General features: G+C 43.3%; 213 protein-coding genes, 1 tRNA gene, 2 pseudogenes and 1 riboswitch (2 of these 217 only partly in view). Of the genes and pseudogenes, 109 read left to right on the top strand and 107 right to left on the bottom strand.

Translation table 11 applies throughout. The features are described from left to right. Positions 1-172, bottom strand: partial view of a family 20 glycosylhydrolase gene (locus NAF17_RS09350; protein ID WP_252757740.1) — the 5' portion only. Its footprint begins 2354 nt before the window's first position; 172 of the gene's 2526 nt are visible here — the first part of the coding sequence; its start codon is at positions 170-172; the stop codon falls past the left edge of the window. Positions 173-267: 95 nt separating this feature from the next. After that, positions 268-1194 (bottom strand): cobalamin-binding protein, encoded by a 927-nt coding sequence (locus tag NAF17_RS09345; protein WP_252757739.1) that lies wholly within the window; start codon positions 1192-1194, stop codon positions 268-270. 107 nt (positions 1195-1301) lie between these two features. Here NAF17_RS09345 and NAF17_RS09340 point away from each other — a divergent pair, with 107 nt between their 5' ends. After that, positions 1302-1928, top strand: a complete 627-nt coding sequence (locus NAF17_RS09340) for a LysE family translocator (protein WP_252757738.1) — start codon at positions 1302-1304, stop codon at positions 1926-1928. 295 nt (positions 1929-2223) lie between these two features. On the opposite strand, the gene NAF17_RS09335 is transcribed toward NAF17_RS09340, so the two are convergent. The 6 genes from NAF17_RS09335 to NAF17_RS09310 form a co-directional block, all read right to left on the bottom strand. Further along, positions 2224-3291 carry a DUF2157 domain-containing protein gene (locus NAF17_RS09335; RefSeq protein ID WP_252757737.1) on the bottom strand — a complete coding sequence of 356 codons (1068 nt, stop codon included), beginning with the start codon at positions 3289-3291 and terminating at the stop codon, positions 2224-2226. A gap of 116 nt (positions 3292-3407) precedes the next feature. Continuing rightward, entirely contained in the window at positions 3408-4358 is a 951-nt protein-coding gene (locus NAF17_RS09330) for a bifunctional riboflavin kinase/FAD synthetase (RefSeq protein WP_252757736.1), read from the bottom strand. Between the two features lie 57 nt (positions 4359-4415). Then, positions 4416-5141 carry a tRNA pseudouridine(55) synthase TruB gene (gene truB / locus NAF17_RS09325; RefSeq protein ID WP_252757735.1) on the bottom strand — a complete coding sequence of 242 codons (726 nt, stop codon included), beginning with the start codon at positions 5139-5141 and terminating at the stop codon, positions 4416-4418. Positions 5142-5152: 11 nt separating this feature from the next. After that, a complete protein-coding gene (locus NAF17_RS09320; RefSeq protein ID WP_252757734.1) occupies positions 5153-5947 on the bottom strand; it encodes an undecaprenyl-diphosphate phosphatase in 795 nt (264 codons plus the stop codon). After that, complete coding sequence (locus tag NAF17_RS09315; RefSeq protein WP_252757733.1) at positions 5947-6210, bottom strand: DUF3098 domain-containing protein; 264 nt, start codon at positions 6208-6210, stop codon at positions 5947-5949. The genes NAF17_RS09320 and NAF17_RS09315 overlap by 1 nt, the downstream gene beginning before the upstream one ends. A gap of 77 nt (positions 6211-6287) precedes the next feature. Next, positions 6288-7166 (bottom strand): cell division protein FtsX, encoded by an 879-nt coding sequence (locus NAF17_RS09310; protein WP_252757732.1) that lies wholly within the window; start codon positions 7164-7166, stop codon positions 6288-6290. 283 nt (positions 7167-7449) lie between these two features. On the opposite strand from NAF17_RS09310, the gene NAF17_RS09305 reads away from it, so the two are divergent. Beyond that, positions 7450-7701: a hypothetical protein gene (locus NAF17_RS09305; protein ID WP_252757731.1), complete on the top strand. Its 252-nt coding sequence runs from the start codon at positions 7450-7452 to the stop codon at positions 7699-7701. Position 7702: 1 nt separating this feature from the next. Here NAF17_RS09305 and NAF17_RS09300 read toward each other — a convergent pair whose 3' ends face one another. Next, positions 7703-9514, bottom strand: coding sequence for an ABC transporter ATP-binding protein (locus tag NAF17_RS09300; protein WP_252757730.1), 1812 nt, complete (start codon positions 9512-9514; stop codon positions 7703-7705). A gap of 96 nt (positions 9515-9610) precedes the next feature. After that, positions 9611-10363: a tRNA pseudouridine(38-40) synthase TruA gene (gene truA, locus NAF17_RS09295; RefSeq protein WP_252757729.1), complete on the bottom strand. Its 753-nt coding sequence runs from the start codon at positions 10361-10363 to the stop codon at positions 9611-9613. A gap of 79 nt (positions 10364-10442) precedes the next feature. On the opposite strand from truA (NAF17_RS09295), the gene NAF17_RS09290 reads away from it, so the two are divergent. Then, positions 10443-10910, top strand: a complete 468-nt coding sequence (locus NAF17_RS09290; protein ID WP_252757728.1) for a DUF4293 domain-containing protein — start codon at positions 10443-10445, stop codon at positions 10908-10910. Here the strand turns inward: NAF17_RS09290 and NAF17_RS09285 are convergent, their stop codons facing one another. Next, positions 10911-11783: an alpha/beta fold hydrolase gene (locus NAF17_RS09285; RefSeq protein ID WP_252757727.1), complete on the bottom strand. Its 873-nt coding sequence runs from the start codon at positions 11781-11783 to the stop codon at positions 10911-10913. 301 nt (positions 11784-12084) lie between these two features. On the opposite strand from NAF17_RS09285, the gene NAF17_RS09280 reads away from it, so the two are divergent. Further along, positions 12085-13938, top strand: a complete 1854-nt coding sequence (locus NAF17_RS09280) for a DEAD/DEAH box helicase (protein WP_252757726.1) — start codon at positions 12085-12087, stop codon at positions 13936-13938. Positions 13939-14051: 113 nt separating this feature from the next. Here NAF17_RS09280 and NAF17_RS09275 read toward each other — a convergent pair whose 3' ends face one another. The 5 genes from NAF17_RS09275 to NAF17_RS09255 form a co-directional block, all read right to left on the bottom strand. Then, positions 14052-14372: a hypothetical protein gene (locus NAF17_RS09275; protein WP_252757725.1), complete on the bottom strand. Its 321-nt coding sequence runs from the start codon at positions 14370-14372 to the stop codon at positions 14052-14054. A gap of 71 nt (positions 14373-14443) precedes the next feature. Further along, positions 14444-14788: a hypothetical protein gene (locus NAF17_RS09270; RefSeq protein WP_252757724.1), complete on the bottom strand. Its 345-nt coding sequence runs from the start codon at positions 14786-14788 to the stop codon at positions 14444-14446. A gap of 31 nt (positions 14789-14819) precedes the next feature. Next, a complete protein-coding gene (locus tag NAF17_RS09265; RefSeq protein ID WP_252757723.1) occupies positions 14820-15827 on the bottom strand; it encodes an NAD(P)H-dependent glycerol-3-phosphate dehydrogenase in 1008 nt (335 codons plus the stop codon). A gap of 299 nt (positions 15828-16126) precedes the next feature. Further along, positions 16127-17467, bottom strand: coding sequence for an efflux RND transporter periplasmic adaptor subunit (locus tag NAF17_RS09260; RefSeq protein WP_252757722.1), 1341 nt, complete (start codon positions 17465-17467; stop codon positions 16127-16129). 31 nt (positions 17468-17498) lie between these two features. After that, entirely contained in the window at positions 17499-18941 is a 1443-nt protein-coding gene (locus NAF17_RS09255) for a TolC family protein (RefSeq protein WP_252757721.1), read from the bottom strand. A 90-nt stretch (positions 18942-19031) separates the two neighbouring features. Between NAF17_RS09255 and NAF17_RS09250 the strand changes: the two genes are divergently transcribed. The 3 genes from NAF17_RS09250 to NAF17_RS09245 all read left to right on the top strand — a co-directional run bounded on the left by NAF17_RS09250 (position 19032) and on the right by NAF17_RS09245 (position 22750). Then, on the top strand, positions 19032-19652 hold the full coding sequence (locus NAF17_RS09250; RefSeq protein WP_252757720.1) for a polysaccharide deacetylase family protein: 621 nt from the start codon (positions 19032-19034) through the stop codon (positions 19650-19652). Between the two features lie 377 nt (positions 19653-20029). Continuing rightward, positions 20030-20161, top strand: a complete 132-nt coding sequence (locus NAF17_RS18100) for a hypothetical protein (protein WP_256474486.1) — start codon at positions 20030-20032, stop codon at positions 20159-20161. Between the two features lie 321 nt (positions 20162-20482). After that, positions 20483-22750: an aconitate hydratase gene (locus NAF17_RS09245; RefSeq protein ID WP_252757719.1), complete on the top strand. Its 2268-nt coding sequence runs from the start codon at positions 20483-20485 to the stop codon at positions 22748-22750. Between the two features lie 160 nt (positions 22751-22910). Here the strand turns inward: NAF17_RS09245 and uvrA are convergent, their stop codons facing one another. Beyond that, the gene (uvrA, locus tag NAF17_RS09240; protein WP_252758486.1) at positions 22911-25871 is read right to left on the bottom strand and encodes an excinuclease ABC subunit UvrA; all 2961 of its coding nucleotides are present in this window, start codon (positions 25869-25871) and stop codon (positions 22911-22913) included. A gap of 438 nt (positions 25872-26309) precedes the next feature. Here uvrA and NAF17_RS09235 point away from each other — a divergent pair, with 438 nt between their 5' ends. From NAF17_RS09235 to recA, 4 genes are all read left to right on the top strand, one after another. Next, positions 26310-26894: an RNA polymerase sigma factor gene (locus tag NAF17_RS09235; RefSeq protein WP_191175799.1), complete on the top strand. Its 585-nt coding sequence runs from the start codon at positions 26310-26312 to the stop codon at positions 26892-26894. A 313-nt stretch (positions 26895-27207) separates the two neighbouring features. After that, positions 27208-27408: a hypothetical protein gene (locus NAF17_RS09230; protein WP_252757718.1), complete on the top strand. Its 201-nt coding sequence runs from the start codon at positions 27208-27210 to the stop codon at positions 27406-27408. A gap of 213 nt (positions 27409-27621) precedes the next feature. Continuing rightward, entirely contained in the window at positions 27622-28383 is a 762-nt protein-coding gene (gene nth / locus NAF17_RS09225) for an endonuclease III (protein ID WP_252757717.1), read from the top strand. Positions 28384-28599: 216 nt separating this feature from the next. Beyond that, entirely contained in the window at positions 28600-29607 is a 1008-nt protein-coding gene (recA, locus tag NAF17_RS09220) for a recombinase RecA (protein WP_252757716.1), read from the top strand. A 260-nt stretch (positions 29608-29867) separates the two neighbouring features. Here recA and NAF17_RS09215 read toward each other — a convergent pair whose 3' ends face one another. Together NAF17_RS09215 and tsaD are read right to left on the bottom strand one after the other, a co-directional pair. Further along, on the bottom strand, positions 29868-30038 hold the full coding sequence (locus tag NAF17_RS09215) for a hypothetical protein (RefSeq protein ID WP_252757715.1): 171 nt from the start codon (positions 30036-30038) through the stop codon (positions 29868-29870). A gap of 78 nt (positions 30039-30116) precedes the next feature. Continuing rightward, on the bottom strand, positions 30117-31118 hold the full coding sequence (gene tsaD, locus NAF17_RS09210; protein ID WP_252757714.1) for a tRNA (adenosine(37)-N6)-threonylcarbamoyltransferase complex transferase subunit TsaD: 1002 nt from the start codon (positions 31116-31118) through the stop codon (positions 30117-30119). 174 nt (positions 31119-31292) lie between these two features. On the opposite strand from tsaD, the gene NAF17_RS09205 reads away from it, so the two are divergent. Next, complete coding sequence (locus NAF17_RS09205; protein ID WP_252757713.1) at positions 31293-35756, top strand: translocation/assembly module TamB domain-containing protein; 4464 nt, start codon at positions 31293-31295, stop codon at positions 35754-35756. 3 nt (positions 35757-35759) lie between these two features. On the opposite strand, the gene NAF17_RS09200 is transcribed toward NAF17_RS09205, so the two are convergent. The 3 genes from NAF17_RS09200 to NAF17_RS09190 form a co-directional block, all read right to left on the bottom strand. After that, positions 35760-36965: a bifunctional 3,4-dihydroxy-2-butanone-4-phosphate synthase/GTP cyclohydrolase II gene (locus NAF17_RS09200; RefSeq protein ID WP_252757712.1), complete on the bottom strand. Its 1206-nt coding sequence runs from the start codon at positions 36963-36965 to the stop codon at positions 35760-35762. Positions 36966-37063: 98 nt separating this feature from the next. Continuing rightward, entirely contained in the window at positions 37064-38482 is a 1419-nt protein-coding gene (locus NAF17_RS09195) for an LptF/LptG family permease (RefSeq protein ID WP_252757711.1), read from the bottom strand. 99 nt (positions 38483-38581) lie between these two features. Then, positions 38582-38962, bottom strand: a complete 381-nt coding sequence (locus NAF17_RS09190) for an START-like domain-containing protein (RefSeq protein ID WP_252757710.1) — start codon at positions 38960-38962, stop codon at positions 38582-38584. A 159-nt stretch (positions 38963-39121) separates the two neighbouring features. On the opposite strand from NAF17_RS09190, the gene NAF17_RS09185 reads away from it, so the two are divergent. The 5 genes from NAF17_RS09185 (at position 39122) to NAF17_RS09165 (ending at position 42524) form a co-directional block, all read left to right on the top strand. Continuing rightward, positions 39122-39195 (top strand) — tRNA-Met (locus tag NAF17_RS09185). A gap of 47 nt (positions 39196-39242) precedes the next feature. Next, positions 39243-39509 (top strand): GIY-YIG nuclease family protein, encoded by a 267-nt coding sequence (locus tag NAF17_RS09180; protein ID WP_252757709.1) that lies wholly within the window; start codon positions 39243-39245, stop codon positions 39507-39509. A gap of 104 nt (positions 39510-39613) precedes the next feature. Further along, the gene (locus NAF17_RS09175; protein WP_252757708.1) at positions 39614-39784 is read left to right on the top strand and encodes a GIY-YIG nuclease family protein; all 171 of its coding nucleotides are present in this window, start codon (positions 39614-39616) and stop codon (positions 39782-39784) included. Positions 39785-39971: 187 nt separating this feature from the next. Further along, complete coding sequence (locus NAF17_RS09170; protein WP_252757707.1) at positions 39972-40988, top strand: hypothetical protein; 1017 nt, start codon at positions 39972-39974, stop codon at positions 40986-40988. A gap of 51 nt (positions 40989-41039) precedes the next feature. Then, positions 41040-42524, top strand: coding sequence for an MBOAT family O-acyltransferase (locus tag NAF17_RS09165; protein ID WP_252757706.1), 1485 nt, complete (start codon positions 41040-41042; stop codon positions 42522-42524). A gap of 462 nt (positions 42525-42986) precedes the next feature. On the opposite strand, the gene NAF17_RS09160 is transcribed toward NAF17_RS09165, so the two are convergent. The 4 genes from NAF17_RS09160 to NAF17_RS09145 form a co-directional block, all read right to left on the bottom strand. Next, positions 42987-45068 (bottom strand): alpha-L-fucosidase, encoded by a 2082-nt coding sequence (locus NAF17_RS09160; RefSeq protein ID WP_252757705.1) that lies wholly within the window; start codon positions 45066-45068, stop codon positions 42987-42989. Positions 45069-45073: 5 nt separating this feature from the next. Continuing rightward, positions 45074-45997 (bottom strand): PA14 domain-containing protein, encoded by a 924-nt coding sequence (locus NAF17_RS09155; protein ID WP_252757704.1) that lies wholly within the window; start codon positions 45995-45997, stop codon positions 45074-45076. A gap of 183 nt (positions 45998-46180) precedes the next feature. Then, entirely contained in the window at positions 46181-46348 is a 168-nt protein-coding gene (locus tag NAF17_RS09150) for an alpha/beta hydrolase (RefSeq protein ID WP_252757703.1), read from the bottom strand. Between the two features lie 43 nt (positions 46349-46391). Next, positions 46392-46547, bottom strand: coding sequence for a hypothetical protein (locus NAF17_RS09145; RefSeq protein ID WP_252757702.1), 156 nt, complete (start codon positions 46545-46547; stop codon positions 46392-46394). A gap of 178 nt (positions 46548-46725) precedes the next feature. Between NAF17_RS09145 and NAF17_RS09140 the strand changes: the two genes are divergently transcribed. From NAF17_RS09140 to NAF17_RS09130, 3 genes are all read left to right on the top strand, one after another. After that, positions 46726-46974 (top strand): hypothetical protein, encoded by a 249-nt coding sequence (locus tag NAF17_RS09140; RefSeq protein ID WP_252757701.1) that lies wholly within the window; start codon positions 46726-46728, stop codon positions 46972-46974. A gap of 14 nt (positions 46975-46988) precedes the next feature. Continuing rightward, positions 46989-47801 (top strand): tRNA pseudouridine(38-40) synthase TruA, encoded by an 813-nt coding sequence (gene truA / locus NAF17_RS09135; protein WP_252757700.1) that lies wholly within the window; start codon positions 46989-46991, stop codon positions 47799-47801. An 84-nt stretch (positions 47802-47885) separates the two neighbouring features. Beyond that, positions 47886-50771 carry a glycoside hydrolase family 38 N-terminal domain-containing protein gene (locus NAF17_RS09130; protein WP_252757699.1) on the top strand — a complete coding sequence of 962 codons (2886 nt, stop codon included), beginning with the start codon at positions 47886-47888 and terminating at the stop codon, positions 50769-50771. Between the two features lie 71 nt (positions 50772-50842). Here NAF17_RS09130 and NAF17_RS09125 read toward each other — a convergent pair whose 3' ends face one another. Then, positions 50843-51643 (bottom strand): glycoside hydrolase family 16 protein, encoded by an 801-nt coding sequence (locus NAF17_RS09125; protein ID WP_252757698.1) that lies wholly within the window; start codon positions 51641-51643, stop codon positions 50843-50845. 384 nt (positions 51644-52027) lie between these two features. On the opposite strand from NAF17_RS09125, the gene NAF17_RS09120 reads away from it, so the two are divergent. After that, positions 52028-53380: an APC family permease gene (locus tag NAF17_RS09120; protein ID WP_252757697.1), complete on the top strand. Its 1353-nt coding sequence runs from the start codon at positions 52028-52030 to the stop codon at positions 53378-53380. Here NAF17_RS09120 and NAF17_RS09115 read toward each other — a convergent pair. From NAF17_RS09115 to NAF17_RS09020, 20 genes are all read right to left on the bottom strand, one after another. Next, positions 53368-54198: an amidohydrolase family protein gene (locus tag NAF17_RS09115; RefSeq protein ID WP_252757696.1), complete on the bottom strand. Its 831-nt coding sequence runs from the start codon at positions 54196-54198 to the stop codon at positions 53368-53370. The genes NAF17_RS09120 and NAF17_RS09115 overlap by 13 nt on opposite strands. A gap of 93 nt (positions 54199-54291) precedes the next feature. Beyond that, on the bottom strand, positions 54292-55119 hold the full coding sequence (locus NAF17_RS09110) for an OmpA/MotB family protein (protein WP_252757695.1): 828 nt from the start codon (positions 55117-55119) through the stop codon (positions 54292-54294). A gap of 21 nt (positions 55120-55140) precedes the next feature. Beyond that, positions 55141-55803 (bottom strand): DUF2461 domain-containing protein, encoded by a 663-nt coding sequence (locus NAF17_RS09105; protein ID WP_252757694.1) that lies wholly within the window; start codon positions 55801-55803, stop codon positions 55141-55143. Between the two features lie 72 nt (positions 55804-55875). Then, positions 55876-56151, bottom strand: a complete 276-nt coding sequence (locus tag NAF17_RS09100) for a hypothetical protein (protein WP_252757693.1) — start codon at positions 56149-56151, stop codon at positions 55876-55878. A gap of 11 nt (positions 56152-56162) precedes the next feature. Beyond that, positions 56163-56738, bottom strand: coding sequence for a DUF420 domain-containing protein (locus tag NAF17_RS09095; protein ID WP_252757692.1), 576 nt, complete (start codon positions 56736-56738; stop codon positions 56163-56165). A gap of 115 nt (positions 56739-56853) precedes the next feature. Beyond that, the gene (locus tag NAF17_RS09090; RefSeq protein WP_252757691.1) at positions 56854-57510 is read right to left on the bottom strand and encodes an SCO family protein; all 657 of its coding nucleotides are present in this window, start codon (positions 57508-57510) and stop codon (positions 56854-56856) included. Positions 57511-57551: 41 nt separating this feature from the next. After that, the gene (locus NAF17_RS09085; protein ID WP_252757690.1) at positions 57552-57908 is read right to left on the bottom strand and encodes a cytochrome C oxidase subunit IV family protein; all 357 of its coding nucleotides are present in this window, start codon (positions 57906-57908) and stop codon (positions 57552-57554) included. A 19-nt stretch (positions 57909-57927) separates the two neighbouring features. Next, positions 57928-58647 (bottom strand): cytochrome c oxidase subunit 3, encoded by a 720-nt coding sequence (locus NAF17_RS09080; RefSeq protein ID WP_252757689.1) that lies wholly within the window; start codon positions 58645-58647, stop codon positions 57928-57930. Positions 58648-58656: 9 nt separating this feature from the next. After that, on the bottom strand, positions 58657-59235 hold the full coding sequence (locus NAF17_RS09075) for a cytochrome c oxidase subunit 3 (RefSeq protein ID WP_252757688.1): 579 nt from the start codon (positions 59233-59235) through the stop codon (positions 58657-58659). Continuing rightward, the gene (cyoE, locus tag NAF17_RS09070) at positions 59232-60122 is read right to left on the bottom strand and encodes a heme o synthase (protein ID WP_252757687.1); all 891 of its coding nucleotides are present in this window, start codon (positions 60120-60122) and stop codon (positions 59232-59234) included. Before cyoE ends, NAF17_RS09075 begins: the two co-directional genes overlap by 4 nt. Continuing rightward, a complete protein-coding gene (locus NAF17_RS09065; RefSeq protein ID WP_252757686.1) occupies positions 60119-61180 on the bottom strand; it encodes a COX15/CtaA family protein in 1062 nt (353 codons plus the stop codon). The genes cyoE and NAF17_RS09065 overlap by 4 nt, the downstream gene beginning before the upstream one ends. A gap of 144 nt (positions 61181-61324) precedes the next feature. After that, entirely contained in the window at positions 61325-63115 is a 1791-nt protein-coding gene (locus tag NAF17_RS09060) for a cytochrome c oxidase subunit I (protein ID WP_370341153.1), read from the bottom strand. A gap of 115 nt (positions 63116-63230) precedes the next feature. Then, positions 63231-64421: a cytochrome c oxidase subunit II gene (locus tag NAF17_RS09055; protein ID WP_252757684.1), complete on the bottom strand. Its 1191-nt coding sequence runs from the start codon at positions 64419-64421 to the stop codon at positions 63231-63233. A gap of 48 nt (positions 64422-64469) precedes the next feature. Next, positions 64470-65726, bottom strand: a complete 1257-nt coding sequence (locus NAF17_RS09050; protein ID WP_252757683.1) for a quinol:cytochrome C oxidoreductase — start codon at positions 65724-65726, stop codon at positions 64470-64472. Positions 65727-65738: 12 nt separating this feature from the next. After that, complete coding sequence (locus tag NAF17_RS09045; protein WP_370340944.1) at positions 65739-66314, bottom strand: c-type cytochrome; 576 nt, start codon at positions 66312-66314, stop codon at positions 65739-65741. Then, on the bottom strand, positions 66307-66843 hold the full coding sequence (locus tag NAF17_RS09040; protein ID WP_252757681.1) for a DUF3341 domain-containing protein: 537 nt from the start codon (positions 66841-66843) through the stop codon (positions 66307-66309). Before NAF17_RS09040 ends, NAF17_RS09045 begins: the two co-directional genes overlap by 8 nt. Before the next feature lie 2 nt (positions 66844-66845). After that, positions 66846-68318, bottom strand: coding sequence for an NrfD/PsrC family molybdoenzyme membrane anchor subunit (gene nrfD / locus NAF17_RS09035; RefSeq protein WP_252757680.1), 1473 nt, complete (start codon positions 68316-68318; stop codon positions 66846-66848). Positions 68319-68344: 26 nt separating this feature from the next. Then, positions 68345-71428: a TAT-variant-translocated molybdopterin oxidoreductase gene (locus NAF17_RS09030; RefSeq protein ID WP_252757679.1), complete on the bottom strand. Its 3084-nt coding sequence runs from the start codon at positions 71426-71428 to the stop codon at positions 68345-68347. Positions 71429-71469: 41 nt separating this feature from the next. After that, positions 71470-72750, bottom strand: a complete 1281-nt coding sequence (locus tag NAF17_RS09025) for a c-type cytochrome (RefSeq protein ID WP_252757678.1) — start codon at positions 72748-72750, stop codon at positions 71470-71472. 428 nt (positions 72751-73178) lie between these two features. Then, positions 73179-74159 carry a deoxyhypusine synthase family protein gene (locus tag NAF17_RS09020; RefSeq protein ID WP_252757677.1) on the bottom strand — a complete coding sequence of 327 codons (981 nt, stop codon included), beginning with the start codon at positions 74157-74159 and terminating at the stop codon, positions 73179-73181. A gap of 113 nt (positions 74160-74272) precedes the next feature. Between NAF17_RS09020 and NAF17_RS09015 the strand changes: the two genes are divergently transcribed. Continuing rightward, positions 74273-75409, top strand: coding sequence for a BamA/TamA family outer membrane protein (locus NAF17_RS09015; RefSeq protein WP_252757676.1), 1137 nt, complete (start codon positions 74273-74275; stop codon positions 75407-75409). A gap of 46 nt (positions 75410-75455) precedes the next feature. Here the strand turns inward: NAF17_RS09015 and NAF17_RS09010 are convergent, their stop codons facing one another. Further along, the gene (locus NAF17_RS09010; protein WP_252757675.1) at positions 75456-75956 is read right to left on the bottom strand and encodes a hypothetical protein; all 501 of its coding nucleotides are present in this window, start codon (positions 75954-75956) and stop codon (positions 75456-75458) included. Positions 75957-76058: 102 nt separating this feature from the next. Continuing rightward, positions 76059-76844, bottom strand: a complete 786-nt coding sequence (locus tag NAF17_RS09005; RefSeq protein ID WP_252757674.1) for an O-methyltransferase — start codon at positions 76842-76844, stop codon at positions 76059-76061. Positions 76845-76890: 46 nt separating this feature from the next. Here NAF17_RS09005 and NAF17_RS09000 point away from each other — a divergent pair, with 46 nt between their 5' ends. From NAF17_RS09000 to NAF17_RS08985, 4 genes are all read left to right on the top strand, one after another. Continuing rightward, entirely contained in the window at positions 76891-77751 is an 861-nt protein-coding gene (locus NAF17_RS09000; RefSeq protein WP_252757673.1) for a transglutaminase-like domain-containing protein, read from the top strand. 230 nt (positions 77752-77981) lie between these two features. After that, positions 77982-79913, top strand: a complete 1932-nt coding sequence (dnaG, locus tag NAF17_RS08995; protein WP_252757672.1) for a DNA primase — start codon at positions 77982-77984, stop codon at positions 79911-79913. Further along, entirely contained in the window at positions 79913-80281 is a 369-nt protein-coding gene (locus NAF17_RS08990; protein WP_252757671.1) for a YraN family protein, read from the top strand. The genes dnaG and NAF17_RS08990 overlap by 1 nt, the downstream gene beginning before the upstream one ends. Then, entirely contained in the window at positions 80256-81341 is a 1086-nt protein-coding gene (locus NAF17_RS08985) for a glutaminyl-peptide cyclotransferase (RefSeq protein ID WP_252757670.1), read from the top strand. Before NAF17_RS08990 ends, NAF17_RS08985 begins: the two co-directional genes overlap by 26 nt. A 129-nt stretch (positions 81342-81470) precedes the next feature. On the opposite strand, the gene pgi is transcribed toward NAF17_RS08985, so the two are convergent. After that, the gene (gene pgi / locus NAF17_RS08980; RefSeq protein ID WP_252757669.1) at positions 81471-83117 is read right to left on the bottom strand and encodes a glucose-6-phosphate isomerase; all 1647 of its coding nucleotides are present in this window, start codon (positions 83115-83117) and stop codon (positions 81471-81473) included. 263 nt (positions 83118-83380) lie between these two features. Between pgi and NAF17_RS08975 the strand changes: the two genes are divergently transcribed. The 3 genes from NAF17_RS08975 (at position 83381) to NAF17_RS08965 (ending at position 86076) form a co-directional block, all read left to right on the top strand. Then, on the top strand, positions 83381-83821 hold the full coding sequence (locus tag NAF17_RS08975; protein WP_252757668.1) for a hypothetical protein: 441 nt from the start codon (positions 83381-83383) through the stop codon (positions 83819-83821). An 85-nt stretch (positions 83822-83906) separates the two neighbouring features. Next, positions 83907-84999 (top strand): peptide chain release factor 2 gene (gene prfB / locus NAF17_RS08970; RefSeq protein WP_252757667.1). Its coding sequence is split into 2 segments (ribosomal slippage): positions 83907-83966 and positions 83968-84999, totalling 1092 coding nucleotides; the frame shifts between segments, so codons are not numbered across the junction. A 162-nt stretch (positions 85000-85161) separates the two neighbouring features. Continuing rightward, positions 85162-86076, top strand: a complete 915-nt coding sequence (locus tag NAF17_RS08965; RefSeq protein WP_252757666.1) for an alpha/beta hydrolase — start codon at positions 85162-85164, stop codon at positions 86074-86076. On the opposite strand, the gene NAF17_RS08960 is transcribed toward NAF17_RS08965, so the two are convergent. After that, positions 86077-86952 carry a DMT family transporter gene (locus tag NAF17_RS08960; protein WP_252757665.1) on the bottom strand — a complete coding sequence of 292 codons (876 nt, stop codon included), beginning with the start codon at positions 86950-86952 and terminating at the stop codon, positions 86077-86079. A 192-nt stretch (positions 86953-87144) separates the two neighbouring features. On the opposite strand from NAF17_RS08960, the gene NAF17_RS08955 reads away from it, so the two are divergent. From NAF17_RS08955 to NAF17_RS08940, 4 genes are all read left to right on the top strand, one after another. Then, positions 87145-87627, top strand: a complete 483-nt coding sequence (locus NAF17_RS08955; RefSeq protein WP_252757664.1) for a DUF6252 family protein — start codon at positions 87145-87147, stop codon at positions 87625-87627. Between the two features lie 148 nt (positions 87628-87775). Then, positions 87776-89212 (top strand): asparagine--tRNA ligase, encoded by a 1437-nt coding sequence (gene asnS, locus NAF17_RS08950; protein ID WP_252757663.1) that lies wholly within the window; start codon positions 87776-87778, stop codon positions 89210-89212. Between the two features lie 57 nt (positions 89213-89269). Beyond that, positions 89270-89464: a hypothetical protein gene (locus tag NAF17_RS08945; RefSeq protein WP_252757662.1), complete on the top strand. Its 195-nt coding sequence runs from the start codon at positions 89270-89272 to the stop codon at positions 89462-89464. A gap of 69 nt (positions 89465-89533) precedes the next feature. Continuing rightward, positions 89534-89986 carry an SRPBCC family protein gene (locus NAF17_RS08940; RefSeq protein ID WP_252757661.1) on the top strand — a complete coding sequence of 151 codons (453 nt, stop codon included), beginning with the start codon at positions 89534-89536 and terminating at the stop codon, positions 89984-89986. A 142-nt stretch (positions 89987-90128) separates the two neighbouring features. On the opposite strand, the gene NAF17_RS08935 is transcribed toward NAF17_RS08940, so the two are convergent. From NAF17_RS08935 to secA, 4 genes are all read right to left on the bottom strand, one after another. Next, positions 90129-91061 (bottom strand): hypothetical protein, encoded by a 933-nt coding sequence (locus NAF17_RS08935; protein WP_252757660.1) that lies wholly within the window; start codon positions 91059-91061, stop codon positions 90129-90131. 83 nt (positions 91062-91144) lie between these two features. Next, the gene (locus tag NAF17_RS08930) at positions 91145-92329 is read right to left on the bottom strand and encodes a M20 metallopeptidase family protein (RefSeq protein ID WP_252757659.1); all 1185 of its coding nucleotides are present in this window, start codon (positions 92327-92329) and stop codon (positions 91145-91147) included. Next, on the bottom strand, positions 92322-92789 hold the full coding sequence (locus NAF17_RS08925; protein ID WP_252757658.1) for an SPOR domain-containing protein: 468 nt from the start codon (positions 92787-92789) through the stop codon (positions 92322-92324). The genes NAF17_RS08930 and NAF17_RS08925 overlap by 8 nt, the downstream gene beginning before the upstream one ends. A 59-nt stretch (positions 92790-92848) precedes the next feature. Further along, on the bottom strand, positions 92849-96157 hold the full coding sequence (gene secA, locus NAF17_RS08920) for a preprotein translocase subunit SecA (RefSeq protein ID WP_252757657.1): 3309 nt from the start codon (positions 96155-96157) through the stop codon (positions 92849-92851). 214 nt (positions 96158-96371) lie between these two features. Between secA and purD the strand changes: the two genes are divergently transcribed. After that, on the top strand, positions 96372-97646 hold the full coding sequence (purD, locus tag NAF17_RS08915) for a phosphoribosylamine--glycine ligase (protein ID WP_252757656.1): 1275 nt from the start codon (positions 96372-96374) through the stop codon (positions 97644-97646). A 119-nt stretch (positions 97647-97765) separates the two neighbouring features. Here the strand turns inward: purD and NAF17_RS08910 are convergent, their stop codons facing one another. The 3 genes from NAF17_RS08910 to NAF17_RS08900 are packed head-to-tail and all read right to left on the bottom strand — an operon-like array spanning position 97766 to position 101352. Next, a complete protein-coding gene (locus NAF17_RS08910; protein WP_252757655.1) occupies positions 97766-98896 on the bottom strand; it encodes a redoxin domain-containing protein in 1131 nt (376 codons plus the stop codon). A 50-nt stretch (positions 98897-98946) separates the two neighbouring features. Next, on the bottom strand, positions 98947-100119 hold the full coding sequence (locus NAF17_RS08905; protein WP_252757654.1) for a TlpA disulfide reductase family protein: 1173 nt from the start codon (positions 100117-100119) through the stop codon (positions 98947-98949). 51 nt (positions 100120-100170) lie between these two features. Continuing rightward, the gene (locus NAF17_RS08900; protein ID WP_252757653.1) at positions 100171-101352 is read right to left on the bottom strand and encodes a formimidoylglutamase; all 1182 of its coding nucleotides are present in this window, start codon (positions 101350-101352) and stop codon (positions 100171-100173) included. A 59-nt stretch (positions 101353-101411) separates the two neighbouring features. Here NAF17_RS08900 and NAF17_RS08895 point away from each other — a divergent pair, with 59 nt between their 5' ends. Then, on the top strand, positions 101412-102380 hold the full coding sequence (locus NAF17_RS08895) for an NAD-dependent epimerase/dehydratase family protein (RefSeq protein WP_252757652.1): 969 nt from the start codon (positions 101412-101414) through the stop codon (positions 102378-102380). A gap of 265 nt (positions 102381-102645) precedes the next feature. On the opposite strand, the gene NAF17_RS08890 is transcribed toward NAF17_RS08895, so the two are convergent. The 15 genes and pseudogenes from NAF17_RS08890 to kbl all read right to left on the bottom strand — a co-directional run bounded on the left by NAF17_RS08890 (position 102646) and on the right by kbl (position 113861). After that, the gene (locus NAF17_RS08890) at positions 102646-103059 is read right to left on the bottom strand and encodes a response regulator (protein WP_252757651.1); all 414 of its coding nucleotides are present in this window, start codon (positions 103057-103059) and stop codon (positions 102646-102648) included. A 60-nt stretch (positions 103060-103119) separates the two neighbouring features. After that, positions 103120-103224: pseudogene (locus NAF17_RS18290) on the bottom strand (ATP-binding protein); the annotation flags it as partial. Positions 103225-103302: 78 nt separating this feature from the next. Then, complete coding sequence (gene rlmD / locus NAF17_RS08885) at positions 103303-104727, bottom strand: 23S rRNA (uracil(1939)-C(5))-methyltransferase RlmD (protein ID WP_252757650.1); 1425 nt, start codon at positions 104725-104727, stop codon at positions 103303-103305. A 1099-nt stretch (positions 104728-105826) separates the two neighbouring features. Further along, positions 105827-106201, bottom strand: a complete 375-nt coding sequence (locus tag NAF17_RS08880; protein ID WP_252757649.1) for a hypothetical protein — start codon at positions 106199-106201, stop codon at positions 105827-105829. After that, positions 106191-106943 (bottom strand): ferritin-like domain-containing protein, encoded by a 753-nt coding sequence (locus NAF17_RS08875; protein ID WP_252757648.1) that lies wholly within the window; start codon positions 106941-106943, stop codon positions 106191-106193. Before NAF17_RS08875 ends, NAF17_RS08880 begins: the two co-directional genes overlap by 11 nt. Before the next feature lie 95 nt (positions 106944-107038). Continuing rightward, the gene (gene creD, locus NAF17_RS08870; RefSeq protein ID WP_252757647.1) at positions 107039-108391 is read right to left on the bottom strand and encodes a cell envelope integrity protein CreD; all 1353 of its coding nucleotides are present in this window, start codon (positions 108389-108391) and stop codon (positions 107039-107041) included. Between the two features lie 53 nt (positions 108392-108444). Beyond that, the gene (locus NAF17_RS08865) at positions 108445-108750 is read right to left on the bottom strand and encodes a winged helix-turn-helix domain-containing protein (protein ID WP_252757646.1); all 306 of its coding nucleotides are present in this window, start codon (positions 108748-108750) and stop codon (positions 108445-108447) included. Then, entirely contained in the window at positions 108747-109379 is a 633-nt protein-coding gene (locus tag NAF17_RS08860) for a hypothetical protein (protein WP_252757645.1), read from the bottom strand. Before NAF17_RS08860 ends, NAF17_RS08865 begins: the two co-directional genes overlap by 4 nt. 88 nt (positions 109380-109467) lie before the next feature. Then, a complete protein-coding gene (locus tag NAF17_RS08855; RefSeq protein ID WP_252757644.1) occupies positions 109468-109863 on the bottom strand; it encodes a hypothetical protein in 396 nt (131 codons plus the stop codon). A gap of 53 nt (positions 109864-109916) precedes the next feature. Next, a complete protein-coding gene (locus tag NAF17_RS08850) occupies positions 109917-110498 on the bottom strand; it encodes a TetR/AcrR family transcriptional regulator (RefSeq protein ID WP_067062844.1) in 582 nt (193 codons plus the stop codon). A gap of 3 nt (positions 110499-110501) precedes the next feature. Further along, the gene (locus NAF17_RS08845) at positions 110502-110915 is read right to left on the bottom strand and encodes a Rieske (2Fe-2S) protein (RefSeq protein ID WP_252757643.1); all 414 of its coding nucleotides are present in this window, start codon (positions 110913-110915) and stop codon (positions 110502-110504) included. Then, entirely contained in the window at positions 110916-111950 is a 1035-nt protein-coding gene (gene pheS / locus NAF17_RS08840) for a phenylalanine--tRNA ligase subunit alpha (RefSeq protein ID WP_252757642.1), read from the bottom strand. Continuing rightward, the gene (locus NAF17_RS08835) at positions 111950-112366 is read right to left on the bottom strand and encodes a PIN domain-containing protein (RefSeq protein ID WP_252757641.1); all 417 of its coding nucleotides are present in this window, start codon (positions 112364-112366) and stop codon (positions 111950-111952) included. Before NAF17_RS08835 ends, pheS begins: the two co-directional genes overlap by 1 nt. Beyond that, positions 112356-112628 carry a DUF6364 family protein gene (locus NAF17_RS08830; protein ID WP_252757640.1) on the bottom strand — a complete coding sequence of 91 codons (273 nt, stop codon included), beginning with the start codon at positions 112626-112628 and terminating at the stop codon, positions 112356-112358. The genes NAF17_RS08835 and NAF17_RS08830 overlap by 11 nt, the downstream gene beginning before the upstream one ends. A gap of 42 nt (positions 112629-112670) precedes the next feature. Continuing rightward, complete coding sequence (kbl, locus tag NAF17_RS08825) at positions 112671-113861, bottom strand: glycine C-acetyltransferase (RefSeq protein ID WP_252757639.1); 1191 nt, start codon at positions 113859-113861, stop codon at positions 112671-112673. A gap of 131 nt (positions 113862-113992) precedes the next feature. Here kbl and NAF17_RS08820 point away from each other — a divergent pair, with 131 nt between their 5' ends. The 9 genes from NAF17_RS08820 (at position 113993) to NAF17_RS08780 (ending at position 129913) form a co-directional block, all read left to right on the top strand. Next, on the top strand, positions 113993-116473 hold the full coding sequence (locus tag NAF17_RS08820) for a DUF5686 family protein (protein ID WP_252757638.1): 2481 nt from the start codon (positions 113993-113995) through the stop codon (positions 116471-116473). A gap of 137 nt (positions 116474-116610) precedes the next feature. Further along, complete coding sequence (trhO, locus tag NAF17_RS08815) at positions 116611-117570, top strand: oxygen-dependent tRNA uridine(34) hydroxylase TrhO (RefSeq protein ID WP_252757637.1); 960 nt, start codon at positions 116611-116613, stop codon at positions 117568-117570. 256 nt (positions 117571-117826) lie between these two features. Continuing rightward, on the top strand, positions 117827-120712 hold the full coding sequence (locus NAF17_RS08810) for a ligand-binding sensor domain-containing protein (protein WP_252757636.1): 2886 nt from the start codon (positions 117827-117829) through the stop codon (positions 120710-120712). A gap of 258 nt (positions 120713-120970) precedes the next feature. Continuing rightward, on the top strand, positions 120971-123967 hold the full coding sequence (locus NAF17_RS08805) for a SusC/RagA family TonB-linked outer membrane protein (protein WP_252757635.1): 2997 nt from the start codon (positions 120971-120973) through the stop codon (positions 123965-123967). An 11-nt stretch (positions 123968-123978) separates the two neighbouring features. Then, entirely contained in the window at positions 123979-125463 is a 1485-nt protein-coding gene (locus tag NAF17_RS08800; protein ID WP_252757634.1) for a RagB/SusD family nutrient uptake outer membrane protein, read from the top strand. An 18-nt stretch (positions 125464-125481) separates the two neighbouring features. Beyond that, positions 125482-126315 carry a LamG-like jellyroll fold domain-containing protein gene (locus NAF17_RS08795; RefSeq protein ID WP_252757633.1) on the top strand — a complete coding sequence of 278 codons (834 nt, stop codon included), beginning with the start codon at positions 125482-125484 and terminating at the stop codon, positions 126313-126315. Positions 126316-126411: 96 nt separating this feature from the next. Beyond that, a complete protein-coding gene (locus tag NAF17_RS08790) occupies positions 126412-128088 on the top strand; it encodes a glucoamylase family protein (RefSeq protein WP_252757632.1) in 1677 nt (558 codons plus the stop codon). A 53-nt stretch (positions 128089-128141) separates the two neighbouring features. Further along, positions 128142-129500 (top strand): glucoamylase family protein, encoded by a 1359-nt coding sequence (locus tag NAF17_RS08785; protein ID WP_252757631.1) that lies wholly within the window; start codon positions 128142-128144, stop codon positions 129498-129500. 53 nt (positions 129501-129553) lie between these two features. Then, positions 129554-129913 carry a carboxylesterase family protein gene (locus NAF17_RS08780; protein WP_256474510.1) on the top strand — a complete coding sequence of 120 codons (360 nt, stop codon included), beginning with the start codon at positions 129554-129556 and terminating at the stop codon, positions 129911-129913. An 86-nt stretch (positions 129914-129999) separates the two neighbouring features. On the opposite strand, the gene NAF17_RS08775 is transcribed toward NAF17_RS08780, so the two are convergent. Next, complete coding sequence (locus NAF17_RS08775; RefSeq protein ID WP_252757629.1) at positions 130000-130272, bottom strand: hypothetical protein; 273 nt, start codon at positions 130270-130272, stop codon at positions 130000-130002. 656 nt (positions 130273-130928) lie between these two features. After that, positions 130929-132332 (bottom strand): tetratricopeptide repeat protein, encoded by a 1404-nt coding sequence (locus NAF17_RS08770; RefSeq protein ID WP_252757628.1) that lies wholly within the window; start codon positions 132330-132332, stop codon positions 130929-130931. A 232-nt stretch (positions 132333-132564) separates the two neighbouring features. On the opposite strand from NAF17_RS08770, the gene amaB reads away from it, so the two are divergent. Both amaB and NAF17_RS08760 read left to right on the top strand, forming a co-directional pair. After that, positions 132565-134106: an L-piperidine-6-carboxylate dehydrogenase gene (gene amaB / locus NAF17_RS08765; protein WP_252757627.1), complete on the top strand. Its 1542-nt coding sequence runs from the start codon at positions 132565-132567 to the stop codon at positions 134104-134106. A 133-nt stretch (positions 134107-134239) separates the two neighbouring features. Continuing rightward, positions 134240-135883, top strand: coding sequence for a S8 family serine peptidase (locus NAF17_RS08760; protein WP_252757626.1), 1644 nt, complete (start codon positions 134240-134242; stop codon positions 135881-135883). A gap of 310 nt (positions 135884-136193) precedes the next feature. Here the strand turns inward: NAF17_RS08760 and metF are convergent, their stop codons facing one another. The 5 genes from metF to murQ all read right to left on the bottom strand — a co-directional run bounded on the left by metF (position 136194) and on the right by murQ (position 143874). Then, complete coding sequence (gene metF, locus NAF17_RS08755; protein WP_252757625.1) at positions 136194-137150, bottom strand: methylenetetrahydrofolate reductase [NAD(P)H]; 957 nt, start codon at positions 137148-137150, stop codon at positions 136194-136196. A gap of 128 nt (positions 137151-137278) precedes the next feature. Continuing rightward, on the bottom strand, positions 137279-140995 hold the full coding sequence (metH, locus tag NAF17_RS08750; protein WP_252757624.1) for a methionine synthase: 3717 nt from the start codon (positions 140993-140995) through the stop codon (positions 137279-137281). Between the two features lie 152 nt (positions 140996-141147). Continuing rightward, positions 141148-141260, bottom strand: a riboswitch (SAM riboswitch). Between the two features lie 315 nt (positions 141261-141575). Then, positions 141576-142313, bottom strand: coding sequence for a Bax inhibitor-1/YccA family protein (locus NAF17_RS08745; RefSeq protein WP_252757623.1), 738 nt, complete (start codon positions 142311-142313; stop codon positions 141576-141578). Between the two features lie 90 nt (positions 142314-142403). After that, positions 142404-142970: a hypothetical protein gene (locus NAF17_RS08740; protein ID WP_252757622.1), complete on the bottom strand. Its 567-nt coding sequence runs from the start codon at positions 142968-142970 to the stop codon at positions 142404-142406. Between the two features lie 97 nt (positions 142971-143067). After that, the gene (gene murQ, locus NAF17_RS08735) at positions 143068-143874 is read right to left on the bottom strand and encodes an N-acetylmuramic acid 6-phosphate etherase (protein WP_252757621.1); all 807 of its coding nucleotides are present in this window, start codon (positions 143872-143874) and stop codon (positions 143068-143070) included. A gap of 233 nt (positions 143875-144107) precedes the next feature. On the opposite strand from murQ, the gene NAF17_RS08730 reads away from it, so the two are divergent. After that, positions 144108-145694 carry a S41 family peptidase gene (locus NAF17_RS08730; protein WP_252757620.1) on the top strand — a complete coding sequence of 529 codons (1587 nt, stop codon included), beginning with the start codon at positions 144108-144110 and terminating at the stop codon, positions 145692-145694. Here the strand turns inward: NAF17_RS08730 and NAF17_RS08725 are convergent. Then, a complete protein-coding gene (locus NAF17_RS08725) occupies positions 145691-147412 on the bottom strand; it encodes a glycoside hydrolase family 3 protein (RefSeq protein ID WP_252757619.1) in 1722 nt (573 codons plus the stop codon). The two genes, NAF17_RS08730 and NAF17_RS08725, sit on opposite strands and share 4 nt — an antisense overlap. A gap of 180 nt (positions 147413-147592) precedes the next feature. On the opposite strand from NAF17_RS08725, the gene NAF17_RS08720 reads away from it, so the two are divergent. Continuing rightward, positions 147593-148285, top strand: a complete 693-nt coding sequence (locus tag NAF17_RS08720) for a porin family protein (RefSeq protein ID WP_252757618.1) — start codon at positions 147593-147595, stop codon at positions 148283-148285. A gap of 56 nt (positions 148286-148341) precedes the next feature. On the opposite strand, the gene NAF17_RS08715 is transcribed toward NAF17_RS08720, so the two are convergent. Continuing rightward, positions 148342-149295, bottom strand: coding sequence for a nucleotide-diphospho-sugar transferase (locus NAF17_RS08715; RefSeq protein ID WP_252757617.1), 954 nt, complete (start codon positions 149293-149295; stop codon positions 148342-148344). Between the two features lie 120 nt (positions 149296-149415). On the opposite strand from NAF17_RS08715, the gene NAF17_RS08710 reads away from it, so the two are divergent. After that, positions 149416-150234, top strand: a complete 819-nt coding sequence (locus NAF17_RS08710) for a class I SAM-dependent methyltransferase (protein ID WP_252757616.1) — start codon at positions 149416-149418, stop codon at positions 150232-150234. Positions 150235-150236: 2 nt separating this feature from the next. On the opposite strand, the gene NAF17_RS08705 is transcribed toward NAF17_RS08710, so the two are convergent. Beyond that, positions 150237-152066: an ABC transporter ATP-binding protein gene (locus tag NAF17_RS08705; protein WP_252757615.1), complete on the bottom strand. Its 1830-nt coding sequence runs from the start codon at positions 152064-152066 to the stop codon at positions 150237-150239. A gap of 45 nt (positions 152067-152111) precedes the next feature. Then, entirely contained in the window at positions 152112-153209 is a 1098-nt protein-coding gene (locus NAF17_RS08700; protein WP_252757614.1) for a glycosyltransferase family 4 protein, read from the bottom strand. A gap of 73 nt (positions 153210-153282) precedes the next feature. Here NAF17_RS08700 and NAF17_RS08695 point away from each other — a divergent pair, with 73 nt between their 5' ends. Beyond that, positions 153283-154014, top strand: a complete 732-nt coding sequence (locus NAF17_RS08695) for a glycosyltransferase family 2 protein (protein ID WP_252757613.1) — start codon at positions 153283-153285, stop codon at positions 154012-154014. A 2-nt stretch (positions 154015-154016) separates the two neighbouring features. Here NAF17_RS08695 and NAF17_RS08690 read toward each other — a convergent pair whose 3' ends face one another. Both NAF17_RS08690 and NAF17_RS08685 read right to left on the bottom strand, forming a co-directional pair. Then, a complete protein-coding gene (locus NAF17_RS08690) occupies positions 154017-155075 on the bottom strand; it encodes a glycosyltransferase family 4 protein (protein ID WP_252757612.1) in 1059 nt (352 codons plus the stop codon). Next, positions 155072-155980 (bottom strand): glycosyltransferase family 9 protein, encoded by a 909-nt coding sequence (locus NAF17_RS08685; protein ID WP_252757611.1) that lies wholly within the window; start codon positions 155978-155980, stop codon positions 155072-155074. Before NAF17_RS08685 ends, NAF17_RS08690 begins: the two co-directional genes overlap by 4 nt. 164 nt (positions 155981-156144) lie before the next feature. On the opposite strand from NAF17_RS08685, the gene meaB reads away from it, so the two are divergent. Then, positions 156145-157038, top strand: coding sequence for a methylmalonyl Co-A mutase-associated GTPase MeaB (meaB, locus tag NAF17_RS08680; RefSeq protein ID WP_252757610.1), 894 nt, complete (start codon positions 156145-156147; stop codon positions 157036-157038). A gap of 59 nt (positions 157039-157097) precedes the next feature. Here the strand turns inward: meaB and NAF17_RS08675 are convergent, their stop codons facing one another. After that, on the bottom strand, positions 157098-158390 hold the full coding sequence (locus tag NAF17_RS08675) for an aminopeptidase P family protein (RefSeq protein WP_252757609.1): 1293 nt from the start codon (positions 158388-158390) through the stop codon (positions 157098-157100). Between the two features lie 109 nt (positions 158391-158499). Here NAF17_RS08675 and NAF17_RS08670 point away from each other — a divergent pair, with 109 nt between their 5' ends. From NAF17_RS08670 to NAF17_RS08615, 12 genes are all read left to right on the top strand, one after another. Beyond that, the gene (locus tag NAF17_RS08670; RefSeq protein WP_370340925.1) at positions 158500-159915 is read left to right on the top strand and encodes an OmpA family protein; all 1416 of its coding nucleotides are present in this window, start codon (positions 158500-158502) and stop codon (positions 159913-159915) included. Between the two features lie 77 nt (positions 159916-159992). Continuing rightward, positions 159993-160136, top strand: coding sequence for a DUF6728 family protein (locus NAF17_RS08665; RefSeq protein ID WP_252757608.1), 144 nt, complete (start codon positions 159993-159995; stop codon positions 160134-160136). Positions 160137-160157: 21 nt separating this feature from the next. After that, on the top strand, positions 160158-160538 hold the full coding sequence (locus NAF17_RS08660) for a RidA family protein (RefSeq protein WP_252757607.1): 381 nt from the start codon (positions 160158-160160) through the stop codon (positions 160536-160538). 13 nt (positions 160539-160551) lie between these two features. Next, positions 160552-162660: an ATP-dependent DNA helicase RecG gene (gene recG / locus NAF17_RS08655; protein WP_252757606.1), complete on the top strand. Its 2109-nt coding sequence runs from the start codon at positions 160552-160554 to the stop codon at positions 162658-162660. Positions 162661-162713: 53 nt separating this feature from the next. Further along, positions 162714-164102 carry a M20/M25/M40 family metallo-hydrolase gene (locus NAF17_RS08650; protein ID WP_252757605.1) on the top strand — a complete coding sequence of 463 codons (1389 nt, stop codon included), beginning with the start codon at positions 162714-162716 and terminating at the stop codon, positions 164100-164102. 67 nt (positions 164103-164169) lie between these two features. Continuing rightward, a complete protein-coding gene (locus NAF17_RS08645; RefSeq protein ID WP_252757604.1) occupies positions 164170-165489 on the top strand; it encodes an MFS transporter in 1320 nt (439 codons plus the stop codon). A 199-nt stretch (positions 165490-165688) separates the two neighbouring features. Beyond that, positions 165689-167395 (top strand): hypothetical protein, encoded by a 1707-nt coding sequence (locus tag NAF17_RS08640; RefSeq protein WP_252757603.1) that lies wholly within the window; start codon positions 165689-165691, stop codon positions 167393-167395. Between the two features lie 751 nt (positions 167396-168146). After that, the gene (locus NAF17_RS08635; RefSeq protein ID WP_252757602.1) at positions 168147-168737 is read left to right on the top strand and encodes a TetR/AcrR family transcriptional regulator; all 591 of its coding nucleotides are present in this window, start codon (positions 168147-168149) and stop codon (positions 168735-168737) included. 4 nt (positions 168738-168741) lie between these two features. Then, positions 168742-168975 (top strand): hypothetical protein, encoded by a 234-nt coding sequence (locus NAF17_RS08630; protein WP_252757601.1) that lies wholly within the window; start codon positions 168742-168744, stop codon positions 168973-168975. A gap of 4 nt (positions 168976-168979) precedes the next feature. Then, positions 168980-170260, top strand: coding sequence for an MFS transporter (locus NAF17_RS08625; protein WP_252757600.1), 1281 nt, complete (start codon positions 168980-168982; stop codon positions 170258-170260). A gap of 276 nt (positions 170261-170536) precedes the next feature. Further along, positions 170537-172606: a prolyl oligopeptidase family serine peptidase gene (locus tag NAF17_RS08620; protein ID WP_252757599.1), complete on the top strand. Its 2070-nt coding sequence runs from the start codon at positions 170537-170539 to the stop codon at positions 172604-172606. Positions 172607-172789: 183 nt separating this feature from the next. Continuing rightward, entirely contained in the window at positions 172790-173185 is a 396-nt protein-coding gene (locus tag NAF17_RS08615; RefSeq protein ID WP_252757598.1) for a hypothetical protein, read from the top strand. Positions 173186-173632: 447 nt separating this feature from the next. Here the strand turns inward: NAF17_RS08615 and NAF17_RS08610 are convergent, their stop codons facing one another. Both NAF17_RS08610 and NAF17_RS08605 read right to left on the bottom strand, forming a co-directional pair. Further along, the gene (locus tag NAF17_RS08610) at positions 173633-173932 is read right to left on the bottom strand and encodes a GIY-YIG nuclease family protein (RefSeq protein ID WP_256474509.1); all 300 of its coding nucleotides are present in this window, start codon (positions 173930-173932) and stop codon (positions 173633-173635) included. Positions 173933-174113: 181 nt separating this feature from the next. Then, entirely contained in the window at positions 174114-174980 is an 867-nt protein-coding gene (locus NAF17_RS08605) for a PfkB family carbohydrate kinase (RefSeq protein ID WP_252757596.1), read from the bottom strand. 385 nt (positions 174981-175365) lie between these two features. On the opposite strand from NAF17_RS08605, the gene NAF17_RS08600 reads away from it, so the two are divergent. Together NAF17_RS08600 and NAF17_RS08595 are read left to right on the top strand one after the other, a co-directional pair. Then, positions 175366-175593: a redoxin domain-containing protein gene (locus tag NAF17_RS08600; RefSeq protein ID WP_252757595.1), complete on the top strand. Its 228-nt coding sequence runs from the start codon at positions 175366-175368 to the stop codon at positions 175591-175593. Then, the gene (locus NAF17_RS08595) at positions 175583-175897 is read left to right on the top strand and encodes a hypothetical protein (protein ID WP_252757594.1); all 315 of its coding nucleotides are present in this window, start codon (positions 175583-175585) and stop codon (positions 175895-175897) included. Before NAF17_RS08600 ends, NAF17_RS08595 begins: the two co-directional genes overlap by 11 nt. Before the next feature lie 318 nt (positions 175898-176215). Here the strand turns inward: NAF17_RS08595 and NAF17_RS08590 are convergent, their stop codons facing one another. From NAF17_RS08590 to NAF17_RS08575, 4 genes are read right to left on the bottom strand one after another with little or no spacing between them, the layout of a single operon-like run. Beyond that, positions 176216-177757 carry a DHA2 family efflux MFS transporter permease subunit gene (locus NAF17_RS08590; RefSeq protein ID WP_252757593.1) on the bottom strand — a complete coding sequence of 514 codons (1542 nt, stop codon included), beginning with the start codon at positions 177755-177757 and terminating at the stop codon, positions 176216-176218. A 5-nt stretch (positions 177758-177762) separates the two neighbouring features. Next, positions 177763-178818, bottom strand: coding sequence for an HlyD family secretion protein (locus NAF17_RS08585; protein ID WP_252757592.1), 1056 nt, complete (start codon positions 178816-178818; stop codon positions 177763-177765). A gap of 17 nt (positions 178819-178835) precedes the next feature. Then, positions 178836-180176, bottom strand: a complete 1341-nt coding sequence (locus NAF17_RS08580) for a TolC family protein (protein ID WP_252757591.1) — start codon at positions 180174-180176, stop codon at positions 178836-178838. A 7-nt stretch (positions 180177-180183) separates the two neighbouring features. After that, positions 180184-180831 (bottom strand): TetR/AcrR family transcriptional regulator, encoded by a 648-nt coding sequence (locus NAF17_RS08575; protein WP_252757590.1) that lies wholly within the window; start codon positions 180829-180831, stop codon positions 180184-180186. Between the two features lie 147 nt (positions 180832-180978). Here NAF17_RS08575 and NAF17_RS08570 point away from each other — a divergent pair, with 147 nt between their 5' ends. Further along, entirely contained in the window at positions 180979-183528 is a 2550-nt protein-coding gene (locus tag NAF17_RS08570; RefSeq protein WP_252757589.1) for a PIG-L family deacetylase, read from the top strand. Positions 183529-183541: 13 nt separating this feature from the next. Here NAF17_RS08570 and NAF17_RS08565 read toward each other — a convergent pair whose 3' ends face one another. After that, complete coding sequence (locus NAF17_RS08565; protein WP_252757588.1) at positions 183542-184447, bottom strand: hypothetical protein; 906 nt, start codon at positions 184445-184447, stop codon at positions 183542-183544. Between the two features lie 64 nt (positions 184448-184511). Between NAF17_RS08565 and tnpA the strand changes: the two genes are divergently transcribed. From tnpA to NAF17_RS08545, 4 genes are all read left to right on the top strand, one after another. Then, positions 184512-184946, top strand: coding sequence for an IS200/IS605 family transposase (gene tnpA, locus NAF17_RS08560; RefSeq protein ID WP_252757587.1), 435 nt, complete (start codon positions 184512-184514; stop codon positions 184944-184946). Between the two features lie 290 nt (positions 184947-185236). Further along, the gene (locus tag NAF17_RS08555) at positions 185237-185437 is read left to right on the top strand and encodes a hypothetical protein (protein ID WP_252757586.1); all 201 of its coding nucleotides are present in this window, start codon (positions 185237-185239) and stop codon (positions 185435-185437) included. Positions 185438-185548: 111 nt separating this feature from the next. Next, the gene (locus tag NAF17_RS08550) at positions 185549-187246 is read left to right on the top strand and encodes a sodium:solute symporter family protein (protein WP_252757585.1); all 1698 of its coding nucleotides are present in this window, start codon (positions 185549-185551) and stop codon (positions 187244-187246) included. A 52-nt stretch (positions 187247-187298) separates the two neighbouring features. Then, positions 187299-188240: a cation diffusion facilitator family transporter gene (locus tag NAF17_RS08545; RefSeq protein WP_252757584.1), complete on the top strand. Its 942-nt coding sequence runs from the start codon at positions 187299-187301 to the stop codon at positions 188238-188240. 37 nt (positions 188241-188277) lie between these two features. Here the strand turns inward: NAF17_RS08545 and NAF17_RS08540 are convergent, their stop codons facing one another. The 5 genes from NAF17_RS08540 to NAF17_RS08520 all read right to left on the bottom strand — a co-directional run bounded on the left by NAF17_RS08540 (position 188278) and on the right by NAF17_RS08520 (position 192736). Continuing rightward, positions 188278-189132, bottom strand: a complete 855-nt coding sequence (locus NAF17_RS08540; protein WP_252757583.1) for a DUF2911 domain-containing protein — start codon at positions 189130-189132, stop codon at positions 188278-188280. A gap of 326 nt (positions 189133-189458) precedes the next feature. Then, on the bottom strand, positions 189459-189710 hold the full coding sequence (locus tag NAF17_RS08535) for a hypothetical protein (RefSeq protein WP_252757582.1): 252 nt from the start codon (positions 189708-189710) through the stop codon (positions 189459-189461). A gap of 55 nt (positions 189711-189765) precedes the next feature. Next, positions 189766-190278, bottom strand: a complete 513-nt coding sequence (locus NAF17_RS08530; protein ID WP_252757581.1) for a DinB family protein — start codon at positions 190276-190278, stop codon at positions 189766-189768. Further along, positions 190256-191479, bottom strand: a complete 1224-nt coding sequence (locus NAF17_RS08525) for a sensor histidine kinase (RefSeq protein WP_252757580.1) — start codon at positions 191477-191479, stop codon at positions 190256-190258. The genes NAF17_RS08530 and NAF17_RS08525 overlap by 23 nt, the downstream gene beginning before the upstream one ends. A gap of 60 nt (positions 191480-191539) precedes the next feature. Continuing rightward, positions 191540-192736 (bottom strand): glycosyltransferase, encoded by a 1197-nt coding sequence (locus NAF17_RS08520; protein WP_252757579.1) that lies wholly within the window; start codon positions 192734-192736, stop codon positions 191540-191542. A 177-nt stretch (positions 192737-192913) separates the two neighbouring features. On the opposite strand from NAF17_RS08520, the gene NAF17_RS08515 reads away from it, so the two are divergent. The 15 genes from NAF17_RS08515 (at position 192914) to NAF17_RS08450 (ending at position 203961) form a co-directional block, all read left to right on the top strand. Next, entirely contained in the window at positions 192914-193561 is a 648-nt protein-coding gene (locus tag NAF17_RS08515) for a class I SAM-dependent methyltransferase (RefSeq protein WP_252757578.1), read from the top strand. A 285-nt stretch (positions 193562-193846) separates the two neighbouring features. Next, the gene (locus tag NAF17_RS08510; RefSeq protein ID WP_252757577.1) at positions 193847-194647 is read left to right on the top strand and encodes a shikimate dehydrogenase family protein; all 801 of its coding nucleotides are present in this window, start codon (positions 193847-193849) and stop codon (positions 194645-194647) included. Continuing rightward, positions 194620-195222 (top strand): gliding motility lipoprotein GldD, encoded by a 603-nt coding sequence (gene gldD / locus NAF17_RS08505; protein ID WP_252757576.1) that lies wholly within the window; start codon positions 194620-194622, stop codon positions 195220-195222. Before NAF17_RS08510 ends, gldD begins: the two co-directional genes overlap by 28 nt. Before the next feature lie 120 nt (positions 195223-195342). After that, positions 195343-195978 (top strand): MBL fold metallo-hydrolase, encoded by a 636-nt coding sequence (locus NAF17_RS08500; RefSeq protein WP_252757575.1) that lies wholly within the window; start codon positions 195343-195345, stop codon positions 195976-195978. 12 nt (positions 195979-195990) lie between these two features. After that, on the top strand, positions 195991-197217 hold the full coding sequence (locus NAF17_RS08495) for an FtsX-like permease family protein (protein WP_252757574.1): 1227 nt from the start codon (positions 195991-195993) through the stop codon (positions 197215-197217). Between the two features lie 88 nt (positions 197218-197305). Next, positions 197306-197686: a 30S ribosome-binding factor RbfA gene (gene rbfA, locus NAF17_RS08490; RefSeq protein WP_252757573.1), complete on the top strand. Its 381-nt coding sequence runs from the start codon at positions 197306-197308 to the stop codon at positions 197684-197686. A 6-nt stretch (positions 197687-197692) separates the two neighbouring features. Next, entirely contained in the window at positions 197693-198397 is a 705-nt protein-coding gene (locus tag NAF17_RS08485; RefSeq protein ID WP_252757572.1) for a peptidoglycan DD-metalloendopeptidase family protein, read from the top strand. Positions 198398-198495: 98 nt separating this feature from the next. After that, the gene (locus NAF17_RS08480) at positions 198496-199479 is read left to right on the top strand and encodes a pyruvate dehydrogenase complex E1 component subunit beta (RefSeq protein ID WP_252757571.1); all 984 of its coding nucleotides are present in this window, start codon (positions 198496-198498) and stop codon (positions 199477-199479) included. Between the two features lie 155 nt (positions 199480-199634). Continuing rightward, positions 199635-199835: a hypothetical protein gene (locus NAF17_RS08475; RefSeq protein ID WP_252757570.1), complete on the top strand. Its 201-nt coding sequence runs from the start codon at positions 199635-199637 to the stop codon at positions 199833-199835. Between the two features lie 75 nt (positions 199836-199910). Beyond that, positions 199911-200276 (top strand): CoA-binding protein, encoded by a 366-nt coding sequence (locus NAF17_RS08470; protein WP_252757569.1) that lies wholly within the window; start codon positions 199911-199913, stop codon positions 200274-200276. A gap of 358 nt (positions 200277-200634) precedes the next feature. After that, positions 200635-201408 (top strand): HNH endonuclease, encoded by a 774-nt coding sequence (locus NAF17_RS08465; protein ID WP_252757568.1) that lies wholly within the window; start codon positions 200635-200637, stop codon positions 201406-201408. Positions 201409-201623: 215 nt separating this feature from the next. Then, positions 201624-201755, top strand: a complete 132-nt coding sequence (locus NAF17_RS18095) for a hypothetical protein (RefSeq protein ID WP_256474476.1) — start codon at positions 201624-201626, stop codon at positions 201753-201755. Positions 201756-201815: 60 nt separating this feature from the next. Then, positions 201816-202226, top strand: a complete 411-nt coding sequence (locus NAF17_RS08460; RefSeq protein WP_252757567.1) for a DUF4476 domain-containing protein — start codon at positions 201816-201818, stop codon at positions 202224-202226. A gap of 69 nt (positions 202227-202295) precedes the next feature. After that, a complete protein-coding gene (gene dinD / locus NAF17_RS08455) occupies positions 202296-203126 on the top strand; it encodes a DNA damage-inducible protein D (RefSeq protein WP_252757566.1) in 831 nt (276 codons plus the stop codon). Between the two features lie 7 nt (positions 203127-203133). Then, a complete protein-coding gene (locus tag NAF17_RS08450; protein WP_252757565.1) occupies positions 203134-203961 on the top strand; it encodes an N-acetylmuramoyl-L-alanine amidase in 828 nt (275 codons plus the stop codon). 100 nt (positions 203962-204061) lie between these two features. Here the strand turns inward: NAF17_RS08450 and NAF17_RS08445 are convergent, their stop codons facing one another. Beyond that, positions 204062-205723: a glutamine--tRNA ligase/YqeY domain fusion protein gene (locus tag NAF17_RS08445; RefSeq protein WP_252757564.1), complete on the bottom strand. Its 1662-nt coding sequence runs from the start codon at positions 205721-205723 to the stop codon at positions 204062-204064. 500 nt (positions 205724-206223) lie between these two features. On the opposite strand from NAF17_RS08445, the pseudogene NAF17_RS08440 reads away from it, so the two are divergent. From NAF17_RS08440 to NAF17_RS08385, 12 genes and pseudogenes are all read left to right on the top strand, one after another. Then, positions 206224-206559, top strand: a pseudogene (locus NAF17_RS08440) (endonuclease domain-containing protein); the annotation flags it as partial. A 46-nt stretch (positions 206560-206605) separates the two neighbouring features. Next, positions 206606-207028, top strand: coding sequence for a cobalamin B12-binding domain-containing protein (locus tag NAF17_RS08435; RefSeq protein ID WP_252757563.1), 423 nt, complete (start codon positions 206606-206608; stop codon positions 207026-207028). A gap of 12 nt (positions 207029-207040) precedes the next feature. Then, positions 207041-207823 (top strand): enoyl-CoA hydratase/isomerase family protein, encoded by a 783-nt coding sequence (locus NAF17_RS08430; RefSeq protein ID WP_252757562.1) that lies wholly within the window; start codon positions 207041-207043, stop codon positions 207821-207823. Positions 207824-208079: 256 nt separating this feature from the next. Then, on the top strand, positions 208080-208673 hold the full coding sequence (locus tag NAF17_RS08425; RefSeq protein WP_252757561.1) for a hypothetical protein: 594 nt from the start codon (positions 208080-208082) through the stop codon (positions 208671-208673). 164 nt (positions 208674-208837) lie between these two features. Beyond that, positions 208838-210253 (top strand): sigma-54-dependent transcriptional regulator, encoded by a 1416-nt coding sequence (locus NAF17_RS08420; protein ID WP_252757560.1) that lies wholly within the window; start codon positions 208838-208840, stop codon positions 210251-210253. Between the two features lie 2 nt (positions 210254-210255). Next, positions 210256-210465, top strand: a complete 210-nt coding sequence (locus NAF17_RS08415) for a histidine kinase dimerization/phospho-acceptor domain-containing protein (RefSeq protein WP_252757559.1) — start codon at positions 210256-210258, stop codon at positions 210463-210465. Between the two features lie 81 nt (positions 210466-210546). Continuing rightward, positions 210547-211593, top strand: a complete 1047-nt coding sequence (locus NAF17_RS08410) for an AI-2E family transporter (protein ID WP_252757558.1) — start codon at positions 210547-210549, stop codon at positions 211591-211593. 77 nt (positions 211594-211670) lie between these two features. Next, positions 211671-211937 (top strand): YtxH domain-containing protein, encoded by a 267-nt coding sequence (locus NAF17_RS08405; protein WP_252757557.1) that lies wholly within the window; start codon positions 211671-211673, stop codon positions 211935-211937. 47 nt (positions 211938-211984) lie between these two features. Further along, positions 211985-212326, top strand: coding sequence for a phage holin family protein (locus tag NAF17_RS08400; protein WP_252757556.1), 342 nt, complete (start codon positions 211985-211987; stop codon positions 212324-212326). A 4-nt stretch (positions 212327-212330) separates the two neighbouring features. Next, the gene (locus tag NAF17_RS08395; protein WP_252757555.1) at positions 212331-212777 is read left to right on the top strand and encodes a hypothetical protein; all 447 of its coding nucleotides are present in this window, start codon (positions 212331-212333) and stop codon (positions 212775-212777) included. A gap of 119 nt (positions 212778-212896) precedes the next feature. Further along, a complete protein-coding gene (trmB, locus tag NAF17_RS08390) occupies positions 212897-213544 on the top strand; it encodes a tRNA (guanosine(46)-N7)-methyltransferase TrmB (RefSeq protein WP_252757554.1) in 648 nt (215 codons plus the stop codon). Positions 213545-213552: 8 nt separating this feature from the next. Further along, positions 213553-213885, top strand: a complete 333-nt coding sequence (locus NAF17_RS08385) for an MGMT family protein (protein WP_252757553.1) — start codon at positions 213553-213555, stop codon at positions 213883-213885. Here NAF17_RS08385 and NAF17_RS08380 read toward each other — a convergent pair. Genes NAF17_RS08380 through NAF17_RS08370 form a run of 3 tightly spaced genes read right to left on the bottom strand, consistent with a single transcriptional unit; the run spans position 213866 to position 215036 of the window. Next, a complete protein-coding gene (locus tag NAF17_RS08380) occupies positions 213866-214237 on the bottom strand; it encodes a hypothetical protein (RefSeq protein ID WP_252757552.1) in 372 nt (123 codons plus the stop codon). The two genes, NAF17_RS08385 and NAF17_RS08380, sit on opposite strands and share 20 nt — an antisense overlap. Before the next feature lie 52 nt (positions 214238-214289). Then, positions 214290-214658 (bottom strand): VOC family protein, encoded by a 369-nt coding sequence (locus NAF17_RS08375; RefSeq protein WP_252757551.1) that lies wholly within the window; start codon positions 214656-214658, stop codon positions 214290-214292. After that, a complete protein-coding gene (locus NAF17_RS08370) occupies positions 214659-215036 on the bottom strand; it encodes a VOC family protein (RefSeq protein ID WP_252757550.1) in 378 nt (125 codons plus the stop codon). It lies immediately after the preceding gene. A 122-nt stretch (positions 215037-215158) separates the two neighbouring features. Between NAF17_RS08370 and NAF17_RS08365 the strand changes: the two genes are divergently transcribed. From NAF17_RS08365 to NAF17_RS08340, 6 genes are all read left to right on the top strand, one after another. Then, positions 215159-215752, top strand: a complete 594-nt coding sequence (locus NAF17_RS08365) for a DNA-3-methyladenine glycosylase I (protein ID WP_252757549.1) — start codon at positions 215159-215161, stop codon at positions 215750-215752. 131 nt (positions 215753-215883) lie between these two features. Next, positions 215884-218694 (top strand): DNA polymerase I, encoded by a 2811-nt coding sequence (gene polA, locus NAF17_RS08360; protein ID WP_252757548.1) that lies wholly within the window; start codon positions 215884-215886, stop codon positions 218692-218694. A gap of 4 nt (positions 218695-218698) precedes the next feature. Next, on the top strand, positions 218699-219532 hold the full coding sequence (locus tag NAF17_RS08355) for a S8/S53 family peptidase (protein ID WP_252757547.1): 834 nt from the start codon (positions 218699-218701) through the stop codon (positions 219530-219532). Positions 219533-220087: 555 nt separating this feature from the next. Next, positions 220088-221512 carry a glycogen synthase gene (locus tag NAF17_RS08350; RefSeq protein WP_252757546.1) on the top strand — a complete coding sequence of 475 codons (1425 nt, stop codon included), beginning with the start codon at positions 220088-220090 and terminating at the stop codon, positions 221510-221512. Continuing rightward, positions 221509-222771, top strand: coding sequence for a glucose-1-phosphate adenylyltransferase (locus NAF17_RS08345; RefSeq protein WP_252757545.1), 1263 nt, complete (start codon positions 221509-221511; stop codon positions 222769-222771). The genes NAF17_RS08350 and NAF17_RS08345 overlap by 4 nt, the downstream gene beginning before the upstream one ends. 71 nt (positions 222772-222842) lie before the next feature. Continuing rightward, positions 222843-223031: a hypothetical protein gene (locus NAF17_RS08340; RefSeq protein ID WP_252757544.1), complete on the top strand. Its 189-nt coding sequence runs from the start codon at positions 222843-222845 to the stop codon at positions 223029-223031. An 89-nt stretch (positions 223032-223120) separates the two neighbouring features. Here NAF17_RS08340 and NAF17_RS08335 read toward each other — a convergent pair whose 3' ends face one another. The 3 genes from NAF17_RS08335 to NAF17_RS08325 all read right to left on the bottom strand — a co-directional run bounded on the left by NAF17_RS08335 (position 223121) and on the right by NAF17_RS08325 (position 225472). Then, positions 223121-223798, bottom strand: coding sequence for a metal-dependent hydrolase (locus NAF17_RS08335; protein ID WP_252757543.1), 678 nt, complete (start codon positions 223796-223798; stop codon positions 223121-223123). Between the two features lie 27 nt (positions 223799-223825). Next, complete coding sequence (locus NAF17_RS08330; protein ID WP_252757542.1) at positions 223826-224140, bottom strand: YbaB/EbfC family nucleoid-associated protein; 315 nt, start codon at positions 224138-224140, stop codon at positions 223826-223828. A gap of 120 nt (positions 224141-224260) precedes the next feature. Then, the gene (locus NAF17_RS08325) at positions 224261-225472 is read right to left on the bottom strand and encodes a serine hydrolase domain-containing protein (RefSeq protein WP_252757541.1); all 1212 of its coding nucleotides are present in this window, start codon (positions 225470-225472) and stop codon (positions 224261-224263) included. Positions 225473-225581: 109 nt separating this feature from the next. On the opposite strand from NAF17_RS08325, the gene NAF17_RS08320 reads away from it, so the two are divergent. From NAF17_RS08320 to NAF17_RS08295, 6 genes are all read left to right on the top strand, one after another. Then, the gene (locus NAF17_RS08320) at positions 225582-226568 is read left to right on the top strand and encodes a tetratricopeptide repeat protein (RefSeq protein ID WP_252757540.1); all 987 of its coding nucleotides are present in this window, start codon (positions 225582-225584) and stop codon (positions 226566-226568) included. Positions 226569-226651: 83 nt separating this feature from the next. Beyond that, positions 226652-228049, top strand: a complete 1398-nt coding sequence (gene fumC, locus NAF17_RS08315) for a class II fumarate hydratase (protein ID WP_252757539.1) — start codon at positions 226652-226654, stop codon at positions 228047-228049. A gap of 60 nt (positions 228050-228109) precedes the next feature. Then, complete coding sequence (locus tag NAF17_RS08310; RefSeq protein ID WP_252757538.1) at positions 228110-228625, top strand: fumarate hydratase; 516 nt, start codon at positions 228110-228112, stop codon at positions 228623-228625. A 5-nt stretch (positions 228626-228630) separates the two neighbouring features. Further along, entirely contained in the window at positions 228631-229428 is a 798-nt protein-coding gene (locus NAF17_RS08305) for a S1/P1 nuclease (protein WP_252757537.1), read from the top strand. An 82-nt stretch (positions 229429-229510) separates the two neighbouring features. Then, a complete protein-coding gene (locus NAF17_RS08300) occupies positions 229511-229945 on the top strand; it encodes a low molecular weight protein-tyrosine-phosphatase (RefSeq protein WP_252757536.1) in 435 nt (144 codons plus the stop codon). A gap of 25 nt (positions 229946-229970) precedes the next feature. Continuing rightward, positions 229971-230459 (top strand): DUF3347 domain-containing protein, encoded by a 489-nt coding sequence (locus NAF17_RS08295; RefSeq protein WP_252757535.1) that lies wholly within the window; start codon positions 229971-229973, stop codon positions 230457-230459. A 143-nt stretch (positions 230460-230602) separates the two neighbouring features. Here the strand turns inward: NAF17_RS08295 and NAF17_RS08290 are convergent, their stop codons facing one another. Further along, on the bottom strand, positions 230603-230686 hold the 3' end of the coding sequence (locus NAF17_RS08290) for a DUF6607 family protein (protein WP_252757534.1). The gene runs 834 nt beyond the window's last position; the window shows 84 of its 918 coding nt (coding positions 835-918); the start codon falls outside the window, past its right edge; its stop codon occupies positions 230603-230605.

Genomic DNA, 230686 nt, shown 5'->3' with positions numbered 1-230686 from the left:
ATCCGCCTGCAGGCATGGTTTGTTTCCCTTTGTTGGTGATCACCAGCGAGGTTAAGGCCTCGTGCTTGTTTAGATAGTTGTTATCTAAAACTTCCCAGCTTAGGTGCAAATCTTTAGTATCAAAAACGGGTGCATTAGCTAATACTGTTACAGTGTTTATTGCAACAAACATCAATAGGGTAATAAAACGGAGCATCAGTTTATATTTAGGTTTATAACCGTAAATATAATGATTTTAAGATGTGGAAATACTTTTTAAAATATTTTTTAAAGTGCGAATTTGATCCAGCCCTCACCTTCGTAGCCAAACGCGAATTGCTTGGGATGGATGATCTCTGCCAAGATCTCGACAGAATCTACTATCCGCGGACCAGGGCGGTTAAAGTACTGGTTACCATCGGCAATGTAAATACAGTTATTTTTTACCGCTTTCAGGCCGGCAAACCCGGGTTGTTCTAACAGGATATTGATCTCGCGCATGGTGCGCTCGATGGAAAATCCGCAAGGCATCAGCAGGATAATATCAGGATCGCTTTCGCGGATGTCGTCCCAACTTACGTATGGCGAATGCTTGCCGGCCTGCGCCAATATAGGCGTGCCGCCTGCAATTTGCACCAGCTCGGGCATCCAGTTGCCCGATATCATCATGGGTTCCAGCCACTCCACACAGGCAACGGTTGGCTTCCTTTCCATAAACTTCAGCTTATGACGAATGATGTCAACACGCTCGGTAAGGTCTTCAAGCAGTTGTTCCCCTTCTGCTTCAACATAAAGTACTTTAGCAACTGATTTAATATCATTAAAGATCTCATCGATGCTGTTAGGTTGCAGAGAGATGATCCTTGCCTGCTTATCTAAATAGTTTTCCAAAGCCTGCTCCACCTCGGGCAGCGACACCGCGCAAACTTCGCACTGCGCCTGGGTGATCACCACATCGGGCGTCAGTTCTTTGATCACCTCGCGCTTCACGGTATAAACCGATAAGGCATCGGCAAGGATCTCTTTTACCTTTACATCAATATCGGCACTGCTCATACCCTCCGGAAAATTGGCTTCAGAGCATATGGGCAAATGTTTGATGCTCTCCGGATAATCGCACTCATGCGAGCGGCCAACCAGGCTGCTTTCCAATCCTAATGCGCAAACGATCTCGGTAGCGGCGGGTAATAACGAAACTATTTTATGAGCAGACATATTGGTTGCAAATATGCGAAATATAGAGGGAATTGTGTAAAAGACGCGTACCGCTAACTGCAAACTGATTACTGCACTTATCCTCTTAAATATTATCTTTGCTTTCAATGATATTCCTAACCTTTTTTATCGGGGTAATCGCCAACTTTATTGGCTACATACCACCCGGTAACATCAACCTTACTTTGATGCAGATCACCATAAACCGCGGCATGAAACAGGCGCTGCAGTTTATTGTCGCTTTTAGCTGCGTAGAGTTCTTTTTTACTTATGTGGTGATGCAGGGAGCTAAATGGCTATCTGAGGAGGTTAAACTGGATACCATTATCGACTGGGTAATGGTGGTGCTTTTTGGTACACTGGGTACCATTACCTGGTTAAACCGCAACAAACCGCCAAAAACAACTTACAGCAACCGCGCCAGTATTAAATACGGCATTCTATTGGGGTTTTTAAACCCCATGCAGATCCCTTTCTGGATGGTGACGGGCACTTACCTCATCACCCATGAGTGGATTGAGGACGGCCGCCTGGCGTTGGTTATCTTTAGTATCGGTTCGGCTGCGGGGTCTTTTATCGCTTTATATTTTTATGCCCGGTTCGCTAAGTTCTTGCAAAAGAAATTTGAGTTGAGCACCAAGGCTGTTGATATTGGCATCTCTATATTATTCTTTTCGTTTGCGGCATATCATGTTTTTAAGCAAATCTATCTCGTTTATTTTAAGCACCGGTAAATAAGATAAATAATTGATTTCGACGGACGAAAAAAGGCGAATGAAATGCTATTTAAAGTCACCGAAATACGCTCAATTACCTTAAAAATAAGGTGTCTCATTCCGTCCCATTCAGAAACAAGCGGGACACCCTCATCAAAATGTACAAATCTCTTAAATAAAGAATTTTCTGTATTTTACTTAAAGAAACACTTGAGATAAAAGCAAAAAATTAAGTTTTCAGTTTGTTGATAGTCAGATTATTAACTACATCATTACAGTTGTGTAATAATTAGTGGGACACCCTGAGAAATAGCTAACTATTTTCTTCGGAAACCTGTGGCTTGGCGGCGTTGATATTCCAGATCTTTTCGGCCTTACGGCCTACCAGCCAAAACGAAAGGGCGAGGATAGCGAAGAACAGCGTTTTGTTGGTACCATACCAAAAGTATTCGAAGTATTTGGTATACAGGAATATAATGAGAAAGGTGATACCAAACTCGCGGGCTATAACCTCTTTAAATTTCAAACCATATAGCAGGAACATAACGGCAACCACAGCGGAGATAATACCCCAGTAGAACAAGCTGATCTGTTTGATCTGCCACCAAACCTCCATACTGCCATAATTGCCAAATATGCTCAACAACCAAAGCGACATAAACAGGTATAGCATCCCTACAACATACGTCAATTCCCAAAAGTAGGCAAACCATTTTTTACCTTTAAGCAGATGGCAGGCACCCACTAACAGCAAGCCAAACAGTACAAAACGCAGCGGATAATTCATCCCCAGAAAGTAAAGCGCCCAATTGGTTTGATACCCTGTTTCAGTACCGAACCAGCTACCCAATGATACCAGCGCAAACAGCCAGATGAGCCTTGAGTTCATCCGGTTAGCCAAAACCCCGTATACAAATACGGATACAAGGAAGAGTATAGAATAATGCCCCGAGCCGTTATCAAACGTTTTGCCCAGGTAGGCTATACAACTGGCCGTGCAAAAAACGCCTAAAAATATAGTGGCCTCATTACTAAAGATCTTCTCGGGATATAACCTTTCGCGCCTGCGGCCTATATAGAAAAGTGCGGCTGCGGCAACGCCGGATAGGATGCAAATGATGATATCGGGCGTATCGTAAAGGTTTTTTATCCAGTTGATCACTGCTGTATCCACAATAAGCGAACCAATGGCTATGGCACCACAAAGCAGGGCTACCCAAATGCTGTACTTAGCCAACCGCATCCAGTCGAAGCCTTTTACTTCGTAAGAGTTGCGAAGTTTTTCGGCCTGGGTGGCATCAAGCAGGTTGTTCTTCTCCCAATGCGCGATGGTATCGTTCAAAAACTCACTTTCCTGCCGGTCGATATTTAGTTTAGCCATAGGTTTACAGATACACGAATTTATAGGAATTAGTGAGAGGAAACAATGTTAGTTCAGACTTAATTTACAGATACCGGGATGAGAAATTAATGCCCGACGATGAAAAGGGAATAAAGCTATGTGTTAAACTGCGGGCCGTCAATCACCAGTAGGGATTGAACATCTTGTTTATCTTTACATAATTGCACCACCAATTGGTCCAGCGATTCAAATTTGATATCGGCACGTACAAAGTGCAAAAACTCCATCCTGATTTGCTGATTGTAGATCTCGTCTTTAAAATCGAAGATGTTTACCTCAATGTTACGCGTCATCCCGTTAACGGTTGGGCGGTGGCCTATGTAAGCCATACCGATATATTCTTTACCGGCAACTTTCACTTTCACGGCAAAAATACCATCGGCAGGGATGAGTTTATAGCTTTCTTCAACAAGTAAATTGGCGGTTGGGTAACCTAATTGCCTACCTAATTGATCGCCACGGACAACCTTACCGGTAATGAAGAATGGGTAGCCCAGGCATTCGTTAGCAATATTAATGTTATTATCCAGCAAGGCCGCGCGGATACGGGTTGAACTAATGGCTACATCATTTATATCCTGCTCGGGAATCTCTACTACCTCGAAGTTATATTGTGGTCCAAGCGTAAGCAGGTCCTGCAAGCCGCCCTGCCTGTCCTTACCAAAGCGGTGGTCGTAACCTATAACGATGGTTTTAGTACCTATCTTATTCACCAGTATATCACGGATATAACCCTCGGCCGTTTGGTTAGAAAAGTCGCGGGAGAATGGGGTAATAATGAGATGGTCTACACCTAATTGTTCCAGCAGTTGGGCCTTCTCGTTTATGGTATTAATGAGTTTGATGCTTTCGTCTTCGGGATGTAGGATCATCCTTGGGTGAGGGAAGAACGTTAGTATAACCGTTTCACCGCCGGTAGCAGCAGCCAGTTCTTTAATGCGCGATATAATTTTACGGTGACCGATGTGCACGCCATCGAACGTACCAATGGTAACCACCGCGTTTTTAACGGCTGTAAATTCGTCGATATGGTTATAGATCTTCATCGTGCCGGCACAAAGGTAAAAGGACTAAGCAGCTTTTTGTTTGTTGAAGTGTAAAATTTACAAAGCGGGGTTTGCCTGCTCGCTCGATTTAAGTTCGCGAATGGTATCCACAAGTTCTAAGATATCATAGGCATCCTCTACCATATAATTACCACTCCGTGTACGCCTTAATGCCGACATGTATGCACCGTTATCAAGCGCCTTGCCAAAGTCATTTACTAATGATCGGATGTAAGTACCCTTGCTGCATACTACCCTAAAATCAACTTCCGGCAGTTCGATACGGGTGATCTCAAATTCTGATATCGTAACATTACGCAGGCGAAGCTCCACCTCTTCGCCGCGGCGGGCTTTTTCGTAAAGGCGTTCGCCGTCAATTTTAATAGCGGAGTGCGCGGGTGGATATTGCTGAATATCACCCGTGAATTGCGCGCAGGCCGCTTTTATTTGTTCGTCGGTTAGGTGGCTTGTTTCAAATTTAGCTTCGGGCTTGCTCTCCAAGTCGTATGTTGGGGTAGTAGCGCCAAGCACCATGGTGCCGGTGTACTCCTTTTCCTCGGCCTGGAAGGTATCTATCTGCCTGGTCATTTTACCGGTGCAGATGATGAGCAGGCCCGTAGCTAACGGATCGAGCGTACCCGCGTGGCCTACCTTTAGTTTTAAGGGCTTAAAGGAATTGCGCAGCTTGCCTACTACATCAAAGCTTGTCCATTCTAATGGTTTATCAATGAGGAGGAATTGCCCGTCGGCAAAGTCTTGTATGGAGGAGAAGGAGTTGATCAAAAGGAATGGTTTTATATCACCTGCAAATTATGCCCGCTCAGGTAAAGGATAATAATTACCCCGCCTACCAAAATACGGTACCAGCCAAAAAGCTGAAAACCTCGGCGCTCTAAAAAGGTGATGAATGTTTTGATAGCCAACAGGGCTACTATAAACGCGATCACGTTACCTACCGCTAAAAGCTTAACTTCTTCACCGGTAAATACGTGGCCTTCTTTGTAAAAATCGTACAGCTTTTTGGCTGTGGCGGCAAACATGGTTGGCACCGCTAAAAAGAAGGAGAACTCTGCAGCGGCCTTGCGGCTCAGCTTTTGGCTCATACCACCTACAATGGTTGCTGCTGAACGAGATGTGCCCGGGATCATGGATAAACACTGGAAAAAACCGATCTTTAAAGCGGTTAAATAACTGATCTCTTTTTCTTCTTTAACATCGGGGTTGTTAAACCACTTATCTACAAAAAGCAAGATGATACCGCCGATAAACAGGGTGATTCCAACCGTAAGCGCGCTTTCCATCAAGGCGTCTATCTTTTTGCTGAATAGCAAACCGAACACTGCCGCGGGTATAAAAGCCACAAAAAGCTTATAGTAAAAATTAAGCGACTGGAAGAACCGTTTGAAGTACAATACCACTACAGAAAGGATCGCGCCTAACTGTATAGCCACTGTAAAAAGTTTTACAAAATCGTTGCTTTGGATGCCCATTACCGATGAGGCGATGATCATGTGCCCGGTAGACGAGATGGGCAAAAACTCGGTGATGCCCTCTATAATAGCAAGGACAATTACATGTATGATGTTCATTACTTAGCTGTAGGCTTTTTTAGAATAGCGTAGAAACCAAGGCCGAAACCTGTTAATACTACAATTGGTGCGATAACGATTTTGGTGGTGCTATAAATATCGGTAGTACCGCTCATCAGCACAAAACCAAATGCAACTACGGCAATGCTGATGATTAGCCACCTATAGTTTTCTTTACCGAATATAAATTGAGCAGGCGTAGTAATATTGGTTACCGGGGCCTGTATTTTGCTTGCGGTTGTTTTTGATTGTTGCAGTGCCATATATTTTAATTATTAATGATTGATTTAATTACTTGGCTGTAGCTATAAATTAACTAATAAACCAGTAAACTAATAAACTACCTGTACAGATCGTATATTTTTAAGCGTAAAAATTTGTTAACCGCCAGGAACGTGCTAAAGGCTGATATAAATATCCCCAGTATTACAATACCTAAAAACACCATACCAAACTCGGCAGGGCTTTGCAGAATTACCAGGTCAGGGATCTGCTTGTTGGCAACAAACAAGGTAGCTATCAATATCACAATGGATATTAACGCGCCCAATAAGCCATGCCATATGCCGTAAAGTAAAAACGGCTTACGGATAAACCCTTTTGTTGCACCTACCAACTGCATCGATTTGATGAGGAAGCGTTGCGAGTATATGGCCAGCCTGATGGTATTGTTGATCAACGCTACCGATAGGATAATGAAAATGCCGGCGAAAGCCAATATAATTAGGCTGATAGACGTAAGGTTGGCGTTCATCTGGTCGACAAGCGACTGCTGGTATTTAACTTCTTTAACAAGTTTGTTTTTCAGCAACTCTACTTTAAATTTTTCGATCCCCACATTGTTAGCGTAATCTGCCTTCAGGTAAATATCCAGCGATTGCGATAAAGGGTTGTAACCAAGGAATTTTACAAAATCTTCGCCCAGGTCTTTTTGCAGGTTGCGGGCGGCAAGTTCTTTACTTACATACGCGGTTTGCTTAACCATGGGGTTGCCATCCAGTTGTTTTTGCAGTTGCAGTACATCTGTTTCGTGGGCCGAATCATCCATAAATATATTCAGCACAATGTTTTCTTTTACATAGCGCGACAGGTTATTGGCATGTACCAATATCAAGCCCAGCAGCCCTATCATCAATAAAACCATGGCAATCCCAAAAACGGTGGATATATATATCGTTTTTGTTTTTTTTGCCGATGCGCTTGCTTCAAATTCTTCCATGCGTATATTTAGATATGAGATGTAGATATAAGATTTGAGACCAGCTTTACCTTTATATCTTACACCTTAATTTTGCTAAATTAACAAACCTGCCCTAAAGGTAAAGGATTATAGCGAATAATTAACAATAATTAACGCCGTTACGCTCTTATGTTATTGTGAGGAGCGTAGCGACGTGGCAATAACAGCATATCCGCTTGTCCTCTGAGATTGCCACGCTATCGCTCGCAATAACATGGTGGCGAGGCAAGAAACAAATCTGTTTTACACCTGTTATCCCATCATGACAACTCCAGCAAACGACCACAATAAACCATCACCATCAGACACACCAACTAACAGGCCTGCAGATAACGGGCACAAAAGTGTTGTGAAAAAAGAAGATAAACAATATCACAGCGATGAGCCACAGCAGGAAAATGTGGCCAAACGTTATGAAAACGAGGAGCAACCGGTTTATCCGGTAAAAACCCCACCGAAAGAAAACCAGCCCGATGCATCTGATGATGACGACCGCCGTTTGGAATCTAAGTAAGCTATTCTATTGTTTTAGCTATACCTGCCGAATTAAATTGCAGATCATAAAGTTTACGGTAGTAACCATTATCTATTCTCAACAATTGCTGGTGGGTACCCACTTCTTTGATCTCGCCATGATCAAGCACGATGATCTTATCGGCGTTTTGTATGGTAGATAAACGGTGGGCTATTACGATAGCCGTACGGCCCTGCATTAATTTATTAATGGCAGTTTGTATCAATAGCTCGGTTTCGGTATCTACTGATGAGGTAGCTTCATCCAGCACCAAAATAGCCGGGTTATAAACCAATGCGCGGATGAACGAGATCAACTGCGCCTGCCCTGCAGATAAGGTTGCCCCGCGCTCCATCACATTATAATCGTAACCGCCGGGTAAACGTTCAATAAAATCGTGCGCGCCAACATCTTTTGCTGCCGCTATGATCTCTTCGCGGGTGATTTCCGGATTATTGAGGCTGATGTTATTGCCAATGGTATCGGTAAACAAAAATACATCCTGTATTACTGTGGCTATTTTAGACCGCAGGTAATCCACCTTATACTCACGAATATCGTGTCCGTCTACTTTCACTTCGCCTTTACCTATATCATAAAAGCGGTTTAAAATATTAATTGTTGACGATTTACCCGCGCCGGTTGCCCCAACCAAAGCCAGCGTTTCCCCGGGTTTTATGTGGAAGTTAATATCCTTAAGCACCCAGTTCTCCTCGTTGTAGGCAAACCAAACGTTTTTAAATTCGATATCGCCCTGTAATGAGGCAGGTGCAAGTTTACCTTTGTCAATTGCAACCTCATCGGTATCTAATACTTTAAAGATCCTGTCGGCACCAACCATACCCATTTGCAGGGTGTTAAATTTATCGGCCAGTTGGCGAATGGGGCGGAACAGCATATTTAGCAATACTATAAACCCGGTAATTACACCCGGCGTAATACCATTTGGCGAAGCCGATAATGCATGCATTTGCTGATCGTTCAGGATCCGTTTACAGCCGTACCAAACCAGCAGGGCTATACAAATGGCGAACAAAATTTCTACCACCGGGAAGAAGATAGAATAGTACCAGTTAGAGCGTATGTTGGCATCGCGATACTTTTCATTTACTGAGCGGAACTTGCGCATCTCCTGCTCCTCGCGGGCGAAGTATTGGATGATGCTGATACCGCTGATATGCTCGGCCAAAAAGGTATTCAGTTGCGCCACCTGCGTGCGCACTTCCTGGAAGGAAGATTTTATAGCTTCTTTAAATATATAAGTTGATGCAAAAAGCAACGGCATAGGTATCAGAGTGATCAGCGCCAGTTTCCAGTCCTGCCAGATCATGTAACCGATTACAGCAAAAACCAGCAGCATATCGCCCATAATAGAGATCAACCCCTCAGAAAAAATATCAGCGATAGTTTCCAGGTCGGACACGGTGCGTGTGATGAGCATCCCAATTGGTGTACGGTCGAAATATTTTAAACGCAGGCTGGTGATGTGGTTAAAAACATCTTTCCGCAGATCGCGGATCACAGACTGACCCAGCGCATTGGTTAAATAAGTTTGGTAATACTGCGCAATGGTTTGAACAAACAGTTGCGCTATCATCAGCCCAATCATAAAAACGAGGCCGTTATAATCGTTACCCAATATGTTTACATCAAGCGTGCGTTGTATCAGTATAGGCTGCACCAATGCAACAGCCGCCAAAAACATGGTGAGGATTGTAGCTACCACAAACTTGCCGTTGTATGGCTTTACATAGTGCATAACCCTGCTCATTAATTTCCAGTCGAGCGCTTTACCTGTAACTCCTGATGCCATTTATAGTTTATGTCGAATTTCGAATGTTCAAATTCGAGATTGCTTTTTAATGTCTTTGTCCTGTTAAATCAAATTCGAATTTGAACATTCGAAATCTTACAAATACGGATACTTTATCTCTGTTAAATACAACCCGCAAGCGGGTACACTTGTTCCTGCCTTACTGCGGTTTTTGCTTTCTATTACCTTGCGGATATCTTCGGGCGGCACTTCGCATTTGCCAACCTGCAATAACGTACCCACAACAGCGCGGACCATATTGCGCAAAAACCTATCTGCAGAAATATGAAAAACGATGCCGTTTTCAGTCTCCACCCATTCTGCTTTTGCAATTTTACAATTATTGGTTTTAACCTGCGTATTACTTTTGCTGAAACAGCTAAAATCTGTGTATTCCATGACTATTGCCGCCGCCCGGTTCATTAGTTCCAGATTTGGCTTGTCGCGGATTAACCATGAATAGTTGTTTAAAAACGGGTTCTTTTCAAAATGGATATGATACTCGTACGAACGCAGTGTGGCATCAAACCTGGCGTGAGCTTCGGGATTTACGGGGATGATGTTTTTAATGGCGATATCGTGCGGAAGCAGGGCGTTTAAACTGCGTTTGTCTATGGTAGATGGGCCATGGACCATCGTCTGAACATCCAAATGTGCGAAAAAATCTTTAGCATGCACACCTGTATCTGTACGGCCGCAACCAACGGTTTCTATGGGTTGGCGTAACAAAGTGGTAAGGGCTTTGTCCAACACTTGCTGAACGGTTACGGCATTTGGCTGCACCTGCCATCCATGATAGTTGGTACCATCATAAGCCAGTTCAATAAAATATCGTTGAATGTTTGCCACGTGGCAAAGTTAACATCATTTACGATTTTAGATTTACCAATTACCATTCTATATTTGCTTGCAACTTATAACAAACAAAATGCTACAACGTATCCAATCAATATACTTCCTTTTCGCTTCAATGGTGATTTTCGCGCTGTTCGTTTTCCCGCTTGCCCATAACATTTTTGTAGATGGCAAACTGGTTAACGTATCCGTAACCGGCGTTTATGAAATACTAAACGGGCAGGACAAGCAGACCCACCCTTTTTTACCATTAACTATTGCTACCGCATTTGCAGCGTTGATCCCGCTGGCGCTGATATTCCTTTATAAGAACCGTAAGCAGCAAATCACCATTAGCTACGTGGCTGTTTTGGTATTGATAGGCTACAGCTTCTGGATGGCACAAACCGTTAAAAGCGTTGTTGGCCCAATTACACTGGAATACAAAAACATGGGCATTGGCCTGTTCCTGACATCGTTGAGCATCATCCTTATCATATTTGCTGTTAAAGCAATTCAAAAAGATGAGAAACTAGTGAAATCTGCTGATAGGTTGAGGTAGTTACTGAAACTTTCCAAACTCCTTTATCTGCCTGTATGGCTTCGCAAAAAAGTCGCCTACTACCTGGTTAAACATATTGCGGTAAAATATCGGGGTGGAATGACCCGAGTTGGGTATGATCCACAAATACGAGTTGGCTATGTTCTCTGCTATCAGCATAGTGTGCTTGTTCCTGATCACGTCATGGTCGCCGCCAATTACCAGCGTTGGGCAGCTGATCTTCTTTAATGCAGCCAATTTTATATGCGGTTCGTAGCTTAGCAGGTGCAGTAATTTTACCTGCACCTGCATATCCCCGGTTGGGTTTTTGATCTTCTTCATGGTATCAACCGCTACCTGGTTCATCTTAAAAGCATAATCGTATACAAACTTATCAACCGCGCTGGTATCGGGCCAAAGGTTCGCGCCTGTAACGGCAAGTTTTTTAACTTTATCGGGGTAGTTCATGGCTAAAAGCAGGCCCTCTATCCCACCATCGCTCCAACCTATAACGTTGGCGTTTTTAACCTGCAGGTGTTCCATTAAAGCGTTCAAGTCATCGCTCATCATTTCATAGGTGATGGAATCTTTATTATCTATCGATTTTCCTTGCGAGCGGCTATCTGCCAGTATTACCTGGTAATTTTTAGCAAAATATGGAATCTGGTACCTGAAGTTATTAATAGAACCGCCATTACCGTGGATGATTAGCATTGGTTCGCCCTTGCCATAAACTTCATAATACATATTAAACCCACGCAAAGTAACATACTTGCCTACAGCAGCATTGTGCCCGTATTGAGTTGTATCGTTATCGGGTTTTTGCTGCGCGTAACTAACTATGGAGATTAAAGCTAACAAGGTAGATAACAGTGTTTTATTTAAGTATTTCATTCCAATATGATTTTATATGTTTAAAGGTATGAATTATAGCTGATTTGCAATATTTTTCATAATAGTGGTTAACATTTTAAAAGTCTTTTTAAAAGAGGTTGAAAAACTGTTGGCGTGTATACACCACACTAACGCCAAAATAATTAACATAAAAAAGTTATTGATTTTAAGTTAGTTAACATCAAATTAACCTTAAATTTTACCAGTATCATAAATTTCAAAATCAGTATTTGCAATATCAAATATTAATTGTACTTTTGCACCCGATTTGACGATGTAGTCAAATACGTTATTTTAATTCATGAACCCATTTATCAATCTGGGAATCCGTCATGATATTGTTAATGCCATCTCTGAGTTAGGATTTGAAAATCCTACACCAATCCAGGAACAGTCAATTCCGGTATTGTTAACAGGCAGCAACGATTTTGTCGGATTAGCCCAAACAGGGACCGGTAAAACAGCTGCTTTTGGACTGCCGCTATTAGAACTGCTCGATTTCGAAGAAAATCATCCGCAAGCGCTTGTTTTATGCCCAACACGTGAACTTTGTTTACAAATCACGAACGACATTAAGAACTATTCCAAGCACATGAACAACGTTAACGTTGTTGCCGTTTACGGTGGTGCAAGCATCCAGGATCAGCTACGCCAAATTAAACGTGGTGTACAGATCGTTGTTGCTACCCCGGGCCGTATGCTTGACATTATTAACCGCAAGGCGATCAATTTTTCGCAGGTTAGGTTTGTGGTATTGGATGAGGCTGATGAGATGCTCAACATGGGCTTCCAGGAAGACATTGACAGTATTTTATCTACCACTCCGGACGAGAAAAAAACCTGGCTGTTCTCAGCCACCATGCCTTCTGAGGTTAGAAGGATCGCTAAAAAATACATGGATAACCCTTTTGAGTTAACCATGGGCGAAAAAAATACAGGTAATGTTAATATCGAGCATGAGTACTACGTTGTACGTGCCCGTGATAAATACGCTGCCTTTAAACGGATAGTTGATAACAACCCCGAGATCTTTGGTATCGTATTTTGCCGTACCAAAATAGAAACTCAGGAAATTGCAGAGTCACTTATAAAAGATGGTTACAACGCCGATGCTTTACATGGTGATTTATCACAACAACAACGTGATAAGGTAATGAAACGCTACCGCGAACGCAGCCTGCAATTATTAATTGCTACTGATGTTGCAGCACGCGGCATTGATGTTAATGATGTTACACACGTTATTAACTATAGCTTACCAGATGAGATAGAGAACTACACCCACCGTAGCGGCCGTACAGCTCGTGCAGGTAAAATGGGTATATCTATCGCTATCATCAACAGCAAAGAGCTTGGTAAAATTCGCCAAATTGAGCGTGTAATTGGTAAAAAGTTTGTAAAAGCCGAAATACCTACAGGTTTTGATGTTTGCGAAAAACAATTGTTTGCCCTTGTACATAAAGTACATAACGTAACTATTAACGAAGCACAAATTGAGCAATACATCCCACGTATTATGGATGAATTTGCTGAGTTAAGCAAAGAAGATGTAATTAAACGTTTTGCATCATTAGAGTTTAACCGCTTTTTAGATTATTATCAAAATGCACCAGACCTTAACGCACCTGCAGATGATCGTAGCAGGGATGGCGAAAGAGGCGAACGCGGTATGCGCGATTCAGGTGGCAAATCAGAATATACACGTTTGTTTATCAACTTAGGTAGTGTTGATGAGTTTAACCGCGGCGATTTGCTGGGTTACATTTGCAACAACTCTAAAATAAGCGGACGCACCGTTGGTAAAATTGATGTTAAAGGTGTTTACTCATTCTTTGAAGTAAGCAATGCTGATGTTGAACAGGTAGTAAATAACTTTAAAGGCATTGAGTTTAAAGGCCGCGAAGTTAGGATTGAAATATCTGGCGAAGGTACCAGCAGCCCAAGAAGCGGCGATGGCGACAGACGTGAAGGCGGTTACCAAAGGCGCGAAGGCGGAGGCGGTTACAACCGTGATAGAAATAGTGGTGGTAATGGCGGACGCCGCGAAGGTGGCAACAGGGACAGGAACAGCGGCGCTGGCAACGGTGGTGGTGGTTTTCGTGATTTCTCTGGCAAACCCCGCGAAGAGCGCCCGGAACGCCGCAGAAGATTCTAAGTTTAGTTAGTTAGTTTCATAAGAGCTTTCGGATTAGTTACCCGGAAGCATAGTTTTAGTTTAGTTTTGTTTACAAAGCCTCTCGTTTGTTCATCATACGGGAGGTTTTTGTTTTAACGGATAAACTCAACGGCAACCGAATCGGGGTATAGCAGGTTCATGCGCTGCTCATCAAGTTTTTGAATCACAAATTTGGTATAGGGCTGATTGCCTTCAAATGATGTAAAAATAGTATCGCCTTTGGTAAAATAATCCTCGGCGTTTTGCACATCGCCATCCATAATAAACTTTTTATCAGTTATTTTAAGGCTCGTGCTGGAATCTTTAGATCTCCAGTCGCCCCGTACTTTTTTATTTGATTCCTTTTTATCGCAGGCGGTTAACAGTGTGGCAACCCCAAATACCATTATCAATTGTAGAGCATGTTTTTTCATATTGCAGATAAGGTAATAAAAGATGGGAAAATAAAAAAGCACCGATTGGTTAGCCGGTGCTTTTTGTAAAATTATTTATCCGGTTTATTAACCAGTTTTGCTTTAGGCACATATATGTGATGGCCTTTTTTATTTACGTAGTAATAATAAGAGTTTTTATCGATATAAATAGTTTGGCCACCCGGCGCTACTTTTTCATCGTATTTTTTATCGGCAACAGCTGCGACACCTTTAGAGGCAACTTCTGCTGTTTTATTACCTACTGCTTTACCTGCTTTTTTTGTAGCATGCCAACCTTTTTTTGCTGTGGTACCAATTTTTTGACCCAGCGTAGTGTCATTATGTGTTTGCGCGAAAGCCGATGATGCTGCAAATAACGAAGCAGCGAACAGGACTGATTTAAATATATTTTTCATTTGGAAGAATTTTGTTTAGTTACTGCTGTAACTAACTCAATTTCTCTGCCAATTTCTGCATTTCTAACACAGGTGGGCTTTTCTTATATAAAATAGCGTATACGGCCTCGCAAATGGGCATATCTACTTTGTATTGCCTGTTCACCTGGTGTAGGCAATTTACTGCATAATATCCTTCCGCAACCATATTCATCTCCAATTGTGCCGATTTTACCGTGTAACCCTTCCCTATCATATTCCCAAAAGTACGATTACGGCTAAACTGCGAATAGGCGGTAACCAGCAAATCGCCCAGGTAGGCCGATTCCTTTATGTCGCGGTCAATAGGGTGTACTTTGTCAACGAATCGCTCCAGCTCGCGGATGGCGTTCGAGATCAATACCGCCTGGAAGTTATCGCCATACCCAACGCCGTGGCAAATGCCGCTGGCAATGGCATACACATTCTTCAGCACAGCGCCGTATTCGGTGCCGTAAATATCGTCGGACACGATGGTTTTGATGTAGCGGGTGCTTAGCATGTCCGCAAATTCGGCAGCCAGGGCTTCGTCTTTTGAGGCGATGGTTAGGTAGGATAGTTTCTCAAGCGCAACCTCTTCTGCGTGGCAGGGGCCGCTTATCACCAGGATATGATCAAACGGCACATCGTAGTTCTCGTTCAAAAACTCGCCGATGATCTTATTTTCGTCGGGCACAATACCTTTTATGGCAGATACTATTTTTTTACCCTTCAAATCATCCGAAGTGATGCCTGCAAGCGCTTCTTTTAAGAATGCTGCCGGTACATTCAGCAGTATATAATCAACACCTTGTATCAGGGATCTTAGATCGGTAGAGATATTTTGCGCAGGCACTTTGATCTCCACAGAACTTAAGTAATGTGGGTTATGCCCAAATTTACGGATGTGTTCTACAGCTTCACCGTTGCGCATCCACCAAAAAATTTCCTTTTCGGCGGTGTTATCGGTAAGCATTTTAATATTTGCGGTGGCCCAGCTTCCGCCGCCCACAACAGCAATTTTGTTTTTTTGCTTAAGCATTTAGTCAGTAATGAACCAAACGGGCAATTGGTTTTCCCGTGATGCAAATTAATGAAATATTATGCGAAAAGGTGAAAGCTAAAGGCTTCCCGGCGCAAAGCTTAACCAAAATGTTCACGTTCACGTTTGCGAACACACGTGAATATTCACAATCATCTCATAATCAAGCCACCCGGATTTTACCTACTGACAAAATAGCGCCACCATCTTTAAACGGAAAAATACAGTACATTTTTAACCAAAAAAGGCGAAAAGTACTGAAACCTTTCGCCTTTTTCCGTCACCTTTTCGGCTTAAAATTACTTCTTAACCTCGCCGGTAAACAGTTTCGATTTATCTACCTTTTCTACTATCATACCATCGTTCAATGTTTTTGAGATAGCTGCGAATGGTGCAGATACCACTTCTTCGCCGCTTTTAAGGCCGCTTAAGATCTGGATATAGGTATCATCCTGGATGCCGGTGGTTACCTGTACCTGCTTCACTTTGTTGCCTTGCAAAACGTATACATACTCTTTTGCAGGTGCGCTGATAGTGGTTTTCTTGGCATCGTCCTTTTGGGTATCGGCCGGTTTAGCATCCGTCTTTTTCACATCACGGGCGGTTACCGACTGGATAGGCACCGACAATGCTTTTACGTGATTGGTTTGGATATCAACCGTGGCGGTTAACCCCGGGCGAAAAGGTGAATGGTTCTCCGCATTTTTCTTCAGCAGGTCGATATATGATTGCGCGGTGATGCGCACTTTAACCGTAAAATTGGTCACCTGGTCTGCATTGGTACCTACCACGTTGGCCGAACTGCCTATTTCGATAACCTCACCCGTAAATTTCTTACCCAGGAAAGCATCTATCTCAATTTGCGACTGGTTACCAATAGCTATGCGGTTAATATCGTTCTCGTTCACATCCACATTAACATCAATTTTGCTCAGGTCAGATATGGTCATGATCTCGGTACCGGCAAATTGCTGGGTACCCAAAACGCGCTCGCCCTGCTCAATAGACAGTTTTGATACCACACCATCAACAGGGGCATAAATAGTTGTTTTGGCAAGGTTATCTTGTGCCTCTTTAACAGAGGCCTGTGATTGTGCCAAACCATAGGTAGAACCTATTACGTTTTGCTTAGATGCTTCTAATGTTGCACGCGCGCCTTCGTAGTTAGCTTTCGCCTGCTCAAACTCGGCAACGGTTAATACTTTTTTGTCAAAAAGCTCTTTACTCCGTTTGTAGATAGACTCCTGGTTGGCAAATGTAGCCTGCGATTGTTTCAGCATTTGTGCCGAATTACCAACGCTTGCTTTTTGGGTGTTGTATGAAGCCACAGCGCGGTCATAACCCGACTTTAAGATATCCGGGCGGATACGGCAAAGCAACTGGCCTTTTTTAACCACGTCACCTTCTTTAATAGGCAACTCAACCACCTCGCCAGATACCTCCGGGCTGATCTTAACCTCGATGTGAGGTTTTATTTTACCACTGGCAGATACGGTTTCGTTAATATCGCGGCTATCGGCTTTCTCAACAGCAACCTGCGTTACCTGCGGTTTGCCAATTATACCGGTAACTTTGCCAATAATTAGTAATGCCACCAGCACAACAAGGCCTATCAGTATATATTTAGTAGTTTTTCCCATGATAATTTTAGGATTGTGTTTGTGTGTTTAATTAAAGTGTTATAGGGTTGCCTAAATAATAATCAATCACTTTGCTCCTGAACACCACCTCGTATTGGGCGTTTATAAGGTCAAATTGCGATTTATTTAGGTTTGTTAATGATGTATTATAATCAAGCGAGTTCACCAGGCCCACATTATACCTTTGTTGTATGATGTTAAAGGCATCTTTATTGGCATTATAAGTTTGCTGTGTAGATATATATCTTTTGTTTGCTGCCTGCACATCCCAAACCGCCTGGTAAATTATTTTGCTTAAATTGTTTTTAGCTAACTGCGCCGTAACTATGGCATTTTCATTAGTGATCTTCGCTTTACGTACAGATGTACGCGCGCTAAACCTGTTAAATATAGGGATCTGTAACGTTACACCAATAGACTGGTTAAAGTTATCGCTCAATTGCCTGCCAATAGGGTAATGCAAGATAGGTGCCGAAAAGTTTGGTATCGTAACCGCGTTTGGCGTATTTTGCACAAAACCAATAGTATCTACCCTGCCGGTTGCAAACGGGGTACCCTGCAGGCGTCGCGCGTCAGAATAATTTGTACCAACCTGGCCAAACAACACCACACTTGGGAAATAATTGCCTCTTGCTACCTTAATATCCTGCGCGGCAGCTTTTTGCCTTGCTTCTGCCAAAGTAACATCCGGGTTAACGGCTAAAGCTGTTTTTAAAACAACTTCGGGGTCGTACACGGTGCTCAATTCTTTAAACCTGCTAATGTCCGGCTTCTCAAAGGTAATATTTGTTGCAGGGGGCATCTCCATATACTGTTTAAGTGTAAGTACCGATAATTCCAATTGGTTCTCGGCATTGGTATAATTTAAGTCCGCGGTTGATTGCGCTGCTTTGGCCTGCGACAGATCTGCCTGGGTTTGGTTACCTACGTCAAAGTTTTTTTGAGCCCTGTAAAGCGTTATTTTGGCAATATCTATTTGTTGCTGCGCAGCGGTTACCAGGTCCTGGTTTGTTAATATTAGCAGGTATTGGGTAACTACATTCAGTACCAGGTCATTCTTTATTTTGGCAGTGTAACTACGGTCGGCACCAAGCAATAATTTGTTAGCGATGATCTGGTTACGCAATTGCCCACCCTGGAAAAGTGTTACCTGCGAACTAAGCGTACCATTTAACGCAAAAATGTGCTGGTTGGTAAACTGGTTGGTAGATGGATCGATATTACGGCCAAAATTTAGTGAAGCCTGCGGGCCTGCCGTTAAATTTGGCAATTGGTTGTATTTAGATTGCTTAAGGTTTTCTTCGGATATGGCTTCGCTAAACTGAGCTTGTTTAATGGTTAAGTTGCGCTCAAGCGTGCGGTCGATAGCTTTTTGTAAGGTGATAACTTCCTGCGCATTAACAGTAAAGTTTACCGCCGAAACTAATATGAAGCAAGCAATGGTTACTTTTGTGATTTGTAAGTTTAGTTTCATAATAAATTGTATACAATTGTAAGTAAAGCTATTTACTTTGCAAGTTCAGATTTTGTTGGCAAACTCATTAAACACTTAAACGTTTTACGAATGTACCTGGTAAAAACTCCCTGGTGGCTAAAAAAGCTATACCCTCAATTAATTTGGGATACTAAACCAGGTGCCCGTTGCATTTATTTGACTTTTGACGACGGCCCCATACCCATTGTTACACCATTTGTGTTAAATATTTTAAAAAAGTATGATGCAAAAGCCACCTTCTTTTGCATTGGCGACAATGTGCGCAAGCACCCCGATGTGTTTGCCGACGTGAAAAAAGCAGGCCACGCCATTGGCAACCATACTTACAACCACCTAAAAGGCTGGGCCACAGACAACCAAACCTACCTCGAAAACTTCCTAAAAGCAGATAAGGTTTTAGATACGCCCCTGTTTCGCCCCCCTTACGGCCGCATTAAACGCGACCAAATAAAACTATTGAAGGAAGCCCGCCCCGATCTGCAGATAATTATGTGGGATGTACTTTGCGGCGATTTTGATATGGCGCTAAAAAAGGAAGACGCTTTAAAAAATGTGCTCAATAATGCAAAGGAAGGCTCGATCGTTCTTTTCCATGACAGTGTAAAGGCTTTTTTTAAGCTTGAGCATGTACTGCCGTTAGCGATGGAGCATTGGAGTAAGGAGGGGTATACTTTTGAAAGTTTGCAGTAAGCGGGTGGCAGTTTGCAGCCATTTTAAATTTCCACCATCTAATCTAAGTTTTCAACTTAGGCCTAAAACACAACAAGCTTTTAGCTTGCGCAACAAATTGAAGTAAAGCGCAGTCCTGATATTACCGTTAAGCTGAAAGCTTAACTCATTTTGGGTATAAAAAAAACTTAAACCAGTAATATTTAACAGCGTTAGCACTTTTTACAAAGGCAAGTAAGGCTGCATGTGCGATATTACCATATGGCCCGATGGTAAGGTTTATATTGTTACAATCAATGGGGGGGGGGGGATAAGTTGATAGAAAAGAGTGGGAAATAGTTGATGAGTTGGCATTGCCAATGCGTTTTTTTTAAAATTTATATTTCGATAGAAACGTTATGACAACTGTAACAGTAGTTATAATTGATGATAAGGCGTTAGACCTGTTAAAGGACCTTGAAGCTATGAACATTATCAAATTACACGATAATGAACCGAGAACTGATGAAAAAGAGTGCAGCGTTTACTAAGTCTTAAAGGCAAAATGACGAAGCCGTCTATTGAAGATATTAAAAAACAATTGGCCGAATTTCGGGAAAAATGAAATCTGAATTGCCGTAGTGCATAGCAAAACCCTAATTACGCGCAACACTGCCAATTTTAAAAAGATTTCCAACCTATAGTTTTTGATCCATTTGAAGATTAACTTCAATCGCTTACTTATTAAGAACATATCCAAATAACAATTGTACAAAGGGCTTACTGTGAATAAAGTTTATATTTTGTAAATTCGCGGCAAGTCGGCTACATAGGCAGGCTTATATCTTATTACCTATTAAAAAGCAAACATTATGGCTTTTGATTTAGACATGATCAAAAAGGTTTACGATCGCTACAGCACCCGTGTGGATGCTGCCCGTAAAGCGACCGGTAAACATCTTACATTAACCGAAAAAATATTATACGCTCACCTTTCTGAAGGTGATGCTAAAAAAGCTTTTGAACGCGGTACCGACTACGTTGATTTTGCACCAGACCGCGTAGCCATGCAAGATGCTACCGCGCAAATGGCGCTATTGCAGTTTATGCAGGCAGGCCGCCCGCAGGTTGCAGTACCATCAACCGTACATTGCGATCACTTGATACAAGCAAAAGTTGGCGCCGTTGCCGATTTAAATACGGCGGTTGATATTAACCGCGAAGTTTACGACTTCCTTTCATCTGTATCTGATAAATACGGTATCGGTTTCTGGAAAGCCGGTGCAGGTATTATTCACCAGGTTGTTTTAGAGAACTACGCGTTCCCCGGTGGTATGATGATAGGTACCGACTCGCACACACCTAATGCAGGTGGTTTGGGTATGGTGGCTATTGGTGTTGGCGGTGCCGATGCCTGTGATGTAATGGCAGGCTTACCATGGGAGCTAAAATTTCCTAAACTTATCGGTGTAAAATTAACCGGTAAACTATCCGGCTGGACATCAGCCAAAGACGTTATTTTGAAAGTAGCAGGTATCCTTACTGTAAAAGGTGGTACCGGCGCTATTGTTGAATATTTTGGCGAAGGTGCACGTTCACTTTCTGCAACAGGTAAAGGTACCATCTGTAACATGGGTGCCGAGATTGGTGCAACCACTTCTATTTTTGGTTACGACGAGAAAATTGCTACTTACCTTAACGGTACCAAACGTGAAGAAATTGCTACCCTTGCCAACGCTATTGCCGAACACCTAACCGGTGACGACGAGGTTTACGCAAACCCTACCGAATACTTTGACCAGGTTATCGAGATCAACCTGAGCGAACTTGAGCCACACGTTAACGGCCCGTTCACTCCTGACCTGGCGTGGCCTATTTCTAAATTCGCGCAAGCGGTTCGTGAAAACAACTGGCCCGTAAAATTAGAGGTTGGTTTAATAGGTTCTTGTACAAATTCGTCTTACGAAGACATTACCCGTTCTGCATCAATCGCGAAACAGGCTATCGATAAAAACTTAGCTACCAAAGCAGAGTTCACCATTACCCCGGGTTCGGAGTTGGTACGTTACACGGTTGAGCGCGATGGTTACTTAGGTACCTTTGAGGCTATGGGCGGTGTAGTATTGGCAAACGCTTGTGGCCCTTGTATTGGCCAGTGGGCACGCCATACCGACGACCCCACCCGCAAAAACTCTATCATCACCTCATTTAACCGTAACTTTGCTAAACGCCAGGATGGTAACCCTAATACTCACGCGTTTGTAGCCTCTCCGGAGATTGTTACCGCGTTTGTTATTGCGGGCGACCTTACCTTTAACCCACTTACCGATACGTTAACCAACAAAGCAGGCGAGCAGGTTAAATTTGACGAGCCACAAGGTATTGAAATGCCGATACATGGTTATGCAGTTGAAGATGCCGGTTACCAGGCACCGGCCGAAAATGGCAGCGGCGTTGAGGTTATTGTTAGCCCAACATCATCACGCTTACAATTACTGGAGCCGTTTACCCCTTGGGAAGGTACTGACATTACCGGTTTAAAACTGTTAATTAAAGCACGTGGTAAATGTACTACCGACCATATTTCAATGGCTGGCCCATGGTTAAAGTTCCGTGGTCACTTAGATAACATATCTAACAATATGCTGATAGGTGCTATTAACTATTTTAACAACACGGCCGATAGCGTGAAAAACGAATTGACAGGCGAATATGGCCCGGTTCCGGCTACACAGCGCGATTACAAAGCTGCAGGTATCGGTTCTATAGTAGTTGGTGACGAGAACTACGGTGAAGGTTCATCTCGCGAGCATGCGGCAATGGAGCCACGCCACTTAGGTGTACGTGCCATACTGGTAAAATCATTTGCCCGTATCCACGAAACCAACCTTAAAAAACAAGGTATGTTGGGTATCACTTTTACTAATACCAACGATTACGAAAAAATACAAGAGGACGATGTTATTGACATTACCGGCCTAACCACCTTTGCCCCGGGCAAACAGTTAACCGTAGTGTTACACCATGCAAATGGCACAACAGAAAGCTTCTCGGTAAACCACACATACAATGCACAGCAAATTGAGTGGTTTAAAGCAGGCGGCGCGTTGAACATCATCCGCAGGCAAATGATATCTTAATTTTAGATTTTAGAAATACGATTTTAGATTAAGCCTCCCTGAATGGGGAGGCTTTTTTTGTGGGATTATTGGCAGGAACACGACACAAAAAAGGCAATGAATAACCATCGCCTTTTATATCATTAGCCTAATCTCTAATCACCATTCACTAATATCTTCCCTAAAACCTCTCCTTCAAAAACTGACCTGTATAGTTATTTTTAACTTTTATAAGGTCTTCGGGCAGGCCTTCGAACACTACTTTACCACCACGGTCGCCACCTTCGGGGCCAATGTCTATCACCCAGTCGGCGCATTTTATCACGTCCATATTGTGTTCTATCACAATGATAGTGTTGCCGTGCTCTAACAACGCATCGAATGATTTTAGCAGCTTCTTAATATCTGCAAAGTGCAAACCTGTTGTAGGTTCATCAAATATGAAAAGCGTTTTATTAGTATTGTTACCCTTCACCAGGAAGGATGCCAGCTTGATACGCTGCGCCTCGCCACCCGATAGGGTGTTTGAAGATTGGCCCAACTGCACGTAACCTAAGCCAACATCAACCAATGGTTTTATTTTAGCCAATATCTTCGGTTCTTTAACGAAGAACTCAAGTCCTTCGTCGATCGTCATTTCCAATACTTCAGATACGTTCTTCTCATTATAAGTAACGTCCAGAATGTGCTGTTTAAAGCGTTTACCATTACAGGCCTCGCAAGTCAGGAAGATATCTGCCATAAACTGCATCTCTATCTTCACTTCGCCTTCGCCCTGGCAAACGTCGCAACGGCCGCCCTCCACATTAAATGAAAATGCTGATGGCTTTAAGCCTGCTGCCTTAGAAACCGGCAGCGCGGCGTACAGGTTACGGATCTCGTCCCAGGCCTTTACATAAGTAACCGGGTTAGAGCGCGATGAACGTCCAATTGGGTTTTGATCTACCATCTCTACCTGTTCAATTTTATTATAATCGCCCTCGATACTATCGAACGCGCCACTTTGGTCGCCATTATAGTTACCCAAAGTTTTTTGAAGGGCAGGCGCAAAAATGCGTTTCACCAAACTGGTTTTACCCGAGCCGGATACACCTGTTACCACAGTAAGTATCCCCAACGGAAACTTAGCATCCGCATTCTTCAAGTTGTTTTCGCGCGCGCCTTTTATCTCTATATAGTCGCTCCATTTACGGCGCGTTGGCGGTATAGCTATCTCTTGGCGGCCACTCAGGTATTTACCGGTTAGGCTTTCATTATCTACAATAATTTGGTCGTAGGTACCTGTAAACATCAGGTTACCGCCATGCGTGCCTGCTTCGGGGCCAATATCAATAATATGGTCAGCAGCTTTCATGATCTCTTCCTCGTGCTCAACAACCAAAACGGTGTTGCCTACATCGCGCAGGGATTTTAACACGGTAATTAAACGCTGTGTATCACGTGGGTGCAGGCCGATGCTTGGCTCATCCAACACATAAATCGACCCTACCAAACTACTCCCTAATGATGTAGCCAGGTTGATCCGTTGCGACTCGCCACCAGATAGTGTATTTGACAAACGATTAAGCGTTAAATACGCCAAACCTACATCATTCAAAAACACCAAACGGTTTACTATTTCCAGCAATAAACGTTTACCAATTTTTGCGTCGGTCTCATTCAGTTTAAGGTTGCTAAAAAACTCCAGCGCGGCATCTAAAGGCATCAGCACCACATCGGTGATGGATCTGCCGTCTATCTTAACATAGGTTGCATCCTTGCGCAAACGGCTGCCCTTACATTCCGGGCAGGTGGTTTTACCACGGTATCGCGATAGCAAAACACGGTATTGTATTTTATAGGTTTGCTCCTCCATCTCTTTGAAGAAGGCATTTAACCCACGGAAATACTGGTTACCCGTCCATAGCAATTCCTGCTCTTTTTCGGTTAGTTGGTTATACTGGCGATGGATAGGGAAGTCAAATTTTAACGAGCTTTTTACAAGCACATCGTTCCACTCGCGCATTTTTTCGCCACGCCATGGAGCAATAGCGCCTTCGTAGATACTCTTGCTTTTATCGGGGATAACCAAGTCGGCGTCAATACCGATAACTTTACCGTAACCTTCGCATTTTTTGCAGGCACCGTAGGGGTTGTTAAAACTAAAAAAGTTTGGCGTAGGCTCTTCAAAACGGATATTATCCAACTCGAAACGGTCGCAGAAGAAGCGTTCGGAAACCCCACCAAAACCCTCTCCGGAAGGGAGGGCTTCATAATTTAAAGGCTCCCCTACCGGGTAAAATGTAGAGGGGGCTGCCGGGGCTACGTATTGCACATAACAATCGCCCTTCCCTTCAAAAAATGCGGTCTGGATACTATCGGCTAAGCGGCTGATGGTTTCGTCTTCCTCATTCTTAGTGATACGATCTATAACGATGCGCACAACAGAAATGGCAGGCAGTGACGATACTTCCTCTTCACCTTTTTTAGTTTTTGTTTTCTTAGTTTTTGCAGGCGCAGCTTCTTCATCCATCACCATAGATGCACCATCAATAGTTTCATCTTCCAGCAAGGTTTCTATGCGCGATACCTGTCCGTTAAACTCTACCCTTACAAAACCCTTTTGCATTAAAACGGCCAATTCCTCTTTAATGCTGCGGTTGTTATGCGGATGCAGCGGGCAAAGGATGGTAACCTGTGATTCATCCGGCAAAGCTGTAATAAAATTAATTACATCGGTAACCGAATCTCTTTTAACCAACCCGCCTGATATAGGCGAAACGGTTTTACCAATGCGCGCGAAAAGCAGCTTTAAGTAATCGTAGATCTCGGTAGAAGTACCCACCGTTGACCGCGGGTTGCTGGTTATCACTTTCTGCTCAATAGCGATGGCCGGTGCTATCCCTTTTATATAATCCACATCAGGCTTATTCATTCGCCCCAAAAACTGGCGGGCATAGGATGATAAGCTTTCCACATAGCGACGCTGACCTTCGGCATACAAAGTATCAAACGCAAGCGATGATTTACCCGAACCCGACATGCCCGTGATAACCACCAGCTTGTTTTTGGGGATGGCCACATCCATATTTTTAAGGTTGTGTACCCTTGCCCCTTTTATGATAATATGTTTTTTCGGGTCTTTTTCTGCTTCTTTGGTCATTCTTTTCCTTAATTCATCTGGGAAGTTCATGGTTAATGGTTAATAGTTCATTAGAACCGATTAAACCTTAATCACGAATAAAAGTCTAACCGCTAAAGGATTAAACTTGTTTGATTTTTGGCACTTCAGACTATGAACAATGATCTATTATCTATGAACATTTTCCGGCTGCAAAAATCCTAAAATATTTAGCTTAATCCAAATAGGTTTTGGTAATTGTGAAGGTTAATTAGTTATTAATAAAAGAGTTTGCATTTTAGTGACACATTAGCTTTTGAGAAGAACGTAAAATGCCCGGTTAAAAAATATTTGCTTTTATTTTTTAAGATCATTATATTTGAGCGTAACATTTTTCTAAAACCTTAAAAGAAACGCTATAGATAGAATTCTACTTTTAATAACGACAAAACATTTAATTTAGTTTATTAGTAGCTTTCTATGGATTTTCAATTGAAAAGTGATCAGGATCTAATCCATCTTTATATCGCCGGAGACGAGGCAGGACTTGTTGAACTCATCAGGCGGTATCAATCAAAAATTTACACATCTATTTACTTACTTGTTAAGGACGAAGCCCTTGCCGAAGATATTTTCCAGGATACGTTTATTAAAGTTATTAATACGCTAAAAGCCGGCAAATATAACGAAGAAGGTAAGTTTTTGCCATGGGTAACCCGTATTGGGCATAACCTGGTGATAGATCATTTCCGCCGAGAAAAACGTGCGCCAATGGTTAGCAATGGCGACGACTTCGACATTTTTGAAGTATTAGGCAATTATGACGAAAGCGCCGAAGACCGCCTGGTACGCGAGCAAACGCATAAGGACCTGAAATCGCTTATCCAACTTTTACCATCCGAACAAAAAGAGGTATTAATTATGCGCCACTTTGGTGACATGAGCTTTAAGGAAATTGCCGATGTTACCGATGTAAGCATTAACACCGCCCTTGGCCGCATGCGTTACGCGCTTAATAACCTGCGCAAAATGATGCAGAATAAAGAGATGAGTTTAAAAAATTAGTTGGCAACCTGTCATCCCGAACTTGTTTCAGCACCCCTCAGGACGGGGAAATAATCATCTAATCATATTGTTACAAAAGCTGCCCTGCATAGGGTGGCTTTTTTTATTGCCCCCGCAACAATATCCAGCAACCTCTGGTCGTTTAAAATTCAAATCCATGATGGAATTTTAAACGATTGAGTTAATGTTATTAATTTAAACCGTACTAATTTGCATAAAATTAACTCTCAAAAAAAATTTCATTTAATTTTCATGTTCGTAAAATATTAATAAATAATTCCCGTTACTTTAATAATTAAACAATCAACAGCTTATGGGTGAAACCTTTACTTCAATTTTTAATGCGGTCACTAACAAAGCTCAGGTGAAACAATCAGAGGTAGTACAAGAAAATCTGGATGTGGATGATGTGATGTTTTATCATTCCATCCGTGCTGATTTGGACCTTCTAAAGAAGAAGCCAAAACTGCAGACCATCCACTACATCCTCGATTATTCGAAAAGCCGTCGCTAAGTAGTATTACGCCAAAGCACTGGTTCATAAATCATCCCGGTTGGGTATTACACCCATTGGTTTGATTTATGAACCTTTCTATTTATACCTTAATTTATAGATGATAGTTAATGGTTCATAGCAACTCGTTTTGGCTAATTGCATATAATTCTGGATTATTGTAAAAAATTGGTTCGTCCATGATCTATGAACCATCAACTATGAACTAATCCCATGCTTAAAGCCGAACGCTACCGCCACTTCGTAGAATATTTCTCCAAAAACCAGCCCTCGGCCGAAACAGAGTTGCATTATAGCAGTCCGTATGAATTGTTGGTGGCCGTAATATTATCTGCACAATGTACCGATAAGCGCATCAACCAGGTTACACCAGCACTATTTAAACGTTTCCCAAATGCGGCGTCTTTGGCGGCATCAGATGCCGGCGAGATTTTTACTTACATCCGCAGCGTAAGTTATCCAAATAATAAGGCAAAGCACCTGGCCGGCATGGGCAAAATGCTTATGGAAGTTTTTGGCGGCGAAATACCATCTGATATTAATGAGTTACAAAGGCTGCCCGGTGTAGGCCGTAAAACGGCTAACGTAATTGCATCAGTAGTGTTTGATGCACCTGCTATCGCGGTAGATACGCATGTGTTCAGGGTGTCCAACCGGATCGGCTTAACCACACGCGCCACTACCCCGCTGGCGGTAGAAAAGCAGCTGGTACAATACTTGCCGCAAAATACGTTGGCCATTGCGCATCACTGGCTGATATTGCACGGGCGTTATATTTGTGTGGCCCGCTCGCCTAAGTGCGAGATCTGCCCGCTTACCTGGTTCTGCAAATATTACGAGCAGCAAAATACCGAGACGGCTTTGTTACGTGCTGAGGCTGCAAAGATGCGCAAGACCAAAGACGCTAAAAAGAAAAAGGCGTTGAATACTATCAGCAAAGAACTGGCAAAACGAAGTGTTGATAAAGATATTTGATTAAGAGTTTTGGGTTAGGTAAGTTTACATCAACCTCTTGCATCATTGCGAGCGATAACGTGGCAATCTTTGATAGGCCTGTGGCTTACTTACTTATCGAAGCTTGCCACGTTGCTACGCTCCTCGCAATGACGGGATATTACTACCAATAAATAATTACTAAAAATATTAGTAATTATAAATTTATGTTTTATATTTGTTTCACAATAATTTAAGATGATCAACGCAGATAAGTTAAAGGCATTACAGCTAACGTTAGACAAGCTGGAAAAATCATACGGTAAAGGAACCATCATGAAACTGGGCGACTCCGTTATTGAACCTACCGAAACTATATCAACCGGGTCTTTAGGCCTTGATATTGCTTTAGGTGTAGGCGGTTTACCAAAAGGCAGGGTGATAGAGATCTATGGCCCGGAATCTTCAGGTAAAACAACCTTAGCCATACATGCTATAGCCGAATCCCAAAAGAAAGGTGGCATAGCAGCATTTATTGATGCTGAGCACGCTTTCGACCGTTTCTACGCCAAAAAATTGGGTGTAGATGTAGAAAACCTTTTAATATCACAACCGGATAATGGTGAGCAGGCATTAGAAATTGCCGATAACCTGATCCGTTCGGGTGCTATAGATATATTAGTTATCGACTCTGTTGCGGCATTGGTACCAAAGGCGGAGATAGAAGGCGAAATGGGCGATTCTAAAATGGGCTTACACGCCCGTTTAATGTCACAGGCGTTACGTAAACTAACCGGTACCATCAGCAAAACAGGATGTTGCTGTATCTTCATTAACCAGCTGCGCGATAAGATCGGTGTTATGTTCGGTAACCCCGAAACTACAACAGGTGGTAACGCTTTAAAATTTTACGCTTCGGTACGTTTGGATGTACGCCGCATCTCGCAAATTAAAGATTCTGACGAGGTATCTGGTAACCGCGTTAAAGTGAAGATCGTTAAAAATAAGGTGGCTCCTCCGTTCCGTATTGCCGAGTTCGACATTATGTTTGGTGAGGGTATCTCCAAAGCAGGTGAAATAATTGATCTTGGTGTAGAATACAATATCATTAAAAAAGCAGGATCGTGGTTCAGCTACGGCGAAACCCGTTTAGGCCAGGGCCGCGATGCAGTTAAACAACTGATATTGGATAACCCGGAACTGATGGAAGAACTGGAAGCAAAAATTAAAGCCACCGTTACAGGCGAAAGCTTAGCTGAAGTTTAGATTTAGATTTCACCGATTGATGGATGATTACACTGATCAATTAGTTTGACAGATAATTTCACCGATTATGTGAAATGTTACTCCAATCTTTATAGAATATATTAAAGCCTCCCAACAGGGAGGCTTTTTTGTTTGTGTATGGCTACACGCTTCTTTAGAAGAAAAATCTAATCCTGCACAAAAAAGCAGGATAAACATTTTGTAAGGGTTTTTCTTAACAGCCCTCGCAGCAATGCGGGGGCTTATTGTTTATGGCAATTTTATTTACCGCCGGTTTTCCAGTACATGTAAGCAATACAGCCCACAACCATAATAGCAAGCACAATTAGGCCGGTAATGCCTTTGCGTTTATCCTGGCGCATAAGCCACACTAAAAACACCACAAGCGGCAGCACAAAAATCGCCCAAAATAAAAGTGAAGGAATATTCATAGTTAATAGTTAATGGTTAATAGTTTATGGCGCTTTGCAGATGGCTATTTACTGTAAACCATCAACTATACGCTAAAACTACATCGGCATCCGTGCCAGGGGAGCTATCTCCTGCCCGGCAAATTCGCCTTTTAAATATTTATAATAACCGGCAATAGCAATCATGGCCGCGTTATCGGTACAGTATTCAAATTTTGGTATAAAAACATTCCAGCCGTTATCAGCACCCATTTTAATGAGGCTTTGGCGCAGGCCGGTATTGGCAGATACACCGCCTGCTAAGGCAATATCTTTAATATTATATTCTATTGCAGCGCGTTTCAATTTATTCAGCAGGATAGTAGCAATACGTTTTTCTACCGATGCGCAGATATCATTCAGGTTCTCCTGTATAAAATTTGGGTTAGTCGCCACATTATCCCTTATGAAATATAGGATAGCTGTTTTAACCCCGCTAAAGCTAAAATTAAACCCCGCGATCTGCGGCTCGGGGAATTTATAAGCATCGGGGTTTCCGGTACGCGCGTGTTTATCTATCAGGGGGCCGCCGGGGTATGGCAAGCCGAGGATCTTGCTGGTTTTATCCATCGCTTCGCCAGCGGCATCATCAAGGGTTTGGCCAATCACTTTCATATCAAAATAGTCTTTAACTAAAACTATTTGGGTATGCCCGCCGGATACGGTAAGGCAAAGGAATGGGAATGACGGCTTTTTATCGGCAATAAAATGCGCCAGGATATGCGCCTGCATGTGGTTAATATCAATCAGCGGCAGGTTCTTGGCAAGCGCAAATGCCTTGGCAAAAGAAACACCCACTAAAAGTGAACCTAAAAGGCCCGGTCCGCGCGTAAAAGCTACTGCATCAATATCATTTTTGCTTACTTTTGCGTTTAATAATGCTTGTTGCACAGCAGGAACAATATTTTGCTGATGAACCCTTGAGGCAAGCTCAGGGACAACGCCTCCGTAAAGTTCATGAATGGTTTGATTAGCAATAACATTGCTCAGGATCCGTCCATCCACACAAACAGATGCAGAGGTTTCATCACAAGAAGATTCAATAGCTAATATTACAGGCACGATTGCTAAATTATTGATTTTTGAGTTGATGAATTATTGACTAAGCTTCAAACTATTACGCCATAAAAACGTATAGCGATAGGGATTATTTTGATTCAAGACCTCCAACCATTACTAAAACACAAAGTTATTAAAAAAGTACTCAAAATAGCGTTAAGCATTGTATTGATAATTTTGTTACTAATAAGCATTACGTTATTGCTTTTTCAGTACAAGCCGGTACAAACATGGGCTGCAAAAAAAGCCACCGCTTACCTGTCTAAAGAACTTCATACCACTGTTAATATTAAAAGCCTTTACATTAAGCCATTTTCATCGGTTGTTTTGGAAGGATTATATATACTGGATAAACAGCAGGACACCCTATTAAATACACCCAAACTAGCTGTAGAACTTAGCGGGTTCTCCATCTTTAACAGCATCAAGCAAAAGAAAATCAATTTTGCATCAATCCAATTAGATAACGGCACCTTCTATCTTAAAAAATTAAAGGACAGTACCACCAATCTTAAATTTGTGCTGGATTACTTTAACTCGGGCGACACCACAAAAACCAAAAGCAAACCGTGGACGCTTACCTTTGAGAAGATCGCCGTTAACAATTTCCATTTTAAGTACAAGAACAGCCTGCGGAACGAACTGGTAAAAGGGGTGAATTTCAATGATATCGACGTTCGCAACTTCAGTACCGTTATCCGCAATATGGACTTGCAGAACCACTTGTTTAAAGCACGTGTTGGCGGCTTAACCCTGAAAGAAAAGAGCGGGTTCTTTGTCAAAAATTTCAACTCCAATGCTACCATCGATACCAACCAGATCCTGCTGCAAAACCTAAACATACAAACGGCAAACTCCAATGTAAGAAACTTCTTCAGAATGGGATTTAAGTCGTTTAGTGACTTTAATGATTTTGAGAACAAAATAAAAATGGATGCCGATTTCAAAACATCGCACCTGTCATCAAAAGATATCGCCTATTTCACCAGCACGCTTGATAAAACAACGTTTGAACTGGGTATCGACGGACGGGTACGAGGCCTGGTAAATAACCTTAAAGCAAAAGGGGTAACTATTACCGCAGCCCAGGCAACTTTTATTAAAGGCGATTTTAACCTTACGGGATTGCCGGACTGGGAAAACACCTTACTGCAATTAAAGTTCGATCAGATTGCTACCAACAAAAAAGATCTGGATTATTTATACCAGCATTTTACCGGCAAACCAAATGCTAAAGTGCCTGCCATTGTGGGCAAATTTGGCAACGTAAACTTTACGGGCCGGTTCACCGGCGTGCAGAATGATTTTGTGGCGTTTGGCGTTTTTAAGACAAAATTAGGTCGTTTTGACCCGGATATAAACCTAAAAATAAACAAAGCGGGCGTGCCAGGTTATAGCGGAAAAATCACCACCAAAGATTTTGACCTGGGCACTTTATTAGATAATAACACCATTGGCCGCACCAGCCTATCAGCCAACCTGGCCGGCCGTGGCGACGAGCTTAAAAACCTGGATGTTCGCGGTGATGCAAAAGTGGCATATTTCCAGTTTAAGGGATACACTTACAAAAACATTGTAACCAACGGTACATTTAATCACAAAACTGCAAAGGGTAAAATATCTATAAATGATAAAAACATGCAGCTTGCTATTGCCGGCAGTGTTAACCTAAACCCTAAGCTGCCAATTTTTGATTTTAAGGGAAACGTAACTAATGCGAAATTACGCGAGTTAAAATTCCTGAAGGATACAATTACCATCAGTACCGATCTTAACACAAACTTCTCGGGCAATAACCTGGACAATTTGGATGGAAGCATCCTGCTAACCAAAATTCGCGTTGTAAACCCGCGGAATAATTATGTGGTAGATACCGTAGCACTAACGGCTAACGGCAAAGGGGATGCAAGGGTAATTTCTTTAAAATCCGACCTTGCAGATGGGGGCATTAAAGGCAGTTATGACCTGGCTACCCTGCCCTCCTATTTTAAAACCATCGCCAAAAGATACATTCCGTCGCTTAAAACGGATATTACCCCGCCTAAACCGCAAAACTTTGATTTTAACCTGACGCTGAAAAACATCGATCCTTTTACGGCCATATTTATGCCCGATTTAAAGGTGCCCGAGCAGGGAAGCTTTGTAGGTAAATTTAACTCGGTAAATAAAACGGCGACGCTAAACGGGTACATCAAAACAATAAAACTGGGTAAAATCGTATTTCATGATTTTATTATTGATGAGAGCACAAGCGACGATTTCCTGGCCCTGAACGTTTCCCTGAACCGGGTTGACCTAACGGATAGCTTATACATCAAAAACATCAACATTACCAACTTCTTGAAGCATGATAGCCTAAACTTTAACGTTAAGTTATCTGATAAGAACGCTGCCAACCAGTTAGACCTTTACGGTTTGGTAGAATTTGGCCGGGACACTACTGCCAAACTGAAGATATTACCATCTGATGTGGTGTTAGAGCGGGAGAACTGGAAGATCCAGGACCAGATACGCATCCGCCTGCTGGATGGCAAAACCCAGGTATCGGGTTTTGAGTTATCAAACGGCGTACAGAAGGTAAGAATTAATGGATTTATATCCAATAACCCAACGGATAAGTTGAAAGTGCAATTCGAGAAGTTTAATATGGCTACGCTAAACCAGCTTACCAAAACATCTGGCATAGTGCTTAAAGGATCGTTAAACGGAGATGTTACGCTTACCTCTATCATTAAAAAGCCGGGGGTGGATGCCAATTTAGGTATCGATTCGTTGATGATGAATAAGACTTTGCTCGGCGATGTAAAGATCTTATCAAACCTTGATAACGACCACGGACTTGCCAATGTAAAACTGAACATCACTAACCGCGGCCTCGAAACCATGAATATTGCCGGCGTTTACACCCTTGGTAAACAAACCGATGATAAACTGGACTTTGATGTTAAAATGGACCATACCGAAGCCATTATATTCCAGCCGTTTATAAAAGACCTGGTATCAAATGTAAAAGGGGCTGTATCGGCAAATCTGAAACTCTCCGGTTCGCCGTCCAAGCCTGAGTTGAACGGTACAGTATCGCTGGATAATACCGGCATTACTGTTAATTACTTAAAAACCGCCTACACAGTAAACGATAATCTGACGGTTAACAACAGTGTTATCAAGATAGATAAGATGATATTGAAGGATATTCGCGGTGGCACAGGCGAAGCTAATGGCACGGTGGATTTGAATAATATCTCAAACCCCACACTTGATATCTCGCTGGAGGCTAAAAACCTGATGGCGCTTAATACTACGTTTAAGGATAACCACATTTATTATGGTACAGCTTATGGCAGCGGTACATTTAGTTTTACCGGACCTATAGATAACATGAAGATAGATATTAAAGCCAGTACCGGGGCCGGTACGGTATTTAATATCCCGCTTAACACCTCATCAACCGCGGCGGATTATGATTTTATACGCTGGGTTGACCATAACGACACCACTAAAAAAGTCATAGATAAAGTAAAAGCCTTTAACGGGGTTACGCTAAACTTCGACTTAACAATTGACGAGCAAACTATTGTAAGGATAAGTACCGATTACGGTGTGTTAGAAGGTACAGGAAACGCGAAAAATTTAAACCTTAAGATCAATAGCCTGGGCGACTTTGAGATGTTTGGCGATTTCGGGATCACCTCGGGTAAGTTTGAGTTTACGGCCAAAGATTTTATCAGTAAAAACTTTATGGTAAACCAGGGGGGTAACATCAGGTGGACGGGTAATCCGTCAAACGCGGAGATCAATTTAAAGGCCGTATACGAGGTACGTACCAATATTGCTCCGCTCTACACAGCCGCGGGTTTACAGGCGCCGCAACCAAAACAGGTGTTAGTGCAAGCCGAGTTGATATTGACCAAATCGCTCCTGCAACCAAATATTGATTTTAACTTTAATTTCCCTGTAGATCCATCTATTAAGGATGACTTGAATACCTACCTTGCTGATAACAATAACCGCAGCCAGCAGGCGCTAAGCATCATTGTAAGGCGAAGTTTTGCATCGGGCACGGGTAGTAATTTAACCAACCAGGTTTTGGGTACGGCCGGCGAGGCGGTGAGCGAATTTGCGTTTAATAAACTAAATAGCTTTATCTCTCAATCCAACATCAAATATTTTGATTTAAACATACGGTCGTTTAATGATGCGAGCGCCTCGTTAAAGTTTTTAAATGACCGGTTGATTATTAACGGTAGCTTATATTCTAATAGCGGTACCAGCGACTTATTCAACAACCGCCAGAGTTTATTAAATACTGATTTTAGAACCCTGACAAAAGATTTCGAGATCCAGTACCTGTTCCGTAAAGATGGTAATTTAAGGGGCCGTTACTCGTACCGGGCATTAAACAGCACCACGCTAAACACCATTAACGACCAGTTAGGAGTGCAATATGTAAACGGTATTGGTTTGGTTTACCAGCGCGATTTTGACACGTTCGGCGAGTTCCTGAGGAATATATTTAGACAAGGCCGCCGCGACAAGCCACCTGTTAAGCCTACAACAGTACCTGCCACGACTATAAATACACCAAGGCCGTCCAAATCATCAGACGACAGGAACAATGAGGATGCAGAAGGCGACAATTAAGGATTAATGTTCCCGCATGATGGCGTGATCCATCTTATCGCGTTTGGTACGCAGGTACGCTTCATTATGGGGGTTTGATGCTATCTCGATAGGCAGGTTCTCAACAACCTCTAAACCGTAACCAATAAGGCCCGCGCGTTTTTTAGGATTGTTGGTTAGCAGGCGCATTTTTGAGATACCGAGGCTACGTAAAATTTGCGCGCCAATACCATAATCGCGCTGATCCATCTGGAAACCAAGCTGGATATTAGCCTCAACAGTATCCAGTCCATTTTCCTGCAAATGGTATGCTTTCAATTTATTTACCAAGCCAATACCACGGCCTTCCTGGTTCATATAAACAATCACACCCTTACCCTCTTTGCTGATGATCTCCATTGCTTTGTGCAGCTGTGGGCCACAATCGCAACGGCATGATCCAAATATATCGCCGGTAACACAAGAGCTGTGTACACGTACTAAAACAGGCTCGTTAGGCTCCCACTCGCCTTTAACAAGGGCAAGATGGTTTTCGCCGGTATCCAGCTGGGTGTAAGCTATCATATCAAAATCGCCCCACTCGGTAGGCATCTTTACAGATACCTCTTTGCGCACCATCGATTCGGTGTTCAAACGGTACGATATCAGGTCTTTTATAGAAACTATCTTGAGATCTAATTCTTTCGCCATCACTAATAACTCGGGCAGGCGGGCCATGTCGCCATCTTCCTTCATTATTTCGCAGATAACACCTGCGGGTTCAAATCCCGCCAAAACAGAAAGATCTACAGCGGCTTCGGTATGCCCGGAACGACGCAATACACCACCATCTTTAGCGATCAGCGGAAAAATATGCCCCGGTCGGCCTAAGTCGGCAGGTTTAGAAGCAGGGTCAATAAGGGCTAAAGTGGTTTTTGAGCGATCTTTTGCCGATATACCCGTAGTACAACCATGGCCCAATAGATCTACCGATACCGTAAAATTAGTTTCGTGCGATGTAGTATTATGGCTTACCATCGGCTCAAGCTCAAGCTGGTGAGCGCGCTCTTTGGTTATTGGGGTGCAAACCAAACCACGGCCATATTTCACCATAAAGTTGATGGTTTCCGGCGTAGCGTTGCGGGCAGCAGTTAAAAAATCGCCCTCATTTTCGCGGTCTTCATCATCAACAACAATTATGGTTTTACCTGCTTTTATAGCTTCAATAGCTTCCGGTATAGTATTTAGCATTTTGTTTTTCTTTTTAGGAACAGCTACCGTATTGGCACTTACTTTTGTAGTACAAATTTATACGATAATAAGCGTAATAAGGTCGGTAATTTGTAAAACTATACGGGCTTAGTTTTACGCAGTTTAAAGCGCTTAAAAAAACGTTTGTAAAGATCCATATCAAACAATGCCGAATCAGTAGCGGCTTTATAACTCAGGAAAAGGCCTATCGGGAACAATATAACGATGGATATCCAGGCACCAACCAACGGCGACAAATCGCCTTCCTTGGCAGATTTCTCACCAATGGTGCCAATAATGTAATAGATAAGGAAGAAAATAACCGACACCACTACAGGCAAGCCCAGCCCCCCTTTACGAATAATAGCCCCAAGCGGCGCGCCAATTAAAAACAGCACAATACATGCCGCGCCAAGCGTAAATTTCTTTTGATATTCCAGCACATAGCGGCGGATACCGCGGTTGGTCTCTTTATGCATTTCGGCACGGTTCCGTAAAACATCCAGGATTTGGTGCACTTCGCTCGATGCATTGTTTAGCACGTTGATCTTATCGCTTTGCCCATTCATTTTAATGCTATCGGCGGGGAATGCCTTTACTTTTGACTTTGCAGGCACGGTTGTATATTTCATATATGCCGATAATAGGGCATAATTTATTTTAACATTGCTGTCAACCATTCTTTGTGACGAATCTACATAGTGCTGTAACTGCTTAAGGTTCATCATCTGCGATGCATTCCTAAACTCGCTTTGATCGGTGCGGGTCATTTTAAAATCGGAAAGATCGAACTTGTATTCGGTTTCTTTAAACCTAAAGCGCCTTAAACGCAGCCTTGGCATGCTGTTACCCTGGTCGCCGGGTTCTTCTGCATAAATTACACCGTTTTTAAGTTTTAATATCAAAAATAAATCGTCCTTTGAGCGATACATTAAACCCGATTTCGCAAAGGTAACATCCAGGTTAGTTTCCAGCGTACCTTTGTGATAGATCATGATATCGTGCAAAGTCTGGCCATCAGGATCCTTGTGTTTTACACGAATGGTATATCCCGGGAAACGATTGCTGAAAATATTTTCGGGAAGCAGATCGGCAGATTTTTGCTTTCGGGCATCGTACAGTAAGGAAAAATACTTAAGATTAGCTACCGGCAGCATATAATCTGAGAATGCAAAGGCTGCAATACTTATCACAAAAACCACCACAATCATTGGATACATAGCACGGCGTAAAGAAATCCCTGCCGATTTGATCGCTACCAATTCATAGTTTTCACCGAGGCTGCCGTAAGTCATGATAGAAGAAAGCAATACCGATAGCGGCAGCGCCATGGCCAGGTTAGTGGCCGAGTTATACATCATTAGCTCCAGGATGATATACCACTGAAAGCCTTTGCCGATAAGGTCATCGATGTATTTAAACAAAAACAACATCAGCAATACAAACATCACTATTAATAAGGTTACTATAAAAGGCCTTATAAATGATTTAAGCAGTAACAGATGTATTTTTTTCATCAGGGCAATTGTATACAGGGACTGAAACGTTTATGCGCGCAAATAATTGCAAGCGCTTAACGCCCGTTTCGGAATACAAAAATAAGGAAATAAAAATGTTTAAGCGCCCAGTGTACTTATCAGGTAATCTATTTGGTTATCCCAAATCAGTTTACGTTCTGCAATGGTTTCTTCGGTTGCAAAATCGGTGATGCTAAGGGCAACATCGTTTGTTAGCTCGTCCTGGATGATCTCCATTTCAAAATAACATTGCGGCTCGTCGTCAATCCACTTAAAACGCACCAGTTTGTTCTCCTTTAAGGATACCAATTTGGCGTTTTGCTTCTCATCATCCCATGTAAAGGTGTAGATCTGGTCGCGTACGCTAACGTCATCTGCAAACCATTGAGTAAGGCCATTTGCTTCGTTCAGGAAGGTGTATAGTATTCTGGGTGACGATTTTATCTCGTACTCGATATTAAATTTCTTCTTTTCGGACATAGGGAATCAATAATTACAAAAACCAATCAAGAGTAAAAGTTAACATTTTTTCTAAAGGAAGCGAATTTCTGCTATATTTGCAAACCTTTTTCGGAAGTATCATTGGTATGACTACAAAATAGGGCTAAAGTAAAATTTAGGTAACCATATATTTTTTTCGGCGGGGTAGCTCAGATGGTTAGAGCGCAGGATTCATAACCCTGAGGTCGGCAGTTCGATCCTGCTCCCCGCTACTTGTAGAAGGCCCCTTTATGGGGCCTTCCTAATTTAATTACAGCGTATGTTTACCGTCTACGTGTTGTACTCACCTTCTTTTAACGAGATCTATATTGGCTTTACATCCGATCTCAACAACCGTTTCCTTTCACATAACCAATTCGCTACCAAAGGCCACACGGTGAAATACCGCCCTTGGGTAATCGCACATATTGAAGATTTTGCAATTAAGTCCGAAGCGATGAAAAGAGAAAAGCAATTAAAATCATCAAATGGCCGCACATTTATTTGGGATATCATCCGGAAAAAATTTGACACAACAGATGGTTAGAACACAGGATTCATATCCGTTAGCTAACGGACGGCAGTTCGATCCTGCTCCCCGCTACTTGTAGAAGGCCCCTTTATGGGGCCTTCCTAATTTAATTACAGCGTATGTTTACCGTCTACGTGTTGTATTCACCTTCTTTTAACGAGATCTATATTGGCTTTACATCCGATCTCAACAACCGTTTCCTTTCACATAACCAATTTGCTACCAAAGGCCACACGGTGAAATACCGCCCTTACACTACCAAAAACTTATTACATCAACATCTATCGTAGGCTTCACCTTAATTATCATACAGTTTTTAAAATTTTTTTAAAAAAACTTTGCTTTTCAATATAAATAGTTAAATTACAGGCTTTTACAATACATTACACCACGTATACCTTTCTAAAGCGATGCGGGAATTATTACGAACACGCACTTCGCTAAGTTTTTTTTTACACGAACATTTATTTCTTGCTAATGAAAACACAACTATCTGTAAAATCAGCAGCGTTAGCCCTGCTGCTTGTTTTAGCTTTTGTAATTTCATGGGAATTATACTTGCGGCATCAAGGTGTGGTTACCGATTATGACGACGGCCCGGAATTATGGGCACATACCCGTGAACAGGTTTACGAGCCTTCCGATAAATCAATAGTTTTCATAGGCTCTTCCCGTATTAAATATGATCTTGATATTGCCACCTGGCAAGGGCTCACAAATAAACACGCTATACAGCTGGCAATGGTAGCCTCGTCACCAAGACACATACTCACTAATTTAGCTAATGACCCTAAATTCAAAGGCAAGCTTATTATTGATGTTACTGAAGTTTTATTTTTTAGTAATCGTGGCAATGCTTCACCTGATGCAGGCTTAGCTTATTATAAAGAACGTACACCGGCTCAGAAATTAAGTTTCCTTATTGATAAGCCGATAGAAAGCCGCCTGGCTTTTTTAAATAATGGCAAATACGCCATCAATGCCTTTATTGGCGAAATGCATATTCCAAACAGGCCAATGGTATATCCCTTTCTTGATTTCCCACAAGGCTTCGGCATCACACTTTTAAACCGGCAAACTAAAATGAGTGCAGATTTTGTAACCGATACTAATAAACGCAATAAAGTAAAAGCCATTTGGGGATTATTGAAAAATGACCCTACACCACCCATGAGCGGCAAAGCACTTGACCTGGTTATGCAGTCGGTAACGCGCGATGTAGCTAAAATTAAAGCAAGAGGCGGTGACGTTGTCTTCACCAGGACACCTTCGAGCGGATTTTTTTTAATGGCCGAAAACCACATGTTCCCGCGTGAGGCTTACTGGAACAGGTTATTAAAAGAAACCGGGTGCAAGGGTATTTACTACGCAGATTATCCCGTAATGGCATCACTTACCTGCCCGGAGTTTTCGCATTTATCGCCCGCAGGCGCTATAACTTATACCCACACATTGGTAAATATTTTAAAACACGACAAGATCTGGGGCCTATAACATTTTAGCTCCTAAACGCAAAAATCACACTAAACCTTAAATGCTAACGCCATGGTTTTTAACTCCTATACCTTTGTTATTTTTTTTGCCATCATACTCGGCTTGCACAACCTTCCCATCTCCTGGAAGGCTAAAAAGATAAACTTGTTAATTGCCAGTTACCTTTTTTATGCAGCATGGAATCCGCCGTTCATCTTATTGCTTTGGCTTTCTACCGTTGTAGATTTTTTTGTAGGCAGGGCATTATACACGCAACCCAATAAAAGTAAACGCCACTTGCTATTAATAATAAGTTTAATAGGCAACCTGGGCATGTTATGCTTTTTTAAATATGGTGGCTTTATATTAGAGAATTTTGTAACCCTTAGTAATGCCATAGGTTTAAACTACCATCCCGCTAAACCAAATATCATATTACCTGCCGGCATCTCTTTTTATACTTTTACCACACTTTGTTATACCATTGATATGTATAAAAAGAAAAGTAAGCCGGTAAAATCACTGCTTGATTTTTCGTTATTTGTAACCTTTTTTCCTCACCTTGTTGCCGGCCCTATTGTGCGCCCACCTCAACTGGTGCCTCAATTTGAAACCCCCCGCACAGCTACGGGCCAACAATTACTTAACGGCTTACTGCTGTTAACACTTGGCTTATTCATGAAAGTTGTTTGTGCCGACACGCTTCTTGCATCAACATCTGATATCGTTTTTAGTTCCCCGGGCAATATGGGCCCGCTTGATGCATGGGCAGGGGTGCTTGCATTTTCCGGTCAAATATTTTTTGATTTTGCAGGATACTCTACTTCTGCCATAGGTGTGGCACTTTGCCTTGGTTTTATTTTACCGCAAAATTTCTTGTATCCATATGCAGCCATCGGATTTTCGGATTTTTGGCGCAGATGGCATATTACCCTGTCATCGTGGTTGCGTGATTACCTTTATATTCCATTAGGGGGCAACCGCGAAGGCAAATTCAGGGCCTATATAAATGTAATGATCACGATGCTAATTGGCGGCTTATGGCACGGCGCCAACTGGACCTTCGTTGCCTGGGGTTGTTTGCATGGCTTTTATTTATGGATAGAAAAAGCGCTGAAAGACAGCAGGATAAAAAAACCACACCTGCCCGATAGTATCCCACTGGCGCCTGTTATTGTTACAGCCTCTTTCGCGCCTGTATTACCCGGCAAAAGCACTGGCGGATTTTTATATGCGCTGTTTACATTTCTGCTTATTTGTGTAACCTGGGTATTTTTCCGTTCGGCTACCTTTGCAATCGCATGGCGTTTATTAAAATCCATGGCAGGCCAGGCTCCGCCCGCTGGGCCGCCATTACTTACTACTGCTGCTCTATTGCAGGTAGCAATTGTAGTGTCATTAATGCTGGCATTTCATTGGTTTATGCGGGATACAACAGTTTTAAAAACCTCTGCAAAATTACCGTGGTGGCTATTGGGTATTGTATGGGCCTTATTATTGATCCTGATTATTTTAAGTCAGGGTACCAGTAAATCATTTATTTATTTCCAGTTCTAAAATACTGATGACAAGAATATTTAATAAGCATTTCTTTCAGGGCTATAAGTGCAACATACGCTAATTATACTTTTAAGGATGTTGTTTACTATTGGGAATCGCTAAGGTAATCTGAAGCAAGATTAACCTGTGAAGTTCCTTTTGGTTTACCCTGGCTAAACTATATTCATCTGCCTTATTTAGCCGTGATGTTTTGCGGTATTTAAAAGCAGCAAAATGCGGTCGGCTTTCACTTCGTCGAAATTTCTCTGATAAGTTGTTTGATTTGCTTGTTTTTCACTAAACGAAGATCATAAAATGAACTTAATCAGCGATTTCAGTTAATATTTAACAAAATGTGTTTTAGATGTTATGCTTGCATTTGTTGCTCCATGCTACTTAAGGAGATAAAGCTGGGTTGGCCCTAACTGTACAGCGCCAAATGGTATAAGTAATCTTAATTTATTCTTCATTGATATCATACTATTTTACTTGTACGCCTATTTCTGCAGCGCTTATTCCTGTTCCGCTGATAAGTTTTACAGCCGTTAATTTAAAGTACCTGGCTTTCACAGCGGCTTTCAGCGGCACCAATTGTTCTATTGGGTTTGATTTGATATTTGAAAATTCGCCATCGGCAACAGTTTGCCATGTGGTACCGTCGTTGCTTACAGCCCAGCTATAACCGCTTACCAAGCCGTCAGTTTGTTTATCCCGCCTTGGCAGATATAAAAAGGTTTTTATTGTGTAGTCTGCGCCCAAATCTACCACCAATTCTGACGAGGTTGATTTTGCTACAAAGGTATTGGCATCATCGTCAATAGCCTTTTTGGCGTCATCGCCGATAACTTGCCATTTACTTTTTGACAAGCCGAATGCTTGCGTACTTACCTCGCTCGGTTTATTGTTACCATCTAAACTAATCGCTTTTATTTCGCCGCCTTCGGCCAACATAAACGGTTTGATGAACGCCGGGGAAGTAGCCGTGGGCAGTGTACCATCTGTTGTATAACGGATACTGCCGACGGGTGCTTCTGTGGTGATAGCCACCTCGCCCAATTTGTTCCGATTGATGATTGGCGCAACCAAATGTACCGGTTCTTTAAATAAGCCGAAATCACTAATAGCAACTGCCACCGGCGATTTGGTGATCCGTAACCTTACTTTGCTTGTGGTGATGTTATAAGGCAAACGTACTAAACGGTTAGCGCCAACGCTTGGCACAGTGGCAATTTCTTTCCAACCTCCATCTATCCAGGCGTCAAAAGCCGCGCCTTCTATACGCTGCCCCAGTTTAATATTCTCGCGCAGGCGGATAATGTTAAAGGTTTTGGCCAAGTGCAGATCGACTTCTAAAGTGGGTTTGGTAACCTTATCATTTGTAGCCCAATACGTATAGCGGCTATTATCTATTAAAAATGATGTGCCAAATTTGGTGCTATTGTTACCGCGGATATTGGATGCTTTAAAAGATGCGCCTTTAGCCAGGTTAACGGCAAAGGTTTGCTTTAAAATGCCGCCAAATTGTTTCAGGATATTTACATCCTCATTGGTTATCAAACCATCTTTATCTGGCGACAGGCCCAGGTCTAAACATGCGCCACGGCCAACACTTTTGTAGTACAGGTCAACCAGGTTGTAAGCCGATTTTGATTGCCCATCCTGCGACTGGTGGTAAAACCATCCGCGCCTTAACGGCACATCGCACTCTGCAGGCATCCAAAATTTGCCGTTACGGGTGCCTTCTGTACCTTCATAATCTTTTACAAATCCGTTAGCAGGTACTTTGCCTTCTTCGGGTGCGTGGGGTGTATAAGTTGCCCAATAGGTTTCGCCGGCATGGCCTTCCTCGTTACCTACCCAGCGTACGTCCGGGCCAACATCACCAAATATAGATGCGCCGGGCTGCATTTTGCGTGTGATGCCCCAGGTAGTATCCCAACCATAATAAGTCGATCGGTCTATCTTACGCGCTTCGCGGGTGCCGCCGTAATACCCATCGCCGCCGTTGGCACCATCATGCCACGACATAAACAGCGGGCCGTAATTGCTGTATAACTCCTTCAGCTGCTCACGGTAAACTTTGGTTACATATTCTGGCTTGCCGTAAAGGGCGTTGTTCCTGTCCCAGGGCGAGCAGTAAACCGCCATTTTCATCCCCAGCTTTTGGCATGCCAACTGGTATTCTTTCAGGATATCGCCCTTGCCGTTTTTGTAGGGGCTTTTGCTAATGTTATGATTGGTAGTTTTGGTTGGCCAAAGGCAAAACCCATCGTGGTGTTTTGCTACTACCACAATCCCTTTAAAACCACCTGCTTTTGCCGCGCCTACAATTTGCATGGCATTAAAGCTTTTGGGGTTAAATATACCAGGCTCTTCATCGCCATAGCCCCATTCTTTATCTGTATAGGTAGCCATACTAAAATGCACTATACAGTACATATCTGTTTCCTGCCAGTTTAGCTGCCGCTGTTTGGGTAATACGCCATAAGGCTTAAGAGCATACTGTGCCGAAACATTTAAGCCGGCCGCAACAAGGGCAATTGCTATTAAAGATTTCCTCATAGATGTTAGTGTTTAAACCATGATGCAGGTACTTCTGCAGGAGCACTGCCATTGAAACTATATTTTAGCTTTAACGCAAAACCACCGCCTCCTTCAATAAAATCAAGCGCGAAGGGCTGCAGGCCTTTGCCTAATGCCACCTGCCCGTTCTTTTCAATTGCAGTGTGGTTGTCATCGTTATCAACTACCATGCGGCCGGCTATTTTAAAGATGCCGCCATCGTCGCAATTAAGGTAAAAAGTATAAACCCCAGTAGTTGGGATCTCAGTATAGCCCCTGTAAGTGATGGCAAAAGATGGCGCATTTACAGATGAATGGACAGCAATAGCATTTGTTGTAAAAGCACTATCGGCTTTGGCCTTCAATTGCAGGTAACTATCGCGCTCGGTACGGTTAGATTCGTCCTGATACCAACAGAAACCCTTGATAGACAAGTTATAAAACGAGTTAAAGCTTGGGTTCAGTATGCGGATGTTAGGATCCTGCACTTTAGCTGCCTCATTACCAGCACCTTTAACCTCCTTCATCGGGAACTGCATGTTAGATTGACCGCTCAAAAACCATAAATCGCCTATCAGCAGATTAGCTAAAACAATGGTTTGCTTACCGTTTTGGACACTTATTTGATGAGCGGTAAAGTCACCGGGTTTTGCCTGTGGTACGGGGATTATGGCTAAAAAATTACTATCCGCATTTGCTACAACAGTTACCGGGGCTGCAATCCAATCTGCTTTAAAAGAGGCAGTTGTACCTGCTTCAGCCTCGCCCCATACTTTAAATGGCTTGTTTTGCTGTACAACCATGTTACTTTGCAGCACCTGGTTTACCTTAAAAATAGTGGTATTACCAACCACTATTTTTGCAGGCTGCGCAAGACTAACCTGTATAAAAAAGCATATCGTACAAAAAAACCGTAAGGCTTTAAACATTTAATTGATCTGATATAATTGGTTTACAAAACAAATTTGTACAAAACAAAAACATTTTACTAAATCAATTTAGCAAAAATTGGATAGTATCAGATATTTTACAAATTATCACAAAAAAAGCGCCCTGAAAACTTAATTCAGAGCGCCATTTTTCACCAAAAAACGACTTTTAAACGTCCTGTTTTAGCCTTTAATAAATGCCAGCAGATCTTTGTTGATCGTTGCGGCTTCCGTGGTCGGCATGCCGTGCGGAAAACTTGGATAAGTGATCAGTTTACCATCTTTTACCAACTTCGCGGCTTTTACACCGGTAAGCTGGTAGGGTACTATCCGGTAGTCATCGCCACGCAAAACAAGTACGGGTACATCAACACTTTTCAGGTCTTCGGTAAAATCAGTTTTTCGAGAACGCCCTGATACGATCGTAATGGGCCTTGATGCCGCCCAATATCCCCTGGCGCCACCAATTGTCGCACATGCCTGGCGATACCCCGGCGCCCTCGCGGTTGTAATAAATTTCGGTACCGCCTTTAACTTTGAGCATGCTCATTTTGGTTTTTTTAAAGGTGATTGATGTAGATCAATATTGTCCTCTATAATTATAAGCGGGGTTTCGAATTTACCCCAATGATTGCCTTATCGTATATCAAACACCTAAATATACCATACAAAGCATTAAGAGCGATGACCTTTCTTATTCTTATCTTTGCAGCTACAATACGATACTTATGAAACACGAAGAAGTGGTTGCCGCGCTAAAAGTTATTGCCGAAAAAGGCCTCGCCATCAACTTAACCAAACCAGATCTGCAGGAACTAAAAAAATTCAACCTGATAGATATTGGCAAGGGCGAAGAAGCCAAACGTTCACCGGCCTGTACCTTAACCAAAAAAGGCCGCGTGATGCTGAAGGCAAACCTGCCAAAGCCGGAGAAAACCGACGATGCGGAATCTGAGGATGAAGAAATAACCGAATAATCATCCCCACCGCCTTGCGCTACTTTTTCCATATCGGTTACCATGGCACCAACTACAGCGGCTGGCAGATCCACCCCGATGGAATAGGTGTACAGCAGGTTTTAGAAAAAAGCCTGAGCCAGGTATTTAAGAAGCCCTTACAGATCATAGGCTGTGGCCGTACCGATGCGCAGGTGCATGCCAGCCAGTTCTTTTTCCATTTGGATGTTGATGATGCCTGGGATTTTGACCTTGCGTTCAGGCTGAACAATTTATTGCCGGATGATATCGCTGTGTTTGACATTATCCCGGTAGATGGCCGGCAACACGCCCGTTTTGATGCCGTGCAGCGTGGGTACGACTACTTTATCCACACCTATAAAGATCCTTTCCTTAGTGGTTTCAGTTCGATGTACGCCGTAAAAGACTGGGATGTGGGCAGTATGAACAGGGCGGCAAAACTGTTGCTACAATATACGGATTTTTTCGCGTTCTGCAAAATGCCCGGGCGCAACCAGCACACCATTTGCAACATAAGCGAGGCGGAAATATTTACCGATAACGCGGGCGACAGGCTCCGTTTCCACATTTCTGCCAACCGTTTCCTGGGGAAAATGGTGCGGATCATCACCGGAAAACTCATTGATATTGGCAGCGGCAAACTAAGTGTTGATGAGTTTGAAGCACACTTAATAAACCCGTTATTGCCGCAGGTAATTAAACCGGCTTATCCGCAGGGTTTATACCTCAGCAAGGTTACCTATCCTTATCTCGACATCCCATCGCGCAGCAATTTCACCCAAATGCTTGCCGGCGATACTACCTGGAACCCGGTCTCATCAGCATAAGTATAATTAGTCGATTTTCTTTCTATCTTGCAAAAGCGCTAACCTGCTTACATAAAATTATAACAGCAACATAATCAATACACTATGAAGAAATGCCTTGTTTTTGCGATAGTTTTTTTATTAATAAGTATCAACAATACTACATATAGCCAAACACCCGCTATAAATTTTACTTCGGTAACCTTGCAGCCAACCATCGCTTATGTAAAATATAAGGGCGAAACCCGCCGCTTGGCAAGGCTGCTTTTTAAAAATGGCAAAAGCTATGCTGCCGCGGATGTAAGCGTAACGTTCAATAATCATACTGATCACCTCAGCATCCCGGCCAATAAAAATGGCCTGGATGTTTTTGAACTGCCCCTGCCGGGCGATGCCATTAAGATCTCTACCCAGGCAATCGTCATATTAAAAGCGGGCAACCAAACGTATACCGCCCGCTGTATAGTTGAACCTGCACGTGCTAACTGGAGTGTTTATGTGCTCCCCCACTCGCATGTGGATATTGGCTACACCAATACGCAGGCTAAGGTGCTGAAACTGCATATGGAAAACATTGAAGAGAGCATTACCCTTGCCGAAAAGACCCAAAATTACCCTGCCGAAGCCCGTTTTAAATGGACTACCGAAGCTATATGGGTGGTTGATAATTACCTGAAGCTGTCATCAACAGAAAAGAAGGCCCGCTTTTGGAATGCCGTTAAAAAGGGCTGGATCAGCCTTGATGGTGCTTATGGCAACATCAATACCAGTTTAACCGATTCAAGGCAGTTGATGCAGATGTTTGCAGAATCGCAAAGGTTGGCGCGCGAGCAGGGTATTGAGATCCACACGATGTTCCAGGGGGATGTACCGGGCGCTTCCTGGGGATTGGCCGCGCAGGCAGAGCAAACGGGGATCAAGTATTTCCTATCCGGGCCAAACGCTTCGGACAGGATTGGCAACCTGGCCAAATGGCAGGATAAACCCTTCTATTGGGTATCACCATCGGGTAAAGAAAAACTATTATTTTGGCAATGCCAGCCCTACTCTATCGGCTATGCCCTGAAAGGCACCAAGATCCCTAACTTTTTTACCATTGACGAGCCAAAACCATTTTACACCGGCAAACCGACCGAAAATTTCCTGAACCCTTACCTGTTCCAATACCTTGACGACCTGGAGCAAAAGGGCTTCCCATATGATATGAGCATCCTTACCTGGGCCATGAGCGATAACGCGCCGATAGACCCGGAACTGCCCGATGCCGTAAAAGCCTGGAACGAACATTTCGAATCCCCAAAGCTGATAATTACCTCAACAAAACAATTCTTTACAGATCTGGAAAAAAAGTATAAAGACAAGCTGCCCAGCTACCAGGGCGATTACACCGAGTACTGGACGGATGGCGTATCATCTGCAGCAAAAGAAACGGCCATCAACCGCAACGCATCAGATGTGTTGAAACAAAGCGATGCCATCTGGGCCATCCGCAACAAAGCTACCTACCCGGTAAATGCATTTAACAACACCTGGAAAAACCTGCTGCTGTTTAACGAACATACCTGGGGGGCTTACAACAGCACCGACGCACCCGATGATGCCAAGGTTAAAAGCGAATGGGCGGTAAAGCAGTCGTTTGCGTTAAGCGCTCAAAAAAAGGCGGATTCGTTGATGGTGCTTGCTTTAAAACCGGCATCAGCAAAAGCAAATACCATTGATGTGTACAATACCCAAATGTGGCCGCGTACCGATGTGGTTTATGTACCTGCCGCACTTAGCAAAGCCGGTGACGCGGTTAAAGACGCATCGGGCAAGCGCATACCATCGCAACGCTTAAGTACCGGCGAACTGGCTATTTTGGCGGATGATGTTGCGCAGATGGGTAAAAGCACCTTTACCATAAGCGCGGGCAAAGCTTACAGCAAAGCAAAAGCTATTGTTACGCTGAATACGTTAAGCAACGGCGTTTACAATGTGGTGCTTGATAAGGCTAACGGAAATATCCAAAAACTGGTAAAAGGCACACGCAATTATGTATCAGATACCGCATCGCTTAACCAGTACATTTATTTACCGGGCGATACGTTGAAGAACCTGCAAAGCAGCAGCAACGCGCGTATCAGCATTAAAGAAAAAGGCCCGTTGGTAGTGAGTTTACTGGTAACATCCAACGCGCCGGGCACAAACGGATTAACCCGAGAGATCCGTTTGGTAAGCGGGTTGGATAAGGTGGAACTGATCAACACCATTGATAAAAAAGCCATCCGCAGGAAAGAGAGCGTACATTTCGCGTTTCCTTTTAACGTGCCAAACGCGCAGGTGCGTTACAGCATTCCATGGGGAAGTATTGCCGCCGAAGCTGATCAGCTGCCAAATGCTAACCATAACTGGTACACGCAGCAACGCTGGGTAGATGTGTCGAACGCCGACTATGGTGTTACCTGGAGCAGCCCGGACGCTCCTTTGTTTGAGATAGGCAAGATTACCACGGATAACCTCCTGGGCGGGCTGCATTTTGCGCCGCAATGGTTATCGTTCACCCCGCAATCATCGGGCATCTATTCGTGGGTGATGAATAACCTTTGGCATACCAACTTTAAAGCCGACCAGGATGGTGTAGCCACCTTCCGTTACTTTATACAGGCGCACGAGCAAGGTTATAACAGCCTGAAAGCAAACCAACAGGGGCTTAATAACCATCAGCCATTAATTGTGGCCGCGGCAACAGCTAACGAACAGGGTTTGCCCTTTAAAATTACCGGCAATAACATTTACACCGAAATTTTAAAACCGGCAGATGATGGAAAAGGCACTATCGTGATGATCGTAAACACAAGCGATGCAGAAAGCATCGTAAACGTTACCCCGCAACAAACCACGGGCATTAAACTTTGGGACAGCAATTTAGCGGAGGACAAAAGAACAACCTTAGATAATACGTTTACCATCCCCGGTAAGGGAATAAAAACCATCAGGATAGAAACAAAATAGCAATCTATTGCATCACAAAAAGGCCGCCCCGAGATGCCGGGACGGCCTTTTTTATGATGAGGGAGAGGGTATTAATTTGCTGTAAAAGTGAAGCTATGGATCACAATCTCTACGCTTTGTCCGTTTGACGGGGCAAGGCCGTTGTAGCACCATAGGTTTAACAATACCGGCATGCTTTTGCCGCTGATGGATGTGCCGGGGCTGTTAAAGGTTTTGGTCAAGAATAGGTTGGTATCGCCGCTTTGGAAACCGTAAAGGCTTTTAAATACCACGCTGGTAGCTGTTCTTTTGAAACGGTGTGTAGTATATGTGCCGCCCGGGGTAGAAAACTCCTGCGAGTAACTTGCCGGGGCAGGTGCATCACCTTCCTTAGGAAAAATGGTATAGTTTAGGTTTGGCCATGCCGCATTACCCCATCTTGCAAATTCGATATCTATTTCGTCGCGACCATCGATGCCCGAGTAATCAAACAAGCCAAGTACAATGTTTTTATCCAGGTTGGCGATAGGCCCGTCAATTTGCCATTGGTAAGTACCAAAGCCAAAGTTGGTGGCGCTGGAGATCTCGGCACACTCCCAGTGGTTGTTGGAGGCATTTTTAGATACCCTTAAATGCAGCCAGCCGTTCGCATCCACCCAAACGTTATTACCGCTCCAATAATTGGGGCCGGGGCCTTCAGTGCCTGCGGGTGCTTTAACGTTCCAGGTGTAGCCGCTCCAGGAAATGGTGGCCTGGTCGCGCTTTGTGCCTTGCGTTACAGCGGTGGCGTTCTCCGGGGCCTTGGCGCTTTGCGGGGCAACAGTTGCCGTTTTCTCTTTGGTACATGCGGCAGCAAATAGCGCTACAAATACAATGCAATAAATTTTTTTCATGGTTATGAATGATTTAAAGGGTTAATTATTCAAATACAAAAAAATCAGGATAGGCAAACCAATATCGTTTACCCCGGCACATTGTGTTATTTATAAGTTTAATACAGCCGCCATTAGGGCAAATAATATTTAACTAATTAACTTATATTTAATACGCTTTTTAAACAAGTGCGTACGATTAAAAGCTTTTACCAAGGGTTTTTAAAATTTTTTTTAATGTTTAAATACTTATTACCTGTATTTAATAAGGGTTGATTTTACGCCATCCACATTTTATGCAAAGCAAAACTCCTTACAAATGCCTGACCCAATAAATTTTGACCCTTGCTGCATAAAGTTATTTTTGTACTATTAACTGAAACTTATTCCCGCTGATAGAAACGAATGGCTGAAACTTCCCTGGTACGCCGCCTTGGCCTGGCACAAGCTACCGCCATAAACATGACCGATATGGTTGGCATCGGGCCGTTCATTACCCTGCCTATGGTGATCAGTATGATGAACGGACCATGGTTTTTGTATGCCTGGCTGGCGGGTGCGCTGCTTTCATTTATTGATGCCATGGTTTGGAGCGAACTTGGCGCAGCCTTCCCCATGGCAGGTGGTTCCTATAATTTTTTGAAAGAAACTTACGGCAAAAACGGCCCGGGCAAACTCATGAGTTTTTTGTTTGTTTGGCAAACCATGATCCAGGCACCGCTGGTTATCGCTTCGGCAGCTATTGGTTTCGCGGCATACTTTTCTTATTTACTTCCCCTATCCCCCATAGAAGCTAAGCTAATGAGCGGTGGTGTGGTAATTTGTATTGTGGCTTTGCTATACCGTAAGATTGAATCGATAGGAAAAATTAGCGTGATACTTTGGGTGGGCGTAATACTTACCATGATTTGGATAATAGCCGGTGGCTTAGCGCATGGCAATTTCTTAGCCCCCATAAAACATATTAATGACGGCTTAACGGTAAATTATGCTTTTGTGGCGGCTATTGGTTTTGCTAGTGTAAAAAGCGTTTACAGCTACCTGGGTTACTATAATGTATGCCATTTGGGTGGCGAGATCATCAACCCATCTAAAAACATACCGAAGAGTATGTTTATTTCTATAGCAGGTATCGCTATCCTTTACATGCTGATGAATGTGAGCGTGGTAAGCGTAATACCCTGGCAACATGCTAAGGACAGTAAGTTTGTGGTAAGCGAATTTATGGAGCAATTATCCGGGCATACCTCGGCAAAAATTGTTACCTGTTTGATATTGCTGGTTGCCTTTTCATCAGTATTCTCAGCCACATTGGGTTATAGCCGCATCCCTTACGCGGCGGCGGCGGATGGTGCGTTTTTTAAAGTATTTGCCAAGTTGCACCCAACGGGTAATTTCCCTTACGTATCGTTGTTGTTTTTGGGTGGGATAGCCTTAGTATTTAGCCTGCTATTTAAGCTCAGCGATGTGATCAGCGCCATATTAGCCATGCGGATCCTGATCCAATTTATATCACAAGCCCTGGGGCTGTACCTCCTACGCCGGGCCAAAAGTGAAATAAATTTCCCTTATAAAATGCCATTATTTCCTATCCCTATTTTCCTGGCAATAGCAATGTGGTTCGGTATATTGTTATCTACGGGCTTCCATATGGTATTGGGTGGTTTAAGCGCCATTGCATTGGGTACTATTGTCTACTTCATAAAAGCCAACATGAATAAGGAGTGGCCTTTTAAACCGGCGAATTACAAGGCGTAAAAATCCATCGCGTTTTTGCCCCAAAATAGCTCCTGCTCGTTTAGGCTCAAGCGGCTCATATAGCTTTCTACAATACTTAAAACACCCTCATAGCCCCCTGCTAAATTACACATCGGCCAGTCGGAGCCAAACATTACCCTTTTAATACCAAAGGCATTAAATACGACATCAAGATACGGGGTAAAATCTCCGGGTTTCCAGTTGGCCCAGTCGGCTTCGGTTACCATACCGGATATTTTGCAGGATATGTTGGGGTGTATTGCTATGGCTTGTATATCCTCTCTCCATCTGCTTATTTCAATATTTTTAATATATGGCTTAGCCAGATGATCTATCACAAACTTTTGATCAGGAAAAGCCGCAACCAAAGTTTTTAAATAAGGCAGGTGATTTGGTTTGATCAGGATATCGTATGTAAAATTGTACTTGCTTAATAAACTGATGCCCTTCATAAACTTTTCATCCAGCATAAATTGCTCATCGGGCTCAGCCTGTAATATGTGGCGGAAACCTTTTATGAGTTTAATGCCGCTGTAGTAGGCTAAGCGCTCTTCGATATTATCTGCTTTAAAGTTTACCCAGCCTACAATACCTTTTATAAAGCTGTGCTTATCGGCAAGGCCCAATAAAAAATCATTCTCCGCTTCGGATTGATCAGCCTGTACAGCTACGGAACCTAATATGCCGTGCTCTGGCATTATGGGTTCAACATCCTCAGGCAGCATGTCGCGTTGGATAACTTTTAGGTCGTTGGTTATCCAGGCATCTTTAACGGGATGGAATTGCCAAAAATGCTGGTGACTGTCAATCTTTAACATGGGTTTATATTGGTGGTATAGCCACACAATATCGAAATAATAAGGCAAAAAAAATCCCCCTATATATTGGGGGATTTTGTCAAATATGTAAGTCTATTTGGTGATCAGGTTATATAGCTCATCCAGTTTTGGGGTGAGCACAATTTCTATACGTCTGTTTTTTGATAATGCTTCGGCAGTATTAGCAGTATCAATCGGCTGGAACTCCCCTTTACCTGTCGCGGTTACGCGTTTAGGGTCGATGTTCTCGGTCTCGGTAAGGTAACGGGTTACGGATGTTGCACGTAATACGCTAAGGTCCCAGTTGTCTTTGATCTGGCCAAGGTTTTTTATCTTTTTGTTATCGGTATGGCCTTCTACAGAAATGTTAATGTTGGCTTCTTTGTTCAACACCGCAGCCAGTTGATTAAGCGCCTGTTTACCTTTATCGTCAATCACAATACTTCCCGACGGGAACAACAGTTTATCCGTCAGCGACACATACACGTTGCCGTTACGAATATCAACCGTTAGGCCGCTTTGCTGGAAACCAAGCAGGGCTTTTTGTAGCTTATCCTTCAATGCGTTTGTCGCTTCATCGCGCTTGCGCAAAATCTCTTCCACCTCTTTCAGGCGTGCTTCGCGTTTTTGCAGATCGGTAGATAGCTGAGTTACTTTTGATGAGCTTGCGTTGTAGTTTTTATCGAGGGCCGTATATTTATTATTAAGGCCGCTGAAGTTTCCTTTAAGCGTAGCCAATTCCTGGCGGATGCGCGAGGTATCAGCTATTAGTTTTGATACTTGTTCTTCCAGCGTGGCGGTGCGGGTGGCTAAAGAGTCGCGCTCGGCCAACAGAGCCTTGTGCTTTTTGGGCGACATTACCACGCAGGATTGCAGCGCGGAAACAAACAGAACGGCTAAAAGCAGGTGTTTAAACTTCATGTTATATAGGGTTTAAGTGTATTAAGCAATTGCATTCTTCAGAAACACATTCAGCGGGAATAGCTTGCTGCATATATCCACAATATCCTGTGCGGCACTTGCGGTCATTACCTCTTTATCTTTAAGCGGATGCGAAACGATAAAGCTTTTAAGTTTTAGCAGATCGATGTTCCCGTTATTGGCATCGTAACCTTTAGGGGTTGTTTTCAGCTGATCCTGCGCACGGAAATCGCCGAAGAGTTTTACAAACTCCTTTTCATCTATCACCTTCTTCAGGTCGGCGGCGTTGTAATCAATTTCCTGGCGAATGGCCTTCAGGTGTTCGGCCTCGGGCATCCAATAACCACCGGCAATAAATGATTTGCCGGGCTGGATCTGCAGGTAATACTCCACTCCGCCCAATTTAGAACCTAAAGTTGGCAAGCTAATGCCGAAGTTGTTTTTGTAAGGTGTTTTATTTTTGCTGAAACGGATGTCGCGATATATGCGCATCACACATTTCTTAGGGTCAAGATCGCCGCTAACGGTTGGGTCTACTTTATGCAGCTTTTCAATAACGCTCGCGGCAAATTCAATCAGGTTCTCGCGAGCTGTATCGTATTTTGCTTTATTAGCCTGGAACCATTCCCTGTTGTTATTATCAACAAGCTCTTTTAAAAAATCAAGCGTTTGGGATTGTATCATCCAAAAAATACATTTTATAATGATCGACTACGGTTCGCTATGATCTATGAACCATTATCTATAAGCTAACGCCTAATTTAAGTTAAGCTTTTGAGGGCGGATTTTAAGGTCAACATCTTTACGGCGGTATTTTTTATACCAAATGTATCCAACTACAGCAACAGCCAGGTATGGCGCAGCCAACAGGTACATAATGCCGCTGTTAAGTCCGTTGGTTTTGTTATCGCCGCTTTTGCTGTTGGATTCTACATTGGCGCTGCACGTAGAACACTGGGCCTTAACCGGCACAACGCTTATCACCAATAAACCAAAAACCAATACGAGGTAAAAATATTTTAACTTCTTCATGTGTAAACCTATTAAAAGTGGTAGTACGGTTTGATCATCAAATATACAACAACGCCGGTTAATGTAACGAATAACCATATAGGAAACGCCCATCTTACCAGTTTCTTATGTTTTGCAACCTGCAATTGTAAGCCACTGTAAAAACTTAGTAGTATCAATGGTAAAACACCTGCAGCCAGTATAATGTGTGGCACTAATAACGACAGGTAAATTGTGCGCATACTACCGGCAGTTGCGCGTTCATCGGCAGATAATAAGCCATCTCCGTTAGTATCGCCGTACACGGTATCGTGCTGCATTAGGTAATGGAACAGGATGTAGGATACCAGGAATAACGACGACAAGCAGAACGTTAAAATATTTAAGCGTTTATGAACCGTGATATTACCCTGTTTAATGAAGTATAACGAAGTTAACAGCAGCACACTGCACATACCGTTTAAAACGGCGTTAAGCAGCGGCAAATACGGCGTAAACGCAGGTGGCGTAGCAGAGCCCGGGATAAGATGGCGGTTAAGCACGATCACCACCACTATAACGAATATTGTTACACCTGCTACAAATCGGAATATGAATTTATCAGTCATCGTTTATATGAGAGTCAGGAATCTAGACGATTAGCGTCAGGATTCGTTTTTATTATTTAATATGTTTCATCAGGGTTTTGTTTTGGCTCCTGATTCTTGATCACTTACTTTTATTCTAATATAAAGCTTTATCCACCTTGCGCAGCTCTTCGGCTATCAGCACCTTTATCTCATCGTTAAGCTTGGTAAGGTCGGCGGCTGATGTGCCGGAGTAATAGCCCCTGATACGCTTCTCAGCATCGATCAGTATCAGCTTATCGGTATAAATAAAATCGTCCTTACCGGCCTGTACCGCGTTCACTAAAAAGCCGGTACGAGCCAGGTTATACGTAATACTGGTATCACCCGAAAGAAACAACCATTTCCTGGTTTCCTCAAACTTACCTGCATACTTTTTTAGAGCCTGCGGTGTATCGCGCGTTGGGTCAACCGTAAATGATGTAAAATACACCATCGGGTTTTTGCGGTAAGCGTATACCAGTTCGCTTACGTTCTTATTTACCTCGTTGCAAACAGTTGGGCAGTTGGTATAAAAAAAACTTGCCAAAAAAATCTTTTTATCAAAGTTCTTGAACGATACCTGCTTGCCATTTTGGTCGGTAAGGTTAAAGTCGTTAAGCCTGTGGTAGATCGTATCGGGGATAAACGTGCCGTGAAACTTATGCCCTGTTTTAGCTACCTGTTTAGGGCCAAAAAACGAGAGCGGCTTATACCTGTTCTTGCCTTTGGCGGTTAGCAAATAATACAAAAATCCCGGTAAAGCTAATATCATTACCAGGACTATTATTTTTTTCGGGATAGAAGCTTTACGCATTATCCTATTTTCGGTCTCAAATCTATCCAGTAGTGGCTTTCATTTGTAAGCACCAATATCAAACCGATAATAAATAATATCGGTACGATGATGCAAAGCGCTAAGCCTATTTTCTCGAATTTTAAGTGCATAAAGTATGCAACTATATAAAATGCTTTAAACAGGGTTAATACAATGTATATCGGGTTTGCCCAGTGTATAGGCACTTTACCCGATGGCACTAACCAAAGCGCAATAATAAACTCAACTACAGTTATACCCAATAATACCAGGAAGATCTGTATAATTTTCTTTTTGGTCATTCCTTCACCGTGACCGTGGTCTTCGTGGTGAACTTCTGTTGTTTCTGATGACATATATTTATCAGTTAAATTTTTAAACTAAGTAAAAGAAAGTAAATACAAATACCCATACCAAATCTACAAAGTGCCAGTAAAGGCCAACTTTTTCGATCATTAAATAGCTACCGCGTTTTTGGTAGGTACCTAACAATACATTTACAGTGATAATGATATTGATAATAACACCGCTAAATACGTGGAAACCGTGGAAACCCGTTATGGTGAAAAACAAGTTAGCAAACTGTTGCGCGTAGGTACCGTAGGTAGCCTCGTTACCGCCTGTAAACAGGTGTTTCAACTCTTCAGCATTAGGGATGGTCCCCCACCAAAAACCTTCGTGGTGTAAGTGGCTCCACTCTAACGCCTGGCAACCCAAAAAGGTAAAGCCACCAATAATGGTAGCAAACATCCACCAAAGCACTTCTTTTTTGGCTAAACGGTGGCCGGCCTCTACAGCCAATACCATGGTAACCGAACTAAGAATCAGGATAAAAGTCATTAAACCCACAAACACAAGTGGTGCGCCACTATCTAACAAACCAGGCACCGATTGGAAAACCTTATCTGGTGCAGGCCAGCTGCTCGAGCTGAAACGCAACGATCCATAGGCAATTAATAGTGACGAAAAGGTAAACGCATCCGAAAGGAGGAAAAACCACATCATCATTTTACCGTATTCGACATTGAACGGAGATCTGCCACCAGACCACGGCGTTGTCTTTACTTCATCTATAGGTGATACTTGTACACTCATGAGTTTCTATTATTGGTTCAAAAGTAAAAAAACATACAGATAAATCCATATTATATCGACAAAATGCCAAAAAATAGAGGACATCTGTACACTGTATAAATTTTTAACCTGCTCTATACTGCGGGTGCTACGCCAAAGCGTATTGGCCAACAGCAATAAGCCGGCAAAAATATGTAGTAAATGCATCCCGGTAAATACATATATAAAGGATTGGGAAGCATTTGGGTTACTAAAATAAACGCCATTTTTGATCATGTATGACCATGCCGATAACTGTATGATAAAAAAGGCAACGCCTAAAAAAATGGTAGCCATTAAATAAAATTGCTGTTTACCACGGTCAAGCGCCTTAGCCGCATTTGATGCCAAAAACATCGTAATGCTGCTTAATAAAATTACGCCGGTGCTGTACATAAAGGCATCGGGCAATTTAATATTAATGCCATGTGCCTTGCTGCCACCCACGTATACGATAAAACCGCTGGTTAACGCCGCAAAAAACATAAACGATGTGAATATGAAGATCCACATGTTGAATTTTTTGGGTGCCAGGTTATATCTGTCTTCTTTTTGTATCTGAGCCATCATTTTCCTATAAAATCAAATAAAAACACTAGTTGCACTACCGGCAAATAGTAAAAAGAGCCAAACATCAATTTACGGGCGCTGCTAATTTCTAGCGTACGCATTAGGTTAAATGCCTGGTATATAAAAATCAAACTCATTACAAACGACACTATTGCAAGAACAATGCCGCCATTATGGTTAAAATAAGGCAGCAAGCTTACCGGCAATAATATAACAGTAGCTGCAAAAGTAATTACGGCACTTGTTAGGTTACGTTTACCAGTTGGCAACAGCCTGAAACCTGCCAGTTTATAGTCATCATCCAACACCCAGGCAATTGCCCAAAAATGCGGAAACTGCCATACAAACTGTATGGCGAATAAAATTAATGCTATCTCATCTATCCGGCCGTGTGGCTGGCCTGCTACGTAACCTATTAATGCAGGCAATGCGCCCGGTATAGCCCCAACAAAAACTGCTATTGGCGATTTGCGCTTTAATGGAGTATAAGCAAACGCATATAATATAATTGAGAATACCGATAGCAGGCCTGTAAGTACATTTAAACTTCCCAGTAGATATGTACCTGCCATACCCATACCCAAGCCTAAAACCAGGCCCTGGCCATTTGTCATCCTGCCTGCAGGCATTGGGCGGTCCATGGTGCGTTTCATTAATTTATCCAGGTCAACCTCAATTACTTCGTTAAAGCAATTGGCTGCAGATGTAACTAAAAAACCACCAATAACCAGCTTGGCCCAATTGATCCACATGGTTGTGCTGTACAACGACCCCCAGGTGTTGCCACCGTTGGCCTTAACTGCTATGATAAATGAAATAGATGCCGAAAACACCACTAACAAGGTTAGTCGCATTTTTATCAGCTTAGAAAAATCACTCCATTTCATTTGCCTGCCCCCTGCACGTTCACTGAGCTAAATAAATTCAAGAATAAATAAAATTGAGCGCCAAAAACTAAACTCGCCAGTACAATATGTACGGCCTGCGCAAATGGCGGTAAAGCCCAGTATGATAACAATATACCGGTAACTATTTGCAGCATGATCATTAAAAACGTAAAACTCATTAACTGCTGTTGTACCGAATGCTTGTTAAAGCCCTTACGGATGAGTGCATATAAAACCACGTTCATAATCAAAACTATTAAGGCTGCATCGCGGTGCTGTGCAAATATATCACCTGCACGCTGTACCCAACTAGCACGGTAGCTGCCTTCTAAATGGCTGGCTACTGCATCTATCTTTTCGCGCAGCTCGGTGCCAAAAGTTATTTGCAAAACACTCAGCGTTAATACCAGCAAAGTAACTATCGCTATAAATGTTTTACGTTCCACCTTATACCTGCCCTGCACTTTTGCCATGTGGTAGGTTGTTATGCTGATGGCTAAAATAACCAGGGCAATAAGCATGTGTACGGTTACGATCCAGGCAACCAAATTGGTTGATACCACTATAGATCCTAACCAAGCCTGGAAGGCTACCAAAAACACATTAAATATGCTCAGGAAAACAATTGGTTTATTAGTCTTCCAATATATAAAGGAGTATACAACGCACAGCAGTAAAAACAAACCCGATGCGGCACCTATCAAACGGTTGATATATTCTGTCCAGGTTCGGGCGGTATTAAATTCCTCAGGTAACAGGATAGATTTGTCGCTACGGATGCGCGTCGCCAATTGGCTATATCCAAAAATATCGAGCATTTTGGCAAACTTTTGGTTTTTGGCAAGGCGTTTATCCGAGTACGTTTTTTTGTAATTGGCCGGTAATTCTGAAATACTGGTTGGTGGTATATACCTTCCAAAGCATTTGGGCCAATCGGGGCAACCCATACCAGAGCCGGTGCTGCGCACTACTCCACCCGCCAATATCAATAAAAATAGCAGGATAATGGTTGTGAGATTAAACTTTAGAAACTTGTTCCCGGGTGCCTTTATGCTCATCTAAATATTTCTAACAAATTAGGGTACCTTTTAATTTGAAAATTTGAAAATTTACCAATTTGAAAATTAGTATTTTCAAATTGATAAATTCTTTAAATATCAAATTAGGAAAAGGTACCCTAAAGCATCAGATAAAATATAATATTATTTAACTTCTTCGTTGCTTTTTTGAGTACTAGTCCATTTGCTATGCTCCTCTAAACCTATAGGGTTGTCCTCAAAGTCGTGCGGAAGGTTAGAACTCATTGTTTCAGAAAGCGGCGTTGTTTGTGGTATAAAGTCATGCTCAGCGCCCGGCTTGCTGTAATCATACGGCCAACGGTAAACGGTTGGGATCTCGCCCGGCCAGTTACCATGTATATGCTCAACAGGTGTGGTCCACTCCAAGGTATTTGCGTTCCAAGGGTTTTGAGGCGCTTTTTTACCCCAAAAAATAGAGTGTACAAAGTTAAACAAGAAGGCTAACTGTGCTAATGCCGACATGATTGCCGCCCATGTAATAAATGTATTTACAGATAACCATTGTTTCATTGACTCAAACTCGGTGAACGCATAGTAACGGCGTGGTACACCATCCAAGCCCATAAAGTGCATTGGGAAGAATACCAGGTAAGCGCCGATGAAGGTTAACCAGAAGTGCAGGTAACCCAAACGTTCGTTCATCATACGACCAAACATTTTAGGGAACCAGTGATAAACACCCGCAAGCATACCAAATATAGCTGCCGAACCCATTACCAAGTGAAAGTGGGCTACTACGAAGTAAGTATCGTGCAGGTTGATATCCAACGCAGCATTACCTAAGAAGATACCGGTTAAACCACCAGAGATAAAAAATGAAACCATACCGATAGCAAACAACATAGCCGATGTAAAACGAATGTTACCGCGCCATAAAGTTGCAAGCCAGTTAAATGTTTTTACTGCCGATGGTACCGCGATGATCAATGTAGTGATCATGAACACACCGCCCAGGAACGGGTTCATACCCGTAACAAACATGTGGTGACCCCATACGATGAACGATAATACGGTGATACCTATAAGAGAGTAAACCATGGCGTGGTAACCAAAGATAGGTTTACGCGAATTTACCGACATAACCTCTGATGAGATACCCATCGCAGGCATAATTACAATATATACCTCCGGGTGGCCCAGGAACCAGAACAAGTGCTGGAACAAGATAGGGCTACCACCTTCGAAAGGTTGAACTTGTGAACTGTTCAATACAATTTCTGATAAGTAGAAACTGGTACCGAAGCTACGGTCAAATACCAATAGTACAACACCTGCTACTAACACCGGGAATGATAATACACCCAGCACAGCAGTTAAGAACAATGCCCATACAGATAGTGGCATTTTCCAAAGGTCCATACCTTTTGTACGCATGTTAAGGATGGTACTCACATAGTTTATACCAGCCATTAGCTGTGATGCGATGAAAAAGATCATACTGATCAGCCAAAGCGTCATACCCAAGCCCGAACCCGGCATAGCTTTAGGCAATGCAGATAAAGGTGGATATATAGTCCAGCCACCGCTGGCAGGGCCTTTTTGTATAAAGAATGATGATAACATGATACCACAGGCTATAAAGAAGAACCAGTATGATAACATGTTCATGAATGGCGATGCCATATCACGTACACCTAATTGCAATGGGATAAGTAAGTTGGCGAAGGTACCGCTTAAGCCTGCTGTTAATACAAAGAATACCATGATGGTACCGTGTATGGTAACCAATGCGAGGTAAAAGTTTGAATCTAAACGGCCACCAGGCGCAAAACGGCCTAATAATGTTTCCATTAAAGGGAACGCTTTATCTGGGTATGCTAATTGAATCCTGAACAGGATAGAAAGCATCATGGCGATGAATGCCATTGCAATACCTGTGATCAGGAATTGCTTGGCGATCATTTTGTGATCCATACTGAATACGTAAGTATTGAGGAAAGTTGCTTTATGGTGTCCGTGATCTTCTTCGTGATGTGATACTACGTGATCGTGAACTGTTAATGTTGACATACTCGCTAATCTTTTTGAATTAATTGTTTAACGCTAACCTGTTTGATTGTACTTCTTTTTTCTCTGCAGCAAATTTAAGGTCTTTCTTAATCGCGTCTGTCAGATATGGTTTCTGTTGGCTTAACCATGCTTGGTATTCAGCCTCGGTAACCACACGTACAACTTTTTTCATGTTGTAATGGGCTCCACCACATACCTTGTTGCAAAGTATCTCGTATTCAAAATTTGGCTTATCCAGTTTGATACGCATCTCTGCAGTAGTAATGGTTGGTTTAAATTTAAAGAAAGTTGGTAAACCCGGTACCGCGTTCAGTTGTACACGGAAGTGAGGCATATAAACGCTGTGGATAACATCCTGCGCGTGGATATTTAACCTGACGGATTTACGCACCGGTAAGTACATGGTATCAGCCTGAAGATCATCATAGCTATCTTTATCTTTAAAGTTGATACCTAATTTGTTTGTACCACTAACCAGTTTGTAGTCGGTTTTACCTAAGCGGGCATCTTTACCAGGATAACGTAACTCCCATGCAAACTGGTGGCCGGTAATATCAACATTGATAGAAGCAGGCTCGCCTTTTGCATCAACGTTATCGGTGATTTGCTGCCAGGTGAAGAAGCCGAAAATTACAAGGATAGTTAAAACGATAGCTGGTGCTATTGTCCAAACTTTCTCGATAGTGTTGTTATGTGGCAGGAAATGGCCACGGCGGTTTGCATTGTGACGATACTTGAACAGGAAGGTGAACAGTAAGACTTGTGTAACTACAAATACGATCATTGTTAACGTAGTTGTAGTCCAGAACATTTCATCCCATTTCACACCATGCTCTGAAGCTGCATCAGGCAATATCATGGCACCCTGTACGGTAAATTCCCAGTAAGCCCCGTATGCCCCTGCAATAAGGAATATAAGACAGCACACACCCATTACATTATCCCAGTTGATGGGGTTTTTGCTTTGTATCTGTTGCGTTAGATCGAAAACGCGAAGAATCTTACCAACTATACCGATAATAAAACAAACGATAAGGAAAAGCAGGATATAATAACCTGCAGTTGCCAAGCCGTTGTCTTTAACTGCATCTGTTGCAGTAGCACCGGCTGCCCCTGTACCCTGCGCAAAAAGCACGTTCGTGCCCAAAAGCATAAACACAGCTAAAAGAGAAGGTATTTTTTTAGAATTGAATAAATTTTTGAATCCCATTTTATTGGTTTTTTGAATTGCTGTATCCGGTTACAAATTTAACAATTATTATATGTGATGATGCAGGCTCTCTTGCAGGAACGGATGTTTTTTAGGGATAAGCGATGTAAACCTACTTAGCGCGGTTAATACCGAGAAAGTAAATAAACCAACAAAACCCAAAAATATACCTATTTCCTCAACACCAAAACCTGGTTTTTCAACGGTACCCGGCATAATCATAATGTAGTAGTCTAACCAATGGCCGGCTACTAATAGCAGACAGGTCCACATCATACGGCTTCTTACACGTTTAGCATCACGAGACATCAACAGTAACAACGGCGCTAAAAAGTTCATTACGATATTAAACCAGAACCAGAATTTGTACTCGGGCTCCCATCTTTTGTAGAAGTAAACAGACTCCTCGGGTATATTAGCATACCAGGTAAGGAAGAACTGTGCAAACCATACGTAAGTCCAAAAGATAGAGAAACCGAAGATCAGTTTACCTATACTGTGCATATGATCTACATGTAACCACTCCATATAACCTTTCTTTTGCAGGTGAATCATGATCAACGCCATGATAGCTAAACCGCTTACGTGCATTGCCGCCAAGTTGTACCAGCCAAACATGGTAGAAAACCAGTGTGCCTCTAATGACATGATAACACCGAACGCGAAAATTGGGAACGTAAAACCAAAAACCACCAGGAATATACATGCCAGTTTAAAACTTTTATCGTAGTTACGCATGCCGCCTTCCGTATCTTCATCAACCGAAGTTTTTGTTAAAGCCCAGCCAAAGTAGCTGTAGGCACCTAACAATACAATAAGCATTCCGTAGAAAAATTTGATTGTTAAAAATGGTGCTTTACCCGCGATGATAGCATCGTAGTTTTCGCTGCCAAGAGTGGTTAAGCCATGTGTAGCCCAGTGAGCATACAGGTATGGTACCATTTCTTTTTTACCGTGTTCAATAACTTCATGCTCGCTAAATAAGCCAAAAGTAATTACGGCTATTAAGATAATGCTTGCTAAAGGCAACACCTTGGCAAATGCCTGAGGGATCCTGATCAGGGATGCCGACCAACCGGCTTGTGCCGCGTACTGGTAAGCGCAAAAGAACACACCTGCTGTACAAACACAAACAAAGTAGTAAGACATTAGCAACAAGTTGCTATAAGTGTGTTGTACGTGTTCACCACCCAATATGAAGCCAAATGCAATTGCTATGATACCAATTACAATACCAACCAAACTCAATGTTTTGCTTGTGCCTGTGAATTGAAAACGTTCTTCTATACTATTATGAGTCTTCATTAAAAATTAATCTTATAAAGTTTGTAAATGGTGTACATACATAACTATCTTCCAGCGCTCTTCTGGTGCTATCTGTGATGCGTAAGAACCCATCGCATTTACACCATAAGTTATAGTATGATATATTTTTCCGTCTGTAAGGTCTTTCATTGCACCACCACGCGATGACTGGCCTTTTGAGTAAGATGGCGGCGCCGGGTAACCGTGCTGCACAACTAAACCATCACCCTGCCCGGTTAAACCATGGCATGGCGAGCAAAAGGTTGTAAAAAGCTTTTTACCCTCTGCAAAATGCTGCGGGGCGTTAGCAATAAGGTTGGTAACCTCAAGGCTTGCTTTATCATAGCCCTCACGGGTGTTTGAGTAATCAAAGCGTTTAAAGCCTAAGGGTATTGTACCTGCGGGCGGTAATTGCGCTGTTTTACCATCCTTAAAGTTTGGATTGGCCTGGTCCGGGTCAAATGCTGTATGTTCGTACATATTGGGAGCGTATTCCCAACCGGTACTACGCTTATCCTTGCACGATGTAATAACGATCGATGCAGCAATAACGATAGCCGTTGTGCCCAATATTCTAAGTTTATTCATAGCTAACATATTTTCTTTCGTTATGCTTTACTTCTACTGCTCCTGCTTGTTTTAATAAATTGGTAATATCCTCGTGCGGCACGTTTCCTTTAGCATCAATAGCTATTATAAAACGGTCGTCGGTTGCACGCAGGTCCATTACACGTGGCGCACGGCCAGGGAAAAGGTTGGTTGCTGCGAAGAACGTGAACGTCATACCAAACGCGGTGAAAAGGATAGTCCACTCGAATGTGAACGGTACAAAGTTTGGTATTGCAAAACTTGGTTTACCACCTATATTCATTGGCCAATCTTGCACAAGCATATAATATATCATGCTAAATATTACTGTAGCACCAAGGCAGCCAAAACAAAATGCCACGTAACCTAATCTCGAGTCTTTAATGCCCATTTTATCCTCAATACCGTGTATTGGCATTGGTGTATAAATGTCGTAGATAGGGATGCTGTTTTTCTGTAGGTTATCAATGCCCTGCATCATATCATCCGGGTCATCAAAAAGGCCTAATATCATTTTAGTCTTGCTCATTTTTATACTTTTTCGTAATCAGCCGAATCAACACTGTCAAATTTTGTTAACGATTCCTTGTAATACTGAACTTCGGCTGGCTCAAGATGGCCTTCTTCAATAAGTTTCTTCTTAGCCTGCTCACTTGATGTTTTGAGCAACAATTTAACCTCGGCAATAGCTACTGATGGTAGTACCCGCACAAATAACAGAAACATGGTAAAGAACAAACCGATAGAACCGATGAACACGCTCACATCAACCCAGGTTGGATAGAACATTGCCCAGCTTGATGGAATATAATCGCGGTGTAGCGAGGTTACAATAATTACGAAACGCTCGAACCACATACCTATATTAACGATGATTGACAGGAACCATGAGAATTTAATATTGGTACGCAAGTATTTTGACCAAAATAGCTGTGGCGAAATTACGTTACAGCTCATCATGCTCCAATAAGCCCACCAGTACGGGCCGGTTGCCCTGTTGATGAAAGCGTATTGCTCATACTCTACACCAGAGTACCACGCGATGAAAAACTCGGTTATATAAGCTACCCCCACGATAGAACCTGTTAATAAGATGATCTTATTCATCGATTCGATGTGGAACATGGTAATGTAGTTTTCTAAACCTAACACCTTACGGGTAACCAGCAATAGTGTTTGCACCATCGCGAAACCAGAGAAGATAGCACCCGCAACAAAGTATGGAGGGAAGATGGTGGTGTGCCATCCCGGCTCTAACGACGTAGCAAAGTCAAACGATACAATGGTGTGTACCGATAGTACCAGTGGTGTAGATATACCTGCAAGTATCAAAGATACGGTTTCGAAACGCTGCCAGGTTTTTAATGAACCTGTCCAGCCGAATGATAGTATTGAATAGATACGTTTGCGTAAGCCTGTTGCACGGTCACGGATCGAAGCGATGTCAGGCAATAAACCTGTGTACCAGAACAATAATGAAACCGAGAAGTAAGTTGAAATCGCGAACACGTCCATCATCAAAGCCGAGTTCCAGTTTACCCAAAGTGAACCGTACTGGTTTGGAAGCGGTAAAGTGTAGTATGCTAACCATGGGCGGCCCATGTGTGCTACAATATATGTAGCTGCACAAATTACCGCGAAAATGGTCATCGCCTCGGCAGACCGGTTAATGGAGTTACGCCAGTTTTGACGGAAGATCAATAGTACCGCCGAGATCAGTGTACCCGCGTGACCAATACCTACCCACCATACGAAACCGGTAATATCCCAAGCCCATCCTACAGTTTTGTTAAGCCCCCACGCGCCTAAGCCAAACCAAAAGGTGTAGCTGATAGACACTACCCATAACAATGAGCCTAATGATGATACGGTAAAACCGATCCACCACGCTTTGTTAGGTTTATTCTCTACAGGTAACAATATATCGTTAGTGATCTTGGCAAAGGTCATGTCTTTGCCCGTCATTAACGGTTCCCTGATTATTGATTCATGTTGATGAGCCATATGTTGTTATATATCTCGATGTAAAATTAAGCCAATGATTCAGTTCCGGTGTTCCTAACTTTCACCTGGTATCCAATACCCGGTTTTACGTTAAGTTCTTCAAGTACATAGTAAGTACGCTCGCTCTTCAAAGCTTTTGAAACTTCAGAGTTAGGGTCGTTCCTGTTACCAAACACGATAGCGTTTGCAGAACAAGTTTGCTGACAAGCAACTTTAACTTCGCCATCCCTTAGCGGGCGTTTTTCTATTTTAGCCTGTAATTTACCTGCTTGTATACGTTGCACACACATCGAGCATTTTTCCATAACCCCACGGAAACGTGTAGTAACATCGGGGTTAAGTACTAATTGTGTATGCACGTTATTTAAGTAATTATCAAAACGAGAATCGTTCCAATAGTTGAACCAGTTAAAGCGGCGCACCTTATACGGGCAGTTATTTGCACAGTAACGTGTACCAACACAACGGTTGTAAGCCATCATGTTTATACCTTCGCTTGAGTGCGTGGTAGCTAATACCGGGCAAACAGTTTCACAAGGTGCGTGGTCACAGTGCTGGCAAAGCATTGGCTGGTGAACAACGGTTACGTTGCTAAAGTCGGCCAGTTTCTCAATTTCTTTCTCTTGCGTTACTTTACCAGAACGGCTATCAACCTTAGCCTCGCCATTTTGTTCAAAGCTGTAGTAACGGTCAATACGGATCCAGTGCATCTCGCGGCGGCGGCCAACTTCGTCTTTACCAACAACAGGTATGTTGTTTTCTGCACTACATGCTACAACGCAAGCGCCACAACCTGTACATGCATTTAAGTCAATAGCCATAACCCAGTCATAAACAGGGCGAGCGTGGATGGTGTCTTCGTTAGTGTTCTCCCAAAGGTCAAACATCTTTTCTTCTTCACCTTCTTTACCGCTGCCTGCGCGTGCATCTTTCTTGTATTCGGTAAAGGTTGCTTCGCGGATAATGTTACGGCCCTCAAAAGAGTGATGCGTTTGTGTTTGCGAAAGCGGGAATATATCGCCTGTAGCTTTTACTGTTGCCGATGCGTTTGTTTGGAACGTACCGTTTAGGAAACTAAGGAATGGATATGCGTTTTTACCCACATTGTTACCAACAAGGCCTGCTGCAGTACGGCCGTAACCAACAGCTACAGATACTGTGCCCGGCGCCTGGCCCGGTTGTGATAATACCGGTAATGTTACCGTGTAACCATTCGCGCTAATCTCAACAACCTCAAATTCATCAAGGCCCATCTTTTTAATATCAGATGGAGACATCGCTACAAAGTTGTCCCAGGTAACTTTAGAAACCGGGTCAGGTAACTCTTGCAACCATGGGTTGTTTGCTTTTTTACCATCGCGCATTGCTGTATTCTGGTAAACCTGCAGCTCCACTTTACCACCTTCGGCAAGTTTAGCACTTTGGCCTAATATGGTTTGTGCAACCGCGTTAAGGTCATAGTTAAAGGTGTATGAACCGGCAGCAACAGGTGCTACCAATACAAAACCGGTTTGTAATAAGGTTTCCCAACCAGCCTGGCCAGATAAACCGCCTTTGGCTAATAAACTGGTGTTCCAATTATTTCTTACAAATGCGTAGTAATCTTTAGTTGCGCTATCAGCCCAAACCAACAGGCTATGCTCGGCCTGGCGGGTATTATTAACCGGGTTAATAGTTGGCTGCATTACCGTGTAGTAACCTTCTACAGAGCTATCATCACCCCACGACTCTAAATAGTTGTGGTTTGGGGCAATAATATTACAAAGTGCCGCGGTTTCATCGGTATGATCAGAGAATGAAACTTTTAAGCCTACATTCTTCAATGCATCAACAACTGCTGTTGCAATATGGTAATCATAAGCCGGGTTAGCATCAAGGAATAATGCTGCACCAACTGTACCTGCTTTAGCTTGTGTAATGAAATCAACAATGGCACCATCATTACCGGCGTACTGACGAGATGGATTGTCCAGATCGATAGTGGTGCCGTAGCTGCCTAATAAAGAGTTGATAGCATTTACCAAAACTTGTTTAGCAACATCGTTTGAGCCGGCTACAACTAAGGCTTTGCCTTTTGCTGCTTTAAGTTCTGCCGCTACTAATAAGATGGCTTTATCTGCGTTTACTGTAGTTAATTTTTTTGAACCCGGTAACGTTGTGCCAGATATAGCATTGTACAGGTTAACCAGGGCAACACCTTCTTCAGATGGTTTGATGGCGATACGCACATCTGCATTGGTACCGGTAAGGCTCATACCGCTCTCGAATTGGATGTGACGTGACATCTTTTTTTCTTCGAGCGATTTGTTATTACGGTTTGATACGTACTGGCGGGTAAATTCTTCACCGGAGATCCATGTTCCAAGAAAATCTGCCGCGAAGCTTACAATGATGTCAGCCTTATCAAAATTGTAGTGGGGCAATACCGCTTTACCAAAACTGTTTTGGTTAGCCTTTATAATACCTGTATAAGAAACTGCGTCGTACTGTACGTGTTTTGCAGTAGGATATTTTGCAATAAATTCAGCAATTACCGCTTGTGTAGACGGGCTGTGTACTGTTGATGAAACGATGCTGATGGTTTTGCCACTTGCTACAACCGCTGCAAGTTTGCTTTTTACAAAAGCATCAATCTCAGACCAACTGCTGTCGGTACCGTTCAATTGAGGGTCCTTAACGCGGCTGGTATCGTAAAGCTCAAGCACTGATGCTTGTGCCTGCGCACTTAAACCACCTTTTGATAAAAGATCTTTAGGGTTACCTTCAACCTTAATAGGGCGGCCTTCGCGGGTTTTAACCAAAATTGCGCTACCATCATAAGTAGATGTGTAGTAGTTAGCCACACCCAGGGTTATCTCCTCCGGTTTAATTAAGTAAGGGATCGATTTGTGTACCGGTACTTTTTGGCAAGCCGCTAATGTAACCGCACCAACACCAAAGCCTAATGCCTTTAAAAAGTCGCGACGGGGGGTTTTGCCCATAAGGCCGCCTCCGCTTAAAACCTCCTCGATAGGAATTGGCTCGGCAAATTCGTGCTTATTTTTCTCAACAAATTCTGGCGTTTTGTTCAGTTCTTCTAAACCTTTCCAGTATTTTTTATTGCTATCCATTTATAGTTATATAAACTGTAATGTACTGTTCTTAATAATTATTAGTAGTGGCACTTAGCACACTCAATACCGCCTAACACTGCTGCAGTAACTTTTTCACCCTTTTTAATTTTATCATGGGCAGCAAGTATGCTGTCGTAGTAAGCATTGCCTTTACCGTTAACCTCGGTACGTTTGTGACACTGGATACACCATTTCATGGTAAGTGGAGAATATTGATATACTTCCTTCATTTCCTGAATTTGGCCGTGGCAGGTTTGGCATTTTATTGCGCCAACTGTAACGTGTTGCGAATGGTTAAAGTAAGCCAGATCTGGCAGGTTGTGTATACGCACCCACTGGATTGGTTTTGATTTAGTACTATCGTATTTTGCGGTGTTAGGGTCGTAACCTAAAGCATCGTAAATTTTGCGGATCTCCGGTGATTCTGTCTTAACAACTTTGTGGCAGTTCATACAAACGTTCAACGATGGTATCGAAGCATGTTTGGATTTATATGCGCCTGAGTGGCAGTATTGACACTCTATTTTCATGGCACCAGCGTGTAACTGGTGCGAGTATTTGATAGGTTGTACCGGTTGATATCCCTGGTGAACGTTAGTATTCCACATGGTGATCCAGCTGAAGCTACCTAAGCCAACAACAGCACAAAGCACTAAAAAGAAAACAAGTTTTTTGTTTTTAAGAAGCTTTTTAACTATAGCTAATTTATCTACAGGTGCTTTCTCTCCCTCAACAACAACAACTTCTTCTTCTTCAAAAATCCCTTTTTTGTTAAGCAACAAACGCTCTAGCGTTGCAATTACTTTGTTTAAAACAAGGATAACCACGAACGCAATAACAATAACCCCTAATAAACTCCAAACAACTAAAGCACTTGGGCCTTTATCTTCGGCTACTACTGTGCCGCCTGCAGGTGCTTTTGCTTTATCGTCCTGAATTTTTTTCCAATCAGCACGGATATAAGTAATAACGTTACCAACATCTGCATCGGTCAACTCGGCAAATACTGTCATACCCGCCTGGTTGTACTCGTTATATATTTTAACGGCCTTGGGGTTTTTGGCAGCAATTAATGCCTGGTTGTTTTGGATCCATTTAGTTAGGTAAGCGTCATCAGTTTCTTCTGTTAACTGCGGACCTAAGGCCGGGCCGGTCATACGCACATCTATTTTGTGACACGCGGTACATTTTGCCTTAAATATAGCTTCACCTTTTGCTGCGTCTGTTTGCGCATGGGCTGTTAAGCCTACCACAACCAAACCGGCGACCAGTAAAACCGACCTTGAAAACTGTTTAATAATCAATGAGATATTTCTCATATAAAGTATTTATGCTAAATAATTTTTATATACAAGTGTTAAACTGACGTAAAGCTGTTTGATTTAGTCACTTTTACAGCTACAAAAGTATAATTTATTACAGTATCGCTGACAATATAATGACCGCAATGTCTAATTTATAATCGTTCTAAATTATAAATTAAACCCCTTTAAATTGCTGTAAACACTGTTTTTGCCAAAAGCAGGCAGTATCTGGAAAAAGAGAATATGTAAAGATACTTTGAAAACCTATTTATTGTTTTAAAATGCAGCTAATTATCCGCCACATTAACAATAACCGTATTAAAACTACAACAAATTTTAAAATCTACTAATAACTTCAAGTATTAATTGCCAATGTAACATCAGCAAAAATTAAAAAAGGCTGTTTGGATATCCAAACAGCCTTTTCAATTATGGTTATTAAATTATTGCTTTAAGATCCACGCAAATATCAACGGAACAACAATTGTCGCGTCGCTTTCTACAATAAATTTAGGGGTGTTGATGTCTAGTTTACCCCAGGTGATTTTTTCATTTGGCACAGCGCCCGAGTACGAACCATAAGAGGTTGTAGAATCGCTCACCTGGCAAAAATAACTCCAAAAAGGGATGTCGGTCATTTCCATATCCTGGTAAAGCATAGGCACCACACAAATTGGGAAATCGCCGGCAATACCGCCACCTATCTGGAAAAAGCCTACGCCTTTACCCCCCGAATTTTTCGGGTACCAATCGGCAAGCCATGCCATATATTCAATACCACTTTTCATTGTAGTGGCTTTTATTTCGTTTTTAATAACGTACGATGCGAAAATGTTACCCATAGTACTGTCTTCCCAACCCGGTACAACAATTGGCAGGTTTTTCTCTGCCGCTGCCAGCATCCATGAATTTTTAGGGTCAATCTCATAGTACTGCTCCAACTCGCCGCTTAGCAAGATCTTGTACATAAACTCATGCGGGAAATAACGTTCTCCAGCGGTATCAGCATCTTTCCAGATCTTGTAAATATGTTTCTGCAAACGGCGGAAGGCTTCTTCCTCGGGGATACAGGTATCAGTAACACGGTTGTAGTGATTCTCTAACAAATTCCACTCATCCTGCGGACTCAAATCGCGATAGTTAGGCACACGTTTGTAGTGCGAATGCGCTACCAGGTTCATTATATCCTCCTCCAGGTTTGCACCTGTACACGATATAATGTCAATTTTACCTTCGCGGATCATTTCGGCAAGTGAAATGCCCAGTTCTGCGGTGCTCATGGCACCTGCAATGGTCACCATCATTTTGCCGCCTTCGGTTAAATGTGTTTCGTAACCTTTGGCTGCATCCATTAATGCCGCTGCATTAAAATGCAGGTAGTTTTTCTCAATGAACTGAGATATAGGGCCTCTTGCTGTGCTCATATTATTTTACTATTGTTACTTTGCAAAAGTAGGTATTTTGCGCACATCAGAATTTTAAATTACAAATTCTACGAAACAAGTGCTTTAAAATTACCTTTATGGCACTACAGCACATGAAAAAAATCATCCTCATTTTACTATTATCCGCCCTTGTAATACCCGTTTTCGCACAGGTAAAGATCCTGCCGAAATTTATCCGCCGCATGTATTTTGAGAAGGATACCAGCAAACGCGGCAGCTTTGTAGTACTCCCCGTAATTAGTTCGGCACCCGAAACAGGTTTGGAGGCTGGCGGTTCGGCACTGTATTCTTTTTATACTGATACCCTCAGCAAAAAAACGCGAGTATCCAATATTTTTGCTTACGCGACATTGACTACCAAAGGCCAAAGCAGGGTAAACTTAAGCAGCAGCTACTGGGCGCCAAATAACAATTATCATTTTACGGGGGCCGTTGGCTACATCAATTTCCCTTTTGATTTTTACGGAATAGGCAACAATACCGCTAAAGCGGATGCCGACCGCCTGGGCCAAAAACGCGTCCGCTTAACGTTTACCGGGGAGAAAAAACTTGGCGACTATATTTACCTGGGATTGGTGGCCGGTGGCTACGATTACCGCTTCCACGACCAGGCACCCGGAGGCATTTTCGCTACCGACCCAACCATTGAGGGTAAAAACGGTGGTACCATCCTTTACTTTGGGCCAAGTTTTATACTGGATAGCCGTAACAACAATACCTACACTACCAGTGGCAGTACGCTTACCAGTTATTTAAATATTATGCATGGCGTGGGTGGCAATAGCAGTTACAGCGGTGGTTTTTTAAACATTGAGGTGACGCATTTTATAGCCCTTGGCAAAAAATTTGTGTTAGGGCTTGATGTACAAAGCCAGAACATGACAGGCAGCCAGTCGCCGTTTTACCTGTTGCCTGCCCTGGGTAGCGACGAGATGATGCGCGGCTACTACAATGGCCGTTTCCGCGACCGTAACCTTTTAGCCGGCCAAACCGAACTTCGCTACCGCATGAGCGAGCGTTTTGGCATTGTGGGCTTTATTGGCGGAGGAGAAGTTTTTAATAAGGACTTTGACATCAACCAGCTAAAGCCAAATTATGGTGGCGGCTTGCGCTACTTCTTTGATGTGCAAAAAGGCCTCAGCATCCGCATAGATTACGGCGTTGGCGAAAAACGCCCCGGCGAAAGTAGACAAAGTGGAGTATATGTGGGATTAGGGGAAGCGTTTTAATTTGGCTTATGGTTGATAGATGATGGTTCATAGGCTATTATCTCGTCTATTCTCCTTGATGAATAGAGACATAATTTTTACCATCCCAGTAAATCAAAGCGCCCGCTATTTCACTTCCATCCTGCAATGAATAGATGGATATAGCTGGGTGTGAAATTTTTACTTTCCTGCTTCCTTTAATATCCCCATCAGCGTTGAATGTTGTTTCATAAGCAACCTTTGCTTTATACAAACGCCATCCGTCTAACCAATTGGTATCATTAAAATCATCGCCTGCAAATTTAAACCCTGCACCAAAAATACAATGTTTGTTAGTACCGCCATTAATGATGAGTATGCCTTTTTTCTTACTTCTCTTATCAATTACCTGCACGGCTATATCCTGTATCTTATCCCCATTAAAATCAGCTTCTAAGAATTTGGGGTTAATGATTGCATAGCGCTCATTAAGTTTTTTATTGTTAAAAGACTTAATGAACCAAATCGGTAGCTCGGTTAATGTAAATGAGTTCATCAAAAAACAGAAACTCAATAATATTAATTTCATATTCAACGCGATTGATTATTTTACCTTTCCATGTGTATTAATGAGACTGTTTAATTAGCATATAGTTCACGGGTAAGGCAGTTCCCACTATGAACTATTCCCCTACACCTTTATCTTGAAATCTTCCTTCGCCTGCCCGGTTTTAAAAAATACCAGGCCTATCCAAAACAGGTCTACAGTAGCTGTTACCTGCGGGTGGGCTTTTATTTGTTCCCAGGCTTTTTTCATGCCATCGCTCCAGTAAATATCATCGAAGATCAGCATCGTGTCCTCGTGCACTTTTGGCAGGCACCATTCAAAGTATTTTAGGGTAGCATCGCGCTGGTGGTTGCCATCTATGTACACAAAATCAAGTTTGTCCAGCCCGGCAATAACACCCGGCAGGGTATCGTCAAAATTCCCAGTTACTACGTTTATATCCTTTATTCCCGCCCTGGTAAAAACATCTTTGGCAACGCCCGCGGTTTCGGGGCAGCCTTCTAAGGTGTATACTTTGGCTTTTGGCGCGGCGGCCTGCAGGTACAGTGTGGTAATACCCAAACAGGTGCCCAGTTCAACAATACTCGTGGGTTTAGTTGATGCCGCCAGGCGGTAAAGCAGCTTAGCCAGCTTAGGGGGTTTAAGCGCGTTCATGGTAATGGTGCTTATGGCTTTTTGCTTATTATTGTTCACATGCGAGCCGGCGCCCAGGTCGGTAACGTTAATGTAGCGGTCGTCCCTAAGCAATACGTCGCGCTCCGCCTCTATCTTCTCATATACAGGTTTATCAGCTTTATCATATATCACCTGGTCTACCAGGCGGTATACAAATGGCGAGTGCAAACCATGACGGTTTTTTGACGTAAGCCTGTGCAACAGATAATCTTTCGCGAACGTTAAATTAAACATAGCTGTAAAATTATTAAAAGGTTTAGTATTTTAGCATAACAGATATATGATAAATCCTACAGAAGTAAATTCACTTATCCGTTTACTGGACGACCCCGATGCTGAAATATTCGGCCACGTGCACGAAAAGCTACTTTCTTACGGTACAGAAGCTATAGATTACCTCGAAAGCGCTTTCGAACAAGCCTTTGACCCCATTCAACAGGAACGGATAGCCAATCTGGTACACGAGATCCAGTTCGGCACCGTAAAAAACGATCTGAAACTTTGGCACCAAAGCGGCGCTTTTGATCTGCTGCAGGGCATCCTCATCATTAACCGCTACCAATACCCTGATCTTGACGAGCAAAAGGTGATTAACCAGATAGAAGCCATAAAACGCGACGTTTGGATTCAAATGATGAACGAGGCCAGCCCCGTGGAGCAGGTAAAATTAATGAACCACGTTTTTTACAGCATCCACGGCTTTAGCGGCAACACCACCAACCACCGCGACCCGCAAAACAGCTATATAAGCCAGGTACTCGACATTAAAAAAGGCAACCAGATCTCATTAGCCATCATTTACTCCATTATCGCCCAAAAGCTGGACATTCCTATTTACGGTGTAAACCTGCCACAGCATTTTATACTGGCTTACCTTGATGAAAGCCGCGACAGCGAGTTTGAAGGCGGCATCCTGTTTTACATTAACGCGTTTAACAAAGGTTTCATTTTTGGCCGCAGAGATGTAGATATGTTTTTGAAGCAACTGAACCTGCAATTTGATAAGCAGTTTTACGAACCCTGCTCCAACTCAGACATTATTAAGCGTGTTATCCGCAACCTCATTAGCGCCTACGAACACTTGGGCTCATCAGAAAAGGTGGACGAGTTGAATGAGTTACTGCAGATAATGGGGGGATAACTCATTTAAATTTATGGTTCGCGAGTTAACTCACCCCCTGCCCCCTCTTTGCACAGCAGAGAGGGGGTGAATATTTCTCTAGTTTTTTTAACCCTCTTTGCGCAGCAGAGAGGGTTGGCGAGCGAAGTGATGTCCGGGTGAGTAAAATCGCCGATATTTTTCTATATTTAAGCAACGACTTACCCACTTAACAATTACTTTTGTAACCGCCCAATCGCGAAGTAACAAACATGATTACCAAACCCACCGTAGACCGCATAATGGAAGCCACAGATATTGTGGAGGTGATTGGCGAATTTGTACAATTAAAAAAGCGCGGGGCCAATTATGTGGGCCTTTCACCCTTTGTTAACGAGCGTACGCCGTCCTTCACGGTATCGCCGGCTAAGGGTATCTTTAAAGATTTCTCGTCGGGCAAAGGGGGCAGCGCCGTTACTTTTTTAATGGAGCTGGAGAAGTTCACCTACCCCGAAGCGCTGAAATGGCTGGCCAAAAAATACAGCATCGAGGTGGAGGAAACGGTTAATACCACCGAAAACCTGGAAGAGCAAAATCACCGCGAAAGTTTGATGATCGTGTCCGGCTTTGCGGCAAAATACTTCCACGAGAGTTTACTTGAAACCGACGAAGGCAAAAGCATAGGTTACAGCTATTTTAAAGAGCGCGGTTTTAGCAACGATACCATCAAGAAGTTTGAGTTGGGCTACTCGCCAGACCAATGGGAAGCCTTTACCGGAGAAGCCCTCAAACAAGGCTATAAGGAAGAATTTATTGTAGAGAGCGGGTTATCTGTTAAGCGAGATAACGGCTCGTTGTATGACCGTTACCGTGGCCGGGTAATGTTCCCCATCCATAGCTTTACGGGCAGGGTTATCGCCTTTGGTGGGCGTACCCTTAAAAGCGACAAGAATGTACCCAAGTACGTAAACTCTCCCGAGTCGGAGATCTATCATAAATCGAGCATCCTTTACGGGTTGTACTTCGCCAAAAAAGCAATCCGCGAGGAAGATAACTGTTATTTGGTTGAGGGTTATGCCGATGTGATCTCGGTACACCAGGCGGGGATAGAGAATGTGGTGGCATCATCGGGTACATCGTTAACCGTTGAGCAGATCAGGCTTATCGGTCGCCTTACCAAAAATATCACCATTTTGTATGACGGCGATGCGGCGGGCATCAAGGCATCGCTACGCGGATTGGATATGATATTGGAGGAAGGCCTTAACGTAAAAGTGGTGCTGTTCCCCGATGGGCACGATCCGGATTCTTTCGTGCAGAAATTTGGCACCAATGCCTTTAAAACTCACGTAGATAAAAACAAAAAAGATTTCATCCTATACAAAACCGAGATCCTGCTAAAGGATGTTGGGAACGACCCGATAAAAAAGGCCGAGGTTATCCGCGAAATAGTAGAAAGCATCGCCAAAATCCCCGATTCTATCAAGGCATCCGTATTCCTAAAAGAATGTAGTAACCGCCTGGAAATTGATGAACGCGCGTTGCTCACCGAGCTTAATAAAATGCGCCAGGCTAAGGCCAAAAAAGACAGCCAGCAGGCATACCAAGGCCGTAAACCCGAGCCATCGTCCGAAGACCTTTTATTTTTTGATGAGCCACAGGAGCACATTGCCAAAGAATCGGACACGCAGGAGCGCGAGATAGTCCGCCTGCTTTTAAACTACGGTAATAAAATGATCGATTGGGATGGTATTGCCAATACCTATATCGGCCCCTTTATGATAGCCGAACTGAGCGACGTGGAGTTTGAGCAACCGGAAACCAATAAGTTCATGGAGATTTACCGACAGGAGGTGGAGAACGGCGTACTTCCCGAGGAACAGCACTTTATCCATTACCATGATAAAGGCATAGTTGACCTGGTAGTAACCATGCTTGCCACCAAATACATCCTGAGCGAGAACTGGTACGAGATGCACAAAATTTTAGTACCCGATGAACAGGCGAACATGAAGGCGACTATCCTCGGTGCTATTTTTCATCTAAAAAAGCAAAAGGTTGGTAAGATATTGACACAAATTCGTAACGAGTTGCAAACTACTACAGGAGAGGTCGATCAGGAAATTCTGCTGAACCAATACATGCACATGAAAAAAGTGGAGAAAACAATCTCTGATTACTTAGGCTCGGTGATTATGAAATAATGGCATCCCACAACGATCTCGGCCAAAAAGGCGAAGCAATGGCGAAAGCCCACCTGGAGGCTACGGGGTACGAGATAATGGATGAGAACTGGACGTTCGGCAAAGCCGAGATAGACCTGATTGCCTATAAAGCCGGGATCATTATATTTACCGAAGTAAAAACCCGCACCGGCAATGCCTTTGGCGAACCCGAAGATTTTGTTGACGCCCGCAAGCAGCGTTTACTGGTAGAAGCTGCCGACGAGTACATATATTTGATGAACCACCAGGGAGAAGTTAGGTTTGATATAATATCTATCCTGTTTGACCGTAATAGTAACTACACATTAAAACATATTGAAGATGCCTTTTGGCCTTCTGCCATTTAAGATGAACAAACGTATAGCACTTTTCGCCATTATAGCGCTGCTGGCCTACAGCTGTAAAACCGATAAAAAAGACGACGAATTTACCATTAGCCCCAATGCGGGCAGCAACTACAAAAGCGGCGAACAAATTGCCCTGAAGATTGGTTATCCAAAGGATGTTAAGATAGATTCCGTTGTTTATTTATTGGATAGCACACGCGTTGGCTCGGCTAAAGACTCGGCCACGGTAACTGTTAAAACCGATAGCATTGCTCTTGGCGCGCGAGTAATTACCGCCAAGGTTTACCAGGGCGGTAAAAGTCAGGATCTTACGACAAACATCAACCTGCTTGCCGCCAAAGCACCGGAGCAGTTAGGTTTTGTGATAGAAAAGGTTTTCCCGCATGATACCTCCTCATATACCGAAGGTTTAGAATACCAGGACGGGATTTTATATGAAAGCGATGGCGGGCGTGCGGCAGAAGGAAATGGCCAGTCGAGCCTGCGTAAGGTTGACCTCACTACCGGCAAAGTACTTAAAATAACAAACATCGACCCAAAGATCTTCGCTGAAGGAATAGCTGTTATAGGCGATAAAATTGTACAACTTACCTACACCGAAAAGATCGGGTTTGTATACGATAAAAAAACGCTTACGCTAATTAGCAAATTTGACAACAATGTTGGCTTAGAGGGTTGGGGGATGACCCATGATGCTGACAAAATTTACATGGATGACAGCACCAACCGTATCTGGTTCCTGGATAAAGACACCTACCAGCAAAAAGGATTTATTGATGTGTATGACGATAAAGGCCCTATAAACGAACTAAATGAACTGGAATATATAGATGGTAAGATCTACGCTAATGTTTATCACCAGGATTATATTTTGGTAATAAACCCCAAAACCGGCGCTGTTGAGCAAAAGATAGACTTAACCAGCCTTTATCCTGAAGGGCAGCGCAATCCCCACGCCGATGTGCTGAACGGCATTGCATATGATAAAGTTACCAAACGCATTTTTATTACCGGTAAAAAGTGGGATAAATTATTCCAAGTAAAGTTTATAAAGAAATAAAAGGAAAGGCCGCGAAATTCGCGGCCTTTCCTTTTTAAAAAAATGGCTATACAAAGTTTTAAACTTGCAGCTTTTTCTTTTCGAAACTGCAGGGCGTTTATACTGCTTGCTGCAAACTTAAAACTGAACCTACCTCCATGCTTTGTATTGATTGATCAAACCATTGGTTGATGAATCGTGACTGATTATCTCTTCGTTGCCTTTAAGCTCGGGCAGGATCTTGCCAGCCAGTTGCTTACCTAATTCCACACCCCATTGGTCAAAGCTATAGATGTTCCAGATGATGCCCTGTACAAATATTTTGTGCTCATACATGGCTATCAGACTACCTAAAGTATGCGGCGTTATTTTTTTAACCAGGATAGAGTTTGTTGGGCGGTTACCTTCAAAAACTTTAAATGGTGCAATTTTCTCTATCTCATCTTCGCTTTTACCGGCCTTTTTCAATTCGTCAATTACCACTTCTTCGGTTTTACCGTTCATCAAAGCTTCGGTTTGGGCGAAGAAATTTGAGAGCAGCATGTTGTGGTGCTCGCCAAGCGGGTTGTGCGATTGTGCAGGCGCTATAAAGTCGCAAGGGATCAATTTTGTTCCCTGGTGTATCAACTGGTAAAAGGCATGCTGGCCGTTGGTGCCAGGCTCCCCCCATATAACGGGGCCGGTTTGGTAGTCTACATGCTTGCCATCACGGTCTACATGTTTACCGTTGCTCTCCATATCCCCTTGTTGGAAGTATGCCGCAAATCGGTGCATGTATTGGTCGTACGGAAGGATAGCTTGTGTTTCGGCTTCAAAAAAGTTGTTATGCCAGATACCTATCAGCGCTAAAATAGCAGGCAGGTTTTGCTCAAGTGGCGCAGTTTTAAAGTGGTTGTCCATGGTATGGGCGCCATCAAGCAAGGCTGTAAAATTATCAAAGCCAACGCTCAGGGAAATGGATAAACCTATCGCGCTCCACAAAGAGTAACGGCCGCCAACCCAATCCCAAAACTCAAACATGTTTTTTGTGTCGATACCAAATTTCTCAACACCCTCACTATTGGTAGATAATGCCGCGAAGTGTTTGGCCACATCCTCATCCTTACCACCGTTTTTAATGAACCAGTCGCGGGCGCTGTGTGCGTTTCCCATAGTTTCCTGCGTGGTAAATGTTTTTGACGCGATCAGGAACAGCGTAGTTTCCGGGTCAACCCCTTTTAAAGTCTCTACTATATGCGTCGCATCTACATTGGATACAAAGTGCATGGTTAAGTGGTTCTTATATGCTTTCAATGCTTCGGTAACCATCACCGGGCCCAAGTCTGATCCGCCGATGCCGATGTTTACCACATCAGTTATCGCTTTGCCGGTGTAACCCGTCCACGCGCCGCTAATGATGGCCTCGCTAAATTCTTTCATATGATCTAACACGCCGTTCACATCGGGCATTACATCTTTACCATCAACTAAAATTGGGGTATTACTGCGGTTACGTAATGCGATGTGCAAAACAGGGCGACCTTCGGTAACATTGATCGTTTCGCCGGAATACATGGCTTCAATTGCCTTGTTTACACCACACTCGCGTGCTAATTGGGTAAGTAGTGCAAGCGTTTCATCATTGATGCGGTTTTTGGAATAATCCACTAAAATATCCTCAAACTGAAGAGAGAATTTTTCAAATCGCTGATTATCAGTTTCAAATAATTCCTTTAAACTTTTTGATACGATATCGATGTAATGGTCGGTTAAATATTTGTACGATTGGGTGCGCGTGAAATCAATATTTGGCAGCATAGTTGTGATGTTTTTTGTAAAAATAACAAGTTAAAACTGCGCCCGGCTTTAAATGTGAAAAAAGGACAGTTTGGTGCTATTTATACACTTATCAACAATGCCTACATAGTGTTTGTTTTACACCAATAGAATTGTCATTTCAATAACAAATGTTAAATAATTTTTAGAAAGTAAAAATAAATATTTAATATATTTGCGGTGTTAGTAAATAAACCAGGTATTTTTCATCATTTTCTTAATTCGTTTTTTAAATACACCATACCATGTTCGAAAAACTTTTTTTGCTCGTAAAAAATAACGCTGATACGGCTGTTATTAACAACCCGGTAATTGCGGTGGGAGATCGCGAGTCGGTAATCAATGAGGCATCAAGCTCTATCATAGAGGTTTTAAAAAACCAGATGGATAGCGGCAAGTTAAAAGACCTTGTTAAATATTTTCAGTTTTCGGCCATTTATGAAAACCCGCTTATTACAAGTGCGGTTAACAGGTTTGCCAACAAGCTAAATAATTTTTATAACATCAGTACCACAGAGGCTATGGCTATTGCCGGTAGTTTGATACCCCCGGTTATGCACCAGTTGATGGAGCAATCTAAAGGTGATCAGAACAAAGAGTTTGCATTAAGCACCATACTATCTAAGGTTAGCGGTAATAACGTTGTCAATATGGGTATGTTGCTAAACCAGATGCGTATAGCGTAAGCTTAAACTATTTTACAATGAGGCCTGCAATTAAATTGTAGGCCTTTTTTTATTGGCCTAACCGCAATTTTATATATTTGCCATTATGACAAAAGAGAACATGCAGGATTTAAGGGATAGAACAACTTCCCTGAGGAGGCATCTTTGACATCGATACCAAACTCGATGCCATGCAAAAGGAACAGGATATAACCTTAGGCCCAAACTTTTGGGACCATCCTAAAGATGCCGAAAAGGTTTTGGCATCCATAAAAACAAAAAAAATATGGACCGACGCTTTCCATAAAGTAGTTTCGCTTGTAGAAGATACCAACGTGCTGTTCGAGTTTTTCCAAAGTGGCGATGCTACCGAGGGCGAAATGAACGACCAATACGCGCAGGCCTTAACTGCCGTTGAGGAGCTTGAATTTAAAAACATGCTTAGCGCCGAGGAAGATCAGTTTAACGCCGTGCTGCAAATTACAGCTGGCGCCGGTGGTACCGAAAGCTGCGATTGGGCCGGTATGCTGATGCGTATGTACATTATGTGGGCCGAAAAGAATGGGCATAAAGTATCTGAACAGGATTACCAGGAAGGTGACGTGGCCGGTGTAAAAACAGTTACGCTGCAAATAGAGGGTGAGTTTGCTTATGGTTACCTGAAAGGCGAAAATGGCGTCCACCGTTTGGTGCGCATTTCACCATTTGATTCTAACGCCAAGCGCCATACCTCATTTGCTTCAGTATATGTTTACCCTTTGGTAGATGATACCATAGATATTGAAGTGAAGGATGCCGATATTGAATTTGAAACCTTCCGCGCAGGTGGTGCGGGTGGCCAAAACGTAAATAAGGTAGAAACTGCCGTACGTTTATACCACAAGCCATCGGGTATCATCATCAAAAACCAGGAGTCGCGCTCGCAATTACAGAATAAAGAGAACGCTATCCGCTTGCTAAAATCACAGTTGTATGAAGCTGAAATGCGCAAACGTGCAGAGGCATCAAGCGCGGTGGAAGGCAACAAGAAAAAGATAGAATGGGGGTCTCAGATCCGCAACTATGTGTTACACCCGTACAAGCTGGTTAAAGACCTCCGTACAGATCACGAAACATCTAACGCCGCCGCTGTACTGGATGGCGACCTGAACGAATTCCTGAAATCGTACCTGATGGAATTTGGAGGGCCGAAAAATTAAACCCGTTTGTCATCCTAAGCTTGTAGAAGGATTTCACGAGAGGTGCTAAAACAAGTTCAGCATAACATTCTTAGATTATTACAAAAAACGATGCTGAACACCACAGCACCGCTTTTTGTTGATGTAAGTTGTAACTTACCTTTACCAATTCTACTTTTTATAATGAAGTATATTTTAACCGCATTGATATTGACTGCCACTACAACCATAGCCTTTAGCCAGGAACAAAAGCCTTTACCGCTTTATCCAAAAGGCGTTCCTAACAGCAAGCCCACTCCTGCAAGCTACAAGGAAACCATGAATGGTACTTACCGGATAACCAATGTAAGTACGCCGACATTAACCCCTTACCTGCCTGCAAAAGGCACAGCCAACGGTACGGCCGTTATTATTTGCCCTGGTGGTGGGTACGGCGGGCTGGCATCAGCTCATGAAGGTTTCGCGATAGCTAAAGAATTCAATAAAATTGGCGTTACAGCATATGTGTTAAAATACCGCTTACCAAGTGATAGCGTTATGGTTGATAAAACCATTGGCCCGTTACAAGATGCACAGCGAGCCATACAAATGGTTAGGCAGGATGCAGCCAAATGGGGTATTAATCCAAATCGCATCGGCATTATCGGCTTCTCGGCGGGGGGACACCTCGCATCAACCGAGGGGACGCATTTTAATAAGATAGTGATTGATAATAAAGATAACATCAGCGTTCGCCCTGATTTTATGATGCTGATTTACCCCGTGATAACCTTTGGCGAAAAGGCCCACGTTGGCTCACGCGAGAGCCTGATAGGCAAGAACGCAACACAGGATCAGATCGACCTATACTCGAACGAGAAACAGGTAACCGCCAATACGCCGCCAACCTTTATCGTCCACGCCGAAGATGACGATGTGGTACCTGTAGAAAATGCTTTATTAATGTACGAGGCACTATTAAAAAATAAAGTAAAAACCGAAATGCACCTGTTCCCCGCTGGTGGCCATGGATTTGGCTTGGTAAATTCCAAAAGCAAGGGTTTATGGTTTGATTGGGCGAAGACCTGGATGGGTGATAATGGGTGGTTAACTAAGTAATTAATCGGCTTTTTTGGGAGCGAGAACCACGTTTTTCACTTTCAAAAATGAAACAGCAATCCCAGCCAAAATTATCACACCACCAATAATTTCTTTTACATGCAGTGTTTCGCCCAATAAGCCAATGGCTAAAAAACCTGCTATAACGGTTTGGCCGAGCAGGGCTATCGCTACCCTGGTCGATTCGAGGTAACGTAACGAATGATTGATGGTAAGCCAACCTATCAACTGGCAAAGCATCCCCATCCCCAGGAAACAACCCCAGGTACCGGTATCAAAGCCTGTTAGCGCATCGCCACGGATTAATGCTATAGTTAACAGAAACACGGCCGCCCCAAGCATATTGTAAAACATAAAAGTGAAGGTATCTATATGTTTTATAATGCCTTTAGTGATCATGAGGTAAGCGGCGTAAAGCATACTGGCAGCCACAGCATACAATATGCCCGAACTAAATTGCAGGTGCAGCACATTATCGTACCCTACCAATATCACCATTCCAATAACCGCCACAAACGTGCCCGCCCAAAACAACTTGCCTGCTTTATGTTTAAATAGTATATAACTCATTAGCCCTACCCAAACCGGCGCGAGATTAGCCAATAAGGTTGAGATAGTAGCGCTGATCTTAAGTAACGATATATTCCACACGGCAATATCAGCCCCAAAAACAACGCCGCCAATAATGGTGATGATAAGCGCCCGGCGGGTAGTTTTCAATTTGCCTTTTAAAATGCAATAGGGTAGCAGCAACAACCACGCAATAAATATCCTGTAAAAGCCCGATGTAATGGCCGGCGAAGCGGCAAGCTTTACAAATATTGGCGAAAAGGAAATGCACACAATGCCAATAACAAGGCTCAGTTTGGGTTTCATCAGATTTTATTGAGCTGCAAACATAGCTCGTCTGAACCGGAATTTTAAAGGAATTTATAGAACGGAAGTGAAAATTATTCTGCTCATTGTTAAATTCCTAAAATTAGAGTTCTGACAAAATTTTCACACCCCCTGTATCACAAGCAACTTTTTTAACGTATAGTACAAACAACACCATTAAATAAACAGATTATGAAAAAGTTAACATTTACCTCCATGGCTCTCTTAACACTTTTACTTAGCGCTTGCTTAAAAAAAGACGACAATTGCTGCAGAACAGGGTACCAGCAATATTTTGTCACCGAACGAAACGGCCTATCGGTTTATGCAGAGCCATTCAGCAAAAAAATTGGTACCGACTCCATTTCTGTTTTAGGCCTTAGCAGGGATGCCGGTATTAAAATGCACATCAAATATACCGGTAAAGGGACTTACGCGTTAACCGGCAACCAGGCAAAATACTATCAGATAGTTGGTAACGATACCGTAAGCCGTTACTACGCAGGGATTGCTGTAGGCAGCACGCTTGAAGTTACCGACGTAGATTCAACCGTGAAAGCCATTACAGGGAAATTCACTTTAAAATTTAAACGCACGTTCCCCGCTACATCAAGCATTTATCCAGATAGCGTTAAATTCACTAAAGGCAGTTTTTTAATTTACCTGCCTCGCTAATTTATCTTTAGCCCCACTAAACCCTCCCCGCTTGGGGAGAGTTTTAGGCATTATAAAATATATTTTTAAAAAGTCTCCCCTGCCGGGGGTGAATAGAGGGGGGCTTTTTAGCAAATAATTGTATTTTTACCGCTCTAATACTTTTTACATGAGCACTCGTACAAAAATTAAAGCACTACTTGAAAGCGGTAAAACCGATATTGATGTTACTGTTAAAGGATGGGTACGTACCTTCCGTAACAACCAGTTTATTGCTTTAAATGATGGCTCTACCAATAGCAACCTACAAATTGTTGTTGATTTTGAAAACACCGACCCTGCCATATTAAAACGCATCACTACAGGCGCGGCGCTTAGTGTTAGCGGCAGGTTATTAGCATCGTTAGGTAAAGGCCAAAGTGTTGATGTTAAAGCCACCAGCATCGAGATTTTGGGCGATAGCGACCCGGAGAAATACCCGCTGCAACCTAAAAAACATAGCCTTGAATTTTTACGCGAGATAGCGCACCTACGTTTCCGTACCAGTACTTTTGGCGCTATTTTCAGGGTGCGTAACACGCTGTCATACGCTACCCATACCTTTTTCCAGGAACGTGGGTTTGTTTATCTTCACACGCCAATCATTACTCAATCCGATGCAGAGGGTGCTGGAGAAGCATTCCACGTCACCAACTTCGACCTGGCTAATGTGCCACGTACCAACACCGGCGAGGTAGATTATAAGCAAGATTTCTTTGGTAAATCAACAAATTTAACCGTATCTGGACAGCTTGAGGCCGAACTTGGTGCTATGGCGCTGAGTGATATTTATACCTTCGGCCCTACCTTCCGTGCCGAAAACTCTAACACTACCCGCCACCTTGCCGAGTTTTGGATGATAGAGCCGGAAATGGCTTTCTATGATCTGAAAGACAACGCCGATTTGGCTGAAGACCTGCTTAAATATGTTATCCGCTACGCACTGGATAAAAACAAAGAAGATATTGAGTTTTTAACCCAACGTTTGCTTGACGAAGAAAAACAAAAACCACAGCAGGACCGCTCTGACCTTAACCTGTTAGAGAAACTACAGTTTTGTTTGGATAACGATTTTGAACGCCTGACTTATACTGAGGCCATCGAGATCCTAAAAGAATCTACCCCAAATAAAAAGAAGAAATTCCAGTATCTGATAGAAGGCTGGGGTACCGACCTGCAATCGGAACATGAGCGTTACCTGGTTGAGAAACACTTCAAAAAACCGGTGATCCTTACCGATTACCCCAAAGAGATAAAATCATTTTACATGCGCCAGAACGACGACGGTAAAACCGTTGCCGCTATGGATATCCTGTTCCCGGGCATTGGCGAAATAGTAGGTGGTTCGCAACGTGAAGAACGTTTGGATAGGCTTGAACAACGCATGGACGAGATAGGCATCTCTAAAGATGAGCTGTGGTGGTACCTGGATACCCGCCGTTACGGTGGCTGCCCGCACTCCGGCTTTGGTTTGGGTTTTGAGCGTTTGGTACTTTTTGTTACCGGCATGAGTAACATCCGCGACGTAATCCCTTTCCCACGGTTCCCAAAGAACGCGGAATTTTAAACCGCTGATTCAGTTATTTTGATGATACTGATGAATTGTTTCCTTAGTTAGATTAACATGATCACGCTTGATAAGCTAAAGATATATAAAAACTATGGTGGGGATGTTGATGGTTGGATAAGGATGAACGCAAATAGCAAAGATATTACTGACGAAGATTGGTACTTAATTTTAAGTTTATTGCAAGATCTCTTTATTGTGAAAAGTGGGCTTGCCGCCGAGGCTTTTATTTTGAAATTAGATAATAAGTAAGTATAAAAAATTGACACTGAGGCAAGCATAATCTTTCTAGGATCCTTAGTAAAATAATAACTATTCCCCGTGCCTGTCATCCAACTCAAAACCCATATCACAGCCTCTGTTGAGCGATGTTTCGATGTTGCCAGGGATATTGATATACATGTGGCATCCACCGCTCATACCGGCGAACGAGCCATTGCAGGTCGCACCAGCGGCTTGATTGAATTGGGTGAAACGGTTACCTGGCGGGCTAAGCACTTTGGCATCCGGCAAAACCTCACATCAAAAATAACAGAGTTTAACTCTCCTAATTTCTTTGCAGATAAAATGGTTGCGGGCGCTTTCAAAAGCTTCAGGCACGAACATTACTTTGCTGAAGAGAGAAAGCAAACCGTAATGCGGGATGTATTTTTTTTTGAATCGCCTTTAGGCTTACTTGGTAAGTTAGCAAACTGGCTATTCTTGAAAAGATATATGACCGGATTGCTTGTTAAACGTAATCTTGTCATTAAAGAGATGTCGGAGAAGGATTAAATTTTGGCTAAAGCCAATGGCAATGATGCCTCTCCGATTATAAATAAATTTTTTATTGGTTTAGGAAATTAACATACTGGCTTTAGCCGAACTCTTAATCCTCCAATCGGTGTAATCATTTTACAATCAGTATAATCTAAAATCACTCCCTTTTGTAATCCTTATGCACAATTAAAAAGCTGGCGCGTTCTTCTTTGTGGAAGGGGATATCCCAGTTGCCCTGGTAGCTTATTTTAATGGGGAGTAGCTGGTCGTTGAATTTGTTGAGTTCGATATTCATCTGCACATTAAAATCAAACAGCATGTTACTGTATTTCATATCAATATAACGGCCCAGGATCTCAAAATTATTTACGTCAAAAATAGTGGTCATCTCCTGTATCATCACATCATCAGTAGCGGTACTTGGCTTACGCTTTACTTTAAAGCGATATACGGGAATGCTATCGAGGTACTTACCACGGGCAAATTCAAAGCTATAAAACTGCCTTAACTCCGGTCCGAAAATTTCTGTTTTACTACTGATGAACGGAATGCCGTTTACCCGCCTGCCGGGTGTAAATACCAGCGTTTTCAGCTTGTCTTTATAGCCCTCGTTTTTGCCTTTATTCTCTGCGGATGTACCCTCACTTTTTACATAATCGGAGTTGTAGGCATTCATAAAAATATAGTCGAACATTTCTACGGTATACAACTGGTACTTACCGTTCTTTTTAAATACGTTGCCACTATCACGCTTAGCGGTGTATTCTATTTGATGTTTGCCCTTGCTATTGCTGTGCAGCAAGCGCCGGTAAACTTTACCATCAACCTTATTCCTTTTATCGTATGTGAAAATACGATTCTCGGCAGTAAAGGCGTAATATTTCATGTTTTGAAACGCTTTGTAAAAGCTGGTATCGTTCATTACCGCGTCAATAAAGTCCTGCGTGTTTAAACGATGAGAGCGGATATTTACAGCTGAATCAATAACAATGGTAAGAATAGTATCGGGGTTAAAACGCGGGATCTGCTGCGCTTTAGAGGTGAGTGCAGAGAGGAGTAAGCAGAAAGCTAAAAGTAGTTTTTTGTTCATATAATAATCCATAGTCGATAGTTTCACAGACCATCACTTATAAAGAACATTACAGTGATACAAAAGTTTTTAATGTCTATCGACTAATTACCTAACTGCTTTACAGCAAGGTATGCCATTAAGCCAACGCTTTGCTCCAGCGCGCTTTCTTCAACATCAAACGTTGGGGTATGTACTGATGACGTAATACCGCGGCTTTCGTTACGTGTGCCCAAGCGATAAAAGCAAGAATCTGCCACCTGCGAGTAGTAGGCAAAGTCTTCGGCGGCCATCCAGATATCCAGGTCGAGCACGTTCTCTTTACCCAAATAATCCTCGGCATGGCCGCGGGTGCTGGCGGTTAGTTTTTCTTCATTAATCAAAAATGGGTATCCCCTTATGATATTAAATTCGCAACTTCCACCCATACTTTCGGCGATACCTTCTGCCATTTTTTTGATCTTGATATGGGCCTCAGAACGCCATTTTTCGTCCATAGTTCGGAACGTACCTTCCAAATAAACTTCGTTTGGTATAACGTTGGTTGCGCCGTTAGCGATCACCTTCCCAAAGGATAATACCGACGGACTTTTAGGGTCTGCAGAGCGGCTTACAATAGTTTGAAGGGCAGTAATAATATGCGCGGTAATTACTACCGGGTCTACGTTCTGTTGTGGTTGTGCACCATGGCCACCCCTGCCCCTTACGGTGACATAAAGTTCATCAGTTGATGCCATATACTTGCCCGCGCGGAAACCTACTTTACCTGCGTCTATAAACGGCATAACATGCTGCCCTATTACGGCCTGTGGTTTTGGATTTTCTAACACCCCCTCCTGGATCATCAGGCTGGCGCCACCGGGTAGTTTCTCTTCTGCCGGTTGAAAAATGAACTTAACAGTACCGCCAAATTCACCTTTAAGATCGGTTAATATCTTAGCAACACCCAGTAATGATGAGGTATGCACATCGTGCCCGCAAGCGTGCATTACACCCGGGTTTTGAGATTTATAGGGAACATCATTAGCTTCCAATATCGGCAGGGCATCCATATCGGCACGGAGGGCAACTACCTGGTCAGACGGTTTGTCGCCTTTTAGCAGGGCAACCAAACCGGTATCGGCCATTTTATGATATTCCAACCCAAGTTCTTCCAACTTATTTGCTACAAACACCGATGTTTCTACCTCGTGGAAAGACAATTCGGGGTGCGAATGCAAATGCCTGCGGTTAGCCACTACATCATCAAAAATATCTTTTGCTATTTGCTGTATTTTTTCTTTAATCATTAGTGATAACCGTTTTGGGTGGATTGATTTTTTCTGAGATAATAAACATTACCGGGAACCATGGCTTCAGTTGTTCCTTCATACGCTCCGCTTCAATACGTGAACGGAAATCGCCAGCACGTACTTTAAAGTTTGGCTCTTTGTACACAATATAGGTACGCATTTCCGGGAACTCTTTATTGAACTTGGCCTGCGCGTTAAACGCCGAACTACGGTTGCTACCACTATAGATTTGCACGCGGTAACCGTACGATGATGAGTACCCCGTTGTGCCACCGCCGCTTTTATTAAGCGTTGCCCGCTTGGCTAACAAGGTATCAAAAAATGGCGGTGCCACTACTTGTACCTTGCCACGGGTAGTTTGTGCCGATACCCCGAATGTGGCCAGTAGAAGCATTAAAAAAAAACAATATTTGATGAGGCTTATCGGAGCTTTATAATCAAACATTGCTTTTTTCATTTTTAGTAAATTTTTTATTAAGGCCATCCCTTCCGGGGAGGGTTGGGTGGGGCTAGTTATTAATTCATTCCCAAGCCGTGGCAGCTTTTGTATTTTTTGCCGCTACCACATGGGCATGGGTCATTCCTGCCTATTTTTTGCTCAACCTTTACTGGGGTTGGTTTTTGTATTTCGCGGGTGTCTTCCATCGGCATGCCGTTAGCTTCGCTTACCAGTTCGGGTTTTGAAGTACGCATGTTTTTCAGGTCGAGTTTTGGCTGAGGTTTTGCCTCGCGCACCTGTTCAGGCTCCTGCTGAACCGGGATACCCCCCCTAAACAGGAAGCTAACCAGCTCCTTGTTCACGTTTGATAACATCTGGCGGAACAATTCAAAAGCCTCAAACTTGTAAACCAACAGCGGGTCTTTTTGTTCGTAAACCGCGTTTTGTACAGACTGCTTTAATTCATCCATTTCGCGCAAGTGTTCTTTCCAGGCATCATCGATCAAGTAAAGGGTAACGTTTTTCTCAAACGATTTAAATACCTCTAACCCTTTATTCTCAACCGCTTTTTTCAACGGTACCGATACCTGTAAACCGTGGATCCCATCAGAAAAAGGCACTACGATGTTCTCCACATACTGGCCACGGGTATCATAAACGTCTTTTATAACCGGGTAAGCCTGTTGGGCAATAGCTTCTGCTTTATGTTTGTAAAAGTCTGTTATTTCTAAGAAAGTGCTTTCTACAAGATCAGGGATAGATGTCGCGCTAAACTCTTCTGCATTTACCTGCGTATCTAACGAGAACAAACGGATAACTTCCATTTGGAAACCCTCGTAATTGTTGCCCTCTTTGTATTCGGTAACTACATCATCAATTACATCAAAAATTGTGTTACTCAAATCTACGTCAAGGCGCTCGCCAAATAACGCGTTCTTACGTTTGGCGTAAATAACGGTACGCTGCGAGTTCATCACATCGTCATACTCCAGCAAACGCTTACGGATACCAAAGTTGTTCTCTTCTACTTTCTTCTGCGCGCGCTCTATAGATTTTGAGATCATGGAGTGCTGGATAACTTCACCCTCTTCGATACCCATGCGTACCATTAGGTTGGAGATTCGCTCTGATCCGAATAAACGCATCAGGTTATCCTCTAACGATACAAAGAACTGAGACGAACCCGGGTCACCCTGCCTACCGGCACGGCCACGCAACTGCCTGTCTACACGGCGGCTTTCGTGGCGTTCGGTACCTACAATGGCTAAACCACCGGCCTCTTTTACATTTGGCCCTAATTTTATATCTGTACCACGGCCTGCCATATTGGTAGCAATGGTTACAGTACTTGTCTGTCCAGCCTCGGCAACAATATCCGCCTCTTTCTGGTGCATTTTGGCATTTAGTACGTTGTGTTTGATACCACGAAGCTTAAGCATACGGCTCAATAACTCCGAGATCTCTACCGAAGTTGTACCCACCAGTACCGGGCGACCAGCCTGTGTTAATTTTACTATTTCATCGGCAACGGCATTATATTTCTCGCGGATGGTACGGTAAACCAAATCCTGCATATCTGCACGGCTGGTTGCCGTATTGGTTGGTATCTCTACCACATCCAGTTTATAGATCTGCCAAAACTCACCCGCTTCGGTAACGGCGGTACCTGTCATACCACAAAGTTTGTGGTACATCCTGAAGTAGTTTTGCAGCGTTACAGTCGCGAATGTTTGTGTAGCATCCTCTACTTTAACATTTTCTTTAGCCTCGATAGCCTGGTGTAATCCATCAGAATAACGGCGGCCATCCAATACACGGCCGGTTTGCTCATCAACAATTTTTACTTTCCCATCATCAAGGATGTATTCGGTATCTTTTTCAAACAGGGTATAAGCCTTAAGCAATTGGTTAACCGAGTGGATCCGCTCAGATTTAATAGAAAAATCGCGCATCAGCTCATCTTTCTTAGCTATCTTCTCTTCTGCCGGGGCGTCAGATTTTTCGATGTTAGCGATCTCGGTACCAACGTCAGGCATCACAAAGAAGTGTGGGTCTTCGCCCGATGCTGTGATCAATTCGATGCCTTTTTCAGAAAGCTCTACCGAATTGCTTTTCTCATCAATGATGAAGAACAACTCCGAATCGACCCTTGGCATTTCTTTGCCCTGATCCTGCATGTAGTGGTTCTCTGTTTTTTGCAGAACGGTACGGTTACCACTCTCGCTCAGGAATTTTATTAATGCTTTGCTTTTCGGTAATGCACGGTGCGCACGTAACAATGCTAAACCACCATCCTCAATGCCGGTGTTACCATCATTGATTGCCTTTTTGGCTTCGTTCAATACGGTGTTTACGTAAGCTTTTTGGGCATTAACTAAACGCTCGATACGCGGCTTCAACTCATAAAACTCATGCTCATCACCACGAGGAATTGGGCCGGAGATAATAAGGGGTGTACGCGCATCATCAATTAATACCGAATCGACCTCATCCACCATGGCATAGTGCAGTTTGCGCTGTACCAGTTCTTCGGGGCTGCGTGTCATATTGTCACGCAGATAGTCAAAACCAAATTCGTTGTTGGTACCAAAAATAATATCGGCTAAATAAGCTTTACGGCGTTCTTCAGAGTTTGGTTCGTGTTTGTCAATACAATCAACCGCCAAACCGTGGAACTCGTATAATGGCCCCATCCACTCGCTATCGCGTCGTGCCAGGTAATCATTCACGGTTACAATGTGTACACCCTGGCCTGCAAGCGCGTTAAGGTAAGCAGGCAGCGTGGCTACCAACGTTTTACCCTCACCTGTAGCCATCTCAGCTATTTTACCCTGGTGCAATACAATACCACCAATAAGCTGTACATCGTAATGTACCATGTTCCAGGTAACCTCGTTGCCGGCAGCCAACCATGTGTTATGGTGGGTAGCTTTATCGCCTTTAATAATAACGTTACCTTTTTTAGCGGCAAGTTCACGGTCAAACTCGGTAGCGGTAACCTCAATCGTTTTGTTTTCGGCAAACCTGCGCGATGTTTCTTTTACCACGGCAAATGCCTCCGGTAAAATATTCGCTAAAATATCTTCAAGTTCTTTATTGCGGTCTTTCTCCAGCGTATCTAACTGTGTGTACAGGGCAACCTTTTCGCTTACCTCCATATCCAGTTCAGTTTCGGTACGGTTTTTTATAGCCTGTATCTCGCCGTCGATACCCGCAAGGCCGGCAGCAATTGTTTCTTTAAATTCTATGGTTTTGGCCCGTAGCTCATCATTACTCAACTGATCAAGCTTGGCATAAGCAGCTTTAACTTTCTCAACTATCGGCAAAATGCCTTTAACGTCTCGTTCTGATTTGCTTCCAAAAAGCTTACTAAAAAAATCTAACATATTGTTTTTATATAATGCACCAAACTCAATAATTGCGCCAGTGCAATTTTAAAGTCATTTTGACATGCAAAGGTACGATTTTTTGCTTTTACACAGGGCATCAAGTAACAAGTATCAAGTACATAGACGGGATTTAATGACAAAAAATATAGAAAAGCAGTCTTGATACTTGATACTAATTACTTGATACTGCAAAAAACCTATATTTGCCCGCATGAACATCCTGATCCTTGGTTCGGGCGGAAGGGAAAGCGCCTTCGCCTGGAAAATTTCACAAAGCCCAAAATGCGATAAACTTTTTATTGCACCGGGAAATGCCGGCACCGGCCAGTATGGCACCAACGTTAATCTTAAAGTTACCGATTTTGAAGGTATTAAAGCCTTTGTTTTAGCTAACGATATTAAAATGGTTTTGGTTGGCCCCGAGGAACCGCTTGTAAAGGGCATCCACGATTTTTTCCTGGCAGATGAGCAGCTGAAAAGCATCCCGGTTATTGGCCCGCAGCAAGAAGGTGCCCAACTGGAAGGCAGCAAAGATTACTCCAAAGCGTTTATGCAACGCCACAACGTACCAACCGCGGCATCGCGTACTTTTACCCGCGATACTTTGCAGGAAGGTTTTGACTACCTGGCTACCACCGGCCTGCCCGTAGTTTTAAAAGCCGACGGACTGGCAGCTGGTAAAGGCGTATTGATATGCCTTACACTCGAAGAAGCCCGCCAGGAACTTTTAGAAATGCTTACCGAAGCCAAGTTTGGTGATGCCAGCTCTAAAGTGGTGATAGAACAATTTTTACAGGGAATAGAACTTTCGGTTTTTGTGATGACTGATGGCACCAATTATAAGATACTGCCCGAAGCTAAAGACTACAAACGTATTGGCGAAGGCGATACCGGTTTAAATACAGGTGGCATGGGCTCGGTTTCGCCGGTGCATTTTGCTGATGAGGCATTTATGCAGAAGGTGGAGCAAAGGGTCATCATTCCTACCGTTGAAGGTTTAAAAAAAGAAGGCATCCCTTACAAAGGGTTTATTTTTATAGGCCTGATGAATACCCAAGGCGAGCCATGGGTTATTGAATACAACTGCCGCATGGGCGACCCGGAAACAGAAAGTGTAATGCCACGCATCGAGTCTGACTTTGTAGACCTGCTTTTAGGCGTTGCCGAGGGTAACCTGAACGAAAAAGAACTTGTCATCTCCAAAAAAACCGCGGCTACCGTAGTTTGCGTTGCCGGCGGTTACCCCGGCGAATATTTGAAAGATAAAACCATCAGTGGGATTGAAAACGTGCGCGATTCGCATGTATTCCAGGCGGGTACCAGTCTGGTCGGCGAAGATGTACAAGCAACCGGCGGCCGTGTGTTAGCGGTTACCAGCCTGCAGGATAACATGTTTGATGCCTTGCAACAAGCCACTGCCGATGCCGCACGCATTTATTACGACGGTGTTTACTTCAGGAAAGATATAGGGTTCGATTTGTTATAGTCAGGAAGTCCAATGTCCGAAAGATGGACAAATAGTTTTTAAAATAGAAAGTCCGAAAGTTTTAGCTACAAAGCTTCTTCTTTCGGACTTTCTGCCTTTACCGACTTGCGGACCTAAAATTATATTTTCCCGAACAATTCAGCAAGTTTGGCTTCCAGGTCATCCCCTCTCAGGTTTTTGCCGATGATCTTGCCGTTAGGGTCAATTAAAAAGTTTTGGGGGATAGCGCGTACGGCATATTCGCCGGCAGGGCGGCTTTTCCAGCCTGCAAGGTCAGATACTTGCGTCCACTCCAAGCCATCTTTTTGGATAGCGCCAACCCATGCACCTTTAGCACCTTTGCCATCAAGCGATACGCCAAAGATGGTAAAGTTCTTAGTTTTATAGGCATTGTATGCTTTTACCACGTTAGGATTTTCCTGGCGGCAAGGGCCACACCACGATGCCCAAAAATCAACCAATACATATTTACCGCGGAATGATGACAGGCTAACCACCTTGCCTGATGTATCAGCCTCAGCAATTTCAGGCGCGGTTGCGCCCAAGGCAACAGCTTTCATTTTTGGCAATAATTCGCCAAACGATTTACCACCTGCCGAAGCTTTAATAGCCGGAGAAAGTGAAGTATACAAAGGTTCAATATCCACAAAATCCGAGCTGTAAGCAAGCGACTGCAAAGCATTCATGCTCACATAAGAATCCTGGTGGCTTTTAATAAATTTTTGGTTGATAGCTTTCTCCTGAACTTCTATAGATTTTTCAGCTACTTTAGCTTGTTTGATGAAAGCATCAGATTTTTGTTCAGCTTCAGGGGTAGCTTTTTCTTTGGCTTCCATGGCTTTGTAACCATCGTTAACCGGTTTTAAAGCCGCCTGGTATTGTTCATTTTCGATGTTAGATTTTGTACCGGTAACGGTTGCCTTGGTCAATTCATCAGCAGTGGTAACAATGATAGTTCCCGGTTCAATGTAAATGGCTTTGTAATCTTTAGAAGCATTCATGCTGTTACCTTTGGGGTTAAGCAATAAATAGCCCTGGCCGGGTACATCGGCAGCAATACCTTCAAATTTGAACGCGCCATTTTTAAGCACCACAGAATCCATTATGGTTTTGTCTTCTTTACGGTATTGAATGTAGGCTTTAGCAGGTGCATTGTAGCTCCCCAGCTTCCCCTGTACCGTAAATTTTCCGCCTTGCGCAAAAGCAAGCGCCGGCAAAAGCACAAGTGCGCTCAATGTTATTTTTTTCATAATGACAGTCGGTTTTATTGAACCCTAATATGAGGTTATTATACTTAGCATCAAATTTTACCAAGTAACTTTTCTAACACAGCATCCAGTGCATCGCCACGTAAGTTCTTGGCAACAATTTTACCTTCGGGGTTTATCAGAAAGTTTTGGGGGATGGATTGCACGCCGTATAAACTCGCGGCAAGGTTGTTCCAGAATTTAAGGTCGGATACTTGCGTCCATGTCAAGCCGTCATTTTTAATAGCCGCCAACCATGCCGATTTACCATCGGCCTTATCAAGCGATACACCAATCAAAGTAAAGTTTTTCCCTTTGTACTTATTATACATTTTCACCACGTTAGGGTTTTCCTGCCTGCAAGGGCCGCACCACGATGCCCAAAAATCCAACAGCACATATTTACCACGGAATGATGACAAGCGCACAGGTAAGCCATTCACATCATTCTGCGAAAAATCGGGAGCTAAAGCGCCGATAGCGGTGATATTTAATGCATCGATAGACATTTTCATTTGCTTCCCGCCTTCAGACTTTTGCAGATCAGCAGAGAGCAGGTTATACAATGGCTCTATCTCGGCAACATCCGGGTTTGGGCCGGCAACGCTCGATAACGCTAACAAGCTGATATAACTTGTAGGGTGTGTGGTTATAAAATTCTTGATCACGCTCTTCTGCTCGTCCTGCAATACCTTGTATTTTGCCTGCATTACATTCTGGAAAGCCGGAGATCGTTGCTGCCCGGCAGTGGCTTTTTTACCTTCTTCAGTTACTTTTTGGGCTTTATCAATAATAACCTTTAGCTGCGCTTTCAAGCTTTTATTATCATCATTTATAGGCGAGCCAACGACATCTGCGGTAGCGATAGAATCTTTACCGCTTACGCTGATAGTTCCCTTTTCCAGGAAAAAGCTTAAGCCATCAGCAGTTTTTGAAGGGCCGCCATTCGGGAAGTTTTGTTCCACATATTTGGTGAATCCCAGGTTTCTGTGGTCGATGAACAAAGACGCGGTCACCGGGTCCATAATAACGCCCTCAAACTTAAATTCGCCGTTAACTATGGTTGCAGAATCTGTTTGACTGTTAGCACCAAGGTAATAAACTAAGTAAGCTGTTGCAGGGCCTTTAATGTTTGTCAGTTTGCTTTTAACGGTAAAAGGCTGCGCGTTTTGCGCAAAGGCCAAAGCCGGCAAAAATACCGCTATGGTGAAAAGAAATTTCTTCATTTAAATTATCAGTAAAGTACAATAACGTGTAAATACCTAATCAATTGCAGGTTAGTTCAATTTCTGGTAGGTACGCCACCAAAGGTCGGGCATTTCGCCAGATACGGCAGTTTTATAATCCTCGTACCGGCATGGCACCAGGTGGAAGCGCTCGTTTTTGGAACCTCCTGTTGGGTAAGGCACCTGCATCCACCAGCGGTCGCTTTTTTTGCTTTTTACAAACACCAGTTCGTGCTCATCATGCGTAAGGCTGGTTTTGTAAATAAGGTATTGTGATTTGGGATTGAGCGGAAAATCGCGCTTTCGGTTGTAAACACCATCGATAAAACACCAGATCATTTGCGATAGCAACATTGCCGTTTGACCGTTAGTATCGTAAGCCGGGTTAAATTCGTAGAACCCTATCGATGTAAGTTTATCGTTAAAGCCTGCATAGCGGCAGATCTGGCAAGCCTCTTCGCCGTAAAACCCGTTTGGCTTGGCATTGGCATTACCGGCCGCATCTGATGAGCGGATGGACCCCATATCAAAGCTAACCATGTTGGCGTTGCGGATAATTGGTTCTGCTACCGCGATGTTTTGGGTAAGTTCGCCAAGCCGATGTGCATCAAAATAAAGCTTATCCATCACCCGTAAACTGTCCTGGTTTACAAAGTAGGTTTGGTAGCCCAGGTTGCTGTAATTAAAAAGATAATTAGGCTCGTGCAGGATCACTTTATTCATGTACGATGCCGATGTGGTTTCGATGGTTTCGCTTAAGCCGTCATCATCAAGGTCCAGCTGCGAATCCACAACCAGCATATCTACTTTCTGCTCCAGTTTTTCGTACCCGAGGTATTGAGCGTAGGTAAGGTCCTGCCCGCCACCTATAATCAACGGGATAATATCTTTTTTGATAAGCTCTTCTACAACCGTTTTAAGGGCGTAGTAGGTATCAATCACGGTTTCGCCACGGGCGATGTTACCGAGGTCGACTATTTTAGTGTTGTAACTGCCCTCATTTAGCAGGTAAAGTTTCTCGCGTACGTAATCGGGGCCTAAAGCGCAGCCGGGGTTATTTACTGCGTTTCGGTCATCAAGCACACCGATAATAGCGATATCCGTTTTTTGTTCAAGATCGGGGAAATCAACTGAGTAATGGTTAATTTTATCACCAAGCTGGCTGGTGAAATATCCATTCTTTGGCGTGATCTTTTTAAGATCTATGGGTGTAAAAAAATCGGCTAAAGACATATTTTTTGATGTGCAGATATGCAGATGTGCAAATGTGCAGATTTTTTGCAGATTTGCATATGATTTTAGTTACGGGTGCAACAGGTTTTTTAGGGGCCGAATTAGCGAAAGAACTTATCCTGCGCAGAAACAAGGTTCGTTGCACCAAACGTGCATCATCAATCATTCCTAAAATACTGGAGCCTTTTGTCGACAAAATTGAGTGGGTTAACGCCGACCTGATGGATGCCGCCGCTTTGGAAGATGCCTTAGAAGGAATTACACAGGTTTACAACTGCGCAGCCTTTGTATCCCTAAAACAAGCCGACAAAGAGCCGATGATCCGTACAAATGTGCGGGGAACGGCCAACCTTGTTGACCTTTGTAACGAAAAAGGCATCCGCATGGTGCACACCAGTTCGGTAGCTGCGGTTGGCGAGGCTAAGCCCGGCGAATTGATCACCGAGAACAACCACCTGGATTCATCAACCGAAACGGATGGATATGCCATATCAAAACTGGAAAGCGAGATGGAAGTTTGGCGCGGCATTGCCGAGGGATTGGATGCTGTAATTGTAAATCCAACAATCATTATAGGCGTAAGTGCCGGCACCACAGGCAGCGGACAGATCTTTGAAACTGTGCGCAAAGGCCTTAAATTTTATACCGGCGGCACTATTGGTTTTGTAGATGTGCAGGACGTTGCCAAATGTATGATAGCCCTTATGGAAACCAACCTAAGCGGCGAACGTTACATCATAAACGCCGAAAACCGCCCTTACAAACACCTTTTTGAAGAAATTGCAGGATGCCTAAATGTACCCGCCCCTAAAACCCTTGCCAAGCCGTGGATGATGGAACTGGCCTGGCGTGGTGCATCTTTTATAGGATTGTTAACCGGCAAAGCCCCCGCTTTGGATAAAACCAGCGCACGTGCGGCATCAAACAGCCGCGAGTTTGATAACAGCAAAATAAAGCAAGCCATAGGTTTTAAATTTAAACCGGTTAGTGAAACGATAAAGGAAGTTTGCCAGTCATTAAGTAATTAGTCATTATGCGCTGTCATTTTAAGCCAAATGTTCACGTTCACGTTTGTGAACATACGCGTGTTTTCACAAACAACTATCAATCAATACTTTGAAATTTTACTTACTGACAAAATAGCGCCACCATCATGTGTAAGTTTTTTGTTATTGGGCCATTAAAAATCATGTATTTGCGAGGAGCGATAGCGACGTGGCAATTTTATAGGACATACGGACATGTTGAGGTTGCCGCGCTATCGCTCGCAATTTCATATCGTACACTTTAGTCCTAACCAGTTATAACCTTACCCGCCTTTGAAGCGCTTAATGCTTCAAGTTTTTGATGTAAAGATGCCGCCTGGAATGGTTTAGAAAGGTAATCGTTCATTCCGGCTTCTTTTATTTTATCATTAATATTATGAGAAACCGATGCCGTTAACGCGATAATGGGTATGCAGGATTTTGTTTTATCATCTAAGGCACGGATTAATTGCGTAGCCTGGTAACCGTTCATTACGGGCATATGCAGGTCCATCAGTATCACATCAAAATCACCTTCTTTAAGCTTTTTAACGGCCTCCATACCATTGTTGGCAACTGTGGTGTTTATGTTCCACTTGGTTAACAGCTTTACCAGCAACAACGAGTTTACCGAATTATCCTCGGCAATAAGGATGTTGAGGCCTTCGGGGTTACTGTTCATCACCGTATGCAACGATACCGGGTTTATTTCCCCTTTATATAATTCAAACTGAATAGGAAATGAAAATACCGAACCCTTTTTTTGTTCGCTCTCCAGTTCGATAACACTATTGAATAACTTTAACAGGCGTTTTACAATGGCAAGGCCAAGCCCTGTACCCCCATAAAGGCGCGTGGTATTAAATTTTTAACATCAAGTATTTTGATGAATAAAGTAATGGGTAATTTATTTAAGCCGCAGTAATTATTTACGAAGTTTCAGCAACACCACATTCTCTACATGCTGGGTATGCGGAAACATATCTACCGGTTGTATTTTCACAGTATCGTATTTTTCCTTTAGTATCAGCAGGTCGCGGGCCTGGGTTGCGGCGTTGCAGCTTACGTAGACTATTTTGTCTGCTTCGATCTCCATCAAACGGGCAACTACATCGGCATGCATCCCGGCGCGTGGCGGGTCGGTTATGATCACATCGGGCTTACCGTGTTCAACCACAAAATCGTGCACCAGCACATCTTTCATGTCGCCGGCGTAAAATTTGGTGTTGCTAATGTTGTTTATCTGCGAGTTTATCTTAGCATCTTCAATGGCCGATGGCACGTACTCTACCCCTACTACTTCGCGCACATGGCCGGCAATAAAGTTAGCGATGGTACCGGCACCAGTATAAAGGTCATACACCAGTTCGTGGCCGGTAAAGCCTGCAAAATCTCGCGTTATTTCGTACAGGCGAAGCGCCTGGATAGAGTTTGTTTGATAGAATGATTTTGGGCCAACCCTAAAACGCACCACATTGCCATTGGCTGCAGGCATTTCTTCGTGGATGTATTCAGGGCCTTTCCAGGCTATCACTTCCTGGTCAAAAATGGTGTCGTTCATCTTTTGGTTAAGGATGTACAACAGCGATGTGATCTGCGGGAAGGCTGCATCCACATAGTTCATCAGCAGGTTTACCTGCTCCTGATCCGCGTGAGCGAAAACTACGATAACCATGATCTCGCCGGTAGACGAGGTACGGATGATGAGGTTACGCAAAGCCCCCGTATGAGCGCGGACATCATAATAACTGATGCCATTCTCCCTGGCAAAAGCATTGATGCTGTTACGCAGATCGTTTGATGGTTCGGCCTGCAGGTAGCAATGGTTAATGTTCAGGATCTTATCAAAACGGCCGGGGATGTGGAAACCCAGGGCGTTCATATCAAGCGTTTCGTCTTCGCGGCTTTCGCCGTCGTACAGCCAGCGCTTGTTAGAAAAAGTATATTCCAGTTTGTTGCGGTAGTACCTATCGGCAGGCGATGGTACAATAGCGTCCATATGCTCCACATCAATTTTGGCGATGCGGGTTAAGGCATCATGCACCGCTTTTTGTTTAAATTTAAGCTGCGCATCGTAGGTCATGTGCTGCCATTTGCAGCCACCGCAGGTGCCAAAGTGTTCACAAAAAGCAGGTACGCGGTATTCTGATGGGGTGATGAGTTTGATGATCTTGGCCTCGCCAAAGCTTTTTTTGCTGCGGTAAACCTCTACGTCTGCAACGTCGCCGGGAACGGCCTTTTCAATAAACAGCACAAAATCTTCGGCTTTGCCAACTCCCTTGCCTTCTTCGGCAATATCAATAACAGTTACGTTTTCAAAGAACTTAGGTTTTTTTGCAGATCTACTCATCAGGCTACAAAGTTAATAAATTAGTGAGTAGTTGATTTGTGAATAGTGATTAGAAAAGTAATTTTGAAACTTTATAAATCCGCACGTTAAAAGGGACGCAACGAGACAGAACAATCAGGCAAAAAAATTTCCTGCCGCCAACTATTATTGGCAGATGAGAAGCAATATGGTGAAGTTCAGATAAACAGGTTGAGAATATTGTTCCAGAAGTTATCCGGTTCGATACTCCCCAAATCTATCTCAATTTCGAACTGCTCATCAATAAGCTCCGAAAATGCAATTAGTTCCTGGCTCATAGTAATGTAGATTAAATTTTACTATGCAAACATAATAAAATTTATACCGAAAACCAAAACGGTATTTTGAATTATTATAACCAAATGTGATATCTAACCTATCATGAATATGTTTCAGACAAGTTATTATTAATGACCCGTAGGGTCTACCGCTTTGTAGCCGATGAAAAGGACGAGCTTTGCCTCGTAGAGGCTACCCTTTCTTAGACAGGTCGCAAATAAGCTAGTTACATATCTGATTGATGGGTAGCCTCTACGAGGCAATAATCAGGTTCAAATTTGTTCTACAAAGCGGTAGCCCCTCCGGGGCATTTCCTTTCGCATTTTTTATTTGAGTCTACACAGCATGGCTCTAACCTTGTAATTTCCAGCTTATAGAAATACGAACTACCGGCAATACAAATACAATAGGAAGCGCACAAATAATACAAGATTTCTCCAATATCAAGAAGCAATAATAACGCAAAAATTGCAACTCGTTAAAATTACCCCAAATGCTATAATATAGTATTTAATGTTTTTGAGATATCGGACGTTTGACGCGCGTTGAAAATCAATCATCACAAAAAAATAACCCAGGTAAGAAACGATAATATTGAGCTTAAAAACACACGATTAACAAGTAGATCATCAATTGCTCAATAAGCCAGCGATTTATATACTTTTAATATCCTTTATTTGCAACAAAATTAAAAATGATTATAAAATAACCGGCGCTACAAAAACAATGGTTAACCATACTTTTAAACTGTAATTAAGTGCCTTTGATTGCATTTTATAAGTTTTAGATATAAAAAATGTATTTATTTACCCCAAATAAGAAACCTGACCATAACACTCATAATAAGTAAAATGGGTAGCGCACACGAGAACCAATAACCTAATGCAAATAGGCGTTCTCGAAAACGCAGGCTGTTCCTCTTGTTAAAGGCTGCATCAACTATCCAGCCCAAGGTGTAAAAGGCATTGGCAATAGCCATCATAATAATATAGGCAAAGCCTTGGAAGGCCACCTCAAATATGGTTTCTTCAAATTCCTCGTGTGGCTCGATAATTATTGGGCCGAGTATAACGTAAAGCAGAAAAGCAATAAAACCTGCATATAGTAGCCCTACATTATATTTTGCCCTGTGACTAAGCCACCATTGCCTTGCAGAGATTGATTTATTAGTTTCCATACTTGAAAATCATGTTTTGATGATCTGCCGGAGCAGCTGTTATCATGTTGATCGTCTTTTTATACTTGTACTGCATCTTTTTTACATACATATTAAACGTTATCCCGCCTGCCATAAACAGCTTTTTGTGGGCATGCCAAACCAACAGCGATGTTGCATGGAAGAAATGCTTGTAGGCCACCTTACGCCAGGATTTTGAAAAATCCGATTTCCTCTCGAAGATGATGGCCAGCCGCTCTGTTTGAAAGGTGATATGCGGGGCTTCGTCAATTAAAATATCGGTGCAAATGTCTTTTAGCAGGCGGCAATTGGTCGCATTTTTAAGGGCTTGGTAAAAGATCTGGGCGGTACTTTCTACCACAATAACGGCCAGCGTCCAAATCTCCATACTGGTATTCCAATAGCGCACTTTGCGGAACAGAGTATCGCCCCAATCTTTTTTGACGCGCTTTTGGCCTATCTTATCCAAATACCGGCCCAGGTTGTTACCATGCTTTTGTTCTTCTTTAATAAACAGTTTTACGGAATCTACATAATCCGGGTCGCCAATGCGGTAGGCGTATTTGGTTGATGCGGCAATAAGGTGTTCCCCTTCAGATGTTTCGCCCAGTTGCCATGCCTGTAACGATGGCAGGATGGTAGCGATCTCGTCCTGTGTAATGGTGGGCGCTATGTTCCAGTTCACTCTCTTTTGGCGGGCATTTGCCTGGAAATATCCTATCCAGTAATAGCTTGTGTGCATACTAATTTGCTTATTTAGAGACGCGAAGTATCGCGTCTCTACGTGATTTAATTATGTTTTTGTAGAGGCGCAATACCTTGCGCCTCATTTATTGATTATTGTTTATCCCAGTTTATTTTGCGCGAGAAATACATGAGCAGGGCTACGATGGCGAAGAGCGCGATACTGCCTATCAGCAAGGCCAGGTCTTCCAGTTGGATGATCACGAAAATGAATATGTAGATAATGGATAAGATGAGCGCGAATAAGGCCGCCGCGCCTTTGTTTTTAAGTAAAGATGCAATGAATACTGATATCAACCCAATGGTTGATACTGATGCGATGAGGTAAGCGAAATTATAACCTACCTGCTCTGAAAAGGAAAGCAGCAACGTGTAGTAGATGGTCATGGCCGCGCCTATCAAAATATAATTAAAAGCGTGGATGCGTTGCTTGCGGATCAACTCTGTTAGCAGCAACGAAACGAATGTAAGCAGGATGATGAGAATGGCGTATTTGCTGGTGCGGGTAATTTTCTGGTACTGATCTACCGGCAGGCGAAGTTTTACACCAAAAGATGCGTCGTCTTCTTTTTTCTTGCCGTTCAGCAGGTCGTTATCGTTAACCCATTGCTGCGGGTAGGGCCTGTTATAATACAGCATTTTCCAGCTGGCTTTAAAGCCGCTGCTATCAATCTCTCGTTTATCGGGCAGGCTACGGCCGTCAAAGCTCGGGCTGCTCCATTTGCCGTCGACCTCTACTTCGGTAGTTTTGCCCAAATGCAAAAAGTGAAGTTCCTGACTACCTTTTAGATCAAGCGTATAATCAAAATTAAAGGCGTTGCCGCTGGTAGCAGCCAGGTTGATATTGCCTTTTAATCCGTTAGCAAACAAATCCCTGCTGTTAAAAGAGGGTTCTGCAACCACCTGCATGCCCGCGGCATTTATCACCGGGTTGTTTTTAAGTCCTTTAAGATCACTGATGCTAAACTCCAGTCGTGCTTTGTCCAGCATCAATTGATCGGGCGTTAAGCCTAACCCCGCCACATCTGCCTTGGCAAAATTACCCGTTAACCGGATGGCCGAGTTATACACCACCGTCTCGAACATACCACGGTGTAATACCTCGGGTTTTACATTGGCTTTGATCTTGAGGTTTTCGGGTAATATGTAAAGGGTTTCAATCACCTCTTTGGTTATCTCTTTACCGTTTTCCATAAACTTGGCGGTTTTGCGGTATGGTATGATAAGTACCGGACCTTTTACCGTTTGGCTGCCCGACCATTGGTCGGCCACTTCTTTTATCATATCGTCCTGCCGCTCGGAACGCTCGCGGATGAGGTCGCCGATAAGGGATGAGGGGATCATCAGCACCAATACCAGGATGCCGATGAAAACTAATTTAACGGTGATCGATTCCTTGAACCAATCCATGATGCTGCGTAGCGGGTTTTGTTGTTCTTGTATCATTTGCTTATTTGAAAGTACTTTGAATTACAAAGTAATTAGGTAAAAAAATATAGTTAAAAATTCTTTTGATTTTTTATGATCTGCTCCAGGGCGTCAAGGTGTTGTTTAAACGCTTGTTTACCTTTGGCAGTAGCCTCGTAATTGGTGTTTGGCTTGCGGCCCAAAAATGATTTGTGCACCATAATATACTCCTCTTTTTCTAAGGCCTTAAGGTGCGATGCCAGGTTACCGTCTGATGCATCAAGCAGTTCCTTAAGCGAAATAAAATCGTAGCGCTCGTTCACCACCAGCACACTCATTATTTGCAAACGCAGCCGGTTCTCAAAGGCTTTGTCGAGTTTTTCAAATGGGATCTTCACCGGTCGTATTTTAAGTACATGATGCTGCCGTAAACAATGTGTAACACGCCAAAGCCTACAGCCCAAAACAGCAAACCATAACCCGGCAGTAAAGCAGCCAGCAAACCTAATACAATTTCTATAATACCTAAATACTGTACATCTTTATAAGTATTGTTACTGGCGTTTACCAGTGCCAGGCCATAAAATATAAGCGTTGTTGATGCCACAATGCCAAAGTACCCTCTCGATATTAAAATAAGCACTAATAAGCCGCCGGTTACCAATGGTACAGCCAGGTTAAACAGCAATTGCCTGCTGGTGCGCCCCCAAGGGTTTTGCCCTTTTTGTTTGGCTTTGCGGATGGTTAGGTAAACACCTGTAATAAGCGAAGCAACTAATACTGCCAACGCCACCAGGATCAAAGTATACAAATTACCCGGCGAGCGCTTCACATCGTCCATTACATATTCGCGGTAGCTGAAAAAGCCACCAGTACCATAAATAATGTTATAGCCGATGGCTGCCCCTATCAAAGCATAAACACCCGCAAGCACACCGCTAAGGCCGCTAAGCGAGATGAATTTTGAGGAGCGCTCCATCATACTGCGGATGGATGTAAGCTCGTCTTGTATTTCGTTTTCTTTCACTTAAAAGTACTTTGTTATTCAAAGTAAGTTATTAAAAATGGGAGTTGCAAATATTATTTTAAAAAAGATGTAATATTTATGGTTTGAGCTAAAGCGAAGCGAGTATACTTTCTATGATCACCAAGCTAAAGTAAAATAAAACGCCGTACAAAGTCCATCGCCTTAACTCCTTCGCTTTGCGGTCGTAACCTTCGGCTTTGTAGGTGAAAGAAAAAACAAGTAACAATACTCCAGGAAATAACAGCGCGACCATTTTAGCCAATACGCCAAGTGGCTCGTTTGCCTGCTCTAAATTAGCCTGATGTTTCTTTTCTATAACTTGCGTAGCCTCAGTAATTTGCTCCTGCGATAAGCTGCGGCGTTCAAATTCACGCTTTGCAGATTCGAGCGCGGCGGGTTGATAATCGCCTGCCGGGCTATTTAGGATATTGATCAGGTCGGCATCGGTTCGCTTAAGCATTACCGCGTCAAATTCATTCGCCATGTAAATTGGTTTAGTACTTCTAAAATACAAAAAAATTCAGAGATACGGCTGTCTTACACCAATATCGCCGCCTTTACCAAATAAGGCAAAATTTCTTTTTGGAAAGATACAAAATTCTTGCGCACGTCGCTATCACTTACAGACGTAAACGCGAAACTGAATACGATGCTTTTACTGCATTTGATGAGGAAGCGTATCCGCTGGTGGTAGCCTTCGTGCTTGCGGATGCCGGGTAGCTGGGTGAACGATTGCACCAGCAGTTCTTCCAGTTCGTTTGAGAGGTTCTTTAAAAAATCTTGCGAGTTGGTGCTCTCGCGGATAAAATCCCAGCCAATAAATTCGTTGCAGACCGTGTATGACAGGCGGCAGGTTTTCATGATGAGGCTGCTAAGATGAGCTTCCTCGTCCATATCGGGGGTGTTGGTATTGATCAGTTCATCAACGCTAACTTTTATATAGTCCATCAGCAACACGTGCAAAACGGCTTCCTTACTATCAAAATACTTGTAGATGGTGGCCTTTGCAATTTTGGCGCGCTTGGCTATTTCGTTTACGCTGGTTTTATGGTAACCGAATTTGCGAAACAGATCTTGCGCTGCCCGCTTAATACTATCTTTAATTTTATCGGCTTCCATCAATTAGTTTGACACAAATATCTCAAATTGCGTGGTATTTACAATATACGACCTAAGATATTTGGTAGCAGGGGCTTTAACAGGGCCCCCATCTGAAAGTGAAAATTTTGATCCGCTGCATGGGTCGGTAGCGGTAAAGCCCGTATCATCAACAGAAATGGCGCATAATTTTTCGGGCTGATAGCTGCTGCAACGGTCGTAAGCCACATAAGAATTATCTGTTTGCCTGTAAATAATAATTCCGGCCACACCCGCACCCGATATATAGACATACCCCCCCGGTGCGTTAAGCGCGGTATAGCGTGGATCTGTTTTTACGATCTTTACGTTTACAGGTACACGCGGCACTATGCTTTCGGCTTTGCTGCAGCCTAAAAACAGCAGGCAAATAATAAGCAGTGCCGGGATATTCTTCATTTATATAATATCTGTTGTAAACTGTTTCAGGAAACGTACGTCGTTCTCAGAGAATAAACGCAGATCGCGGATCACATATTTCAGGTTGGTGATACGCTCTATCCCCATCCCGAAAGCAAAGCCGGTGTATTTTTTACTATCGATGCCGCAATTTTCCAACACGTTAGGGTCAACCATACCGCAGCCCAATATCTCTACCCAGCCGCTGTACTTACACATGTTACAGCCTTCGCCTTTACAAATGGTACAAGAGATATCCATCTCTGCAGATGGCTCGGTGAACGGGAAGTATGATGGGCGGAAACGAACCTTGGTACCCTCGCCGTAAAGCTCCTGCACAAAGTGATAAAGCGTTTGCTTCAGATCACTAAACGATACATTCTCATCCACATATAAACCCTCTACCTGGTGGAAGAAACAGTGCGCGCGTGCCGAGATAGCCTCGTTACGGTAAACACGGCCCGGCATAATGGCGCGAAACGGCGGTTTACCATTCTCCATCATCCGTACCTGTACCGATGAGGTGTGTGTACGCAAAGCGATATCATCCGTCCCATCACCCTTGCGGATAAAGAAAGTATCCTGCATATCCCTTGCAGGGTGTTCCTGCGGGAAGTTCAGGGCCGAGAAGTTATGCCAGTCGTCCTCAATCTCCGGGCCCTCGGCCACTACGAAACCAAGGCGTTTAAATATATCGATGATTTCGTTACGTACCAACGATAACGGGTGGCGTGAACCTACTTCAAAACCATCACCGGGCAAAGTAAGGTCAATTTCGGATTTGGGATTTTCGATTTCGGGTTTAAGACTTTCCTGTATTTCCTGATACTTGCTTTCGGCAAATTGCTTAAACTGGTTAAGTACTTTACCAAAAGTGCGTTTCTCTTCGGGGCCAACGGTTTTAAACTCTTCAAAAAGGTCTTTTATCAACCCTTTGGTACCTAAAAATTTAATACGAAATACTTCCAGTTCATCAGCTTTGGCAGCTGTGAAAGCTTTTATCTCGGCAGTATATTGGTCTATTTTAGATTGCATTATAACGTTCTTAAAAATTGTTCGGCAGTCAATACCGGAATTGTAGCTTGTTTGTAGTCTTTTATATTACGTGTGATTATAACGTCGCATCCTCCACTAATTGCAGCGTAGTATTGCACGGCATCTTCAAAATTAGAGAAAGCCGAAGCGACAGCAGCTTTAATTAAATCAACATCTTCTTTAATAATAGTAAACCTATTTGTTAATACTGAAACTGCTTGCCTGGCAAGTTTCTCGTTTAATACTCGTTTAGTTGCATCATGGATATTCAATAAACTATGGGTGGAAGCGCTTAATTTATAAATACTGCCATCAGCTAAGTTTACTACCTCTGCACTGGTGTTAAAATGAGGCTGCCTGATTAAAATTGTATCTAATAACACATCGGAGTTAATAAATAAATTTTTATAAGCCATACTTTTCATCCAGATGCTTATGATATAATGCCTTATGATCGAAATCAGGTGTAGGCTCTCTCGCTACAATTAGTTGTTGCATCCATTCCGGAAAATCAGCTAATTGTGACATATCAGCCTTTTTCTTTTTCCGCTTCTTATCAAGTTCTATAACAAGGGTTTTAATAAACTTAGAAACACTCATATTGCTTTCGGCTGCAACTTCCTTCGCAATTTGTATAGTGTCCCTGTCCATACTCAATGTTAATTTCGCAGTTGCCATATCAATAAATTTATACGTACAAATATAAAAATTTATACGTAACTATTTAATCACCCCTAAAGCCTTACCTACCTTAGTAAATGCGGCTATAGCTTTATCTAAATGTGCTACATCATGCGCGGCCGAGATCTGTACACGGATACGTGCTTTGCCCTGTGGAACAACCGGGTAATAGAAGCCAATAACATAAATGCCTTCTTCCAGCATCTTAGCTGCAAACTCCTGCGCCAGCTTGGCTTCGTAAAGCATAACAGGTACAATTGGGTGCACGCCTGCTTTTATATCAAAACCCGCAGCAGTCATCTTCTCGCGGAAGTATTGGGTATTGCTTTCCAGTTTATCGCGAAGGTTGGTGGTTTCGCTTAGCATATCCAGTACAGCAATAGACGCGCCTGTAATAGCAGGGGCTAATGTATTGCTGAACAGGTAAGGACGCGAGCGCTGGCGAAGCATGTCAATAATCTCTTTACGGCCAGATGTAAATCCGCCCGATGCACCACCCAAAGCTTTACCTAACGTACCGGTAATGATATCTATCTTACCCATTACATTATGATGCTCGTGCGTACCGCGGCCGGTTTTGCCCATAAAGCCGCTGCAATGGCTTTCATCAATCATTACCAAGGCATTGTACTTTTCGGCAAGAGCGCAAATTTTATCAAGCTGCGCGATGGTACCATCCATAGAGAACGCCCCATCGGTAACAATGATACGGTGGCGAAGATCCTGAGTGGCTTTCAGCTGCTCTTCCAGGTCGGCCATATCATCATGTTTGTAACGCTTGCGTTGCGCCTTACAAAGGCGCACACCGTCTATGATCGAGGCGTGGTTCAATTCATCAGAAATAATAGCATCCTGATCGTTAAACAACGGCTCAAAAACACCACCATTCGCATCAAAAGCGGCCGCATATAGTATGGTATCTTCTGTACCTAAAAAGGCAGTTATTTTTTGTTCAAGTGTTTTATGTATATCCTGCGTACCGCAAATAAAACGTACCGACGATAAGCCGTAACCATGGGTATCCATCGCATTTTTGGCAGCCTCAATCACTTTACCGTTTCCCGATAAGCCCAGGTAATTATTGGCACAAAAGTTTATTACTTCCTGCCCGCCCTGCACGGTAATATCTGCGCCCTGTGGCGAGGTGATAATTCTTTCGCGTTTGTATAGGCCGGCGCTTTCAATATCGACAAGTTCCTGCTGTAAAACCGGTTGCAATGTATTGTACATAATAATGAGATGTTAAAGCCGCAAAATTAAACATTAACAAGCAATTGAACGGGTTATACAAAACATTTAATGTAAATTACGTACACGCAAAAACATTTTAGCCACTATTAGTATTTACCGTAAAACACCCTATGAGAAGATACTTACCCTTTATTATATTTATACTCACTGCATTTACCGCATCGGCACAGCAATACGTATTATCGGGCCATATAACAGGCCAAAAAAACGAGATGGTGCCGTTCGCATCGGTATACATCCGCAATACCAGTTATGTCACCACCGCTAACGAGGAAGGCCGCTATCAGCTAAAACTAAGCCCCGGCACATATAACGTTATTTACCGCGCTACAGGTTATGCAGAACAGGTAGAAAAGATAACCATAGCCGACCAGCCCGTTCCACATGATATGCAGCTAACCAACGAGGCTTTCAAATTTAGCCAGGTATCTGACAAGTGGAAACAAAACCTTGACCCCGGCGATACCATCATGAGCCGGGTTATTGCCAAACGCCAGCAGCATTTAAATGAAGTAAAAAGTTACTCGTGCGCGGTTTATGTAAAAGGGGTTCAAAAGCTTTTAAGCTCGCCAAAGGCATTAACCAGTAAAGCGGTGATACAGGCACTCGATCTGGATTCTAACGGCCGTGGCATCCTTTACCAAACCGAGATCCTAGCAAGCCTTAACTTTGCAAACCCTAACAAAATGCGCGAGGTTACCATTGCTTCAAAGCAATCGGGTATCAATACCGCGTTCGATTACAGCAAGGCATCAGACCTGCAGGTGAATTTTTATAACGATGTATTTAAAATAAACGGGTTAAGCACCCGTGCTTACCTTTCACCCATAGGTACAAACGCGGCTAAATATTACAATTATAAACTGGCTGGCAGCACCATACAAAACGGCCTTACAGTTGATAAAATTGAGGTAATACCCAAGCGCGAGAATGGCCAGTACTTTCAGGGTAACATGTACATTGTAGAGGGTGATTGGCGGATTTACAGTGTAGACCTGATGCTTACCAACAAAAGGGCAAGCTTAAATCTTGTTGACACCTTAAAAATAAGCCAGCAATACATCCCTATAACCGATAGCGTTTGGATGCCGGCAGCGGTACAGGTTAATTTTAGGGGAACGGTACTTGGGTTTAAATTTGGCGGATATTACCAGGGGATCTACAACAACTATAAATTAAACCCAACCTTCCCCAAAGGTTATTTTAATGGCGAAGTATTAAAAATAGATACCGCGGCCAATCTTAAAACCCCGGGATATTGGAACGCAACGCGCCCATTACCTTTAACCAAACAGGAAACCCGCAATTATCAAAAAAAGGATAGCATTGCCGCCTACAAAAAAACGGATGCTTACCTGGATAGCCTGCAGCATACTAAAAACAACATCAACTACTTTACTTATACCATATTTGGTTACAGCGCAAGCAACCGCAGCGAGCGCGATTCACTGTACATTTTCCCGTTCCTGCAAACGTTTTATTACAACACAGTTGAAGGATTTGGTATAAATGCCAAAGTGCGTTACTCCCATAAAATAGATGACCTGCACTCGTACAGCGTCACCCCTGCCGTGCGCTATGGTTTCGGTAATAAATTATTCAGTGCCAATGTGCATGCAGAGTACCTTAACGATCCGTTTCATAACCAAAAGTTTTTTGTTGATTTTGGCAGCGATGTGCTCGATTTGAACAACGTAGGTACACGCTCGCTATATTTTAACACACTAAGCACCATACTGTACGAGAATAACTATGTAAAATATTACCGTTCGCAATACGGGGGCTTTGGCTTCCAGCGCGAATTAAGGAATGGTATTTTATGGTCGGCGGCATTGCAATACGCCAGCCGTACCCAAATGTATAACAATGCCTTTGGGCACTTAGTAAATGTAAAAAATAAAGAATTTACCTCTAACAATCCACTGGCACCTGCAGGTACACCTCCAGAAGACCGCTCATTCTTGTTCCCGCAAAACCAGGCATTAACATTTAATACATCAGTAGCCTTTACATTCGATCAGCAATATATTACCAGGCCAACCGGTAAATTCAATATCCCGTCGAGGTATCCTACGCTAACTGTTAACTATCGTAAGGGTATAAAAAGCGCTTTTGGGTCTGATGTTGATTATGATTTTGCATCGGTTGATATCGCGCAGTCCAACATCCGTGTAGGATTGTCGGGTTTCTCCTCTTTTAAATTAACAGGTGGCGATTTCTTCAGGAACAACAACCTGTATTATATGGATTATTACCATTACTTAGGTAACCAGGGTACCACGTTCGACCCTACCTACATCGGTAGCTTCCACTTCCTGCCGTTTTATACCTACAGTACAAATGGCGCGTTCTTCGAAGCACACTACCAACACAACTTTGCCGGATCGTTGCTCAACAAAATACCTTTGATCAGGAAATTAAAGCTGGAAGAAATAATTGGCGCCAACTATTTAACCACCAAGGGCAACCCTAACTACAAAGAGTTTTATGTAGGTGTACAACGCCTTATCTTTAGGGTAGATTACGGTATCTCATACGCGGGGAACAAAAAATACATCCAGGGCTTCAGGATATTTTACGGCCTACGCTAACGCAAAGTCCGCAAGTAAGCAAGTCCGGAAGACATGAGCACCTTTCGAACTTGCCGACTTTCGGTCTTTCCGACTTTCTTAAAAAACATTATCTTTGCACCTCATTTAACACCGTTTGCAGCGGCATCAATGTGGTTATGATAAAATACAACACACTACTTTACTATTGTTATTCAACAATAGCTGATGGCGAGCAATTTGCGGCCGATCATTTAAAATTTTGTACCGCTCTTGGGTTAACCGGGCGCATTATTGTGGCCGACGAAGGCCTTAACGGTACCGTATCCGGCACCGAAGAGGCTTGTAAAACCTACATGGATACCCTGCACGCCGATGCGCGTTTCGCCGGGATCGATTTTAAGGTGGATGTGGTAGATGAACCTTCGTTCGTAAAAATGCACTGCCGATATAAATCAGAAATAGTACACTCCGGCCTGCGCGATCCAAACATGATCAACCCGCAGCTACAAACCGGTAAACATTTAGAGCCAAAAGATTTTTTGGCGATGAAAGACCGCGACGACGTGGTGATACTTGATGTACGCTCGAACTACGAACACTCTCTTGGAAAATTTAAAAATGCGGTAACGCTGGATATCGAAAACTTCCGCGATTTCCCGGCGATGATCAACGAGCTTGCCAAATACAAGGATAAAAAGATATTGACCTACTGCACCGGCGGCATCAAGTGCGAAAAAGCATCGGCCCTGCTGTTGCACGAAGGGTTTAGCGATGTTTACCAGCTACACGGCGGTATTATCAAATACGGTAAAGAAACCGGCGGCGAAGATTTTGAGGGCAAATGCTACGTGTTCGACAGCCGCCTTTCTGTTGATGTAAATAGCGTAAACCCGGTTGTGATATCCACCTGCCGTAACTGTGGCAAAACCACGCCAAAAATGATCAACTGTGCCAACCCCGAGTGTAATGAACACTTTACGCAGTGTGATGATTGCGGCACCGCAATGGATGGATGCTGCAGCGCCGAATGTCAATCGCACCCGCGCAAGCGTATTTACGATGGCACAGGTTACTATGTAAAAGTGCCCCAGCCGGTAAATACAGCTAAAAAAGGCGCTGTGCAGTTCGCAGGCTAATAATTTCGGCTAAAGCCGGAAATGTATATCAATTCATCCGCCCCATAAATGGGGGCAATGATATTAATATTTGATAACTCAGCACTTCGTTTAACACTAAAATCACCAACGCGCTTAACCTTTGCAGCCTATCATTGCTGTCGGCTTTAACCAACGGGTAGCAAAAACAGCGTGTTGGCTTTAGCCAAAATCTCCCCTACCATTTATTCAAAGTCAAATTGTATTTTTGACATATTAACTTTGTGCCGATACATTTATGCGGAAACACCTCCTGTTTGCTTTTTTCGTCCTTGTAAATATTTGCGTGCAAGCTGCTGATATAAAAAGCATTGGTGTACCTTACGTACAAAATTACACTAAGGCACAGTACCAGTCGGGCAATCAAAACTGGTCGGTAACGTGCGATGAGCACGGCATTATGTACTTTGGTAACGACGAAGGCCTGCTATCGTTCGATGGTAAATACTGGCAGCTAAACCGGATGCCCAATGGCCTTATCGTCCGCTCTGTAGCGGCTGATGGAAAAGGAAAGATCTACTCTGGCGGTTTTGGTGAATTTGGCTATTGGGAAAACAATAAAAAAGGCTTTCTTAAATATAATTCGCTTACACACCTTGTCCCCAAAAAATACCAACCCGTAAAAGAAGAAACCTGGAAGATCTATGTAGATAAGGATAGGGTTATTTTTCAGTCCTTTGGCTCTATCTATATTTATGCCAACGGTAAAATAAACGTTATAAAGGCGCCTATACCATTTCTATTCCTTTTCAAAACCGGCAGCCGCTATTTTGTTGAACAGGTTGATACAGGCCTGTTCGAACTTAAAAACAACAAACTAATATACGTAGCAGGCAGCAATATTTTAGGCAGCCGCGTGCTGTCAATCCTGCCATTCTCCAACAACAAATACCTCATTGGTACCGCTAAAAACGGTTTGTTTTTGTACGATGGTGCCACCATACAACCATGGCAAAACCAGGCGAACGATTTCCTAAAAAATTATCAGCTAAACAACGGCGCCGTAATACCAGGTAAGTACTTTGCTTACGGCACTATCTTAAATGGCATTGTCATAATTGATACCGCGGGTAACGTGGTGCAGCACATTAACAAATCAAGCGGGTTACAAAACAACACCGTATTAAGCCTATATACCGATACCGAACAAAACCTTTGGGCAGGGCTGGATAATGGCATCGACAGGATCGAGGTAAACTCCCCCCTTTACTTTTACTTTGACAAAACCGGGCGCTTCGGTACGGTATACTCCAGCATTATTTTTAATAATAAAATTTACCTGGGCACTAACCAGGGCTTATACTATAGCGATTGGATAATCCCGGGTAACAAGCGCCTTTTTCAGTCGTTTAATTTTCAACTTATCCCCGGTTCGCAGGGGCAGGTTTGGGAGCTATCGTTGCAAGATGGTAAACTACTTTGCGGCCACAACGATGGCACGTTTCAGGTAAACGGCAATACCCTAACAAAAATAAACCCCCTAAGCGGTGGGTGGACCATCAAAAAATTTAATACGGGCCAACTGATCCAGGGTATTTATAACGGCTTGGTTATTTACCGTAAAGATGCCGCCGGTAATTGGGCTTTTGATCATAAAATTGATGGCTTTACCGAACCATCGCGGTATGTGGAGCAGGATAACAAAGGCCAGATCTGGGTGAGCCATGCCTACAAAGGCATCTATAAAATAATCCTGACTGCCGACAATAAAAAGGTAGCGTCGCAAAAATATTACGACAAAAACTCGGGCCTTCCCGATAGTTATAATGTGGGTGTTTTTAACCTCGATAACCGTATCATTTTTGCGTCGGACTCTGGCTTTTATGTGTATGATGACATTACCGACAGGTTTTACAAATACCAGCAGCTTAATAAAGCGCTTAAAACCTTTTCATCGTCAAATAAGGTAATAGCCGCTATCGGTAAAAAGTACTGGTTTATAAACCATGGGCGGGTTGCCCTGGCAGACCTATCAGTGCCGGGCAAACTTACTATCGACTCGAACCGTTTTAGCAGTCTTAATGGCCAAATGGTGCAGAATTATGAGAACATCAGTATGATCAACAACCAGATCTACCTCATAAGTGTAGACGATGGTTTTGTTATTGTTAATAATAAAAACACATCGCGGCAGCCCAATTTTAAACTGCCCGATGTACTGATACGGCAAGTTGAAAACATTACCGATAAAACACAGGTAATAACAGATATGAACAGTAATGATAACGAGATAGCCATCCCTTATCATCAAAACAACATCCGCATCTCTTATTCTCTGCCGTATTATAAACAGGCAAAAATTAAGTACCAGTATTACCTGGAAGGGTACTCGCGCCAGTGGAGCGAGTGGAGCGCGCAAAGCCAAAAAGAGTTTACTAACCTTAACCAGGGCACTTACCATTTTAAAGTACGCGCTAAAATTAACGACGAAAACATATCGGGTGTAACTACTTTTACTTTCGAGGTTTTGCCGCCATGGTACGCCGGCAAAATTGCCATTACGTTTTATTTATTGATGGCCGCTTTGCTTTACATTGCTATCCGCAAATATTATTTACTTAAACTGAAACGCCACCAGCACCAGATTCAGGAAAAACTACAGCGCGAAAAAGAGGAGTTTTTACAGCGCGAGGCCATTGCAAACGAGCAACACATTGTAACTATTAAAAACGAACAGCTACAGGCCGACCTTGCAAGCAAAAGCCGCGAGCTGGCTAACTCGGCCATGAACATCGTGTACAAGAACGAATTGCTTCAAAAAATAAGCGATGAAATAGACCGTTTTAAAGATAGCAGCGGCAAAAAGCTTTCAGACGATCAGCTTAAAAAGATCCACAAAGTTATTGAAGAAGGTATGAGTGATGACCGCGATTGGAACGTTTTTGAGAACAGTTTTAACGAAGCGCACGAAAACTTTTTTAAGAAACTTAAACAAGGCCATCCCGACCTGGTACCCAACGATTTAAAGCTTTGTGCCTACCTGCGCATGAACATGAACAGCAAGGAGATGGCATCATTATTAAACATATCGCTCCGTGGTGTGGAGATTAGGCGCTACCGCCTGCGTAAAAAGCTCAATTTAGAGCATGATAAAAACCTGGTAGAGTTTCTCATCGAGTTATAATACTACATCATTACCTCTCATACCCCCATTTCGCTACTGTTATGCATGCATAAAGTTTGTAGTATACAAAGCATGTAAAATTGTTTCTTAACTTACATTATATCAATTGTTTATATTTTCTTCTTAAAAAATTTGTGAAAGTATTTTAAGGTTGATGTATTAATGTAGAGTTGCATTATTTGCTAAAATTATATTATCTCCTCAACTTCGAATCTTAAAGAACCAATTAAACCAGTACTTAAAAATTTATTAACCACTATGAAGAGAATTTACACAATCTCGGGCTTGCTCCTATTGTTTACTTTTTTCTCAACTGCCCTATTTGCACAAAACGTTACTATTAAAGGTAAAGTTAGCGATGCAAAAACCGGTGAAGCGCTTATAGGCGTAACAGTTGCGGTAAAAGGTACTACAAACGGCACCCAAACCGATGTTAATGGGGTTTACTCAGTAAATGCCGCATCAAACACAATACTGCAGGTATCCTATTTAGGTTACACAACGCAGGAAATTGTAATTGCCGGACGTAATAACATAGACGTTAAACTACAAAGCGCTACTAACGAACTGCAAGGCGTAGTAGTTATTGGTTACGGTACCCAACGCAAACTTGATGTTACCGGTTCGGTTGCCTCGGTTAAAGGCGAGGAGATTTCTAAACAGGCTTCTATTAATCCACTAAGCGCTTTGCAGGGTAAAGTAGCGGGTGTACAGATCACCAACTCGGGTTCGCCGGGTGCTTCACCTAAAGTAGTTATACGTGGTACCGGTACCATTTACGGTAACACCAATGTACTATATGTAGTTGATGGTGTTTGGTATGATGATATCAGCTTCCTCAACCCGTCGGATATCGAAAATATGAGTATCCTTAAGGATGCATCAAGTACTGCTATCTACGGTATCAGGGCGGCAAACGGTGTTGTTTTGGTAACTACCAAAAAAGGTAAAAAAGGCACAACAACTGTTAACTATAACGGTTACGCAGGTTGGCAATCAGTTACCAACCCGGTAAAAATGGCTAATGCTACCGAGTATGCTACCATTATCAACGAGCTTTACGCAAGCAATAATTCTACACCATTATTTAACGACCCTGCAAGCTACGGAACAGGTACCGATTGGTCTAAACAGATCTTACGTGATGCGTTTGTACAAAACCACCAGGTTTCTATAAACGGGGGTGCCGAAAAATCGAGCTACAACTTATCATTAGGCATACTTAATCAGGATGGTAACATCAAAACAGACAACTATAAACGCTATACCATGCGTTTAACTGATGATTATCAGCCGTACAAAAACCTAAAATTAGGTATCAGCGCAAGCGGTTTATACAGCAAATCAAAAGATATCCCGGGTGGCATATTCCACGAGGTTTATGGCGCAGCACCAGTAGTACCGGTTTACTACGCCGATGGCACTTATGGCGACCCAAGTGACTACAGCCTGGGTGATGGTAACAACTACAACCCGCAGGCATCGCTTGATTTCTTTAACCAAAAATCAACAAATTTTCGTTTTACGGGTAATGTTTACGCGCAGTTAACCTTCCTAAAACACTTCAACTTTAAAACAAGCTTAGGTGGCGATTTTGGCCAGGCCGAGGTTAAAAACTACAACCCTGTTTACGTTGCTACTTTAAAGCAGCGTAATACAACAAGCGTACTTAGCCAGGACAGAACAGAAACCCGCAACTGGATAGTTGAAAACACACTAACCTATGAAAACCAATTCGGCGACCACAGGTTAACCGTGTTAGCCGGTCAAACCGCGCAACGCAACCAGGCTTACACTTTTAACGGCCGTGCAGAAAACGTACCGGGTGGTGGTGACGAAAACATGTATTTGTCGCTTGGTACAAATCGGACTTCAACAGACGGCGGTTCGTTAAACACAGCATCATCATACTTTGGCCGTGTTAACTACGCGTTTAAAGACAAGTACCTGTTAAATGCAACCATCCGTGATGATGCTGCTTCACAATTCTACGGCGATTTCTTACACACAACCTTACCATCAATTGGTGCAGGTTGGGTTATTACTAAAGAAGATTTCATGAAAGATCAGCATGTATTTGATCTATTGAAATTAAGAGGCAGCTGGGGTAAAGTAGGTAATGCGGGTATCCCGTATAACCCACTAACACCAACCATCGCACGTGACCCATATTTAACCGCTATTTTTGGCGGCGTACCATACCAGGGCGCAAGTTATAACACCGTACAACCACAGCTTTTACGTTTAGAGATTGGTGTTGGTACCGATATTGGGTTAGAGGCGGCAATGTTTAACAACCACTTAACTTTCGAGGCTGATTACTACAACAGAACCACCAATAATGCAATATTTGTTATCCCTGTACCATCATCAACTGGTACATCAGGCGGGTTAATTGGCAACCAGGCTAAAATTCAAAACCGTGGCTTTGAGTTCTCTGCAACCTGGAGAGGTACTTCAGGCGAGTTTACTTACTCTATAGGTGGTAACATCGGCATCAACAATAATAAATTACTTGAAGTTGTATCCGGTAAAAATCCACTTTACCAGGGTGGCGATGGTATAGCTAACGGTGCATTAGCAACCCGTTCGGTAGTTAACGAGCCAATTGGCCAGTTCTACGGTTATAAAGTTGTTGGTGTATTCCAAACTGCTGCCGAAGTTGCAAGTTCTGGTCAAACCAGCGCACAGCCCGGCGACTTTAAATATGCTGATACCGACGGGGATGGTGTTATCACCAGTAAAGATCGCGTAGTATTAGGTAACCCTAACCCTAAATATAACTACGGATTTAACACCAGCTTTGGTTATAAAAACTTCGATCTGGCTTTAGATTTCCAGGGCCTTGCAGGTGTTGATATTTATAATGCAAACGTAGCTTACCGCTTTGGTAACGAAAACTACACTAAAGATTTTTATGACAACCGCTGGCACGGGCCGGGTACTTCAACTACCTATCCATCAGCAAATGTTGGTAACACAAGCAACTCGGCACCAAACTCTTTCTTTGTAGAAAGCGGTGCTTATTTCAGGGTTAGGAACGCGCAATTGGGTTATACCCTGCCAAGCGCTTTGTTAACTAAGATTGGCATAAAACGTTTAAGAGTTTACGCGAACGCGCAAAACCCATTAAACTTCTTTAAATACAAAGGTTTTAACCCAGAAGTTGGTGGCGGCCCGGGCAGCACTGGTATTGATGCCAGCGTATACCCACTATATGCTACTTATAACTTTGGTGTTAACGTTACTTTTTAATCTGATTAAAAATGAATTACTCAAAAAATATCTTGTATAAAGCATCAGGACTTGTGCTTTTTGCAACCCTTATATTAACGCAAAGCTGTAAAAAAAGCTTTTTAGATGTACCCCGCCAGGCACAGCAACCGGCAGCACAATTCTGGAAAACAGGAGACGATGCTAAGGCAGCTGTAAGTGCTGCTTACGCCAACCTGCACGAGTGGACAAACATTGCATTTGCCCCAATGGCTATTGAAAGCGTTGGTTCTGACGATACCGAAAAAGGAAGTAGTGCCACAGATGCAACCTTCATGAACGATTACGACAACTTCACCGTAACTGCGGGCCAGGGCCAGCTTGGTGATTTTTGGAGTGGCGAATACAAAACCATCAACTTTGCAAACCAGGTTATTACCCGCGTACCTGCAATTGAAATGGATGCTAACCTAAAAGCACGTTACATTGCCGAATGTAAATTCATAAGGGCTTACGCATATTTTAGGTTGGTTAGGGCATTTGGTGATGTACCATTGCGCCTTGCACCACCAAAAGATGCAAGCGAATACAACATTCCACGTACCGCTAAAGCCCAAATTTGGGCTGCTATAGAAACAGATCTTACAGATGCTGCCGCTGTGTTACCACAAAGCTATGGCGCTGCTGATGTTGGCCGTATCACCAAAGGTGCCGCACTATCATTACACGCTAAAGCTGCTATGTACCAGCAAAAATGGGCTGATGTATTGTCATTTACCAACCAGGTAAAAGGCTTAGGTTACTCTTTGTTCCCTAATTACGAGCAAATGTTCAGGACCAATAACGAGAATAACTCTGAGTCGATATTTGAGATCCAGAGTGATTTGATCCCGGGCAACCCGGATGCGTCAAACTCCCAATACTCACAAATCCAGGGTGTAAGGGGCTCTACAGGTGGTGGCTGGGGCTTTAACGTTCCAACTCAAAACCTTGCCGATGCCTTTGAAACCGGCGACCCTCGTCGTGATGCCTCTATCATCTTCCGTGGCGAAACAACACCCGAGGGTGATGCCATCCCGGCAACCGGCGATAACCCTATGTATAACCAAAAATCTTATGTGCCTTTCGGCATGTTTGTAACCGGTTACAACGAAGGGGTACAGCAAAATATCCGCGTGATACGTTATGCAGATGTATTATTAATGAATGCCGAGGCTGCTAATGAGCTTGGTGATGCTACTACTGCAATTGCAAGCCTTGAATTGGTTAAGGCACGTGCAAGGGGTAGCAATGCCGCAATCCTTCCAAAATTTACAACTCCAGATAAAGATGCTTTACGCACCGCTATCTGGAAAGAAAGAAGGGTTGAGTTATCGCAGGAGTACGACCGTTACTTCGATGTTATACGCCAGGGGCGTGGTTTAGCTGTATTTGGCCCTAAAGGGTGGAAAGCTAACAAAAACGAAGTATGGCCGATCCCTCAGAACGAGATCGACCTAAGCTTTGGTGTATTAACTCAAAACCAGGGATACAACTAATTTTAACCTTCACACAAAATGAAAAAATTAAATATATGCTTAATAGTAGCGGCATTTGTAAGTACCGCGCTATCATCATGTCAAAAAAAGTTCGACCCTTCTACTTACGCGCCGCCGTTGAGTATTGATGGTTTCACCAGCTCAAACAAAGTTGCACCCGAAAGCCTTGTTGCAAAATGGTCTTTTGACGGCAATTTGGTTGACAGCGTTTCAAAAGTTGCCGGTACAAACACAGGTACCACTTTTAGCACAGGCGTTAAAGGCGGTGCTTTGCAGGGTGCTTTAAACAGCTACGTAATAACTGCACCATCTGCTGCTGTATCAGGTTTAACCAGCTTTACCTTTGCCGAGTGGATCAACACACCACCACCTTCAGTAGGTATTGTCCCTCTTTTTTCTTTAGCAAACAAGGCTGGCTTTTGGGGTAACATCGAAATATTTTTCGAGAACGGTAGCACCAATGATATTGGTTTATTGCGTATCCACATTTTTAATGGTACAGATGATAAAACCTTAGAAGTTAACGGCACAAAAAACTGGTTTGATAAATTTGTACACTTCGCGGTATCTTATGATGCTGTTACAGCAACCTGTAAAGTTTATATGAATGGTACACGCATTGTTAACCAGCCATTCCCGGGTGTTACAGGCCCTTTAAACTTTAAAAACCAAGGTAACATCGTATTTGGTGCGCCACAGTTTATGACCACGCCAAGCCAAACCACAACCCATGGTGCTGAAGGCTGGGCAAGCTTTTTTACAGGTTCTATTGACGAGGTTAGGATATATAACAAAGCATTATCTGATATTGAAGTTGGCGCTATTGCTAAACTCGAAGGACGAGGAAAGTAAACATTTGATTGATTATGAGGTTGTTCGGTGTATCGCCGGGCAGCCTCTTTTTTTGAGATTTAGTTTGCAGGCTTATCTGCTTACTTAAAGGTATTGATGATGAGAGATTTGAAGATTTTTGCCGGTTTTAGTTTATTAGTATTATTATTTGCCTGCAGCAAGAGCGGTAACACCCCTACGCCGGATCCGGTTAAGCCTGTAACACCTGCTTCGTTCAGCTTTTATGGGTTAAAGGTAAATGGTGTTTTTAACGGCTATACATATACCAACGTAAACAAAACCCCGGTAATAAAAATTACCTTCTCTACCCCGTTAAATAAAACTACGGTAGCATCAGCCATAACTTTAAAAGACAAAGCCGGCGCGGCTATAAACTTTGCCACCAGCTATGAGAACAGCGACAGTACAGTAGTTATTAAACCTACACTTGCCGTTATCTCAAAATATACTTTAGATGTAAGTACATCGCTTAAATCTGCAAAAGATGGTGCATTACAGTCACCTGTAAATATCGCTATTAATACAGGTATAGATTCTACTAATAAATTCACCACCATATCAGATAATCAATTGCTTGAACTGGTGCAGAAGCAAACCTTTAAATACTTTTACGATTTTGGGCACCCAATTAGTGGCCTTGCCCGCGAGCGTAATACATCGGGCGATGTAGTTACCACAGGTGGTTCAGGTTTTGGAATTATGGCGATGGTTGTTGGTGTTAACCGCGGATTTATCAGTCGTGCCGAGGGATTGGCAAGGATGCAAAAGATAGTGGGCTTCTTAAAAACAAAGGCTCAAACTTTTCATGGTGCTTTCCCGCATTGGCTGAATGGTGCTACAGGCGCAGTACAGCCTTTTAGCGCACTTGATAATGGGGCCGATCTGATAGAGACATCATACCTTATGCAGGGCATGCTTACCGCCCGCCAGTATTTTAACGGCGCCGGTACGGATGAAACGGATTTGCGCGCAGACATAAATACCCTTTGGAATAATGTAGAATGGGACTGGTTTAGGCAAGGCGGCCAAAACGTATTGTACTGGCACTGGAGCCCGAGCAATGCGTGGGCCATCAACATGAAAATCAGCGGTTGGAATGAGGGGCTTATAGCTTACGTACTGGCAGCATCTTCAACCACGCACAGCGTGCCAAAAGTTGTTTATGACAACGGATGGGCGGGTAACGGCACCATGAAGAACGGCAACACCTACTACGGTGTAAAATTGCCATTAGGGCCACCGCAGGGCGGCCCGCTGTTCTTCGCGCATTACTCGTTCCTGGGCATTAACCCGAATGGATTAAGCGATGCTTATGCTAATTACGAAGAGCAAAATAAAGCACACAGCCAGATAAATTATAAATATGTGGTGGCCAACCCAAAAGGTTATTATGGCTATAGCGCAGATAGTTGGGGCTTAACCGCAAGCGACATTGAGGGTGGTTATACAGCAAGTTCGCCAACTAATGATGTTGGGGTAATTGCACCTACTGCGGCTATCTCGTCGTTACCATACACACCTACCGAATCAATGGCTGCGCTTAAATTTTTCTATTACAAACTGGGCGATAAAGTGTGGGGGCCATACGGCTTTTACGATGCTTATAACTTAAATAACCCATGGTTTGCAGATTCATACCTGGCTATTGACCAGGGGCCAATCATCGTGATGATCGAGAACTACAGAAGCGGCCTGCTTTGGAATTTATTTATGAGCTGCCCCGAAATTAAAACCGGGATGAAAGGTTTAGGCTTTACCAGCCCTAATTTATAAGTACTAAAACTGCTATCTCAAAATAACCTGCGGTTTTATAAACAGATCAACTAATGAAGAAATTTATACTAACTGCCTGCCTGGCAATAGCATCAGTTTACGGCATGGCCCAAAAGCCCGCTGTTAAACAAGATGGGATTAAGCCCGTAGGCATCATAAAAAACTTAAGCGACAGCGCTTTATTAGACGTGGTGCAGCGCCAAACGTTCCGTTACTTTTGGGATTTTGGGCACCCGGTTAGTGGCCTTGCCCGCGAGCGCAGCAACACCTCTTTCGATTATGGTAACGAGGTGGTAACCACCGGCGGCTCGGGCTTTGGCATTATGGCCATGATAGCTGCAGATCACCGCAAGTTTATCACACACGAGCAATCTGTCGACAGGATGCTGAAGATCGTGGAGTTTTTATTTAAAGCCGACGCTTTTCACGGCGTATTCCCGCACTGGCTTAATGGCGAAACCGGAAAGATTATCCGTTTTGGCCGCAAGGATGATGGTGGTGACCTGGTAGAGACTGCGTACCTGCTGCAAGGGCTTATCTGCGCCAAGCAATACTATGTTGCCAACACACCAAAAGAACGCCGCATACGCGATGTGATAAGCTGGATCTGGGGCGAAACCGAATGGAGCTGGTACACCCGCGATGGCCGCGACAACCTGTACTGGCACTGGAGCCCAAATAACGGCTGGGCCATGAACTTCCCAATCCGTGGGTTTAACGAATGTTTGATCACTTACATCCTGGCCGCATCTGCCGACCGCTACCCCGTTAGCGCCGAAGTTTACCACCGTGGATGGACACAAAGTGATTTCTTTAAGAATGGACACACCTATTACGGTTATAAATTGCCCCTTGGCTTCCCGTATGGCGGGCCGCTATTCTTTTCGCAATATTCGTTCCTGGGGCTTAACCCTAAAGGGCTAACCGACCGCTATGCCGATTACTGGGAGCAGAATTTAAACCACACGCTTATCAACCACGCTTACTGTATCGATAATCCTAAAAAGTTTAAAGGATACGGCGAAAATTCGTGGGGCTTAACTGCCAGCGATAACTACGAAGGCTACAACGCGCACTCGCCCGACAATGATTTGGGAGTAATTACGCCTACTGCTGCTTTATCGGCCTTCCCATACACGCCGGAGTATTCGATGAAAGCACTTCGCCATTTCTATTATGACATGGGCGATAAGATTTGGGGCGAATATGGCTTTACCGATGCCTTTAGCGAATCTAAAAACTGGTACGCAAAATCATATTTAGCTATCGATCAGGGGCCCATCATCGTAATGATAGAGAACTACCGCTCGGGCTTATTATGGAATTTATTTATGAGTGCGCCCGAGATCCAAAACGGGCTTAAAAAGCTTGATTTTAAAAGCACCGCTACCGTCTCACCAAAAAACAAATAGCCGGATTTAAATCGAAACCTGTTTATTTACCTTTAATAGGGTAACCGCAATTTCTGGACAAGCCTTTTGTAAGCAAAAAACAGCTGTACAATGGTGGCCTGTCTATGGGTGGTATGGGTACGTTTGAGATATTGAGGCGCAAGCCAAACACCTTTGCAGCAGCTTTCGCTATTTGCGGTGGCGATAACACCAATAACGTAAGCAAGTATGCTAAAAAAGCCCCTTTGTGGATCTTCCACGGGCAAAAGGATAGTGTGGTACCCTTCGATCATTCGCAGGTAGTGGTTGATGCCCTTAAAGCCGCCGGGGCCAACCCTAAATTTACCATTTACACTAACGACGACCACAACAGCTGGGACGATGCCTTCGCCGAACCAGGTCTTATACCCTGGTTATTCTCGCATAGTGAATAAAATAATAGGGTGTATTTTTCTACATCAAATTCGCCTTAACAAAATAGTAACCTATTGTGCTGCCGTCTATATATGGCTAATCACTATTAGAATTGCTCATCCGTTTCCAGTTTGTTGGTGCCTGCACTATCGTTGTTGGTGATGTGGTTATCGGCATTCAGCTCTGTTGTTGGTTCACTTTCGCTTAGCGTTTCAGTGATGTCGTCTGTATCGGCGACTGCCCCATCGCTGTTGGTTACTTTGCCGTCGGCATCCTTATTGGTGATCATATCCTGCTCTGCAGCGCTTACTTTCGGGTCGCCTGTTTCGCCCTCTAAAGGGAATATTTCGCCCGGCGTTGGGCTATCTGGAGTATTCATAGTTATTTGGTTTTATAAAAATAACGGATAAGAGGGTGCGTTGTTTGAAGGATTTGCCTGGCGTAGATTTTACTCACCCCCACTTCGCTGCGCTGGTCAACCCTCTCTATTGCGCAAAGAGGGTAAAAAGGTCTCATTTTAGCCTCTGAGATCACCCAAATGTTCACGTTCACGATTCTAAACACACATAATATTTTATAAACGACTCCTAATCAAGCATCTAAAATACACACTACTGACAAAATGGTGCCACCACTACAGTCAATTATTTTAATAGTGCCTTTTGTTTCGCAAAGAGGCATGGACTTCGTTGCCGTCCCTTTTAGGGGAAGGAATAGGAAACATGCTAAGAATGGCTTTAACCAAAATATCGTTTGGCTAAAGCCGGGAAGTTTCTACCTGTTATCCGTTGGCTGAAGCCAACGGAAATGATTTTATCATTCCCTCCCTGGGGACGGGCGCGATGGATTGCATAAGGGCAGGCAGGAGTTTACCACAATTTTAACTTGGGCGAGGAAAACCCTCCCTAACCCTCCCACGGGAGGGAATTATTTTTCATCCAACAAAAAAGCCGAACGAGTTATTCGTCCGGCCTTTAACTTATAAATTGATGTATTCGATTTAAAACTAATCTCTAATCACCATTCCCTAATCTCTTATTTACAATACCTGTTTATGATGTCAACTATAACCTTGTTCTCCTGCAACTGGGGCAGGTAATCAAACAGGATGTAGTGTTTCTCCGGGTCTGATGCCAGGGCCATCTCCAGGTAGTTCAGTGCTTCGTTGTACTCGCCCTTGGCAAACAGGTAGGCTACCATGCGGTAGTAAAGCTCTGCAGCATCCGGATTATTCTTGATGGCCTGCGAGATCACTTCAATGGCATCAACCAAACGCTTTTGCTCATACATGATAGAAGAGTAATCCAGCCATGCATCCACATCAAGCGGGTTAAGTTCCACCACTTTTTCGTAGGCGTCCTCGGCCTCTTTCATGTGGCCAAGTTTGTACTCTGCATCCGCTATAGCAAACCAGTAATCGGCATTGGCAATATCAAGGTCTAACGCTTTTTTGTAGAAATGCAAGGCCTCGAAGTAGCGCTCTTCAAAATCAAGGGTAACACCGATCCCGAACCAGGCATCTGCCAGTTTTGGGTCCATCTTAACCGATTTTTTGTAGAACGACCGCGCCTCGTCCATTTGTTCCAGCTTTTCGTAACACTCGCCTATGGCGCAATAAGTATCCGCATTGGGCTGCTCGTACTCAAACGTCTGGCGGTACACCTCAATGGCTTCGGCGTATTTCTCCAGGTTAACCAGGGCGTTACCTTTGTTAAAGTAGGCCGATGCAAAGCTGTCTTTGATCAATATAGCGTAATCGTAAGCGTCAATAGCCTTCTCGAACAAACTAAGTTTGGTATACGCGTTACCTAAGTTATACCAGGCGGCATAGCTGTAAGGCTCGTTATCAATATATTGCTGGTAAAACTGAACGCTCTCCTCCTGGTTATCCAAAACATCGTAGCAAAATGCAAGCTCGTAAAGCGCATCCTGGTTTTCCATGTTTTGTTTAAGGCACAGTTTAAGGTAAGTTATGGCGGTATCATAATCGCCCATGTTTTGGTAAACGTAGGCAATGTGCAATAAAATTTCGTCGGTTTCTTCCGAAAGGTCAAGTGCCTTTTCGTAGTTCTCTAAAGCCTCAATATTTCGCTCCATGCTCTCGTAAAGGTTACCACGAATGATGTAGATATCCGCGTCGCTCGCTTCCAGCATCGCGGCTTTATCCAGCGCGGCAAATGCCTCGCTCGCGCGGTTGGTAACTACCAGTAACTGGGCTTGTTTAATTAAAAACACGGCGGCAAACGGGTGCTGGTTGCGGGCATACTCAGATACCTGCAGGGCTTTTGCAGGGTCGTTTTTTTCTATGTAGTAGTCTATAATGTTCTCAAACGCCTGGGCGTCAAAAAAGTACTGGTCATGATTGCGGATCATTTCTTCGTACCGTTCTACCGAAAACTTTGGATCTTCGGTAAAACCAAAATCAAATTCTTCTTCCATTCAAGTTTTTTTGCAGAACACCATATTTCCCGGCAGATGTTTATCCGCAAGGCTTAAACATGAGTTCAAATTACAATAATAAGCATCCCTAAATCAATTAAGTTTTCAACATACAAACATTATTAACACGCGTTAATACAAATAGCTGATAATAAATGAAAAGCATTTAAGCGGCAGCGGATGAGTTGATTAATTGCCCTAAAGATTTTTATCTTTGGCAAAAGTACCAATTATGAGCTTAGTAATAAAAGATATTCTTGACCATTTACATATAAACGACATAAACCATGCCTTTAGTACGGGCAGCAACTGGGGCAGCAGCGCCGGTGCCGGGGTAAAAGACATTGTATCGCCAACGGATGGTAAAAAGATAGCGGCGGCTACATTTGCTACTGCAGATGAGTATAATACTGTAGTTGAAACCGCCCAAAAAGCGTTTAAAACCTGGCGCACCATACCTGCGCCAAAGCGTGGAGAAATTGTGCGACAAATAGGTGAATCGCTCCGCGAGAATAAAAAGCAACTGGGCACGCTGGTATCTTACGAAATGGGTAAAAGCCTGCAGGAAGGTTACGGCGAGGTGCAGGAGATGATAGACATTTGCGATTTTGCGGTGGGCTTAAGCCGCCAGTTATACGGCCTTACCATGCACAGCGAACGCCCCGAGCACCGCATGTATGAGCAATACCAACCATTAGGGATCGTAGGCGTAATATCTGCCTTTAACTTCCCGGTAGCTGTTTGGAGCTGGAACGCTATGCTAGCCTGGGTTTGCGGAGATGTTTGTATCTGGAAACCATCAGAAAAAACACCTTTAACGGCCATCGCCTGCCAGCACATTGCGCAGGAAGTTTTTAAAAGAAATAATATTGATGAAGGCGTAAGCTGTTTAATTATCGGCGACCGCCAGATAGGTGAATTAATGAGTAACGATACCCGCGTGCCGTTGGTATCTGCAACCGGATCTACCCGGATGGGTAAAGCCGTGAGCGCTGCTCTTGGCGCGCGCCTTGGCAAAAGCCTGTTAGAACTTGGGGGCAATAACGCCATCATTATTACCGGGAATGCGGATCTGGATATGTCGCTCATTGGCGCTGTATTTGGCGCGGTGGGTACTGCCGGGCAGCGTTGTACCAGTACGCGCAGGCTCATCATCCACGAAAGTGTTTATGATGCTTTTAAAGACAAACTGGTTAAGGCTTACGGCCAGATCAAAATTGGCGACCCTTTAAACGAGAATAACCACATGGGCCCGCTTATTGACCGGGATGCGGTTGCATTATATCTTGATTCTATCGAAAAATGCAAAGCCGAAGGCGGTAAGTTTGCTGTTGAAGGCGGTAAACTGGAAGGCGACGCTTATTCATCGGGCTGTTATGTTAAGCCTTGTATTGCAGAGGTGGAGAACCATTACCAGATCGTACAGCATGAAACTTTTGCGCCCATACTTTATTTGATCAAATATTCCACTATCGAGGAAGCCATCGAGTTACAGAATGGGGTTCCACAGGGATTATCATCGGCCATCATGACCAATAATTTGCGCGAGGCAGAAACATTCCTTTCTTACGCGGGTTCTGATTGCGGCATTGCCAACGTTAACATCGGCACATCGGGTGCGGAGATAGGCGGTGCCTTTGGCGGCGAAAAAGAAACCGGCGGCGGCCGCGAAAGCGGATCTGACGCCTGGAAAGTGTATATGAGGCGACAAACCAATACTATAAACTATTCTAAAACGTTGCCTTTAGCGCAGGGAATTAAATTTGACCTGTAATTAAACGGCCCCACCCAAAGCCTCCCCGCTGGTTAGCGGAAAGGCTTTTAAAAAGAATTAAACCAAAGTTACTCCGCTAACCAGCGGAAGAGATTTAGAGGGGGCTTTAACAAACAAAATACTAAAGAGAAACATGTATAAAATTTTCAAACCTATTACAGGGCTATTACTAAGCGCCGCCCTGTTATTAAGCATTAATTCCAACGCGCAGGTTGCACCAAAACCTGCCGCCGAGCTCCCAAAAAACTGGCACCTGATGGACCTTAAAACCGATGGCTATTACGGCATCAGTTTAAACCAGGCTTACTTATTTGTTAAAGGTAAAAAAAGCAAAACGGTAGTAATAGCAACCATCGATAGCGGGATAGACACCGCGCAGGCCGATCTTAAACCGGTGCTTTGGACCAACACCAAGGAAATTCCCGGTAACGGAATTGACGACGATAAGAACGGCTACATTGATGACGTGCACGGCTGGAACTTTTTAGGCGGCCCAGGTGGCAAATGTGATTTTACCGAAACCACCGAGGAAGTGCGCGAGTACAACAGGCTTAAAGGCAAATACGAGAACCTGACCAGTGCCCCTGCCGGCAGCGAAAAGGAGTTTGCTTACTGGGAAAAGGTGAAGCTACAGCATGATGCTACGCTAACCAAATCAAAAACCGAGATCAATCAGCTGCAGCCCGTGATGAACGCGCTGATGGCGACCAGTGGTTATATTAAAAAAGCCCTTAACTTAAAAAGTGATGCTTCTTTTAAAAAGGCCGACCTGATTAAGATCACCTCTACAAGTGATACCATTACACAAAGTAAAAATGTTTGGGCCTCTGTTTTTGAGCAGGAAGGCGGCAACGAAACCAACGCCAAGATCATTAACGACTTGAGCGAATACCTTGCAAAACTGAACAATGATGTTAACCCCGACCTGGGTGCACGCAAACGCATTGTAGGTGATGACCCCGATGTTAAAGACGGCAAACCTTACGGCAGCAACATCCTGAAATTTGCAGATGCCGAGCACGGTACCGGCGTTGCAGGCCTTATTGGCGCCGTACGCAATAACAAATATGGTATTGACGGTGTTGCCGATAACGTGCGCATTATGGCTATTAAAGCGGTGCCAAACGGCGACGAGTACGATAAAGATATTGCTAACGCGATCCACTACGCGGTTGATAATGGCGCACGTGTAATTAACATGAGCTTTGGCAAAAAGATCTCCCCGCATAAAGCATGGGTTGACGAAGCCTTTAAATATGCTGCAGCTAAGAATGTATTGTTGATCCAGGCATCGGGTAACGATAATCAGGACATGGACACCAAACCGGAGTTCCCGAACGATATGTTTGAGGATGGATCATCAATGGATGCCGATAACCTGATCAGCGTTGGGGCATCTGCCGATAAAGCCAATGCTAACCTTGCAGGCACCTTTAGCAACTACGGTAAAAAGAATGTGGATGTATTTGCCCCGGGTGTTAAAGTAACTTCGGTAAACATGGATGCCGAATTTAACACTGCCGATGGTACCAGCTTTGCATCACCAATTACAGCGGGTGTTGCCGCTTTGATTTTGGAATACTACCCAACATTAACCGCCAAACAGGTTAAACAAGCCATACTGGCATCCGCCACGCCTATAACCGGCCTAATGGTTTTAAAACCGGGCAGCCAAACCGAAAAAGTTGATTTTACAACCCTATCAAAAACTGGCGGTGTGGTTAATGCTTATAAAGCATTAGTTGCCGCTTCAAAAATGAAGGGTGAAGGGATATAAGTTATCTTCCTCTAATAATAAGAAATGCCCGGCGGTAAGTGTCTACCTTTTTTGGGGCAGTCTAAAGTCGGGCCTTTCTTATTTATTGACAATGTCAGTCTGAGATTGTCGAAGACTTACCCGCTTTACAATGGTTCGACAGGCTCGCCATGACAAAATCGGCTATCGATCGTTTGTTTGACATGGTGAGGTGTTTTCACTTGTCATCCTGAGCGATAGCGAAGGATCTATTATTGAACTTTGCATATTGAATAGGCATGTCTGCGATGAGATGCTTCGCTATCGCTCAGCATAACAAATTTTTAAAGCTCTAAAATATCGCTTCCGCGATCCTTTTTGTTGGGCCGGGGTTACCCATAGTATAAAAATGCAGCACCGGCGCGCCGAATTTTACCAGTTCTTTACACTGCGCTATCATCCATTCGATCCCGATATCTTTTACGTTCTTTTCGTCTTTGCAATCCTGGATCGCATCACTTAATTCTTCGGGGATATCAATGTGGAAGGTTTTAGAAAGGTTAACCAATTGTTTGGAAGTGGTGATAGGTTTCAAGCCCGGGATGATCGGCACGTTGATACCCTCGGCACGGCAGCCGTTCACGAAATCGAAATATTTTTGGTTATCAAAAAACATTTGGGTTACAATGAAGCCTGCGCCCATATCAACCTTTTGCTTCAAATATTTAAAGTCGGTTTTTAGGTTTGGTGCCTCGAAGTGTTTCTCGGGGTAACCGGCAACACCTACACAGAAGTCCGTTTTAAGGATGCCCTCGTAATGTTCATGCAGGTAAACGCCGTTATTCATGTTCACCACCTGTTGCAGCAGGTCGGTAGCATAGCAGTGCCCATTGGGTGATGGCACAAACGAAGCGTCGCCACGGCGGGCATCACCGCGTAAAACCAGCACGTTATCAATCCCTAAAAATTGCAGGTCTATAAGGCCATTCTCGGTCTCATCCTTAGTAAAACCACCACAAAGCAAATGCGGAACGGTATCTACCTTGTACTTATTCATGATGGCCGCGCAGATGGCAATAGTGCCGGGGCGCTTGCGGTAAGCCAGTTTCTCCAGCAGGCCGGTTTGATGCTCCTTATAAATATAATCCTCGCGCAGCGAGGTTACATCAATAAACGGCGGCTTAAACTCCATCAACGGGTCAATAGCATCGTAGATCCCCTGGATGCTTTGGCCTTTTAATGGCGGGATAAGCTCAAATGAAAAAAGTGTTTTGCCGTTGGCGTTTGCAATGTGCTCGGTTATCTTCATTGTAGGTTGTAATCTTTTATTTCGTTACGTCATTGCGAGGTACGAAGCAATCTCTTTAAGCAAGTCCTTTATGCAAGGTGTACAATTGTCCTAAAGAGATTGCTTCGTACCTCGCAATGCCGTTCTATTTAATAATTAAGGTTTGGGCCGAGCCAACGCTCAACCGTTTCCACAGATAAGTTCTTCCTTTCAGAATAATCCTCTATCTGGTCTTTACTTATTTTATTTAAGCCAAAATACCTTGCCTGCGGGTGCGCGAAGTAGAAGCCGCTTACTGCTGCTGCCGGTGTCATGGCCAGGCTTTCGGTAAGGTGCATGTGGGCGTTCTCTTCGGCGCTTAATATCTCAAACAAGGTGGTTTTTTCGGTATGATCCGGGCATGCGGGATAACCCGGTGCCGGGCGGATGCCCTGGTATTCTTCCTTGATCAATTCTTCGGTAGCCAGTTGCTCGTCTTTCGAATAGCCCCAATATTCTTTACGTACCAGTTCGTGCATTTTCTCGGCAAAGGCCTCGGCAAAGCGGTCGGCAATGGCTTTGGTCATGATGCTGTTGTAATCGTCATGGTCGGCCTCAAATTCGGCAACCAGTTCATCGCAACCAATACCGGTTGTTACGGCAAAGCCGCCAAAGTAATCGGCAACTCCGCTTTCCTTAGGTGCCACAAAATCCGACAGCGCATAATAAGGCTCGCCTTTAACCTTTTCGTTCTGCTGGCGAAGCGTATGGATGCGCGTCAGCAAATGCTGGCGGGTTTCATCGGTATATAATTCGATATCATCTCCCACGCTGTTGGCCGGCCAAAAACCGATAACACCGCTTGCGCGCAATAACTTCTGGTGTACGATGCGTTGCATCAATGCCTGTGCATCATCAAATAATTTCTTGGCTTCGTCGCCCACAAACTTATCGGCAAATATTTTTGGATAGCTGCCACGCAACTCCCAGGTATGGAAGAACGGCGTCCAGTCGATGTAAGGCACCAGTTCTTCTAACGGGTAGGCATCAAAAACTTTGGTGCCCAAAAACGCCGGTGCAGGTGCAACGGCCTTGAGGTCTATCTGGAACTTTTGCCCGCGTGCCTGTTCGATACTTACAAAGCGCTTATCGCTTTTTTTGTTGGCGTGAGCTTCGCGGGCTTTGGTGTATTCGTCCTTAATGTTTTGGATGTAGCCATCGCGGGTATCGCGGTTCATCAGGCTGCTGCAAACGGTTACACTGCGCGATGCATCCAGCACATGGATGGCGGCGCCCGAGTAATGCGGCGCTACTTTTACCGCAGCGTGGATGCGCGAGGTTGTTGCACCACCAATAATTAACGGGATAGTAAAGCCCTGGCGTTCCATCTCTTTGGCGAAATGCACCATCTCATCAAGCGAAGGGGTGATCAAACCGCTCAGTCCAATAATATCTACTTCCTGCTTTATTGCTTCTTCAATAATGCGCTGGGCGGGCACCATCACCCCAAGGTCTATCACCTCAAAGTTGTTACAGGCCAGTACCACGCCTACTATGTTTTTACCAATATCGTGTACGTCGCCTTTTACAGTGGCCATTAAAACCTTACCGGCGTTGGCCCTGCTGCCGCTGCTATCTTCGCCGGCATCTATCACGCGCTGTTTTTCCAGCTCAATAAATGGCAGCAAATAAGCCACCGCCTTTTTCATTACACGGGCCGATTTTACCACCTGCGGCAAAAACATTTTACCGGCGCCAAACAGGTCACCAACCACATTCATGCCGTCCATCAACGGGCCTTCGATCACCTCTAAGGGTTTGGCGAATTTTTGGCGGGCTTCTTCCACGTCGTCATCCAGGTATTCGATGATACCTTTTACCAGGGCGTGCGATAGGCGTTGCTCTACCGGGTTCTTGCGCCATTCCTCATCACGCACGATCTCTTTACCCTTACTTTTAATGGTGTCGGCAAACTCGACCAAACGCTCGGTGGCGTCATCGCGGCGGTTTAGCAGAACGTCTTCAACAAGTTCCAGCAGGTCTTTCGGGATCTCCTGGTAAACTTCCAGCATCCCGGCGTTTACAATACCCATATCCAACCCGGCCTTAATAGCATGGTACAGGAATGCCGAGTGCATCGCCTCGCGCACCACGTTATTACCGCGAAACGAGAAGGATATATTACTTACCCCACCGCTTACCTTGGCATATGGAAGGTTTTGTTTTATCCAGCGGGTAGCCTCAATAAAGTCTACCGCGTAGTTGTTGTGTTCTTCCAGACCGGTGGCTACGGTCAGGATATTCGGGTCGAAAATGATATCCTGTGGCGGGAAACCAACTTCATCAACCAATATCCTGTAACAGCGACCACAAATTTCTTTACGGCGTTCGAGTGAATCGGCCTGGCCGGTTTCATCAAAAGCCATCACAACGGCGGCGGCGCCATAGCTTAAGATCTTACGGGCGTATTCTTTAAAGTTCTCCTCACCCTCTTTCAGGGAAATAGAGTTTACGATACCTTTCCCCTGCAAACATTTCAAACCGGCTTCGATAACCGTCCACTTGGAAGAATCGATCATGATGGGCAGCTTGGCAATATCGGGTTCGCTAGCAACCAGGTTCAGGAATTTTACCATCACCGCTTCCGAATCGATCATTCCCTCATCCATGTTGATATCAATTACCTGCGCGCCACCTTCTACCTGTTGCAGGGCAACGGTTAGGGCAGCCTCGTAATCTTCGGCAAGGATAAGTTTAGAGAATTTTGGCGACCCGGTGATGTTGGTACGCTCGCCTATGTTTACAAAGTTTGTTTCGGGGGTAAGAGTTACAGCTTCCAGGCCGCTTAAGCGCAAATAAGGCTCAATTTCGGGAATCAAACGCGGGGAATATTTAGCGGCCTTATCGGCGATACATTTGATGTGATCCGGCGTGGTGCCGCAACAACCACCCACAATATTTACCAGCCCGGCTTTGATAAAATCATCAACCTGGTGGGCGGTTTCGTGCGGGGTTTCATCGTACGCGCCAAATTCATTTGGCAAGCCGGCGTTTGGATAGGCCGAGATAAATACACCTGCTTTTTCAGAAAGTTCCTCTAAGTGAGGCCTCATCTCCTTTGCACCCAAAGCACAGTTTAAACCAACCGATAGCAGGTTAGCATGACTGATCGAGTTCCAAAATGCTTCTACTGTTTGCCCTGATAAAGTACGGCCAGATGCATCGGTAATGGTACCCGAGATCATCACACCGCCGGTATCGCGGAAGGCCAAATAATCTTTACCCGCTGCTGCACATTCTTTTTTATACCGGTCTATCGCGAACAATGCCGCCTTTGCATTCAGGGTGTCAAAAATGGTTTCGACAAGCAGCACGTCCGATCCGCCATCTACTAAACCACGCACCTGTTCGTAGTAAGCTTCGGCAAGGTCATCAAAGTTAACGGCGCGGTAACCCGGGTCGTTCACATCCGGCGACAGGGATGCAGTACGGTTTGTGGGACCAACAGCACCAGCCACAAAGCGAGGTTTTGAGGGGTCTTTTTTGGTGTACGCATCGGCCACTTCGCGGGCTATGCGGGCACCCTCGTAACTTAATTCGTAATCAAGTTCTTCAAGGTGATAATCGGCCAGTGAAATCTTTTGTGTACTGAAGGTATTGGTCTCGATGATATCCGCACCCGCGTCTAAATACTCGGCATGGATGGCTTTGATCACATCCGGCCGGGTAATATTCAGCAAGTCGTTATTGCCTTTAAGGTCGGATGCGTGGTCACGGAAACGCTCCCCACGAAAATCCTCCTCGGTAAGCTCGTACCGCTGGATCATGGTACCCATAGCCCCGTCAATAATCAATATGCGTTTTTGTAGTTCTTTTCTAATATCCATTGTTTGGTATCAAGTAGCGCGTATCAAATATCAAGTACCGAAGACCGATACATGAGCATAATATCCAGCGCAGGAAAAGGTCCTGATACTTGATACTAATTACCTGATACTAAAAAAACTTATTTCGAAAAGCCGGGTGTTATATTGACTTTCACTTATCTGTCCCATCCGCCAATTGGCTGGTTGAGTAGAATGTAGCACCTTGTTAAGTAACAGGTTGCTAAGACATCGCAGGGTCTAATCCCTCCGTCTTTCTCCATAAGCGTTACAAATATGAATAATAATGTTGTAAAGTGCAAGCTTATAAATTACACTCGTATTGGGCTAAAGCCCGATTTGCTTTGGCTTAGGGTCTGTTGGCTAAAGCCAACGGCAATGATGTGGTTTTACCCCGTCTCAATTGTACCTGATATGGGAAAAGTCGCTTTGAAATTTCAGGCATGTCAAACTTGTAAAAAATCATTGCCGCCGCATTTGTGGGGTGGATAACAAATTAGACCATCCGGCTTTAGCCGAACCTTTAAAACAAAAAAACCGCCTGCTCATAGCAAACGGCTTTCAATTTTATAAGACAATCCGCTTATCTCCTATTGCCGCCGAATATGCGAAGCAGTAAAAGAAAAAGGTTAAGAAAATCAAGATAAAGGGTTAAGGCACCCATAATGGCTGTCTTCTTACCTTCAGCACTACCATACTCGATACCGGCACCAATGCGTTTTAGTTTTTGTACATCGTAAGCGGTTAAGCCTACAAATACAGCAACCAATATATAACTGATCAGTAAGTCGAAACTGCTGCTGCGGAAGATGAACACGTTTAACACGGTTGCAATAATGCCGCCAACAAGCAACATGATCAGGATTGAACCAAATTTGGTAAGGTCCTGATTGGTTGTGTAACCACCTATTGCCATTACACCAAATACTACAGATGCTGTAATAAACGCGCTTGATATGGTACCGAAGTTATACAGATAAAATATATAGCTAAGGCTTACACCCATAATGGCCGAAAAAGCCAGGAACATAATAACGGCAGTTACGATGCTCATTTTACTAATGCGGCTTGATAATACCAACACAAGGATAAAAGGGGCGAACATGGTTATGGTACCGAAAATATTGTTGCGACCTGTTGCCGGATCGCGCAGCATGCTCGATAGCTCGGGTATAAACGCAAAAGTATAAGTGCATAGAGATGATATACCTAATGCAACAAACATCCATAAAAACACATTCGCGATAAACCTGCGGGACGCCTCGGGGTTTTCTACATAACTTACGTTTTCGTAAACGTAATCTTGAGTTTTGGTTTCCATTTATGATTAGAAATTATTTGTACGAATATAGTAAAAACGCAGCAATGCGTATAAAGTTGTAGCTTTTATAAAGCTTACAATGGGATGAAATTAGTTTAGCCTTTTGGTTAGCTGTTCTTCTACCATTTTAAATACCTGTACCGGTTTTAAGGCACGCCAGTTCAGTTCATCTAACTGCCCGCCAAAGTTGATGTAATAGTCAATATTGGCGCTTTTAAACTCGCGGATCACATGCTCCTGGAAATTGATGCCGGCTATCCAGCCATCCTCCACCTCCTGAAACCATTCCTCATAATAACTATCGTCCGAAAAATGGAAGTTAAGCACATTCTCGCCTATTAGTATAAATTGGTTTACGCCCTGGTCTATCATCAGTTCTATCAGTTCGCGCTTCATCAGCATAATATCATTGTTAATGGCATCGTTCCATTCCCCAATAAACTCTATAATGCTGTACCCACGGTCGTAATCAACGTATAAAACTTTAAGGTAAAGCGTGTTAGACCCGAATGAATCCCATTGCGGGTGCAGCAAATAGTTATATACCTGCTTATCAAACTCAAACTCGTTATACTGCGTAGCATAAAACGGAGAATGCTCATCCTCTGATGCTACATAATCATCCCGCCAGCGGTAATATGGTTCTATTTCGTGCATAGCCCCCTCCAACCTCTCCCGATAGGGGAGACTTTTTTATTTTCCTCACCTGCACATTTGCATATTTGCACGTCTGCATATCTAATCTCCTGCATATTTATTTATTATGTGCGTCTACTGCTTTTCTCACACTTCCGTATTGGTTTAAAAGTTCGGCAGCTTCCTTTTCGGACAGTCCGGTTTCGGCCATTACCATGTTGGTGCCGCGCTGTATCAGTTTATCATTTGATAACTGCATATCCACCATTTTATTACCCTTTACCCTGCCTAGTTGTATCATTACACTTGTGCTCAGCATATTTAAAACCAGCTTTTGCGCGGTGCCTGCTTTCATGCGGGTACTGCCGGTCACAAACTCGGGGCCGGTTATCACTTCTACCGGGTATTGGGCGGTTGCAGCAACCGGGCTGCCGGCATTACAAACGATGCAACCCGTAGCAATACCATGCTCGTTTGCTGTTTTTAAGCCGCCTATCACATAGGGCGTGGTTCCAGATGCTGCTATGCCCACCACCACATCTCCCTCTTTTATGTCAAATTCCTGCAGATCTTTCCAGGCCTGCGTGGTATTATCTTCTGCAAATTCTACCGCTTTGCGGATGGCGGTATCGCCACCGGCAATAATACCCACCACCCAATCGAAAGGTACACCAAATGTTGGCGGGCACTCCGATGCATCTACCACGCCCAAACGCCCGCTGGTGCCTGCGCCTATGTAAAAGAGGCGGCCGCCATTGCGCATGCGGTCGGTAGTGATCTTTACCAACGCTTCTATCTGTGGTAAAGCCTGCTCTACCGCCAATGGCGCCGTTTTATCTTCGTTATTGATGTTCTGTAAAAGCTCAAGCAAAGGCATGTTTTCCAGGCCGTTGTATTTAGAGTCTTTTTCGGTGCTTCTTTCCATTTGGCTGATGTTTAAGCCTCACGCTAACCCTCTCTAAAGCGGAGGGAGCCGAACTTTTTATCCTCCCCAAAGGAGAGAACTTGAACTTGCATTTTAAACCTTCTCCTTTGGAGAGGGCCCGGTGAGGCGATAAATATTTTAACAAAATTGAATAAAAAACATCAAAGCAACGAAGATGAACTAAATTATAAGCAATAGCCGCTATTTATTAGATTTGCAATGGCCATTTACACATGAAAAGAACTGCGGGTATAATTTTCAGGACGCTGATATTAATTTTGATAGGAATAGGTATCGGCATACTTCTTACTAATGGTGATATGGTAGGCCGCAAACTTGGCCTAAGTGCCGGTCCCGACAAAATTTCACGCGTACTTTCTCTGGTTAACAATAAGTACGTCGACTCGGTAAACACTGACAGTATCGAGGGTGTGACCGTGAACGATATGCTGCAAAACCTCGACCCGCATTCGGTTTACTTACCCGCGCAACAGGCTCGCTACATTAACGAACGTTTGGAAGGCGGCTTTAACGGCATAGGCTTAGAATACCAGTTGCTGCGCGATACTTTATTTATTACCCAGGTTAGTACTGATGGCCCCGCTGCTAAAGCAGGTGTAATGGTTGGGGATAGGGTGATCAATGTGGATGGCAAGCCATTCTCGGGCACTAAACTGGATATTCAGCGCACCAGCAAAACATTCAGGGGCGAAAAGAACACGCAGATAAGCCTGGGCATAAGCCGCGATGGCTTTAAAAAAATTAAAGATTTCACTATAAAACGCGATCGTGTAAGCTTAAGCAGCCTTGATGCAGCCTATAACGTTGGCAGCGCGGGGTATGTTAAAATAAGCAAATTTGCCTCAACCACCGATAGCGATTTTAGAGGCGCCCTTAAAAAACTAAAGGCCAATGGTATGCAAAAATTGGTGCTGGATCTGCGCGGAAACGGCGGCGGCTACCTGAATACAGCCACCAGTATGGCAGATGAGTTTTTACCAAAAGGCAAACTTATAGTTTACACCAAAGGCAGCCACGAGCCGCGTACAGATTACTTCGCGACAGATTTTGGCAGTTATGAGAATGGTGACCTGACTGTTATTATTGATGAATACTCTGCATCGGCAAGTGAGATACTGGCGGGCGCTTTACAGGACCTGGACAGGGCTACTATTGTAGGTCGCCGGTCGTTTGGTAAAGGTTTGGTACAACAGCAGTTCCCATTTGGAGATGGCACGGCCATAAACCTAACGGTGGCAAGATATTACACACCGTCGGGCAGGTCGATCCAAAAATCTTATTCAAACGGCGTGGCGAGTTATCGTAACGAACTGCTTAACAGGATCCGCAAGGGCGAGTTATTAAATGCCGGGAACAACTTAAGTGATAGTGCCTTTCTTGGAGGATCAACCTACCATACCACCAAAGGCCGCAAGGTATTTAGCCGTGGTGGTATAATGCCCGATGTTTTTGTACCTGCCGATACCGCACAGAATACTCAACTGGTAAGCCAGCTTGCGCAGAACCAGCTTTTTACCGCTTACATCATTGATAGGTTACAACCCGCTCTATCCAAATACCCAACTGCAGATAATTTTATTGAGCAGTATAACCTGAGCGATGAAGGGCTGAAAAATTTTATAGCCTACGCGCTGCAAACTATTAAGCAAATTAACCCGGCAGAGCTGCAGCAATCAAAAGAAACCATTAAAATATTGGTGAAAGCCAACGCCGCCCGTTTTAAATGGGGCAATAACGCTTACTACCGCGTGCTTAACGCCAACGATACTACCTTTAAAAAAGCTTTAGCAAGTAATTAAAAACTTATGCCCGTTCCGGTAGGGAAAAACGCGTTTACACTCACCGGTAGTTTACCTGCTGGTTTAATCAACCCTGTTATCACCTTCACTGCCGAACGTTGCATAGCATCCTCTTTTTGGTAGCCTACAATTATGCCCGTGCTTTTTTCGATGCCTGGCAAACCTGCAATGGTATATGGGTTGCCAAAAAGGCTCATTACCGTGTTTGGCTTAGCGGCCAGTTCAGATATCAGCAGCTTTACGTTATTACTATAATCGAGCTTGCTGGCGGGGCGGGTGCGGGTATCGTGGATGCTGACAAAAACTTGCGGATACTGCTTTAGTACCTGAAGCATACGGTTCATTTCGGGCACGCCCATGTTTTTATCTACGTGGAAGATCATGCTGTTGGGGTACCATTTAGAAAGCTCCATCTGGAAAACGGTGGGCTTATCTAACCCAATGCTAATAATTGCGGTTTTCTTTAAAGGATCCTGGCGGATGGTTTGGCCGCTCCCTTTTATTACCGTTACCGATGCGTCTGCCAGTTGCTGGATCAGCTCGGCAGCGGCAGTGCGGTTTATATCCTGTGGGATGGTAGTTGATGATACCGGCTTGTAATTAGCTAACCCTGCCCAGTACTTTGCGGCAAGCAATTTTCTGATCTTAGCATCAAATTCTTCTTTGCTGATCTGTTTCTTTTTGATGGCTTTTAAAATAAGCTTCGCGCCGTTTTTTGAATTGACGGATAATTCTATTAAGTCGTTCCCTGCCAAAAAAGCCCTTACATCGGCCTCGCCATTCGGGAAATTTTTTACTACGCCCTGCATCTCCATGGCATCTGATGCTACAATGCCTCTAAATCTTAGCGAATCTTTTAATACCCCGGTAACTATCGGGCGGGATAAAGTAGAAGGCAAATTTTTGGTACTATCCAGCGCCGGGATATTCATGTGAGCTATCATTACACCGCTAATACCTGCCTCAATGGCTTGCTTAAATGGGTATTCTTCTAATGAATCTAACCGGCCTTTGGTAAATGGCAGCTGCGGCAAAGCAAAATGCGAATCCACATTGGTATCGCCATGGCCGGGGAAGTGCTTGGCGAAGACGATAACGCCTGCATCCTGCATGCCGGTAAAGTAGGCAATCCCTTTTTTGGCAACATTGTATTTATTATCCCCAAACGAACGGTAGTTGATCACCGGGTTATTGGGGTTATTGTTTACATCCATATCGGGTGCGAAGTTGATGTGCATACCCAGCCGCTTAAAATCATAGGCCACCATCTGCCCCATTTTATAGATGAGGGTATTATCCTGTATGGCCCCTAAAGTCATTTGGTAAGGGTAGGATACGGATGAATCTAACCGCATTCCCAAACCCCACTCGCCATCCATGGCTATCAGCAATGGCACGCGCGATTGTTTTTGGTAAAGGTTGATTAGGTTAGCATGCCTTACCGGCCCGCCCTGGAAAAACACCAGGCCGCCAATGTGTTCGTCGCGGATAATGGTTGCAACAGAATCTTCATAGGCCTTGCCCCTGTTGGTATGCGCCCTTACGTAAAATAACTGGCCTATCTTTTCTTTACGGGTCAGCTGCTTGAACACCGAATCTACCCAACGGTTTTGTTCGGTTATAGTGGTGATAAAGCTTTTATTTTGAGCGGAAACTGCCTGGGTAAGCAGGCTAAACGTTAAAAGGAGGCAGCAGGTAATATAATTTTTCTGTTTCATTATTATCCAAATGTAGCTTAAATCTCAATTACGGCTAATTGTTTTGCCTCAGAAAGATATATATTGGATATACGAATAAACCTTGGTACCTGATTTCACTCTATAGGTTATAAAATTAACAAACCGGAAATATTGTGTCTAGCCCACAGTAGTTTAGCAACAATTAAAAAAATAAAACCGATGAAAAAATTTCTCTTAATGGCCGTATGCCTTATTACCGTTGCCGGAACCGTGAGCGCGCAACGTTACGATCGCCGCTACCAGCGCCGGGGAGTAAGGCGACCCGCCCCCGTACAACGTTATGATAACAGGGGCGGTGGCGATGATTTTTACACGCCAAAAGTTGGCCTTGCCGGTGGTGTAAACTTTTCCAATACCGTTGATGCTTATAACTCAGACTTTAGCACCAGCACTATTGCAGGCTGGCACGCGGGTTTAACCTTTGAGGTGCCTATTGCCTATCCGTTATCATTCGCGCCCGAAATTTTGTTTTCGCAAAAGGGTTACAAAGCCGAAACTATCGACGGTACATTTAAGCAACGTACCAATTATGTTGATATCCCTTTGTTAGCCAAATTCCGTTTGGTGCCGGGCTTTAATTTTGTAATAGGCCCGCAGTTAACATTCATCACATCAACCCGTAATACTTACGATGATGGCTTTAACACCATATCAGAATCTGAATATAATTACCGTGGCGATAAAAGCTACATATCGGGCGTTGTTGGTGTAGGCATCACCCTTAATCGCAATGTGGAACTAAGGGGCCGTTACGCTATCGACCTCGACAAAAACTACGCGAACGGCAACTCGGCCATCCCGGATTACCGCAACCAGGTATTCTCGTTGGGCTTAGGGTTTAAGTTCAACTAATAAGATCTAACTATTGATTTTGTAAAGCCATTCGCCCGGTTGGGGTGGGTGGCTTTTTATTTGAAGATGTTCTGAACCCAGCGTTTTAGCTTACGTTTGGTTTTATTGTAACGCCTCCATCTATAATCCAGGTTAAAACCCTGGTTAAGGGTAAAGTAGTCGGCTTGTTTTTGGGGCAGCACGTACAGTGGGTGCTTTATCTCGCCAAGTTCCTGCAAAGGTATATTAGCGTTAGGGCTGTTAGCATCAATGGTATGGGTTGAATTTTCGCCAAACCCAATGTTGGTGATGAGATTTTGGTTGGGTATCACCGACAGGCTATTATTAAAAAAATTCAGGAAGCCGTATTGGTAATCCCAGGTATCAATCTCTCCGGCTTTTACTTTTGCAAATATTTCTGCCCAGGTATCAACGGCAAAGCGGTCGTTAAAAATAACCTCCAATTTAGAGCGCACATCAGCAACCTCGTAGCGCAAAAGTTCTTTATCGTAATCATTCCAAACCCTCCGCCAGCCGGCCCATCCCCAAACATGAGTCATGTTGGAGTAGTAGTAACTGGCATTGCCCCATTGTTTACCAAGCTGCAGATTGGCGCCACCAATGTGCCTAATGCGGGTATCATCGCGGTAACGGCTGAGCATCGCATCGCAAAATCTGAAGAAATCGTTATTGGGCATGCAGTCATCTTCTAAAACAATGCCTTCTTCTTCCTGCTCAAAAAACCAGGTGATGGCGGATGACACAGCATGTTTGCACCCCAGGTTAACCTCGCGAAAAAGCGTTTTCACTTCGCAGGGCCAATCAACATTGGTAGCAATGGTACGGGTTCGTTCGCATAAAATATCTTCGCCGGGCTTTAGTGAACGCGGGCCATCTGCGGCGATGTAAAGGCGCGTCGGTTGCGCCCTGCGAATTTGGGCGAATACCCGTTCAGTGGTATCCGGGCGGTTAAAAATTATAAATAATACAGCCGAGCTGGTTTGATATGATGAGGTGGCTAAGGTATTCATATTACAAATATGTTTATTAAAACGTTAAGCTTACGATACCAGGCATACAATTTGGCGTAAAATAGCCGTTATCAGATAAAATTTACATCCCATTATATTTAAAATTTGCACCTTTAGAAAATGCGAAGCAAAATAACAGGCGGCGATACTACCTACCTTTTTACGGCCAAAATAATGGGCAAATTCGATGTAAAATATTATCGTTGTAATCAAACGGGCTTCATCCAAACTGAAGAGGCCTACTGGCTTGACGAAGCCTATACATCCGCAATAACCAAACTTGATGTTGGCCTGCCGTACCGTAACATTAATTTAAGCGACAGGGTTAGCAAACTGCTGCTAAAAAAATTTGATAAGAAAGGCATATTCCTGGATTACGCCGGCGGTTATGGTTTATTTACCCGCCTTATGCGCGATAAAGGTTTTAACTTTTACCATACCGACCCATATTGCCAAAACTTGTTTGCAGAACATTTTGACCTGAGCGATCTTCCTAAAAATACCCGCTTTGAACTGGTTACCGCTTTTGAGGTTTTTGAGCACCTGCCTGACCCGATAACGCAGATAAATAAAATGCTTGAGCTTTCTGAAACTCTATTGTTTAGTACCGAATTACAACCGGGAAAAATAGAAAAGATTGAGGAATGGTCATATTTTTCGATTGAGACCGGACAACACATCGCGTTTTATAACGAAACCACCCTAAAAGCCATTGCCGATAAATTAGGTTATAACTTTTATACCGACGGTATATTTTTACATCTTTTTACTAAAACCAACCTTGAGTTTAACCCATTTGAGCCGGTTAGGGACAAGTTTTTACTCCGCAAAGCAAAAAAGTACATTGCCAAGATAGAACGACAAAGTAACCCCGCGCCTGACAGCCTGCTAATGCGCGATTGGCAATATATAAAAGACAAAATTAACTGGAAACCCTGATATTATCCTTCATTAAAGGTTTGCATATCTATCAGCTTTCGATACAAGCCATTTTTATTGATCAGTTCCTGGTGGTTGCCCTGCTCTATCAGTTTACCATTCTCCAGTACAACTATCATATCTGCATTTTGGATAGTGCTTAAACGGTGGGCAATAATAAGCGATGTACGGTTCTTCATCAGGTTGTTCAGCGCATCCTGCACCAGTTTTTCTGATTCGGTATCCAGGGCTGATGTTGCCTCGTCCAATAGCATTATTGGCGGGTTATTTAACACCGCACGGGCTATACAAATGCGTTGGCGCTGGCCACCGGATAGTTTTGTTCCGCGGTCGCCCACGTTAGTTTCGTAACCATTTTCGGCCTCTAAAATAAAATTGTGGGCGTTGGCTATACGTGCGGCGGCCTCAACATCGGCCGGGCTTGCACCGGGTTTACCAAAGGCGATGTTGTTGTAAATGGTATCATTAAACAAAACAGATTCCTGGTTTACCACGCCCATCAATCCGCGCAGTGAATTTGCGGTTACCCCTTTAATATCGTTTCCATCAACCGTAATACGCCCGCTTTGAGGATCCATAAAACGAGGGATCAGATCCATCATGGTTGATTTACCACCACCCGACGGGCCTACCAGCGCCACAGTTTTTCCTTTAGGCACAACAAAATCTACATGTGATAACACCGCCTTTTCCTGGTAGGCAAACGATACATCCTCGAAACGGATAGCCTCGGTAAAATCTTTTATGGATGATGCATCTGGTGCATCAACGATGGTAGGTTTTTCATCTATCAGGCTTAATACACGCTCGCCGGCGGCAATCCCTTGGTGTATATTACTGAACGAATCTGAAATAGCTTTTGCAGGCCTTAGGATCTGCGAAAACAATACAATAAAAGCAATAAACTCTGCCGGTTTTAACGGCGTTTCCTTATTCAAAACTAAATTACCGCCATACAAAACAATGCCGGCAACCATACATATCCCTAAAAACTCTGATACAGGCGAGGCCAGCTGCTGCCTGCGCGCCATAGATTTTGTAATATCCGAATACTTCTTATTCTCGCTATCAAACCTGTTTTTTATAAAACCCGTGGCATTAAAAGCCTTGATGATCTTGATGCCCGAAAGTGCTTCATCCAGGTAACTAATCATGTTGCCATAGGTTTGCTGGGATGCTACGGCCTGTTGTTTTAATCGTTTTACAATGCGGGCAATAATAAATGCCGAGAACGGGATGATCAAAAATGAATACAACGTTAGGCTTGGCGAGATCAGGAACAGCATTACCAGGAAGGCGATCAGCGTGAGCGGCTCTTTAAGAACAACCTGTAGCGTGCCAGTTACCGAATACTGTACAACCTGCACATCTGAGGCGATTTTTGAGATAATATCTCCCTTACGCTCGTTACTAAAAAAACCAAGGTGAAGGTTCATCACATTATTAAATACAGTGCGGCGCAGGTTTAACAGGGTATATACCCTTAAATTCTCCATAATGCGCTGCGACAGGTAACGAAAAAAATTACCCAGCAAGGCCGATATTACAATGGTACCACAAACAAACTTTAAAGCCCCACCTGTACCATAATTATTAATGGCGTAACGCACGTAATAATTAAATGTAGCCATAATATCTATAAAAGCAGGTTTAGGGCCTAATGGTAAAACCGCGTGGCTTTGGTTATTGGCAAACAGCGTTGTTAACAACGGCGCCACCAGCGCCAGGTTTAACGTACTAAATATTACAGCAAACAGGGTAGTTAATACATATGGTATTGCAAACTTTTGGATAGGTTTTGCAAACGAGAGCAAACGGAAATACGTTTTCATTTAAAAAGTTAAGGTGCAAAATTATACAAATTTGGCCATGTATAGTTAAACGCTTTTTAATAACGTATTGTAAACCTGTATGGTATTATCAACGCATTTATCAAAAGCAAAGCTTTGCAGCCGCTGTTGCCCTTTTGCGATAAGCGATTGACGGATATTATCGTCATATGAAACCTTAGTCACTGCTTCTTTAATAGATGCCTCATCCATCGGGTCGAAGTAAAAGGCGGCATCACCGGCTATTTCGGGGAAACAGGTTGTATTGCTGCACACTACCGGGCAGTTATTGGCAAAGGCCTCCAGTAGCGGCAAGCCGAAACCTTCCTGGTAAGATGGGAAAGCAAACACAGCGGCCTGGGTGTACAATTGTTTCAACTGGGCATCGGTTACAGTAAGCTGCTGGCATTGGGCAGCGATGTTAAAGGTTAATAGTATTTTCTGTTCTTCTTTGTTGAACAAGCCACCGCCTGCGCAGATCAGGTGCAGGCTATTATCCTGCTGCAACACCCCCCCTATAGCTTTAATAAAGGTTGCAAAGTTTTTATAAAAGGCGCGATCTCCCACAAATAGTATATATTTTTTGGGCAAGATAAGCGCGCTTGCCGATGTTGGATTTAAGATATAGCCATGATGCACTACCGTGATCTTCGCCCCGGCCTTTGGATAATATTTAATGATCTGTTGTTGGGTATATTCTGATATGGCGATGATGGCGCTTGCCTTTTCTATCAGTTGCTTCTTCCTGGCGATGACCGCTGCCGAATCGGGAAACAAATGGGGCAGTGTTTCGTGGATCATATCATGAACCGTAATTAAGAATGGATTTTTTATACCGTTTAAAAAATAGGTGTCGTAATACGTTGGGTGGAAAATATCGTAATTGTATTGTTTAATAAGATAGTTAGAATAGCGTTTATTCCAGCGGAACATACGGTTATTGTGGCGGTTGAAGATATTTTTGCCGATTACATTATCTAATGGCAATAAACCTTTGGGCAGGTAAGCATTTTCTGAATAAAGGGCTGCGATCTTACCTGAAACCCCGGGGCGTTTATTGAGGCCATCATTCAACCCCGCAAAATAACGGGTAATGCCCCCATACTTTTGGGTAGAGAAATATTGATGATCGAATAATATTTTCAAGATGGAATTTTGTTTAAATGGACTTACTTTGCAAATGCATAATGCTATGCCGCTAATTTAAGCAATAGTACCAATGGTAAATGAAAAACACGGAATTAATCCCGCAGACACCAATAACGCACTGCTAAGCATAATTGTTGTTACTTACAATGCGGCAAAAACCCTGCAAACCTGCCTGCAAAGTATTTTTATGCAAACCTATCCAAACCTTGAACTAATTGTGGTTGATGGCAACAGCACCGATGACACACAAGAAATCTTACAAAGCAATACCAAGCAAATCACCTACTGGAAAAGCGAACCCGATAACAGTATATATGACGCCATGACAAAAGCGCTGGCTTATACAAAAGGCCAATGGATCTACTTTTTAGGGGCTGATGATGAGCTACTGCCCAATTTTTCGACTATGGCCCTGGAGCTAGTAAACCCTGGTTATGTTTACTACGGCAGTGTGCTTACCCGGGGCCTAAAACCACTTGGCCCTGTGTCTGACTATTACCTGGCTAAGCATGGCATTATTCAGCAATCTATTATTTATCCTAAAATTATTTTTGAGCGCTATGCCTATAATTTAAAATATAAGTCATCTGCCGATTTTGCTTTGAATATGCAGGCCTTTGGCGATAAGGATTTGAAATTCGTATACCTTAATTATGTGATAGCAAAATTTGCCGATACCGGCGTTTCGGGCCAATCGCGCGATATGGTTTTTGAGCAGGATAAACCATCGCTCATCCTAAAAAACTTTGGCCTTAAAATGTGGCTCAGGTTTAAGATCAGGAAACTAAAGGGAAAAGAGTAACCTTAAACGCCCAGTACTTCCTCGTATAAACGTAGATATTGTATGGCGGTATTATCCCAATTGAATTTCTCGGCATGTGCCATAACCTTTGCTGAGCGGTTATTCCCTTTAAAATCGGCAATACTATTTTTAAACACCTGCTGCATGGCATCCCCGTCAAAGTTGTCAAAATAATAAGCGGCATCTCCACCAATTTCGGGCAGCGAGGTTCGGGTTGAGCAAAACACCGGCTTGCCAAAGTGCATGGCCTCTATCACCGGCAAGCCAAAGCCCTCGGCAATGGATGGAAAAACAAAAGCTTCGCAATTTTTATAATACCAGGCGCGGTCGTCATCACTTATGGGGCCGGTAATTTTAACACGTTCTTCGCAGCCATGCTTTTTGGCTTGTGCCATAACATCGGCCTTATAGGGTGTATTAATTCCTGCTATCACCAGCTCAAGATCATTTCCATCAAGTAAAGCAGGCAAAACATGCGCGTTCTTTTTTGCAGATACGATGCCGATAGTAAACAAAAAAGGGTTTTTCGGGACATAAGCAGGAGCATGGTAATCCTTCAATACCAGTTTATCGGCACCGTTATATATAACGCTTATTTTATGAGCGATGTGCGGGTAGTAGTGCAGCACATCCTTAGCCGTGAAGTTTGATATAGTGACTATTCGCTCGCACTTGTTAATGCGCTCGCCAAGTTTCTTCAGGTACAGTTTTAACTTTTCAGGGCTCAGGTTTTCGTGTACTTGGTTAATATCGTGTATGGTCAGTATCATTTTGCCGCTATGTACTTTTTTTGGTTTTAGGCGCGAGAACTGATCTGTAAAGTGGAACAGATCCACCTTATTACTATTGATGAAAAAGAACTTATTATACTTCTTAAGATAGGTTTTGTGCACCTCCTCCGCCTCGAAGCCGGTATTGCTGCCGGGATACAAAAAGTAGTCGAGATCAAACTTTGTGTTATGGTTTAACAAAGCCCTGGCCAAACTTTTACCAAAGCTGTACAGCCCGGTATTGGGGTACCGCATAGAATCGAGGGTTACTAAAACGCGTGGTTTGCTCATTTCCAGTTATTAATTTTTGCTGCAACCATCTCTACGGAAATATTTTCCAGATCGCCATTTCCACTTTCTAAATACTCAGCTTTTTTGCCCAAAGGTGCCCACCTGCCCGGATGGATCGGCCGTAACGATGGGAACAATCCCAAAGCTCGGATTCCTACCGCCGCCGCAACATGTAATGGCCCGGTGCCTGATGCAAGCAGGCCATCGGCCCTGTATATAAACGCGATAAACTCGTCAAGTGTCATGGTACCGGTAATATCAACCACGTGCGAAGGCAGGGTTTTTATCCAAGGGGTAAGCAGTTCCTTTTCTTTATCAGATCCGGAGATGAATATTTTAAACTTATCTGCAGGCAAGGCATCGGCAAGCTTTTTATAATTGCAAAGCCCCCACTCTACACCGTTGCCATTCGATTTTGGATGAAGGATTAAATTGAATTTTTCAAAATCGAATAAAAACTCAAATTTTTCAGACAATGATATCGTTGGTTTAAGACTGGTATGGGCTATCACCTGTGGCAGGGTTTGTACTTCTTTAAGGCCCAAAGGCTTTAATAGTACAAGGTTTAATTGAGCCTCGTGCAAGTCGGATTTTTTGCGGCTTAGCTTCACCAGATTATTACATGTAAACCAATGAAAGATTCTGTTGGTTGTGCCTATCCTTGTTTTTATCCCAGCTTGTTTAGACAATTTGGCCACTTGCTTATTAGGGAACACATGCACTATGGCATCGATGTTTTTTTGCTGTAAAAAGGTTATTTGTTCCTGATATGATAATTTCAGCAGTTCGGTATAATCTACAAACTCATCAACAAATTTATCGCATTTAATTACAGGGCCTGTGTAGGCCTTTCCTAAAAACAAAATTTTGGATTTAGGATAAAGGTCTTTTAAATAGCCTGCCATCGGTAAAGTAAGTACTACATCACCTATAGCATCGGTCCGGCTTATTAGTATGCAATTCAAACTACTGTATATATATGTATGTGCTGCAAATATAATTATCTAAGCTTGTTCATTTATATTATTATGGCTTGATTAATTAACGCGTATTTTTGTTTCTTTGATACATGGCCGCATCCACACCCTATATAACACCTACCTGCACCGATTTTAGATCGGTAGCGCGGGCGTTAACTATAGTGGAAAACAGCCTTACCGGCAGCACCCAGCTTTTAAAAAGCCTTATTTTTAATATACATACACCTATTATAGGTATAACAGGCCCGCCTGGCGCAGGTAAAAGCACGCTGGTAAATGCCATTATTAATACCCTGGTGCAACAAGGTAAAAAAGTAGCCGTACTGGCTATAGACCCTACGTCACCTTTTAACTTTGGATCATTACTGGGCGACCGCATCCGCATGGCCTCGCACTTTAACCACCCGGATGTTTTTATCCGGTCGCTTGCTACGCGTGGTTCGTTGGGTGGGTTATCTGCCAAAACCATCGAGATGACGGATGTACTACGTGCATCTGGCTTTGATCATATTATTGTGGAAACCGTTGGCGTAGGACAATCAGAAGTGGAGGTTGCAGGCCTTGCCGACCTTACCTTTGTAATGTTGGTACCCGAGGCTGGTGATGAGATCCAGAACATCAAATCGGGATTGATGGAAATTGCCGATGCCTTTATCATCAACAAAGCCGACAGGGATGGCGCCGACCTGTTCATCAACAACCTTAAAAAGATATTACTACAAAGTAAGGATGGTAAGCTGCCCATATTTAAAACGGTGGCATCCAAAAACGAGGGGATAGATGCCATTGCCAATTTTATCTTATCAAACAAAAAAACCAAAAATACCCGCCGCGAGTTACTGCTCACTCAAAAGGTGTACAACATTATCCAGCAAAATAAAATGATGGGGATAGAAAAGCAAAAACTTCAGCAGGATCTTGCCAGGGCTTTAGTTAATGATGACTTTAACATCTATCAGTTCGCATCCAACTATGTTGGGTAATTAGTTAAATTAAGTGAGTGAATGGTTAACTAATCACCACTCACCCAATCAACCACTCACTATTTCGAGTTCATCAACTCTTCAATCTCCTCCGCCTCAATAGGGATATGCGCCATCAGGTCGTAGTTACCATCTTTGGTGATCAAAATGTTGTTTTCTAAACGGATGCCCAAGCCTTCTTCGGGGATGTAGATGCCCGGCTCGCAGGTAAGGATGTTACCAACCTCGAACGGTTTGTAGCGGCTTGCAAAATCGTGCACATCTAACCCAAGGTGGTGCGATGTCCCGTGCATAAAATACTTTTTATATAAAGGCGATTTGGGGTCCTGCTTATCAACATCATGTTTTGATAACAAGCCCAGATCTATCAGCTCGCCTGCCATTATTTTGCCTACCTCGTCATGATATTCGTTCCAAACCGTACCTGCAACAATCATTTTACTTGCCGCGCGAAATACACGCAATACAGCATCATACACCTGGCGCTGGCGTTTAGTGAAACGGCCATTCACCGGGATAGAGCGGCTCATATCGGCATTGTAGTTGGCGTATTCTGCAGCCCAGTCAAACAGGATCACATCGCCATCGCCACAAACTTGGTTATTGTCTATATAATGTAGTACAATAGCGTTTTTGCCCGATGCTATAATTGGGTTGTAAGCATGCCCTGTTGCACGCTGTTTTAAAAACTCATGGGTTATTTCGGCCTCTATTTCGTACTCGGCTACGCCGGGTTGTACAAATTTTAGTACACGGATGAATGCGTCTCTTGTTATATCACATGCCTTTTGGGTAAGTTCTACCTCAATTTCCGATTTCACAACACGCAGATCGCGCAGTATAAGGGCCGATCTTTCGTAATGATGCAGCGGGTATTTCTGACGCAGGGTCTCCAGCATCCTCAGGTCGCGATAGGGTACTGTATGTGCATACCTATCGTTCTCATTAGTATTGATATATATATTATCTGAATAGTTTATTACAGTATGCAAAACGGTATCATATTCCTGTAACCAATATATGTTTTGGATGCCCGATGCTTTGCGTGCTTCTTCTTTAGTGTACTTGTGTCCTTCCCAAACGGCAATATGGTCGTTAGTTTGTCTTAAAAAAAGTACTTCTTTGTATCGCTGATTAGGACAATCGGGATATAAAACCAATATGCTTTGCTCCTGGTCTACGCCTGTGAGGTAATAAAAATCGGGGTTTTGCTTAAAAATGAAGTTTTGGTCGCCATTTCTTGGATATTCGTCATTGGAGTGAAATATAGCTATTGAGTTGGGTTTTATTCGCGAAACGAAATTTTTTCTATTATTTGTAAATAACTGTTCGTTAACAGGTAGATATTTCATGGGATATAAAATATTGATTTTAAAAAAACAAATTATTACTATTGATTGTAGTAGATATTGTGAATATTGGAACAAGATTTGGTATTTGTTTCAAACATAATTACTAATTTTGAAAAAAATCACAATTAAATCGTTTAATCTTAAAACTATGAATTACTCTACATTAAAGAAATCAGTAGCATTATCATTTGCTTCTCTGCTGGTTGCTGGTATGGTAAGTGCGCAAACAGACAGCACTAAAACCGTTACCACTAAAACCATGGCAGACACAACAATGTCATCAACCGCAACTACCGCTAAAGTATTTGGCGGAAGAGGTCAGTACAAAACCTGGAGCATCGGTTTAAACGTCGGCGCAACCTCACAAGTTCTTGCAACTGGTGGTGGTAACGACTTTAGAAACAAAAACATCGAATTAGGTTACGGTATCTCTGTGCGTGATCAATTAGGTCACAACTTTGGTTTACAATTAGATGTACGTGGTGGTAAAGTTTCTGGCGATAACAGCAGCATCGCTGGTAACCCAGGTATCTACTCAACTAAATTTTACCAAGCTACTTTAAGTGGTGTTATTAACGTTGCAACTATCGACTTTATTCGTCGTAAAAACTCTGTTAACTTTTTCATCAACGCAGGTGCTGGTTTAGCTATGTACAACCCTATAGGTGTAACTAGTGCTGGTATTCCTTTTAACTACAAAGACGGTGCTGCCGGTGGTGCGCCAGGTAGTGGTAGGTACATTAGAGAATTTGTAGTACCAGTTGGTGTTGGTGTAAAATTCCGCTTAAGTGACGTAGTTGCATTAAACTTTGGTTATACTCAGAACTTTATTGATGGTAGCAACTTTGATGGCGTTAAAAACGCACGAAACTCTAAAGATCACTACTCATACGGTTACGGTGGTTTAGAATTCACTTTAGGTTCGAAATCAAAACCGAGCTTAGAATGGGTTAACCCGGTTGCAATGATGTACGACGAATTGTACGATGCCGCTTTACGCCAAGAAGTTGAAGCTCTTAAAGGCCGTGTAACTAACGTTGAAAACGCAGTTACTGATCTTAAGAAAGATTCTGATGGTGACGGCGTTTCTGATCAATTTGACAAATGCCCTAACACTCCTGCTGGTAGCGTTGTTGACGGTTCTGGTTGCGTTATCGTATTCCCAAAAGCTGATTCAACTGTTGCTGTGTCAACTGCTGCTGCTTACTCAAACATTCAGTTTGAATTTGATAGCTCGGTATTAAGAACTTCTTCTTACCCAGTATTAGATGCAACTTCAGCAGACTTACGTTCATCTGGTAAAACTGCTGAGATTAACGGTTACGCTTCATCTGAGGGTACTGCTGCTCACAACATATCATTATCACGTGACCGTGCTAACTCTGTAAAAACTTACTTAGTTAACTCTGGTGTTGCTGCATCAAAATTAAAAGTTAAAGGTTTTGGTGAAACTAACCCAATTGCTGATAACTCAACTGAAGAAGGACGTGTTGCTAACCGTCGTGTTGCCTTCAAACAAAAATAATATCTAAATAAAAATATTATTTAAGAAGCCTTCCGAATAACTCGGAGGGCTTTCTTTTTTTTTATTAAATTTGTGTTATGTACTTCTTTAGAAAAAAAGACCCAAACAGGCCCACCAGCTTTAACCTAAAGGTTATGCATGTTATAAATGCCATTGCCATCACTATGTTTTTGGCCGGCATTACCTGGAAACTTATCCAGTGGTTCATCCTAAAAAAGTAATTTCATAATACAAACACTATCGTGAAAACCATCATCAATACTAATAATGCACCTGCGCCAATAGGCCCGTATAGCCAGGCAGTAGCTGCCAACGGTTTACTTTTTGTATCCGGCCAAATTCCGGCTAACCCAAAAACAGGCGAGATCATCACCACCGGCATTACCGACGAGGCTACTTTGGTTATGGAAAACCTTAAAGCTATACTAACTGAGGCCGGTATAGGTTTTGATGCCATTATTAAAACCACCATCTTTTTAACAGATATGCAAACCTTTGCACAAGTTAACGAAGTATATGGTTCATACTTTACAGCTGATTTCCCGGCGCGCGAAACCGTGCAGGTATCAGCCCTGCCAAAAGGTGTTAATGTAGAGATCTCTGTAATTGCTTTAAAACCCTGATCAGGATAGAAAATTGGATAAACTGCATTTTCATACACCCATTGAATATTTAAAAGGTGTAGGCATAGCCCGTGCGGATGTGCTTAAAAAAGAATTGCAGATAAACAATTTTGAAGACCTGCTAAAGCACTTTCCTTATAAGTATATAGACCGTACCCGATTTTACAAAATCAAGGATATCCAACCCGATATGCCCTACGTACAGGTGCTTGCAAGGGTAACAAGAAAAGAACTTATTGGCGAAAAGCGGACCAAGCGTTTAGTAGTACAAGCTAATGACGATACCGGCATTATTGAACTGGTATGGTTCCAGGGTATCAAATGGGCCGAGAAGATGCTCATCCCTGGTAAAGTGTATGTGATATTTGGCAAGCCGGGTTTTTTTAACTGTAAGGCCCAAATGGCCCACCCTGAAATGGATCTATATCTACCGGGCGCTCCGCAGCAAAAAGGCAACTTAACCCTTCAGCCGGCCTACAACTCAACCGAAAAATTAAAGCAATTTAGTTTAGATAGTAAAGGCCTGCAAAAGCTGATAGCGGCCTTACTTGAGCAAACCGCTAAAGACATTCACGAGAATTTACCGGCCTACATCCTCAACCGGTTTAAACTGGCGGGAAGGCAGGAGAGCTACCGCAACATCCATTCGCCTAATGATGCTAATCAATTAAAGGAGGCACAATACCGATTAAAGTTTGAGGAACTATTCTTCCTGCAACTAAAGCTATTAAAAACTAAATTAACACGCACACAAAAATTCAAAGGAAATATATTTGATAAGGTAGGCCATTACTTTAATGATTTTTACCACGATAAATTACCTTTCGAGTTAACCAATCCACAGAAGCGGGTACTGAAAGAGATCCGAACGGATACCCAGCGCGGCGTACAAATGAACCGCCTTTTACAAGGTGATGTGGGTAGCGGCAAAACGGTGGTAGCCCTAATGAGCATGCTTATAGCGATCGATAATGGTTTCCAAACCTGCATTATGGCCCCTACCGAAATTTTGGCTAATCAGCACTACCAAACCATCAAAAGTTTAGTGGGCGATGGTTTTATAGAGGTGGCCTTGCTTACCGGATCGGTACCTAACAAAGCCCGAAAGGTTATCCACGAGAAACTGGAAGATGGCACGCTTAATATCCTGATAGGCACCCACGCGCTTATTGAAGACAAAGTGCAATATAAAAACCTGGGCATGGTGGTGATAGATGAGCAGCATCGTTTTGGGGTTGAACAAAGAGCGAAATTATGGCGAAAAAATGTGGTACCGCCACACATTTTGGTAATGACGGCCACCCCTATCCCCCGCACCCTGGCCATGACAATGTACGGCGATTTGGACATCTCGGTAATTGACGAACTCCCAGCCGGCCGCAAACCTATCAAAACCGTACATTATTACGAAACCCGGCGCCTGCGCATGTTTGGTTTTATAAAAGACGAAATTACCAAAGGGCGACAGGTTTATGTAGTATACCCGCTGATAAAAGAAAGCGAAAAACTGGACCTTAAAAACCTGGAGAGCGGCATCGAGATTATGTCGCGCGAGTTTCCGTTGCCGCAATATCGTATCAGTGTAGTGCACGGCAAATTAAAGGCCGCCGAAAAAGATTTTGAAATGCAGCGCTTTGTAAAAGGCGAAACGCAGATAATGGTAGCCACCACCGTGATAGAGGTAGGTGTAAATGTGCCCAATGCATCTGTAATGATCATTGAAAATGCCGAGCGTTTTGGCCTATCGCAATTGCACCAGTTACGTGGCCGGGTTGGCCGTGGCGCCGAGCAATCCTTTTGTGTTTTGATGAGTAACGAAAAGCTGAGCCACGATGGCCGCATCCGTTTAAACACCATGGTAAAAACCAATAACGGTTTCGAGATAGCGGAGATTGATATGCAGCTGCGCGGCCCCGGTAACATCGAAGGCACCCAGCAAAGCGGCGTATTAGACTTGAAAATTGCCGACTTAACCACCGACCAGGAAATATTACAGCAAGCACGAAACCTCGTTATCGAAATATTTGAGAAAGACCCGCAACTGACTGCTCCCGAAAATCAGATCCTGAACTTAACTTTCCAGGCAAAAAATGCCGGGTTAAGCTGGGATAAAATATCATAAAACACATGCTAAAATGCGTGGCAAATATTACATTTGCTTGAACGCATCCTATCATGAAAAAAACCTTCCTCCTTTCTTTCGTTTTATTAGTAACAACTCTAGCGTCGCAAGCGCAAGATTCTTTGCAGATCCGTAAGTTTTACGACGAGGTCCTGGTTAATGGCCAATGTTATGAAAACCTGCGCTACCTATGTAAAAAAATAGGCCAGCGTTTAAGCGGCTCGGCAGGTGCAGCAAAATCTGTAGAGTGGAGCAAGAAACTGATGGATGGTTACGGCTTTGATAAAGTTTACCTACAAGAAGTAATGGTACCGCATTGGGTACGCGGCGATAAAGAGCAGGGTTATATTATTGACGGTAAAAATAAAATAGCAGTACCAATAGCGGCCCTGGGCATGTCGGTAGGCACACCTGCGGCAGGTATCACTGCAAATATTGTGGAAGTACGCAGCATAAAAGAATTAGATGCGCTTGGCGAGAGCGTTATAAAAGGCAAAATAGTTTTCTTTAACGGCCCGTTCGATCAGCGCTTTATCGAGACCGGCGCGGGCTACGGCGCGGCAGGTGTGCAGCGTTTTGCAGGCCCATCAGCAGCAGCCAAATATGGCGCGGTTGGTGCCATTGTACGTTCTATAACCCCGGCGCTTGATGATTACCCACATACCGGCGGTACCGTTTATGCCGAAGGTGGCAGGAAGATCCCGGCAGCGGCTATATCTACTTTGGCAGCAAATAAGCTGAGCAACATGCTTAGGTTACGCAAATTGCCGCTTATTAAATTCTACTTTAAACAAAGCTGCCAAACTTTGCCGGACGTTAAATCATACAACGTAATTGGCGAAATAAAAGGCATCGAAAACCCCAATAAATTCATTACTGTTGGCGGTCACCTGGATTCATGGGACCTGGCCGAGGGGGCGCATGATGATGGTACCGGTGTAATGCAATCAGTAGAAGTTTTAAGGATTATAAAAGCTACAGGTTATAAACCAAAAAACTCGATACGCGCTGTGTTTTTTATGAATGAAGAGAATGGCCACAAAGGCGGTTTAAAATATGCCGAAGTTGCTGCCGCGAATAAAGAAGAGCACATTGCAGCTATTGAAACAGACGAAGGCGGCTTTACCCCACGTGGCTTTAGCTTTGAAGGCGCATCAGCCTCGTTCTTAAAAGATCTCAATAAAAAATGGAAACCACTTTTTGAACCATACGAAGCCGACAGATTAATAGCCGGTGGCAGCGGTACAGATATTGGCCCGTTGAAAGAAACCAGACCATCTATTATGTTAATAGGTTTCAGGCCTGATTCACAACGATACTTCGACATCCACCATACGCCTAATGATGTGTTTGAGAACGTAAACAAACGCGAACTTGAACTGGGCGCAGCAGCCATTACCGCATTGGTTTATTTGATAGACCAACACGGTTTAACTTTTTAAACAATATTGCTTTTAGGCCGCATCTTACTGTTGTAAATTGCGGCCTCAATCTTAATATACCACCACATTGCCAGACGACGGAACAATAACACCCAAAACCGACTCATTTGCAGCCCTTAAATACAAGGATTTTAGATCGTACCTAGGCATGCGGTTTTGTTTTACGTTTGCCTACCAAATGCAAACGGTTGTACTGGGCTTTTACATTTACCAATTAACACATAGCAAAATTGCACTGGCCTTTATCGGCTTAAGCGAAGCCATACCTGCAGTTGGGATAGCCTTATACGGTGGTTACATTGCTGATAAGTACGAAAAACGCAAGATGCTCCTCATCATATTTTTGGGGGTATTTTTATCATCACTGGTAATGTTTATTACAACATTAACCAATGTGGCATCGCAAATACACACCAATGGCATCTTAATGATACTTTACGCCATGATATTTTGCAACGGTGTGGCAAGGGCCTTTTACGGCCCGGCAACATTTTCCATTTACGCACATAGCATCCCTAAAGAGTTGTATCCGAACGGCAGTACCTGGAGCAGTTCCAGCTGGCAGGTAGCATCCATCCTCGGGCCGCTTACAGGTGGTTTTATCTATGGGTTTGCGCATCATATTATACCCGGCCTTAGCGGCATTACAGCAACATTTGGGTTAACCTTAATATTTATGCTGGTATCCCTTATACTGGTTTATCTGCTACGCGAGTACCCGCCGGTTTTTATCCCAAAAGAAAATATTTGGATAAGCCTGAAAGAAGGCCTCAATTTTGTTTTTACCAACAAGATGATGTTTTACGCCATGAGCCTCGATCTGTTCTCGGTATTTTTTGGCGGTGTTGTTGCATTACTTCCTGTTTTTGCCCTTGATATTTTAAAGGTAGGTGCCGAAGGCTTGGGCATTATGCGTATGGCATCTTCATTAGGTGCTGCATTAACGATGCTGGCCATGATCCGCTTCTCGCCCATGAACAAACCATGGCGTAATTTATTGATCGCAGTAGCAGGTTTCGGTGTTTGTATCATCGGATTTGGCCTGTCAACCGTTTTTTACGTATCGCTATTGTTCCTGTTTCTGCAGGGCGCGTTTGATAGTGTAAGTGTTATCATCCGTAGCACTATCATGCAACTTTTAACGCCCGACCATATGCGTGGGAGGGTATCTGCAGTAAATTCTATGTTTATTGGTTCATCTAACGAGATAGGCGATTTTGAATCGGGCATGGCAGCTAAACTATTGGGCACCATACCGGCGGTTTTATTTGGCGGCAGCATGACGCTGATGATCGTAACCATTACCTTCCTTAAAACAAGAAAGCTTATCCCGCTATCATTAAAACAGATCCACGAACCCGAAGTTATTAAATGCCCTATCAGTTAATTAGCAGGTAAAAATCCCCCTTAATTTAGGCTGAATTTTACTAAAGATTAATTGTAAAAAATAATTGATCTTTAGTAATTTTATACCGTAAATATTTCCCCTACTAATTAACTATTTAGCTTTGACACCAAAGTTTTTTAAAGCCCTATTGTGTAAAATTTTATGTGCGCTGCCTTTATGGTTACTGTTAATTGCGCCTTTGTTTTCTTACGCAGCCAAACAGGAAAAAAAACCCGTATATCGGCCCAATGTTTTAAACACCCTTAAAAATACTGCCGAAGCCCGTCGCGCCAATGCGGCATTGGTTTTATATAAGGATTGCCGCAAAATAACCGAAGCGGATGCTATGCATAGCCTTAATGACCCGGCCCGTATTTCAAATGATTTAAACAACCGTCCGCTTATTTGCGTCACGTATGATCTGAGTGATGATTATTATTTAGTTAACCGCGGCTATAATAACCTAAGCAATAAATGCTTTGTCAAGGCCATTGCCTTTGCCCAAGAGGAAAAAATGCAACTGGAAACCGGTATTTACCAGCATCGCAAAGCAAATTACAGCTTCCTGTATAAAAAAAAAGCCGAGGCTTGCGGGTACTACTTCCTGTCCGAAGAGAATTTTCGTGACGTGGGTTTTGATAACGTTCCGGGCATGGGCAACCTTTTTTCTGAGGCATCAAACTTTTACTACTCCCATGGGGATTTTGACAACGCCCGCCAAAACCTTCGCCAAGCGCAAAAACATCAAACTAAAATATCGCGTACGCGTATCAATATCATAAATACGATAGGGCTAACTTATCATAACGATGGACAGTACAATACCTCGATGGCCTATTTTGATAACGCGCTAAAAATGGCCCGATCTGCTAAGAACACGGTATGCATGGCAATAGCTACCGGCAACATTAGGTGGGTATATTTTATACAGCACAACTATGAAAAAGCCTTCCCTTTAATACAGAATGATTACAATCAATCTGTTAAATACCATCAGAAGATAAACTCGGCAATAGACTTGCTTCGGCTGGTGCGTACCAATGTAGATTATGGAAAGTTAGAAGAGGCAAGCCTGCAGTTAAATACCACCGATAAAATATTGGCTTTATGTACCGAAAATGTATTAGGCCAGCAGGTACTATATTATGGGTTAAAAGCTATCATTAGCGACAGGAAAGATAATATCAGGGACACGTTTAAATTTCATAACCAGTCAGAAAAATTACGGGAAATAGTATCCAAGCGCGATAATATAGCAGCCATTGAACGTGTACGAATGCAATGGATAACCGAAAAGAGCCGCCAAGAGTTTAATGATTTAAAGAAAAGCACCAATTTAAATACTTTTAAATTAAACACTATTATAGTGGTGCTTGCGCTACTGATCATAATCAAAGCGCTTATTTGCAACCGCCAGCGGCTAAAAGCAAAAAAAGACAAGGAGTTGTTGGCATCAGAAAAACGTTGGGTAGACGAAGAGTTAAAGAATGCAACCCTGGTATTGAACGGCTACACCGAAAATCTTACCCAAAAGAATATCCTGATAGATGAGATAAAGACAGAGCTCGAAAACATACAATCTAAATACAGCGGATCTGAGATGGCCGAAAATTTAGATAAAATGATGCAGGCCCATATCATGACAGAGGATAACTGGGCCGAGTTTAAAAAACTATTCTCGCGGGTACATAATACTTTCTTTTACAATTTACGCCAGGAGTATGGTAATTTATCTGGTACTGATGTAAGGTTGCTGGCATTAATTAAACTTAAACTTAACAACCGCGAAATGGCAAGCATGCTGGGCATTTCGGTTGATGGCGTGAAAAAGGCAAAACAGCGCCTTCGTAAAAAAATGGAAATTTTAGAGGGTGATGAGTTAGAAGGCATTATAAACAAGCTTTAATGCACCTAATAGCTACTTTAAAAATATTTGTCTTACATTTGTCTACCCCCTAAATTAGTTTAAAAGGTCATTTACACTCATATTTGGACTTCCAAAGCAATTGGTCAGATCATGTTCAACCAATCGCTTTGATTAACATCTACCGAAAAATTTAATTTTAACGCAAAAGTACATAGCTATGCTAACTGATGCTTAAGATGATTATATATAATTATTGATTAACTGTTATCGTTTGCAAATCCCTCAAAATGGAAACAAGACAAAAGAAAGCCTGCTCCCACTGCCAGAAAGGCAAATTAACCACCAGGGCACGAAGACCAGTCTGGATGAAAGCAACCTTATTTTGGTTGCCTATAAAAAGATACTCCTGCAGTTTCTGTGAAAAAAAAACATACGTCTACGGCTCGGTTTGGGAATACGTTGCCCAAAAAAACGCTGATTAATCCGGTTTAGAGGGGGATTCTAAATCAATTGTGTGCATCATGCTTAAAAGACCCAGCACCCTTTTTCCTTAAACTTTTTATTGATAACCTCATTTTATTACCCCGCTTTTAGGGGTATTAATTTGTTATGCCATTTGCCCAAATGGTAACTTCGGCTATGTAATAGCCGTCGGCGCTTTATGCACCCTTACATTTCCCATCATTGCTTTTTTCCACGCACCCCTTAATAATCAAATTCTTATCCTAATTCGTAAATAAATATAAATGAATGAATATTCATTTATATTTGTGCCATACACAAATATAAGATGCGCATCAGGAATATAGATAAAGTACAGCTGGTAAAGCAAACCGCTATAGCGTTGATAGTTAAAGACGGACTGGAAGGCTTCAGCATGAATAAGCTGGCAAAGGCATGCAGTATTTCAGTTGCTACGCTCTATATCTATTATAAAGATCGCGATGATCTGATCCTGAAAATTGCCCATGAAGAAGGAACGGTTATGGCAGAAGCCATGATCAAAGATTTTAACCCGGATATGCCGTTTGAGTATGGCTTGCGCAGGCAATGGAAAAATCGCTATCAGTATATGGTAGATTACCCGCTAATGAATTCCTTTTTTGAACAGTTACGAACATCTAGCTACCAGGAGGAATTTCTGGCCGGTTTTTTAACTGAATTTAAAGTAACCATGGGCAAGTTTATGCACAACATTATCAACCGTGGCGAAATTGAAGTAATGCCCTTTGAAGTATATTGGTCAATAGCATTTTCACCGCTATATAACCTTATCCGCTTTGATAACGAGGGCCAGAGCATGGGCGGCATGCCGTTTAAAATGACGGATGAGATACTTTGGAAAACTTTTGACCTCGTTGTAAAAGCCCTTAAAAAGTAAATTGATGAACACTACAGAAAACTTTGACCATATACTGCTTTTTAAAACTAACGTGAATTGCGATGGTGATAAAAAGTTGCTGCATACCCTACTGGATGGGAACCCGGATGTACAATGCTGGACCGTGGACATGGACGATGAGGACTACGTTTTGCGGATCGTGTCGTACACGTTAAGCCATTTGCAGATAATTGAATTAATGAACAGTCGCGGCCAATACTGCTGTGAGTTAACCTAAATAAATGGAAAATAAACAACCGGTAGTCGCTTTTACAGGCTACCAAAAATTTATAATATTTATACTGGCTATCACCCAATTTACGGTGATATTAGATTTTATGGTGATGTCTCCCCTTGGTGATATGCTGATGAAATCGCTTAACTTAAAACCATCTGCCTTTGGTGTGGCGGTATCTGCATATGCTTTTAGCGCAGGTATCTCGGGTTTACTAACAGCAGGCTTCGCCGATAAATTCGATCGTAAGAAACTGCTGCTGTTCTTTTACATCGGCTTTATTGTGGGCACTATCTTCTGTGGCATGGCTCACTCCTACACTGCATTGGTAGCCGCCCGTATTATAACCGGTTTATTTGGTGGGGTAATCGGCTCTATCTCTATGGCTATTATTACCGATATTTTTGCTTTGCAGCAACGTGGCCGTGTGATGGGTTTTATACAAATGGGCTTTGGCGCAAGCCAGGTTTTAGGTGTACCTATCGGGATCTACATCGCTACCTTATGGCAGTGGGAAGCACCGTTTTGGATGGTGGCCGGCTTAAGTGTATTCATTGCGGCAGCTATTGGTTTTTACCTTAAACCGTTAGTATCACACCTTGCTATTCAACAAGATAGGTCGGCATTGGGGCATTTGTGGCATACGGTTTCTAAGGCAGATTATAGAGTGGGCTTTACCTCTACAGCACTACTATCCATAGGCGGTTTTATGATGATGCCTTTTGGCAGCGCCTTCGCGGTGAATAACCTTGGCGTTAGCTACAAACAATTAACTATGCTGTTGATGGTATCGGGCTTAAGCTCGTTACTGATTATGCCGCTGATTGGCAAGTTGAGCGATAGGATAGACAAGTTCAAGATCTTCGCGGTAGCATCCGTTTGGATGATGATCATGTGTGTGGTTTATACTAACCTGGGCGTAACCCCGCTAATTATCGTAATGGTGCTTAACATTTTAATGATGATGGGCATCATGAGCAGGATGATCCCTTCATCAGCCTTAACCAGCGCTATACCCGAGATGAGCGACCGTGGCGCTTTCATGAGCGTTAACGCATCGCTACAGCAAATTGCAGGTGGCGTGGCCGCAGCCGTTGCCGGGATTATAGTTACACAACCAAGCAAAGGGGCTCCACTACAGCACTATAACATAGTGGGTTATGTAATTGTAGGCATCTCCATAATCAGCATATTGCTGATGCGCAGGGTTGATAAAATAACCAAAAAGAAACTGGCAAATACCCGGTTGGTGATACCCGAAGAAATTGCCATAAGCGAGGGGTTTTAACAAAAAGCAATTTTAATTATTCCATTTTAATAGCAAAAATAAAGAATATTCTGTATTTTTGCTGTATCTCAAGAAGTGTAGATTACTCCCACTTATTTCTGATCCGGGCAACGCCTTTTTTCACCAAAAAACGACTTTCAATCACCTTTTAAAGGCCCCCTGCATACCTATCCATCGCCTCTTACCAAAATGGCCAGCCACTTATTAAAATCACTACACGGCAATAAATAATTGTTAAGCCACAATCAGTATATTTAGCTCACCAACTTTAATGCAATGAAACGAACCCTTCTGCTCACCCTAATTACTACCGCCGCTATGGCTGCAAACGCACAGCAAAAATTCGATCCGCCAAAAACCAAAGCCATACCTGTTGTTGATACCCTGCACGGTGTACAGCTTACCGATAACTACCGCTGGCTGGAAGATAAAAAGAACGAGGACGCTATTGAGTGGACCAAAAAACAGCACGACTATGGTGTTGAATACCTGAAGAAAACACAAAAAGTACACCCCGACCTGAAAGAGAAAATTGCCGCCTACCTCAACATGGATTACGAAGGCCCGCTGAACACGGTTGGCAAACGCGTTTTCCAAACCGTTAAGAAAAAGGGCGACAAGCAATATAAGATCTACACCATTATCGATGGTAAGAAAATTCTGATCTGGGACCCGGTTACGCTGGATGCCGACGGCAAGATCTCCACCAGTGGTACAAACTATACTTACGATGGTGAACGCGCGGCCATCAGCGCGCAAAAAAGCGGTGCTGAGGTAAACACTGTTTACTTTATTGATACCCGCACCGGCAAGCAAATTCATGATCCTATTACCAATATCAGCGGGTTCGACTGGGCGCAGGACCAGCAGCATGCCTACGTTACCCTGCGCAGCCAGGAAGATGTAGATAAGCAACGCCCCCTTAAAACCTACTACCTTAAAGTTGGCGACCCTATAGAGAAGGCAACATTCGTAGGTACTACCAAGGACGCCCAAAACAGCTATTTTATTTATGATAACCGCTACAGCGATGTAACCTTTAGCGGCGAGGGCGACTTCTACTCCAACAGTTTAAAGATGCGCCCTACCGGAAACTTAAAGGAAGGCAAGCTCATCTTCAGCAGTAAAAAATCGCAGGCCTATCCGGAAGCTATCGGCAACCGCCTGTATATTAAAACTAATGATAAAGCGCCAAACAGCAAGCTGATGGTGGCCGATAAGGCACATCCCGAATTTAAGAACTGGAAGGTGCTGATCCCCGAAAGCAGTACCGTGATGGAGGCTTACGTGGTTACCAAAAACAGCATCATTATACAGGATAAAAAGGATATTGAAAGCCGCCTGACCATTTACGACCTAAACGGTAAAAAGCTCCGTGCCATGCCCCTGCCCGAGCAAGGCAGCATCGGCGGCGTAAGTTACGACCGCGAGGAGGATAAGATCTATATATCGCTGGTAACCTTTACCTCTACCCCAAAAACCTACGTGGCATCGCCGAAGGATTACAAGTGGAAGCTGTTTTACCAGCGAATACTGCCGGTTGACATGAGCGAGATAACCGGCGAGATCAAGTTCTACATCAGTAAAGATGGTAGCCGTGTGCCCGCGTTTGTGGTGCACCGTAAGGACATTAAACTGGATGGTAAAAACCCGGTATTGTTAACGGCTTACGGTGGTTTCCAGTCGGGAATTAAGCCGGGGTACTTTGGCTTTTACGCGCCGTTCATTCAGGCGGGCGGCATTGTGGTAAACGCGGGCATCCGTGGTGGCGATGAGTTTGGCGAGCAATGGCACCTGGACGGGATGCTGGCCAAAAAGCAAAACAGCTTCGACGATTTTTACGCATGCGCGGAATGGCTCATCAAAGAAAAGTACACTACCGAAAATAAGATAGTAGCCCTTGGAGGCAGCAACGGCGGCCTGCTGATGGGTGCAGCTGCAACCCAACGGCCCGACCTTTTTAAAGCCATTGTATGCGAAGTACCGCTACTGGATATGCTGCGTTACCATAAGTTCCTGATAGCCCGTTACTGGATCCCCGAATACGGCGCAGCCGAAGACCCGGAGCAGTTCCGTTGGTTATTGCGTTACTCGCCCTACCAGAACATCCGCGCGGGAGTAAACGTGCCGCCAATGCTGGTAACCGCCGGCGCCAACGATACCCGGGTTGACCCGATGAACGCCAAAAAGTTTGTGGCAGCCCTGCAAAACAACCCCGGCCAAACCAGCCCCATTATCCTCCACATGGATTTTGACAGCGGCCACGGCAGCGGCCAAAGCACCCAGCAAGCCATAGAAAACTGGACGTTTATTTTTGAATATGTGATGAACCAGTTGGGGATGTAAGGGCTGACTTTATAGCCACTATGTCATTGCGAGCGTAGCGTGGCAATCTCAGAGGACAAGCGGATATGCTGATATTGCCGCGTCGCTATCGCTCCTCGCAATGACATACGGGAGGAGATCGCAACAACCAATTTCACCACCGCACGACACCTTGCGTCAGCAAAAAGAGGAAAGATTTTTAAGATGTACATTAGATTTATAACGCAATTCATTAACGAATACGGCGAGAGCCACACCGGCTTATTTAGCGCGCTCCGGTTTATTAGAGAAGCATCCTCTACACAAGATGAAGATGTTATTAAACTGAAACATATTAAAGATTGGTTCAATGAAAACCTGGAAGCCCCTGACAGATTCTCAAATGCAAACAATAAAAATCCTGCTTCAATTTCATTATCATGGTTTAAAGACACGGCTAAAGAGCACATCAAAAAAGTTTACGAGATCAGGGAGGTATTAAACAGATATGGAATTATTGTAGAAGTAGTAACAACAAAAAATCCCGGATATATCGTTTTTACAGATGACTATCAAGTATCCGCCATCCCTTTTAAAACAGACCGAAAAAAAATTTTATAAAGCCCGTCAGACTAAATAGCATCCCCACTGGTCGAAGTTTTCAACTTCGTCCTAAAACATTGCAAGCATTCTGCTTGCGTAAGCTGAAAGCTTACCATATGGTAGAAAATTGAAAGGCATAGAAGATGGACCAATAGTGGTAAACAAAACCCACCACGTCATTGCGAGGAGCGATAGCGACGTGGCAATCTTCGATAGAAAAGTGGGCGACAAGCATGTCGAGGATTGCCACGCTACGCTCGCAAAGACGCGAGGAGAGCTACCGATCCATCATCGCCAAAAATCCTCACTTCCCTCTTCCCACTGAAGCTTACCACATTTTAGGATAGGTTACGCGATGCTAAACCGGCGGTGAAAAAGTTAAATATATAACCACCCCGTCATTGCAAGCGATAGCGTGGCAATCTTCGATAGTACGATAGAAAAGCTACCTATCAAATCAGATGATTACTCATTTAATAGCCCGTTGTACAAATCGTTCCAATCCGGGTTAATATAGTTTATCAAGTCAATTTTGCTTTGGCGGCTTTTGTCTTTGATGCGCTTTTCTTCTGCTATCGCCTCCTCTATATGAGCATAAGAAAAATAGTAAACTAACTTATTGCAATTGTATTTCGCTGAAAAACTTTTAGGGTATGTTTTGTTCTTGTGATCCCAAACCCGGCCTAAAATGTCGGATGTGACGCCCGTATACAAAACGGTATGTTCTTTATTAGTCATTATATAAACGCATCCTCCTCGTTGCATTATCATATTGCAAATTACATAAATGATAGGTTGTACATAAATCATACTAATCAAGCATGTCGCCGACTCTTCTATCGAAGATTGCCACGTCGCTATCGCTTCTCGCAATGACGCGCAAGTTTAATAATATTATCGAGGTTTTCTACCTTGACCTAAAACAGGATTGTTTATTTTACTTTAACTACTTCTCCATCATCGCCAAAACATCTGCCTCGGTCCCTTCAAACGGGCCGGAGGTTTCAATTTTTAGGCCTGCCATGGCGGCGGCAAATTCGCCGGCTTTTTGGATGTCGGCACCTTTAACGCGTTTGTATAGGTAACCTGCCATATAGGTATCGCCGCAGCCGGTGGCATCCACCAATTCGGTAGGTTTGTATGCGGGGATGGTATAATAAATGCTATCGTGGTAAATTACCGAGCCCAAACTGCCCCGGGTTACTACCACTTCTTTTACACCCCACCCGGCCAGTACTTTCGCGCCTTCTTTAATATCGGCAAAACCGGTAAGCACCTCCAGTTCGTCTTCGTTTACTTTTAAAATGTCTATATATTTCAGGGCTTCGCGTTTGTCCGTCCAGTCTATGGGGTGTACGCCTTTGTCTATCACCTCGCGCAGGTAACCTTGCGCATCTACCGAAACATTACCACGACTAAACAATGTTTTGATCAATTCGGTCGACATATCATCGGCCAGTAGCGGGCCTAAGTGGAAAATAACAGCTTCTACATCCTTCAGGTCTTCGGCAACAAAGGCATCTGCTTTTTGCAGTACGCGCTGGGTGCGGTTGTCCTGGTTCTGGCCATAAATATTTTCGAAGTACACGGTATGCGCGCTGGGCAATACTTTCACCTCGATGCCTTTATTGCGCAGGGCGGTAACGCTGGGCAGTTCGGTATCGCCAACGGCGGTAACCAGTCCGTATTTCACATCCATATTGTGTATGGCGTTTGAAAAGTAAAAGGCGGTGCCCCCTGCCATGTGCTTAACAGCCCTGGGGGTAACAATTTTATCTAAGGTGATGTGCCCTATGCAACAGATATCGTACATACGTAAATTTCAATTTTATATTTAGCGGGGTTACAAATGTAATATTCTGCAGGGTAATTATTTGTTGCTCATGCATATATCCGTTTAAAAACAGCGCCACTTAAATAAATTACGTTTTTTAGCAGACATCCATTCAATAGTATATTACAATACAAACACCTTAATACATAGATAAAAACTATATACTATAAGTTTTTAATGTGAAATAACCATTGGCCTTAAGTGTGCTTTTGTTCTATACGTTATAACGAAACAACCATTATGTTAACGACAGGGCAAATTCACTCGATTTTCTAAACCTGTTGTAACAAGTCTTGAAAAAGGTAAAGAGTTTGAAACCATAAATTCAGGATAGTTTGTTAATGACGATAACGTTTAAACCGTAATGTTCTGGTGGCCAGAAGATTTTACTTTTGTATGCGCTACAGAAATTGCCGGGTTCAACAAAAACTTTGGTGAGTTAAGCGACCGCGAAACCCATCTGATTGGTGCATTAACCGATAGCGAATTTGTACACGCTGCCTGCAGAGCCCACCACGATGACCCTGGCGACCTTAAATTCCAGATGTTAGCTGATACTTTAAAATCATTAGCAGAAGCCCTTGGTATTTAAAAGAAGCACTGCTGTTAATAACCAAAACGCGCCGCTTATTGCCTGCTATACCAGCGTTGCAAAGCAAACCGAAGCTACCGATGCCGACGTGGCAAAAGCTGCGGGCTGTGCTTCATTATTGGCGTCAAACAATATATTTTATCGTTTCAGACATTTTACCCAAAAAGAAAAATATACCCAAACCCCGGCACGTATCCGCATGCCGCTGATGATGAAACCGGTTACCGGCAAAGGGTTTTTTGAATTGATGAGCCTTGCCATTTCGGCCGTTTACGGTTGCGAAATATGCGTTAACGCCCACTAAAATTCATTGATAAAACCTGGCACTACCGAAGAGTGCATATTGATGCCATAAGGATAGCATCATTGGTAACAGCAACCGGCAAAATCATATTCTAATAAAACGAAAAAGATTTTCGCTTTGTTTAAAAATAATATCTGGCAATATTTGGATTTGTTGATATAAAACCCTTAATTTTAACCCATAGATTATTACGAACCCCTTTTACCATAATATTTTTATAGCTGTAAAACATTACCGGCACCAGGGCGGAATACAAATTTAATTGTTGATTTTTTGGAAAAGCCATTCCGTTCGTAAGAACAGAATGGCTTTGTTTTTTTAGTGAGAATCTGTAACCGCCTTTAGTTTTTTAAACGGTTGCAGGTATAATAAAGGTATCGAGAATAGCATCACCAAACCCGAGATCCAGTAAGCGTCATCGTAACTTAACAGCATAGTTTGCCTAATAACTGCACCTTCAATAGCGGCGTACGCCATGTTGGTAGCATCAAGCACCGATTTACCCTTGGATATGAAACCCTGTGTAAGCATGTGCAAGCGCTCGGTAAAAGCGGGGTTGTAAGGGTTAACATGCTCTATCAGCGTACTCCTGTGGAAACCCTGGCGGATGTGGATGATGGTTGTTAAGGCCGCTATACCAAATGAGCCGCCTAATTGGCGCATCATGTTATTTAAGCCCGATCCCTGCCCAAGTTCCGCCCCTTTAAGGCCGGCCATGGCAAGCGTGGTTAAAGGCACAAATAATAAGGCCATACCCACACCACGGATCAATAATGGGATCAATACATCTTTCTCGCCTGTTGCCAGGGTAGAGTTGCTTAGCATCCACGTGAATACAAAGAACAGGAACATACCTGCCGTTGCCATAAGTTGCGCGGGGATACCTTTGTTAAGCATCTTGCCAATAAAGGGCATCATAAATATGGTACACAAACCACCCGGAAACAGCAACTGCCCCGTTTGCTGCGCGTTAAAGCCGAGCAAGTTTTGACAAAACACCGGGAACACGAACACCGACCCATACAACCCAAACCCGAGGATAAAGGAGGTAAACATACCCACCGCGAAACTTCGATGCCGCATAATGCTGAAGTTTACGATAGGGTGGTCGGTACTTAGCTCCCGCCAAATAAATAGCAGTGTGCCTAAAACAGCACAAACGGTAAGCACAGTTATATAAGTTGTAGCAAACCAATCTTCCGATTCGCCTTTTTCAAGGATGGTTTGTAAACTACCAACCGCTAATGCAAGTAAACCAATACCCCACCAGTCTATGGGGCGTTTTTCGGCCTTGGGCGTTTCGGTAATAAATGTATACGCCAGGAACGCGGCAAGCGCGCCCACCGGTAAATTCACGTAAAAAATCCACGGCCACGAGTAATTCTCGGTGATCCAGCCACCAATGGTTGGGCCTACAGTTGGGCCTACCACCGCGCCTAAACCAAACAATGCTGTAGCAGTACCAATTTGCTCGCGCGGCCAGGTCTCTATCAGGATAGTTTGCCCGGTAGATATTAAACCACCACCCGCAATACCCTGTAGTATCCTGAACACCACTAACTCATCAAGCGAGGTTGCGTTACCACACAGGAACGATGCTATAGTAAATACTATAATAGAGGCAAGGAAGTATTGCTTACGGCCAAAGCGGCCACCAAGCCATCCCGACATAGGCAGGATAATAACGTTTGCCACCGCATAACCGGTAACCACCCAGGCAACATCCTCTAAGGTTGCGCCAAGGTTACCTTGTATATGCGGTATAGCAACGTTTACAATGGTGGTATCAATCAGCTCGAGTAATGATGCCATAATTACCGTAATGGTAATTATCCATTTTTTAAAGCCAGTTTCAGCCATGTTATTTAGTCTTTTGTAATTACCGAAACGGCAACGCTCATACCCGGGCGTAGTTTCGCTATATCTTCTTTGCTGCCTGTGATCTTGATTTTAACAGGGATACGTTGTACAACTTTAACGAAGTTACCGGTAGCATTATCCGGTGGCAGTAACGAGAATTTTGCACCTGTAGCAGGCGAGAAATTGTATACTATACCTTCAACTTTCAAACCTGGATAAGCATCAACCTTAAGGCCAACCTTTAAACCGTTTTTGATATCGTTTAACTGGGTTTCTTTAAAGTTGGCAGTTACATAAATACTGTTATCATTTACTACCGAGAACAGCGTTTGCCCTGCCTGTACCAACTGGCCTACCTGTACATTCTTTTTAGCCACAGTACCACTCGCAGGCGATTTAACATCGGTATAGGTTATCTGTAGTTTTGCATAATCGATATCAACTTGTTTTTGAGATACGCCCGTATTGGTAACCTTTAACAGGCTGCGGCTGGTAGCAATTTGCTCTAACGCGGCTTTGTATTTATCGCGCGATGCATTGTAGTTTGCCTGTGCAACTTCCAGGTCGGCTTTGGCCTGGTCAAACTGCTGGCGGGTTACCGATCCATCCTGTACCAGGTTAGCGTAACGGTCGTAATCTTTACGTACTTTATCTAAACGTGCCTTTGCAGATTGTACATCAGCCTTAGCGCTTGATGAATTTGCGGTTGTGGTTGAGATTTGTGATTCGCCTACGTTAATGTTTGCGCTTGCACCAACCTGCGCTGCCTGTGCCTGCTCTAATTTTACTTTGTAATCGCGGTCGTCAATCTTAACCAATAACTGGCCTTTGTTAACGTGCGTATTTTCTTCGAACATAATGCTGTCTACATAGCCGCCAACACGCGCCACAACCGGGCTTATGTCGCCATCAATTTGCGCATCATCAGTATCAACGTGTTTGCTGAAGTATATATATTCCTTTACTCCAAATATGATACCCCCTAAAAGAACTACCCCTAATATGATAGGAAGTACCTTATTTTTCTTTTTAGGTTCTGCTTCTTGTGTTTCCTTTGCCATCGCTTTGTATATTGTAATTATTTGTTAAGTTTTCCTGTTGATTTTAATAATGTATAGTATGCTAATCCTGCATCGGCTTTAGCCAGCTCTAAATTGATCTGTGCCTGGTAAAGCAGGGTTTGCGCATCGGCCCGGTCTGTAGCCGATGATATATTGCTTTTGTATTTAGATTCTAAGATCCTGTTATTCTCGTTAGCCTGGTTAATAGACGTTTGCAGCAGGGTTATTTTATCCAAAGCAGCTTTGTAGTTCTGGTAGCTTTGGTTAACCTCGTTCTTTACGTTATCCAGCGTGATGCCACGGTTGATCATCACTTCTTCGCGCTGTAATTTAGCTTCGTTAACCTTGTTTTTGTTTGTCCAAAGGCTGCCAAAATCCCATCCTACGGTTAAACCTATAGATATTGGGGTGATGTATTTACCGCTTTTAGGTATTGGGTTTGCAGCAACGCCCACATAATAAGCGCTACCCGATGCTGAAAGCGTTGGTGTAGTATTTGCTTTAATACTTTTGATATTCAGGTCAGCAACCTGTGTGCGTAAGTCCAATTGTTTAAACTCGGGGCGGTTGGTCATGGCCGAATCCAGGTAGCTGGTAAGCGGCAATGCATTCCTGTCGGCTTCAATAATCTGTACTATCCTTAGCTGGGTAGTTTCCGGTAAGCCTAAAAGGATGTTCATGTTATAGTTAATAATGCGGCGGTTGTTTTCCAGGTCGATACCGTTCAGTTCGATATTAGAACGTTGTAACTGGAACCTCAACACATCATTTTTAGTAACCAAACCCTGGTCGAAAAAGCGTTGCGATTGTTTGATCTGCGCATCAATGGTAGCCAAATTCTGGTCAACCACTTTTTTGCTTTGCAGTACTTTGTACAAAGTATAGTAAGAATCTATAATGTTGTACGCAATCTGGTCTTTATCGTTAACAGCATCCAAACGGGCGACTTCGCTAAGCAGGTTGGTAGATTCGCGGGCGTACTTTAATTTGTTACCGGCAAAAATTATCTGATTTAACGATAATGTACCCAGATATGCATTAGCGCTTGTTGGCAAGACTAAAGTTTCTTCGCCAAAGTTTAGTTTATTGGCGGGGATCTGCGCGCGGTTATAACCAAAGCTGGCTTTACCTGTTGGCAGCGATCGGTCTTTAGCCTGCTGGTATTGTGATACCGCCTGGTCGATACGAGATTGCGAAAGTTTTAGCACTTTACTGTTTTCAATTCCTAGTTTAAGGGCTTCCTCCAGCGTGAGGGACTTGTCCTGCGCGGCCGCGGGGTTGGTAATTAGCAATGCCAGTAGCAGCATGGCTAAACTACCCGCGGCCTTTAAGGCTTTATTTAGTTGTGAGGGTTTCAAGGGTGTATTATTTATTGTTGTCATTTTCATTTTGCAAGTAAGCTTTTAACAGTGTTTTCATGTATTTTTTAAACCGGGGTTTAAGCAGGTTATTCTGTACATCAGTATCCAGCACATCGTAACCAAGCACTTTGGAAGAAATATGCGGGGTATTAATAATGTAGTTTTTGGTACCGAAGATGGTAGCCACTAAAAGCTGCTGATCCGCATCTTTATTAAAGTCGCCTTTGCGGATACCTTCGGATATAATATTCAGAAAAACATTGACGTTCTTCATCATAATATCGGTGATCTGATCAGTAAGGTCGGTCTTTTTAGATTTGGAGATCTCGCGGTTAAGCATAATGTGGAAGCAACTGTTGGTTACTACCTTATCTATATAGTTGTCGAGATATTTGTCCAGTTTTTCCCATGAATTGATGCTTTCATCGTTACCGATGCTTAGCAGCACGGCTTGGAAATTGCTGATCCTACGATCAAATATTGCCAGGAAAACCCCTTCTTTTGAACCGAAGTAATAATTAAGCATAGCCATATTTACCCCGGCCCCGCCCGATATCATGCGGGTAGATGCACCATCATACCCCTGTTCGGCGAAAACACGCTCGGCAACATCGAGTATGTGATCTTTTTTATCTGTTTTATCCTTTTCCATTTTCATTTTTGTCCCGTGCAAAACTAATTAATCGATTGATTAATAAAAGAGGCTTTTATCATCAAATTGTAATTTCAATCAATCGATTAAATAAGAGGGAGAAAATGTAATTATGACGGTATAATTATCATACCAAATATTGCGTAAATGCTTCTTTCAGATATATTTGTGGCTATGAAGCGCATACTGCCTGTAACCCTTATACTGTTTTTTGCTTACGCCAAAGTATTCTCGCAAACCGCGCCACCGTCGGATATCGGCACCATTCAGCAAAATTTAAAAAAGCTGAACGTTTTGGGCAGCGTGTTATACATAGCCGCCCACCCCGATGACGAGAACACCCGCTTGCTGGGCTACCTGGCGCAGGAGAAACATTATCGCACCGGCTATTTATCGCTTACCCGTGGCGATGGCGGACAAAACCTGATAGGTACCGAGCAGGGCGAACTGTTAGGGCTGATTCGTACGCAAGAGCTATTGGCCGCCCGCCGTATGGATGGCGCGGAGCAGTTTTTTAGTCGCGCAAATGATTTTGGTTTTTCTAAGAACCCCGAAGAAACTTTGAAATTTTGGGATAAGGATAAGGTGCTGGGCGACATGGTTTGGGTGATCCGCAATTTTAGGCCCGATGTGATGATCTGCCGTTTCCCTACAACCGGCGAGGGCGGCCACGGTAACCATACCGCATCGGCCATGTTAGCGCAGGAAGCTTTCAGCGCCGCAGCCGACCCAAAACGCTACCCCGAACAATTAAAATATACAACTGTATGGCAAGCCAAACGCCTGCTTTGGAACACGTTTAATTTTGGCAGTACAAATACCACCTCGCCAGATCAGTTTAAGATCAACGTTGGTGGTTACAACCCGATACTTGGTAAAAGCTATGGCGAAATAGCTGCCGAAAGCCGCAGTAACCACAAAACACAAGGCTTCGGCTCGGCCAAGCAACGTGGCGATGCCTTTGAATATTTTAAGACCATCCTTGGCGATACCCCAAAAACCGACCTGATGGACGGCGTTGATGTTACCTGGACCAGGACGCCTTTTGGCACACCGATAGCGCAAAAGATAGCTGCCATAACCAACGCATTTAATAGCAATGCACCACAGGCATCAGTACCGGCATTGGTTGCTTTATTGGGCGATGTTGATCAAAATGTGGCAACCAACAAAGCCTTCCAAACTGTTAGGCTTACCGAAGGTGCTAATACCGCATACAATTACTGGCACAAGCAAAAAACAAAAGAACTAAAAGATATTATTGCCGCTTGCGCGGGATTATGGTTTGAGGCGTATGTAGCGGATCCTGCTTACGCTGTGGGTGATAAGATAACCGCTACGGCACAAATTTATACACCAAATAATCTTCCAATAAGCTTACTAACTATTGATAATGACAATACGATATTAAACGTTTCAAATCCACATGGATTTATATTAGAGGCCAATAAATTAAAAACTTATAATTTGGAGCCCAGGGTTATAGATAAACTTTCGCAACCTTACTGGCTGGAAACACCACACGCTATTGGTAGTTATACCATTAATGATGATTTGAAAGTCGGCAACCCTGAAAACCCTGATGCGCCAACGGTAACTTTTAAATTTACAATTGCAGGTAAAGAGATTTCATATGACCGTAAATTAGTCTTTAAATACGTTGACCCTGCCCGTGGTGAGATCTACCAGCCATTAGAAATAGCGCCACCAGTTACCGCTAATATTGCCGAGAAAGTTTACGCTTTTAACAATACCCAGCCACAAACGGTACAAATCAAACTAAAAAGCTTTACCAATACAAGCGGCAGCATCAGCTTAAAACCATTGGCGGGTTGGAAGATCAATCCGGCTAAAATTGATTACACAGGCAAAAATAAAGGCGACGAATGGACGGTAGCTTTCACCGTATCGCCAACGGATAGTAAAACCAACACGGTCGTTTTACAGGCAGATGTTATCGCCAACGGCAAAACGTTTTCGCAGGGATTATTGAATATTAGGTACAATCACGTGCCTGCCATCACTATCTTCCCTCCGGCGCAGGCCAAATTGGTAAACATTGATCTAAAAACCGCGGGTAAAAAAATAGGCTATATTGCCGGTGCCGGTGACCTAATCCCCGAATCCTTACGCGAAGTTGGTTACGATGTACATGCCCTTACCGAAAGTGAGATCATCAACGGCGACCTATCCGTTTACGATGCCATTGTAACCGGCGTACGTGCCTATAACGTAAATGAGCGCCTTGCTTATGGGCAGCCTAAATTGATGGAATATGTGAAAAATGGTGGCAACCTGGTGGTGCAATACAATAACAACAACGGCCTGGTTACCCGCAACATTGGCCCGTACCCGTTCACCGTTGTTAACCAACGCGTTACCGAGGAAGATGCCAAAGTAATCTTCGCCGAGCCAACGAGCCCGGTACTAAACTACCCTAACAAAATAACCAATGCCGATTTTAACGACTGGATCCAGGAACGCGGTTTATACTTTGTTGATAATATCGACAGCCATTACAGCACGCCCCTGCAAATGAACGATACCGGCATGGCACCAAATAAAGGTTCGCTCATTGTAACAAATTTAGGAAAAGGGCGTTTTGTGTATACGTCGCTGGCATTCTTCAGGGAACTGCCGGCCGGCGTCCCGGGCGCATACCGCCTGTTTGTTAATTTGTTAAGCAAGCCAGAATAATCTGTCGAAAAGGCTAAATTATTATTTGGCTAAAGCCACCTATCTGTATGCCTATAATCCGTTGGCTAAAGCCAACGGCAATTAATATTATACCTATCATTGCCGTCCCATTTATGGGGCGGGTAAAGAGTTTTAATATCCTGGATTTAGCCAAACCAATAAGTAACATCAATCCGTTTTGCTGAAGCCAACGGAATTGCAATATCAAATCTATCATTGCCGTCCCATTTATGGGGCGGATAAAGAATTTTCCTATCTTGGCTTTAGCCAAACCAATAAGTAACATCAATCCGTTTTGCTGAAGCCAACGGAATTGCAATATCAAATCTATCATTGCCGTCCCATTTATGGGGAGGGTAAAGAATTTTAATATCCTGGCTTTAGCCAACCCAATAAGTAACATTAATCCGTTTTGCTGAAGCCAACGGCATTGCAATATCAAATCTATCATTGCCGTCCCATTTATGGGGCGGGTAAAGAATTTTCCTATCCTGGCTTTAGCCAAACCAATAAGTAACATCAATCCGTTTTGCTGAAGCCAACGGCATTGCAATATCAAATCTATCATTGCCGTCCCATTTATGGGGAGGGTAAAGAATTTTAATATCCTGGCTTTAGCCAAACCAATAAGTAACATCAATCCGTTTTGCTGAAGCCAACGGAATTGCAATATCAAATCTATCATTGCCGTCCCATTTATGGGGCGGATAAAGGGTTTTAATATCCTGGCTTTAGCCAACCCAATAAGTAACATTAATCCGTTTTGCTGAAGCCAACGGAATTGCAATATCAAATCTATCATTGCCGTCCCATTTATGGGGAGGGTAAAGAATTTTAATATCCTGGCTTTAGCCAAACCAATAAGTAACATCAATCCGTTTTGCTGAAGCCAACGGAATTGCAATATCAAATCTATCATTGCCGTCCCATTTATGTGGCGGATAAAGAATTTTCTTATCTTGGCTTTAGCCAAACCAATAAGCATGTCATTCGTAAAAATCTGGATCCATTTAGTATTTTCAACTAAAAATAGGCATCCCTGGTTGAAGCAAGAACTTAGATATAAGTTGCATCAGCACATCATTGAGAATTGTAAAGAGAAAGATATCTTTTTACAGGCTATAAATGGTTACACTGATCATATTCATTGCCTAATATCTTTAGGAAAAGATCAAAGCATTTCTAAATTAGCGCAGCTTATCAAAGGCGAATCCTCTTACTGGGTGAACAAGCAAGAATTTTTCGATGAGCCTTTTGGTTGGCAAGATGATTATTTTGCTGTTTCGGTAAGTGAGTCTCAAGTTGAACCGGTTGTAAACTATATTAAGAATCAAGAAAAGCACCACGCCAAAAAATCTTTTGATGAAGAGGTAAATGAATTTATGAAAGCATATGGATGGCATATCGTTAAAGCTTAGTTGGAATTTTGCTAAAGCCAGCACTTTTATTTTATGCTCCCTTGGCTGAAGCCAACGGCAATGAAACATAATTTGATATTCATTGCCGTCTTATTATGGCTGGACTTAGGTAAGAAGATTATCGGCTTTGACCAAAATAAACATAAGGTATAATTAAATCGAATTATTGCCGTTTCAAACAGATAAACAATCAAATGTGCTTTTATTTATTAGTACCTGCTTTCTAAAAAATCATTAGGCATCAATACTTTAATAATATAAATTTGCAGCATCATATTTAATATCATACTATGTCACATCATCAACACCCACATCACCACGAAGAAAAAAATTACGATTACGTATTTTACCTGGTTGCCTTGTTAACCGGTATGTTTGTTGGTGCAATTATAGAAAGAGGCTTTATCTGGATCCCTGTAGGTGGTGTTTTCGGCTTGTTAACCGCTGCTGTCTTCATCAAATTCCTGGTTAAAGGCCGTGAAAAGGTCTGAGCATACCGATCTCCCTTCTTTTATAAAAAACTGGAACCAGTTTTACGGTATTGTTATCGTATGGCTGGTTTTTTTGATCCTGGTATTTTGGCTCATCACTAAATCTTTTGAATGAGCTTAACCGACTGGATAGTACTGGGCACAACGCTGCTCGCCATCGTGATTTATGGCGTGTGGAAAAGCGGCACCAGTAAAAATATAGACCAATACCATGGCAATCGTTCGCTGCCGTGGTACCATGTAGGGCTATCGGTAATGGCCACACAAGCCAGTGCCATTACCTTCCTATCCGCCCCCGGGCAAGCCTATAGTGATGGGATGCGCTTTGTGCAATTCTACTTCGGCCTGCCGCTGGCCATGATCGTGCTGTGTATCACCTTTGTGCCGATATTCCACAAGCTTAAAGTTTATACCGCTTACGAGTTTTTAGAGCAACGATTTGATTTAAAAACCCGCGCGCTTACCTCTATCCTGTTCCTTATCCAGCGGGGTTTATCTACAGCCATTACCATTTATGCCCCGGCCATAATCCTGTCGGGCATCCTGCATATCAATACTACCTATACCACGCTTTTTATAGGCGGATTAGTGCTTTTTTATACCGTTTATGGCGGTGCAAAGGCGGTTTCATACACCCAGCTTTTGCAAATGAGCATCATTTTTACCGGGATGTTTTTGGCGGGTGTATTTGTGGTGATGCTATTGCCGCATAATGTAGGTTTCGGTAAAGCCATTAAACTGGCAGGCAATATGGGCCGTATGAACGTTATCGACTGGAAGTTTGACGCCAATAACCGCTATAACATCTGGAGTGGTATTATCGGTGGTTTCTTCCTGCAGCTCTCCTATTTCGGTACAGACCAAAGCCAGGTTGGGCGATATTTAACCGGTAGTTCTATTGGCCAAAGCAGGCTTGGGTTGATCATGAACGGCTTGATCAAGATCCCGATGCAGTTTTGTATATTACTGATCGGTGTGCTGGTTTTCAGCTTTTACCAGTTTAACAGGCCGCCGGTTTTCTTTAATAATTACGAGGTAGAGCAGGTGAAGAAAAGCCGGTACGCCCCACAATTTAACGCGTTAGAGAAGCAATACGAAGGTGCCTTTGCCAATAAAAAGGAGAAAACCGAAGCCCTTGTAAAAGCGTTCGACAGCCAGGATGAAAGCCAAATTGCCAACGCCAAAATTGACCTGAAAACAGCCGAAAAACGCACCGATACCCTCCGCAAAAGCGCCATCGATATCATTAAAAAAAACAGTGGGAATAATGCCGTGAACGACACCAATTATGTGTTCTTAACCTTTGTTACGCAGTACCTGCCAAAGGGTTTGATCGGGTTACTGATCGCTATTATCTTCCTCGCATCAATGGGCTCTACCGCAAGCGGGTTGAACGCGCTGGCATGTACCTCTGTTGTTGACATCTATAAACGCATCCTAAAACCCGATGGCAGCGAACAAAGCTACGTTACCGCATCCCGCCTTGCAACGGTATTTTGGGGGCTGGTTTGTATTGGCATGGCTTTGTATGCTAGTAAAATTGGCAACCTGTTAGAAGCGGTAAACGAATTAGGATCTTACATCTACGGCACCATCCTTGGGGTATTCATTGTGGCCTTCTATCTAAAAAAAATCAAAGGCACACCCGTATTTATTGCAGCGGTTATCACTGAAGCCCTCATCTGCGTAATGGGTTATTATAATACGGTTGCTTACCTGTGGTTAAACGCTATCGGCTGTATTGGAGTCATTATCATCGCATATATTTTAAATACGCTGATACCCGCAAAACCCGCGGACGCTCAATAAAAGCATATCAAAACAAACACATCAGGCATTTTGGCATTAGTACTATATAAGTATGAAAGCTCAAAACAATGCCTCTATTTACAGCGCGCTGGCTGCTAACCTGTTAATTGCCGTAACTAAATTTATTGCAGGGGGCTTTACCAACAGTTCATCCATGATCTCCGAGGGGATTCACTCCATGGTTGATACCGTGAACCAGGTGTTGCTTTTATACGGCTTAAAACGCAGCCATAAAAAACCCGATGTAAGCCACCCATTCGGCTACGGGCGCGAGCTTTATTTTTGGTCTTTCATTGTTTCTATCCTAATTTTTGGCTTGGGTGGCGGCATTTCCATTTACCAGGGTGTTAACCATGTTATTAAACCCGAAGAACTGGGCGACCCGTTCTGGAACTATATTGTACTGGCCTCGTCATTCGTATTTGAAGGCGCATCACTTGTTATCGCCATAAAAGAATTTAATAAGGTGCGCAACGGGCAAACCTGGTGGTCAGCCATTATCAGGAGTAAAGATCCCTCAAGCTTTTTGGTGTTGTTTGAAGATGGTGCAGCGGTACTTGGGTTACTCATCGTATTTGTATTTATGCTGATAGGCCATAACTATAACATGCCTTATATGGATGGTATCGCATCAGTATTAGTAGGGTTACTATTAGTATTTGTATCCGCTATATTAGCCCGCGAAAGCCGCAGCTTATTAATGGGCGAAGGCATAGCCCGCAACACCCAGCATAAAATAAGGGTATTGGTAGAAAAAGACCCGGCAATTATCCGCGTGGTAAACGTACTATCCACCTACCAGGCGCCGGACGATGTGGTATTGTTACTGATTGTAGAGTTTAACCCGGATATAGATACCGAAGACATTACCGCATCTATCGAACGGGTACGGCTGGCCATTAAAACCGCCTTTCCGCTAATCAAGCTGGTGTTCGTTCAGCCACAAACTTATACCCGCATCCCAAGCAGTTTGTTTCAAACAAAAAAGCCTTAAACAAAAGTTTAAGGCTTCATAAATATCTTGATTATGGTTAGTCTTTCGCTTGCGAAATTACGGCCTCATTCAAACGAACGTATTCATCATCGTCGCTTTCCTTAGCCAGTTTTATACCTTCCTGCGCGGTTGCAATGGCGGCATTTTTATTGCCCATCTTTAACTGTACACGTGCTTTCCATAACTTAAACCATGGCGCTTTTGGCTCCAGCTTCTCGGCTTCTAAAGCCCATTGCATGGCCCTTTTAAGGTCTTTATCGTTTTCGTAATAATATTGGATGGCATTAAAGTACGGTCGCTTTTTAATATCGCCCTGCATTAACTTATCAATGTTGGCGGTTATCTGTACATCATCATCCGTTTGCATGTGGATAGGTACCGCGGTATGGTCCCAAATAATGTACAAGTCAGACGTTTTGGTGGTGGAGTTTGCAAACGCCATAGTAAAGGTTTCGCGCTTCTCTTTAACATCTATCGGCTTTGCGTTAAAACGCACCAGGTCGGCATCTTGCTTATAGCTGTAAGCGCCCCATTGCTTAACGGTTTTATTGAGGATGATGGTCCAGTTGTTTTTCGCGGGGATGCTAAATAATGAGTAGGTACCTGCAGGCACTTTATTACCTTCTACCAAAACGTTTTCGCTAAAAGTAATGGTGGTGGCCCAGTTTGCACCTGTGCGCCAAACCTGCCCGTATGGGTTAATGCCGCCAAATATTTTGCGGCCCTTAACATTTGGGCGCGAATAAGTAATGGTTATTTTACCAAGTCCAAAATCTTGTATAATGGTTTGTGTAGAACTTGCTTCGGGTATCCGCGGCTCCTGTTGCGCGTATGTATTTAAAGTTACACATGCCATTAGCATAGTAAATAAGCATATAACCGTTTTTTTCATTAGTATAATTTAGTACTAAGGTAGTAATTGTATGATGAATTTTTAATGAAAAGGTTAAATCGGTGAGTTTGCGGAGGGCTTAAAAAAATAAAAGCCTCCCAACCTTGCGCCGGGAGACTTTCAACCTAAACCTTATCACAATTAACCGGCAAGATTGCCAGTATGTATAGTATGTTACAAATACTATACCAAACTATAATAAATGTTTAAACTTATTTTAAATGTGTCGTTATAACGCAATAAGCCGCTATTTACACGAATTTGATGCTCTGTTAATTTAGCAGGTGCTATCTCATGGCAGTAAATTCATAGACAAAACCTGACAGTTATTGCCCTTTTGCCACTATTTTGCGGCGCAGGTAGTTATCCAGAAGGAATAAACCCATCACTAAATCAAAAAACAAAAAGCCTTTTACAACAGGGCCGCTAAAGTAATTTGACCAGTGCACCGCTTTTAGATCCAATTCCACCGGGATCTTAAATTCGCTGCCCCCTGTTGACCAATTTACTGTACTTAGCACATACAACAGCATTGCCGCGATGGTAAGTATAAAGAAAGCCACTATCCCGGTGATCACGCGTTTGTTTACGGTGGCCTTAAACGGGCCCAATTAATGAAGGCCGATTTTTTTCTTAAAGGTATCGTTCCTTAATAATATCGAGGTGGTAAATTTCGTGCCCGGCGGTAATGTAAACCAATGCACCTACTTTAACCAGCGCCCCGCTGGCTACGCCGCTTCGTTTTAATTGCTCGGCGCTAAATGCTCTGTACAAAAACAATGTAGCCTCCCTAACCGCCTTAAATTCATCGGCCAGGCTTTGGATGGTGCGGCTGTTAAAATCGGTGCTGAACACATAAGTTTCCTGGTCAAAACCCGGCAGGGAAATATCCTCGCGCGAGAACACGAACGCGCGGAAAGAGAACACCCGCTCGGTATCTATCATATGCCCAAGCACTTCTTTCAATGTCCACTTACCTTCGGCATAAGCATGCATCGCCTGTACATCCGTCATGTTATGAAACAGGTTGTAGGTTTTGATTTGGTTATCTGCTAACACCTGCAAAACATCGGCACCATCAGGCACCTTGTTTACATACCCCTCAGCGTATGGCGCGTACTCGTCAGATCTTGGCTTGTTTATCATACTTTACTGTTTTTAAAACTATCCTAAATGTGGTACCTTTACCCAGCTCGCTATCTTTTACAAATATTTGCCCGTCGTGGTAATTTTGGATGATACGCTTGGTAAGCGATAACCCCAAACCCCAACCACGCTGGCGGGTAGTGTACCCCGGCTGAAACACCGTGTCAAATTTAGACCGCGGGATTCCTTTACCCGTATCGGCAATGTCAATAAAAATCTGCTTTTTCTGCTTGCTACCGTGGATCTGCACTTTAATGTTGCCTGTACCGTCAATAGCATTAACGGCATTCTTCAGTAAGTTTTCCAGCACCCAATCAAACAGCGGGATGTTTAACCCGGCAACCAACCGGCGGTTACCGGTTAGCTCAAAACTTATTTTGTTGCTCACGCGAACGCTAAAATAATTTACAAACTCTTTCACTACCTCGTAAACAGGGTGATCTTCCAGTTTAGGTTTCGAGCCAATTTTTGAGAAGCGGTCGGCAACTATTTCCAGTCGCTTCACATCATTCTCCATCTCGGCCATCAGCGGGTCATCCTCGGCATTAAACTTATCTTTTATCAGCTCTATCCACGCCATTAGCGATGATATGGGTGTACCCAGCTGGTGCGCGGTCTCTTTAGCCAAACCTACCCAAACCTGGTTCTGTTCCGATTTCCTTGACGAACTAAACGCGGTATAAGCCACAACTAAAAATATAGCGATGACCGATAGCTGAATGTAGGGGAACATCTTTAATTGCATAAGCAGCGGCGAATCTTTATAATAAACCAGCCAGGTTTCGTTTAAAACAGTAGTAAGTTTTATAGGCGCGTGCTGCTTTTTCATGTAAGCCAGCTCATCTTTAAAATACTGCGGGTCGTAGCTAAGCTTGCGTTGCTTTAATTCTTCTTTATCATAACCCAGAAATGTTTTGGTGGCATCAAGCCCGCGGGTAAACAAAAAATCTCCTTTAGCATCTGTAACCAGGGCGGGCACCACCAGGCTATCCCGCACAGAAAACACGTACGATAAGAAATCATTATCGTAAGTATTACCTATTTGTTTCATGCTTAGCGCCCACACCTGCGCGCGTGTACGCTCGCTTTTGGCAATATTGCGCACCAAATAACTGGTATAAAAAACCGACCCACTGGCGATGACTACGGCAAAGGCAAGCAAAAAATATTTCCAGCGGCGTTTTTGTTGGTACGGGTTCATAAATGGCTGCTCAAATAACGGAAATTTTTTCCGCTTGATGTATTAGGCTTTAGGCTGGTTTTATTTCAAACCAGCCTCTACCTGCTCAATTACGGTAGAAAGTTCTTCGGCGCGCTTATCCCATGTGTTGCTTTCGGCAGTTTTTAAACGGGTAAGGCGCTTCACGGGCGTGTCATCTGCAATTTCCGACAGCACGTATTGCAGGAACATTTCTTTATCGTCGGTTATTTTGATGAGGCTTGCAAAATCGGCAATATCACCAAAAGCGGTACTTACTACCGGCAGGCCCGCCGCCAGGTATTCGTTTATCTTCATTGGGTAAATGCCCTTCGTAAAATCGTCCTTCACGAAAGGTATAATACCAACCGAAAAACTTTGCAGGTATGGCGGCAATTGCTCTGGCATTTTTGGCCCCTCAATTTTTACGTTGGGATATTTTTTGAGGATAGCCAACCCGCGTTCGCTTAATATGCGGCCCACAAACACAAACTCGGCATCGGGCATGCTGGTGAACAGGTAGTGCAACAGGTCGTAATCGCTGCGGTCGTCAATAGTGCCCACATAACCTACCACCTTTTTGCCCGGGTTAGGCGTACTGTTAAACCCTTTTTTAAACAGATCAACCTTTACGGCATTCTTTACGATGAAGCACTGTTTGGTAAAGTCTTTTTTGCTGTCATATAATCCTTGCGAGGTTACAATAGTAGCATCAACCATTTTTAAAAAGCCTTCTTCCAGCCGCAGGCCGTGCCTTGCAAGCCAGTATGGCGCTCCTTTTATCTCGTCGTAACAATGGTATATCAGGGTTTTCTCGCCAAAGGTATGGCCGGTCATGAGCCCCATACCAGGGTTAAACGAGGTAAAGTTGATCAGTTCGTTGTGCATGTTCAGCTTCTTCAGCGCTTTTTTAACAACGCGACGCAACAGCCATGCGTTAAATTTTATCAGGTTGTTATACAAAGCACCGTGCGGCAAAAAATTAACGGGGAAAACCAACGGCGGGAACAAAACATGCACCGTGCCGCCATTATCTGTTTTTATGGTGCAAACGCGGGTTTTAAGGCCGAGCACTTTTTTAAAATCTATTTTATCCTTATCGCTAACACCGGCAAGGGCATCTTTATAAGTGTAGGCATTCTCCACAAAAAGGATGCGGTTTTGGGTAGATAAAACCTTCATCAGTTCAACAACCGCTTTAATATAATTACCGTTCCACTCGGTACCGCTAATGCATAATATATTACGGTTATTTAACATGGTTGCTGTATTTATTGCTAAACTAATAATAAAACACTTTTAATTTAATGGCTTGTACGATAAAAAAAGCTAATTGTTCTAAGTTTAACACCTTAACGCCTTTATATTTCATTACAAATCAGCTACCTTTAAAACGACAAAAAAAGTTTTTAAACGTAAGAAAATCTTCCTTATAAAATGTCTGATAATAAGTTATACGTCCATTATGGCTGTGGCCAAACCGCCCCTGCCGAATGGAAAAATTTTGATGTATCGCCTACCCTTGTCATTCAAAACACGCCGGTTTTAGGTTTTTTATTGAAGAAAAGCCTTGGGCAAGTATTTGATAAAAACGTACAGTACGGCGATATCACCAAAGGGCTGCCGGGTATAAAAGATGGTACTGCCGAAGGCGTTTATTGCTCGCACGTATTAGAGCATATGTCGTTAGAACATTTTAGGATTGCATTACGCAATACTTATAAAATGCTTAAACCGGGCGGCATCTTCCGCATTATTATGCCCGACCTGGAAACCCTGGTGCGCGATTATATTATCGATAAAGACGTAAAGCACGACCCAGAAGCATCTATAACCCTTATTAAACGCATGATGATGGGCGTTGAGGTAAGGCCGCGCAGTTTCAACGCCGTTACCAAACACCTGTTTGGTTATTTAGAACATCTTTGGCTATGGGATTGGGAGTCGACTGAGAAAGAATTACGCGATGCCGGTTTTACCAACATCCGCAGATGCGAACTTAACGACTCCTCCGACCCGATGTTTAAACTTGTAGAAAACCCAAAACGCTGGGAACTGGTTGTGAAATTTGAATGTATTAAATAAGGAAACCGTCTTTAAAATACTTAAAGCCGTCCCGACATTTCGGACGGCTTTTTTATTTTATCAAAAAGAAACAAAAGCAACCTTTATGGTCCAAAATGGATGCAGGCTACAGCCAACATCAACAAAGGGCAAAACCCTACACCTCTCGTATTTGCCGTAACGACAAACATTAACCGTTTAATTGAACGCTTTTACAGAGCTGGTGAAAGCATCGGTATAAAACAGAAAAAACTATTATTGTTGCCGTATTGTTGCTAATATTACACTTTTATAAAACTGCCGGCAATGAAACATTATGGCCTAATCGGGTTCCCGCTAACACACTCATTCTCTAAAAAATACTTTACCGAGAAATTTGCAACAGAAAAGATCGAGGATTGCACCTACGAGCTTTACCCCCTCGAAAATATTAACGACCTGCCAAAATTACTACATGAGAACCCAACCCTTTGCGGCCTTAACGTAACCATCCCTCACAAAATAAACGTTTTACAATACCTGGATTGGATTGAACATGACGCCAAGGCCGCAGGCGCGGTAAACTGTATCCGCATTACATCCGAAAGCCCGTTACAGGCAGCCTTCTCCGGCGAGATGGGTGTAAAAGGCCACGATTTTAGGCTGGAGGGTTACAATACTGATATTTACGGATTTGAAATGTCGCTAAGTCCGCTACTGACGGATAAGCACCAGACCGCTTTGATCCTGGGCGACGGCGGCGCGGCAAGGGCCGTAAAGTGCGTGCTGGATAATAAAGAGATCCCCTACAAATGTGTAACCCGCAAAACTGCCGAAGGCAATATTTTATTCAACGATTTGACGGTTAAGGATGTCGCGGATAATAAACTCATCATCAATACAACGCCTATTGGTACACACCCCAATGTGGATGAATGCCCGCCAATCCCTTACGAGGGTGTAACAGAAGACCACCTTTTGTTTGACCTGATCTACAACCCGGAACAAACGCTTTTCCTGAAAAAGGGTGCGGAGCAGGGTGCCGCTACAAAAAATGGATATGAAATGTTAGTATTGCAGGCAGAAAAGGCCTGGGAAATATGGAACTCAAAACAAAAACACCCGTGAGATATTTTGTGCTTTTAATAGTTGTACTGTTTTTGGCTGCCTGCGGTAGCAACGCCGACTATTCGCCAAAACCGAGGGGTTATTACCGCATTGTTTATCCTGCAAAACAATACCAGCCCTATACCGAAGGCTGCCCCTTTACGTTCGATTACCCAAAATACAGCAAGGTGGAGCCTGATAAATCCAGGGGGGCAAAACCTTGCTGGCAAAATATCCAGTTCCCGCAGTTTAACGCCACACTGCATTTAAGCTACGAGCCTATCACGTCTAAAAAAGAATTTAATGAGTTGATAGAGGATGCCCACAAGTTAAGTTTTAAGCATAGCGTAAAAGCAACCTCTATAGATGAAGGCGTAATTACCTACCCCGACCGCAAGGTTTATGGTATTTACTATACCATTGACGGCAACGCGGCATCCTCGGCACAATTTTACCTTACGGATAGCACCCGCCATTACCTGCGCGGCGCACTTTACTTTAACTCCGAACCGAGGCTTGACTCTATCCAACCCGTACTTAATTTTATAAAGAAGGATGTGGATCTGATGATCAAGAGCTTTAGGTGGAAGAATTAAAGAGGCGGTGAGCCTGTTATCCCAAGCCTGTCGAAGGACGCGCGTTGGTCTGTTCGCAAATGGTTCGACAAGCTCGCCGTGGCATAAGAGTGGTATAAACTATTTCCTTACTTTTGCATCATGGCTACCGTTCAATCCTTTGTAAATAACCCCTACCAGGAGAATACCTATTTATTGTTTGATGAAACCGGCGAATGCGCGATCATCGACCCGGGTATGTACACGGCTGCCGAGCAAAACACGGTTACCAATTTCATTAAACACAATAACCTAAAGCCTGTTCTGCTTTTAAACACACATTGCCATATAGACCATGTACTGGGTAATAAATTTGTATTTGACCAGTACGGCTTAAAACCACAATTCCACAAAGGCGAATCGGATACTTTAGCTGCTGTTGTGGCCTATGCGCCATCAATGGGTTTAAGGTACGAGCCATCGCCGCTGCCGGATACTTACCTGCCCGAAACAGGCGCCGTTAAATTTGGAAATACCAAATTGGAACTGATTTTCGCGCCCGGCCATTCGCCTGCGCATTTGTGTTTTTACGATAAAGTGGCTAACATACTAATAGGCGGCGACGTATTATTCCGCAACAGCATTGGCCGCACTGATCTGCCGGGAGGTGATTTTACCACGCTGGTAAAAAATATCGAAGAAAAACTTTTTGCCCTGCCCGATGATTGTACAGTTTACCCCGGCCATGGCCCCGAAACTACCATAGGCTACGAGAAACAAACCAATCCATATTTGTAATATAAAACGCATTTGAACACCTCTATCTACATAGCCAAAAGGTACCTGTTTTCAAAAAAACAGACGCACGCCATCAACATTATATCGGGTATCTCCATATTGGGTGTACTGGTTGGCAGCGCGGCGCTTATCATTATCCTTTCGGTGTTTAATGGGTTGGAAAGTGTTATCTTATCGCTATACAGCAACTTTACGCCCGAGTTAAAGATAGAGCCCCGCATGGGCAAAACCTTCGACCCAAACACGCCTTATTTTAACGCGCTTGGGAAAGATGTACGGGTGGTATCTTATACGCAGGTATTGCAGGAGAAGGCGTTGATCCGATACTCGGGTAGATCCTTCATTGCTACGGTAAAAGGCGTAAGCGACGACTTTTTAAAGGGACGGATGCTGGACAGTACCATCCAGTTTGGTTCGTTCACGCTGAAAGATAAGGGAGAAAATTTTGCGGTGATTGGTTCAACCGTGCAGGGTAGTTTGGGGGTGAGTTTAAAGAACCAGTTTACATCGCTACAGGTCTTTTCGCCAAGGCGGAATGCGGGCACCTCTACCGACCCGATGAACGATTTTGTTTTCCGGTCAATACAACCATCCGGCGTGTTCGGCATCCAGCAGGATTTTGACGACCTCATCATCACCCCCATAGAATTTACCCGCGACCTGCTCGACCAGCCCAACCAGGTATCGTCATTAGAACTTAATTATAAAACAGGAACTGACCTGGATGAAGTGCAGGAAAGTATTGAAGAACGAATAGGCAAAAGCTTTACCGTACGCAATCGCAAAGAGCAGAACACCGAACTTTATAAAACCATCAATTACGAGCGATGGTCGATATTTATGATCCTCACGTTTGTGCTCATCATCGCCATTTTTAACATCATTGGCTCGTTAACCATGCTGGTAATAGATAAACGGAAGGACATTGCCATACTAACCAGCCTTGGCGCAAACAAAGGGCTTATACAGCGCATCTTCTTTTTTGAGGGGATGATGATCTCTTTTATCGGTTGCGTAACCGGCCTGGCATTAGGTCTTATTGTTTGTTTGATCCAAAAGCAATTCGGCTTTATTAAAATGGGCTCGGCCTTATCAGTGCTTGATGCTTATCCCGTTGCCTTTAAACTAAGCGATATTGGTTTGGTATTTTTTACCGTTACAATGATAGCTGTAATTGCATCGGGTATTAGCTCAAGTTTAAGTGTTAAAAGATTAGGCGAGATAAAAGCAGATTTGTAGAAGCATTTTCAATTCATTAGCTTTAACCATTACCTTCGCCAAATAATAATTAAAAACTCATTCGCCCCAAAGGCGTTTATTAAATACTATGGAATCTAAACGTCAGCAAAAATTTGCCGGGGTAATACAGCAGGACCTGGCCGCGATATTTCAACGCGAGGGCATGAATTACCTTCCGCACACGTTGGTTACAATTACCAAGGTACGCGTTACGCCCGATCTGGCCATCGCCCGCATCTTCCTGAGCTTTTTTAACAACACCGATAACCAAACCGCGCTGCAAACCATTAAACTGCATGCGTCGGAGATTCGCTATAAGCTTGGCGCCCGCATTAAAGACCAGGTGAGGGTGATACCCCAACTGGAGTTTTTTGTTGATGATACCAGCGAATATGTAGAGCGGATGGAGAAGATCTTCGACAAAATAAGCCACGAGCCACGCCAGCCCGATACTGAAGAAGAAAGCTAAACTACTATGCTTGCTACCGAAAAATTAGCAGCTTACATTAAAGTCCACCCCGGTGCCATTGGCAAAGTGGTGGACTTTGATGTTAAAAGCGATAAGCTATATCCGTTTGACTTTACCGCCGCCAATGCGGAGTTAACATCCGAAATGGTTGCCGATACCGAGGCCTTTAGCCAGTGGATCAAACAAAAACTATCCGATAATAATGCCAGCTACGGCATTGGCGGCTACATGGAGCATCGCACCATTTATAATCGCAGCGCTTTATTTGATACGGACGACGAGCCACGCCGCCTGCACCTTGGGGTAGACATCTGGGGTAATGCCGGTACGCCCGTTTATTCGCCACTGGCAGGAACCGTACACAGCTTTGCCGACAACGACAATTTTGGCGATTACGGGCCGACCATCATCCTACAACATCATCTGGATGGGTTAACCCTATATAGTTTATACGGGCATTTAAGCCGCGCGAGTTTGGTAAAATTGCAGATTAGCCAATCCATCAGCATAAACCAACAAATAGCAACCTTGGGCCACGCAACAGAAAACGGCCACTGGCCGCCGCACCTGCACTTTCAATTGATGCTGGATATTGGCGACGCCCGGGGCGACTATCCCGGTGTTGGACAATACTCGCGCAAAGCCGAATATTTGGGAAATATACCGGACCCGGAACTGATTTTACAATTTGCTGATGCGAACAAAGCGTAAGGCTTAATTGTAAAACTTTATTATATATGCCACCCGATTGCATTTTACACATTAGTGATTATATTTGCGGTCGTAAAAAACTTCATTTTAACAACATAATGAGAGAAATACAATTCAGGGAAGCGCTAAGGGAAGCCATGCAGGAAGAGATGCGCAAGGATGAGAATGTGTACCTAATGGGTGAAGAAGTTGCCGAATACAACGGTGCCTACAAAGTAAGCCAGGGTATGCTTGACGAGTTCAGTGCTAAACGTGTTATAGATACGCCTATCTCTGAATTAGGCTTTGCCGGTATAGGCATCGGTTCGGCCATGAATGGTTTGAAGCCAATTATCGAGTTCATGACGTTCAATTTCTCGTTGGTAGCTATCGATCAGATCATCAACGGTGCAGCTAAAATCATGTCGATGAGTGGTGGCCAGTTCTCTGTGCCAATTGTATTCCGCGGCCCAACAGGTAACGCGGGTATGTTAAGCTCGCAGCACAGCCAGTGTTTCGAAAACTGGTATGCAAACTGCCCCGGCTTAAAAGTGGTTGTTCCATCAAACCCTTACGATGCAAAAGGTCTTTTAAAATCAGCCATTATAGATCCGGATCCGGTTATTTTTATGGAATCTGAGTTGATGTATGGTGACAAAGGTGAAGTGCCCGAAGAAACTTACTACATTGAAATAGGTAAAGCAAACGTAACTAAACAAGGCAGCGATGTTACTTTAGTTGGTTTTGGTAAAATAATGAAAGTGGTTAACGCCGCTGCTGCCGAACTTGAAAAAGAAGGTATCCACGCAGAGGTTATCGATTTACGTACCGTACGCCCTATTGATTACGATACCGTTATTGCATCGGTTAAAAAAACAAACCGTTTGGTAATTGTGGAAGAAAGCTGGCCTTTAGGTTCTATTGCTACCGAGATAGCATTTAAAGTACAAAAAGACGCGTTCGATTACTTAGATGCACCGGTACTGCGCATAACAGGTGGCGACGTACCATTGCCGTACGCACCAACCCTGATCCAAGAATATCTGCCAAACCCCGAGCGTGTGATTAAAGCAGTAAAAGAAGTAATGTACGTTACCAAATAACCGTAACTACAAAATATTAGAAAGGCTCCGATAAGTCGGAGCCTTTTTCGTTTCTATCCCCTCTCTCCGCGCATTATTGCGAGCGGTAGCGTGGCAATCTTCGATAGAAAAGTATCCAACTTGCTTATTTAAACATTTTTACTGCAGCTTTAGGTATGGAAAAAACTACCCGCCAAAAACTGCTTCCGTCTTTGCTCATCTTTATTGTGCTGCTAACCCAGGGCGTTATCGGGTTGATAAAAGGCATAGAAAAACATCAAACTTGGCGCATTGTATTGGCGTCGGCAGGGATTGCGTTGATAGGCGGGTGCGTGGTATTGGTGTTTGTAAGAACAAGGCAAACCGAAAAGAGATAATTTACCCGATTGTAAACGTGCAAACTGCCAAACCAAAACTGCAAACTAATTCCCAGCCCCACACGTTATACTTACATGGCCGATAAAAAAACACTGATACTGGGCGCCACGCCCGACGCAAGCCGATACGCTTACCTTGCCGCCAACCGCTTAGTAGGCAGAGGGCACAGCATTGTAAACGTTGGCATTAAAACCGGCGAAGTAGCCGGCGTACCCATCGAAAAGCCCGAAACTATCCACACCGATATAGACACTATTACCCTGTACATAGGCCCGCAAAACCAACCGCCCCTGTACGACTATATTATTAACACCCGCCCCAAACGCATCATATTTAACCCCGGCACCGAAAACACAGAACTTCGCCAATTAGCGCACCAAAATGGCATCGAAACCGACTATGCTTGCACATTGGTATTGCTGAGTATCGGGCGGTATTAATGTTCACGAAATGTTCACGTTCACGCATGAACACACAGGCAAACATTCGTTAACAATTGGTAATGAGTTGTTTGGAACTGACATGGTTTTGTCTGGGATGGGGAATTAGAATAAAAATTCGATTTTGTTCCGCTTTTCAAGGGTAGATTGAGACAAGGCCTTTAGCACACTTCTGAGATTATTATATTTACTAAATGAATAATTATTATTTAGTGAACGACCAACCAACAACTTGCCCTGAATGCGGAGCAAGAACTATCCTAATTTCTGATTTTATGCACACACTATTAAAATTAAAAATAGAGGAGTGTTTAAATAACAGATGTAAATATGTATTTTTCGAGGTAGTAGATTAATCATGAAAGAAGGCCAAACCCTCTGGACAAAAGAACAGTTACTTTTAGCGATCAACCTGTACTCTAAAATTCCTTTTGGAAAGATGAGTGCTGGGAATGCTATTGTTAAAGAGTGGGCGGAGGTTATTGGTCGGTCACCTGCGGCGGTCGCACGTAAACTGGGCAACTTCGCGAGTTTCGACCCTAAACTTTTAGAACGGGGTGTAAAGGGCTTACCAAACGTAAGTAAACTTGATCGTAAAGTTTGGAACGAATACATGAATAATTGGGATGAGTTGTTTATCGAGAGCGAAACACTACTGGCTAAAAAGAAAAATACGACTATCGAACAACTAAATCCTATCGAGTTGGTCGAACCCGAAACGATGGTGGGCAGGGAAGCCGTCCGACAAGTAGTTGTTCGCTTAGACCAAACCGTATTTAGGAAAATGGTGCTTAGTAATTTTGCCGATACCTGCTGTATCACTGGCATCAATCAACCTGAGTTATTGATCGCAAGCCATATTTTGCCGTGGAGTTTAAACGCTGGCAATCGGCTCAATCCACGCAACGGTTTAGCTTTAAATACGTTGCATGATAAGGCCTTTGAACGTGGATTGATAACCATTACTGAAGACTTGAAGATTAAAGTGTCTTCTATCCTGATGAACAGCGCTAACATCCAAAGCATCCGAGAAAACTTTATCGCATACGATGGAAAATCTTTAATAGAGCCAAAGAAGTTTTTTCCAGATGTAGAATTTCTGAAGATCCATAACGGCCGCTTTAAAGGTTAACTTCACTTATATCCGATTAACACCAACCCAGCATCCGGCTAACTTAGCCCTATGCCAAACATCAAACTCTTTTACCCTATCGCGATGGTGCCAATTACAAAAATCACAGTTTCATAATCTTCAACAACCCGACAAACATCGCGTTAGCAGAAATTGAGAAACACATCATTTTAAAACTAATTGATGATACCTGGTTCTATGCCGACAAATGGAATGTGCCTGACCAGCATTTAGGCACATGGGATAACGAGATAGATCATACCTGGCACGAGTTTGAAAGTGTTGAGTTTACCAATGAAATCGGCGAGCAGAACATTACCGATTTCCTTAGCGCTGTCATGAATTAACGCCCCTTTCGCTTTTCAGCAATTCTTCCTACATTTAATTTAATAAACACCCTAACCAAAATGAAACTATTAATACCTATTATCTTGCTGTCGGTGGCAATGGCGCAGGCAAACCCAACAAGCTTTAAAACGGGCGTTATTGTAATCAGCTACGATAAAATAAAGCACCCGGAAAAAGCAATGACACCCGAGCAGACCAAAGCCATCCTTAAAGAAATGCAGCAGCAGCGTAACGACGAGGAGAAGATTGCCGTTATAAAAGCAAAGCTAAACAGCAAAGAGGTTGGCATCACCATAAACCAACTGGCAACTTTCATGAACCAGTTCCTTACAGATGATTCTAAAATTACCGTCGCCAAATACGCGTTCGAGTACACCACCAACTACAAATCATTTCTGGATCTAACAAACCTGTTCAGTCGCGAAGAGTATAAGGACGCGCTGGAGGATTTTTATAAGAAGAATAAGTAGTACCGGGGTTTTTTCAACAAACAGCTGTTAAGCTTTTTAAAATAGCTAACTTGCTGTAAAACTAAAACGGTGAAGAAAGAAGTTATATTAGAACTGCTTAGTAAATTCGAACAAGCTTGTTATGTAATTGAAGGGGTTGAATGTTGGAGCGCAAGAGAATTGCAATCAATCCTTGGCTATGCTCGTTGGGAAAATTTTGTAAACGCAATAAATAAGGCTAAAAAAGCGGCAGAAAACGCTTCCACAGATGTTCGCGATCATTTTCGTGACGTCACGAAAATGATCGTGATCGCAAAAGGTGCGCAACGCGAAGTTGAAGATATCGCCTTAACAAGATACGCCTGTTACCTTATCGCTCAAAATGGTGACCCGTCAAAGCCTGCGATAGCTTTTGCCCAAACCTACTTTGCGGTACAAACCCGTAAGCAGGAAATAATTGAGCAACGTTTAATTGACGTTGAGCGTGTTTCTGCCCGGGAGAAATTGACCAAATCTGAAAAGAAACTATCTGGCATTTTGTATGAGCGTGGTGTTGATGGTGCAGGCTTCGCGCTCATTAGGTCTAAAGGAGATCAAGCCCTATTCGGTGGGTTCAGCACAACCGATATGAAGAAAAAGCTTGGGGTGCCTGCTGCTAAACCTCTTGCCGATTTTTTGCCTACACTTACAATCAAGGCTAAAGATTTTGCAAATGAATTAACCAGCCATAACGTTATCGAAAAAGATTTAAACAAGCAGGCGCAAATCTCACAAGAACATGTTGACAACAATAAAGCCGTGCGCGACATTTTATTAAAGCGTGGAGTAAAACCAGAAGCCCTTCCACCTGTTGAAGATGTGAAAAAGCTGGAACGACGCTTAGAAAGCGATGATAAAAAAGCAGCTAAAGGTTCAAAATAACATGCTCATGAAAAACCGCCTGTTTCTGCTGCTTTTAGCTGCAATTACTATTACCGCCTGTTCTAAAAAAGTTACTAATCCGCATACCAAAACAAATAGTGTTTACACAACGCAAGCCGATAGCCTTGGTAAAATATTACTGACCGAAAACCCGGCTACGCTAACCGACAGCCTCAACCAACCCATTCCTTCAGAGTTTATCGGCACGGTTAACTTTAACCTGCGTAAACCCAACTATGTTATTATCCACTATACTGCTCAGGATTCGCTGGCCCAAACCGTACGGGCTTTCACGCTTGTAAAAACACAGGTAAGCGCACATTATGTGATTGGTAAAGATGGTAAGGTGATTCACATGCTGAACGATTATATGCGCGCCTGGCATGCCGGTGTAAGCAAGTGGGGCAGCATTAGCGATATGAATAGCTGCTCTATAGGTATCGAACTGGATAACAAAGGCAACGAGCCATTCGCCCCCGCGCAAATGAACAGCCTGCTTATCCTGCTGGCCAAACTTAAAAAGGATTACAACATCCCAACCGCAAACTTCATAGGCCACGGCGATATAGCCCCCGGCCGCAAACCAGACCCAGGCATATTGTTTCCATGGGAAACATTGGCTAAAAAAGGTTTCGGCTATTATTCGGATATTATTATTGTGCCTGCGCCATTAAACTTCGACAGCGCCACAGCGTTACGTTTAATAGGTTACGATACCGGCAACCTCCCCGCCGCAATAGGCGCCTTCAAACGCCACTTTGTACAGCGCGAAGGCTCGGGCACGATGACACAGTTTGATTTGGATGTGCTTTTTAATGTATATAAGAAATACTGATTTTGACGTGAAAGCTAAAAGGTAGCTGCATTGTTTTATATTAAAAAAGGCGAAACGTTCTAAAAACCCTTCGCCTTTAACCTTTAACCTCCTTAAGGCTTTAACCTTTCTTTACCCACCCGTCTTTCAATGTCACCGTGCGGTTAAACACTAAGTTACCCGGGGTCGAGTTTTTATCGAGTGTAAAATAACCCTTACGCATAAACTGAACGGCGGTGCCAATAGGGGCATTCGCCAGGTCGGGCTCTACAAAAACGGTTTGCAATATATGCAGGCTGTTTGGGTTAATGTATTCTTTAAAGTCGCCATCCTCGCTGCCCGGGTCTTCCACCTGGAACAGGCGGTCGTACAGGCGCACTTCAACACTTTTGGCGTGGTCTGCACTAACCCAGTGGATGGTACCTTTTACATTGATGCCGCTGGTGTCGTTACCACTTTGCGATTCGGGGATGTACGAGCAATGGATCTCGGTAATATTGCCCCCGGCATCTTTAACAATGCTTTCGCCTTTAATAATATAAGCGCTTTTCAGGCGCACCATCAGGCCAATGCCCAGGCGAAAATATTTCTTGGTAGGCTCTTCCATAAAGTCGTCGCGCTCTATCCAAAGCTCACGGCCAAACGGAAACTCACGGCTGCCGTCGCCACCTTCAACTTCAGGGTTGTTTTCTCCGTGGAAAATCTCGGTTTTGCCTTCGGGGTAATTATTTATAACCAGCTTAACCGGGTCAAGCACGGCCATACGGCGCCAGGCAGTTTTGTTCAGGTCCTCGCGGATGCAGAACTCCAGCAAACCAACGTCTATCATGTTCTCGCGTTTAGCAACACCAATGCGCTCGCAAAACTCGCGGATACTAGCAGGCGTATAACCACGGCGGCGAAGGCCGCTTATTGTAGGCATACGCGGGTCGTCCCAACCGTCCACATGGCCTTCCTCTACCAGTTGCAGCAGCTTGCGCTTGCTCATTACAGTATAGTTAAGGTTAAGGCGGGCAAACTCGTATTGCTTACTCGGGAAAAGGTTCAGCTTCTCAATAAACCACTCGTACAACGGGCGGTGAGGTATAAACTCAACCGTACATATCGAGTGGGTAATGTGCTCAATAGCATCGCTTTGCCCATGCGCAAAATCGTACATCGGGTAAATGCACCAGGCATCGCCGGTACGGTGGTGATGAGTGTGTTTAATGCGGTACATCAAAGGGTCGCGCAGTTGCATATTGGTCGATGTCAGGTCCAGCTTGGCACGCAGCACCTTGGCACCATCCGGGTATTTGCCGGCTTTCATATCTGCAAAAAGTTGCAGGTTCTCTTCTATCGGGCGTCTGCGGTATTCGTTAGCTACACCGGCTTCGGTAGGCGTACCTTTTTGTATCGCTATCTCTTCGGCAGTGCTGTCGTCAACGTAAGCAAGGTCCTGTTTGATCATTTCAGCGGCAAGCTCATAAAGCTGGTCAAAGTAGTCTGAGGCGTAAAGTTCCTCGGCCCATTCAAAGCCAAGCCATTTTACATCCTCTTTAATGCTATCCACGTATTCAACCTCTTCTTTAGCGGGGTTGGTATCGTCGAAACGCAGGTTGGTTTTACCGTTATATTTTTTAGCGAGGCCGAAGTTAAGGCATATCGATTTCGCGTGCCCAATGTGCAGGTAACCGTTAGGCTCCGGCGGGAAACGCGTTAAAACCCTTCCGTCATTCTTGCCCGCAGCAATATCCGCTTCAACAATTTCCTCTATAAAATTCAGTGATCTTTCTTCGCTCATGATGTTTGTAACAGGTGGCAAAAGTACGGAGAAATTATACAGAATTATACATTTTGAACAGGGATTATATAGAACTATGTAGCCTTTTATTTGTACAGCATTGTATTACAATTTGCAAACTGCCAACCAACAACTGCCAACCGAATATGGGCGTTGCCTGCGGCCCGGGCTTTCCGTTACAACTCCTCATTCCAGGCTGCTGATAGAAGCAGCCCTACATTCCGGGGTTTCCACTGCTATCCCTAACGCGCACGGTCTTCCTCATTGTCATGCATGTGGTTTTGACCCCTTTTGAGTGTTACCGCTACAGCACTGTCTCTGCCTTCCCCCTATAAGGGGAACACTTACTGCTGGTACAATTTGCACTGCCGTTAATAAGGGGTAAAGAAAGAAGCAGGTTGTACTATCCCTCCAAAACTACATCACCGCCGTTATAATAGATAAACACGCTATGCAGATTTTCACTACCTTTCATTTAATGAACCACAGTCACCCAACTCTGCCGCCTGCTTCGCAACAATCAAACTCTATCCGAGACGTTACTTTGGGATGAATTACGCCGCCGGAATATCAACAACAGGAGATTCTTGCGCCAATACCCGATTTTTGTGGTTAACGGTTTCGGCAGAAGGTCATTTTACATCGCCGATTTTTATTGCGACGAATTGAAATTGGTTATCGAACTTGATGCGCTAGTACACTTACAAAAGAAAGATTATGATGCTAACCGCGATCTGGTATTGCGGGAGTTAGGTTTATCTATAATCCGCTTTACAAATGATGAAGTAGCAAAAGACATACACGGTGTAGTCAACAAAATTGCTGACTACTTATAAATTCTTTCTCTTAACTTTGATATACCTTTTTACTGCCTTTATAACCATGAGCGAAAACCAATTTAACCGCCCAATACGCGTATTAGTAGCCAAAGTAGGGCTGGACGGGCACGACCGCGGTGCACGCATTATTGCTACCACCCTGCGCGATGCCGGGATGGAAGTGATCTACACCGGCCTGCGCCAAACGCCCGAAATGGTGGTGAACACCGCCCTGCAGGAAGATGTGGATGCTATTGGTATCAGTATCCTTTCGGGTGCGCACATGACGGTTTTTCCAAAGGTGATGGCTTTGATAAAAGAGAAAAAGATGGACGATGTACTGCTTACCGGCGGCGGCATTATCCCGGCCGATGATATGGCCGAACTCAAGAAGATCGGCGTGGGCGAACTGTTCGCCCCGGGTACCAGCACCGCCGATATTGTTACTTATATTACCAACTGGGTGCACACCAACCGCAATTTCTAAAGATCAATCGTTATGGCATTCGAAAACATCCTTGTTCAAAACAAAGGCCGCATACAATACATCATCATCAATCGCGAAAGCAAACTTAACGCGTTAAACAAATTTACCCTGTGCGAACTGCATGAGGCATTAACTGACGCTTTTAAAAGTAGCGGCGTTGGCGGTATAATTATTACCGGCTCGGGCACTAAGGCTTTTGTAGCCGGTGCTGACATTTCCGAATTTGCAGATCTGGATATTAAAGGCGGCACCGACATGGCACGTACAGGCCAATCAACCGTATTTGATATTATTGCAAATGGCAACAAACCTGTAATAGCTGCTATAAACGGTTTTGCATTAGGTGGTGGTTTAGAACTGGCAATGGCCTGCCATATCCGTATAGCTGCTGATAGTGCCAAAATGGGCCTGCCCGAAGTTACTTTAGGTTTAATACCGGGGTATGGAGGCACACAGCGCCTAACTCAACTGGTTGGCCGCGGTAAAGCCCTGGAGTTGATCATGACTGCCGATATGCTTACCGCTGCCGAGGCACTTAGCGCGGGCCTGGTTAACCACGTTGTTTTCCAGGACAACCTGCTGCCAAAGGCCGAAGAGATCATGAATAAGATCCTCACCCGCGCTCCCCTTGCGCTGGCATCTGCCATAAAAACAGTTAACGATTTTGGCACCGAATGTATCAACGGTTTCGAAACTGAGATCCGCGAGTTTGGCAAATGCTTCGGCACCGAAGATTTTAAGGAAGGCGTATCTGCATTTTTGGAAAAACGCAAAGCAGAGTTTAAAGGTAAGTAAAGATTTTTTATGCCAAATAACCGCTTTGATAAACAACTGGAAAACTTCATTTTCATGCAAATTTCATATACCAGCGCGGTTTTTAACACTTAATTTACACTCTCCTGACCATTTTAGCAAATGGGTCAAATTTAATCTACTATCAATCAATTGATTGAATATTCGTGACAATAGGATGAAAAAATAGAGCAGAAATCCTGCTTTACTTTGCCCTGTGCCAAACAGAAAACAGCACATAATCTAATATCATACTATCATGAAAAGTACATTAAAAATCGCAACATTGGTTTTAGCCTTCGCCGGATTATCATTCGCCGCTGAAGCCCAAACAACAACTTCTACTTCTACAAGCACTACTACTAAAAGCGGCATACGCTATAGCATCGGTGTTGATGCAGGCATCCCGGTGGGCGGCCTAAAAGACACCTACAAATGGAACCTTGGTGGTTCGGTACAGGCAGATATCCCTGTAGCAAGCCAGTTATTCGTAACTGTTAATGCAGGTTACAACAACATCTTTGGTAAAAAAGATGTGGCTGGCATTGCCGGTAACGATGTAGCCGACATCAAATTATTGCCGGTTAAAGCGGGTTTAAAATATTTTGTTGTACCAAACTTTTATGTACAGGGTGAGGCGGGTGCTGCTTTCTTGTTAAACAGCAAAGATACCTACAATGATAAAGCTGTAGCATTTGTTTACGCGCCTCAAATTGGTGTTCAGTTCCCGGTTAGCGCAAGTGGTAACTTTATTGATGCCGGCGTACGTTACGAAGCTACTACTAAATTTAACAGTGCTTATGAAAACAGCAAACCAAGCTTTTTAGGCGTGCGTGTTGCTTACGGTTTCTAAGTCTTAAACACATCTACCTATAAAAACAACAATAAAAGGAGGCTTATGGTCTCCTTTTTTGTTGTTAAACTATTTTTTACATACTATCAATTATAATTCTAATAACTTAGCAAATATTTATAATTTAACTGCAAATACATTTACCTGCACTCACGTATAACGCTATGAAGAAAATACTCATCATTGATGATGAAGTTAACGTTTGCCTTTTGCTATCAAAATTTTTGGTACGCAATGGTTTTGAGGTAAGCACGGCTGCCAACGGCGGTGCAGGTATGGAGTTTTTAAAAAAGGCCGATTTTGACCTGGTATTGTGCGATTTTAGGCTGGAGGATACCGATGGCCGCGAGATGCTTAAAAACATTAAAGCGCTTTACCCAAAAACAGGCGTAATTATTATAACCGGCTACTCGGACATTAAAATGGCCGTAGAGATGATAAAGATGGGTGCCTACGATTACATCACCAAGCCCCTTTATCCGGACGAGATCCTGAATACCATCACCAAGGCTATTGAAACCCAATACGCCCTGCAGGAAATGGCCGCTAACGATTACAGCGCTGACAGTAACGACAAGCCGCAGAAAGAAAACAAAAAGCAGATCTTATCCAGCGAATTTGTAGTAGGTACCAGCCGCGCATCAAAAGAACTTTTAAAGCAAATTGAGTTGGTAGCCCCAACTAATTACAGCGTAATTATATTGGGCGAAAGCGGTACCGGCAAAGAGTCGGTTGCCAAAAGCATCCACCTGAACAGTCCGCGCTATAACCAGCCCTTTGTGGCGATGGATTGTGGGTCGCTTACCAAAGAACTGGCCGCAAGTGAGTTTTTTGGACACGAAAAAGGGTCATTCACGGGCGCTTTATACACCAAAATCGGTCACTTTGAGATGGCTAACGGCGGCACCTTATTTTTGGATGAGGTGGGTAACTTATCATACGAGATCCAGGCAGCGCTATTGCGTACCGTGCAGGAACGTAAGGTAAAACGCATTGGCAGCACCAAGGAAATAGATTTGGATGTCCGCATCATCATCGCCACAAACGAGAATCTGCAGGAAGGGATCAGCAAAGGCCGTTTCCGTGAGGACCTTTACCACCGTTTTAACGAGTTTAGCATTTATATGCCGCCCCTGCGCGACCGTGGTAACGATATTATGATGCTTGCCGAGCATTTCCTGAAAATTGCGAACCGGGAGCTTGACCGCAATGTAACCACTTTTGCCCCCGAGGTTATAGAGTGCTTTATGAACTACCGCTGGCAGGGTAACATCCGCGAGATGAAGAACATGGTACGCCGCGCAACATTACTAAGCGAGGGCAATGAGATCACTATGAAAACCCTCCCGCTGGAAATCTCTAACTTTAAGGTATTGGCATACGAGCCTTCAAACTTATCGGTAACAAACGAGGCCAAAGAACCTAAGCACGATCTTAAAAATGCCGCCCTTGGTGCCGAGCACGAAACTATATTAAAGGTACTGCGCGAAGTAAACTTCAACAAAACCAAAGCTGCCGAGATCCTGAACATCGACCGTAAAACGCTTTACAATAAAATGAAGGCCATCAACCTAAAATAATTATGGCCGAAGGCGAAGAAAACAAACCGGTTAGCCACGAGGCGGTTGATATGTTGAAGCATGATATTAAGAACCAGCTCTCCAATATTTACCTCGCTTTAGAAGGCTTAAGATACGAGGTGGAAGATCAAAGTAGCGACCTTGAGTTGTACATGGATAGCATTACCCAATCTGCCCAAAAAATAGACAAGTTATTAGGCAATTTTGAATAGAAAATATGCAATGGCGCTAAAAACTTTTTGGCGCTTTTTTGTTATATATTCGTATCACAATTAGCTTTCCCGGGTGTAACAATGTCTATCTTTAACTATAAGCAGCGCAACAATATTATACTGGTAAGTATTATTGCGCTCGGCTGTTTTTTACTTTACGCCCTTAGCGATCTTTTCAGCTCCATACTTGGGGCCATTGTTCTCTTCACCATCTTCAGGCCGTTCTATCTTTACATGACCGAGCGCAAAAGGCTTAACAGCGCCCTTGCAGCAATTATAATTATACTCATCTCGCTTATTGTTATCGTTATCCCCTTCCTTTCGCTAAGTATAATGGTGATCGGTAAATTTGGCAGCATCAACCGCGAATCTATCAATATTGATAAATGGAGCGAAAAGATTGATGCCTTTACCGGAGCCAACATTAACCAACCCCACTTTGCAGAAGATACGCTTCAAAAACTTGGCGCATACGCTGCAGATCTTTTCCCGTCATTATTGGGCAGCGCGGCAAGTATAGTGCTTACACTATTGGTGATGTATTTTCTATTGTACTTTATGTTTGTACAGATGCGCGAGTTTGAAGTTGGCCTTTTAAAATACGCCCCCTTCCGCGAGCAACATGCCTTAAAATTTGCTACAGAATTGCGTAACTCAACCTACTCCAATGTTTTAGGGCAGGGCGTTATCGCGCTTACACAAGGAATTTTACTGGCTATGGGCTTTTATGCGTTCGGTATCCCCGATGCTATTTTTTGGGGGGTGATAGGGTCGTTCCTATCCTTTTTACCGGTGGTTGGCGCGCCTACCATGTGTATCCCCGCAAGTGTAATACTTTTTGCCGACGGGCATAATTTAAAGGGCATTTTACTTTTAGCATACGGTTTGCTTTTTATTGGCAATGTAGATAACGTACTGAGGCTTATTATAAACAAGCGAATTGGCAATACGCACCCCATCATATCCGTTATAGGTGTTTTTATAGGGTTACCGCTTTTTGGCATTCTTGGCTTGGTTTTTGGGCCTGTGTTGCTGTCGTATTTTTTGTTATTATTGGAGATATATGAAACTAACCGCATGGCGGCCGACAGGCTGGAGCGGATACGAACGGGCCCCGAAATGCAATAATAAGGCCTTGATACACAAGGATTAAAAATTATTTAATAATTAATAAAACAAATATTCAACTTAAAAATTTATATAATATGAACGATAACACTAAAGTGGTTGTCGCCCTACTTGCAGGATTAGCGGCAGGAGCGGCACTGGGAATCTTATTTGCACCGGAAAAAGGCACCGAAATACGCGACAAATTATCTGAATCATTAGCAAACCTTGGCGATTCTCTCAAAGAGACAGCTGCTAATGAAATTGATAAACTGGTAGGCCTTAAAGACAAAGTTGTTGACAACATCAAAACCAAAGTAAAAGGCGCCGAAGCAGAATACCAGGACGACCTGGAACACGCATAATTTTAGCTTTATGGGGCTAATTAATACCCCGTAACTAACAGTACAATATGGAACCCGAAAAAGAAGAAGTAACACGCCCAATTATTGACCAGCTAAAAGATTATGCTGAAACCCGCTTTAAACTACTGAAATATGAAGTTATTGAGCGCAGCACATCCATAATAGCCGATGTAATAATTGATATAGTTATTATAATTGGTTTAGTGCTAACATTCTTATTCGCAAGTTTTACGTTGGCGTTATTTTTGGCTGATGTACTGCATTCGTACTGGCAGGGCTTTGGATGCGTAGCGTTGATATACCTGCTTATTGCGGTATTGCTAAGGGTTGCGAAACACAGTTTTCAGCGCCCTATTATTAATGCGATGATAAAAAGGCTATTTAAATAAGACCATGGAAACATCGATCAGAAATATATTTGAACTACAGGGAGAAATTGGCCGCCTTAAGAATTTAGAGGCGCAGCAAGCTGTTGCGTTAAAAACTCGTTTTAGTGGCCCTTCGGCCATTTTTTCAACCGTGCTTTCTTTGTTCCCAAAATCGCCAACGGTTGATGGCATGAAGGGTTCGGGCTTTTTCCAGCAAGATTTTTTAGGCCTGATATCAAGGTTTGTGTTGCCTCTTGCTCTAAACAAAACGCTGTTCAAGCATTCTAACTTTATTGTTAAAACGTTAGTTGGCATCCTTTCACAAAAGGCATCGCATTATATTAGCGAAGACAATGTTGCTGGGGTTTGGGGTAAAGCAAAAAGTTTGTTTGAGAATTTATTTAAGAAAAAAGTAAAAGAAACTGAGATAGCAGCCGATAAAGACGAGGTGCCTGCATACCAGGCTTATTAAGATACTGGTTCTGTTGTAAAAAATGATCTTAAAGGGGTAAGCTTATATAGTTTATCCCTTTCCTTTTTTTAGCCCGAGGTTAACCACAAATCCGTATTTTCGCATTTTTATTACAACACGTGGGAAAAGACAAGATAAGGCGCTTCGCCGAGATAGAAACTTTTAGTAATGTTTTACAGCTGGATGCCGGCAAGCCCAACAAAGGCAGCTGGGCTACAGGCTTTTTTAAGAATAATAACCCGGTAGTATTAGAACTTGCCTGCGGCAAAGGCGAATACACGGTTAACCTTGCTACCATGTTCCCCAATAAGAATTTTATAGGGATAGATTACAAAGGCAACCGCATCTGGCGCGGTGCTAAAACGGCGACAGAGGATGGCGTAAATAACGTTGCGTTCTTGCGTATACAAATAGAGAACCTGGTTGATTACTTTGCCCCCGGCGAAGTGGATGAGATCTGGATCACCTTCCCCGACCCGCAACCACAACTGAGCCGTGAGAAAAAGCGATTAACTTCTCCCCGCTTTTTAGACATGTACCGCATAGTGCTTAAGCCGGAAGGTTTCATGAACCTGAAAACCGATAACGACCAGTTGCATGCTTACACAGCCGAAAAAATAGCCGAACTGGATCTGAAGTTATTTGCAAAAACCGAAGACCTTTATCATTCGGAATACGCGGATGAGGTGCTATCCATCAAAACTTATTACGAGAAAAAGTACCTCCAGCATAATAAGAATATTAACTATCTTAAGTTTACATTCTAAACACTGCGATGCCCGACTATAATTTCTTCGATAACGTATATGATGTAGTTAGGCAGATCCCCAAGGGCAGGGTAACATCGTACGGAGCAATTGCGGCTTACTTAGGTTCAAAACAGTCATCGAGGATTGTGGGCTACGCAATGATGGCCAGCGGAACAGCTAACCCGCCTGTACCCGCGCAAAGGGTGGTAAACAAACAGGGGCTGCTAACCGGTAAATTCCATTTTGGAGGCGATACCATGGAGCAGATGCTGCAGAACGAAAGCGTTGAAGTAATTGATAACCAGGTACAAAATTTTAAAGAAATATTTTGGGATCCTGCTATAGAATTGGCGCTTTAACGCCGTCGCCTTTTTTGCTGTAGTCGGTAAAAATTGCCACAATAAGCCAAAATATCCCCAGTGCTGCGTAGTAAGGCTGCGAGCGCTCGTCATACCTAAACAGGGTAAAAGCCGCTACGATCATCCCGATGCTAATCACTAGTTCTATAAATTGGTGAACTCGTAAACTTACCATTCTGAACATCCCGTAACTGTAATCGGTTATAACGGTAAGCACCAATTGGCCGGTAGCCAGCAGATAAGTGTAAGTAGCAACATCTTTAGGCATAGCAAACAAGGTGGGCGATGCAAACAGGAAGATGATCAAAACGTAATCTATAAGCCCGTGCAGTTTAGGCGAAATAAGTTTCATAAAGTGTTTAAGTTTTTTAAACCACGTGCAGAAATCAGGCCAATGATTTTTGTTAACTATTAATCATCTGCAACAGCTCCATCCTATTCCCAAACGGATCGATAAAAGCAAATCGCTCTCGCCCGGGGATCACCGGCTCTTCTACTATTTCAACACCGTTATCCTGTAAATGCGTGCGGGCGGTATCAATATTTAAAACTTCCATTGCTGTGTGGCGAATGCTGCGCGGTAATACAGGCTCTACACCAATGTGCAGCTGCACATTGCCAATATTTAACCAGTAACCTGCCGAGGAGAAAAGATGATTGGGCCGGTCAATTAATTCCAACCCAAGCACGTTTGTATAAAAGTCTTTAGCCTCCTCCAGCCTTTGGGGTGGCACGCAAATGTGGAAATGATCTGCCCGTTTAAAGTTTATCATTTATTGATGTTGTGCAAAGGTTAAAACGTAGTTATTGTTATCTAATATCGAGAACTCGGTTGAGCCATAAAAGGTCTTCTCAAGGCCTTTAAGCACGGTAACCTTGTCTTTTACACTATCAAATAAGCCCCGTATATCAGCTACATTAATATAAAGCAATAGCGAGCCACCATCGGTACGTTTTATTTCGGGCAGTTCTTCGGCCACACTCTCAAATGCCTGGAACATAAATGTAACCTTGCCGTTAACCATCATTACCCAAACCAGGTCACCGCCGGTTTCGGGTACACTCATGGTTACTTCAAAGCCAAGTTGCTTGTAGAAAACTATAGTAGCTTTCATGTCGGTTACAAAAATATTGGGTGATATGCTTTCCAAAGGTTTTAATTTAAGCGGTAAATTTATGGATTACCGGCCACATCTTGGAAGATGATAATTATTCTAAAGTGAATGCTTCGTACCTATTAATAACGCTTATTATTAATCGCTACATTTGATATATGTCAACCGCAAACTCAAAACTGCCAACTGATAACTTAAACCGTTGCAACTGGTGCGGAGCCGACCCGCTTTACATGGAATACCACGATAAAGAATGGGGCAAAACCATACATGACGACGAAACATTCTTCGAGTTTCTGACCCTCGAAGCTGCGCAGGCAGGCTTAAGTTGGATCACCATTTTGCGCAGGCGCGATGGTTACAGCAAAGCATTTGCAAATTTTGATGTAAAGATGGTCGCGGCCTTTGATGAAGCCGATAGAGAGCGGCTTTTAAACGATGCAGGCATCATCCGCAACCGCCTAAAAATAAGCTCGGCCATCAGGAACGCACAGTTATTCATGGAGGTTCAAAAAGAGTTTGGCTCGTTCGATAAATACCTGTACAGCTTTATGCCCAATGGCAAACCTATTATAGAATACACAGGCGCGTATGCAAGCACGCCAGAGTCTGATGCCATAAGCAAGGACATGAAAAAGCGTGGATTTAAGTTCTTCGGCACTACCATTTGCTACGCCTTTATGCAGGCTACCGGCATGGTTAATGACCATGTGCCGGAATGCGATTTCAGACAAAATAATATCGGATACTAAATTTCGAATTTCCAATACCGAAGTATTTCATCATTCAATATTCGGCATTCTGTGTTCGATATTACCCTCTTGAAATTGTATTTTTGAGAAATCGGTGTAATCCCAAAATTATCGGTGCAATCAACAAAAAAATGAAGAAGCTTTTTCTATTGGATGGTATGGCCCTAATATACCGGGCGCATTTTGCTTTAAGTAAAAACCCGCGTTTTACTTCGGGTGGGCTAAATACTTCAGCGGTGATGGGTTTTACCAACACCCTGCTGGAGGTTCTGCGTAAAGAGAAACCAACCCACATGGCAGTGGTATTTGATACCGATGCCCCTACCGAACGCCATACCGAATACGAAAAGTACAAGGCCCACCGCGAGGCCATGCCCGAGGATCTGAGCAAAGCACTGCCCTACATATTTAAAGTTGTACTTGGTTTTAATATCCCACTGATAACCAGCGATGGTTACGAGGCCGATGACATTATAGGCACCCTTGCCAAAAAAGCCGAAAAGAAAGGCTACCAGGTTTATTGTATGACGCCCGATAAGGATTTTGCGCAACTGGTATCCGAAAACATTCGCGTTTACAAGCCGGCCCGCATGGGTAACGATATGGAGATATGGGGTGTTAAGGAAGTGCTGGAGAAATGGGAGATAGAACGCCCCGAACAGGTGATTGATATCCTTGGTCTTTGGGGCGATGCGGTGGATGGCATCCCCGGCATCCCGGGTGTAGGTGAGAAAACCGCCAAGCTCCTCATCAAACAATATGGCTCGGTTGAAGAAATTATAGCCCATAGCCACGAGCTTAAAGGCAAACTGCGCGAGAATGTAGAGAACTTTGCAGAGCAAGGTTTAATGTCGAAACGATTGGCTACCATCAATCTTAACTCGCCGGTGGAACTGGATGAAGAAGGCCTTGAAATGTGCGCCCCAAGCAAAGATTTACTGGAGCCACTTTTTGCTGAGTTAGAGTTTCGTACGTTAGGCCGCCGTGTGTTTGGCGATGATTTCAGCATTACCGAAACCCGCGCGGTATCTGTACAAACCGATCTGTTTGGTAACGCCGTGGCCGGTGGCCGCACCACGCTTACCGTTGAAACGCAGGATATTTACGTAGCCCCAACGCCGGTTGAGATCAAGAACATCAACACGGTTGAACACGAATATATTTTGGCCGATACCTTTGAAAAACGCGCCGAACTGATCAATATATTAAAACAACAAAAACATTTTTGTTTTGACACCGAAACCACCGGTACCGATGCCAACCATTGCGAACTGGTGGGTTTATCGTTCGCCGTTAAACATAACCAGGCATGGTACGTACCTGCCCCACATGATGAAGCCGAAGCGACCAAACTGGTTGCAGAATTTAAACCTGTATTTGAAGATGCCAGCATTGGTAAAACGGGGCAGAACCTAAAATTTGATATATTGATGCTGAAATGGTACGATGTGGAAATAAAGGGCGACCTATTTGATACCATGATGGCACATTATGTAATTGACCCGGATACCCGCCACGGCATGGATATTCTGTCAGAAAATTACCTGCAATACAAACCGGTTTCCATTACCGAGCTGATTGGCCCTAAAGGCAAAAACCAGGGCAACATGCGCAATGTCGAAATAGAAAAGATAAAAGATTATGCCGCCGAAGATGCCGATGTAACCTTACAGCTCCGCACCGTTTTTGAACCACAGATAAAAGAGGTGGGCGCGGAAAACTTACTGCACCAGATAGAGAACCCGCTGATTTATGTACTGGCCGATATTGAGCACGAAGGTGTAAAGATCGATCACGAAACGTTAAAAGAATTTTCCAAAATACTGGAAACCGATATTGCCGTGCTGGAAAAAACGGTATTTGAAAAAGCAGGCGTACGTTTTAACATCGCGTCGCCAAAACAACTGGGTGAGGTGCTGTTCGAGAAATTACTGCTTGATCCTAAAGCCAAAAAAACCAAAACCGGCCAATACCAAACCGGTGAAGACGTACTGTTAGGCCTGGCTGCCAAAAGTGATATTGTAAGGGATATATTAGATTTCCGCCAGTTGCAAAAGCTTAAATCTACTTATGTAGATGCCCTGCCAACCATGGTGAACCCCAAAACCGGTCGAGTGCATACCAGTTATAACCAGGCGGTGGCAGCAACGGGTAGGTTAAGTTCCAACAACCCCAACCTGCAAAATATCCCAATTCGTACGGAAAGGGGCCGCGAGGTAAGGAAAGCGTTTATCCCGCGTGATGCCAACCACCGCATTGTATCTGCCGATTATTCGCAGATAGAACTGCGCATTATTGCCGAGATCAGTAAAGACCCCAACATGCGCCAGGCTTTTATTGATAATATCGATATCCACACCGCTACCGCTGCCAAAGTTTATGGCATTGGTATCGAAGAGGTGGACAGCACCCAGCGCCGTAACGCCAAAGCGGTAAACTTTGGCATCATTTACGGGCAGTCTGCATTTGGTTTATCGCAGAATCTGGGCATCCCCCGTAAAGAGGCTGCCGAGATCATCGAAAACTATTTTGCCCAATACCCCGGCATTAAACAATACATGGCCGATACCATGAACTTTGCCCGCGAGAATGGTTATGTGACTACCCTGATGGGCCGCCGCCGTTACCTGCGAGACATCAACAGCGCCAACCAAACCGTACGTGGTTTTGCAGAGCGAAATGCCATTAACGCGCCGATCCAGGGCTCGGCCGCGGATATGATCAAGATTGCCATGATCAACATCCACCGCGAGTTTAAAGCCCTTAAACTGGATGCCCGCATGACCATGCAGGTGCATGATGAGCTGGTGTTTGACGTGCCCAATCACGAGATAGAGATCGTTAAACCCATCATCCTGGAGAACATGAAAAACGCCATTAAAACCGAAGTACCGATTATGGTGGAGATTGGTACCGGGTTAAATTGGTTAGAAGCGCATTAAGGTAATGAGATACTTTTTTCTGCTGATTGTAGTTGTTTGGTTTGGTTGTCATCAGCCGGAGAGATCATCCTTGCAAAAGAGTAAAGCAGTTAAAAAAGATTCGGCAAGGCTTAATCGCGCTGCAAAGCGGATAAAACTTAAAAAAGAATGGCACCTTGATAGTTTAAAAGATGAATCTGTAATTAATGATGCAATTGCATATATCAAGAGCAATAAACTTACACAAGCGAATAAACAACTTAGGCTTTGGGAAGACACATCTATTTCAGTTCATATTTGTATAGGTAAGCTTTTTTCTAAAAATCTAAGCCATTTGATATTGAGAAGTCATGTAGATTGGAGAATGATCTTGTATATTTATCGAATTGAGCCAACAGGCAGGATGATTCGGAAAATTCGAGACGATTGGTCAGATTTAACCTACATTGGTGATAAAGTGGCTGACATTAACGGAGACGGGGTTAACGATTTTGTAGTTAATTGGTATCCAAGTTCCGGTTGTTGTGCCCGCAATAATTTCCATGTTTATTTATATCAAAAAGACAATACGTTTTCTAATTACTTTGATTTTATAAATCCTTCTTTTTTTCCAAAAGAAAAGTTAGTACGAGGTGTTGATTACGGCCATCCTGGTGAAGTACCGCTATACAAGTATAAATGGAACGGTGTAAAGCTTGATACTCTTGAATACATTTATCCTGTAAATGAAACAAGAAAGAAATTTTATGTGGTTCATCATTACGGTGACGAACTCGATCCTCAAAAGCGGAAACTGATCACCACTGTTCCTAAAGAGTACAATAAGATTGGCGGGTATGCGTGGTTTATGTTAAAATAAAACTATGAGGTCATTCAAGTTATATATGAATTTATAGATACTAAGTGGTGGCGCTGTTGTGTCAGCAGTTAAAACTTCAAGTAATTGATTATGAGGATTTACGGAAATTTTTGGTGTATTCATAAACGTGAACGTGAACATTTCTGGTAGTTAACCAACGTTTTTTCAAAAGAAATCATAGCAATCCTTAAATCCTAAAAATCATGGTTCAGAAAAATGCGTTAGGGTTAGCAGCGGAAACCCCGGAATGCGGGGCTGCTTCAACCAGCAGGCCGGAATGAGGAGTTGCAGTGGATAGCCCGCCCGTTGGCTAACGGGAACGCCATATGTTTCTAATATTTCCCTCCACTCCCCGCACTTCACTCCACCCGCTCTTGACCCCCAAACCTTTAACAATTTAACAATAAACGCTACTCTGCAATTAGCATTAATACATTAATTGTAATTAAGCTGCATTTCTGATTAAATAATATCACTTTTTTAAACACATTTTTCAAATTATGTGTTTGTTCATTTGGATAAATGTTTAGTACCTTAACCATCATATAATCCCGAATGAGAATTTTTCACTTAAGTGCCGAATGCTATCCCATTGCTAAAGTTGGGGGCCTTGCCGACGTGGTTGGCGCGCTGCCAAAATATCAAAACCTGGCAGGGTTGCAAGCCGCCGTTGTGATGCCTTTTTATAATCGCAAATTTGTTCACGAAAACTTGTTTGATGTTGTTTTCCAGGGCACTACGCTGCTGGGCACCCGCAGGATCTATTTTGAGATTTTAAAAGAACAAACTGATAAGCTTGGTTTTGAGTTATACCTGGTAAAGATCCCCGGCTTGCTCGACCGTGAAAATATTTACAGCTACCCGGATGAAAAGGAACAATTCCTGGCCTTCCAGATCTGCTTTCTGGATTGGATAAACTGGAGCGGCCAAACGCCGGACCTCATACATTGCCATGACCACCACTCGGGCCTGGTGCCTTTCCTGATTTATAATTCTTATTTGTATCGCAGGCTGTCAAATATCCCAACTGTTTTCACCATCCATAACGGACAATACCACGGTGCTTTTGGCTGGGATAATTTGCATTACCTGCCCGAGATCGATTTTTACAAAACTGGTCTCTTGGACTGGAACGGCGGTATTAACCCACTGGCATCCGCAGTAAAATGCTGCTGGAGGTTCACAACCGTATCGCCAAGTTATTTGCAGGAATTAAGCATCAGCTCTAACGGGTTAGAATACCTTTTCTATGTAGAGCGCGACAAAGGTGTAGGCATCATCAACGGTATTGATACTGAAGTTTGGAATGCCGAAACCGACCCGATGCTACCCGAGCACTTTAATGCCACAACAGTTGCAAAGGGTAAACAGAAAAATAAAGAAATCTTATGCGTGCGTTTCGGCTTGTCTGTTGATAAGCCTTTAATAGCGTTTATAGGTCGTTTAGTGGTCGAAAAAGGGTCAGACCAGCTGCCTGCAGCCATCGAAAAAAGCATCAAAGAACATGGCGATAAAGTAAACTTCCTGATACTGGGTGCGGGTGACGGCGCTACCGAAATTTCGCTGAATTTATTGAAGCAGCTGTACCCTCAAAACTGCAATGTATTTATTGGGTATGACGAGTCGCTGGCGCATTTAATATACGCCGGAGCCGATTTCCTGCTGATGCCATCGCGCGTAGAGCCGTGTGGCTTAAACCAAATGTACTCCATGCGTTACGGCACAATGCCCATAGTGCGCAACACCGGCGGTTTAAAAGATACCGTGATTGATTTTAGCGACGAAAACGGTTACGGCATACGCTTTGACAATGTAACGGTAGATGATATATGCGTATCCATCACCCGCGCGGTTGTATTGTACAAAGACACCCGCAAAATGCAAACCTTACGCAAACGCATGATGAACCTCGATTTTTCGTGGGACCGCTCGGCAAAAGAATATATAAACCTGTATGAAAGTTTAATTCCTAAGATATGACATCAAAAGTAATCAGTATTGTGCTTGGAGGCGGCCAGGGCAGCCGTTTGGCGCCACTTACACAAACCCGTTCAAAACCGGCAGTGCCAATTGCTGGTAAATATCGTTTGGTGGATATTCCCATTTCAAACTGTTTGCACTCCGGCATCAATCGTATATTTGTTTTAACGCAATTTAACTCAGCTTCGCTTAATAAGCACATTAAAAACACTTACCATTTTAGCACGTTCAGCAAGGCATTTGTTGATATTTTGGCCGCCGAGCAAACGCCTACAAGCGGTGGTTGGTTCCAGGGCACGGCAGATGCGGTTAGGCAGAGCCTGCACCACCTGGCTACGCACGATTTTGAGTATGTACTGATCCTATCTGGTGACCAATTGTACCAAATGGATTTTGAGGAAATGATACAACAGCACATCGATAAAAAAGCTGATATATCAATCGCTACCATCCCGGTAAATGTTAGTGATGTACCCGGCTTTGGCATCCTGAAGACAGATTCGGACAGCCTGATCACTTCATTTGTAGAGAAGCCAAAGAGTGGTTTCGAAAACTTGGTTTCTGATGTAAGCGATGAGATGAAAGCGCAGGGCCGGATCTACCTGGCATCTATGGGTATTTACATATTTAACAAAAGCCTGTTATACGAATTGCTGGAAGGAAACGAGTATACCGATTTTGGTAAAGAAATCATCCCGCAATCTATCAAAGGCCACAAAGTGGTAAGTTATCAATACGAGGGTTATTGGACAGATATCGGTACTATCCCATCATTCTTTGATGCTAACCTTGGCCTTACCGATGATATCCCGCAGTTTAACCTGTTCGACAAAAACCATATTTATACCCGCGCACGCATGTTGCCGCCAACTAAAATTTCGGGTACATTGATAGATCGCTCTATTATTGCCGATGGATGTATTATCAATGCCTCGCACATTATCCACGCTATTATTGGCATCCGTACCCGTATTGGCGTAGCAAGCGAAATAGAAAGCTGTTATGTAATGGGTAGCGATAATTATCAAACGCTGGAAGAGATTGCGATAGCTAAAGAAAACAACCAACCTATTATGGGTATTGGTGACAGGTGCTGCATCAAAAATGCCATCATCGACAAAAATACTTATATAGGTGATGATGTAAAAATAAACTGCGGCGAACCTTTGCCCGATGGCGATTTTCCGACATATACGGTTACCGATGGCATTGTGATTATTAAAAAAAGAGCCATAATACCAAGTGGCACAGTTATTTAATTAAAAGATAGCGCAATAATTTTGAGTTAATACGGTTTAATTAAAAAGCTAAAAAACTAAATTAACTTATTATGAAAAAGACTATCTGTATGATCGCGGTTGCCGCCATCTCTTTCGGTAGTGTAAATGCATTTGCGGCAACGCCGGTGCAAATACAGCAAGACACTACCAAGAAAAAACCGATAAAGAAAAAAATAATGATGAAAAAGAAGATGATGAAGGACACCATGATGAATAAAGACACCGCAATGAAGATGTAATTCTTTCAGTTCTTTAATCACTTTATTCTTGTAACAAAAATGACCCGCGAAAACCGCAGGGCATTTTTGTTGTATAACCTAAGAAATGATTACAGATCTAGGCTGTCGCCAACATTAGGCAGCTTTAGATTAAGGCCGGCTTTAATGAATTTCTCGGTAACTTCATCTTTATCTATTTTAATAACCGGAAACGAATCATAATGCACCCCGATGATGTTTTTACAGTTGATGAATGCTGCTGCTTTAATAGCATCATCGGCACCCATGGTGTAGTTATCCCCAATTGGTAATAAGGCCCAATCCAGGTTCTCATCAGCCAGTAACTTCATATCGTAAGTAAGCGCTGTATCGCCTGCAAAGTAAATTACTTTACCTCCCGAATAGATTAGGAAACCTGCCGGGTTACCACCTGCAGAACCATCAGGCATAGTACTTGAATGTACAGCGTTTACCATTTTAACGCGGCCAAAATCAAAATTAAAGCCCCCGCCTATGTTCATGCCGTGTACATTATCTACACCTTGTTTGCCTAACCAACCCGCAATTTCGGCAATGCAAATAACTTTTGCGCCGCTGCTTTTTGCAATGGTTACTAAGTCGGCAACGTGGTCGCCGTGCCCGTGCGATACCAGGATATAATCTGGCTTCAAGCCGTTAACATCAATGTGTTTAGCAAGTTCGTTTGGCGTGATGAACGGATCGAAAAGCAATGTTTTACCATTGGCAACCAACTCAATGGTCGACTGGCCATAATATGTAAATTTCATAGTATTGTGTCTTAAATGTAATATAGCTTATTTGCCAAATAAGTTGCCTAAGCCACCCATCCCACCAAGCATAGCCTGGGTCATGGCGGCCATTTCGATTTGGCTAAGGTTTTCGGCTTGTTCAATTGCCTTGTTTATGGCAACTACCAAAAGCTCTTCAAGCTCTTCCTTATCGGCGTCTTTGTAAAAGTCGGCATCTATGGTAACAGATTGTATAACTTTATTACCATTTGACTTTACGGTGATCTTTCCGCCTTCGGCAGTACCTGTTACAGTAATGGCATCCAAACGTTGTTTTACTTCGCCAGCTTTTTGCTGGGCTTCCATTAATTTATCAAACATGGTGTTTCAAATGTGCGGATATGCAAATGTGCGTATGTGCAGATATTTGCTTATCCGGGTTAATATTTAATCAATTTCTTCATTTGCATCTGCATATCCACGCATCTGCACATCCGAAGTTTAATCCTCCGCGGTATCGCCTGCCCCATTGTAGGCTCCTTTGCGCACTACCGGCATGCCTGTCATTTTAAACAAGTCATCCAGGTGAAGCAAGCTACCGTTTACTACATTACCTAACAAAACAATGGTGACATCGTTTTTCATATCTCGTAAAAATATATGGCGGAAACCGTGCCACCAGCCCGTGTGGTAAACTACCTTCTGGCCCGGGCTGGTAAACAAACGCCAGCCGTAACCATAATTAAAGTGCCCGCGTACCATCGGGTTACGATCTGTATAGGCAGAATCTTGTGTGGCTTGCTTTATTAAACGGCCGGCCTTAAGTGCCTGGTCAAAAACATACAGGTCGGCAACGGTGCTGTAAACGCCTTTATCGCCCACCGGGCCGTCTAAAAAGTTTTGCGCTACCGAATATCTCCAGCTGTTGCGATCGTGCCCAACAACATCAACCGGGATCTTATCATAAACCGCTTTAGAGTAAACGGCGGTATGCGTCATCCCCGCAGGTTTAAAAATATTTTCTTTCATGTAATCGGCGTAGCTCATGCCGGTTACTTTTTCTATGATAGCGCCCAGCACCATAAAGTTGCTGTTGTTGTATAAAAAGCTTGCGTTTGGTTTGTTAAAACGCGCGGGCTTGTACTGTGCTATTAGCGCCATGGTTTCTTTATTGGTAACGCCCTTTTTCTGGTTTAAATGCTGGCTGCGGTAAATATTATCCAAAAAATATACATAATTCATCATACCGCTGCGGTGGGTAAGCAACAGGCGAATGGTGACCCCATCGTACGGAAAATCCGGAAAGAAATCTTTTACATTTTGATCGAGTTTGATCTTCCCTTTTTCCCAAAGCTGCATAATTGCAGTACCTGTCATGGTTTTGGTTACCGATGCCAGTTCGAACTGCGAGCCTAATTTCAGGCTATCGCGGGTTAAGTGGTTAGCCCAGCCAAATGCTCCTTCGTAAACAATTTTACCTTTTTTTGCTACAAGTATATTGCCATTAAAGCCACTTACCTTGTGCAGGTGCTCCATAAACTCTTCTATCTTTTTGTCGCCTTTTGCAGGGTCGTATTTAAGAAGCTCTGTTGTATTAAAAGGTTTGCCGTTATCGGCGATGCCTGATTTATTGTCGCCCTTTCCGCGAGAACAAGAGGACAAAGAAAGTAAAGAAAAAGCAAGGGAAATGACAGTTGTGCACACTTGTCTCATAGGTAAAAAATCAATCACAAAACGAAAGGCGAAAATTAAAAATTATCTAAGTGGTAAAAGATTAAATTTTGCTTAATGTTTCAACAATGTTAAATTGGTAACTTTAAAAATGAGATTTTTAGTCAGCACACTATTCTTCCTGATAGCAGCAACAGGCATTTCCTCCGCCCAGGATGCAGCCGGCCTTACTAAAGAAGGCCAGCAGTTGTACCGCCATAAGCAATATACTGCCGCGATAGAAAAGTATAAAGCCGCCTTAACTGCCGAACCTGATAACGCCCGCGCCAATTATGAAATGGCCTTAGGCTTGTTTAGCAGCGGCAAAGGGCCGGATGGTTTGCCCTATCTCGAAAAATCTATCAAAGCAAACGCCAGCGTTACGCTTACTGCCGCATCATACAGTTTAATGGGCAGTATTTACGGTAACTCCAAACAACTGCCTAAAGCTATTGAGGCTTACAGAAACGGCATTAAAACGGATAGCACTAACCAGCGCATTTATTATAACCTGGGCATTGTACAATACCGCAGCAAACTTTACCCCGATGCGGAACAAAGTTTTATAAGCGCCATAAAGCGTGACTCGATGGATACAGGTAGTATCAGGATGTACGCGCTGGTTACCTTCCACGAAAATAAACGTGCCGATGCCGTGCTTGGTTTAAGCCGGTTTTTACAATTACAACCAAACGCCGCCCGCAGCAAGGAAGCTTTTGGCAACCTGCAAAACATCCTGCAACGCGGCACACTAGAAGCCGAAGTTGGTTACATATCAACCGCCGCTACCAAAGCTGAAGCCTTTGCTCAAAATAAAATTACCACCAAAGTATTGGCCGGTTTTATGACACGTAAATACGCGTCGCCAACAGCCTTACTTTCCGCGCAATTGAGAGAATTGTTTACCATATTTGCTACGCAACCGAAGCCATACAGGTACTCACCATACTTTTATAAGCTATCGCAGACGGATAATTTCGAAACTTTTGTGAAAGTGATAAGTCAAAGCAGCTTCCCTGAAAATGCGGCTTGGGTGAAAAACAATGCGGATAATATTACAGTATTGAATAGTTGGATGAAAGCAAATAAGGCCGACTAAAATAACAAAAAGATTACCTGTATTCGTTTAGCTTAAACCCACATAAAACCTTAAATTTGCCCCTGCAAAAACATACTATCCATATGAGTTTCAGAACCGAACATGATACCATGGGCGCGGTACAGGTACCGGCCGACAAATACTGGGGGGCGCAAACCGAACGCTCGCGCAACAATTTCAAAATAGGCCCAGAGGCCTCTATGCCAAAGGAAATTATAGATGCCTTTGCTTACCTTAAAAAAGCAGCGGCCTACACCAATACCGACCTTGGCGTTTTACCTGCCGATAAACGCGACCTAATAGCACAGGTTTGTGACGAGATCCTGACCGGTTCGCTTGCAAGCGAGTTTCCATTGGTGATCTGGCAAACAGGTTCGGGCACGCAATCGAACATGAACGTTAATGAAGTGGTTGCAAACCGCGCGCACGTCATACAGGGTAATACTTTGGGCGAAGGCAAAACCTTCATCCACCCGAATGATGACGTAAACAAATCGCAATCATCAAACGATACTTACCCAACCGCTATGCACATTGCGGCATACAAAATTTTGATTGATTTAACCATCCCGGGTATCGAGAAACTGCGCGATACTTTAAAAGCAAAAAGTGAAGAATTTAAAAGCGTTGTAAAAATTGGCCGTACCCACTTAATGGATGCTACGCCACTTACTTTAGGCCAGGAATTTTCGGGTTATGTATCGCAGTTAAATCATGGTTTAAAAGCCCTGCGTAACACCTTCGATCACTTAAGTGAGCTTGCCCTTGGCGGTACTGCTGTAGGCACGGGCATCAACACTCCAAAAGGTTATGATGTTAAAGTTGCTGAATACATTGCTAAATTTACCAACCTGCCGTTCATTACTGCCGAAAATAAATTTGAGGCCCTTGCCGCACACGATGCCATTGTAGAAAGCCATGGCGCTTTAAAGCAAATAGCGGTATCGTTAATGAAGATAGCTAACGACATCAGGATGCTGGCATCTGGTCCGCGTTCGGGTATTGGCGAGATCCATATACCGGATAATGAGCCAGGTTCATCAATTATGCCGGGTAAGGTTAACCCAACCCAAAACGAGGCGGTTACCATGGTTGCCGCACAGGTTATGGGGAACGATGTTGCCATTTCAATCGGTGGTTCAAACGGCCATTACGAGCTGAATGTTTTTAAACCTCTAATGGCCGCAAACTTCCTGCAGTCGGCCAGATTAATTGGTGATGCCTGCGTATCATTCAATGATCATTGCGCTGTTGGTATTCAACCAAACTACGATGGCATCAAGAAGCATCTCGAAAATTCGCTGATGCTGGTTACCGCCCTTAATCCGCACATTGGTTATGAGAACGCAGCTAAAATTGCCAAAACAGCGCTAAAAGAAAACAAATCGCTTCGCGAAGCTGCGGTTGGCCTGGGTTACCTAACCAACGAACAATTTGACGAATGGGTACGCCCCGAAGATATGATAGGCTCTTTAAAATAAAAAGAGCCTCACCCCAAACCCCTCTCCGCAAGAGAGGGGCTTTTTATTTGCTTACATCGCATGAAAAAACCTTTCGCTTATTTAGCTTTCGCATTAATGCTAACTACAAACTGCCTGCTGCAAACTGCTTGTCACTTCAACCCTGATATGCAAACGCCGGGCGAGAGTTATTTACAGGGCGACTGGCAGCAGGATAGTGTAACAATGCAGAAGCAATTGGTAAGTTATTCTTTATATAATCTTAAGTTTAACTGCGATTCGTTTTTTGTGAGCATCAAAACCATCAGCAAAGCAAATATCGGCGCCGATAGCTGTACCAAAGGCGGCCAATGGACAGAGTACGTTAAAGGCGTTTACGAGCAACGTAACGATACCCTGCACGTGCGCGGATTGTTCTGCAATGCAGACTATAGCTACAAAGATCCGTCGGGCTGTTTCCGTTCGGGTGTTTACGAGGAAAGATTTAAGATAGTAAAGAAGACCGATTCGCTTGTCCAGTTCAACCCAACATCAAGCGTAATTGCCATTAACACACGTTTAGTAAAAAGAAACTCCTGTACACCAAAACCATTGTAAAAAGCATGAAAACCAGCATTTTTAAAAAAATAATTTTAGGCATAGCCATTATTTACCTGCCGGTACAAGCCATGGCATGGGGCACAAATGGCCATCGCATTAGCGGCCAAATTGCCGATAGTTACTTAAACGCGAAAGCCCGCGCCGCCATTAAGGCAATCCTTGGTACCGAATCGTTAGCCATAACCAGCAACTGGGCCGATTTTATAAAATCAGACCCGCAATATAATTACCTGTATAACTGGCATTTTATCAATATGGAACGGGAATACAGTTACCCGGAAATGCAGGAATTTTTAAAGAAGGATACCCTTACTGATGCTTACACTAAAATAAACTTTTTAGTGGGCGAACTGAAAAAGAAAAACCTCGCTAAAAACAACAAACGGCTTGCTTTGCGTATGCTGATTCACATTATAGAAGATATTCATCAACCTATGCATACCGGCCACCTGAGTGATAAAGGTGGTAATGATGTGAAGTTAAAATGGTTTGATAAGGACACCAATCTGCATTCTATTTGGGATAGCCAGCTGATAGATTTTCAGCAATTAAGCTATACTGAGTATGTAAGCTGGATCAATCACCCAACTGTCGCGCAAATTAAAGATTGGCAAAAATCACCCGTAAGCCAGTGGTTGTTAGAGTCGAACCATTTAGCTGCCAAGATCTACGCAGGTGTTAAAGACACCGATAAAATAAATGTTTACAAATATAACTTTGAATATATCGGCACTCTGAACGACCAACTGGTTAAAGGTGGCGTAAGGGTAGCGGCATTGTTGAACCAGATATTCGGTTAATTGGTGAGTGGTTGATTAAGTGAGTAGTTGTATGATTAGAACCACTCACGTAATCAACCCAATCAACCCCTTACTCCAAAAAATGAAAATACTAATGGTTTGCCTGGGTAATATTTGCCGTTCGCCGCTGGCGGAGGGTATTATGCAGCACCTGGCAGATAAAGCCGGGCTTGATTGGCAGGTGGACTCCGCAGGTACCGGCGACTGGCATGTTGGCCGCGCTCCCGACAGGCGTTCTATCAAAGCAGCAGCAAACGAGGGCATCAATATCGCCAAACAGGTTTGCCGCTTATTTCGTGTGAAGGATTTTGATGAGTTTGACCTAATACTGGTAATGGACAAAAGCAACCTGAGCAATGTACTTGCCCTTGCCCGTAACAATGAAGACCGCAAGAAAGTTAAGATGCTTTTAGGCGACCAAATTGTCCCCGACCCATATTACGATGACGCGCAATTTGCGCCGATTTTTAAACTGATTGAAGCAGGTTGTAATGAAATTATAAAGCAATATGCTTAAGTTTGATCTATAACGTTTATAAATCATGAAAAAGACACTTCTAAGCCTGATCCTCGTGCTATCAATCGTTGTTGCAAAAGCACAAAACGCCGCTATTGATAAAGTAACCGCATCATATATTGGTGTAAAAAACGCATTGGTGGCAAGTAATGCAACCCTTGCCAAAAGCCGTTCTGCTGAGTTGGTTACAGCATTGTCCCACCCTATTAAAGGGTTAAAGCCTTCCCAGCAAAAGCTACTGGCTACCTATTTAGATAAACTAAAATTCGATAGCCGCCATATTAGCCAAACTACTGTTATAGATCATCAGCGCGAACATTTCGGGAATTTATCAAAAAACATGTACAGCCTTTTATCCGGCTTAAAGCTTAACGGCACTACCATCTATCAGCAGTATTGCCCAATGAAAAAAGCAGCCTGGTTAAGCGAATCTGAGGACATCCGCAACCCATATTATGGTGATGATATGTTAGAATGCGGTAAGGTAACAGCTACTTTAAAAGCGGTAAAATAACATTAAAAACTCTCCATCTTTCATTTTGAACGATAGTGAGAAATTTTGTTAGAAATGACATGGTGAGTGGGGTTGATTTTACATAATAAGGAAGGCCCTGCAAATTGCAGAGCCTTCCTTATTTCAACGGTAGATGAGAATATTTAAGACGCGTTAACGTAATTGTTAATCATCTTGGTGGTTTCGGCTTTGTTCTTGTCAGAGCTCCATTTCTCTTTTTCAGACTT

Source organism: Mucilaginibacter aurantiaciroseus, from assembly GCF_024055595.1.
Classification (GTDB): Bacteria; Bacteroidota; Bacteroidia; order Sphingobacteriales; family Sphingobacteriaceae; genus Mucilaginibacter; species Mucilaginibacter aurantiaciroseus.
The sequence above is the reverse complement of the archived record's forward strand: the minus strand, read 5'-3'. Positions and strand labels throughout refer to the sequence as shown.

Excerpts from the sequence above, each read along its gene's own strand:
- NAF17_RS09345 (WP_252757739.1), bottom strand. The coding sequence starts at position 1,194 with ATGTCTGCTCATAAAATAGTTTCGTTATTACCCGCCGCTACCGAGATC.
- NAF17_RS09340 (WP_252757738.1), top strand. The coding sequence starts at position 1,302 with ATGATATTCCTAACCTTTTTTATCGGGGTAATCGCCAACTTTATTGGC.
- NAF17_RS09335 (WP_252757737.1), bottom strand. The coding sequence starts at position 3,291 with ATGGCTAAACTAAATATCGACCGGCAGGAAAGTGAGTTTTTGAACGAT.
- NAF17_RS09330 (WP_252757736.1), bottom strand. The coding sequence starts at position 4,358 with ATGAAGATCTATAACCATATCGACGAATTTACAGCCGTTAAAAACGCG.
- NAF17_RS09320 (WP_252757734.1), bottom strand. The coding sequence starts at position 5,947 with ATGAACATCATACATGTAATTGTCCTTGCTATTATAGAGGGCATCACC.
- NAF17_RS09315 (WP_252757733.1), bottom strand. The coding sequence starts at position 6,210 with ATGGCACTGCAACAATCAAAAACAACCGCAAGCAAAATACAGGCCCCG.
- NAF17_RS09310 (WP_252757732.1), bottom strand. The coding sequence starts at position 7,166 with ATGGAAGAATTTGAAGCAAGCGCATCGGCAAAAAAAACAAAAACGATA.
- NAF17_RS09305 (WP_252757731.1), top strand. The coding sequence starts at position 7,450 with ATGACAACTCCAGCAAACGACCACAATAAACCATCACCATCAGACACA.
- NAF17_RS09300 (WP_252757730.1), bottom strand. The coding sequence starts at position 9,514 with ATGGCATCAGGAGTTACAGGTAAAGCGCTCGACTGGAAATTAATGAGC.
- NAF17_RS09290 (WP_252757728.1), top strand. The coding sequence starts at position 10,443 with ATGCTACAACGTATCCAATCAATATACTTCCTTTTCGCTTCAATGGTG.
- NAF17_RS09285 (WP_252757727.1), bottom strand. The coding sequence starts at position 11,783 with ATGAAATACTTAAATAAAACACTGTTATCTACCTTGTTAGCTTTAATC.
- NAF17_RS09280 (WP_252757726.1), top strand. The coding sequence starts at position 12,085 with ATGAACCCATTTATCAATCTGGGAATCCGTCATGATATTGTTAATGCC.
- NAF17_RS09275 (WP_252757725.1), bottom strand. The coding sequence starts at position 14,372 with ATGAAAAAACATGCTCTACAATTGATAATGGTATTTGGGGTTGCCACA.
- NAF17_RS09270 (WP_252757724.1), bottom strand. The coding sequence starts at position 14,788 with ATGAAAAATATATTTAAATCAGTCCTGTTCGCTGCTTCGTTATTTGCA.
- NAF17_RS09265 (WP_252757723.1), bottom strand. The coding sequence starts at position 15,827 with ATGCTTAAGCAAAAAAACAAAATTGCTGTTGTGGGCGGCGGAAGCTGG.
- NAF17_RS09260 (WP_252757722.1), bottom strand. The coding sequence starts at position 17,467 with ATGGGAAAAACTACTAAATATATACTGATAGGCCTTGTTGTGCTGGTG.
- NAF17_RS09255 (WP_252757721.1), bottom strand. The coding sequence starts at position 18,941 with ATGAAACTAAACTTACAAATCACAAAAGTAACCATTGCTTGCTTCATA.
- NAF17_RS09250 (WP_252757720.1), top strand. The coding sequence starts at position 19,032 with ATGTACCTGGTAAAAACTCCCTGGTGGCTAAAAAAGCTATACCCTCAA.
- NAF17_RS18100 (WP_256474486.1), top strand. The coding sequence starts at position 20,030 with ATGACAACTGTAACAGTAGTTATAATTGATGATAAGGCGTTAGACCTG.
- NAF17_RS09245 (WP_252757719.1), top strand. The coding sequence starts at position 20,483 with ATGGCTTTTGATTTAGACATGATCAAAAAGGTTTACGATCGCTACAGC.
- uvrA (WP_252758486.1), bottom strand. The coding sequence starts at position 25,871 with ATGACCAAAGAAGCAGAAAAAGACCCGAAAAAACATATTATCATAAAA.
- NAF17_RS09235 (WP_191175799.1), top strand. The coding sequence starts at position 26,310 with ATGGATTTTCAATTGAAAAGTGATCAGGATCTAATCCATCTTTATATC.
- NAF17_RS09230 (WP_252757718.1), top strand. The coding sequence starts at position 27,208 with ATGGGTGAAACCTTTACTTCAATTTTTAATGCGGTCACTAACAAAGCT.
- nth (WP_252757717.1), top strand. The coding sequence starts at position 27,622 with ATGCTTAAAGCCGAACGCTACCGCCACTTCGTAGAATATTTCTCCAAA.
- recA (WP_252757716.1), top strand. The coding sequence starts at position 28,600 with ATGATCAACGCAGATAAGTTAAAGGCATTACAGCTAACGTTAGACAAG.
- NAF17_RS09215 (WP_252757715.1), bottom strand. The coding sequence starts at position 30,038 with ATGAATATTCCTTCACTTTTATTTTGGGCGATTTTTGTGCTGCCGCTT.
- NAF17_RS09200 (WP_252757712.1), bottom strand. The coding sequence starts at position 36,965 with ATGCTAAATACTATACCGGAAGCTATTGAAGCTATAAAAGCAGGTAAA.
- NAF17_RS09195 (WP_252757711.1), bottom strand. The coding sequence starts at position 38,482 with ATGAAAAAAATACATCTGTTACTGCTTAAATCATTTATAAGGCCTTTT.
- NAF17_RS09190 (WP_252757710.1), bottom strand. The coding sequence starts at position 38,962 with ATGTCCGAAAAGAAGAAATTTAATATCGAGTACGAGATAAAATCGTCA.
- NAF17_RS09180 (WP_252757709.1), top strand. The coding sequence starts at position 39,243 with ATGTTTACCGTCTACGTGTTGTACTCACCTTCTTTTAACGAGATCTAT.
- NAF17_RS09175 (WP_252757708.1), top strand. The coding sequence starts at position 39,614 with ATGTTTACCGTCTACGTGTTGTATTCACCTTCTTTTAACGAGATCTAT.
- NAF17_RS09170 (WP_252757707.1), top strand. The coding sequence starts at position 39,972 with ATGAAAACACAACTATCTGTAAAATCAGCAGCGTTAGCCCTGCTGCTT.
- NAF17_RS09165 (WP_252757706.1), top strand. The coding sequence starts at position 41,040 with ATGGTTTTTAACTCCTATACCTTTGTTATTTTTTTTGCCATCATACTC.
- NAF17_RS09160 (WP_252757705.1), bottom strand. The coding sequence starts at position 45,068 with ATGAGGAAATCTTTAATAGCAATTGCCCTTGTTGCGGCCGGCTTAAAT.
- NAF17_RS09155 (WP_252757704.1), bottom strand. The coding sequence starts at position 45,997 with ATGTTTAAAGCCTTACGGTTTTTTTGTACGATATGCTTTTTTATACAG.
- NAF17_RS09145 (WP_252757702.1), bottom strand. The coding sequence starts at position 46,547 with ATGAGCATGCTCAAAGTTAAAGGCGGTACCGAAATTTATTACAACCGC.
- NAF17_RS09140 (WP_252757701.1), top strand. The coding sequence starts at position 46,726 with ATGAAACACGAAGAAGTGGTTGCCGCGCTAAAAGTTATTGCCGAAAAA.
- NAF17_RS09130 (WP_252757699.1), top strand. The coding sequence starts at position 47,886 with ATGAAGAAATGCCTTGTTTTTGCGATAGTTTTTTTATTAATAAGTATC.
- NAF17_RS09125 (WP_252757698.1), bottom strand. The coding sequence starts at position 51,643 with ATGAAAAAAATTTATTGCATTGTATTTGTAGCGCTATTTGCTGCCGCA.
- NAF17_RS09120 (WP_252757697.1), top strand. The coding sequence starts at position 52,028 with ATGGCTGAAACTTCCCTGGTACGCCGCCTTGGCCTGGCACAAGCTACC.
- NAF17_RS09115 (WP_252757696.1), bottom strand. The coding sequence starts at position 54,198 with ATGTTAAAGATTGACAGTCACCAGCATTTTTGGCAATTCCATCCCGTT.
- NAF17_RS09110 (WP_252757695.1), bottom strand. The coding sequence starts at position 55,119 with ATGAAGTTTAAACACCTGCTTTTAGCCGTTCTGTTTGTTTCCGCGCTG.
- NAF17_RS09105 (WP_252757694.1), bottom strand. The coding sequence starts at position 55,803 with ATGATACAATCCCAAACGCTTGATTTTTTAAAAGAGCTTGTTGATAAT.
- NAF17_RS09100 (WP_252757693.1), bottom strand. The coding sequence starts at position 56,151 with ATGAAGAAGTTAAAATATTTTTACCTCGTATTGGTTTTTGGTTTATTG.
- NAF17_RS09095 (WP_252757692.1), bottom strand. The coding sequence starts at position 56,738 with ATGACTGATAAATTCATATTCCGATTTGTAGCAGGTGTAACAATATTC.
- NAF17_RS09090 (WP_252757691.1), bottom strand. The coding sequence starts at position 57,510 with ATGATATTAGCTTTACCGGGATTTTTGTATTATTTGCTAACCGCCAAA.
- NAF17_RS09085 (WP_252757690.1), bottom strand. The coding sequence starts at position 57,908 with ATGTCATCAGAAACAACAGAAGTTCACCACGAAGACCACGGTCACGGT.
- NAF17_RS09080 (WP_252757689.1), bottom strand. The coding sequence starts at position 58,647 with ATGAGTGTACAAGTATCACCTATAGATGAAGTAAAGACAACGCCGTGG.
- NAF17_RS09075 (WP_252757688.1), bottom strand. The coding sequence starts at position 59,235 with ATGATGGCTCAGATACAAAAAGAAGACAGATATAACCTGGCACCCAAA.
- cyoE (WP_252757687.1), bottom strand. The coding sequence starts at position 60,122 with ATGAAATGGAGTGATTTTTCTAAGCTGATAAAAATGCGACTAACCTTG.
- NAF17_RS09065 (WP_252757686.1), bottom strand. The coding sequence starts at position 61,180 with ATGAGCATAAAGGCACCCGGGAACAAGTTTCTAAAGTTTAATCTCACA.
- NAF17_RS09060 (WP_370341153.1), bottom strand. The coding sequence starts at position 63,115 with ATGGATCACAAAATGATCGCCAAGCAATTCCTGATCACAGGTATTGCA.
- NAF17_RS09055 (WP_252757684.1), bottom strand. The coding sequence starts at position 64,421 with ATGGGATTCAAAAATTTATTCAATTCTAAAAAAATACCTTCTCTTTTA.
- NAF17_RS09050 (WP_252757683.1), bottom strand. The coding sequence starts at position 65,726 with ATGAAGACTCATAATAGTATAGAAGAACGTTTTCAATTCACAGGCACA.
- NAF17_RS09045 (WP_370340944.1), bottom strand. The coding sequence starts at position 66,314 with ATGAATAAACTTAGAATATTGGGCACAACGGCTATCGTTATTGCTGCA.
- NAF17_RS09040 (WP_252757681.1), bottom strand. The coding sequence starts at position 66,843 with ATGAGCAAGACTAAAATGATATTAGGCCTTTTTGATGACCCGGATGAT.
- nrfD (WP_252757680.1), bottom strand. The coding sequence starts at position 68,318 with ATGGCTCATCAACATGAATCAATAATCAGGGAACCGTTAATGACGGGC.
- NAF17_RS09030 (WP_252757679.1), bottom strand. The coding sequence starts at position 71,428 with ATGGATAGCAATAAAAAATACTGGAAAGGTTTAGAAGAACTGAACAAA.
- NAF17_RS09025 (WP_252757678.1), bottom strand. The coding sequence starts at position 72,750 with ATGAGAAATATCTCATTGATTATTAAACAGTTTTCAAGGTCGGTTTTA.
- NAF17_RS09020 (WP_252757677.1), bottom strand. The coding sequence starts at position 74,159 with ATGAGCACAGCAAGAGGCCCTATATCTCAGTTCATTGAGAAAAACTAC.
- NAF17_RS09015 (WP_252757676.1), top strand. The coding sequence starts at position 74,273 with ATGAAAAAAATCATCCTCATTTTACTATTATCCGCCCTTGTAATACCC.
- NAF17_RS09010 (WP_252757675.1), bottom strand. The coding sequence starts at position 75,956 with ATGAAATTAATATTATTGAGTTTCTGTTTTTTGATGAACTCATTTACA.
- NAF17_RS09005 (WP_252757674.1), bottom strand. The coding sequence starts at position 76,844 with ATGTTTAATTTAACGTTCGCGAAAGATTATCTGTTGCACAGGCTTACG.
- NAF17_RS09000 (WP_252757673.1), top strand. The coding sequence starts at position 76,891 with ATGATAAATCCTACAGAAGTAAATTCACTTATCCGTTTACTGGACGAC.
- dnaG (WP_252757672.1), top strand. The coding sequence starts at position 77,982 with ATGATTACCAAACCCACCGTAGACCGCATAATGGAAGCCACAGATATT.
- NAF17_RS08990 (WP_252757671.1), top strand. The coding sequence starts at position 79,913 with ATGGCATCCCACAACGATCTCGGCCAAAAAGGCGAAGCAATGGCGAAA.
- NAF17_RS08985 (WP_252757670.1), top strand. The coding sequence starts at position 80,256 with ATGCCTTTTGGCCTTCTGCCATTTAAGATGAACAAACGTATAGCACTT.
- pgi (WP_252757669.1), bottom strand. The coding sequence starts at position 83,117 with ATGCTGCCAAATATTGATTTCACGCGCACCCAATCGTACAAATATTTA.
- NAF17_RS08975 (WP_252757668.1), top strand. The coding sequence starts at position 83,381 with ATGTTCGAAAAACTTTTTTTGCTCGTAAAAAATAACGCTGATACGGCT.
- NAF17_RS08965 (WP_252757666.1), top strand. The coding sequence starts at position 85,162 with ATGAAGTATATTTTAACCGCATTGATATTGACTGCCACTACAACCATA.
- NAF17_RS08960 (WP_252757665.1), bottom strand. The coding sequence starts at position 86,952 with ATGAAACCCAAACTGAGCCTTGTTATTGGCATTGTGTGCATTTCCTTT.
- NAF17_RS08955 (WP_252757664.1), top strand. The coding sequence starts at position 87,145 with ATGAAAAAGTTAACATTTACCTCCATGGCTCTCTTAACACTTTTACTT.
- asnS (WP_252757663.1), top strand. The coding sequence starts at position 87,776 with ATGAGCACTCGTACAAAAATTAAAGCACTACTTGAAAGCGGTAAAACC.
- NAF17_RS08945 (WP_252757662.1), top strand. The coding sequence starts at position 89,270 with ATGATCACGCTTGATAAGCTAAAGATATATAAAAACTATGGTGGGGAT.
- NAF17_RS08935 (WP_252757660.1), bottom strand. The coding sequence starts at position 91,061 with ATGAACAAAAAACTACTTTTAGCTTTCTGCTTACTCCTCTCTGCACTC.
- NAF17_RS08930 (WP_252757659.1), bottom strand. The coding sequence starts at position 92,329 with ATGATTAAAGAAAAAATACAGCAAATAGCAAAAGATATTTTTGATGAT.
- NAF17_RS08925 (WP_252757658.1), bottom strand. The coding sequence starts at position 92,789 with ATGAAAAAAGCAATGTTTGATTATAAAGCTCCGATAAGCCTCATCAAA.
- secA (WP_252757657.1), bottom strand. The coding sequence starts at position 96,157 with ATGTTAGATTTTTTTAGTAAGCTTTTTGGAAGCAAATCAGAACGAGAC.
- purD (WP_252757656.1), top strand. The coding sequence starts at position 96,372 with ATGAACATCCTGATCCTTGGTTCGGGCGGAAGGGAAAGCGCCTTCGCC.
- NAF17_RS08910 (WP_252757655.1), bottom strand. The coding sequence starts at position 98,896 with ATGAAAAAAATAACATTGAGCGCACTTGTGCTTTTGCCGGCGCTTGCT.
- NAF17_RS08905 (WP_252757654.1), bottom strand. The coding sequence starts at position 100,119 with ATGAAGAAATTTCTTTTCACCATAGCGGTATTTTTGCCGGCTTTGGCC.
- NAF17_RS08900 (WP_252757653.1), bottom strand. The coding sequence starts at position 101,352 with ATGTCTTTAGCCGATTTTTTTACACCCATAGATCTTAAAAAGATCACG.
- NAF17_RS08895 (WP_252757652.1), top strand. The coding sequence starts at position 101,412 with ATGATTTTAGTTACGGGTGCAACAGGTTTTTTAGGGGCCGAATTAGCG.
- NAF17_RS08890 (WP_252757651.1), bottom strand. The coding sequence starts at position 103,059 with ATGAACAGTAACCCCGAAGGCCTCAACATCCTTATTGCCGAGGATAAT.
- rlmD (WP_252757650.1), bottom strand. The coding sequence starts at position 104,727 with ATGAGTAGATCTGCAAAAAAACCTAAGTTCTTTGAAAACGTAACTGTT.
- NAF17_RS08880 (WP_252757649.1), bottom strand. The coding sequence starts at position 106,201 with ATGGAAACTAATAAATCAATCTCTGCAAGGCAATGGTGGCTTAGTCAC.
- NAF17_RS08875 (WP_252757648.1), bottom strand. The coding sequence starts at position 106,943 with ATGCACACAAGCTATTACTGGATAGGATATTTCCAGGCAAATGCCCGC.
- creD (WP_252757647.1), bottom strand. The coding sequence starts at position 108,391 with ATGATACAAGAACAACAAAACCCGCTACGCAGCATCATGGATTGGTTC.
- NAF17_RS08855 (WP_252757644.1), bottom strand. The coding sequence starts at position 109,863 with ATGGCGAATGAATTTGACGCGGTAATGCTTAAGCGAACCGATGCCGAC.
- NAF17_RS08850 (WP_067062844.1), bottom strand. The coding sequence starts at position 110,498 with ATGGAAGCCGATAAAATTAAAGATAGTATTAAGCGGGCAGCGCAAGAT.
- NAF17_RS08845 (WP_252757643.1), bottom strand. The coding sequence starts at position 110,915 with ATGAAGAATATCCCGGCACTGCTTATTATTTGCCTGCTGTTTTTAGGC.
- pheS (WP_252757642.1), bottom strand. The coding sequence starts at position 111,950 with ATGCAATCTAAAATAGACCAATATACTGCCGAGATAAAAGCTTTCACA.
- NAF17_RS08835 (WP_252757641.1), bottom strand. The coding sequence starts at position 112,366 with ATGGCTTATAAAAATTTATTTATTAACTCCGATGTGTTATTAGATACA.
- NAF17_RS08830 (WP_252757640.1), bottom strand. The coding sequence starts at position 112,628 with ATGGCAACTGCGAAATTAACATTGAGTATGGACAGGGACACTATACAA.
- kbl (WP_252757639.1), bottom strand. The coding sequence starts at position 113,861 with ATGTACAATACATTGCAACCGGTTTTACAGCAGGAACTTGTCGATATT.
- NAF17_RS08820 (WP_252757638.1), top strand. The coding sequence starts at position 113,993 with ATGAGAAGATACTTACCCTTTATTATATTTATACTCACTGCATTTACC.
- trhO (WP_252757637.1), top strand. The coding sequence starts at position 116,611 with ATGATAAAATACAACACACTACTTTACTATTGTTATTCAACAATAGCT.
- NAF17_RS08810 (WP_252757636.1), top strand. The coding sequence starts at position 117,827 with ATGCGGAAACACCTCCTGTTTGCTTTTTTCGTCCTTGTAAATATTTGC.
- NAF17_RS08805 (WP_252757635.1), top strand. The coding sequence starts at position 120,971 with ATGAAGAGAATTTACACAATCTCGGGCTTGCTCCTATTGTTTACTTTT.
- NAF17_RS08800 (WP_252757634.1), top strand. The coding sequence starts at position 123,979 with ATGAATTACTCAAAAAATATCTTGTATAAAGCATCAGGACTTGTGCTT.
- NAF17_RS08795 (WP_252757633.1), top strand. The coding sequence starts at position 125,482 with ATGAAAAAATTAAATATATGCTTAATAGTAGCGGCATTTGTAAGTACC.
- NAF17_RS08790 (WP_252757632.1), top strand. The coding sequence starts at position 126,412 with ATGATGAGAGATTTGAAGATTTTTGCCGGTTTTAGTTTATTAGTATTA.
- NAF17_RS08785 (WP_252757631.1), top strand. The coding sequence starts at position 128,142 with ATGAAGAAATTTATACTAACTGCCTGCCTGGCAATAGCATCAGTTTAC.
- NAF17_RS08775 (WP_252757629.1), bottom strand. The coding sequence starts at position 130,272 with ATGAATACTCCAGATAGCCCAACGCCGGGCGAAATATTCCCTTTAGAG.
- NAF17_RS08770 (WP_252757628.1), bottom strand. The coding sequence starts at position 132,332 with ATGGAAGAAGAATTTGATTTTGGTTTTACCGAAGATCCAAAGTTTTCG.
- amaB (WP_252757627.1), top strand. The coding sequence starts at position 132,565 with ATGAGCTTAGTAATAAAAGATATTCTTGACCATTTACATATAAACGAC.
- NAF17_RS08760 (WP_252757626.1), top strand. The coding sequence starts at position 134,240 with ATGTATAAAATTTTCAAACCTATTACAGGGCTATTACTAAGCGCCGCC.
- metF (WP_252757625.1), bottom strand. The coding sequence starts at position 137,150 with ATGAAGATAACCGAGCACATTGCAAACGCCAACGGCAAAACACTTTTT.
- metH (WP_252757624.1), bottom strand. The coding sequence starts at position 140,995 with ATGGATATTAGAAAAGAACTACAAAAACGCATATTGATTATTGACGGG.
- NAF17_RS08745 (WP_252757623.1), bottom strand. The coding sequence starts at position 142,313 with ATGGAAACCAAAACTCAAGATTACGTTTACGAAAACGTAAGTTATGTA.
- NAF17_RS08740 (WP_252757622.1), bottom strand. The coding sequence starts at position 142,970 with ATGCACGAAATAGAACCATATTACCGCTGGCGGGATGATTATGTAGCA.
- murQ (WP_252757621.1), bottom strand. The coding sequence starts at position 143,874 with ATGGAAAGAAGCACCGAAAAAGACTCTAAATACAACGGCCTGGAAAAC.
- NAF17_RS08730 (WP_252757620.1), top strand. The coding sequence starts at position 144,108 with ATGAAAAGAACTGCGGGTATAATTTTCAGGACGCTGATATTAATTTTG.
- NAF17_RS08725 (WP_252757619.1), bottom strand. The coding sequence starts at position 147,412 with ATGAAACAGAAAAATTATATTACCTGCTGCCTCCTTTTAACGTTTAGC.
- NAF17_RS08720 (WP_252757618.1), top strand. The coding sequence starts at position 147,593 with ATGAAAAAATTTCTCTTAATGGCCGTATGCCTTATTACCGTTGCCGGA.
- NAF17_RS08715 (WP_252757617.1), bottom strand. The coding sequence starts at position 149,295 with ATGAATACCTTAGCCACCTCATCATATCAAACCAGCTCGGCTGTATTA.
- NAF17_RS08710 (WP_252757616.1), top strand. The coding sequence starts at position 149,416 with ATGCGAAGCAAAATAACAGGCGGCGATACTACCTACCTTTTTACGGCC.
- NAF17_RS08705 (WP_252757615.1), bottom strand. The coding sequence starts at position 152,066 with ATGAAAACGTATTTCCGTTTGCTCTCGTTTGCAAAACCTATCCAAAAG.
- NAF17_RS08695 (WP_252757613.1), top strand. The coding sequence starts at position 153,283 with ATGGTAAATGAAAAACACGGAATTAATCCCGCAGACACCAATAACGCA.
- NAF17_RS08690 (WP_252757612.1), bottom strand. The coding sequence starts at position 155,075 with ATGAGCAAACCACGCGTTTTAGTAACCCTCGATTCTATGCGGTACCCC.
- NAF17_RS08685 (WP_252757611.1), bottom strand. The coding sequence starts at position 155,980 with ATGGCAGGCTATTTAAAAGACCTTTATCCTAAATCCAAAATTTTGTTT.
- meaB (WP_252757610.1), top strand. The coding sequence starts at position 156,145 with ATGGCCGCATCCACACCCTATATAACACCTACCTGCACCGATTTTAGA.
- NAF17_RS08675 (WP_252757609.1), bottom strand. The coding sequence starts at position 158,390 with ATGAAATATCTACCTGTTAACGAACAGTTATTTACAAATAATAGAAAA.
- NAF17_RS08665 (WP_252757608.1), top strand. The coding sequence starts at position 159,993 with ATGTACTTCTTTAGAAAAAAAGACCCAAACAGGCCCACCAGCTTTAAC.
- NAF17_RS08650 (WP_252757605.1), top strand. The coding sequence starts at position 162,714 with ATGAAAAAAACCTTCCTCCTTTCTTTCGTTTTATTAGTAACAACTCTA.
- NAF17_RS08635 (WP_252757602.1), top strand. The coding sequence starts at position 168,147 with ATGCGCATCAGGAATATAGATAAAGTACAGCTGGTAAAGCAAACCGCT.
- NAF17_RS08630 (WP_252757601.1), top strand. The coding sequence starts at position 168,742 with ATGAACACTACAGAAAACTTTGACCATATACTGCTTTTTAAAACTAAC.
- NAF17_RS08625 (WP_252757600.1), top strand. The coding sequence starts at position 168,980 with ATGGAAAATAAACAACCGGTAGTCGCTTTTACAGGCTACCAAAAATTT.
- NAF17_RS08620 (WP_252757599.1), top strand. The coding sequence starts at position 170,537 with ATGAAACGAACCCTTCTGCTCACCCTAATTACTACCGCCGCTATGGCT.
- NAF17_RS08615 (WP_252757598.1), top strand. The coding sequence starts at position 172,790 with ATGTACATTAGATTTATAACGCAATTCATTAACGAATACGGCGAGAGC.
- NAF17_RS08610 (WP_256474509.1), bottom strand. The coding sequence starts at position 173,932 with ATGCAACGAGGAGGATGCGTTTATATAATGACTAATAAAGAACATACC.
- NAF17_RS08605 (WP_252757596.1), bottom strand. The coding sequence starts at position 174,980 with ATGTACGATATCTGTTGCATAGGGCACATCACCTTAGATAAAATTGTT.
- NAF17_RS08600 (WP_252757595.1), top strand. The coding sequence starts at position 175,366 with ATGTTCTGGTGGCCAGAAGATTTTACTTTTGTATGCGCTACAGAAATT.
- NAF17_RS08590 (WP_252757593.1), bottom strand. The coding sequence starts at position 177,757 with ATGGCTGAAACTGGCTTTAAAAAATGGATAATTACCATTACGGTAATT.
- NAF17_RS08585 (WP_252757592.1), bottom strand. The coding sequence starts at position 178,818 with ATGGCAAAGGAAACACAAGAAGCAGAACCTAAAAAGAAAAATAAGGTA.
- NAF17_RS08575 (WP_252757590.1), bottom strand. The coding sequence starts at position 180,831 with ATGGAAAAGGATAAAACAGATAAAAAAGATCACATACTCGATGTTGCC.
- NAF17_RS08570 (WP_252757589.1), top strand. The coding sequence starts at position 180,979 with ATGCTTCTTTCAGATATATTTGTGGCTATGAAGCGCATACTGCCTGTA.
- NAF17_RS08565 (WP_252757588.1), bottom strand. The coding sequence starts at position 184,447 with ATGATAGATTTGATATTGCAATTCCGTTGGCTTCAGCAAAACGGATTG.
- tnpA (WP_252757587.1), top strand. The coding sequence starts at position 184,512 with ATGTCATTCGTAAAAATCTGGATCCATTTAGTATTTTCAACTAAAAAT.
- NAF17_RS08555 (WP_252757586.1), top strand. The coding sequence starts at position 185,237 with ATGTCACATCATCAACACCCACATCACCACGAAGAAAAAAATTACGAT.
- NAF17_RS08550 (WP_252757585.1), top strand. The coding sequence starts at position 185,549 with ATGAGCTTAACCGACTGGATAGTACTGGGCACAACGCTGCTCGCCATC.
- NAF17_RS08545 (WP_252757584.1), top strand. The coding sequence starts at position 187,299 with ATGAAAGCTCAAAACAATGCCTCTATTTACAGCGCGCTGGCTGCTAAC.
- NAF17_RS08540 (WP_252757583.1), bottom strand. The coding sequence starts at position 189,132 with ATGAAAAAAACGGTTATATGCTTATTTACTATGCTAATGGCATGTGTA.
- NAF17_RS08530 (WP_252757581.1), bottom strand. The coding sequence starts at position 190,278 with ATGATAAACAAGCCAAGATCTGACGAGTACGCGCCATACGCTGAGGGG.
- NAF17_RS08525 (WP_252757580.1), bottom strand. The coding sequence starts at position 191,479 with ATGAACCCGTACCAACAAAAACGCCGCTGGAAATATTTTTTGCTTGCC.
- NAF17_RS08520 (WP_252757579.1), bottom strand. The coding sequence starts at position 192,736 with ATGTTAAATAACCGTAATATATTATGCATTAGCGGTACCGAGTGGAAC.
- NAF17_RS08515 (WP_252757578.1), top strand. The coding sequence starts at position 192,914 with ATGTCTGATAATAAGTTATACGTCCATTATGGCTGTGGCCAAACCGCC.
- NAF17_RS08510 (WP_252757577.1), top strand. The coding sequence starts at position 193,847 with ATGAAACATTATGGCCTAATCGGGTTCCCGCTAACACACTCATTCTCT.
- gldD (WP_252757576.1), top strand. The coding sequence starts at position 194,620 with ATGGAACTCAAAACAAAAACACCCGTGAGATATTTTGTGCTTTTAATA.
- NAF17_RS08500 (WP_252757575.1), top strand. The coding sequence starts at position 195,343 with ATGGCTACCGTTCAATCCTTTGTAAATAACCCCTACCAGGAGAATACC.
- rbfA (WP_252757573.1), top strand. The coding sequence starts at position 197,306 with ATGGAATCTAAACGTCAGCAAAAATTTGCCGGGGTAATACAGCAGGAC.
- NAF17_RS08485 (WP_252757572.1), top strand. The coding sequence starts at position 197,693 with ATGCTTGCTACCGAAAAATTAGCAGCTTACATTAAAGTCCACCCCGGT.
- NAF17_RS08480 (WP_252757571.1), top strand. The coding sequence starts at position 198,496 with ATGAGAGAAATACAATTCAGGGAAGCGCTAAGGGAAGCCATGCAGGAA.
- NAF17_RS08475 (WP_252757570.1), top strand. The coding sequence starts at position 199,635 with ATGGAAAAAACTACCCGCCAAAAACTGCTTCCGTCTTTGCTCATCTTT.
- NAF17_RS08470 (WP_252757569.1), top strand. The coding sequence starts at position 199,911 with ATGGCCGATAAAAAAACACTGATACTGGGCGCCACGCCCGACGCAAGC.
- NAF17_RS08465 (WP_252757568.1), top strand. The coding sequence starts at position 200,635 with ATGAAAGAAGGCCAAACCCTCTGGACAAAAGAACAGTTACTTTTAGCG.
- NAF17_RS08460 (WP_252757567.1), top strand. The coding sequence starts at position 201,816 with ATGAAACTATTAATACCTATTATCTTGCTGTCGGTGGCAATGGCGCAG.
- NAF17_RS08450 (WP_252757565.1), top strand. The coding sequence starts at position 203,134 with ATGAAAAACCGCCTGTTTCTGCTGCTTTTAGCTGCAATTACTATTACC.
- NAF17_RS08445 (WP_252757564.1), bottom strand. The coding sequence starts at position 205,723 with ATGAGCGAAGAAAGATCACTGAATTTTATAGAGGAAATTGTTGAAGCG.
- NAF17_RS08435 (WP_252757563.1), top strand. The coding sequence starts at position 206,606 with ATGAGCGAAAACCAATTTAACCGCCCAATACGCGTATTAGTAGCCAAA.
- NAF17_RS08430 (WP_252757562.1), top strand. The coding sequence starts at position 207,041 with ATGGCATTCGAAAACATCCTTGTTCAAAACAAAGGCCGCATACAATAC.
- NAF17_RS08425 (WP_252757561.1), top strand. The coding sequence starts at position 208,080 with ATGAAAAGTACATTAAAAATCGCAACATTGGTTTTAGCCTTCGCCGGA.
- NAF17_RS08420 (WP_252757560.1), top strand. The coding sequence starts at position 208,838 with ATGAAGAAAATACTCATCATTGATGATGAAGTTAACGTTTGCCTTTTG.
- NAF17_RS08415 (WP_252757559.1), top strand. The coding sequence starts at position 210,256 with ATGGCCGAAGGCGAAGAAAACAAACCGGTTAGCCACGAGGCGGTTGAT.
- NAF17_RS08410 (WP_252757558.1), top strand. The coding sequence starts at position 210,547 with ATGTCTATCTTTAACTATAAGCAGCGCAACAATATTATACTGGTAAGT.
- NAF17_RS08405 (WP_252757557.1), top strand. The coding sequence starts at position 211,671 with ATGAACGATAACACTAAAGTGGTTGTCGCCCTACTTGCAGGATTAGCG.
- NAF17_RS08400 (WP_252757556.1), top strand. The coding sequence starts at position 211,985 with ATGGAACCCGAAAAAGAAGAAGTAACACGCCCAATTATTGACCAGCTA.
- NAF17_RS08395 (WP_252757555.1), top strand. The coding sequence starts at position 212,331 with ATGGAAACATCGATCAGAAATATATTTGAACTACAGGGAGAAATTGGC.
- NAF17_RS08385 (WP_252757553.1), top strand. The coding sequence starts at position 213,553 with ATGCCCGACTATAATTTCTTCGATAACGTATATGATGTAGTTAGGCAG.
- NAF17_RS08380 (WP_252757552.1), bottom strand. The coding sequence starts at position 214,237 with ATGAAACTTATTTCGCCTAAACTGCACGGGCTTATAGATTACGTTTTG.
- NAF17_RS08375 (WP_252757551.1), bottom strand. The coding sequence starts at position 214,658 with ATGATAAACTTTAAACGGGCAGATCATTTCCACATTTGCGTGCCACCC.
- NAF17_RS08365 (WP_252757549.1), top strand. The coding sequence starts at position 215,159 with ATGTCAACCGCAAACTCAAAACTGCCAACTGATAACTTAAACCGTTGC.
- polA (WP_252757548.1), top strand. The coding sequence starts at position 215,884 with ATGAAGAAGCTTTTTCTATTGGATGGTATGGCCCTAATATACCGGGCG.
- NAF17_RS08355 (WP_252757547.1), top strand. The coding sequence starts at position 218,699 with ATGAGATACTTTTTTCTGCTGATTGTAGTTGTTTGGTTTGGTTGTCAT.
- NAF17_RS08350 (WP_252757546.1), top strand. The coding sequence starts at position 220,088 with ATGAGAATTTTTCACTTAAGTGCCGAATGCTATCCCATTGCTAAAGTT.
- NAF17_RS08345 (WP_252757545.1), top strand. The coding sequence starts at position 221,509 with ATGACATCAAAAGTAATCAGTATTGTGCTTGGAGGCGGCCAGGGCAGC.
- NAF17_RS08340 (WP_252757544.1), top strand. The coding sequence starts at position 222,843 with ATGAAAAAGACTATCTGTATGATCGCGGTTGCCGCCATCTCTTTCGGT.
- NAF17_RS08335 (WP_252757543.1), bottom strand. The coding sequence starts at position 223,798 with ATGAAATTTACATATTATGGCCAGTCGACCATTGAGTTGGTTGCCAAT.
- NAF17_RS08330 (WP_252757542.1), bottom strand. The coding sequence starts at position 224,140 with ATGTTTGATAAATTAATGGAAGCCCAGCAAAAAGCTGGCGAAGTAAAA.
- NAF17_RS08325 (WP_252757541.1), bottom strand. The coding sequence starts at position 225,472 with ATGAGACAAGTGTGCACAACTGTCATTTCCCTTGCTTTTTCTTTACTT.
- NAF17_RS08320 (WP_252757540.1), top strand. The coding sequence starts at position 225,582 with ATGAGATTTTTAGTCAGCACACTATTCTTCCTGATAGCAGCAACAGGC.
- fumC (WP_252757539.1), top strand. The coding sequence starts at position 226,652 with ATGAGTTTCAGAACCGAACATGATACCATGGGCGCGGTACAGGTACCG.
- NAF17_RS08310 (WP_252757538.1), top strand. The coding sequence starts at position 228,110 with ATGAAAAAACCTTTCGCTTATTTAGCTTTCGCATTAATGCTAACTACA.
- NAF17_RS08305 (WP_252757537.1), top strand. The coding sequence starts at position 228,631 with ATGAAAACCAGCATTTTTAAAAAAATAATTTTAGGCATAGCCATTATT.
- NAF17_RS08300 (WP_252757536.1), top strand. The coding sequence starts at position 229,511 with ATGAAAATACTAATGGTTTGCCTGGGTAATATTTGCCGTTCGCCGCTG.
- NAF17_RS08295 (WP_252757535.1), top strand. The coding sequence starts at position 229,971 with ATGAAAAAGACACTTCTAAGCCTGATCCTCGTGCTATCAATCGTTGTT.